We start from the raw sequence: 229,059 nt of genomic DNA, 5'->3' as shown, positions 1-229,059 counted from the left end.
GCCTTCATGCGCGGGCGCACGCTGAACAACGCCTTCATCATCCTGGACGAGGCCCAGAACACCACGCCCGAGCAGATGAAGATGTTCCTCACCCGCATCGGCTTCGGCGCCCGCGCGGTGGTGACGGGCGACGTGAGCCAGATCGACCTGCCCAAGGGCGCGATGAGCGGCCTGATCGACGCCGAGCGGGTGCTCAAGCGCGTCAAGGGCATCGCGATCACCCGGTTCACCACCGCCGACGTGGTGCGCCACCCGCTCATCGCCCGCATCGTGGACGCCTACGATGCCCAGCGCACGGCGGGCAGCCGCGCAGGAAACTCCTGAATTAATAGCAAAATGCCCTAGTGGAACATGCGCCAGAGGCCCAAATGACCCTGAACCATCTGACCCTGTCGCTGCAGTTCGCGCGCTTTCCCGGGGTGCAGGAACACCGCGCCGCCCTGCCCCGCCATGCCGCGGCGCGCTTCATCCGCCACGCGCTGTCCAGCGACGCCGAGATCACCGTGCGCATCGTCGATGCCGAAGAAGGCCAGGCCCTCAACCGCGAGTACCGCCGCAAGGACTACGCCACCAACGTGCTCACCTTCGACTACGCGCAGGAGCCCCTGGTGATGGCCGACCTCGTGCTGTGCGCGCCCGTGGTGGCGCGCGAGGCGCGCGAGCAGAACCGCGACCTGCGCGCGCACTACGCCCACCTGCTGGTGCACGGCACGCTGCACGCCCAGGGCTGGGACCATGAAACCAGCGCCGAGGACGCCGACGAGATGGAGGCCTACGAGACGGCCATCCTGCAGGAACTGGGCTTCGACGACCCGTACGCGGGCTGAGCCGACCACGGCGCGGGCTGCGCCTTCCCCACCGCTGAAAGGCCGGATGGGGTCTCCAAACAGCCCCATGCCGGGGTATTGATTGCCTGTTTAGCTATTATTTCGATAGCAAACCATCCGCCGGCGCCATGCGCAGCGGAATGGTGACCGGCCCGTCGTTGACCAGGTGCACCTGCATGTCGGCCGCGAAGCGCCCGGTCTCCACCACCGGGTGCAGCGCCCGCGCCCGGGCCACGAACAGGTCGTACAGCCGCCGTCCCTCGTCCGGCGGCGCCGCCTGGGTGAAGCTCGGGCGGTTGCCGCCGGAGGTGTCGGCGGCCAGCGTGAACTGGCTCACGACGAGCAGGCCGCCGCCCACGTCCTGCACGCTGCGGTTCATCTTGCCGGCCTCGTCGGTAAACACGCGCAGCTTGAGCAGCTTGGCCAGCAGCCGGTAGGCCTCGGCATCGGTGTCGCCGCGCTCGGCGCACAGCAGCACCAGCAGGCCCGGGCCGATGCGGCCCACCACCTCGCCATCCACTTCCACGCGCGCTTCGCGCACGCGCTGCAACACGCTCATCATGGTGGGGAATCCTTCGGTTCTTCCAGAAATGCCTCCACCCCGACGGGCAGCAGCTCGATGGTCACGCGCAGCCCGGGCACGGCGCGCATCAGGGCGGTCTCCACGGCGCCGCGCAGCTGGGCGGCGCGCCCCAGGCTCCACTCGGCGGGCACGTGCATGTGCAGGCCGGCAAAGCGGCGCTGCCCGGCCTGGCGCGTGATGAGGTGGTCGAAGCGCACCTGCGGCGCACCCTGCGAGAAACCGTGCAGCGCCGCGTCGATGGCCGCCTGCGCCTCGGGCTCCACGGCCGCGTCCATCAGGCCTTGCGAGGCGCGCCACACCATGTGCGCCCCTTCCCGCAGGATGTTCAGCGCCACGGCCATGGCCACCACCGGGTCCAGCCAGAGCCAGCCGGTCGCGCCCGCCGCGCCGATGCCGACGACCACGCCCGCCGAGGTCCAGACATCGGTGACGAGGTGGCGCGCATCGCCCTCCAGCGCCACCGACCGGTGCACGCGCGCGGAGCGGAACATCAGCCAGGCCAGCCCGCCGTTGAGCGCCGAGCTGACCACCGACAGCGCCAGGCCCCAGCCGACCTGCTCCAGCGGCTGCGGCGAGGACAGCCGGTGCGCCGCCGCCCAGAAGATGGCGGCGGAGGCCCCCACGATCAGGATGCCCTCGAACCCGGAAGAAAAATACTCGGCCTTGTGGTGCCCGTAGGGGTGGTCGTCGTCCGCCGGGCGCTGCGCCACGGTCACCATGGCCAGCGCGAACACCGCGCCCGCCAGGTTGACGAACGACTCCAGCGCATCGGACAGCAGCCCCACCGAGCCGGTGAGGTGCCAGGCCAGCGTCTTGAGCACGATGGTGACCAGCGCCACGGCCACCGAGCCCCACAGCAGCGTGCGGGGCGCGGGCGCGGCAGGACCGGTGCGGCCCGGGGCGCTCGGATCGGAAGACAGGGGGCGGGAGGGCATGGGCTGGCAAGGAAAGCGCCGGGGCCGCCATTCTGCCCCGAACGGCGCCATTCCGACCCGCCGGCGGCCTGCCACGGCGAGCCCGCCACGCCCGCGAAGCCCCCACTCACTGCGGCCTGGCCGGCACCCGGAAGGGGATGCGAGGGAGAGCGCCCGCGCCCCCTGCGCTCAGGCCGGCAAGCCGTTGAACTTGCGCAGCGTCTTGTCGACCAGGCCCTCGGGCAGATAGCGGCGCAGCGAGCGGACCTGGGTGGACTGCTTGCCGGCCGAATAGCGCAGCTTGGGCCGGGTGGCCGTGGCGGCCTTCACGACGGCGTCGGCGACGATCTGCGGCGCATCGCCCGCCTCCACCCATTGGCGCATGAGCGCTTCGCTGCGGGCGCGATCATCGGCATAGTCCGCGAGGGGGCGGTCGGCGCGCGACAGGTTTTCCTCGAACGCCGTGCGCGTCACGCCGGGCTCCACCAGAACCACGCGGATGCCGAACCGGCGCACTTCGTGGTCGAGGGATTCCGAGTAGCCCTCGATCGCGTGCTTGGTCGATGCGTAGAAGGCGTTGAAGGGCGCCGGAATCAGCCCCAGGATCGAGCTCATGTTGATGATGCGGCCGCTCTTTTGGGCCCGCATGAGCGGCAGCACCGCGTTGACGACGCGGGCGACGCCGAAGACGTTGACGTCGAACAGGCGCTGCGCCTGCCCGATCGAGGATTCCTCGGCCCCGCCCAGCAGGCCCACGCCGGCGTTGTTGACGACCAGATCGATTCGCCCCGCCCGCCTGGCCACCTCGTCCACGAGGCGCTGGACCAACGCCTCGTCGGTCACATCGCAGGCCAGCATCGTGACGCCGGCCGGCGGATCGGCGGGTGCCTTGCGGCTGGTGCCGAAGACCTGGTAGCCCGCCTGCACCAGGGACCGGGCGGTCACGAGCCCGATGCCCGACGACGCCCCCGTCACGACGGCGATACCCCTGTTCGTCTTGCGCATTGTTTTCCTTTCGTCATGGGCCGGATGGCCAACGAAAGGATATTACTATCGAAACAGTATTAAGTCACTACTGAAAAGATATTTTCCAGAGCACATCGAGGCGTCCCTCCGTCAGGCGTACAGCCGCGAGGCGTTCTGCCGGACCGTGTCGGCCCGGACCGGGCCCAACGCCTCCGCCACCGGCTGCCACACCGAATCGTAGGCCGGCATGGCGTCGGCGGCGAACGACGTGTGCGGCCAGTCCGACCCCCACACCAGCCGCCCGGGCGCCAGGTCGGCCACGCGCCGGACCGTCTCCTGCAGCGCGCCGTAGGGCGCCTGAGCGCGCAGCCGGTACCAGCCGGACAGCTTGATCCACGCGCCCTGCGCAGCCAGTGCCGCGAGGGCGCTCCATGCTGCGTCGTCCGCCGGCAACTCGGCATGCAGGCCCGCCAGGTGGTCGAGCACGCAGGCCACGCCGGTGCCGGCGTGCAGCGCCGCGATCTCCGCCAGATGCTCCGGGCCGGCATACCACTGCACGTGCCAGCCGCGCTCGCGCAGGCGCGGCGCCAGGGCGCGGAACGCCTCGGGCCCGTTGCCCACCGGCGAGACGCGGTTGAAGCGCACGCCCCGCACGCCCAGCGCGTGCATGCGGTCCAGCAGCGCGTCGGGCACCGCCGCGTCCATCACGGCCACGCCGCGGTGCCGGCCGGGCCGCGCGGCCAGCGCGCGCAGCATCGCCGCGTTGTCGGTGCCGTACACGCTGGGCTGCACCAGCACCAGATGCCGCACCCCGTGCGCGGCAGCCACCCCCTCGATGCGCTCCAGCGGGTGGTGCGCGGGGCGGTAGTGGCCGGGCTGCGTCGGCGCATCGGCGTCGAACACATGGACGTGCGCGTCCCAGCAGGCACCGGCTCCGTCCCAGGCATCGGGGTGAGGGGCGCGGTCGCCGTCCGTCGGCATCGGTTCAGCCGACCGAGATGTTGCGGTCGCGCACCACCTGGGCCCACTGCCCCTGCTGGGCCCGGATGAAGGCCCCGGCCGAGGCCTGCGATGCATCGGCGAACACATCGCCGCCCAGCGCGCGGATGCGCGCCAGCACCTCGGCATCGCCCAGCGCCTTGCGGATGCCATCGACCAGCCGCGTGCGCGTGGCGGCGGGCAAGCCGGCGGGGGCGAGCACCGGGTTCCATTCCAGCACCTCGTACTTGCGCACGCCCGCTTCGGTCATGGTGGGCACCTCCGGCAGCGAACGGGCCCGCAGCGCGGCCGTCACGGCCAGCGCGCGCAGCTTGCCGGAGCGGATGTGGCCCAGCGCCGAGGCCACGTTGGCGAAAAAGAGCGGCACCTGCCCCGCCATCACATCGTTCATCGCGGGGCCGCCGCCCCGGTAGGGAATGTGCGACAGCCGCACCCCGGCGCGCTCCTCGAACAGCGCTCCCGCCAGGTGCTGCGCCGAGCCGTTGCCGGACGACGCATAGGCCACTTCGCCCGGCTTGGCGCGGGCCAGCGCGATCACGTCCTGCACGCTGCGCGCCTGGAACCCCGCGGAGCACACCAGCACGTTGGGAAAGGTGGCCAGCACGGCCAGCGGCGTGAAGGCCTTGTCGGTGTCGTAGGCCATCTTGGGATAGAGCGCGGGGTTGACCGCGAACGACGAGGCGTCCAGCAGCAGCGTGCTGCCGTCCGGCGTGGCACGCGCCACGTAGGCGCCGGCGATCTGGCCGCTGGCGCCGGGCTTGTTGTCCACCACCACGTTCTGGCCCAGCGCTTCGCCCAGCCGCGGCGCGATGATGCGCGCCATCAGGTCCGCGCCGCCGCCGGCGGGGTAGGAGACCACCAGCGTCACGGGCTTGCCGCCGATGCCTTGCGCGCGGCCGGCCACCCAGGGCGCGGCCAGGGCGGCGCCGGCGGCACCGAGGATCCAGCGGCGGCGGGCACCGCCGGTGGCGGGGGATGCGATGGAAGGCATGCGGGTCTCCAGGTTCGGTCAGGTCAGGTCAGGTCAGGTCAGGTCAGGGTGACGGTGTAGTGAAAGGCGTGGGCATCGCCGCGCGTGACGCGCCATTCGACGCAGCGGCCGGCCAGGTCCATGGCACGGCGGGTGACCACGGCGCAGGGGTGCCCCGCCGCGAGCCCCAGGCTGCGCGCCTGGGGCGCGGACAGCACGCCGAAGCCGATGTCGTCCACCGCCCGCTGCACGTGCACGCCGCAGCGGCTGGCGTAGAAGGGATAGAGCAGCGGCGGCCAGGCGGCGGTGTCGTCCTCCGCCAGCGCGGCGAAGCGGTCCAACGGCAGCCAGATGTGCTCCAGCAGGCAGGGCTCGCCGTCGATCAGTCGCAGGCGGTGCAGGCGCAGCACCGGCTCGCCCGGTGCCAGGCCCAGCGCGCAGGCCGCCTCGGCCGGGGCCGCCATGGCCTGGCGCGACAGGATGCGCGAAGCGGGCTCCTGCCCCGCCGCGCCCTCGCCGAAGCGAAAGAACCGCAGCATCGACGCGCCGGCAATGCCGCTGCGCACGAAGGTGCCCTTGCCGTGGATGCGCTCGATCAGGCCCTGCTCCACCAGCAGCTCCAGCGCGCGCCGCAGCGTGCCCAGCGCCACGCCATGCTCGGCGGCCAGCGCCTGCTCGGCCGGCAGGGCCGTGCCGGGTAGCCATTCGCCCCGGACGACGCGGTGCCGCAGTGCGGCCGCCAGCGCGGCATAGCGGGCGAGGCCGGGGTGTTCCGCCACGGCGGGAGGGGATGCAGGCGACGGCAACTGATCTACTCCTCTAGATGACTTGCAGTCTAAAACAGGGCGCATGTGGCGCGATCGGGACAAACCCGGGGGCGCCGGCCCCGCCACTGCCAGGGCCCCTCAGGGGCCGTCAAAGGCCGTCAGGTGCCATCCACCAGCCGCGCCTTCACGAGCTTGCCCTTGACCCGGCCGGCCGCCAGGCGCCGCAACACGTCCTGGGCGATGCCCCGCTCCACGGCCACGTAGGTGGAAAAATCGTTCACGTTGATCTTGCCCACCTGCTCGCGCGCAAAGCCCATCTCGCCGGTGAGCGCGCCCAGCACGTCGCCCGCGCGGATCTTTTCCTTGCGCCCGCCGATGATCTGGATGGTGGCCATGGGCGGCAGCAGCGGCCCGCCGGGGGCGGCGGTCAGCTCGGACAGCGGGTGCCATTCCGACTCGCGGCCCTGCAGCTGCTCGATCTTGCCCACGCTGCCCATCTCGGGCAGGCTGGCCAAGCTCAAGGCGAGGCCTTCGGCGTCCGCGCGGCCGGTGCGGCCGATGCGGTGTACGTGGATCTCGGGATCGGGGGTCACGTCCACGTTGATCACCGCCTGCAACTGGGCGATGTCCAGGCCGCGCGCGGCCACGTCGGTGGCCACCAGCACCGAGCAGCTGCGGTTGGCGAACTGCACCAGCACCTGGTCGCGCTCGCGCTGCTCCAGCTCGCCATAGAGGGCCAGCGCGTGAAAACCCTGCGCCTGCAGCACGCCCACCAGGTCGCGGCACTGCTGCTTGGTGTTGCAAAAGGCGATGGCCGATTCGGGCCGGAAGTGGTTCAGCAGCTGCGACACGGCGTGCAGGCGCTCGCTTTCCTTCACCTCGTACCAGCGCTGCGCGATCTTGGCCGAACCATGCTGGGCCTGCACCGTGATGCGCTGCGGCTCCTTCATGAACTGGCGCGCCAGGCGCTCGATGCCCTCGGGGTAGGTGGCGGAAAACAGCAGCGTCTGGCGCTCGGCCGGGCACTGGCGCGCGACCTTGGCGATGTCGTCGAAGAAGCCCATGTCCAGCATGCGGTCGGCCTCGTCGAGCACCAGGGTGTTGAGCGCCTGCAGATCGAGCGTGGCGCGCTCCAGGTGGTCCATCACCCGCCCGGGCGTGCCCACCACGATGTGCGCGCCGTGCTCCAGGCTGGCGATCTGCCCGCGCAGCGGCACGCCGCCGCACAGGGTGACCACCTTGATGTTCTCCTGCGCGCGGGCAAGGCGCCGCACCTCGGTGGCCACCTGGTCGGCCAGCTCGCGCGTGGGGCACAGCACCAGGGCCTGCACCGCGAAGCGGCGCGCATTGAGGTTGGCCAGCAGCGCCAGGGCGAAGGCCGCCGTCTTGCCGCTGCCGGTGCTGGCCTGGGCGATCAGGTCCCGGCCCAGCAGGGCCACGGGCAGGCTCGCGGCCTGGATCGGCGTCATGCGGGTGTAGCCCAGCTGCTGCAGGTTGGACAGGGTCGCGGGATGCAGCGCCAGGGAGGAGAACTCGGCGCCAGCGCCGGAAACGGAAGAAGTCATCCCCGGATTATCCCGGGGCCGGGTGGTCAAGGGCTTGCACCCCTCGCCAGGGGCGCCCCGATCGGCTATAAAACTTCGAGATACACGGGTGGGACATGCCAGACACATCAAGCCGAGCGGACGGTCCTTCCCAGGACCCCCACTGCAGCAGTTCCCTGCTGCGGCTGCTGGCCGACTCCGTTCCGGCGCTGCTCGCCTACTTCGAATCGTCCACCCTGCGTTGTGTTTTTGCCAATCAGGGCTACGCCGAATCCACCGGCCACACGGTGGAGGCGATCCTGGGCAAGACGGTGCAGGAAGCCATCGGCGACAGCGCCTGGGCCTCGATCCAGCCCCAGATCCAGCAGGTGCTGCGGGGCGAGCGCGTGCAATACACGCGCAAGCAGCGGGTGCGGGGCGGGCCGTCCCGCATGATCGAGGTCAACCTCATTCCCCACCTGCACCCGAAGCTGGGGCTGATGGGAGCCTTCGTGCTCATCAACGACATCACCCACCACTGGGAGGCCGAACGCGCGGTGCGCGAGAGCGAAGAGCGCATGCGCAAGTTCTCGCAGGCCACCGAAGAGGCCATCGTGTTCCACCGCGAAGGCCTAGTCACCGATTTCAACGAAGCGCTCACGCGGCTGATGGGCTACTCCCTGGCCGAGGTGCGCGGCCGGCGCATGCTCGATTTCGTGAGCGAAGAGTTCCGCCCCGTCACCGAGGCCTATGTGCGCGAGGGCCGCGAAGAGCCCTACGAAGTCACGGTGCTGCACCGGGACGGCCGGGCCGTACCTGTGGAGATCGTCGGCAAGACCATGCCCTGGAAGGGCTCGAACTACCGCATCGCGGTGCTGCGCGACATCACCGCGCGCCGCCAGGCCCAGGAGCGCGAGGCCTTCCTGGCCCGGCACGATGCGCTCACGCAATTGCCCAACCGCGCCACGCTCATGGAGCAGCTCACCGCCGTGATCGAGTCCGCGCAGCGCACGCCGCAGGCCGCCGCCGTGCTGTTCATCGACATGGACCATTTCAAGACGGTGAACGACTCGCTGGGCCATGAGGCCGGCGACATGCTGCTGTGCGAGGTGGCCCGCCGGCTCGTGCAGGGCGTGCGCTCGGTGGACATCGTGGCGCGCGTGGGCGGCGACGAGTTCGTCGTGGTGCTGCGCGACGCGCAGGACCGGCCCTCCGCCCTGGCGGTGGCCGATCAGCTGCTGGCAGACGTGTGCGCCGTGTTCCATGCCGACGGCACGCCGCTGTCGGTGTCGGTCTCCATCGGGGTGAGCATGTACCCCGACGACGGCGACACCGCCGCCGAGCTGGTGCGCCGGGCCGACGCCGCCATGCAGCAAGCCAAGGACAGCGGCCGCGCCAACCGCCAGGCCTACGCCCCGGGCATGGAGACGCCCTCCACCGGCGTGCTGCAGCACGAGCGCCTGCTGCGCGACGCCATCCTGCACGGCGCGTTCGTGCTGCACTACCAGCCGCAGGTGCGCCTGGACGACGGTGCGCTCGTGGGCTTCGAGGCGCTGGTGCGCTGGCGCCACCCCGAGCGCGACCTGGTGGGGCCCATCGACTTCATCGCCTTCGCCGAGGCGCGCGGGCTCATCACGCCCATCGGCCGCTGGGTGCTGGTCGAGGCCTGCCGGCAGATGCGGGCCTGGCACGACGAGGGCCTGCCGCAGGTGCCGGTGGCGGTCAATCTCTCGGCGCTCGAATTCCGCCAGCGCGACGTGGCCGGTGAAATCGCGGGCGTGCTGCGCCAGACGGGCCTGGCACCGCGCTTTCTGGAGATCGAGCTCACCGAATCGGTGCTCATGCACGAGGCCGACCAGGTGCGCCGCACGCTGGATGCGCTCAAGGCGCTGGGCGTGCGCGTGTCCATCGATGACTTCGGCACCGGCTACTCGTCGCTCGCCTACCTCAAGCGCTACCCGATCGACAAGCTCAAGATCGACCGCTCCTTCGTCTCGGACACACCCGCCAACGAAGACGACGTGGCCATCGTCACCGCCATCGTCCAGATGGGCCGCAGCCTGCAGATCCAGACCGTGGCCGAAGGCGTGGAAACCGCCGCCCAGCACGACCTGCTGCGCACCCTTGGCTGTCACCTGGCGCAGGGCTACCTGATCTCGCCGCCCATGGACCCGCGTCAGACGCGCGAGTGGCTGCTGAAAAAAAGATAGCGGGCCCGTCATCGGGCAGACCCGCGCGCCCGTGGACAATAGGCGCCATGGCCCAGATCCCAGACTTCACCGAGCCCACCCTTCATACCGATCCCGCCGAGGCGCTGTCGCAGGTGCAGCGCATCTACCAGCAGCAGATCGGGCACCTGCGCGATGCCATGCAGCGCTTCGTCGCCGGGGAGACCCCGGTCAGCCACGTGCGGGCCTTCTACCCCTTCGTGCGGGTGCAGACCACCACCGTGGCCCGCGCCGCCACCCAGCTGGCCTACGGCTTCGTGGAAGGCCCGGGGCGGTATGAAACCACCCTCACCCGGCCCGACCTGTTCGCCAACTACTACGCCGAGCAGTTCCGCCTGCTGCGCAACAGCCACAACATCGAGCTGGAGGTGGGCATCAGCAGCCAGCCCATCCCCATCCACTTCTCATTCGCTGAGCACGACCACATCGAGGGCACGCTGACCGCCCAGCGCCGCATGCTCATGCGCGACGTGTTCGACCTGCCCGACCTGGAGGCCATGGACGACGGCATCGCCAACGGCACCTGGGCGCCCCGCCCCGGCGAGGCCCAGCCCCTGTCGCTGTTCACCGCGCCGCGGGTGGACTACTCGCTGCACCGGCTGCGCCACTACACCGGCACCGCGCCCGAGTGGTTCCAGAACTTCGTGCTGTTCACCAACTACCAGTTCTACATCGACGAGTTCGTGCGCCTGGGCCATGCCGAGATGGCCAAGCCGGACAGCGAGTACGTGGCCTTCATCGAACCGGGCAACGTCGTCACCCGCCGCACCGGCCTGCCGGCCCAGCCGGGCGACGAGCTGGGCGTGGCCCCGCCGCGGTTGCCGCAGATGCCGGCCTACCACCTCATGCGGGCGGACAAGAGCGGCATCACCATGGTCAACATCGGCGTGGGCCCGTCCAACGCCAAGACCATCACCGACCACATCGCCGTGCTGCGCCCGCACGCCTGGATGATGCTGGGCCACTGCGCGGGCCTGCGCAACAGCCAGCAGCTGGGCGACTACGTGCTGGCCCACGCCTATGTGCGCGAAGACCACGTGCTCGACGAAGAGCTTCCGCTGTGGGTGCCCATTCCCGCGCTGGCCGAGATCCAGATGGCGCTGCAGCAGGCCGTCGCCGACGTCACGCAGATCGAGGACGCCGACCTGAAACGCATCATGCGCACCGGCACCGTGGCCAGCACCGACAACCGCAACTGGGAGCTGCTGCCCGACAACATGCCCCAGCGCCGGTTCAGCCAGAGCCGCGCCGTCGCGCTGGACATGGAGAGCGCCACCATCGCTGCCAACGGCTTTCGCTTCCGCGTGCCCTACGGCACCCTGCTGTGCGTGAGCGACAAGCCCCTGCACGGCGAGATCAAGCTGCCCGGCATGGCCAACCATTTCTACCGCGAGCGCGTGGACCAGCATCTGCGCATCGGCATGCGCGCCATCGACATCCTGCGGGCCGGGGGCGTGAGCCGCCTGCACAGCCGCAAGCTGCGCAGCTTCGCCGAGGTGGCCTTCCAGTGACGCACCGGGTGGGCGCCGCCACCAGGGATTGATGCGGCTGGATTTCGTTACCCTGATGGCCATCACGGCCACCAACCTGTGCATGCTCTCCGCGGCCCTGCCGCTGATCATGGGCCGTGGCGCGGGCACCGCCGCACGCTGGGTGCAGGCCAGCCTGCTGCTGCAGGGCCTGGCCTGGGCGGCCATCATCGCGTCCTCCTACGCGTGGGACCAGACCCTGTCCACCGTGTCCATGGCCGCCAATTCCCTGGCCCAATGGGCCCTCTTCGAAGCCCTGGCGATCTGGCTGGGGCCCCGGCCCGGGCGGCGCCTGGTGCAGGCGCTGGTGGTGGCGATCCCGCTGGGCTACACCCTGGGGTTTTCGCACTACGCGTTTCGCGTCGGCTGGGCCAACCTGCTGCTGGCCACGCTGCTGCTGGCCGTGGCGCGCGCCACGCTCTACCCGGCCCACCCAGCGCACTTCGCGGACCGGCGCTGGCGCCTGCTGCTCATGGGCTGCCTGGCCACGATGGCCGCGTTCACCGCCGCGCGCGGCGTGCTGGGCGCCTTCACCGACGCCTACCCCAGCTTCCGCACACCGCACCCGGTCAACATCGCCGCAGCCGTGGCCGCCAACGTCACCCTCGTGCTGGGCACGGTGGCGGTGCTGGTCGCGTGGCGGGACGAGGCCGAGCAGCAACTGCGCACCCTGGCCATGACCGATCCGCTCACCGGCCTGCTCAACCGCCGCGGCTTCGAATCGCACGGCCAGGCCCTGCGACAGCGCGCCGCGCGCCAGCGCCTGCCCCTGGCCGCCCTGCTGCTGGACCTGGACCACTTCAAACGCATCAACGACGCCTACGGCCACGAAGCCGGCGACCGCGCCCTGGCCTGGTTCGCCCGGCTCGCCCAGTCCATGGCCGGGCCGCACGACACCGTGTGCCGGTTCGGCGGCGAGGAATTCGGTGTGCTCCTGCTGCATGCGCAGCAGGAAGAGGCGCAACGCTTCGATCAGCGCCTGCGCGAACGCCTGCAGGCCGAAAGCGCCCAGGCCCTGGGGTTTCCCATCGACTACAGCGCCGGCGCGGCGCTGTGGCACGGTGGCGGAGAGGACCTGGCCGAGCTCATGGCCCGCGCGGACGCGGCGCTGTATGCCGCCAAGGAACAGGGGCGGCGGCAGCTGGCCATGGGCTAGGAAAACAGAACGCAGAACGGGCAGTGCCGCCCCTTTCGCCGAGGGCGCTACGCCACCGCCACCCGCCGCTTGAGCACCCCCAGCGCCAGCGCCGTCACCCCCGTGCCGGCCGCGATCGCCAGCGCGTACAGCACCACGTGGTTGACCGCGTTCGGAATGGCCAGCACGAACACGCCGCCGTGCGGCGCCTGCAGGCCGATGTTCCACATCATCGACAGGCCGCCCGTCACGGCCGCACCGGCCATGCAGGCGGGGATCACCCGCAGGGGGTCGCGTGCGACGAACGGGATGGCGCCTTCGGTGATGAACGCCAGGCCCAGCACAGCGACGGCCTTGGAGGCCTCGCGCTCCTCGGCGCTGAAGCGGCTGCGGAACACCCAGCACGCCAGCGCGATGCCCAGCGGCGGCACCATGCCCGCGGCCATGGTGGCGGCCATCGGGTTGGCCACGCCGCTGGCGATCAGCGTGGTGGAAAACACATAGGCCGCCTTGTTGACCGGGCCGCCCATGTCGAAGGCCATCATCGCGCCGAGGATCACGCCCAGCAGCACGGCGCTGCCGGTCTGCAGGCCCTTGAGCCATTCGGTGAGCGCGGCCATCACGCCGGCCATGGGCTTGCCGATGACCATCATCATGAGCACGCCGACCACCAGCGTGCCCAGCAGCGGCAGCAGCAGCACGGGCTTCAACCCGTCGAGCGTGCGCGGCAGGCGGATGGCGCGGTTCATCCAGTGCACCGCATAGCCCGCGATGAAGCCCGCGGCAATGGCGCCCAGGAAGCCCGCGCCCACGGTGCCCGCGAGCAGGCCGCCGATCATGCCCGGCGCGATGCCCGGCCGGTCGGCGATGGAGAACGCAATGTAGCCCGCCAGCGCCGGCAGCATGAGCGTGAAGCCGGCCTTGGCGCCAATCTGGAACAGCGTCCAGCCCAGCGTGCCCTGGTGCGCGTCGTCATACACGTAGATGCCGCCCAGCGCGAAAGCCAGCGCGATCAGCAGCCCGCCCGCAACCACGAAGGGCAGCATGAACGACACGCCGGTCATCAGGTGCTTGTAGGGGCCGGTGCGCTCCGTGCTGCGGGCAGCAGCGCCGGCAGGCGCCGCCCCGGGCGTCGCGGCCGCGCCCGCTGCGGGCGCATCGCCCCACACGATGGCCTGCGCCGCCGCCTGGGCGAACACCGCGGCCGCATCGTGGATCGCGGCCTTGGTGCCGGTCGCATACAGCCGCTTGCCAGCGAAGCGCGCGCGGTCCACCTGCGTGTCGGCGGCGATCACGACCAGATCGGCCCCGGCGATCTCGTCCGCCGTGAGCGCGTTCTGCGCGCCGACCGAGCCCTGCGTCTCGACCTTGATGGTGTGGCCCAGCGCCTGGGCGCCCTGCTCCAGCGCTTCGGCCGCCATGAAGGTGTGGGCCACGCCCGTGGGGCAGGAGGTGATGGCGACGATCCGAAGGGGGCGCGCTGCGTCGGCGGCGGCCACCGCGGGCACCGCCGCGGCAGCCGGGGACGGCACGCCGTGCGCCGCCACTGCCCCATCGCTTGCGCCGCCTGCGCCCGAGCGTGCCAGCGCGGCGCGCACCACGTCGGCCGCATCGGCCAGCACGGCCCCCGGCGTGGTCTCGTGCAGGCGTGCGGCAGGCAGGCCGCTGCGGTCCACGGCCATGTCGGCCGCGATGATGACGGCGTCGGCACGCAAGAGTTCGTCGTCCGTCCAGCCGCCCTGCGCGCCCAGGCTGCTGCGCACGCTCAGGGCGATGTGGTGGCCGAGCCGTTCCGCGGCGGCGCGCAGCGCCTCGCCGGTCATGAAGCTGTGCGCCGGGCCGGCCTGGCTGGCGGCGATGGCGATGAGGTGGGCCATGGGATGGGTCTCCGTGCGGATTCGTTTGAGGGGGCGGGGCCGGTCAGACCGGCTGCGGCGCGATGGCGGCGGCGATGGCATCCACCTCGGCACGCGGCGGCAGGCCGGGCGCGATGCGCTGGATGCGCGCCGCAGCGCAGGCCATGCCGAAGACGGCCGCGCCGGGGAAGGTGCCGCCCTGCGCGAGCGCGGCGAGCGTGCCGGCCACCAGCGCGTCGCCCGCCCCCACCGTGGTGGCCACCGGCACGCGCGGTGCCTCGGCATGCCAGCGGCCCTGGGGCGTGGCGATCACCGCGCCGTCGCCGCCGAGCGAGACGACCGCCTGCCGCACGCCGTAGCGCCGGCACAAATCGGACGCGGCCTCGGCCACCTCCGCCAGCGTGGGCAGCGCGCGGCCGGCCAGTTCTTCCAGCTCGGCCCGGTTGGGCTTGACGAGCGCCACCGGCACCGCCGGGCCGGTGGCCGGGTCGGACAGGCGCTGCAGCAGCTGCCGCAGCACGTCGCCGCCCGTGTCGATCACGATGTGCGCGCCCTGGGCCGCCAGGGCGCGGGCCAACCGCTCCCACACGCCCGCCGCCGCGCCGGGCGGCAGGCTGCCGGCCAGCTCGCACCAGTCGCCGTACTGCACCTGCTGCTGCAGCGTGGCCAGCAACTGGGCTTCGGCCTGCGCCAGCGCCTCGGGCGGCAGGGACAGGCCGGGCAGGTTGATGTCGGTCGAGTCGCCCCGCCCGGCATCGGCCAGCTTGATGTTGGTGCGGGTGCTGCCCGCCACCCGCACCATCGCGTCAGCGATGCCGCTGGCGGCGAAGGCGGTGGTGAACACGCCGTCGTTCTCGGCGCCCAGCCAGCCGCTGGCGGTCACCGGCACGCCCAGGGCTGCCAGCACCGCCGCCACGCCGATGCCCTTGCCGCCGGCCTCGGTCTGCTGCCCCAGGGCCCGGTGCACGGCGCCGGGCACGAGCGTGGGAATGCGCACCGTCTGGTCGATGGCCGGGTTGAGCGTGATGGTGAACACGCGGGCAGGCGCCGCCGCGCCGGCCAGAACTTCTGGCGTCATGGCGCGGCCTTTCCCGGCATGGCACATGCCGCATCCAAAACGGTCCCAGCACAATCAACACTATGGCATATCGCTATATTTTTCATAGCAAATCTCATGATGCATCCCCTGTGTCGGCCACCGGGCCGGCCGGGCGCAGCGCGGCGCCCAGGGCGCGCACCTCGTCGGCGGTGTCCACGTCCAGCGCGCGGCGGGCGAGGTCCTGCAGTTCGGCCAGGGAATGGCGGCGCAGCAGCGCCTTGACGCTGCCGATGTCGCCGCTGCTCATGCTCAGTTCCTGCACGCCCAAGCCGGCCAGCAGCGCCGCGCCCAGCGGCTCGCCCGCCAATCCGCCGCACACGCCCACCCAGCGCCCATGGGCCAGGGCGCCGGCGATGGTGCGTTCGATGAGCCGCAGCACCGAGGGGTGCAGGCTGTCGGCCATGCCGGCCAGCTCCGGGTGCTGCCGGTCCACCGCCAGCGCGTACTGCGTGAGGTCGTTGGTGCCGATGGAGAAGAAATCCACGTGCGCCGCCAGCCGGTCGGCCATCAGCGCGGCCGAGGGCACCTCGATCATGATGCCCACGGGCACCTCGGGCGCGTCCAGCTCGCGGCGCACCGCCTCCATGCGCTGGCGCAGCTGGTGCACCTCTTCCACGGTGCTGATCATCGGGAACATGACCGACAGCGGGCCGTGCCGCGCCGCGCGGTACAGCGCCCGCAGCTGCGGCACCAGCAGGTCGTCGCGGCGCAGGCACAGCCGCGCCCCGCGCAGGCCGAGAAAGGGGTTGTCCTCCACCGGCAGGTCCAGGTGCGGCACCTGCTTGTCGCCGCCGATGTCCAGCGTGCGCACGATCAGCGGGCGGCCGTCCAGCGCCTCGACCATGGCGCGGTACACGGCGTACTGGTCGTCCTCGTCGGGCACCGCGTCGCGCTCCAGGAACAGAAATTCGGTGCGCATCAGGCCCACGCCCTCGGCCCCCGCCGCCAGCGCGTGCGTGGCCTGGTCGGCCCGGTTGGCATTGGCGGCGATCTCCACCGTGTGGCCGTCGGTGGTGGTGGCGGGCAACTGGCGGGTGCGGGCCTCTTCCTCCTGCCGGCGGGCCAGGCGCTGCATGCGCTCGCGAGCCTCGATCAGCGCCGTCTCGCTCGGGCCCACGTAGAGCCGGCCGCGGTAGCCGTCCAGGATGGCGGGCGTGCCGGCCGCGGCATCGGCGCCCAGCACGCCGGGGCCGGCCGCCACGACGGCGGGCAGCCCCAGGGCGCGCGCCAGGATGGCCGTGTGGGCAGTCGGGCCGCCGCGCGCGGTGCAAAAGCCCCGCACCTTGGCCGTGTCGATCTGCGCGGTGACCGAGGGCGACAGGTCGTCCGCCAGCAAGATGGCATCGGCCGGCCACGCGGCGGCAGCGCCGCCTTCCGGCTCGTCCCCGCGGCCCAGCAGGTGGCGCAGCACGCGCTCACCCACATCCTGCACATCGGCCGCGCGCGCGGCCAGCGTGGCATCGGCCAGCGCGCGCTGCGCGGCCACCCGCTCGCCCACCGCGCGGCGCCAGGCCCAGGCCACGCCGTGGCCCTGCACCACGCTGCGGCTGGTGGCCAGCAGCAGTTCGGCATCCTGCAGCAGGCCCGCGTGGGCGGTGAAGATGCCCGCCTGCTCGGCCTTGCCCGCCGCGCGCGCGCCATCGGCCAGCTGCTGCAACTGCGCCAGCGCGGCAGCCAGGGCTTGGTCCAGCGCGGCGGCCTCGGCGGCCACGGAGGTGAAGCGGTCGTCCACCTCCAGCGCCGCGGCGCCCGCCTGCACCAGCGTGCCGATCACGAGGCCCGGGCTGGCCGCGATGCCGGTGAAGGTCTGGCGGGCCGTGGGCTGCCAGTCGCCCAGCTCGCGCCCCAGCCCTTGGGCCTGGGCCTGGCGGGCGGCGGACAGCTCGGCCTGGCGGCTTTCCTCCTCGCCCAGCCGCACGATGGTGTCGCGCAGGGCCGCCAGCGCCGCCGGCGCATCGGGGCCTTGCGCCAACAGGCGCAGCTGCGCCCCGCGCCTCGCGCCCAGGCTCAGCAGCGCAGCCAGGTTCTTGGCATCGGCCACCGTGTCGCCGCAGCGCACGTGCACCCGCGCGGTGAAGCGCTTGACCGCCTGCGCCCACTGCCCGGCCGGGCGCGCATGCAGGCCGTTGGGGTAGTTGAGCGACAGCTCGTGGCCCAGCGGAAAGTCCTCCAGCCCGGCGGCCTCGGCCGCCCCTGCGGACTCCTCGCCCGTGAGCGCCCGCACGATCTCGCCGGCATCGCGTGTGGTCGCCAGGCGGTCCATCAGGGCGTCGTCGCGCATCAGGCGGGTCAGGCGGCGCAGCACCGCGATGTGCTCGTCCGACGCGGCGGCAATGGCCACCACCAGGCGCGCCTGCTTGGCATCGTCGCCCCAGCGCACACCGCCCGGCACCTGCAGCACGGCCAGACCGGTGCGCCGCACGAGGTGCTTGTCCTCGACCATGCCATGCGGAATGGCCAGGCCCTGGCCCAGGAAGGTGTTGGCGACTTTCTCGCGCTGCAGCAGGCTGTCGGTGTAGGCAGGCTGGGCATGGCCGGCTTGAGCCAGCAGGGCGCCCGCGGCGCGCACGGCGTCTTCTCGGTTGTGGGGCGCGGCGCCCAGGCGGACCTCGACCGGGATCGTGGACATGGTGCGATGTCTCCTTGTTTTGGTATCGATTCCAAAACAGGATTATGAAACCGCTTTTCAGGGCGGACAAGGCTACGAAGAACCCCTTTCCTATGGAAATTCGGGTAATCCCCTATGAATGAATGCCACGGCAACCCCCGCGAGGCAGCGCAGAATCAACGCCCTGGCCTGTCGCCGCCTACGGCAAGATCGGCCGTCGCAAAGCAATTTCAGGAATCGATACCAGAACGCCGGATTCTTTTGTAGGAGAAAGCCGCTTGGCCAGCATCAAGGACGTCGCGGAGCGCGCGGGCGTCTCCACCACCACCGTATCGCGCGTGCTGTCGAACCCCGCCGCCGTGCGCACGCCGCTGCGCGAGCGCGTCGAGCAGGCCATCGCCGCGCTCGCCTACCGCCCCAACCTGGCGGCCCGGCGCCTGCGCCAGCAGCGGGCCTCGCTGGTGGGGCTGATCGTCTCGGACATCCGCAGCCCGTTCTTCACCGACGTGGGTCGCGCGGTGGAGGACGTGGCCTACCGCCACGGCCTGCGGCTCATCCTGTGCAACACCGACGAAGACCCGGCCAAGGAGCAGTCCTACCTCGAACTGATGGCCGACGAGCAGGCCAGCGGCGTGATCCTCTCGCCCACCATGGAAGGCCTCAAGCGCCTGCGGCCCGCCGACTGGCCGTTTCCGATGGTGCTGGTGGACCGCGCCCTCGACACCACCCGCGCCGACCGCGTGGTGCTGGACAACCGCGCGGCCGCCCGGCGCGCTACCGAACACCTGCTGGACGCCGGCTACCGACGCATCGCCGTGCTGGCCGGCACGCACAGCACCACGGGCCAGGAGCGCCAGGCCGGCTACGCGGATGCACTGCGCGAACGCGGGCTGGCGCCCGATCCGCACTGGGTCGCCCCCACGCGCGAGGCCGGCATGGCCGCCGCCACGGCGCTGCTGGCGGGCACCGGGGGCATGCCGCGCCCGGACGCCTTGCTGGCCACGAACGGCCTGCTGCTGCTGGGCACGGTGCACGCGATCCAGGCCGCGGGCCTGTCCATGCCGAACGACATCGGCCTGGCCGGCTTCGACAACAACGACTGGACGGCCCTGCCGGCCCTGGACGTGACGGTGATCGCGCAGCCTACGTACGACATCGGGCGCACCGCGGCCGAGTTGCTGCTGCAGCGGCTGGCAGAGCCTGAACGGACGGTACGGCGGGTGGTGCTGGAAGGAGCGCTGCTGGCGCGGGGCTCCACGCGCAGGGGATGACGAGGCTGCGCTCGAAACGGTTGGCAGGGCATCGTCCGCCGAGCGATGCGCAGCACACCCCATCCAGGCTCAGCGCCGTTGGCTGCCGCGCGCCATGCCCGATATCGCGTAGGTTCCCGCTGCTTTGACAAGGACCCGAATGGCATGGGTCTTTTCCACCGTGTCGTGCTCGTACTGCGCCTTGATCGCGATCTCGATTCCGCTGCCCACCTTCCTGCACCGCATTTCCTGAATGGCGTACTGGCTGTGGTCGTCATTGAGTTCGGGAAACGCCAGGGTCCGGACCAACTCCGACCTCGCCTCCTGCGTCGGCTGCGTGAGCCACTGCACGTAGATCTCGCTGCCCGCCCCTTCGTGCACATCGACAACGACCACGCGGTAGTAACCTGCCCGGTCCGCCTGGGTCCAGGCGCCGCAGGTTTCGACCTTTTGCACGTGAACGGGCAGTGACTCCACCTGGGCTTTGAGCAAGGAATCGCTGGCGTTGGCGCAAAAAGGCAACGCTAAAAATACCGGAAGAATGAAGCGACTCACCATTTCGCGCTACTCCCTTCGGTTTCCAATTTCCACGAAATTTCCGAATGCCTGAAGACTGCGCTCATGGATATTCCCAGAGCTTGGCCCAACTCTCAAAGCAGCCACGACAATGAGTCCTGCTGTTGCTGAGTCACCGCTTCGAATACGCCTCCCGGTGCCATCGAGACTATTTCGATGCCGATGGAGTCCCCGTTGAAGGGGTAACGCTGAGGGAAAGGCTTCCTTCCTGACCTCGACTCTTCCAATTTGTGCTCCCACCCGCTTGCCTTGGAGATCCTTAATGTCTTTGGGACTGCATTGGTGCTCGGCCAGGCATCGGGATTGGATGTGCCCCACGTGGTGGGTCTTTTGGTAGATGGAAGCCGTTTGATAGATGGACCCATCCTTATCGATCAACAGATGAGCTCCATTCGCATCCGGTGCGGTGTAAGCGTTGAGTGTGGCTTTTGCCGTAGGACTGGCGGTTTGATGAATGACGATGCCGTTGATGACGTGCATGCTGCCTCGTTCGATCGCATGGCTGATGGCAGGCTTTATTTTCGGATGAACAATTCGCCCCGTCTTTTCGATTAGCAACAAATCAGACTCCCTTTTGATTTGGAGTGGCATGCTAACCAAAACCCATCGCAACAGGCACAGATGGCCGTGGGCACATGCTGCAAAGTGTCACTGGGCACGCCTTGCAGGCCGCCGGCCCGCAAGTCAGGGACGGCGCGAAACGAATCGTGGGCAGACTCCGGGGTAGCGAACTCGGCCCCGGCTCACCGCCGTTGCTGCAACCAGGCCATGAGGGCCCCCTTCTCCATCGGCATGGCGATGTGGTAGCCCTGGCCCTCGTGGCAACCCATGTCCAGCAGGGCGCGCAGCGCGGCGGCATCCTCGATGCCCTCGGCCAGCACCTGCAGCCCGAGCTTGCGACCCAGTTGCGCCACCATTTCCGCGATCCGGACGCCGTGCGGCTCGCCCAGGTGGCGCACGAAGGAGCGGTCGATCTTGATGCGGTCGAGCGCCAGCCGCTCCAGGTAGCTCAGCGAGGAATAGCCCGTGCCGAAATCGTCGATCGCGATGGAGATGCCTTGCGCGCGCAGGCTGGACAGGGTCGAGTTCAGCAATTGGGTGGGCAGCGCGGCCACCGACTCCGTGATCTCCAGCTCCAGCTGCGGCCCCTTTAGCCCGCTGGCCGCCAGGGCCGCGCACACCGTGTCGAAAAAGGCGGGGTCCTGCAACTGCACGGACGACACGTTGACCGCCATGCGCCCGGGCGCATGGCCCGCCTCCAGCAACTCCCGCATGCACGCGCACGCGGTGGACAGCACCCACTTGCCCAGCGCCACGATGAGTCCCGAATGCTCGGCCACGGGAATGAACTGGTCGGGCGATATCAGCTGGCCATCGTCCGCGCGCCAGCGCACCAGGGCTTCCAGCCCCACCAGGCGCCGGGTCGCCAGGTCGATCTGGGGTTGGTAGACCAGAAAGAGCTTGGCGGTGTCGATGGCCGCCCGCAGGTCGGACAGCAGCAGCGCACGGGTGCGGGCCTCGGCGCCCATGTGGTCCGAATATTCCAGGTGGTGACCGCGGTGGTCGCGCTTGGCGCGCTTCAAGGCGATGGTGGCGTCCTTGACGAGATCGGCGCCCGCCTGGGGCACCTCGGGCAGGAAGACATAGCCGCAGGTGAGCGACACCTTTTGCGCCACGCCATTCACCGCCAGGGGCTGGCGAACGCAGTCCAGCAGCCGCTGCAGTGACACCTGCGCCGCCGCCCCCAACACGCCGAACGTGTCCGCCCCCAGGCGGGCCAGCAGCACACCCGGCGGCAGTGCCGCGGACAGCGCGCGGGCGACCCGCTCCAGCAGGCAGTCCCCGAAGCGGTGGCCCATGACGTCGTTGGTGGCGCTGAAATCGTCGATGTCGAGCAACGCCAGGATGTGGCCGCGCGTGCCGAGGCGGGCGCATTCGTCCACCTTCTCGACGAAGTGCGCACGGTTGGGCAGGCGGACCAGCGGGTCGTAATAGGCGTATTCGTGCAGCCGCGCGAGCAGGCCGTGGTTGTGCAGCAGGGTGCCCAGATTGGCGCAGAAGACGTCCAGCATCTGGGTATCGAGCGCGCCGCGCGCAGCGGGCACGTCGATGAAGACGGCCATGCCCTGCCGGCCCTGGTGCCCGATGTACAGCGCCACGCCGCCATCGGCGGCATACCCATTGCAGCGGCCTTCCAGCACACAGCGCAGCACGCTCCACTCGGCCCGGGCGGAAACGGCATCGAACGGCCCGTCGGCGAGGCCGGCGAACCGGCCGGTGGCCGCCAGCACCTGGAACCGGTCCGCAGTCTCTCCCTGCTGCGCGCACACCAGCCCATGGCATGCAACGCCCAGCAATGCCGCCAGTTGGGTGATCACGCCCGAGGCGAAAGCCCGCGGATCGGTGGTCTCCAGCAAGGACGCGCTGGACCGCACGATGAGTTCCAGGCTGCGGCGGCTGGCCTCGGCGGCGCACAGCCGCTGGTAGGACCGCACGGAGGTGACGACCAGGGCCAGCAGCCGGTCGTGCGTCAGTTCGGACTTGGGGCGGTAGTCGTTGATGTCGTACTGCAGCAGGGTGTCCAGGTCCGTCACCGGCCCGGGCTGGTCCGTGCGAAGCACGATGCGCGCATTGGGCAGGCGGGCGGTGTGGCGGATGAAGTCGACCAGCGCCAGGGCGGTGCCGGCCGCCGCGCCGGTGCCGCCCACCGGCTCCGAAGCCACGTCGAGCAGCACCATCGCCACGTTCGGCTCGCCCATCAGCAACGCACGCGCTTCTTCGCCCGAAAAAGCGTGCCGCGGCGCCAGGGCGCGGCCGAAAAGCGTGCGGCCCTGCAGCGCTGCGCGCATGGCCGCATGCACGCCTGCGTCGCTGTCCACGACGAGGATGCGCCAGTCGGGCTCGCCCTGCGGGTCGCGGGTGCGGACGGCACGCGCGGCGGCGACTTCCGGCGCTGGACAGTCGGGCGCCACCCCGGCGTTCATGCGGCAGGCAGGTGGCGGCTGCACGGGGCGAGCGACACGCGATTGCGGCCGCCGCGCTTGGCGACGTACAAGGCCTCGTCCGCCAGACCGTAGGCGTTGTCGAAGGTGCCGCCCTGCGCCAGGCAGCTCAGCCCGAAGCTGGCCGTGATGCCGCTGCCATCGGGCAGGTCGAAACGGTGGGACTCGATGGCCTGGCGCAAGGCCTCGGCCACCGGCATCGCCGTATCGTGGCCCTGTCCCGGCAGCACCACGGTGAACTCCTCGCCGCCGACCCGGCCGACTTGCGCGGTCGGGGGCACGACGGCCTGCAGGCAGGCGACCACGCCCAGGATCACCCGGTCGCCCACCGGGTGGCCGAAACTGTCGTTGATGCGCTTGAAATGGTCGATGTCCAGCACGATCAGCGCGAGGCCGCCGCTTCGCAGCTGCTGGTTGACCCGCTCGATGATGGCCGCCCGGTTGAGCACGCCGGTCAGCGGGTCGTGGTTGGCCCGGTACTCCAGCTGGGCTGCCAGGTCCTGCAGCCGCAGGTTCAGCTGGTTCATGTCCAGTTCCGCCCGGTCGCTGCGGCGCACCAGGCGACGCGTCTCCCGCAGCAGCCGCTCGTAGGCGACCAGCAGATCGCCCAGCGCCTGCCGGCAGGGGGCCTCTTCCAGGCCTTCATGGCGCTGGCAGACGCTGCGTGCGACCAGCAAGGCCTGGTTTTCGGCCTCGAACAGGTCCGGGGTGGTCGCGGCGTCCATGGGCATCAGGCCGCGCTGACGGGGTGGGTCGAGAAATGAATGGCGGGAAAGTCTTCGCTGAGCTCCTGGCCGAATTCGAGGATGGTGTCGTCTTCCTCATCGTGGTACCAGTGCACCACGATCTCGTTGCCCGCGCCGGCCGCATCGCTGAGCGCCTCGATCAGGTTGAAGAGCATCTTGGTGCTCGAGCTGTTGAAGTAGGCGAGCGCGATGCTCACCTCGATTTTGGTGTCCACCTGCTCGGCCAGATAGGCCCTGAGCTGCGTGAGAACGTCGCCATAGAACGCCGCGGCATTCTCGGGGTAGGACTCGCCGCGCAAGCTCAGCGCGTGGGCGTCGAACTTGAAGTCCACCTCCGGTGAACTGGGGGTCGGTGCGATATAGAGGTTGTCCATCTGTGATCTCGATTCGTTTGCGGGCTTGGCGCGTCAGATCGCCGCTTTCAGATAGAACACCGGTGCCTGGTCGGGTCCTTGCGTCGCGTCGAAGCCAAATTCCAGCGGTTCGCGGGCGTCGCGGGCCATGGTGAGGAACCCCATGCCTGCGCCCTTGCTGCCCTCGGGGGTCTCCTCGCGCAGAGTCTGGCGGTAGGCCTGCTTGATCTCTTCCAGCGTCATGCTGCGCAGCGCGGCCAGCTTCTCGCGCAGTTCGTCGGCGATGCGCGGCTCCACCGGGTTGGCGCACAGCAGCAGGAAGCTACCGTCGGCTTCGCGGCGGATGCACACCGAGCCGTGGCGCAGTTCGCCGTTGTCATGGCTGGGGGGCGTGAGCGTATCGGCGGAGTAATGGATGATGTTCTGCGCCATCTCCACGAAGGACGAGAACAGCTTGCGCCGCGTCGGTCCCGCCACGTCCGCGACCTCCAGCTGCAGTTTCACCGCATCGGCCATGGCCGCGATGATGTTCTGCGAGAAGTAGCCCACGTAGTAGAAGATGACGCGGTGCTGCCTGGCCAGGTTGAAGAAGGAACCGGGGTTTTCAGCGTTCATGAACGAGGACATGGCGGATTTCCGTCTCAGGTGCGAAAGCAAAAAAAGGTGAGGTCGTCGCGGCGGTGGTGATCGCCCTGGCCCTGCCACTGCTCCAGCGCATCGAGCACGGCCCGGTTGATCTCCGCGGGCGTGCGCTCCCGCTGCTCGAAGAGCAACTCACGCACGCGGCGTTTTCCCAGCGCGATCGCGCGCGGGCCGCCCACCTGGTCGATCAGGCCGTCGGTGCTGACGAAAAGCAGCGTGCCGGGAGGCAGGATCAGCTCCTGGTTGTTCCAGGCGAAATCGAAGTCGCTGTCCACGTAGCCCACGCCTTTGCGCTGTCCTTCGATGATCTCGACCGCGTCGGCGCCGGGCCGCACCAGGAACAGCGACAGCCGCGCCCCCGCGAAGACCAGGCGCCCCTGCGCCGGCTCGAACCAGAAGCAGGCGGCATCCATGCCGTCGTTGGAGCGCTCCGTGCCTTCCTGCGCATCCTGCTGCCCCAGCATCTGCTTGATGCTGCGGTTCACGCTGCCCAGCAGCTGCGCGGGATCTCGGGCGCCGTGCTGCTTGATCGCCTGATTGAGGCTGGTGGAGGCGATCAGGGTCATGAAGGCGCCCGGCACGCCGTGGCCCGTGCAGTCGGCGACGGTGGCGAACCAGCCGTCAGGCTCGGTGCTGAACTGGTAGAAGTCGCCCCCGACCACGTCGCGCGGCTCCCAGACCAGATGCGCGCCGGGGCACACGCGTGCCAGCGCCTCGAGCGAGCTGCGCAGCGTGGACTGCTGGATCACGCTCGCGTATTCGATGCTGTGCATGACCTGGCGGTTGCGCGAGGCCTGCATGTCGGCCACCACACGCATCAACTGCAGCCCGTTGCCCACGCCGATGAAGGCCCCCTCGTGGGTGATGATGAAGCCATCGGACAGGGCCTTTTCGCCGCATTCCACCGTCTTGAACGTCAGCGCCTCGATGTCCAGCGCGGCATCGACGATCAGCGGCTCCTTGTCCATGAACGCGATGCAGCTCTTGCGGCCGTAGAGCTCCATGCGGAACGGCTTGCTCATCTGGGAGAGGAAGATGTTCCGGTTGATCAGCCCGATGGGCTGCCTGCCCTCCACGACGGGCAGACTGACGAGGTCGCGGTGCTGGCCAAACACCTCCATGACCTGTTCGTTGGTCTGGTCGGTCGTCATGCAGGGCACCATGTTGCACAGGTCCGCCGCACTGGGCTGACGGAAACGGGGCCGAAAGCTGCTCAGGTAATCGGAATTTGCGGACATGGGGGCCAAGGGGGCTGTTTGTTAGCAAATGTTATTCATTTCATATTTCGCCGCGATGACAGGATGGTGACGGTATGGCGCTGCTGCGCAGAGGCAGTCGAGCCTGCGGGCCATTGAAGTGGCGGCTTCAGAAGGAAGGGGGATGCGCCAGGAACGGGTGCTTTCCCATTCCGTTGCGATGAAGGGGCGCGCCATGGCGGCGCCAAGCAAGGAGGCCAAGCTCTGGAGGAGCCGGCACGCTGCGCGACTCCTGGGATCGCGCGCATGCCTGCCGTTTCGATTCGGACCCCGACAACAGCGCCCCGCCCCCGCGGTCGGACCGGTGGTGTGAATGCCGATGCTTACGCTTTGCGCGGCCTGACCTTGCCGGCCGCCAGCTTGGCCCGCTCCCGCGCCACCTCGACATCGGCATCGAACGCCAGCGCCACGCCCATGCGTCGCTTCACGAAACTCTCGGGCTTGCCGAACAGGCGCAGGTCGGTGTTCGGCACGCGCAGGGCCTCATCCACGCCGTCGAATGCGATGCCTTGCGCATCCATGCCGCCGTAGATGACGGCGCTGGCGCCCGGGCTGCGCAGGGCGGTGTTGACGGGCAGGCCCAGGATGGCGCGCGCGTGCAGCTCGAACTCGCTCTGCACCTGCGTGGCCAGGGTGACCAGGCCCGTGTCGTGCGGGCGGGGGCTCACCTCGCTGAACCACACGGCATCGCCCTTCACGAACAGTTCCACCCCGAAGAGCCCATAGCCACCGAGGTCGTCGGTCACGGCCTTGGCGATCTCACGGGCGCGCTCCAGGGCTGCGGGGCGCATGGGCTGGGGCTGCCAGCTTTCCACGTAGTCCCCGCTGACCTGGATGTGGCCGATGGGTTCGCAAAAGTGCGTCTCGGGCTGGCCGCCTTCGCCGAGCGCGCGCACGGTGAGCAGGGTGATCTCGTAGTCGAAGTCGATGAAGCCTTCGACGATGACGCGGCCATGGCTCACGCGGCCGCCGGCCATGGCGTAGTCCCAGGCCTTTTGCACGTCGGCCGGGCCGTCGATCTTGCTCTGGCCCTTGCCGGAGCTGCTCATCACGGGCTTGACGATGCAGGGGTAGCCGATGCCGCCGTCAATGGCCGCCTGCAGCTCTTCGAGCGAATTGCAGAATTGGTAGGGGCTGGTGGGCAGGCCCAGCGTTTCGGCGGCCAGGCGGCGGATGCCTTCGCGGTCCATGGTCAGGCGCGCGGCGCGCGCGGTGGGAATCACGCGCACGGTGCCGGCGGCCTCCAGCTCTTCGAGCATGGGCGTGGCGATGGCCTCGATCTCGGGCACCACGAGGTGGGGCCGCTCGGCCTCGATGAGCGCCTTGAGCTGGGCCGGATCGCTCATGGTGATGGTGCGCGCGTGGTGGGCCACCTGCTGGCCGGGCGCGTTCTCGTAGCGGTCCACGGCAATGGTCTCCACGCCCAGGCGCTGCAGGGCGATGAGGACTTCCTTGCCCAGCTCGCCCGAGCCGAGCAGCATGACTTTGGTGGCCGAGGGCGAAAGGGGGGTGCCAAGAGTGGTCATAGCAGGTGAAAGGATGGAATGGAGAAGAAGGGTCGGGGAAAAACGGGGGCGCGGTCCCGGAGGACGGCGAACAATAATAGACGCCCATGGCGCATCCCCCCCTTCTCCAGATCGATCACCTGCACAAGCGCTACGGCGATGCCACGGTGGTCGACGATGTCTCGTTCTCCATCGCGCCCGGCGAATGCCTGGGCGTCATCGGCCCCAACGGCGCCGGCAAGACCACCACCATCCGCATGTGCCTGGGCCTGACCGCGCCCAACGGCGGCAGCGTGCACTTCCACCCGGAAGGGGCCAGCACGCCGCTGGCCATGCCCCAGGGCGCGCTGGCCATCAAGGCGCAGCTGGGCGTGGTGACGCAGTTCGACACGCTGGACCCGGACTTCACCTGCGCGGAGAACCTGCGCATCTTCGGCCGCTACTTCGGGCTCAAGGGCGCGGTGATGCAGGAGCGCGTGCCGCGCCTGCTGGAGTTCGCGGCACTCACGCACAAGGCCGGCGCCAAGCCGGGCGAGCTGTCGGGCGGGATGAAGCGGCGCCTGTCGCTGGCCCGCGCCCTGGTGAACGACCCGCGCCTGCTGCTGCTGGACGAGCCCACCACCGGCCTGGACCCGCAGGCCCGCCACCTGATGTGGGAGCGCCTGCAATTGCTGGTGCAGCAGGGCAAGTCGATCCTGCTGACCACGCATTTCATGGACGAGGCCGAGCGCCTGTGTTCGCGCCTGCTGGTGCTGGACCACGGCCGCAAGATCGCCGAAGGCCGCCCGCGCGAGCTGATCGCCGAGCACCTGGAGCCCGACGTGGTGGAACTGTTCGGCGTGGGCGCCGTGGCGTTGGCCGAAGACGCCGCCCTGCGCCCGCTCGCCGCCCGCGTGGAGGTGAGCGGCGAGACGGTGTTTTTCTACACGCACGACGCCCGGCCGCTGCTGGCCGCCCTCAGCATGCACGGGCACCTGCGCACGCTGCACCGGCCGGCCAACCTGGAAGACCTGTTCCTGAAGCTCACCGGCCGGCAGATCCGCGAAGACGGCTGAACCGGCCGCCTGGTAAAAAAGCCGGGCCGCGCGGCTTTCGAAAAAAATATTTCGCGCGGCCTGCATCCAAACGGCGTTCCCATGGGTAGTACCTGCAGCAGCGGAGATCGCTGCTGCTTTTTTCAACCCAACCGAAGACAAGGGAAACGCCATGACCATCCAGCCAACGCTCTCTCGCCTCATCCCCCTGACCGGCGCCATCGCCGCCGCGGCCCTGCTCGCGGCCTGCGGCTCCATGTCGGCATCGGGCCCGAAGTTCTCGCAGGACAGCCTGCCCGAGTCGATCAAGGTGCCGGCCGGCAACAAGGTGGCCTGGGAAACCGTGGGCGTGGGCGACATCACCTACGAATGCCGCGACAAGGCCAACATGCCCGGTCAGACCGAATGGGTGTTCGTGGGACCGAAGGCCGTGCTGAACGACCGCAGCGGCAAGCAGGTGGGCACGTACTACGGCCCGCCCGCCACCTGGGAGGCGCAGGACGGCTCCAAGGTCACCGCCACGCAGCTGGCCGTGGCCCCGGCCGGCACCGGCAACCTGCCCTACCAGCTCGTGAAGGCCAACCCGGCCATGGGCTCGGGCGCGCTGACGGGCGTGACCTTCATCCAGCGCGTGGCGCTCAAGGGCGGCGTCGCCCCGGCCGCGGCCTGCACCGCCACCAACAAGGGCGACCGCCAGACCGTGAAGTACCAGGCCGACTACATCTTCTGGAAGGCCGCCTGACGGCCCGGGGCGGATCTTTCAGGGTTGAAAGCCTTTGGAGCACGGCCATGTCGGCTACCATGCGGCCCACGTTCCGGGCGGCCGATCGACGCCAGCGCCCGGCCTTCGACCGCTGGAGCCACCGCCCCTTGCCTTCCACGCCTGCCGCTGACGACGACTTCGACTACGAAGCCACCCTGGCCCGCTGCGCGGCGGGCGACCGGCAGGCCATGCGCCGCCTGTACGAGCACGAGGGGCCGCGCCTGCTGGGCGTGGCCTGGCGCATCGTGCGGCAGCGGGCGCTGGCCGAGGACATCGTGCACGACGCCTGCGTGAACATCTGGACGCGCGCCGGCAGCTTCGATGCCAGCCGGGGCAGCGCCCGCGGCTGGATCTACAGCGTGGTGCGCAACCTGGCCCTGAACGCCGTGCGCGATGCGGGCCGCCACCTCGACGTGGACGACGACACCGTGCAGGCCCTGGAGGCCGAGCAGTCGGTGCAGGCCCACCGCGAGATCGCGGAAGCCTTCGAACTCAACGCCAGCCTGGGCCGCCTGCAGCACTGCCTGGAGGGCCTGGACCCGGCGCGGCGCAACTGCGTGCTGCACGCCTATGTGGATGGCTGCTCGCACGGCGAGATCGCCGAACGCCTGGGCGCGCCGCTGGGCACCGTGAAGGCGTGGATACGGCGCAGCCTGACCTCGCTGCGGGAGTGCATGGCATGACCGCGCCGATCCCCCATCCCGCCGTGCCCGAAGACCTGAACCTGCTGGCCGGCGAGTACGTGCTGGGCACATTGTCCGCCGCCGCCCGCGCCCGCGTGGCGCAGCGCCTGGCATCGGACCCGGCCCTGCAGCGCGCCGTGGCCGACTGGGAAGCGCGGCTGCTGCCGCTGACCGGGCTGGCCGAGCCGATCGCACCGCCGGCCCAGCTGTGGACGCGCATCGATGCCTCGCTGCAGGCCGCCGACGGCGCACAGGCCAGCGCGCCAGCCGCCCATTCCCATTCACCGGCCGCGTCACCAGCGCCCCGGCCGGCGCCGGCCCGGCCTTCCCGAAACTGGTGGAACCACCTGGGCCTGTGGCGCGGGCTGGCGGGCTCGGGCTTTGCCATGGCGGCCGTGCTGGCCGCGGTGCTGGTCACCCGCGTGGCGCCGCAGGCCGTGCCCCCGCAGTTCATGGTGGTGCTGGTGGCACCGCAGGACAAGGCGCCCGGCTGGGTCGTGCAGGCGAGTTCGCCCAGCGCGCTCCAGCTCATTCCGCTGGGCGTGGCCGAAGTGCCCGCGGGCCACGCGCTGGAATTCTGGACCAAGGCCGACAGCTGGAGCGGGCCGGTCTCGCTGGGACTGGTCCAGCCCGGCCAGTCATTGCAGCTGGCGCTGGAAAAGCTGCCGCCGCTGCAGCCCAACCAGTTGTTTGAGCTGACGCTGGAGCCCCCGAGCGGCTCGCCCATCGGCAAGCCCACCGGCCCGATCCAGTACATCGGCCGGGCGGTGAAGGTGCTGTGAGCCCGGCCGCGGCCCGTCGCTCGGCCGCCGCACAATAGCGCCATGTCCACCGCCCCCCACCCCAGCCCCGCCACGCCGGCCCGACCGGCCACCCCCTCGATCTGGCGCGCGCCCGAGCTGTCCGCCCGCTGGTGGCCCGTCTTCCTGCGCAACCTGCTGGTGTGGCGCAAGCTGGCCATCCCCAGCCTGGTGGGCAACATCGCCGAGCCGCTGATGTGGCTGGTCGCCTTCGGGTACGGCATGGGCGCGCTGGTGGGCCAGGTGAACGTGGGGGGCACGCAGGTGCCCTATATCCTGTTCCTGGCGAGCGGCTCCATCTGCATGAGCGCCATGAACGCGGCCAGCTTCGAGGCGCTGTACTCGGCCTTCTCGCGCATGCACGTGCAAAAGACCTGGGACGGGATCATGAACGCGCCGGTCAGCCTGGACAACGTGGTGCTGGCCGAGATGCTGTGGGCCGCCTTCAAGGCCGTGTTCACCGTCACCGCCATCCTGGGCGTGATGCTGGCGCTGAAGATCAGCCACAGCCCCAAGCTGCTCGTGGCCTGGCCCGTGCTGCTGTTCGTGGGGGTGATGTTCTCCAGCATCGCGCTGATCTTCAACGCGCTGGCCAAGGGCTACGACTTCTTCACCTATTACTTCACCCTGGTGCTCACGCCGATGATGTTCCTGTCGGGCGTGTTCTTCCCGCGCGAGCAGTTGCCCGCCGTGGTGCGCCATGTGTCCGACTGGCTGCCGCTGGCCAACGCGGTGGAGCTGGTGCGCCCGCTGTTCATGGACCAGTGGCCCGCGCACCCGCTGCGCCACGGCCTGGTGCTGGTGGTCACCACGGTGGTAGCGTTCTGGACGGCGCTGGCGCTCACGCGCAAGCGGTTCCAGGCCTGACAGCGAGCGACGGCCGGGCAACCTGAAAGCCCCGGCAACGGTTTTTCAGTGCCTCGCAACGCGCGCTCCTGCTATGACGCCTTTCCCAGAAAAATGGCTTCTACAACGACCGCTTTTTTCGAACCCGACAGACTTGGAAAGAATTCAGCGGAGTCTTCAAATTCCATGCATGTGCCATGGTAGGGATCCCTGATCGTCAAGAAGAACTTCCCATTGTCTTCCCGCACTTTGTCGAGCATCACATCGTGTCCGTTCTTGGTCAGAATGCAGGATCCCAGTTCATCTATTTTTTGGGATAAATCCCGCCAAGTCTCTTTCCTGCTGGCGTGTGTTCCCCCGAACAGGCCTGTTTTGTAATTGATCTCGTGTTTGACTTTGACAGGAGTACGGCCCGTTTTCTCTTGGAGCGTCGCCATGATTTCGTGATCGTTCCGACGTACTCCCGTCATAGGTAGTGGAGGCGAATTGCCACCGATCGATGCAACCCCGTTATCGAGGAGCATCATCAACTCACAAGCACTCGCGCAATCATTGGCGCCCGGTTGAGGGACCATGAATCGCCCTCCTGGCATGGGATAAACAGTGAATGCTCCCATCTTGGCAGGGCTTACCGGAAAGCCCTCGACCATGAAGGCAGCCTGTTTGAAGTCTGCAGAAACCTCGATTCCCGCGATGTGATGAGTGACCCGATGGGACGGAACATCGTGAATCTCGCCCGAGGCAATGTGTTCACTGCGCGCTCCAGCAGGGAACCGGCGAACGATGCCATCGGCGCATTGAACCATGGGCTCAGCGAGCGACAGGCGGAAATGAGGGCCCAAGCGTGGGTCCGGTTTTTCGCCCGCACTGTGATCAATCACGCCGACCACATTCTTCATGTTGCCGAGTCGTCCGAAGGTTGCCGGTGATTCAAGGGCGGTGTGGGTTGCAGAACTGCGCGAGGTGGGCGCAAGAGGCGGCCGAGACGATGGCGACGAAGCCCGATGGAATCCTGATTTCTCTTCGTTGGAAACATGTTGCGGACTGCGTTGATAGGATGGCGATTTCACCCTGGGCCGCAGTGCCCCGTCACCCCGGAGAGGCGAGCGTCTGTTCAGAGGCGAAGAATCATCGACAGTCGTTGCAGATGGTCGGGAAGTCGAGGCCGGTCGCGTCGACGGTGCCGCCGCCGTTTCCTTTGCACCACGAACCGGGGTTTCTCGACTAACAATGGATGACTTCATAGAGTGCCCGAATAGGTTGACAGCCGTGTTTATCTGACCACGCGCCAAGCCAGTCGTTGGATTTTTGCCGCTTCGATTGGGCAGAACCCAGACTTCACGAACCATTGGTTTACCGGGCGAACAATCTATCGTTGTGCATTCCAAACCCAGAGAGGAACGCGGCGACAAGGTTGTCGCGCGCCTGCCCGACAGATCACCTCATCGATCAGACGCCAGTGCGCGCGCAGAGCACATGCCCATGCCTAGGGAGTGCGGTATTGCGCAGCACTTGCCGAATGCCTACAGCAACGGCAGCAACAATGCGCCGCCCGCGATTGCCGATACGATCACGCCGATCCGCGCAACCCCTGTTTTTTTGATTTGGCTATTTGGCCGGAAAGACTTTATATGACGATCACGACCGTCGGCATCATCGGCGCAGGCACCATGGGCAACGGCATCGCGCAGGCCTGCGCCGTGTCGGGCATCCACGCGGTGATGGTGGACATCTCGGAGGCCGCCGTGCAAAAGGGCCTGTCCACCGTGGCCGGCAGCCTGGACCGGCTCATCAAGAAGGAAAAGATCACCGTCGCCGACAAGGACGCGGCCCTCTCGCGCATCCGCACCTCGACGAACTACGACGACCTCAAGGCCGCGCAGATCGTGATCGAGGCGGCCACCGAGAACCACGAGCTCAAGGTGAAGATCCTGAAGCAGGTGGACGCCATCGTGGCGCCGGAGGTCATCATCGCCTCCAACACCTCGTCGATCTCCATCACGCAACTGGCCGCCGCCACGTCGCGGCCCGACCGCTTCATCGGCATGCATTTCTTCAACCCGGTGCCGATGATGGCGCTGGTGGAGATCATCCGCGGCCTGCAGACCAGCGATGCCACGCACGACACGGTGAAGGCCCTGTCCGAGTCGCTGGGCAAGAGCCCCATCACCGTGAAGAATGCGCCCGGCTTCGTGGTCAACCGCATCCTGGTGCCGATGATCAACGAGGCGTTCTTCGTGCTGGCCGAGGGCCTGGCCACGCCCGAGGACATCGACGCGGGCATGAAGCTCGGCTGCAACCAGCCCATCGGCCCGCTGGCGCTGGCGGACATGATCGGCCTGGACGTGTGCCTGGCGGTGATGAACGTGTACCTGACCGAGTTCGGCGACAGCAAATACCGCCCCTGCCCGCTGCTCAAGGAAATGGTGGCCGCCGGCCGCCTGGGCCGCAAGACCGGGCACGGCGTGTACGCGTACTGACCTTCCCCGGGGCATGGGCAGCCCCGGCCCCCTCCGACGGGTCAGGCCATGATTGCTATATTTTTAATAGCAACATGCCCTAGTACTCATTGCGGTGAGGGCCGTTTTGACGCATACCCTCGGCAGCAGGGCACACACGTTCAGCCGCCTTCCACCGCCCCGCGATACACCCATTCGACGCTGCCGCCTGCACGCCGCTCGTCAAGCCCCCAGCGCTGATGGGGTGATGCCCAATTCAATTGCGCGCAATTGAATTGGGCATCACAATCCAGCCCATGCCCCGCCCCGACGCCCTCGCCCACCCGGTCTCCACGCCCAGCCCCGCTCTGCTGCAGCTGGACAACCAGGTCTGCTTCGCGCTGTATTCCGCGTCGCTGGCGATGACCAAGCTCTACAAGCCGCTGCTGGAGTCCATCGGCCTCACCTACCCGCAGTACCTGGTGATGCTGTCGCTGTGGGAGCGCGACGGCATCACCGTCTCCGAACTGGGCGAGCGCCTGTTCCTCGACTCCGGCACGCTCACCCCGCTGCTCAAGCGCCTGGAGGCATCGGGCCTGGTGTCGCGGCTGCGCGATGCGCAGGACGAGCGCCGCGTGCGCACCACGCTCACCCCCGCCGGCCGGGCCCTGCGCGACCGCGCCGAAGCCATTCCCGCCTGCGTGCTGGAAAGCAGCCAGTGCACCCTGCCCGAACTCACGGCGCTGACCCGGCAGCTGCAGCAGCTGCGCCGCCGGATCGGCTCCGGCTAGCGGCGCCGTCCTCACCGCTTTTTCGTTCTCGCTTTCGTTGTCTTTTTTGTCCCTCAACCGCCCGCACCGCGGGCATTCACTGCAAAGGAATCACCATGCCATCGCTCGACCAAGTCCTCTACACCGCCCGCGCCCACACCACCGGCGGCCGCGACGGCGCCTCGCGCACCGATGACGGACGCCTGGACGTGACGCTCTCCGCCCCCGGCACCAGCGGCACGGGCACGAACCCCGAGCAGCTCTTCGCCGCCGGCTATTCCGCCTGCTTCATTGGCGCCTTGAAGGCCGTGGGCGGCCAACTGAAGATCGCCGTGCCGCAGGACGTGTCCGTGGACGCCGAAGTCGACCTGGGCAAGATCCCCAACGCCTACGGCATCGCCGCCCGCCTGAAGGTCAGCCTGCCCGGCCTGGACCGCGCCCAGGCGCAACAACTGGTGGACGCCGCCCACCAGGTCTGCCCCTACTCCAACGCCACGCGCGGCAACATCGACGTGACGATCACGCTGGCCTGACCGGCATCGGCCTGAAAAAAGCCCTCCGGCCGCGATCCGACGCGGCCGGGGGGCTTTTGCGTGGTGCCCGGTACGCCTCCATGGCCTGATTGGCCGTGATGCCGGGGTTTTATCTGCCTCGGTTGCTACCAAAAATATAGCAAATCACTCCGTCGAAGCGAGCGCCAGCGGGGCGCCGCAGCGACACCCGGCGGCGATGCACGGCGACACCCGCGCGATTGCACCTTTTTTGCGCTTCCCGCTCACTCACCCCCGCCAATGGCACCATTCGGAGCCATCATCGCAGGCGGCCCCGCCCCCGCGGGCCGATGCCTTTTCGCACCCTTGACCCCTGCCTCGCGCGTCCGCCATGAAGATCGCCCTGCTCGCCGACATCCACGCCAATCGCCATGCCCTCGATGCCTGCCTGGCGCATGCCCGCTCCCAGGGCGCCGAGCAGTTCGCGCTGCTGGGCGATCTGGTGGGCTACGGCGGCGATCCCGTGGCTGTGGTCGAACAGGCGATGGCCCTGGCGGCCGAGGGCGCGCCCTGCGTGCTGGGCAACCACGACGTCGCGGCGCTGGAACCGCCCGCAACGCCCACCCAGATGGGCGACCAGAGCGCGCAGTGGACGCATGCGCAGCTGTCGCCCCGGCACCGCGCCTTTCTGGCCACCTTGCCGCTCACGCGCCGCCTGGGCGCGAACACGCTGCTGGTGCACGCCAGCGCCGACCAGCCCAGCCACTGGCACTACGTGCAGGACGCGGGCGCGGCCGAGCGCAGCATGGCTGCGGCCAGCCAGCTCGACCCCGCCATCCGCTACGTGTTCTGCGGACACGTGCACGAGCAGGCGCTGTATTTCCTCACGCCCACCGCCAAGCTGATGCGCTTTGCGCCGCAGCCCGGCGTGCCCGTGCCGGTGCCGCCGCACCGCCAGTGGCTGGGCGTCGCGGGCTCCGTGGGCCAGCCGCGCGACCGCGACGTGCGCGCCATGTACGCGCTGTTCGACGACCACGCCGCGACGGTCGCCTTCCACCGTGTGCCCTACGACCATGCCGCGGCCGCGGCCGCCGTGCGCGCTGCCGGCCTGCCCGCGTTCTTCGCCGACCGGCTGGAGCTGGGGCGGTGAGCCACGCCATCGCGCGGCCCGCCCGGAGCCCCGCATGAAGCTGCTCGCGCCCGGCACCGAGGTGGACGGCTTCGTCGTGCACGAATGCCTGCACGCGGGCGGCATGGCGCACGTGTACCGCGTGGGCTATGCGGGCGCCGTGCGCGACGCGGGCTTTCCGCTGGCGATGAAGATCCCGCGCATGACGGCGGGCGACGGCGCAGAGACCATCGTCGGCTTCGAGGTGGAGCTGCAGATCCTGCCCACGCTGAGCGGCAGCCACGTGCCGCGCTTCGTCGCCGCGGGCGACCTGGCGCGGCTGCCCTACCTGGTGATGGAACACATCGAAGGCCACACGCTGCAGCACTGGCTGGACCTGCCACAGCTGCCGGACGCCGCCACCGTGGCCCGACTGGGCGCGGCCATGGCGCATGCCGCACACAGCCTGCACCAGCAGAACGTGTGCCACCTCGACCTCAAGCCCGCCAACGTGCTGCTGCGCGCGGACGGCAGCGCAGTGCTGCTGGATTTCGGCCTCTCGTGCCACGCCCACTACCCCGACCTGCTGGCCGAGGAGATGCGCGAGGCCGTGGGCTCGCCCGCCTGGATCGCGCCCGAGCAGGTGGTGGGCGTGCGCGGCGACCTGCGCAGCGACCTCTTCGCCATCGGCGTGATGCTGTACGAACTGGCCACGGGCGAACTGCCCTTCGGTGCCCCCACCACGCGCGGCGGCCTGCGCCAGCGGCTGTGGATGACACCCGCGCCGCCGCGTCGCCACCGGCCGCAGGTGCCCGAGTGGCTGCAGGAGATCATCCTGCGCTGCCTGGAGCCCGAGGCCGCGCAGCGCTATCCGTCGGCCGCGCACCTGGCCTTCGACCTGACGCACCCCGAGCAGGTGCCGGTCACCGAACGCGGCCGGCGCCTGCGCGGGCCGGGCGTGCGGGCGCACCTGCGCCGCTGGCTCAAGGCGGCGGGCATGCACTACCAGCCCAGCCCGCTGCCGGCGCGCCAGATCGAGGCGGCGCCCATCCTCATGGTGGCCGTGCCGGGCGAGGACGCGAGCGATGCCACGCTGTACTCGCTGCGCCAGGCGGCGGCGCGCTCGCTGGGCATCCGCCCCGGGGCGCGGCTGGCCTGCGTGACCGTGATCTCGCCCTCGGCCAGCAGCGCATCGAACAGCGAGCGCAGCGAAACCACGCTGCACCGCCGCCACCTGGTGCGCCTGCGCCAATGGTCCGCCGGGCTGGACCTGGCCGGGCACAGCGCCAGCCACCAGGTGATCGAGGCGAGCGACGTGGCCCAGGCCCTGGTGCGCTACGCCCAGGGCAACCGCGTGGGCGTGATGATCCTGGGCGCGGCCACGCACGGCGTGCCGCTGCAGCGCTTCATCGACACCATTCCGATCCGCGTGGCGCGCGATGCGCCGTGCACCGTCATCCTGGTTAAGCAGCAGTTGCCCTTCACCGAACTGGCCGGGGGCGACAATGCCCCCCATGGATAACCTGCCCGGCACCGAGCCCACCTCTTCTTCCTCGCATCCCTACGCGCCCCTCACTCCCGACCTCGTGCTGGACGCGCTCGCCAGCGTGGACCTGTACGGCGACGGCCGCCTCATGGCCCTGGGCTCGTACGAAAACCGCGTGTACCAGGTGTCGCTGGAGGACGGCAGCCGCGTCGTCGCCAAGTTCTACCGGCCGGGCCGCTGGAGCGATGCGCAGATTTTGGAAGAGCACGCGTTCGCCGCCGAACTCGCCCAGGCCGAGGTGCCCATGGTCGCCCCGCTGGTGCTGCAGGGCCGCACGCTGCACCAGCACGCGGGCTTCGCGTTCTCGGTCAGCCCCTGGCGCGGCGGGCGCACGCCGGAGCTGGACGACTTCGAGGTGCTGGAGTGGATCGGCCGCTTCCTCGCCCGCATCCACACCGTGGGCGAAGCCCGGCCCTTCGCGCTGCGCCCAGCGCTGGACGCGGCCACCTTTGCTCAGGAGCCGCACGACTGGCTGCTGGCCCAGGAGATCATCCCGCTGGACCAGCAGTCGGCCTGGCGCAGCGCCTGCGAAGATGCTATTAAATTAATAGCGCAAAGTGCATGGAATACCCCGGCAGGCGGCACGTTTGCCTTGAAGGATGCACGCCCGCTGCGCCTGCACGGCGACTGCCACCCCGGCAACGTGCTGTGGACGCCCACCGACCGGCCCGGCGGCGGCCCGCACTTCGTGGACCTGGACGACGCGCGCACCGGCCCGGCCGTGCAGGACCTGTGGATGCTGCTGTCCGGCGACCGCCGCCAGCGCACCGTGCAGCTGTCCGCGCTGCTGGACGGCTACGAGCAGTTCCGCCCCTTCGACCGGCGCGAGCTGGCCCTGATCGAGCCGCTGCGCACGCTGCGGCTGATCCACTACAGCGCCTGGCTGGCGCGCCGCTGGAACGACCCGATCTTTCCGATCAACTTCCCCTGGTTCGGCAGCAGCGACTACTGGCGCGGGCAGGTCGACATGCTGCGCGAGCAGATGGAGGCGATGCAGGAAGCGCCGCTGTCGGCATAAGAGCGGCGAGCACAAGATGCTCGATGGCCTTAGCGGCCCTGCGGAAGGCGCATGGACGGATGATCCTCTGCCAAGCCCGCGCGGTTCTGCAGGTCGTCGATGGCATCCTCGTGTCTCTGGATGACGGGCTCCGCTTGCCTTCCCACTTGTTCGGACCGTGCGGTCATCAATCGCACGGCACCCACCGGGTCATCGCCCAGGTCGATGCGTTGAGAGTTCTGGCGATTCAGCGTTTGCTGCAGCGCCGTCAACTCTCCCGCCGCTGACTGCACCCGCGTGCGCAAGGATTCGAGTTCCCTGCGCACGGGCGAACCAAGCAACTCATTGGTGTTGGGGCCCAGCAGTCCATTGATTCTCCGTTCGCGGGAGCGCAGCCCGGACAGCGCCTCATCTACGCCGAACGCAGCCGATGCCGATTCTTCGGCCTGCACACCGGCATTGGTACTTGCCGTGCCTTGATCCTGATGGCGGCGAACGGAAGCGTTCCCGCTGTAGCCGCCGATGCAATTGCCCATGAAGCTGTCCTCAAAATTTTGAAGGGGCCATATTCCCTGAAATCGCCGGGCAACGGCGAGGCAAGGCGAAGACCGGAGCATTCAAACGAAACCGCAGCTGCAAATGCGGCCATGTCTGCGCGCGACACAAGGGGCCACGGCGCACTCGAAGCGCCACCGATGCGTCGATGCCACGAATACATGCTGCGGATTTTTCGATGAATGTTAACAATTGTCACATTCCAACCGATAGCGAAATTAAAAGGTAGTTTCGGCACCTCGCCGCGTCCCACCGGCGATCCGTATTCCATTGCCTCTGCCGTTTGCTAGTGCCCCATGCGTATCGCTGCCCTTGACGACGACCCGATCCTGATGGAGCTGATCCAGGCCTCTGTCGAACATGCCGGGCACTTGTTCCACCCCTTCACCGATGGCACCAGCCTGCTCAAGGCGCTGCGGACCGAGACCTTCGATCTGCTGATCGTGGACTGGCACCTGCCCGACATGAGCGGCATGGAAGTGGTGCGCACCCTGCGCGCCGGTCTGGCGCCGCAGATGCCCATCCTGTTCGTGACGCGCCGCAATGCCGAGCAGGACGTGGTCGAGGCGCTCAACTGCGGCGCCGACGACTTCATGACCAAACCCATCCGCATGGGCGAACTCATGGCCCGCACCGCGGCGCTGCTGCGCCGGGCGTACCCGTCCACGGTGTCGCGCACGCTCGATTTCGGCCGCTACCGCTTCGAGCCCAAGACGCGCACGCTGTGGATGGACGGCACGGCCGTGGACCTGAAGAACAAGGAATACGACCTGGCGCTGTTCATGTTCCAGAACGCGGGCCGCATGCTGTCGCGTGAGCACATGCGCCAGAGCGTCTGGAGCGAGGTGCAGGACGTGCCCTCGCGCTCGCTGGACACGCACGTCTCGCGGCTGCGCAACAAGCTGGCCCTGTCGCCGGAGAACGGCTATGTCGTCAATGCGGTGTATGGCATGGGCTACCGCCTGGATGTGGTCGATGTCACGCAGTCCGCCTGACGCTGCACGCCAGCGCCGGCGTCAAGCGCCGACGCCCCTCTCAGCGCCCTGACCCGCCATCCATCCAAAAAAAGGGCGGTCCCGCATTCGGGACCGCCCTTTTTGCTTGGGGGAAAGACACCCCGTGGCAGGTCAGCGCCGGCGCGGGCCGTGGGACTGGCGCAGCGCCAGTCCGCCCAGCAGGCACGACAGCAGGATCAACGCCCATTGCGACAGCGTCGGCACGCTGGTGATCGCATCGGGCGGGGGCTGCACGGTCGTGGTCTTGCTCGACGTGTTGTTGGTGGGGTCGGTGTCGCCCGGCGCGTCCAGCGTGGCCGTGTTCACCAGCGGTCCATTGCCGGTGTAGGGCTGCGCCAGGCGCGTCTTGGCGCGCAGGGTGCGGCTCGCGCCCGCCAGCAGCTCGCCCACCGAGCAGGTCACCGAGGTGCCCGTGGCCACGCAGTCGGGCGAGGAGACGAACGTCAGCCCCGCGGGCAGCGGGTCCACCACCTGGGCGCCGTTGCTGGTCAGGTTGCCGTTGTTGCGCACGGTGAAGGTGTAGTCCACGTCCGAGCCCGGGGCGATCGGGCCATCCGGGCCGGCCTTCAGGATCGACAGGTCGGTGGCGATCGGGTCGCGCTTGGTGGAGGTCTGGTCGTAGGTGGTGTTGTTGACCTGCGTGTTCTGCCCGCCCTGCAGGAACTCGGTTTCGCTCACCGACACCACGGCCTTGTGGAAGATCGTGCCCGACGCGGCTCCGGCCGGCAGGCTCATCGCCTTCATCTTGAACGTGATGGTGGCCACCTCGTCCTTGGCCAGGCCCGGGAAGGTGCACGACACGCTGCCCGAGGTCGCGCCGATGGCCGGCACCGTGCAGACACCGCCCCGGTCCACCGTCAGGCCGCCCGTGAAGCCGAACGTGGCCGAAGAGGCGCCGTTCGTGGGGTGGGTGATCGGGAACGTATCCGTCATCACCACGTTCGTGCCGAACGACGGGCCCGAGTTCTTTACCGTGATGGTGTAGGTCGTCTCGGCGCCCAGGGCGATGGCGTCGGCGCTGTGCGCCATCGACACCAGGATGTCCAGCTCGGGCTGGGTCAGCGTGATCTCGGCCGCGGCCTGGTTGTTGGTCAGCACGGGTTCATCCGTCGCGGTGCCGATCTCGACGGTGTTGGAGAGCTTCACGCCCGGGGCCCAGGCGCCCGCCGCACGCATTCGGTAGGTCACTTCGTACTGGCCGCCGTTGGCGAGGAACGCGCTATTGCCCGTGGTGCCCCAGCGGCAGTTCAGCGTGCCGCCGTTGCCGGCGGGCACCGCATCGCACACGCCGCTGTTGGAGGCGACGGGCGTGCCGATCAGCACCGCGTTGGCGGGCAGCACGTCCCTCAGCCACACATTCTCGGCCGACGACGGGCCGTTGTTCCTGGCGCGCACCACGTACGTGATGGGCTCGCCGGAGATGGCGGTCGGCGTGGGCGAGACGGTCTTGGAGGCCACCAGGTCCACCCGGGCCGTGACCTGGCTCGTCACCGATGCGGTGTTGTTGCCCAGGACCGGGTCCACCACTTCGGGCGAATAGGCCGTGGCGGTGTTGGTGCGGTTCGCGGTGGTGGCCACCGTGGGCCGGATGGCTACGGTCACCGTCGCGCTGGCGCCGCTGTTGAGCGTGCCGAGCGAGCACAGCAGCGTGGCGGTGTTGACGTTGGACGCGCCCGAGGGCGTGCAGGTGCCGGCGGTGGTGTTCACCGACACCAGGCCCGGGGCCGATGCGCTGGTCACCAGGCTGGGCAGCACGTCGCGCAGGCTCACGTTGGTGGCGGCGCTGGTGCCGTTGTTGGTCACCACCATCGTGTAGGTCAGCACGTCGCCGGCAGGCACCGTGGGCTTGTCCACGGATTTGAGGATGCTCAGGTCCGCCTGCACCTCGTTGCCGGGGGTCTGGTCGGATGCGCCGACGCCCACGCCCTGGCAGTTGATGCCGTGCGCGGGGTCGGTGTACCACGGGTCCTCGCGGGTGCCGCCCGTTTCGGGGCTGAACTTCACGCAGGCGTTGTTGGTGACCGAGCCCGCGGTCGTGCGCACCGCGTTGACCACGATGTCGGGGGCGTTCGCATTCACACCCAGTCCGGCCGTGCGCTCGCAGGTGAAGGTGCCCGGGCCCACCAGCGGCAGTGCCGAGCAGGTCCAGCCCGCGCCCGAGGCCGCGTTGAGGCCCGTCAGGGTCACGCCGGCGGGCACCGAGTCGGTGACGACGATGCTCGGGGCGGCCGGCACGGTGGCGGCGGCCGGCGCGATGGCGAGCGGTCCGCGGTTGCGCGCCGTCAGGCGGTACTGGTAGGTCTGGCCGATGGCCACGGCCACGCCCTGGCCGTTCACGTAGTTGGACGCGGTCTTGGTGATCTGCAGGTCGGCCACGTTGGTCGCCGTGATGAAGACGCTGGCCGGCGCGTTGTTGGTCGTGTCGGGATCGGTGCGGGTCGGCACGTCGATCGTGACGGTGTTGGGCAGCGTGCCCGTCTGCTGCACCAATGCCACCACCGTGATCGCCGGCAGGTTGCTGAAATTGGCGCCCGCATAGCCGCCGGGCAGGTCGCAGGTGATCACCTGGCCCGCCGCGGTGCAGGTCCAGCCCGTGCCCGTGGCGGACACGAACGACAGGCCCGCACCCAGCGTGTCGACCACCTGCACGGGCACGCCGGTGAGCAAGGTGCCGCCGTTCAGCCGGGGCGTGACCGTGTAGGTCACCTGGTCGTTGAGCCCATAGGTCGTGGCACCGTTCACGGCCTTGGTGACGGAAACATCCGAGGCCGTGCCGGCCACGTTGACTTCGGCCGTGCCGGTGTTGTTGGCGGTCTGCCCGTCGGGCATTTCCGTGGATGCATCCTTGTAGCCCTTGACCGAGAACGACGTCGTGATGGAGCCGGTCACATTGGGGGCGGCGTCCACCTCCAGCGACGGCACCGTGCCGCCATTGGCCAGCGCACCGGCATGCGAGCAGGTGACCACCGTGGCGGGCGTCGGCGCGCCGGGGGACAAGAGCGGCGAGGCATTCGAGGCCGTGGGCGTGCAGGTCCATCCGTTGCTGCCGCCCACGCGGGTGAACGAGGCGCCTGTGGGCACGCTGAACATGACCTCCACGCGCCCTGCGGCGGGAATGCCGATGGGCCCCTGGTTGCTCACGTCCACCACATAGCGGTAGGGCTGGCCGGGCGAGAGCGGGTTGCCGGGAGGCGCCGTGGGGTTGGTGGTGACGGCCAGGGCCAGGTCGGCGGCCTCGGTCGTGGTGATGCGGCGGTCCAGCGCGTCGTTGCTGGGGTCCGAATCGTTTTCGTTGCGCGTCACGCGGGCGTTGTTGATCCAGTTGGTCGAGACCGTCGGGAGCACCACCTCGAAATCCACCACCTTGGTGGAATTGACCGCCATGGAGCCCAGGTCGCACTGCACCGTCTGGTTGGCGACCGTGATGGCCGTGCCAGGGGCGATGGCCGGCGTGCAGGCCATGCCCGCCGGGGTCGTCGTGACCGACTGGAACACCGCGCCCACGGGCAGCTTGTCGGTGAGGACCACGCCGGTGGCCGCGCTGCCGGTGTTGTGCCGCACCGTCACCACGTAATGGAAGGCGCCGCCCGCCGGGCCCGAGGCCGATGCGGGCACCGCGTCCTGGTTGACCAGGATGTCGGTGGTCTGGGCCAGCACGGCCCCGGGTGCCAGCAGGCACCCGGCCAGCATCAGGCCGTATCCCCGCCCGCTGGGCAGTCCTTGACAGGCGACAGGTCTGCGCGCGGGCGCAGACGCGAAAGCAGCAGGCCACAGCAGGCCCGCAGCCCGCCGTGCAAAGGAAAGAACCATACCGATCTCCAGATTGTTGTAGTGAGCAGGTCCGGGAACGCCGCGACGCCACTGGGGCCCTGGCGAGGGCCGCAATGGGATCGGAGGGCAAGGAAGGACCGGCGCGCGGTGCCTTGCCGGCGTGGCCGGGAGTGCCGCGAATCTAGGGGGTGGGCTCTTCGGTTTTCAGAATTCAACAATTGTTGACATTCGGCTGTGCATCTGTGCGTTCGGCACCACATGCAGCGCCCGCCGCAACGAGCGACCGAATGGGCCTGCGGCTGTCCCGCGCGGCCCATCGCGGACACTGGCCGGCATGCTGTCCGCCTTCGTTGCCGCGTTGCCCTTTGCCGGCGTGCCCACCCTTCGTCCCGCCCATCCTCAACCGCTCCGGTCCGTTGCGCGGTGGCGGCTTCGCCCCCTGCTGTGGCTCGGGCTGGCCTGGCTGGCCACGCTGGCCGGGCCAGCCCGCAGCGAGCCGGCGAGCGTGGAGGTGTTCCACTGGTGGGTGACGGGCGGCGAGCGCGCCAGCATGGACGCGATCCGCGACTTCACGCGCCAGCGCGGCCTGGCCTGGAAGGAAGACTTCTCGCCCGGCAGCGGCACCGCGCGCTACACCGACGTGCTGGCGGCCCGCGTGCGCGCGGGGCGGGTGCCCACCGCCGCGCAGATGATCGGCTACGAGATCCACGAATGGGCGCGGCGCGGGCTGCTGGAGAACCTGAACGACGTCGCCGCGCGAGAGGAATGGGACGAGGTCGTTCCCAACGAGATCCAGCAACTGTCCAAATGGCAGGGCCAGTGGGTGGCGGCCCCGTTCAACGCGCATTCCACCAACTGGCTCTGGGTCAACCAGTCCCTGGCCCGCCGCCTGGGAGCTACCACGCCGCCCGACACCTGGGACGACCTGATCGCCCTGCTCGACCAGGCCCGCGCCGCCGGCATCCCGCCGCTGGCCATCGGCAAGGAAGCGTGGGAACACACGCTGCTGTTCGAATCGGTCGCGGCCGGCACCGGCGGCGCGGCGTTCTACCGGCGCGCCTTTCTCGACCTGGACCCGACCGCGCTCGACGCCCCGGTCACCACCGTGATCTTCGAGCGCATGCGGCAACTGGCGCGGTACCTGGACGCGGGATTCATGCGCCGCCGCTGGGACCAGGCCACCGACCTCGTCGCCGGCGGGCAGGCCCTGCTGCAGGTGCAGGGCAGCTGGGTGGACGGCGAGTTCAAGGTGCGGGGCCTGCGGCCCGACCGCGACTACCAGTGCTGGCGCTTTCCCGACACCCAGGGCATGTACCTCTTCAACAGCGACCAGTTCGTCTTCTTCAAGCAGCCCGCACGCCAGCGCGCGGCGCAGGAGCGCTTCGCCTCCATCCTCATGGACCCGGACCTGCAGGTGGCCGTGAACGTGCGCACCGGCGCGGCGCCCGCGCGCGTGGACGTGCAGCAGGCCCCGTTCAACCGCTGCGGCCAGGGCGCCATCACGGACCTGCGCGGCGCCAACATGCGCCGCACCCTCATGGGCTCCATCGCCATGGGCAATGCCCACCCCTCGGCGGTGAAGGCCGCCGTGTACGACGTGGTCACCCGCCACCTGCAGGGGCGGCTGGACACGCCCGGCGCCGTGGCGGCGCTGCGCGCCGCCATCGCCCGCAAGCCCTGACCGCGCCACCCGCCCGCGCGACGCGTTCCCCTTTCTGCCTCGTTTTCTCTTTCACGGATCGACCATGCCATCGTCCCGGTACGTTCTACGGTACTTCTCCCACCTGCCGCTCACCGCGAAAATCGTCTTTCTCGTGGGCCTGATGGGCGTCATCTCCACGGCGTCGATGCTCTACGCCACCAGCAAGATGCGCGGCATCGACCAGCAGTACAACGCGCTGATCGCGCGCGAGGCGCAGAGCGCGCTGCACATCGGCGATGCCGCCCTGCTGCTGAGCGAATCGAGCCGCCTCGTGTATGCCGTGCTGACCGAGCAGGACGAGGCCACCATGCGCGCCGCCCTGACCCGCCTGGCCCAGCTGCAGGCCCAGTTCAACCAGCAGATCGACACCACCGAAGCCCTGGTGCCCGCCAATGCCGCGCAACTGCAGTCCATCCGCCAGCGCGCCACGTCGGCCTTCGCGCTGGCCGCGCGCATCGTCGATGCCGCCTCGCGCTGGCGTGGCGACCGGGCACTGCAGATCATCCACGGCGAGTTCGAGCCCGCCCTGCGCGCGCTGCAGCAGAACATGAACCAGCAGCGCAACGACTCCGTCACGCAGTTCCAGGAATCGTCCGTGCGGCTCGGCCAGGTCACGCGCGACACCATCCTGACCACCGCGCTGGCCGTGGGCATCGGCCTGGCCCTGGTGATCGCGCTGTCGTCCTGGGTGGCCGTCTTCCAGATCTCCCGCCCCATCCTGCGGCTCACGCGGCACATGGAGCGGCTCACCGACCGCGAATACGACGACACCGTCACCGGCACCGAGCGGCGCGACGAAGTGGGCACCATGGCCAAGGCACTGCAGGTGTTCAAGGAAAGCATGCAGCGCGCCGACCGCCTGGCGATCGAGGTGGCCGCGAGCGCCGAAGCGCGCCGCCTGTCCGAGCAGCTTGTGGACCTGACCGGCGCCATCCCGGGCGCCGTGTTCCAGATGCACGTGCGCCCCGATGGCTGGCAGCGCTTTCTCTTCGTGAGCGACAAGGCCGCTGAACTGCAGGGCCGCCCCGCGCACGAACTGCTGCGCCTGGAAGGCCCCGTCGAGCAGACCTACGGCCTGCTGCCGTCCGGGCAGGACGCGCTGCGCGAGCGCTTCGAGCACAGCCTGCACACCTTGCAGCCGCTGGACTTCGACGTCGAGGTGGCGCACGGCGACCGCACGCGGTGGCTCAAGACCCTGGCCACCGCGCGGCGCCTGCCCGATGGCGCCGTGCTGTTCAATGGCGTGTGGCTGGACGTCACCGAGCAAAAGAACCAGGCCCGCGCGCTGGCCCAGGCCGCCGAAGAGAAAGCCACCTTCCTGGCCGTGATGAGCCACGAGATCCGCACCCCGCTGAACGCCATCCTGGGCCTGGCCCAGCTCGCGCTCAAGGACGAAGCCCTGGCGCCGCCGCAGCGCGAGCGCATGGACCAGATGTACCGCGCCGGCCGCCGGCTGCTGGGCATCGTCAACGACACGCTCGACTTCTCCAAGATCGACGGCGGCCACCTCGTGCTGGAAACCGTGCCGTTCGAGTTGCCCACCCTGCTGGCCGACCTGTCGGAGCTGTTCGATGACAAAGCCAAGGCCAAGGGCCTGCGTTTTCGCGTTGAGGTCGACCCAGGCGTGCCGCCCCACCTGCTGGGCGACCCGCACCGCATCGGGCAGGTGCTGGTCAACTTCGTGAACAACGCCATCAAGTTCACCGAAGCGGGCGAAGTCGCCGTGACCGTCTCGGTGCACGCCCCCACGCCGGCCGACGACGGTCCGCATGCCGACGGATTGGGCGCGCAAGACGACCTGGTGCTGCACTGCGCCGTGCGCGACACCGGCATCGGCCTCACCGCCGAGCAGCAATCCCACCTCTTCCAGGCCTTCCACCAGGCCGACGCCACCATCACCCGCCGCTTCGGTGGCACGGGCCTGGGCCTGGCCATCTCGCGGCAACTGGCCCTGCTGATGGGGGGTGATGCCGGCGTGCACAGCGCGCCCGGCGAGGGCAGCACCTTCTGGTTCACCGCCCGCGTGCAGCGCAGCGCCCGCCCGGCCCTGCCCGCCCCGGGCGAGCGCGGCGCCAGCGCCCCCGCGGCGCTGGCCGGCCTGCGCGTGCTGCTGGTGGACGACAACGAACTCAACCGCCTGGTGGCCGCAGGCCTGCTGGAATCCGGCGGCCTGCACGTGGACACCGCCAGCGACGGCGCCGAAGCCCTGCGCCGCCTCGACGAGGCACCCGATGGCACCCATTACGACGCCGTGCTGATGGACATGCAGATGCCCGTGATGGACGGCCTTACCGCCACCCGCGTGCTGCGCCAGGACCCGCGCTTCGCCCACCTGCCCGTCATCGCCATGACCGCCAACGCCGCGCGCCAGGACATCGAGCGCACCCGGGCGGCCGGCATGAACGATCACCTGGCCAAGCCGGTGCTGGAGGAACGGCTGTGGGCCACCCTGTCGCGGTGGCTGGTGCCAGGGGGCCGCTGGCGTCCCTGCTGATGCCCCCCTTGCTCCTTCGCTATTGCCGGCAGCGGCGGCGCAGGGGCCAGATCAGTTCATCGCCGCCCCCTCGGCTGCGTTCAAGCACACCACCGCGGCCTTCTTCGACAACAACGCGCTGGAGGAACTGCGAGGCGTGTTCACCGCCAACCGTTTCGAAGCGCTGTTAGCCCGTTTCATCCACGACTGCAGACAGCGGCTGGAGCGCATTAAAGAAGCCCACAGTGGCGAGGACTGGCGACTGTTGCGGCAAGAGGCGCACGAACTGGGCGGAATCGTGGGCAGCTTCGGCCTGAATCGTTTGAGTGAGATCACCCGGGCGCTAGAGGCTGCTGCGCTGAAAGGGCATGGGGCACAGGTGCAGGAGCTGATATTGCGCGGAGAAGAAGCTATGGATCAGGGGTTGCAAAAATTGCAGGCAGAGCGAGAGGCGCAGGTTGGATCAATGTTTTAGGAGGCATTCCCAATGCCTTCCTACCGCCATCGGCACGCCAGGACTGCAGCGCATTCCAACATCATGAAGAGAGATCCACGCTTCTAGAACCGGGCACGCAACTCAAGCCTAGTGCAGCAAGCCTTGCAACAACTCCTTCGCCCGCAGGCTTCCCAACGCAACGGCTGCACGCAACCACAATAACTCTTTGGAGGTGCCTCGCACGTGAGGCTGCTCCGACAACTCGACCATCGCCTGCATTGAACCCAGCTCGGCAGCCCGCTCCAATTTGGCAGACCAATCGACTGGCCGATCAGCATGCCTCGTTGCATCGCAATAAGCGTATAAAGCCTCGCCATTGCCTAAAGCTGCGGCTTGCAACCATAGTTCCAACGCCTCATCTCTAGTTGACTGGAAAAACTCGTCCCACATGCACCGGAGACCGGCGTCATAAAGATCAGCGGCATCACTCAGGCAGCCATGCATTTCCTTTGCGCTCTGCGCCCACTTCATTGCCAATTTCTTGTCGACCGAAGTTGGCCCACCTCGCGAGTACACGTACACCAAAGTCAGCTTCGCTAAATAGCAACCCTGCTCGGCGAGATCCGTTGCGATAGACATTCCCAACTGAGCGATTTCGATATCTTCGCTGCAACACAGCAAATGAGCGGCTTCTGCGGCTTGGCGGTAGGTCATTCCCGCCCCCTGGCAACGCCACCACCCATGAGTCGCGGCAGCATCGTACGTGCTCTGACGTTTTGCAGCCGGGGGCCAAGTTTTCCATCATTGAATACTTGCATTTGTGCACGCTTAAGGTATTGCTTTTCGCCTTCTTTCAGCTTGTCCAGAGCATCTTTAAATGGCCCGGTGCACAACTTTTCATCTCCTGGATAGACCTGAAACGTCCCAGTCAAAATCCTGGGGCCTTCTCGCCCATTCATAAAGGTATGAACATGATGTCCTGCGCCTGTCTTGGAGCCATGCTCAGCACGAAAGTCAGTAGCAGGTGGTCCTGGGTAAGCGACAAAAGTCACAGGACCGAGGTTGTAGATGGTTTCTAAACCTTCAGGATCGATATAGCTTAGAGGGTTCCCTTCCACATAAGCAAAGCGATTCCACCCGCCATCCAGCCCGATCGGGTCGGCCTGGAAGTACCGCCCCGAAGGCGGGTCATAGGAGCGGTTCAGGTTGTAGTTCAGTTGGGTCTCCTCATCGAACACCTGCCCCGGATACCGCAGGTCGAACTTGATGGCTTCCGCATAGGCTGCACTGCCCTGCCCGCTTTGCGTGTAGCCGGTCGCTCCCGTCGTCGGGTTCGCCTCCCCAAACCCCGTGATCAGCCACTGCCACGCCACCTGGCCCTGCGTGTTCGTCAGCCTTCTCGGCGTGTTCAGGTGGTCCGCATCGATGGCGTACAGCCTGCCGTTGATCTGCGCGGCGATGGGCATCGGCCCGTTCGCGGTGGGCAGGTAGATCACTTCGGTGCTGTCCATCTCGCCCGCCGGTGCCGCGCTGTCGCCGCTCCGCCGGCTGCCGTACTGCCCCAGCACGGTGCTGCCGATGCCGTCCTCCGCATAGACGGTCTGCTGGGTGATCGCCGGGTTGTTGGCCCCGGACAACCTCGCATCGCTCTTGAACACGCGCTGGCCCAGGGCGTTGTAGGTGTAGCTCACAGCCAGTGCGCTGGCTGGGTCGGCGCTCGGCCCCGCCTTGGCAATGCGGCCGTCCACGCCGTAGTGCAGGTAGCTGTCGCCCTTCCTCGTGATCGATCCGGTGGCGTCGTGGTTGTAGCTGACGTTGGTGGTCTGCGCGCTGCCGCCCGCGGGCGTGAAGGTCTGCGTGTAGCCGCCCAGGCGGTTGCTGGTGCTGGCGAGTTGATAGTCGCGCTGCAGCGTGGCGGTGCCCCCTGCGGTGCTGCTGCTGTAGTAGCTCTGGCTGCGGTTGCCGTTGGCATCCCACGCGTAGCCGCTGGCGTTGGCCCCGATGGTGTCGCTCAAGGCCGCTCCGCTGGGCAGCGTGAGGGTATTGGGTGCGCTGTGCGCGCTGGCGGTGAGCCGGCCCACCGCGTCGTAGCTGTATGCGCTGGTGAGCGCCACCTGCTGCGCCACCGTGCTGCTTTGCGTGGGCAGCATGTGCTGCTGGGTGATCTGCGCGATGCGCCCGGCGCTGTCCCAGGTCAGTTGCAGCAGGGCGCTGGCGGCCAACTGGCCCGCGCTGGTGTAGCTGCGCTGCTCGGCCAGCGGCGCGGGGTTGCCGGGGGTCTGCACGAAGCCGGGCCATTGCCAGCCGGTGGCCTGGCCCAGCGGGCTCCAGGTGATGCCGCTGACCAGCGGCTGGCCGTTCCACTGCAGACCCGTGAGTTGACCGGTGGCGTCGTACTGGTGCACCAGTTGGCGGCCGCTGGCGTAGGTGATGCGGGCGATCTGCCCCGCGCCCGCGCTGCCGGCAGGAACGTATTGGTAGCCCACGGTGCTGCTGCTGCCGTTGGCCAGGACCTGCGTGCGCGCGGTGATGCGCCCTTGCGCGTCGCGCTGGTAGCGCGTGGTGACGCCCGCGTCCTGGATCTCGCTCAACGACCCCACGCTGGCGCTCGGGCTGCCGCTGGCGTTGTACTCGGGCCCGGGCAGGTCGTAGCGCAGCACGGTGGTGCGGCTGGCCCCGCCCAGGCTGCTCACGATCTGCGTGGGCCGGCCCAGCGCATCGCGCGTGATGGCGGTGGCACGCCCCAGCGCGTCGGTGAGGCTTTGCGGCAGCCCCAGGCTGTCGTAGGTGCGCGTGAGCGTGCCGCTGTCGGCGCTGGCTTCCTGGCTGGCATTGCCCAGGGCATCCCGCGTGTAGCTGGTGGCCACGCTCTTGAAGTCCGTGGCTTTGGTGACGGCATCCTGGGCGTTGTATTCCAGCGCAGCACTGGCGTTCTGCGCGTTGGTGAGGGTCTTCACGCGCCGCAGGGCATCCAGCCCGAGCGTGGTGCTGCGGCTGGCGCCCCCCACGGTCTCGGTGCTGCGGACGAGGTCGCCGTTGGCGTCGTAGCCATAGCCGCTGGTGCTGACCGTGCCCGTGGCGGCCGAGCCGATGGTGACGCTCTCCACCCGATTCAGGCTGTTGATGGTGCGCGCGACCGTCCATGCGGCCTGGCCTTGCGCATCGGTGATGCTCTCATTGATCCGGTTGCCCATGCCGTCCAGGGTGTAGCTGGCGCTCGCCCCCCGGTTGTCGCTCCAGCCGGTCAGGCGCTGCGCGGCGTCGTAGGTGTAGCTGGTGGCGTAGCCGCTGGCCACGCTGGCGCTGGCCAGTTGCCCGCTGGCGGTGTAGGTGTAGCTGCTGACCTCGTCGCCGCGCTGCGCCCGTGTGAGCCGCCCGCGCGCGTCGTACTGGTAGCTGCTCACCAGGCCCGTGGGTGCGGTGTGGGTGAGCACCCGGCCGGCCGCGTCGTGGGTGTACAGGCTGCTCTGGCCCAGCGCGTTGGTGGCCTGGGTGAGGTGGCCCGCGCTGTCGTAGGCGTAGGTGGTCACTGCGCCGCCCGGGTCGGTCTCGCTGGCGATCAGCCCCGAGGGGTGGTAGGTCCACACCCACGTGCGCGAGACGGGCGGGTTCACCGAGGTGTCCTTGATCGTCTGCGTGAGGGCGTTGCCCTGGCCGTCGTACGTGTAGGCCGTCTCGCGGCCCGCCTCCGTCACCTTGACCGGCAGGCGCCACTGCGGGTGCCATTCGGTGCTCGTGGTGCGGGCATCCGCCGTACCGCTGGCCTGCGTGGTGCTCAGCGGCACGCGCCTGCCCGCATCCCATTGGTACGTCGTCACGCTTCCGAGAAAGTCCGTCTCGGAGTCGATCAGCCCTTGCGCGTTCTGCACCCGCTGCGCGGCATCGGGCTTGCCCAGTGGATCGGGCTTGCTGGCACCACTGACGACCAGTTTGCCCAGGTTGAGGCTGTAGTTGAAGGTGCGCGCCGTGCCCAGGGGGTCGATGACGGTGGCGCCGGAGCCATCGGCTGCCGGATAGCTCACCTGGTAGCGGTTGACGCTGCCGGCCAGCTCGGTGCTGGTGGCCCGGCCCGTGCTGTCGTAGCCGAAGGTGCCCCAGCGGGCGCCGGTCTCGTCCACGATGCCGGTGAGGGCCTGCAGGAAGCCCGCATCCTCGTACAGGAAGGACCGGCTCTTGCCATCGGGATAGGTGACGCTGGAGAGCCGGCCGCTACCGTCGTAGGCATAGCGGATGACTTGCTGATCCGGTGTCGTAACAGAGGTCAGCCGGCCCGACGGTTGGTAATCAAGCAAGAGCTTCTGCCCGAACGGATTGGTGATGGAGGCCAAGAGTCCATAAGCGTGGTACGCGTAGGACGTCACCCAGCCGTTGCGCGCCGTGACCGACTGCAGCTTGCCGCCGCTGCTGAACTGCAGCGTGGCGTCGTCGTCGCTGCGCTGGTAGGTCCAGGTGCCGGAGGCCGATTGCGTCAGCACGTCGTTGCTGGCCGTGGTCCACGTGCTGCTGCCCGTCGCCTTGAAGAAGGTCCGCAGATGGCCCTCTCCCGTCGTGATGCTCACGCTGATTCCGGTGGCCGCACTGCTGGCCAACAGAAACGCTTGGTGATTGTGGCTCCAGGCCATGCTCAAGGGCCCTTCGGGCCGGCCCGGGTCTTTGCCCCAGGTGCTTTCGTACCGCCGAGTAAAAGACAGCGCCGCAGGCCCTTGCCCACTCCAATCAGTCTCGGAGCGGACCTTGGCTTCGTTCGACGGCATGATGGGCTGCCCCACCTCCACGCCGGAGGCCCTGCAGGAAAGTACCGGTGGTTCGGGCGTGGCGGCAATGCAGGCGTTGGTGGGCACGTCCTCGGCGAACCCCGGCTGGCAGGCACAGGTGCCGCTCGCCGTGGCGGTGCTGTTGGGCGGGCAGGACAACGTAGATTGTTTCCAGATGGGGGCCCAGTAATACGCCGGGCCCTCAGAGGAGTCGACGGCGCAGTAGTCGCCTGCGACCGCAAAGCCTGTGGCATTGGAATAGTGGCCGGCAAACCATGCGCAGTACGCCTCCTTGGTGGCGAACTTCGGGTTTCCCGTCGACCAAGCGTATAGAAAGCTCTTTTGCAGTTCCGCATGCGCAGCGAGACTGCCTGTGAGCATGAGTAGGCCCAACGCAGCGCGTAACAGTGCCCGCGCCATCGCGCAACGGCAAAACCCGCTCAGCCGGCGCATGACAAACGCTGTCCACCCTAAAAAACCGCCTTGAGGTCCAGTGGCTCTGAGCACCGGCATGCCAAACACAGGACAGCCCACAGTCAAGGCACTTTCAACCGATGCCTCATTTTTCGCACATTGCATTTCTTCTCCCGCCTGCTGTTTTGTCTAATGCCCAAAAAACTGAATTATTAGTCACGAATCAATTGATTCACAAGCAATCAATGCATGCATGACCAGCCGCCCCTCAAAACTCCGCATGCACCCGCACCGACACCACATCCACCGGCCCCCGGTCGCGGTTGTAGCCCGGGTGCACGATGTGCTGCACCCCCAGCGACACGGCGGACTGCAGCGGCCCGCCCGGCATCACCACCGGGGCGAACGTGAACCGGTAATAAGCCTCCCACACCCGCTCGCTGCCGTAGCGCAGGGCGCCGTCGCCCAGAAACGCCCCCAGCCCCCCGGCCGCCAGATAGTTACGGTGGTCGGCCGACAACCCGTTGACCGCCAAGGCGGCGCCCACGCGGTCGGCGGCGCGGCCCCAGGCGGCGCCGCCGATCTGGCCGCCGAAGGACAGCTGGCGGTCGATCTCGGCGAAGGCGTACGTCTCCTGGCGGCCGCTGCTGCGGCTGGCGCGCACGAAGACGCCGGCGTCTTCGGCCAGCGGGGCCTCCAGGGTCAGGGCCCAGCCGGTCTTGGTCTGCAGGCGGCGCACGGCGCCGACGTCCGGCGTGCCGCCAACGGCCCGGGACGCGGCCAGCGCATCGGCGAACGCCCCCATGACGGCGCGGTTGCGAAACAGCAGCACGCGCCCGCGCAGCGGGCCGGCGGGCAGGGCCACCGGCAGGTCGGATTCGGCCTCGATCTGGTCGCCGTAGTGCTTGGTCCACGAGCGGTCCAGCGGCTGGCCGTTGGATTCGCGCGGCTGCAGGGCGCGGCCACCGCGCACGGCCCACTGCGGCGTGCGGTATTCGAGGATGCCGGCCCAGGTGTAGCCGCGCGCATCGGCCGCGTAGTCCCAGGCGCCGGGCGTCAGGAAGGACCAGTTGAAGAACTGCTCGCGCGGGTCCTTGGCGTAGGGGTTGTTGTCGAAGTAGTCCAGCAGCGAGATGTTGCCGGCCACCAGGGTCCACCGGCGCGCGCTGGCGCTGCCGCCCAGTTCGTTGAAGTCGGGCTCGATGCGTTCGGTGTCGCCGCCCGCGTCCCAGCGCTGCAGCAGGAACAGGCGCGCGCGATAGGCCTTGATCTGCGCGCCCGAGGTGCGGGCCAGCTCGCCGTTGGAAAGCCCGCCCGCGCCCGACAGGTGCGACAGCGGCACGCCCTGCCCCGCCTCGGGGTTGAAGTGGATCTGCGCGCCGCTCCAGGGGCGCAGCCCGAGGTCGGCGGTGGCGGTAAAGGAATACGAGCGCTCGGCAGTGGGCACCAGGCTGTTGGGGCCGGTGTAGGGCGCATCGAACGAGGGCTTGTGCTGCCAGACGTAGGTGGTCTGCGCATGCAGGGCCCAGGGGGGCGGGTCACCGTCCGCCGGGTTGCCGCCGGCATCGCCGGACGGGGCGGCCAGGGCCTGGGCAGCGAGGACGGCCGCGGTGCCACCCAGCGCGGCTTGCAGCACGCGCCGGGGCCCGAAGCCACGGAAGAAATGGGAGAGGAGCAACAGCATGCGGCGGCATTCTGTCAGGCCCCGGTGGCCTGCGCGTGTCCGCGCGACCGCCGCGCGCTTCAGCGTGGTTTTTTGCGCACAGGCAGGGTGGCTGCGGCGCTGGCCGAGACCTTGCCACCCAGCCCGGGCGGCACGTGGGGGACCGGCTCAGGGATGGCGTCCGCAGGCTCGGCCACCACGCCCGCGGCAGGCTCGGGCGATGCCACCACCGCCGCTGCAGCCGGCACGGGCGCAGCGGCGCGCGCAGCCGGCAGGGAGCGGCGCCAGGCCTCGATCACCACCTCGTTGACGAACTGCCGGTCCAGCCACAGCCACAGCACCATGGGCGCGAGCGTGGGCAGCACCAGCACGCCCACCTGGTAGCCGTACACCAGCGCCTCCAGTTGCCACTGGGCGACCTTGAGCACGCGCACGTCAAGCTGCGCCGTCAGCACCACCTGCATGAGCAGGTGCATCACCAGGCTGAAGGCCTGCAGCGGCACGAGCAGCGCGAAGCCGGCCAGCGCGCGCCAGGTGCGGCCCGGGCCGCGCGCGGTCAGCAGCAGGGCGAGGAAGATGGGCAGGCCGTAGGCATAGCGGCCGGGGTCGGATTCGACGGTGATCTCGACCAGGCGGTTGCCGGTCTGCGGCGTGGCGACCGCCACCGAGGTATCGACCTCGAACGCCCCGGGCCGCAGCCGCGTCTCGCGCACCCAGCCGGGGGCAGCATGCTCCAGGACCGCGCCGGCCACCATGCCCACGGGGTACGAGGTCCAGGGCGAGACCCGGATCCACAGCAGGGTGAGCAGCACCACCCCGGCGAACAGGCCGAGGACGAAGATTTTCAGGCTGGCGGCGCGGCGCATGCGGTGCCGCGGATCACGCCGGCACGGCCGCAGGGGAGGTGGACGGCGCCGAAGGCGGTGCCGCCGGCGGCTCGTTCGGCGGGGCGCCCGCGCCGCCCCGGCTGCCGGCCCGCACCCACAGCAGCCAGACGATGAGCACGTCCACCATGATGAGCGCCTGCCAGAGGTATTCGTGGGCGAAGTTGAAGATGGCGGTGTTCCACTGCCCCAGGTAGAACAGGCTGACCACCCGCACGATGTTCATGGCCTGCACGGCCACGAAACCGGCGACCAGGCCGACCAGCTTGTGCCGCCAGGTGGACGGGAACGCCATGACGGCGGCGAACAGCACGATGCACGCCTCGATGCCGTTGCAACCCGCCTCGATGGAGACGCCGAAGCCCGTGGCCTGGTTCCACAGCACCTTGCCCGAGGCGGCGGCCGAGCTGTCGAACCAGGTGACCAACCCGGCGCAGATGCGCGCCAGCAGCGCCGTCCACGGCAGCACCAGGTGCTGCTGCACCCAGCCCAGCATGTTGATGCCGAACATCGTCAACTGCAGGGTCAGGAAGAGCAGGAAAAAGCGCAGCATGGCGGCGGCCTCGAAGGGGTGGCGTTTCAGACGGGCGCATTATCGGCCAGCAGGCCCGCCGCCATGCAAAAAGCCCGGCCTCCCAAGAAGACCGGGCTTTTGTTTGCTACTTATTTAATAGCAATACGCCCTAGTGGATCATGCGCTGGAGGCCGATCAGGCCAGCAATGCATTCACGCGCTTCACATAGGCTGCGGGGTCCTCGGGCAGGCCGCCTTCGGCCAGCAGCGCCTGGTCGAACAGGATGTGCGCCAGGTCGTGGAAGTGCACGCTGCCGTCCAGCTTCTTGACCAGGGCGTGATCGGGGTTCACCTCCAGCACGGGCTTGGACTCGGGCGCCTGCTGGCCGGCCTGCTTGAGCATGCGCGCCAGCTGGGTGCTCATGCCGTCGTCCTGCACGACCAGGCAGGCGGGCGAATCGACCAGGCGGGTGGTGGCGCGCACGTCGTCGGCCTTGTCCTTGAGGGCTTCCTTGAGCTTGGCCAGCAGCGGCTTGAAGGCCTCGGCGGCTTCCTCGGCGGCCTTCTTCTCGGCCTCGTCCTGCAGCTTGCCCAGATCGACCGCGCCCTTGGCCACGGACTGCAGCGGCGTGCCGTCGAAGTCCTGCAGGTAGTTCAGCGCCCACTCGTCCACGCGGTCGGTCATCAGGAGCACCTCGATGCCCTTTTTCTTGAAGACTTCGAGCTGCGGGCTGTTCTTGGCAGCGGCCAGCGTGTCGGCGGTGATGTAGTAGATGGCGTCCTGGCCTTCCTTCATGCGCGCCTTGTAGTCGGCGAACGAGACGGTGACCGCATCGCTTTGCGTGGAGGCGAAACGCAGCAGCTTGGCCAGGCGCTCGCGGTTGCCGAAGTCCTCGCCCAGGCCTTCCTTGAGCACGGCGCCGAATTCGGCATAGAACGCCGTGTACTTGCCTTCCTTGGCCTTGTCCTCGTCGCTCACCACATCGGTCACGCCGTCGGCGCCTTCTTCACCGGCGGTGTGCTTGTCGTGCTTGGCCAGGTCTTCCAGCATGCCGAGCACGCGCTTGGTGGAGCCTTCGCGGATGGCGCGCACGTCGCGGCTTTCCTGCAGCAGCTCGCGGCTCACGTTGAGCGGCAGGTCGCTTGAGTCGATCACGCCCTTCACGAAGCGCAGGTAGGTGGGCATCAGCGCCTCGGCGTCGTCCATGATGAACACGCGCTTGACGTACAGCTTCACGCCGGCCTTCTTGTCGCGGTTCCACAGGTCGAACGGGGCCTTGGCGGGCACGTACAGCAGCTGCGTGTACTCGGTGTTGCCCTCGACGCGGTTGTGGCTCCAGGTGAGCGGGTTCTCGTGGTCGTGGCTGATGGCCTTGTAGAAGTCCTGGTACTGCTCTTCGGTGATGTCCTTCTTGGGGCGGGTCCACAGGGCGCTGGCCTTGTTGACGGTTTCCCACTCGCCGGTCTTGACCATGCCGCCGGGCTGGCGGCCGCCGTTTTCGTCACCGGGGTTGATCAGCTCGCCCTCTTTCCACTCTTCCTTTTCCATCAGGATGGGCAGGCTGATGTGGTCGGAATACTTGCCGATGATGGACTTGATCTTCCAGGCGTTCAGGAACTCTTCGGCGTCGTCGCGCAGGTGCAGGATGATGCTGGTGCCGCGCTCGGGACGGGTGATGGTCTCGACCTCGAAGTCGCCCGTGCCGCCGCTGATCCAGCGCACGCCCTGCTCGGCGGGCAGGCCGGCCCGGCGCGATTCCACGGTGATCTTGTCGGCCACGATGAAGCCGGAATAAAAGCCCACGCCGAACTGCCCGATCAACTGGCCCTGCTCGGACGCGGTGGCCTTCTGGTCGCCCGAGAGCTTGCCCATGAAGTCCTTGGTGCCGCTCTTGGCGATGGTGCCCAGGTGGTCGATGGCCTCCTGCTGGCTCATGCCGATGCCGTTGTCGGTGATGGTGAGCGTCTTGGCGTCCTTGTCGAAGGCCACGCGCACCTCGAGGTGGGGCGCGTCTTCGTACAGGGCGTTGTTGTTCAGGGCCTCGAAACGCAGCTTGTCGCAGGCGTCGGACGCATTGGAGATCAGCTCGCGCAGGAAGATTTCCTGGTTGGAGTACAGCGAATGCGTGACCAGGTGCAGCAGTTGCGCCACTTCGGCCTGGAAGGAATGGGTCTGTTTGCTCATGGTGTGGATTGGGAGGTCGGGGTCATTCACAAAAAGAGGGATGCCCCGGCAGTTCGGGGCAAGCGCCGCATTATCAAGGCTGGCGGGTCCATCCCCGGCCGAGGCGCCGCCCCGGGGCACCGGCGACCATTGAACTCCGGGCGCGCGCCCCGTTCCAAGCCGCCATCCAGCCCCCAGCCCCCAGCCCCCAGCCCCCAGCCCCCAGCCCCCAGCCCCCCGGCCGCACCCCGACGACGGAACCCGATCCATGCGCCCACTACTCCGAAGCCTGCTTCACAGGCACCTGCCGATGGCGGCGTGCCTGGCCCTGCTGCTGGGCCCCACCCCGCCGCTGTGGGCGCAACAGGCCACGGGCCGTCCCGATGGCTTCGCCGCCGGGGTCACCGGCGGCGGCCAGGCCGAGGTGGTTCGCCCCACCTCGCTGGAGGGCCTGGAGCGCGCGCTGTGCCAGCGCGCCCAGGGCCCGCGGTGCACCGACGACGCACCGCGCGTGATCGTGCTGGACCGCCTGTTCGACTTCCGGGGGTCGCTGCAGGCCAACGGCTCCGCCACCACCACCGAGGCCGGGTGCCTGGCCTTCGCCTGCCGGGACGCCCCGCCGGGCCAGGGCGGCCAGTGGGGCCTGAACGTCGCCCACTTCTGCGACGGCCGCCCGGCCGCCCCGGTGACCTACGACAACGCCGGGCGCCGCCCCCTGCCCGTGGGCTCCAACAAGACCCTCGTCGGCGTCGGGCGCAACGCCGGCATCCAGGGCCGGGGCCTGCGCATCGGCGACGGCAACCGCAACGTCATCGTCCAGAACATCCGCATCACCGACATCAACCCGGGCGTCGTCTGGGGCGGTGACGCGCTGACCATCGACGGCGCCGACGGCGTGTGGGTGGACCACAACCTGTTCGCGCGCATCGGCCGCCAGATGGTGGTGACGGGCTTCGGCAGCGCCGCGCACGTCACCCTGTCCGGCAACGAGTTCGATGGGCGCACCGGCCAGTCGGCCACCTGCGACGGCCACCACTACTGGCTGTGGCTGTTCCTGGGCGCGCAGGACACGATCACCGTGGCCCGCAACTACGTGCACGACACCTCGGGCCGCGGGCCGCATGCGGGCGGCATGAAGAACGCCACCGTGGCCGCGCACCTGGTCAACAACTATTTCGAGAACCTCAGCGGCGAAGGCGCGGCCATGCCCCTGACGGCCACGGCCCGCCTGTTGATGGAGGGCAACCATTTCGACCATGTGACCCGGCCCGTGTACCGCTACCCGCATGCGCCCGGCCCGGGCCCGGTCTTCGCCCCGTTCGCCGGGCAGCCCGCCCCGGGCAATGGCCTGTGCCGCCAGGCCATCGGGCGGGACTGCGTGCCCAACGACCAGACCGCCAGCGGCACCGCCGACGCGCCAGCGCTGGATGCGCCGGCGATCCAGGCTTTCGGTGCGTGGCGGGCATGGCTGATCGCGCCGGAATCCGCCGCCGAGACGGCCCGCTCGGTGCGGCGGCAGGCGGGCGTCGGCGTGATCGGCACCGCCGGGGGCGCCGTGCCCTGAGCGCGCCGGTGCCCCGATGGGACCTGCACAAGGAGATTGCTATTAATTCAATAGCAATCAAGGCATGATTCACTAGGGCATGAAGGCAAAATCGCCCAAAATCCTGCCACGAGTACCCGCGGCGGCGCCATGCCCCGCGCCCGGCGTCAGAACTTCTCGTGCGCCCCCAGGTAGCGCCACTGCCCGACGGGCAGGTTGCCCAGGGTGATGCGGCCGATGCGGATGCGCTTCAAGCCCACCACCTTCAGGCCCACCAGTTCGCACATGCGGCGGATCTGGCGCTTCTTGCCTTCCTTGAGCACGAAGCGCAGTTGCTCGGGGTTCTGCCAGTCCACGCGGGCGGGCTTGAGCGGCTGGCCGTCCAGGGCCAGGCCATGGCACAGGCGGGCCAGCTGGTCGGCGGGAAAGGCGTCCTGCACGTTCAGCGCCACGTCGCCGTACTGCACGCGGACGAGGTATTCCTTCTCGACGTCGGAGTCCTCGCCGATGAGCTGGCGCGCCACGCGGCCGTCCTGCGTGAGCACGAGCAGGCCGACGGAATCGATGTCCAGCCGCCCGCAGGGGGCCAGGCCCCGCAGCTGCGGCGGCGAAAAGCGCATGCGGCTCGGGTCCTCGCGCCAGTGCGTGCGCGGGTTGATGAGGGCGACGGCGGGCGTGTGCCCGTCCTCGGCCTGGCCGCTCACGTAGCCCATGGGCTTGTGCATCAGGATGGTGACCTTCTGCTCCTGAAAGCCCTGCGCCACGCGCTCGACCTCGATGCGGTCGGTAGGCAGCACCTGCAGCCCCATCGGCGCGACTTCGCCGTTGACCTTGACCCAGCCCTGCGCGATCCAGTCGTCGGCCTCGCGGCGCGAGCACAGGCCCAGCTCGGCCATGCGCTTGTTCAGGCGCGAGGTGCCGCCCTCGCCCGCCGGGGGCGCGGCGGCCGGCGCGCGCCGGGCGGCAGGCGGCGGTGCGCGGTCCGGCGACCGGCCCTGCCAGGGGTCGGGCCCGGAAGGGGCCCGGGCCGCGGCAGGGCGGACAGGGGGGCGAGGCGATGCGTTGGCGCCGGCATTCGGGCCGTTGAACGGCCGGGCGGCGGGGCCGGCATTCGCCCGGGCGGCGGGCTGCGCGGTGGCCGGTGCCCGGCGTGCGGAGGGTGCGGTGGCCGCAGGCGGCGCCACCTTGGCGGGGGCGGCGGGGGGAAGGGAGAGGCGGCGGCGGGGCGGCGAATCGGACATGGGCGCTATTTTCGCTCGGCCGCCGAAGCGTGCCAGGCGAGAAAGTCGTCCATGGGCAGCGGCCGGCTGATGTAGTAGCCCTGCGCATCGTCGCAATGCAGGGCCCGCAGGCGCTCCAGGATGGACACGGTCTCCACCCCTTCGGCCACCACGCTCAGGCCCAGGTTGTGCGCCAGGTCGATGGTGGAGCGCACGATCTGCTCGTCGCCGTCGTCGGAGGCCATGCCGATGACGAAGGACTTGTCGATCTTCAGCTCGTCCACCGGCAGCCGCTTGAGGTAGGCCAGCGACGAATAGCCCGTGCCGAAGTCGTCGATGGACAGCTTGAAGCCCTGCTCGGACAGAAGATTGAGCATGGCCTCGGCCCGCAGGGGCTCGTCCATGATGGCGCTCTCGGTGATCTCCAGGCAGAACGACTCGGCGCTCACGCCGTGGCGCGCCAGCAGCGCGCCCAGGCGGTTGCTCAGTTCGGGGTCGAGCAGGTCGCGCGTGGACAGGTTGATCGAGATGCGCAGCGCCAAGGGCTGCACGCGCGGCTGCGCCAGGAAGATCACCGCCTGCTCGAACATCCACAGCGTGAGCTGCCGCACGAAGCCGGTCTGCTCGGCAAAGGGAATGAACTGCAGCGGCGGCACCATGCCGCGCTCGGGGTGCTGCCAGCGCACCAGGGCCTCGGCCGCATGGCCCGGCTGGCCGGTCAGCGTCACCTTGGGCTGCAGGAACAGGCGCAGTTCGTTGCGGTCCACCGCGCGGCGCAGCTCGGTCAGCAGCGAGAGCGAGACGGCGCTGGAGGAATCCATCGACGGCTCGTACAGCAGCGCCCCGCTGAGCCGCAGCTTGGCCGCGTACATGGCGATCTCGGCGTGGCTGAGCAGGGTGTCGGCATCGTGCGCCGCACCGGGCCAGCAGGCGATGCCGATGCCCGCGCTCAGATCCACCGTGCGGTCGCCGAAGGCCATGGGCGTCTCGAAGGCGCGCAGGATGCGCTGGGCCATGTCGCGCGCGGCCGCTTCGTCGGCGCCGGGCATCAGCATGGCGAACTCGTTGCCGCCCAGGCGGGCGATCACGTCCTGCGGCGATCGCGCCTGCCCGCTGATGCGCTCGGCCACGGCCTGCAGCAGCCGGTCGCCCAGCGCATAGCCCAGCACGCCGTTCACGTGCTTGAAGCGGTCCAGGTCCAGCGCGAGCACGGCCACGGGGCGCTGGCCGTTGCCGGGCCCGATGGCCTCCATGATGGCGCGGCGAAAGCGCTCCCGGTTGGGCACGCCGGTCAGCCGGTCGGTGTCGGCCAGCCGCAGGATCTCGCCCTGCTGCCCGGCGATGTCCAGCCGCATGCGGTCGAACGAACGGGCGAGGTTGCCGATCTCGTCGTGGCGGCGCGTGTGCTCGATGGGGGCGTCGTAGTCGCCCTGGGACAGGCGGTGCGTGGCCGAGACCAGCGAGCGCAGCGGCATCGTCACGCGGCGCGCCATGAAGGCGCTGCCCAGCGCGAAGAGCACCAGACCGGCCACGGTGATCACCCCCAGCAGGATCTGCAGCTGGCGGTAGGGCGCCACCACGTCGTCGAGCGAGCGCAGCAGCAGCGCGCGGGCGCTGGTGGTGCCGCTGTCCAGGCGCACGGGCCGCACCAGCAGCGTCTCGCCGCCGAGCACCTGCTCCCCGCCCATGCGAAAGTCGCGCAGATCGGTCAGCGCGCGATCCGGCAGGGTGCTCACCGGCACGGCCACGGCACCCGTGGCGTCGCGCACCTGGATGGCCACGTCCACCGACAGCAGCTGCTGCATCTCGGACACCAGTGTCTCGTTGACCGGAAAGCCCATCAGCACCCAGCCCACCAGCAGCGGCGCCCGCATGGGCACCATCACGAACTGGTACGGAATGCCGTGCACCACGGCGATCTGGCTGCCCTGCGGCTGCGCCACCAGCGCGGGCACGGCCTGGTCCACCGCGCTCTGGTAGTCGGCCGCGGTGCGCGAGGGGCTGGTGGACTGCAGGTGCATGCGGGTGTCCAGCAGCGCCGTCATCGCGGCGCCGATGCGCGCGCCGTGGTTCTCCAGCACCGACTGGATGGTCGCCGAGTCGCCGGAATTAACGGCGGAGCGAAAGCCGTAGTCGGCCGCCAGCAGGGCCGAGGCCTCCTGCAGCCGCACGGCGTTCTGCGCCAGCAGCCAGCGCCAGACGCGTTCGTCCACGTCCAGGCTGCGCTCGATCTGGGCGCGGGCATTGCGCACGATGAAGGTCTGCACCACGGCAAACCCCGCCGCCTGAACGATCAGCAGCAGCAGCAGGGAAATTCCAACCAGCCGAAGGATCAGGCTACGGTGCAGCGCGCGCAGGTTCAAGGCGTCACCCCCGCCAGCCGCACGACCACCGGCGCCCCGCCTTCGGCCACCGCGAGCGGCTGCGCGTAGGCCGCGGCGCCCACCGGCAGGCCCGAATGCCACACGCGCAGCGTGTAGTTGCCCGCGGGCACCTTCTCGATGCGCGCGATGCCGAACGGCGCGGCGCTCTGCGAAAAATACGGTGTCTCCAGCACGAGGATCCAGGCGACCATCTGATCGTGGATGTTGCAGCCGAGCACCACGACCCCGGGCTTGTCGAAGAGCACAGGGTTGGCCGGCGTGCCGGAATACAGCTGCAGCTCGAATTTCTTGGCCGGCGAGAACGAATACACATGGTGGCGCACGTTGTCCCTGTTGGGAAACCGCACCTCGGTGCCCACCGTCACGGCCAGCACCTCGGGCACGAAGCGGCGCTTGAGCTGCCCCATGTCCTGCTGGGCCATGGGCCGCACCAGCTTGTGCGCCTCCGGCGAATCCAGGAACACGATCGCGCCCAGCAGCGGCTTGCCGGAGCCGTCCTGCACGGTCACCTGGACCTCCGCGGCCATCGCCGGCCATGCCAGTGCCCAGAGCACGGCAACCATGCCCCGGGGCATGGGCGAGCGAAGTCGGATCATGGGGCCGGTTCCTTCCAAAAAATGTAACAAGTCCACGGTGGATCGAATGGCGCCAAAGTGGAATGCGCAAAAATGGCACGGCGCTACGCTACCAAAAAAATAGCATCGGAACGATGCATTTAATAAGATATGAGCGATTAAATCAATTCATACAAGTGCGCCGCCCTCCCGGCACTTTAGAGGCAGATACTCTGCGGTGGGTCTTTCATATGTAACATCCATTGCGATACCGGCCATGGCCCGGACGGCGCCGCGCATCGATCACTGGCACTGCTTTTGCTGTGCATTTCGTTCAAAGGCCATCGGCCACGGAAAACACCATGCAGACCGCTTCGTTCTTCAAGACCCTCTCCATCTCCCGCCGTCTGTTCCTGGGATTCGGCTGCATGCTGGCACTGCTCATCGCGGTGGCCATGGTTGCGCATTCTTCGTTGAACGAGGTCAACCAGCAAATGCAGCAGATGACCGGTGCCAGTGCCGCCAAGATGCGGCTGGTCAACAGCATGCTGGAGAACGTGAGCGCCATCGGCATCCAGGGGCGGTCGGCGGCGATGCTCGGCGAGGTCGATCCCAAGAGCGCCGAAGAGCAGACCCGCCGCGTCGGCCAGGCGCTGCAGCGCTACGCGGCGCAGGAGACCGAACTGGCCACGCTGCTCGACTCCGGCGCCACGCCGGCCGAACGGCAACTGCAGACCGACATCCAGGCCCTGGCCCGCAAGACCCGGCCCGAGCTGGACACGGCCCTTAAGGCCATCTCCGACGGTGACACCGTGAGCGCCACGCTCTCGCTCATGACGCGCGTGGCCCCCGCCGAATCCGCCTGGCGCGACAAGCTGGCCGAACTGGTGCAGTTGCAGAACACCCTCAACACCGAAGCCGCGGCCGGCGCGTCGCGCATGGAAAACCGGGCCCGCGCCATCGGCGGCGGGCTGGTGGCCCTGGCCATCGTGCTGGGCGCGCTGATCGCCTGGCGCACCACGGCCAGCATCACCCAGCCCATCGGGCGTGCGGTGGTGGTGGCCGAACGCATCGCGCGCGGCGACCTCACCTCGCGCGTGGAAGTGCGCATCCAGGACGAGACCGGCCGGCTGCTGGACGCCATCGCCGCCATGCAGGAGCAGCTGCGCTCGCTGGTGGGCGGCATCGGCACCACGGCGGATTCGATCCTGCTGGCCAGCTCCGAAGTGGCCTCGGGCAACCTCGACCTGAGCCAGCGCACCGAGCAGACCTCGGGCAACCTGCAGCAGGCTGCCTCGGCGCTGGAAGACCTGACGCACACCGTGCAGCAAAGCGCCGACGCCGCGCGCCAGGCCAACCAGATGACCGCCGCCGCCTCGCAGGTGGCCGAGCGCGGCGGCGAGGTCGTCTCGCAGGTGGTGCGCACCATGGACGTGATCAGCGCCAGCTCGCGCAAGATCGCGGACATCATCAGCGTGATCGACGGCATCGCCTTCCAGACCAACATCCTGGCCCTCAATGCCGCGGTCGAAGCCGCGCGCGCGGGCGAACAGGGCCGCGGCTTCGCGGTGGTGGCCGGCGAGGTGCGCGCGCTGGCGGGGCGCTCGGCCGATGCCGCGCGCGAGATCAAGGCACTGATCCTGGCCAGCGCCAATCAGGTGCAGGAAGGCACCACGTTGGTGGGCCACGCGGGCGCCACCATCGGCGAACTGGTGCAGTCGGTCCAGCAGGTGTCGGGCATCATGGCCGAGATCACCGCATCGGCCCGCGAGCAGAGCGACCGCATCGCCGAAGTGAGCCAGTCGGTGGGCGCGCTGGAGACCATGACGCAGCAGAACGCCGCGCTGGTGGAAGAAAGCAGCGCGGCCGCCGGCAGCCTCAAGGACCAGGCCGGCCGGCTCACGGACATGGTGGGCACCTTCCGCCTGACGCGCACCCCCGAGCTGGCAGCGCCCGTCAGCCGCGCATGACCGCCTGGGCATCCGGGGCCTCCGGCGCGCGGACGGCGCGCCGCACGGGCGCCTCGGCCTGCGCGGCGAACACGCTCTCGCGCAGCGCGGGCAGGTCCAGCACCCGCAGTCCGCCGTATTCCACGCAGATCGCGCCCTGCGCCTGCAGCTCGGCCAGCGCCTCGTTCACGCGCTGGCGCGACAGCCCCACCAGGTACGCCAACTCCTGCTGCGTGATGCGCAGCACCTCGCGCACGCCGGGGTAGAGCACCGGGTTGAACAGCGCCGCCAGGCTGCGCGCCACGCGCACGTCGGGGTTGCCCAGCCGGTCGATCTCGCGCGCGGCGATGAACTGGCCCAGCCGCTCGTTGAGCTGGTTCATCACGAACCGGTTGAAGCCGATGGAGTGGTCCAGCAGCCAGTGGAAGGTGTCGATGGGCAGGCCCGCCACCACGCTCTTGCGCAGCGCCTGGATGTTGTAGCGGTAGGGCTCGCGCTTGACCGCCGTGCCCTCGCCGAACCACCCGCCCGGCGGCACGCCGGTGAAGGTCATCGTCTGGCCCTGGGCGTTGTCGGTGCTCATCTTGAGCAACCCCTCCACCACGCCGAACCAGTAGGTCACCGGCCGGCCCACGCGGCACACGTAGTCGCCCACCTTCGCATCGCCCACCAGCAGCGCGGCCACGGCGCGCTCGCGCTCGGGCGCGGACAGCAGCGCCAGCCAGGGAATGCCGTCCAGCTCCACCTGGGACGGCAGGCGGCGGCGCTGGTGCAGCGAAAGGTCGTCGTTCATGGACTGCGAGCATGGCGCAGGAAGGCCGCTGGGCGCTTGCGGGAATACCACGACGCGGACTGTTGCCGGGGCGACAAAGAATCGACCCGCGCACACCGATGATCCGCCCACCGGCCACGGAGACACCATGCCAAGAACATTCCAACAGGCCCCCTGTTCGACCGCGCCTGCCTCGCCCACCACCCGCCACCTGCACCGCGATGCGCCGCCGGCCCCGCTGCAGCGCCGCCGCCTGCTCGCGGGGGCGGCCGCGCTGGCCCTGCCGTGGATCGGCGCGGCGCCGGCACGCGCACAGGGCACGGTGCTGCGCATCGCGCAGTCCACCGCGCTCACCGGCCCGCTGGGCGACCTGGGCTCGGCCATGCACCAGGGCGCCAAGGCCGCCTTCGCCGCCATCAACGCCCAGGGCGGCGTGCAGGGCCAGGCGATCGAACTCACCACGCTGGACGACGGCTACGACATCCCCCGCGCGCTGGCCAACGTGGACAAATTCCTCGCCGACCGCGAGCAGTTCGCGCTCTTCAACTGCATGGGCACGCCCATGGTCGAGGCCATGCTGCCCAAGGTGCTGCCCTCGGGCATGCCGTTCTTCGCCCCGTTCACCGGCGCCATGCTCAGCCGCGTGAAGGGCGCGCGCAGCGTGTTCAACGTGCGCGCCACCTACGCCGACGAGGCCGACAAGCTGGTCCAGCACTTCTCCACGCTGGGCATCCGGCGCATCGCCGTGGCCTACCAGAACAACGCCTTCGGCAAGGAGGTGTTCAACGCCGCCCGCGACGCCATGGCCCGGCTGAAGCTGGGCGAACCGCTGTCCGGCACCGTCGAAAGCGATGCGTCGAACGCCGGCGCCACGGCGCGCCAGGTCGCCGACGGCAACCCCGAGGCGGTGCTGATCGGCCTGGCCGGCAAGCCGGCGCTGGAGTTTGTGAAAGCGTTCCGGAGCCTTCGGCGCGGCACCGCGCTGTATGCCACGTCCGTGATGGGCACCTCGGCCGCCGTCAAGGCCCTGGGGCCGGATGCCGTCGGCCTGACCATCTCGCAGGTCGTGCCGCTGCCCACCAACGTGGTGGTGCCGGTGGTGCGCGAATTCCAGGCCGCATGGAAAGCCGTGGGCGCCACGGCCGAGCCCTCGCACCTGGCGCTGGAGGGCTACATCAACGCCCGCGTGTTCGCCCAGGCCCTGCAGCGCGCGGGCCGCAACCCGTCGCGCGCCGCCTTCGTGGACGCCACCTGGAGCCTCAAGAACTGGGACCTGGGCGGCTTCGAAGTGAACGCCACCGGCCCGGAACGCAGCGCCTCGCGCTTCGTCGAGCTGACCCTCGTGGGGCGGGATGGGCGGTTCATCCGCTGAGCCGCACAGCGGTCGCCGGCCCGCGATCATCGGAGCGCGGTGGACGAATCATTTGCTATTAAATATATAGCAATACAGGCATGAAATCCGCCGGCATGGGCCTGTTTTGGCCTGTACCAGCGCATCCGCTGCGCCCTCTAATTCGCCCTTGGCTTCGCCTTCACTGCGACGGCACGGCGTAGCGGTAGCCCCGGAATGCCCACACCGTGCGGGACGGCTCGATCTTCTCCAGCACCACGCCCGGCGCGGCCTGGTCGCCCTCGTGCAGCACCTGCCCGTTGACGATGGCCATGCGGTAGGCCGGGTTGGCCGAATAGGTGGCGCCGCTGAACTGCATGGCCGGCAATTGCTCGCGCACGGACGGCGGCAGATCGCGCTGCGCCACGACGGGCTGGGCCGGGGCCTGGGCCGGCGGCAGCAGGCGCGCGGTGGCCGCCGCCGCGGCCGAAGCGCGCGACAGCGGGGCGGACGCTGCGCGCTCGGTGGCGCGTTCGGGCACAGGAGCCACTGCCGCCGAAGGCACGGCGACCGGGGCCACACGCTCCGGCCGCAGCGCCGGAGCAGGGGCCGGCGCCGGCAACGGGGCCACGCGGGTGCGGGCGGGTGCTTCGGCGGGTGCGGGGGCCGGCGCAGGCAAAGGCGCCGTCACCGCAGCGGCAGGCGCGGCCACCGGGCCCGCGGGGCTGGACGCGGGCGCGGCCGCCAGCCGCACCGGCTCGGACGGCACCGCCGTGCGGTGCGCGAACCACCAGGACGCACCCGCCGCCGCGCCGGCGACGGCCACGCCGGCCGCCAGCACCGGTAGCCACGGCAGGGCGCCGGTGCGCGCCGGTTCGGCCGCAGACGGTGCGCCCGGCGCCGGCACGGCCGGCGTGTGCAGGCCGGGCACGGCGCCGCGGCCGCGTTCGGCTTCGGCGCGCCGCAGGGCGTCAAGGATGTAGGACATAGGATGGAAAAAAGTGCGTGGGGCGGTGCCCGCCGGGCAGGGACATCGAAATGCGGAGAAGGCCTGGCATGCGCTAGTTTCCAGTGCTCAGGCGCGGCTCGGCCACGCCCGCGGCGCGGTTGAGCAGCATCAGGGTCAGCGGCCCGGCGCGGCCATCGGGTACCAGGCCCTGCGCGACCTGGAAGCGCTGGATGCGGGCGCGGCGCTGCGTGGCTTCCGCGCGCGAGGCGCTGCGCGCGGCGGCGGCATCGGCCGCAGGCGGCAACTGGGCGTCCAGCCACGCCAGCGTGGCGGGCTGGTCTGCCAGATCGCTGCCGTCCTGCAGGCCCGGCGGCGCACGCCACAGCGTGGCGAACTCGCCGCGCCAGGCCTGCGCCAGATCGGCCAGGGGCACCTGCAGCGTGCGCCCCGCGCCCGACAGCGTGGCCACGGCGCCGTCCAGCCGCGACAGCACGACGGCCACCGGGCGCTCGTCCGCCGTGAACAGCGTGATCACGCCCGGCCGGTCGAGCTGGCGCACGAGGCCCAGCGCCGTGCGGCGCTGGCGAAAGCAGCGCAGCCCCTGGGCAGCCAGGCCCGCGCAGGCATCGGCTCCGGGCGCGGAAGGTGCGCCCCAGGCCGCGGCCAGCGCGCGCCAGGCGTCGTGGTCGCCCTCGGGCTGCAGGGCCAGGAAGCCTTGCAACGCCGAAGGGGGCACGGTGGCGGCGGCCGAGGCGGCGGGCAGGGCGGCCGCGTTGGAGGCCGCCGGTGGCGCCGCGGAGGACGCCGGCCCAGCCGCCACCACCGGCCCCGGGCCCGCCACCGCAGCGCCCGTGGGCGGCCACCAGCCCAGCGCCCAGCCCGCGCAGGCGACGGCCGCCGCACCCGCGAGGGCGCCGGCCCCCGCCACCGCCCAGCGCGGCGCCCGCGCGGCGGCCGTGCGGGCGGCAGGCGCGGCATCGAACACCTCGCGCGCGGCCTGGTCCACGATGGCCTCGTTCACCTCGCGCACGCCGCCGGCATAGGCGCCGAGCAGCGCCCGGTCGCACAGCAGGTTGATGCGCCGAGGCACACCGCGCGCCAGGGCATGCACGCGCTGCAGGGCGCGCGCCGTGAAAGGCAACGCGCCCTGCAGGCCGGCCACGGCCATGCGGTGGGCGATGTACTGGCGGGTTTCCTCGGCGCTCAGGGCATCGAGGTGAAAGCGGGCGATCACGCGCTGGGCCAGCTGCTCCAGCGACGGGCCGGCGATCATGCCGCGCAGCTCCGGCTGGCCGATCAGGATGATCTGCAGCAGCTTGCGCTCGCTGGTTTCCAGGTTGGTGAGCAGGCGCAACTGCTCCAGCACGTCGGCCGAGAGGTTCTGCGCCTCGTCGATGATGAGCACGTTGTTGCGCCCCGCCGCATGGGCCTGGAGCAGGAAGGCATTCAACGGGTCGATGCAGTCCTTGACCGTCTCGGAGCCCGGCACCGCCGGGGTGTGCGCCACGCCGAACTCGTCGCAGATGGAGCGCAGCAGTTCGCCCACCGTGAGCCTCGGATTGAAGATATAGGCCACGTTGCAATGCGCCGGGATCTGCTCCAGGAAGCACCGGCACACCGTGGTCTTGCCGGTGCCGATCTCGCCCGTCAGCAGCACGAAGCCGCCACCGGCGTCCAGGCCGTAGAGCAGGTGCGCCAGCGCCTCGCGGTGGCGGTCGCTCATGAACAGATAGCGCGGGTCGGGGGCGATGGAAAACGGCGCGTGCTCCAGGCCGAAAAACGGGGCGTACATGGCAGCAAGGATACCGCCCTGCCATGGCGGTCCTGCAGCGGCGCCCTTTCCCCCTGGACCCGCCACGGGCAGGGTTACACCCGTCAGGAGTTTCCCGCAAATTGTCGTCGGCAAGACAAGAAGACGTCAAAGCGGTTCCTACCATCCGTTGCATCTCCCTTGCATGGCTGCGCGCCCCGCCAGCAGCCTCGGCGGACACCACCGGTAGGAACAGGCATGACGACCACCTTCCCCCAACTGCTGCTGCGGCACGCCGCCGAACGGCCCACCGACGCGGCGCTGCGCGAAAAGGAATACGGCATCTGGCAGACCCGCACCTGGTCGGGCCTGGCCGCGATGGTGGAGACGCTGTGCGCCGGCCTGCACCAGGCCGGGCTGCAGGCGGGCGAGCACCTGGTGGTGGTCGGCGCCAACCGCCCGCGCCTGTATGCCACCATGCTCGCGGCGCAGTCGCTGGGCGCCATTCCCGTGCCGCTGTACCAGGATGCGGTGGCCGCCGAATGCATCTACCCGCTCAACAACGCCGAAGTGCGCTTTTGCGTGGTGGAAGACCAGGAGCAGGTGGACAAGCTGCTGGAGATCCGCGCGCAGTGCCCCACCCTGTCGCACCTGTATTTCGATGACCCGCGCGGCCTGCGCAACTACAGCGAGCCGGGCCTGGCATCGCTCGATGCGCTGGTGGAGGCCGGCACCGCCTTCGTGGCGCAGAACCCCGGCTGGTTCCACGCGCAGGTCGACCGGGTACAGCCCGGCGACGTGGCGGCCATGTTCTTCACCTCGGGCACCACGGGCAACCCCAAGGGCGTGGTGCACACGCACGCCACCTTGCTCGACCGCGCGCAGGCCGGCGCCGAGTTCGACCGCCTGACGTCCGCCGAGGAGGTGCTTGCCTACCTGCCGCCCGCGTGGATCGGGCAGAACATCTTCAGCTACTCGCAGTGGCTGGCCTGCGGCTACGTGGTGAACTGCCCCGAGTCGGCCGGCACCGTCTCCATCGACCTGAAGGAGGTCGGCCCCACCTACTACTTCGCCCCGCCGCGCATCTTCGAGGGCCTGCTCACCAGCGTGATGATCCGCATGGAAGACGCGGGCGCGCTCAAGCGCAAGATGTTCCACGCCTGCATGGCGGTGGCCCGCCGCGTGGGCCCGGCGCGCATGGACGGCCAGCCCGTGGGCCTGCTGGACCGCATCAAGTACGCGCTGGGCGACCTGCTGGTCTATGGCCCGCTGCGCAACAACCTGGGCTTTTCGCGCGTGCGGGTGGCCTACACGGCCGGCGAGGCCATCGGGCCGGACCTGTTCACCTTCTACCGCTCGATCGGCATCAACTTGAAGCAGTTGTACGGCTCCACCGAGACCGCCGTGTTCGTGTGCCTGCAGCCCGACCACCAGGCGCGCGCCGACACCGTGGGCGTGCCGATCCGCGGCGTGCAGATCCAGGTGGCCGACAACGGCGAGATCCTCGTCAAGTCCGCCGGCCTGCTCAAGGAGTACTACAAGAACCCCAACGCCACGGCCGAGGTGCTCACGGCCGACGGCTGGTATCGCACGAGCGATGCGGGCTTCCTCGATGCGCACGGCCACCTCAAGATCATCGACCGCGTGAAGGACGTGGGCCGCATCCAGGGCGGCGCCAACGACGGCGCCATGTTCGCGCCCAAGTACGTGGAGAACAAGCTCAAGTTCTTTCCGTACATCAAGGAGGCCGTGGCCCTGGGCGACCGGCGCGAGAAGGTGTGCGCCATGGTCAACATCGACTTCGACGCCGTGGGCAACTGGGCCGAGCGCCGCAACCTGCCCTACGCGGGCTACACCGACCTGGCGCAAAAGCCCGAGGTGTACGAGCTGATCCGCGACTGCGTGGAGAAGGTGAACGCCGACCTCGCGGGCGATGCGCTGCTGGCGGGCAGCCAGATCAGCCGCTTTCTCGTGCTGCACAAGGAACTGGATGCCGACGACGGCGAGCTCACGCGCACCAACAAGGTCCGCCGCGGCTTCATCGCCGACAAGTACGGCACGCTGGTGGAGGCGCTGTACGCCGGCCGCACCGAACAGTTCATCGAGACGCAGGTCAAGTTCGAGGACGGCCGCACGGGCAGCGTGAGCGCCACGCTCAAGCTCGACGACGCCCGGACCTTCGCCCCGACCAAGCAGGCCGCCTGACCGCAACGCCGCAAGACCCCACCATGACCACCAAGAAGATCGGCGACGTCATCCTCGACGTCCAGAACATCAGCCTGCGGTTCGGGGGCGTGAAAGCGCTCACCGACATCTCGTTCAACGTGCGCGAGCACGAGATCCGCGCCATCATCGGCCCCAACGGCGCGGGCAAGAGCTCGATGCTCAACTGCATCAACGGCGTCTATGCGCCGCAGGACGGCTCCATCACCTTCCGGGGCAAGACGTTCTCGCACATGAACTCGCGCCAGGTGGCCGAGATGGGCGTGGCGCGCACCTTCCAGAACCTGGCGCTGTTCAAGGGCATGAGCGTGATCGACAACGTCATGTCGGGGCGCAACCTCAAGATCAAGATCAACCTGTTCCTGCAGGCGCTGCGCATCGGCCCGGCCGAGCGCGAGGAGATGCGCCACCGCGCGTTCGTCGAACGCATCATCGATTTCCTGGAGATCCAGGCCTGGCGCAAGACGCCCGTGGGCCAGCTGCCCTACGGCCTGCAAAAGCGCGTGGACCTGGGCCGGGCCCTGGCCATGGAGCCGCAGGTGCTGCTGCTGGACGAGCCCATGGCCGGCATGAATGTGGAGGAAAAGCAGGACATGTGCCGCTTCATCCTCGATGTGAACGACGAGTTCGGCACCACCATCGTGCTCATCGAGCACGACATGGGCGTGGTGATGGACATCTCCGACCGCGTGGTCGTGCTCGACTACGGCAAGAAGATCGGCGACGGCACGCCCGACGAAGTGCGCAGCAACGACGACGTGATCAGCGCCTATCTCGGCACCTCGCACTGACCGGAGAACACACACCATGGCTTTCTTTCTCGAAACCCTGATCGGCGGCCTGATGGCGGGCATGCTGTATTCGCTGGTGGCCCTGGGCTTCGTGCTGATCTACAAGGCCTCGGGCGTCTTCAACTTCGCGCAGGGCGCGATGGTGCTGTTCGCAGCGCTCGCGATGGCGCGGCTGTCCGAATGGATTCCCCAATGGACGGGCATCGACAGCCGGCTGCTGGCCGGCATCGCGGCCTTCGTCCTGGCCGGCGCGCTCATGTTTGTGGTGGCCTGGTGCATCGAGCGGCTGGTGCTGCGCCACCTGGTCAACCAGGAAGGCGCCACGCTGCTCATGGCCACGCTGGGCATCACCTACTTCCTCGAAGGCCTGGGCCAGACGATGTTCGGCAGCGACATCTACAAGATCGACATCGGCATGCCCAAGGAGCCGATCTTCGCCCTCGAATCGATGTTCGAGGGCGGCGTGCTCATCAATAAGGAAGACGTGATCGCCGCCGCCATCGCCGCGGGGCTGGTGATCCTGCTGAGCATCTTCTTTCAGAAGACCTCCACCGGCCGCGCGCTGCGCGCCGTGGCCGACGACCACCAGGCGGCGCAGTCCATCGGCATTCCGCTCAACCGCATCTGGGTGATCGTGTGGTGCGTGGCGGGCGTGGTGGCGCTCGTGGCCGGAATGATCTGGGGCAGCAAGCTGGGCGTGCAGTTCTCGCTCACCACGGTGGCGCTGCGCGCGCTGCCGGTGGTGATCCTGGGCGGCCTGACCTCGGTGCCGGGCGCCATCATCGGCGGACTGATCATCGGCGTGGGCGAGAAGCTCTCCGAGGTGTACCTGGGCCCGTTCGTGGGCGGCGGCATCGAGATCTGGTTCGCGTACGTGCTGGCACTGGTCTTTCTCCTCTTCAGGCCCCAGGGCTTGTTCGGAGAGAAGATCATTGACCGCGTGTAAACCATAACGACAAGAACACAGGAGACACGCCATGCTCTACCGCGAAAACGGCCAGTTCAAGACGAGCTACCGCGCCGACCAGCAGATCTTTCCCATCGCGCAGGACCGCATCGCCATGGTGGTGCTGCTGGCCGTGGCCTTCATCGCCGTGCCGATGCTGGCGAGCGACTATTTCTTCCGCGCCATCCTGATCCCGCTGGTCATCATGTCCATGGCCGCGCTGGGCGTGAACATCCTCGTGGGCTACTGCGGGCAGATCTCGCTGGGCTCGGGGGCCTTCATGGCCGTGGGCGCCTACGGGGCCTACAACTTCTTCGTGCGCGTGCCGGGCCTGCCGCTCATTCCGGCCATCGTGCTGGGCGGGCTGTGCGCCACGTTCTTCGGCATCCTCTTCGGGCTGCCCAGCCTGCGCGTGAAGGGGCTGTACCTGGCGGTGGCCACGCTGGCAGCGCAGTTCTTCAGCGACTGGATGTTCCTGCGCATCAAGTGGTTCACCAACAATTCCGACTCGGGCTCGGTGTCGGTCAACGGACTGCAGGTGTTCGGTATGCCCATCGAGAGCGCGCAGTCCAAGTACCTCTTTTGCCTCGCCCTGCTCGTGGTGGTGGCGCTGCTGGCCAAGAACCTGGTGCGCGGCGCGGTGGGCCGCGAGTGGATGGCCATCCGCGACATGGACGTGGCCGCCGCGGTGATCGGCATCCGCCCCATGTACGCCAAGCTCAGCGCCTTCGCCGTCAGCTCGTTCATCGTGGGCATGGCCGGCGCGCTTTGGGCCTTCGTGCACCTGGGCGCGTGGGAGCCCGCGGCGTTCTCGGTGGAGGTGTCGTTCCGGCTGCTGTTCATGGTGATCATCGGCGGGCTGGGCTCGATCATGGGCGGCTTCTTCGGCGCGGCCTTCATCGTGGTGCTGCCCATCGTGCTCAACCAGTTCCTGCCCGCGCTGATGGGCCTGTTCGGCATCCACATCTCCACGGCCGGCGTGTCGCACGCCGAGCTGATGATCTTCGGCGCGCTCATCGTGTGGTTCCTCATCGTCGAGCCGCACGGCCTGGCCAAGCTGTGGTCCACGGCCAAGCAAAAGCTGCGCTTGTGGCCCTTCCCACACTGATCCACCCGGTTCCCCCCCGCGCTTCAATCCATTCAATTTCCAAGGAGAGACAAATGAAGCTTTCGAAACTCGTGATCGCTGCCCTCGTGGCGGCAGGCAGTGCGTCCGTGGCGACCAGCGCCGTCGCGCAGGCCAAGGAGCAGTTCTTTCCGCTGCTGTCGTACCGCACGGGGCCGTATGCGCCCAACGGCGTGCCGTGGGCCAACGGCAAGCAGGACTACATCAAGATGATCAACGCGCGCGACGGCGGCGTGAACGGCGTCAAGCTCACGTTCGAGGAATGCGAGACCGGCTACGCCACCGACCGCGGCGTGGAGTGCTACGAGCGCCTGAAGGGCCGCCCCGGCGTGGCGCTGTTCGATCCGCAGGCCACCGGCATCACCTTCGCGCTGACCGAAAAAGCCCCGGTGGACAAGATCCCGCTGATGACGCTGGGCTACGGCCTGTCGGTCGCGCAGGACGGCATGGCCTTCAAGTGGAACTTCCCCTTCATGGGCAGCTACTGGACGGGCGCCGACATCCTGATCCAGCACATCGGCAAGCAGGCGGGCGGGCTGGACAAGCTCAAGGGCAAGAAGATCGCGCTGGTCTACCACGACAGCCCCTTCGGCAAGGAGCCCATTCCGGTGCTGCAGGAGCGCGCCAGGATGCACGGCTTCGAGCTGCAGATGCTGCCCGTGACCGCCCCCGGCGTGGAGCAGAAGGCCACCTGGCTGCAGGTGCGCCAGAGCCGCCCCGACTACGTGCTGCTGTGGGGCTGGGGCGTGATGAACTCCACCGCCCTGAAGGAAGCGCAGGCCACGGGCTTCCCGCGCGACAAGCTCTATGGCGTGTGGTGGGCCGGCGCCGAGCCGGACGTGCGCGACGTGGGCGAAGGCGCCAAGGGCTACCACGCGCTGGCGCTGAACGGCTACGGCACGCAGTCCAAGGTGATCCAGGACATCCTGAAGAACGTGCACGACAAGGGCCAGGGCACGGGGCCGAAGGACGAGGTGGGATCGGTGCTGTACACGCGCGGCGTGATCATCCAGATGCTGGCCGTCGAGTCCGTGCGCCGCGCGCAGGAGCGCTTCGGCAAGGGCAAGGTCATGACCGGCGAGCAGGTGCGCTGGGGCATGGAGAACCTCGCGCTCGATCAGAAGAAGCTCGACGCGCTGGGCTTCGACGGGATCATGCGGCCGCTGTCCACGAGCTGCTCCGACCACATGGGCTCCACCTGGTCGCGCGTGCACACCTGGGACGGCAAGAAGTGGGACTTCTCCTCCGACTGGTACCAGGCCGACGAGCAGATCCTGAAGCCCATGATCAAGGCCGGCTCCGACAAGTACCTGGCCGACAAGAAGATGACGCGGCGGGATGCGGCCGACTGCCAGAGCTAAGGACAACCCCCTGAGCCGCTGCGCGGCTTCCCCCTTCTCTGGCTTCGCTGTGCGAAGCGGAAGGGGGACGACGCCAGCGCCGCGGGGCGGCCCTTGCGCGGCGTCTGCTGGCGTGGGGCGCGCCGGTTTTTTGAGGCTGTGTTCACAGCCGCCAATCGAAAGCGTTGCACCGCAGCGCTTTCGATTGGCACAGCGAAGGCAACACCATGGAACCCAGAAACATCGTCCTGAACGTCAACGGCATCGAGGTCATCTACAACCACGTGATCCTCGTGCTCAAGGGCGTCTCGCTGCAGGTGCCCGAAGGCGGCATCGTCGCCATCCTGGGTGGCAACGGCGCGGGCAAGACCACCACGCTGCGCGCCATCTCCAACCTGCTGCAGGGCGAGCGCGGCGCGGTCACCAAGGGCAGCATCGAACTGCGGGGCGAGCGCATCGAGAACCTCTCGCCCGCCGACCTCGTGCAGCGCGGCGTGGTGCAGGTGATGGAGGGGCGCCACTGCTTCGCCCACCTCACCATCGAAGAGAACCTGATGACGGGCTCGTACACCCGCACCAGCCGCGCCGAGATCGCGGCCAACCTGGAGAAGGTGTATGCGTACTTCCCGCGCCTGAAGACCCGCCGCACGTCGCAGGCCGCCTACACCTCGGGCGGCGAGCAGCAGATGTGCGCCATCGGCCGCGCGCTCATGGCCAACCCCAGCATGGTGCTGCTCGACGAGCCCTCGATGGGCCTGGCGCCGCAGATCGTGGAGGAGGTCTTCAACATCGTGAAGGACCTCAACACCAAGGAAAAGGTGACCTTCCTGCTGGCCGAGCAGAACACCAACATGGCGCTCAAATACTCGGACTACGGCTACATCATGGAAAGCGGCCGCGTGGTGATGGACGGCGCGGCGAGCGACCTGGCCAACAACGAGGACGTGAAGGAGTTCTACCTGGGCGTCGGCGGCGGCGAGCGCAAGAGCTTCAAGGACGTCAAGAGCTACAAGCGCCGCAAGCGCTGGCTGGCCTAGGTCCACCGCGAATCCGGCGCGCCGCGACCGCGCGGCGCAGTCCAGCCCACCGTTTGCCTGTCTCCCATCCCCAGCACACCCAGAACGTGCACCCCGGAGGTATATCCATGAGCGTTTTCTACGACGACCTCGAAACCCGCCCGCCCGAAGCCCGCGAAAGCGCATTGATGGCCGCGCTGCCCGCGCAGGTGGCGCATGCGCAGCGGGCCTCGCCTGCGTTCGCCGGCATCCTGCAGGGCATCGATCCGGCGGGCATCGCCACGCGCCAGGCGCTGGCTACCTTGCCGGTCACGCGCAAGCACGAGTTGCTCGCGCGCCAGCAGGCCGGCCGTGCCACCAACGTGTTCGGCGGATTCAGCGCGCTGTCGTTCGGCGCCGCCATGCCGCGCGTGTTCGCCAGCCCCGGCACGCTGTACGAACCGGAGGGCACGCGGCGCGACTACTGGCGCATGGCGCGCGCCATCCACGCCGCCGGCTTTCGGCCCGGCGAGCTGATCCACAACAGCTTCAGCTACCACTTCGTGCCCGCCGGCTCGATGATGGAGACCGGCGCCCATGCGCTGGGCTGCTCGGTGTTCCCGGGCGGCACGGGCCAGACCGAGCAGCAGGTGCAGGCCATGGCCGAACTGAAACCCGCGGGCTACATCGGCACGCCGAGCTTTCTCAAGATCCTGCTGGACAAGGCGGCCGAGCTGGGCACGCCGCTGCCCAGCGTGGGCAAGGCCCTGGTCTCGGGCGAGGCGTTTCCGCCCTCGCTGCGCGACTGGCTGGCCGGGCGGGGCGTGGCCGGCTACCAGTGCTATGCCACGGCCGACCTGGGCCTGATCGCTTACGAAACCACCGCGCGCGAAGGCCTGGTGCTGGACGAGGGCGTGATCGTGGAGATCGTGCGGCCCGGCACCGGCGACCCGGTGCCTGAAGGCGAGGTGGGCGAACTGGTGGTGACCACGCTCAACCCCGACTACCCGCTGATCCGCTTCGGCACGGGTGACCTCTCGGCCGTGCTGCCCGGCACCTGCCCCACCGGCCGCACCAACACCCGCATCCAGGGCTGGATGGGCCGGGCCGATCAGACCACCAAGGTGCGCGGCATGTTCGTGCACCCCGGCCAGGTGGCCGACATCGTGCGGCGCTTTCCGCAGGTGCTGCGCGCGCGCCTGGTGGTGAGCGGCGAGATGGCCAGCGACCAGATGCTGCTGCGCGTGGAAACCACCGAGACCGCCGCCGGCCTGGCCGTGCAATTGGCCGAGGCGATGCGCGAGCAGACCAAGCTGCGCGGCGAGGTCGAGATGGTGGCCCCCGGCACGCTGCCCAACGACGGCCGTGTGATCGAGGACGCACGCAGCTATCGATGAGCCCGGCAGCCGCCCACTGCATCGTCGCACCCGCCGCTCCCATATTAATAGCTGAAAAACCAATACAGACCAGCGCTGCAGGCCTATAAACCTTTAAACCCCTACACGTTACTGCTAAGTAATTACCTTGATGGCGGTGTAAAAACCGGTGGCTATCATGGCGCGTCTTTTCAAAGGAACCTCATGAAAACTACATTCAAGACCGCACTGGTGGCCGTTGCCGTGGCCGCCGCTTTCGGCGCGCAGGCGCAGGGTTTTCCCTCCAAGGACAAGACGGTCACGATCGTCGTTCCTTTCGCCGCCGGTGGCCCGACCGACCGCGTGGCACGCGATCTGGCGGAGGCCATGCGCAAGCCGCTGGGTGGGGTGAGCGTGGTGATCGACAACGCTGCTGGTGCCGGCAGCAGCATCGGCACCGCCAAGGTGGCGCGTGCCAACCCCGACGGCTACACCCTGCTGCTCAACCACATCGCCATGGCCACCATGCCGGCGCTGTACCGCAAGCTGCCGTTCAGCGTGCCCAACGACTTCGAGTACCTGGGCGTCGTGAACGACGTGCCCATGACGCTCATCGCTAAGCCCACGCTGCCCGCCAACAACTACAAGGAACTGGCCACCTGGATCGAGCAGAACAAGGGCAAGATCAACCTGGGCCATGCGGGCCTGGGCGCCGCGTCCCACCTGTGCGGCCTGCTGTACCAGAGCGCGATCAAGGTCGAGATGACCCCCGTGCCCTACAAGGGCACGGCACCCGCCATCACCGACCTGATCGGTGGCCAGATCGACCTGCTGTGCGACCAGACCACCAACACCACCTCGCAGATCGAGGCCAAGAAGGTCAAGGCCTACGCGGTCACCACGCCCAAGCGCCTCACCACGCCATCCCTCAAGGACCTGCCCACGCTGGCCGAGTCCGGCGTCAAGGACTTCCAGGTCACGATCTGGCACGGCCTGTACGCGCCCAAGGGCACGCCCGCCGACGTGCTCAAGAAGCTCAACGACGCCCTGAAGGCCGCGCTGAAGGACCCCGACTTCATCAAGAAGCAGGAAGGCCTGGGCGCCGTGGTGGCGGCCGACCAGCGCGTCGAACCGGCCGAGCACAAGAAGTTCGTGCAGGCCGAGATCGACAAGTGGGGCCCCATCATCAAGGCCGCCGGCACCTACGCCGACTGATCCGACTGATCCCACTGACGGGCCGGGCACTGCGCCACACGCAGCGCCCGCGCATCGCCCCGACCGCCCCAGGCCTTGCGCCCCGGGCGGTTTTTTCTTGGGGCGCGCATTTTGCGAGGCGTGGAACGCGCTCCGGCCTACGGGTCATCCCTCTGCCCGCCTCGCGCAGCGGGGCCTACAACGGGGGATTGACCGCCAGCCCCAAGGACCGATCCCCATGCGCTTTTCCGCCACCCCGTCCAAGACCCTTCGCCAGCCCCTTGCCACGCCGCGCCGCCGCGCACTGGCGCTCGCCGCCCTGCTGCTGGCCGCCGGCCTTTGGAACGCGATGCCCGGCGCCCATGCCCAGTCCGGCGCATGGCCCACCAAGCCGGTGCGCATCGTCGTGCCGTTCGCCCCCGGCGGCACCACCGACATCCTGGCGCGCGCCGTGGCGCCTGAGCTGGGCCGCGCCTTCGGCCAGCAGTTCATCGTGGACAACCGGGGCGGCGCGGGCGGCAACATCGGCGCCGAAGTGGTCGCCAAGTCGCCGGCCGACGGCTACACCCTGCTGATGGGCACGGTTGGCACGCACGGCATCAACCGCGCGCTGTACAGCAAGCTGCCGTACGACCCCATCAAGGACTTCGTGCCCATCACCCTGGTGGCGGCCGTGCCCAACGTGATGGAGATCAACGCCGACAAGGCGCGCACGCTGGGCATCCAGTCGGTGCCCGACTTCATCCGCTACGCCAAGGCCCACCCGGGCCAGCTGAACATGGCATCGAGCGGCAACGGCACCTCGATCCACCTGGCCGGCGAGCTGTTCAAGAGCATGACCGGGACCTACATGCTGCACATGCCCTACCGCGGCTCCGGCCCCGCGCTGCTGGACCTGGTGGGCGGCAACATGGACGTGATGTTCGACAACCTGCCGTCTTCCATGGCGCAGATCAAGGCCGGCAAGCTCAAGGCCCTGGCCGTGACCAGCGCCCACCGCTCGCCCGCCCTGCCCGATGTGCCCACGGTGGAGGAGGTCGGCGGCCCGGATCTCAAGGGCTACGAGGCCAGCTCGTGGTTCGGCCTGCTCGCCCCCGCCGGGACCCCGCCCGAGATCGTGGCCCGCATCCAGCAGGAAACCGCCAAGGCCCTCGCCACCCCGGCCGTCAAGGAGCGCCTGCTGGCGCAGGGCGCGATCCCCGGCGGCAACTCGCCGGCCGACTTCGCCAAACACATCGACAGCGAACACCGCAAGTGGGCCAAGGTGGTGAAGGCGTCGGGAGCGAAGGTGGACTGAATCGCGGTGGCGGGGGGCACGCCCCCCAGTGGGTGCTCAGTACCCGCTGACCGCCCGGGCGATCAACCCATCCGGGTAGGGCTGCATGCCGTTTTCCAGTTGCACGATGGTGCGCATGACCGGCGGCAGGGTCGCGGCGTTCAGGCAGATGAAGGCGTGCGGGCTGATGTCCAGGCTGCCGGCGACCTGCCGTACGTAGTCGCAGGGGTCGCACTCGCCGCAGGCCGCCCAGCGGCGGATGATGCCGTCGATGGTGCACAGCTGGTACTTGGCCTGGTAGTTGCGCAGCAGCAGGGCCATGGCACGCAGGCCCCAGTACGGCTCGCAGAACACCACGAACCGGGGGTCGGCCGACTGGTCCTCGGCCATGCCGCGCCAGCCGATGTGGTCGCGCACGATGTTGCCGGGATTGTGGTTGCGGATGCCGCGCGGAACGAGGGTCAACATGAAAAGCGGTGAGAACGCAGGGTATGGTGCCCACAGTGGGCGGTGGGCCCGGGTCTCGCGTGTCGGTCGCTCGACCCCTGGCTTCGGACTCGAACTGTAGGCGCGCGGGTCCTGAAATTCACGCTTTCCATGCCGCGCTGAAGCAGGTTTCAGAACTTTTAAGGCTGGGCCCGCCCGATCGGTACCACGGGTGCCGCGCTGCGGAAATTCGAAACTTTCGCGGCTGAAAAATCCGGCACGCCGGCTTCCATCCTGGCCTTCACCCTCGCTGCCAGGAGGGCCTTGCGTGCCGCGGCCGACGCCCGCGTGCCCGGCCTCGTGGCGGCCTGCCGCAGCGCCGGTCCGGCCTGGCCTGGCTCACCAGACCACGTCGTGCCCTTCCGCGGCGCTGCGTTTGAGCATGTCGATGATCGGCGCCGCGCGCTGGCGCAAGCGCACGGTGTCGGGGCGCTCGCCCGCATCGTCGTCCTCGTTGCCCTGCGCCTCGTCGGCATCGGGCCGACCCTTGGCGTCGTCGGCCGTGACGGCGGCTTCCAGTGCCTGGAGCGCGGCGGGGATCTGCGCGGCGGTGACGATGCCGTGCGGGTCGGTGCCCTTGCCCATGATCTGCAGCAGCTGGCGGCCGTTGGCCTCCAGCATGATGACGTCGGCGGTGGCGCGGGATTTGAACTTGTACAGCATGGGTGGCGAGGGTCCTTGGTGAGGTGGGTTGGGTGGGTCGGTAGGGGTGATGGGGTGGCTTGCGGCCGTCAATGCCCGGCGGGGCTGGTGCGTGCATGCATGTAGTCGCGGGTGAAAGGATAGTCCGACTGGGCACCGCGCAGGGCGCCGGTGGCCAGGTCGCCGTCGGGCCGCGCGGCCAGCATCTGGTGCAGGGCCATCCAGCCGCGCTCGAATCCCATGGCGCTGCCGGCCAGGTAGAGGCGGTAGGCGCGCAGGGCACGCTCGCCCTGCGGCGCGCCGACCCCGGCCGAGAGCACGCGCAGCGCTTCCTGCAGCCGCGCCTCCAGCGCGTCGGACCAGGCCCAGAGCGTGCGCGCGTAGTGCGGGCGCAGGTTCTCGGTGTCCACCATCTCCAGGCCGCTGGCCGCCAGGTCGTGCAGCACGGCGCTCACATGCAGCAGTTCGCCGCCCGGGAAGATGTACTTTTCGATGAAGTCGCCCAGGCCGGCGCCCAGCTGCGCGTTGTCCACGCCGCCCGAGGTGATGCCGTGGTTGAGCAGCAGCCCGCCGGGCCGCAAAAGCCGGCGCACGGTGGCGAAGTAATCGGGCATGTGCGCGCGGCCCACGTGCTCGAACATGCCCACCGAGGCGATGCGGTCGAACGGCGCGGGCTCGGGGTGCTGCAGTTCGCGGTAGTCGCGCAGTTCCATGCGCACGCGGCCCGACAGGCCCCGCTCGGCGATGAGGCGCGACACGTGCGCGTGCTGATTGCGCGACAGGGTGATGCCGGTGGCGTCAACGCCGTAGTGCTCGGCCGCCCACAGCAGCAGCCCGCCCCAGCCCGCGCCGATGTCCAGGAAGCGCTGGCCCGGCGCGAGCCGCAGCTTGCGGCAGATGTGGTCGAGCTTGGCCTCCTGCGCCTGGGCCAGGTCCATGGTGCCGTCGCGGTAGTAGGCGCACGAATACACGCGGCGCGGGTCCAGCCACAGGGCGTAGAAGTCGTCGGACAGGTCGTAGTGGAACCGCACCTGCTGCGCGTCGCGCGTGATGGTGTGCACCGCGCGCGAGCGGGCGCGGGCCATCATGCGCGTCCACCACCCGGCCTGCTCGCGCGCCGGGTCGCCGTGCAGCAGCGCGGCGGCGGCCGCCACCAGATCGCGCATGCGGCCCTCGAAGCGCACGCGCCCCTCGACGATGGCCGCGCCCAGGTCGCCCACCTCGCCCGAGAGCAGCGCCGCCAGCGAACGGCGGTCGCGGAACTGCAGTGCCACCGGGGCCTGCGCGCGGCCCAGCCGCTGCCCGCCGGGCAGTTCGAGCGACAGGTCCACCGGCAGGGATTCCAGCCGGGCTTGCAGGGCGTGCAGCAGCGGTTTCATGGCCGTCGATTCTTGAACCGCCCCAACGCCTCGTCAATGGCCGTTGTCCGACACGGACGCGCCCGATCGGCACAGGCCCCATTGACAGCAATTCGTTTAAGCATAAACTGCTTTCACATGAACATCCTGTGCATCGGCGGTGGTCCCGCCGGCCTTTATTTCGCCCTGCTGATGAAGCGGCAGGACCCGGCGCACCGCGTCGTGGTGGTGGAGCGCAACCGGCCGTTCGACACCTTCGGCTGGGGCGTGGTGCTGTCGGACCAGACGCTGGCCAACCTGCAGGCGGCCGATCCCGAAACCGCCGCGCAGATCGGCGACGCGTTCAACCACTGGGACGACGTGGCGGTGTTCCTGCGCGGGCGCAGCGTGCGCTCCAGCGGCCACGGCTTTTGCGGCATCGGGCGCAAGCGGCTGCTCAACATCCTGCAGGAGCGCTGCCTGGCGCTGTGCGTGGAGCTGGTGTTCGAGACCGACGTGGCCGACGACCAGGCGCTCGCCGCGCGCTACCGAGCCGACCTGGTGATCGCCAGCGACGGCCTGAACAGCCGCATCCGCACGCGCTATGCCGAGGTCTTCCAGCCCGACATCGACCTGCGCCAGTGCCGCTTCGTCTGGCTGGGCACGCACCAGAAGTTCGAGGCCTTCACCTTCGCGTTCGAAGAGACCGAGCACGGCTGGTTCCAGGCGCACGCCTACCAGTTCGACGCCGACACCTCCACCTTCATCGTCGAGACGCCCGAGGCCGTGTGGCAGGCCCACGGGCTGGACCGCATGGAGCAGCCCGAGGCCATCGCCTTCTGCGAGCGGCTTTTCGCGCCCTACCTGGGCGGGCACGCGCTCATCAGCAACGCCACGCACCTGCGCGGCTCGGCCAACTGGATCCGCTTTCCGCGCGTGATCTGCCGCACCTGGGTGCACCGCGAAACCATCGGCGGCAAGGCGGTGCCCATCGTGCTGATGGGCGATGCCGCGCACACGGCGCATTTCTCGATCGGCAGCGGCACCAAGCTCGCGCTGGAAGACGCCATCGACCTGGCCCAGACCCTGGCCACCGGCGCGACCCTGGAGCAGGCGCTGCACGACTACGAGGCGCGCCGCAGCGTCGAGGTGCTCAAGATCCAGAACGCCGCGCGCAACTCCACCGAGTGGTTCGAGAACGTGGCGCGCTACAGCCGGCTGCCGGTGGAGCAGTTCGCGTATTCGCTGCTCACGCGCAGTCAGCGCATCAGCCACGAGAACCTGCGCCTGCGCGATGCGTGCTGGCTGGAGGGCTACGAGGCCTGGCTGGCCCAGGCGCGCCCCAGGGTCGGCGCGGCGCCCGCCCCGGCACCCGCCGGCGTGCCCGGCGACAGCAGCGCCGCGGTGCCGCCCATGCTCACGGCCTTCACGCTGCGCGGCCTCACGCTCGATAACCGCATCGTCGTCTCGCCCATGGCCACCTACAGCGCGGTCGAGGGCGTGCCGCAGGACTTCCACCTGGTGCACCTGGGCGCCCGCGCCCTCGGCGGCGCGGCGCTGGTGATGGTGGAGATGACCGCCCCCACGCCCGACGGCCGCATCACCCCCGCCTGCACCGGGCTGTGGAACGATATGCAGCAGGCCGCATTCACGCGCATCGTGGATTTCGTGCACGGCAGCAGCCGCGCGAAGATCGGCCTGCAGCTGGGCCACAGCGGCCCCAAGGGCTCCACGCGCGTGGGCTGGGAGGGCACGGACGAGCCCCTGCCCGAGGGCGATCCGCACGGCAACTGGCCGCTGCGCGCCGCCAGCGCCCTGCCCTACGGCCCGCAGAACCAGACGCCCGCCGCGCTGACGCGCGCCGACATGGACGCGCTCACCGCCGCCTTCGTGGCCAGCGCCCGGCGCGCCGCCGCTTGCGGCTTCGACTGGCTGGAGCTGCACTGCGCGCACGGCTACCTGCTGGCCAGCTTCATCAGCCCGCTCACCAACCAGCGCACCGACGAATACGGCGGCAGCCTGGAAAACCGCTGCCGCTACCCGCTCGAGGTGTTCGCGGCGGTGCGCGCCGTGTGGCCCGCCGAGCGCCCCATGAGCGTGCGCATCTCGGCCCACGACTGGGCGCCCGGCGGCACCACGCCGGACGACGCCGTGGCGATGGCGCGGTGGTTCAAGGCCGCGGGCTGCGACCTGATCGACGTCTCCTCCGGCCAGACCACGCGCGCCGCCCGGCCGGTGTACGGGCGCATGTACCAGACGCCGTTCGCCGACCGCATCCGCAACGAGGTGGAGATCGCCACCATGGCCGTGGGCGCCATCAGCGAAGCCGACCATGCCAACAGCATCATCGCCGCCGGCCGCGCCGACCTGTGCGCCCTCGCCCGCCCGCACCTGGCCGACCCGGCCTGGACGCTGCACGCCGCCGCGCAACTGGGCGAGACGGCCAGTCGCCACGTGCACTGGCCGCGCCCCTACGGCCCGGGCCGCGACCAGCTGCTGCGCGAGGCCTCCAAGCAAAAACAGGCCCCAGCGCAATCGATACTAGGGCATAACGCTATTAAAACAATAGCAAACGATGCGCTGGACTGAAACGATGGACCTCGAAGCCCGCCTGCACGGCGCCGCTCCCAGCGAGCACCCCGAGGCCCTGCGCCTGTGGCTGCGCCTGCTCACCTGCACGCAACTGGTGGAAAAGCAGGTGCGCACCCGCCTGCGCGACCAGTTCGGCACCACGCTGCCGCGCTTCGACCTGATGGCGCAACTCGAACGCGCGCCCGAGGGCCTGAAGATGAAGGACCTCTCGCGCCGCATGATGGTCACGAGCGGCAACGTCACCGGCATCACCGACCAGCTCGTCGCCGAAGGGCTGGTGGAACGCGTGGATGTGGCGGGCGACCGCCGCGTGTTCCTCGTGCGGCTCACGCCGCGCGGGCGCGAACAGTTCGACGCGATGGCCCACGCGCACGCGCAGTGGATCGTCGAGGCCTTCGGCCCGCTCGGCGAGCGCGACATCGCCAGCCTGCACCGGCTGCTCGGCAAGGTGAAGGCCCACGCCCAGGCAGCCACCCCCACCCTCCAGGAAACCAACGCATGAAGCACTACATCTCCGCGGGCAACCCCATGCGCCTGCAGTTCGAGCCCCGGGCCCCCTACGCGGCGCGGCACTTCGCCTGGCAGTTCGACCGCGGCGTGGGCACCATCACGCTGGACCGGCCCGAGCGCAAGAACCCGCTGACCTTCCAGAGCTATGCCGAACTGCGCGACTTCTTCGGCGCGCTGCGCACGGCGACCGACGTGAAGGCCGTGGTGGTGACCGGCGCGGGCGGCAACTTCTGCTCGGGCGGCGACGTGCACGAAATCATCGGCCCGCTCACCGGCATGACCATGCCCGAACTGCTGGAGTTCACGCGCATGACGGGCGACCTGGTCAAGGCCATCCGCGCCTGCCCGCAGCCGGTGCTGGGCGCCATCGACGGCATCTGCGCCGGCGCCGGCGCCATGGTGGCGCTGGCCTGCGACCTGCGCTACGGCACGCCCGCCGCACGCACCGCGTTCCTGTTCACCCGCGTGGGCCTGGCCGGCGCCGACATGGGCGCCTGCGCGCTGCTGCCGCGCATGATCGGGCAGGGCCGCGCCTCCGAGCTGCTGTTCACCGGCCGCGCGATGACCGCGCAGGAAGGGCTGGCCTGGGGCTTCTTCAACGGCCTGCACGAATCGGCCGACCTGCTCGCCCACGTGCAGGCCGCGGCCCGCTCGCTGGCCGAGGGCCCCACCTTCGCGCACGGCATGACCAAGACCATGCTGGGCCAGGAGTGGAGCATGACCATCGACCAGGCCATCGAGGCCGAGGCCCAGGCGCAGGCCATCTGCATGCAGACGCAGGACTTCCGCCGCGCCTACGAGGCGTTCGCGGCCAAGCAGAAACCCGTGTTCGCGGGGGATTGAGGCCATGCACGCCGCCACGCCCCCCGCGCCCACCGCCCCGCCCACGGCGCACCTCGCCCTGCCGTTCTTCGGCGAAGCCCACCGGGCATTGATGGATGGCCTCGTGCCCTGGGCCGCCGCGCAGGCGGTGGACGAATCCGACGACCGCGCCGCCTGCCGCGAGTGGGTGCGCCGCCTGGGCGACGGCGGCTGGCTGCGCTACTGCGTGCCCGCCGCGCACGGCGGCGCGCTGGCCGAACTCGATTCCCGCGCGCTGGTGCTGCTGCGCGAGACCCTGGCCTACCACTCGCCCCTGGCCGACTTCGCCTTCGCCATGCAGGGCCTGGGCAGCGGCGCCATCACGCTGGCCGGCAGCGCCGCGCAGCAGGCACGCTACCTGCCCGCGGTGGCACGCGGCGAGAAGATCGCCGCCTTCGCGCTCAGCGAGCCCGAGGCCGGCTCCGACGTTGGCGCTATGAAAACAATAGCGATACAGGCAAACAATCCGCCGGCATCGGGCCCGAATGGCTCCGATACCGCGGGCGATGCCATGGGCGCCTACACGCTGAACGGCACCAAGACGTGGATCAGCAACGGCGGCATCGCCGACTTCTACTGCGTCTTCGCCAAGACCGACCCGGCCGGCGGCACGCGCGGCATCAGCGCCTTCATCGTCGATGCGCCCACGCCGGGCCTGGACGATTCGCGCCACATCCAGGTGATGGCGCCGCACCCGCTGGCCACGCTGGCGTTCGACGGCTGCACCGTGCCGGCCGATGCGCTGCTGGGTGAGCTGCACGGCGGCTTCAAGCTGGCCATGCGCACGCTGGACATCTTTCGCGCCTCGGTGGCGGGCGCCGCGTTGGGGCTGGCGCGGCGCGCGCTCGTCGAGGCGGTGCACCATGCGCGCACGCGCCGCATGTTCGGCCAGACGCTGGGCGACTTCCAGCTCACGCAGGCCAAGCTGGGCGAGATGGCGGCGCTGGTCGATGGCGCGGCGCTGCTCACGTACCGGGCGGCCTGGATGCGCGACGAGAGCTTGCTATCTGGGCGGGCGGGCAACGCCACCGAGGCTCGCCATCGCAGCGTCGCCGCAGAGGCCCGGAATCGCAGCGTCGCCGCTGCGATGGCCAAGATGACCGCCACCGAGAACGCCCAGCGCGTGATCGACATGGCCCTGCAAATGCACGGCGGGCGCGGCGTCGAGGTGGGCGCCAAGATCGAATCGCTGTACCGCGACATCCGCGCGCTGCGCATCTACGAAGGCGCCACCGAGGTACAGCAACTCATCATCGGCAAAGCCGTCTTGCAGGAGCAGCAGGCATGACCCAGAGCGCACAGACCGACACTTTCGTCCACGACCGCCTGCCGCCGCGCGAGCAGTGGCCCGCGCTGCACTACGACCTGCCCTCGCTGCAGGTGCCGGCGCAGGCCAACCTCGTGCAGGTGCTGTTTGAGCGCGCCGCGCAGGCCGGCCACGGCGGGCGGCCGCTGCTGCGCTCGCCCACGCGCACCTGGACCTACGCGCAGGCGCAGGACGAGGTCGCGCGCATCGCCCGCGTGCTGGTGGACGGCCTGGGCCTGGTGCCCGGCAACCGCGTGCTGCTGCGCGGCGGCAACACGCCCGAGATGGCGCTCGCCTGGCTGGCCGTGGTGCATGCCGGGCTGGTGGCCGTGGCCACCATGCCGCTGCTGCGCGCGCGGGAGCTGTCCGACGTGATCGAGCGCGCCCAGCCCGCCGCCGCGCTGTGCGACGGCCGGCTGCTGGACGAGCTGCAGGCCGCGCAGGCGCAGCACCCGGTGCTGCGCGCCATCGTGCCCTTCCACACCGCGCCGGCGGCCGATGACCTGCTGGTGCGCGCGGCCGGCTGCGCGCCGCTGCACGCATGCCCCACCGCGGCGGACGACATCACGCTCATGGCCTTCACCTCGGGCACCACGGGGCACCCGAAAGCGCCGGTGCACAGCCACCGCGACGTGCTCGCCGCCTGCGGCGCGTGGCCGCACCACGTGCTGCGCTCCACGCCCGAGGACATCGTGGTCGGATCGCCGCCGCTGGCCTTCACCTTCGGGCTGGGCGGGCTGCTGCTCTTTCCCATGGCCGCCTGCGCGAGCGTGTACTTCCCCGACGTGCCCTACACCCCCGAGGTGATGGTGCGGCTGATGCGCGAGGTGGGCGCCACCGTCTGCTATACCGCGCCCACCTTCTACCGGCAGATGGCGCCCTTCGCCAAGGCCCTGGGCCTGCCCGCGCTGCGCACCTGCGTGAGTGCGGGCGAGGCCCTGCCGGACGGCACGCGCCAGCTGTGGAAGGACGCCACCGGCATCGAGATGACCGACGGCATCGGCGCCACCGAGATGTTCCACATCTTCATCTCGTCGGCCGGCAGCGAGGTGCGCCGCGGCGCCATCGGCCGCGTGGTGCCGGGCTACCAGGCCAAGGTGGTGGACGGGCGCGGGCGCGAGCTGCCCCGCGGCACGGTCGGCAAGCTCGCCGTGATCGGCCCCACGGGCTGCCGCTACCTGGACGATGCGCGCCAGGCCCACTACGTGAAGAACGGCTGGAACCACCCCGGCGACGCCTTCGTGCAGGACGCCGACGGCTACTTCTTCTACCAGGCGCGCGACGACGACATGATCATCACGGCCGGCTACAACGTGGGCGGCCCCGAGGTCGAGGATGCCCTGCTGCGCCACCCCGCCGTGGCCGAGTGCGCCGTGATCGGCGTGCCCGACGACGAGCGCGGCATGGTCGTCAAGGCCATCTGCGTGCTGCGCCCCGGCCATGCCGGCGACGACGCCCTGGCCAAGGCGCTGCAGGACCACGTGAAGGCCAGCATCGCCCCCTTCAAATACCCGCGCATCGTGGAGTTCGCCACCGCCCTGCCGCGCACCGAGACCGGCAAGCTGCAGCGCTTCAAGCTGCGCCAGGCCGCCGCGCTGGCCCGCGACAGCGCGGCCGCTGCGGCCGCCAACGCCCCACTTCCATCCCCCAAGACATGACCCTGCACACCCGACTGCAACCGCCCGACTGGGCGCCCCCCAAGGGCTACGCCAATGGCGTGGCCGCCCGCGGCACGCTGCTCTTCGTGGGTGGCCAGATCGGCTGGAACGCCCGCCAGGAGTTCGAGAGCGACGACTTCATCGTCCAGGCCCGCCAGACCTTCCTGAACGTGCGCGCCGTGCTGGAGGCCGGCGGCGCCGGTCCCGAGCACCTGGTGCGCATGACCTGGTACGTGGTGGACCGCGAGGAATACAACGCGCGCCTGAAAGAGCTTGGCACGGCCTACCGCGAGGTGCTGGGCCGGCACTTTCCGGCCATGGCCTGCGTGCAGGTCGCCGGCCTCATGGAAGCGCGCGCGCGCATCGAGATCGAGGCCACCGCGGTGCTGCCGGACTGAGCGCGGCCCCCTGCACTTCCCAGCGCCCCGGCAGGGGCGGAAACGGCCCGCACCGGGCACGGCTGCACGATGTGGCCTAATAGCGTGTTTTTCACTTTTCTCTCCAGGAGCCTCCCAAATGGGCAACAAGATCGTTACCGAAGCCGACCGCAAGCGCACCCCCCGTCCCCAGCCACTGCCCGGCGTGACCCTGGCCACCCCCGGTCGCGGCCAGCGCGTGAGCCTGGAGCGTGGCGTCGCCACCCGCAGCAAGAAGAACCCCGGCAAGCGCTCCAAGAAGGGCGGCTGAAAAGCCCCCTTCGCGCCCAGCGCAACGCCAAAGCCCTCTTCCGAGGGCTTTTTTCATGGTGCGATGGGTGGCGACCCGACGCGGCGGCGCCGAGCTCGGCCCGCCGGCTCAGAACCGGTAGCGCGCCGTCACCTGCGCACTGCGCGGCGCGCCGTACATGCCCGAGTACCACCAGCCCGACATCGCGGCGATGTACTTGCGGTCGAACACGTTCTGCACGTTCAGCGCGACCGACAGGCGATCGCTCACTCCGTAGCGGGCCAGGAGGCGGGCCACGGCCCTCTAACGCCAGCCTTGCGTGCCACCCGCCGCGGCCTGTGCGGCGATCCGCCAGCAGGCCGCGCCGAAGCGCACGACCTCGCCCTGCACGTAGGGCTCGAAAGCCGCTCGCGCGGCCGCGACGACCCGGGTGCGGGTCGGCCCGTCGGCGCTGCGCAGGGCCAGGCCGACCGGGCCGAGGCCGGTGAAATAAGGCACCAGTTCGTCGCGCCGCAGCGTGCAGACGACATCCAGGGGCTCGATCTCGATGCCGGCCCAGCCACTGGCCGGCAGGATGCCCGCCACCCGCTCGCGGTCCGCGAACGCGAACTGGCCCGGCGCATCCGGCTGGCGCACGGGCAGGCCCGGCAGCAGCGGGGCCGCGGCGCGTTCGGCGGCCGTCATGAAGGGGTTCTCCGCCGCGCTGCGCCACGCGATGGCGCACAGGCTGGCGCCGGGGCGCGCCGCGCGGCGCAGGTTCGCGAACGCCGCCACCGGGTCGCCGAAGAACATGACGCCGAAGCGCGACACCAGCCGATCCACGGAAGCCGGCGCGAACGCATGGGTCTGCGCATCGGCACAGACGAAGTCCGCGCGGGGCGCCGTCAGCCCCTCGCGCAGGCCGCGCTGGCGCGCCGCGGCGACCATGGGTGAGGAAAGGTCGATCCCGGTGCAGCGCCCTTCCTCGCCCAGCTGGCGCGCGATGGCCAGCGTGGTGGCCCCGGTGCCGCAGCCGATGTCGAGCACCTGCATGCCGGGCCCCGCGCCAGGGGCATCGGGCACCTCGGCGAGCAGGGCCTCGAAGGGCGCGAACATGCGGTCGAGCAGGGGCTGCGCCTGGACCCAGCCGTGGCCGGCGGCGCCGTTCCAGAGCGCGGCTTGCGGGGAATCGATCGAAATGGGTGGGTTCATGGCGATCTCCTGGGTGCCCGGAAGGGGAGTGAAAGCTAGACTGTGCGACTTCAAGCCGACTTGAGGTCAAGCCCATGGAGATCCTGGACATCGCCGAAGTGGCACGCCGTTCGGGCCTGCCGGCATCGAAGCTGCGCTTCTACGAAGAAAAAGGGCTGATCGCCTCCGTCGGGCGCCACGGCCTGCGGCGGCTGTTCGATGCGGGCGTGGTGGAGCGGCTCGCGCTCGTCGCGCTCGGGCGCGCGGCCGGCTTCTCGCTGGACGCCATCGGGCAGATGTTCGGCCGCGACGGCCAGCCGCGCATCGACCGCGACCGGCTCCTGGCCCAGGCCGACGACCTGGACACCACCATCCGCCAGCTCACCGCCATGCGCGACGGTCTGCAGCACGCCGCGCGCTGCAAGGCGCCCAGCCACATGGAATGCCCCACCTTCCGGCGCCTCCTGCGCGCCGCCGGGGCGGGGGCTGCCATCGGCCGTCCCAGGCGGCCCGCCGATCCAGGCCGGTGACCCGCCAGGGCCCATGGCCTGCGGCAAAGGGCACAATCGATCCACCCTTTTCCACCTGCCGGGACCGCACCATGTCCACCCACCTTTCACCGAACGACGCCGGCGCCCTGTACCAGGCGTTGCAGGCGGGCCCGCTGGCCGGAAGCCCCATCACGGCGCTGCGCATCGGAGCGGGCCACTCGTCCATCGCCAGCGGCACCCAGGCCCAGGCCCGGCTGTTGCGCACACTGGAAGTGGGCTACTACGCCACGGCCGCCGCGTGCTTTCGCCACGATCCCCCGGCCGAGGGCGAACTGGAGCATGCCATCCAGGTGGTGGAAGAGGCCGTGATGCCCGTGCACGCGGTGCTGCCGCCGGGCACCACGCTCTACACGGCGGATGCCGGCATCCGGCAGGTGGCGCTGGCGGCCGGCATCGAAGCGCAGCCCGAGATGACGCTGCCGCTCGATGCCGTGGAGCGCACCTTCCACCGCCTGGCCGCCGTGGCCCTGGGCCGCCCACCCGCCCAGGAAGGGCTGCCGGAGGGCTCCGCCTTCGCCGCCACGCTGCTCATCCTGCGCGAATGCATGCAGCACCTGGGCTTCGACCGCATCGTGATCCGCTCCGACACGGTGGTGTAGCCCGCGGCCCGGTGATCAGCCCGGACCGGGCACCACGAACGCCGCACGCGCCGCCTGGGCCGCCGCGCGCACGCTGCAGCCTTCGAAGTGGTCGTTGACCAGCCCCATGGCCTGCATGAAGGCATAGACCGTGGTGGGGCCGACGAAGCTGAAACCCCGCTTTTTCAAGTCCTTGGACATCGCCACCGAAGCCGGCGTGGTGGGCATGGCGCGCACCGACTCCAGCGTGATGCGGCCGGGGCGCCCCTCGGCGGCGGCCGGAGCGAAACGCCACACGTAGTGCGCCAGCGAGCCGAACTCGCGACGCAGCTCCAGCACGCGCTGCGCGTTCTGGATGGCCGACTCGATCTTGCCGCGGTGGCGCACGATGCCGGCATCGCCCAGCAGCCGCTGCACCTCGGCCGCACCGAAGCGCGCCACCTGCTCGGCATCGAAATGGGCGAACCCGGCGCGAAAGGCTTCGCGCTTGTTCAGGATGGTGAGCCAGCTCAGGCCCGCCTGGAAGCCTTCCAGGCACAGCTTTTCATACAGGCGCCGGTCGTCCGCGACCGGAAAGCCCCATTCATGGTCGTGGTAGTGGCGGTAGAGCGGCGTGGCACTGCACCATTGGCAGAGGGCGCATCCGGACTCGTCGGTGAACAGGCCGGTGTCCGGACTGGGAGACGGGTGGGCGGAAACGGGAGCGGAAAGAGGCGCGGGCATGCCGGGATTCTGCCCGCGCCCCGAACGCGGGGGCACCTGGCGGCGCACAGTGGCTTTCGCTATCCTTGGCCCACCGACCGCCGACCCATTGCCGAATGCCCCTGCCACCCTTTCCCCAGTCACCCTTGCGGTCGCCCCGCCCCCTGCTGCTGGCCGCCTCGCTCCTGCTCTCCGGCTGCGCCAGCACGGGGCAATCGCTGGCGTACTACTGGCAGTCGGTGCGCGGGCACCTGCAGCTCATGCACGCGGCCGAGCCCATCGACACGTGGCTCGCGCGGGGCGACACCTCGCAGCCGCTGCGCGATCGCCTGCAGCTGTCGCAGGAGGCCCGGCGCTTCGCCGTGACCGAACTGGCGCTGCCCGACAACGCCAGCTACCGGCGTTATGCCGACCTGGGCCGCCGCGCGGCCGCGTGGAACGTGGTGGCCGCGCCGCCCGATTCGCTCACGCTGCACCGCTGGTGCTTTCCGATCACAGGGTGCATCGGCTACCGCGGCTATTTCAACGAGGCCGATGCGCGCGCCGAGGCCGCGCTTCTCGCCACGCAAGGCCTGGAAGTGGGCGTGTACGGCGTGCCGGCGTATTCCACCCTGGGCTACATGAACTGGGCGGGCGGCGACCCGCTGCTCAACACCTTCATCGGCTGGCCCGAGGGCGAGTTCGTGCGGCTGCTCTTCCACGAGCTGGCGCACCAGGTCGTGTACGCCCATGGCGACACGCTGTTCAATGAATCGTTCGCCACCGCCGTGGAGCGCCTGGGCGTGGCGCGCTGGCTGGCCGAGCGCGCCACACCGCAGGCGCGGGCCGACTATGCACGCGGCGATGGCCGCCGCAACGCGTTCCGTGCGCTCACACGGGCCGCCCGCGAGCGGTTGGCCGCCGTCTACGCGGCCCATGGGCCCCGTGCTTCGGAAGCCCCGGCCCCGGCCTCCACCGCTGCGGTGGTTGAGGCGACCGAAAACGCCGCTGCCAGCGCGGAGATGGCGACCTCGAAACAGGAGGCCATGCAAGCGTTTCGCGCCGATTACGCCGCCCTGCGCGCCCGCTGGATCGCCGAGGACGGCGCCCCCCCCGCGCAACTGGCGGGCTACGACCGATGGGTGGCAGAGGCCAACAACGCCACGTTCGGCGCGCAGGCCGCCTACGACGAATGGGTGCCGGCCTTCGAGGCGCTGTTCGAGCGCGAAGGCCGCGAATGGCCGCGCTTTTATGATGCAGTGAAACGCCTCGCGGCCCTGCCGCACGAACAACGCCAGGCCGCCATGCGCGCCCTGCTGCCCACGCCATCCCCGGAGAAGCCCCTTGCCTGACATCCACATCCAACGCCCCCACCGGCTCGGCCTGCCCGAGGCCCGAAAGATCGCCGGCCTGTGGGCCCAGAAAGCCCAGGCCAAGTTCGACATGGAATGCGCCTACGAAGAAGGCACGGCGCAGGACACGCTGCGCTTTCAGCGCCCGGGCATCGAAGGCACGCTGCAGGTGCATGCCGACCGCTTCGAACTGCAGGCGGAGCTGGGCTTCCTGTTCAGCGCCTTCAAGAACCGTATCGCCGCCGAGATCGATGGGCAGTTCGACAAGCTGCTGGGCCGGCCGTCGCCCAGCGCGGCCTGAGCCGCATCGGCGACCGCAATAAAAATGCGGGGCCACGCACTGCACGGCCCCGCATGGAAACGCTGGCGCTCAGTGCGGCGTCAGCTCAGCGATTCGATGAGGTCGATGTACTGCTGGCGGGCGGCATCGCCCTCCGTGCCCTTGAGCTTTTCCCAGGCGTCCCACTTGGCACGGCCGACCACATCGGAAAAGCTCGGCTTCTTCTCGGCGTTGTCGCCCGCCGTGGCCTGCTTGTACAGCGCGTAGATCTTGAGCAGCGTCGGGTTGTCGGGGCGCTCGCTGAGGTTCTTGGACTGGGCGACGGCGGCTTCGAACGCCGTGTTCAGATCGGACATGGAAAAGGTCTCCGTTGGTGGTCGAACTGCCATCTTAGGGCCTCTGTTCCTCCTGCACCCTGGACCGCCCGAAGCACCGCAACCCCCATCGCGTCAGCGCTGCATCCCGTCAAAAGGTTTCCCAGTCGCTCTCGGAGCCGGGCCGGGAGGCCGGCGGCGCAGCGCGCGCTGCCGCCGGTGCCGAAGCGGCCGGTGCAGGCTTGGCTGCGGACGCTGGCGAAGCGGATGGCGGCGCGGTGGGTGGCGATGCAGGCGGCGAGTCCGACGCCTGCGGCCCGGCCTTGGGGGCCACGGCCGGCCCCAGGCGCTTGACCGCCGGCTTGGCGGCGGCGGAAGCCGCGAACCGTGGTGCCGCCACCGGCGCGGCGCGGTGCATCGGCGCCGCCGCGGCAGGCAGCACGCCCTCGCCGCCCAGGTGGAACACCGCGGTCGCGCGCACCAGCTCGCTGGCCTGGGCGCTCAGGCTGCTGGCCGCCGCGGCCATCTCCTCGACCAGGGCCGCGTTCTGCTGCGTGGCCTGGTCCACATGCGTGATGGCTTCGCTGATCTGGTCCACGCCGCTGCTTTGCTCGGCGCTGGCCGCGCTGATCTCGCCCATGAGGTCCGTGGCGCGACGGATCGCAGCCACCACCTCGGCCATGGTGTGGCCCGCCTTGTCCACCAGCGCGCTGCCGCGCTCCACACGGTCCACGCTGGCGGTGATGAGCCCCTTGATCTCCTTGGCGGCCTCGGCACTGCGCTGCGCGAGGCTGCGCACCTCCGACGCGACGACCGCGAAGCCCCGGCCCTGCTCGCCCGCGCGGGCCGCCTCCACCGCCGCGTTCAGGGCGAGGATGTTGGTCTGGAAGGCGATGCCATCGATCACGCCGATGATCTCGCCGATCTTGCCGCTGCTGTCCTGGATGCCGCGCATGGTGTCCACCACCTCGGCCACCACTGCGCCACCCTGCTCGGCCACCGAGGAGGCGGTCTGTGCCAGCTCGTTGGCCCGGCGCGCGCTGTCGGCGTTCTGCCGCACGGTGCTGCCCAGTTGCTCCGCCGACGCCGCGGTCTGCTCCAGGGCCGAGGCCTGCCGCTCCGTGCGCGAGGACAGGTCGTGGTTGCCGGCGTCGATCTCGCTGCTGGCGCCGGACACGCTTTCGGCGCTGGTCCGCACGGTCCGCACGACCGTGCCCAGCTGCGCGCTCATGCTGGCCATGGCCGCCATGATGCTGTCCGTGTCCCCCGGCCGCACGGGAATGCGCGAGGCCAGATCGCCCGCCGCCACCGCGTCCGCGACACGCTTGAGCTCCGAAGGGTCGGCGCCGAGCTGCCGCACCACCGTGCGCAGGTAGACGCTCAGGCCGGCCAGGCAGGCCACCACGGCCAGCACCGCGGCCGTCGCCACCGCACGGCCCGTGGCAGCGTATTCCTTCACGTCGTTGATGCGGGAAGACAGGCGCTCGCCCTGGCGGTCCTTTTCCAGGCCCAAGGGCGCCAGCAGGCGGTTGCGGGCGGGGATGGTCTGGTCCACCAGGAAGGCGAAGGCGTCTTCCTTGCGATCGGCCTGGATGAGCGCGAGGTTCTGCTCGCCGGTGGCCCAGAACGCGCGCATGAGCGCGGGCAGGGGCTCGTAGGAGCGGCGTCCCTCGTCGTTGATCATGTTGGCGCCGAACTCGTCGAGCGTCTTTTGCAGCAGCTGGCGCTTTTCGGCGATGTCGGCCAAGGTGGCGTTGCGCTCTTGCGGCGTGCGCGCCAGGATCGAGTGCCGCAGCTGCAGCGACACGCGCGTCACGTTCAGCTCAAGCGCCGCGATCCGCTGCAGCTGCGGCACGTTCCTGGAACGCACCACCTCCGCATCCTCGCTGATCTGCCCCATCATGATCCAGATCGCGACCGCCACCGCACCGAGCAGCAACAGGATGGCCCCGTTGATGAGCATCAGGCGGCGTGCGAGCGTGTTCCGTCCTTGTCGAACCTCCATGGCGATCCCCTCTGCATTTGATTGTTCTGACGGGCCTGCAGCAGGGCGGGCTCACGCGGCGCTGCGGATTGCGCGCGAAGGCCATTGTTCGCGTTATTCAGGGGAAATGCCAGCCCCCCGTGTCGCCATGGATGCCAAGAATCTGTCGCTGCGACGCTATGCCGGGCCGCAAAGTCCGTCCACGGCCTGGAACATCGACTGCCGCGCCTGGCTCACCACCTGGCCTTTCCAGGCATCGGTGTCGGTGTAGAAGGCGGCCAGCATTTGAGCCCTGATCTGCGTTGCCAGCTCAGCCGGAGCCTCCGGATGCAGGTTCAGCCAGTGCTCGGCGCGCAGGGCCTGCATGACCACCAGCACCGGCACGGTGCCGTATTCCATCGCGATGCCGGTGATTTCGGCCTGCGGACATTCGTCGTACACGCTGTTCCACATCAAGCCCGTGAGAAAGGCCGAAGTGGACGAACCGTCGTAGATCGAGGTGACGGGCGTGGCGCCGCCGCCGGCCCACCAGTCGCGCGCGCGCTGCACCGAGGCGGCGTCGTCCCGGCCGGCATAGATGCGCTCGCCGTGGCCGCTCGGCCCCAGGCCCGTGTGCAGATCGATCCAGGCGATGCGACGGGCGTGCTCGCCCTGCTCGCGCAGCACTTGGCGCAAGGTGCGGTTGCTCCAGGTCGGGGCCGTGCCGCCGAAAAACAGCCCGCCCGGAAACTCATGTTGGCCGCGGCTGATGGCGGCCTGCCACGCGGCCTCGCCGCGCTCGGCGATGCAGCGGAACACCGCCTCGCGGTTCTCGGCCGTGGGCGGCCACTGGTCGGGCAGCAGCAGCGGCTGGATCTCGCGGTAGGCCGCGTTCACCGGCAACGGCTGGGCGAAGTCGTGGAAATTGCGGTTCAGGTCCACGTTCTCGTGCGTGGCCCGGCGGATGTGCGAGAAGCCATACGGATTGAGCCCGTGCACGTAGAGCACGGCCACGCCTTGCTCGCGGGCCTTGGCGCGCCAGGCCGCGTCGTGCAGCGCGAACACCTGCACGCCGCTGCCGCAGTAGCCTTCGACCCCATGGCAGGCGCTGCTCACGATGAGCAGGTGCTGCGCGTAGTGGGGGCCGTCGCGCACCACGTCCATCGCCAGCGTCTCGCCGTCGCGCCCCTTGAGCGGGTGCGTGTGCGACTCCACCAGCAATCCGGCGGCGGCCGCGGCCTCCAGGAACTGGGTGCGGGCGAGCGCGTAGCTGGGGGAAAACGCCGGGACGATACCGATCATGAAGATCTCCGTTCAAGGGCCGAGGGGGCTGAAAAAGCAGCGCGAACGCCCCGCCGCAAGCGGCAGGGCCCAGGTGCGCCGGGCACCGGATGCGCAGAAGTAAAAAGGGGGCACACCCCGGCGCCCATGGCGCCAAAGGGGGCGGGAGGCCCAGCGGATCAGCCGGCCGGCCGGGCCAGCCAGCCTTGTGCCAGTTGTACCCAGTAGGTGGCGCCGAGCGGGATCAGGTCGTCGTTGAAGTCGTAGCTCGGGTTGTGCAGCGTGCAGGGGCCGCCGCCATGGCCCATGGCGCGGTGGTCGCCGTCGCCGTTGGCGATGAAGCAATAGGCGCCGGGCTTGGCCTGCAGCATGAAGGCGAAGTCTTCCGCGCCCATGGTGGGTTCCTGCCGCACCACGTTGGCCTCGCCCACGATGCCGGCCATGACCTGGCGCGCGAAATCCGCTTCAGTCGACGAGTTGATGGTGGGCGGGTAGTTGCGCACGAACTCGAACTCGCACGTGGCCTCGTGCGCGGCGCAGATGTGCTCGGCCACCTGCTTCATGCGGCGCTCGATCATGTCCAGCACCTCGACGCTGAAGGTGCGCACCGTGCCCTGCAGTTCGCAGCTGTCGGGCACCACGTTGGTGGCCTCGCCGGTGTGGATCATGGTGACCGAGATCACGCCCGCATCCACCGGCTTCTTGTTGCGGCTGATGATGTTCTGGAAGGCCTGCACCATCAGGCAGGCGATCGGCACGGGATCGGTGCCCATGTGCGGCATGGCCGCGTGGCTGCCCTTGCCGCGGATGACGATCTTGAACTCGTTGCTGGAGGCCATCACCGGGCCGGGGCTCACGGCGAACTGGCCGGCCTTCATGCCGGGCCAGTTGTGCATGCCGAACACGGCCTGCATGGGGAACTGCTCGAACAGCCCGTCCTCGATCATCACGCGGGCACCGCCGCCGCCTTCCTCGGCCGGCTGGAAGATCAGGTACACCGTGCCGTCGAAGTCGCGGTGCTTGGCGAAGTGCTGCGCCGCGGCCAGCAGCATGGCCGTATGGCCGTCGTGGCCGCAGGCGTGCATCTTGCCGGGGTGAGTGCTGGCGTGGGCGAAGGTGTTGAATTCGGTGATGGGCAGCGCGTCGATGTCGGCGCGCAGGCCGATGGCACGGCCCGAGGCGCCGCCGTCGCGCCCGTGCACGATGCCGACCACGCCCGTCTTGCCCAGGCCGCGGTGGATGGGAATGCCCCATTCGGTGAGCTTGCCGGCCACCACGTCGGCGGTGCGGACTTCTTCGAAGCACAGTTCGGGATGCGCGTGGATATCGCGGCGCACGGAGGCGATCGAAGCCGCCTCGGTCACGATGGAATCGATGAGTTTCATAATGTCTGTCTGTTCCTTGCCTTGCGATCTCACAGTCTAGCCCCGGTGCATGCAGCCCGACAACCGGGGATTGGAAACTCCACCCATGATCTCCGACCACGCCCTTTCCCTCGCCCAGACCCTGGTCCGCATGAACACGGTCAGCCAGAACCCGAACCTAGCGCTCATCGACTTCGTGCAGCAGGCGCTGGCCCGCCTGGGGGTGAAGTGCCGGGTGACCCACAACGCAAGCAAGACCAAGGCCAATCTGTTCGCCACGCTGGGCGAGGGCAAGCCCGCCGGCATCATCCTGTCCGGGCACACCGACACCGTGCCGTGGGACGGCCAGGACTGGACCTTCGACCCGCTCGGCGCCACCGTGCAGGACGGGCGCCTGTACGGCCGGGGCAGCGCCGACATGAAGGCCTTCATCGCCATCGCGCTCGCGCAGGCCGAAGCGTTCCTGAACAGCGATGCCCCCTTCGCCATCCACTACGCCTTCAGCTACGACGAGGAGGTGGGCTGCTTCGGCGTGAAGGAACTCATCGCCGACATGAAGGACGCCGGCATCCGCCCGCTGGCCTGCATCGTGGGCGAGCCCACCAGCATGGTGCCGGCCATCGCGCACAAGGGCGTGTATCGCTACAAGTGCTGCGTGCGCGGCAAGGAGGCGCACTCCTCGCTCACGCCGCATTCGGTGAATGCCATCGAGATGGCCGCGCGCGTGGTGGGTCGCGTGCGCGACATGGCCGAGGGCTTCGAGCGGCACGAACCGCGCTTCGAAGGCTTCGACGTGCCCTTCTCCACCGCCAGCGTGGGCCAGTTCCATGGTGGCATCGCCGACAACGTGGTGCCGCGCGATGCCGAGTTCCGCTATGAATTCCGCGACCTGCCCACGGCGGACGCCGCCGGCATGCAGGCCGAGGTGATCGCCTATGCCCGGTCGCTGGAACCCGCGATGCAGAAAGTGGCGCCCAGCACCGGCATCACCTTCGAGACGATCTGCGAGATCCCGAGCTTCCTGGGCAACCGGGACGATGCCGTCACGCGGCTCGCGCAGCGCCTGGCCGGGGAACAGGGCACCACGCTGGTGGCCTTCGGCACCGAGGCGGGGCTGTTCAAGAACGCCGGGATTCCCACCGTGGTGTGCGGACCGGGCAGCATCCAGCAGGCGCACCAGCCCGACGAATACGTCTCGCTGGACCAGCTCGCCCGTTGCGAGGCCTTCATGCAGGGGCTGGCGGCGACGCGCCAGCTGTAGGAAGGAAAGCCCCGCGCCGGTTCAGACGCGCACGCGGCCGTCGCCCGTGAGCATCGACATCTCCACGAAGTGCGACCCCATGTGGTTGCCGGGGCCGAATGCCACCTGAAAGCCCGCGACCTGCTGCGTGCCGAACCCCTCCAGCGCCGATATCAGCGATTCGCGCGTAGGCCGGCCTCCGGCCTGGCGCAACCCCTCGGTGAACACGCGCGCGGCCAGGTAGCCCTCCAGGCTGGAGTAATTGGCCTGGACCTTGTTGCCGCCCTTCTTGATCGCGTCCTGGAACTCCCGCGTGAGCTGGCGGGCGGACTGGTAGGGCGAGGGCATCACCTGCGAGACCACCACGCCCGCGCCATCGGCCTTGAGCTCGTCCATCAACGCCTGCGTGCCCACGAACGACAGGTTGTAGAACGTGCCGCCGTAGCCCGCCTTGCGCGCGGCGCGCACGAAGGCGGCGCTCGCGGCATAGGTGCTGACCTGCACGATCGCCTCGGGCCGCGCCGCCACCAGGGTCTGCACCGCGGCGGCCACGTCCACCGAATTGCGCTCCACCGTGGCCTGCGCCACCGGGGCGAGCTTGTGGGCGCCCAGTGCCAGCGCCATGCCATCCAGGCCCGCCTTGCCATAGGCATCGTTTTGGTAGAAAACGCCGATCTTGCTCAGGCCCAGGTGGGTGAGCTTGTTCACGATGACGGCGGTCTCGTCGTTGTAGGAGGCCCGCACGTGGAACACCAATTTGTTCAAGGGCTGGCGCAAGGCCTCGGCCCCGGTGAACGGCGCGAAGAACGGCAGCTTGGCCTGCGTGAGCAGCGGCATCGCCGCCAGGCTGGTGGGCGTACCCACGTAGCCGAAAAGCGCGAACACATCGTCGGTGATGAACTTGCGCGTGTTGGCGGCGCAGCGGTCGGGCTCGTAGCCGTCGTCCAGCGTGCGCAGCTCCACCGTGCGCCGGCCGGAGCCCGCCTGGGCATTCCATTGCTCGAAGTAAAGCTGGGCCCCCTGGTGCAGTTGCACCCCCAGTTGCGCGGCGGGCCCGCTGAACGGGGCGGACTGTCCCAGCACGATGGGCGCCTCCGATTGCGCCCGTGCCAGCCCGAAACCGCCGAGCGCGGCGGCCCCCAGGCCGATGGAAAACCGTCTGCGCCCCAACGCAATATGCTTCATGGTGAAATCCCCTCTTCGATCAAAAACGTCGACGTTCCGCGGGGTCGCCACCCCGCCATCGCTGCTGGTCGGTGAGTGTATCGACAGGAAAACCCCTATGTCCACGACTGAAATCTCCCCCCTTTCCGAGCCGGTCCGGCAAGTGCGCGGGGCCTGCCCCCACGATTGCCCCGACGCCTGCGCCCTGCTCACCACCGTGGACAACGGCGTGGCCACCCGCGTGCAGGGCAACCCGGCGCACGGCCACACCGGCGGCGTGCTGTGCGCCAAGGTGTCGCGCTATGCCGAGCGCACGAACCACCCCGACCGCCTGCTGCAGCCGCTGCGGCGCGTCGGCCCCAAGGGCCCGGGGGCGCAGTTCGAGGCGGTGACATGGAACGAGGCGCTCACCGATATCGCGGCGCGTTTGACGCGCATCGCCGCCCGCGCCCCGCAGGCCATCCTGCCCTACAGCTATGCCGGCACCATGGGCCTCGTGCAAGGCGAAAGCATGGACCGGCGCTTTTTCAACCGGCTGGGCGCATCGCAGCTGGGCCGCACCATCTGCTCCACCGCCGGCGGCGAAGGCCTGAACTACACGCTGGGCGGCAAGCTGGGCATGAAGGTGGAGTTCTTCGCCGAATCGCGCCTCATCGTCATCTGGGGCAGCAACTCCATCGGCAGCAACCTGCACTTCTGGCGCTACGCGCAACAGGCCAAGCGCGACGGCGCCCGGCTGGTGTGCATCGACCCGCGCAAGAGCGAGACCGCCGAGAAGTGCCACGAACACCTGCAGCTGCGCCCCGGCACCGATGCGGCCCTGGCCCTGTCGCTCATGCACGAGCTGATTGCCAACGACTGGCTCGACCACGACTACATCGCGCAGTACACCGTGGGCTGGGACGCGCTGCGCGAGAACGCGCTGCAGTGGCCGCCCGAGCGCGCGGCCGAGGTCTGCGGCCTGCCGGTGGAACAGATCCGCCAGCTGGCGCGCGACTACGGCACCACGCGGCCCGCCGCCATCCGCCTGAACTACGGCATGCAGCGCGTGCGCGGCGGCGGCAACGCCACGCGCGCCGTGGCCTGCCTGCCCGCGCTCACCGGCGCATGGCGCCACCGCGCGGGCGGCCTGCTGCTGTCGAGCTCCGGCCACTTTCCCGTGCAGCGCGCCCAGTTGCAGCGCCCCGACCTGCACACGGGCCCGGTGCCGCGCACCATCAACATGGTGACCATCGGCGACGACCTGCTGCGCGAATCCTCGCCGGAGTTCGGCCCGAAGATCGAGGCCGTCGTGGTCTACAACAGCAACCCCGTGGCCGTGGCGCCCGACTCCGCGCAGGTGGCCCGGGGCTTCGCGCGCGACGACCTGTTCACCGTGGTGCTGGAGCACTTTCGCACCGACACGGCCGACTACGCCGACTACCTGCTGCCCGCCACCACGCAGCTGGAGCACTGGGACGTGCACGTCTCCTACGGCCACACCGACGTGCTGCTCAACCGCCCGGCCATCGCGCCGCTGGGCGAGTCGCGCTCCAACGCCCGCATCTTCCGCGACCTGGCCGAGCGCATGGGCTACACCGAGCCCTGCTTTGCCGACAGCGACGAGACCCTGTGCCGCCAGGCCTACGGCGACCGCATCGACTTCGGGCAGTTGCTGGAAGTGGGCTTCGCACCCCTGCCCCTGCCCGATGCGCCGTTCGCCGAAGGCGGCTTTCACACGCCGTCGGGCAAGTGCGAGTTCTACAGCGAGCGACTGGCGGCCCAGGGTCTGCCGCCCGTGCCGGTGCACGTGCCCAACCACGAGCTGCCGCAGCCCGGCGGCCGCTACCCGCTGGCCATGATCTCGCCGCCCGCGCGCAATTTCCTCAACTCCACCTTCGTGAACGTGCAGAGCCTGCGCAACATCGAGACGCAGCCGGTGCTGGAGATCCACCCCGACGACGCCGCCCCGCGCGGCATCGCCGACGGCACGCGGGTGCGCGTGTTCAACGACCGCGGCAGCTACGAATGCCACGCCGCCGTGAACGGCCGCGCCCGCCCCGGCGTGGTCAACGGCCTGGGCATCTGGTGGCGCAAGTTCGGCGTGAACGGCACCAACGTGAACGAGTTGACCAGCCAGGCCCTGTCCGACATCGGTGCGGCGCCCACGTTCTACGACTGCGTGGTGGAAGTGGCGGCGGTGTCCGAGGCTTGATGCGCACGGCGCCACTCGCCCGGACCAAGGCGCGCCTTTTCATTCATGGTCCGTGCGCAGGCCGGCCAGCCCACGCAATGATTGGAGAATCTTGCAGCGGCAGTGGTCTGCATCCCGAGGGTCTATCCTGAGAGGGCCGCGCTGTCGGAAGCGATAGGCTTTGCGCGGTTCTTGCGCCTCTCATGACCCGTTGCCCCCGGTCCGTCCTGACGATCGACTTGGTTCTCCTGCTGCCAGCGGAAGGAATACGGGGCATGCCCCAACGAGCGCGCCAACGATCAATCCAACAGGAGTGATGACATGTCGTACATCGATGGTTTCGTGATTGCAGTGCCTACCGCCAACAAGCAAAAGTTCATCGAGCATGCCCGTACGCTCGATCCCATATTCATCGAGTTGGGGGCGATCCGCGTGATCGAGTGCTGGGGCGACGATGTCCCCGACGGCAAGGTCACCGATTTCCGCAGAGCAGTGCAGGCCACGGCAGAGGAGACGGTGGCTTTTTCCTGGATTGAATGGCCAGACAAGGCCACGCGCGATGCAGGGATGAAGAAGATGATGGAAGACCCGCGCATGGACCCCTCTGTTCCTGGCAACCTGCCCATGCCCTTTGACGGCAAACGCATGATCTTTGGGGGCTTCGAACCGGTGGTTGATGTGAAGGCGTAAGCAGCAAGCGGCCTTGTCGCTGCGCATGGCGGCTGCATCGACCACAACAACGGGCACGATGCCTTCGCTTCCATGAAGGAGGTGCTCACTCGGCGCCCCGCACGCCGCGCCAGCCGGGTGCCGTTGCGGCCGCCCCACCGCTGGGCGCCTGGATGAACCAGGGCCTCGGCTGGGAGCTGCGATACGCCATCCGGCGTATTGAAGATCAAACGGCAGTTCTTCATACTCGGCGAGCCTTGGAGCTGCGCTGCAACGCCATGGCGGCATCCGCGACATCCTGCGCGGGCATATGACGCAACTGCGCGAGACCCATGATCGGGATGGACCCTGCGTGGCCCACCGGTCCTGCGTCTTCATTTCATACCGCAAAACCCATGACACGAGGTCTATTCCTGCACCAGGCCAGCAATCTGCATGGTCGCCCCCTGTACGCCGCCATGGCGCTGGCCCTAGGAGCCCAGTGTGCCGCGGCTCAGCAAGCCTCGCCCACCCTGGACTCCATCGAGATCAAAGGTCAGGCGCTGCAGGGGGCTGCCTCCGCCTATTCCAGCACGAGCTTCGACAGCGAAGAGATCGCCGACAAGCATGTGAGCCAGCCGACAGAGCTGCTGCGCCATGTGCCCGGAATGAACGTGCAGAACTACCAGCTCTCGGGCGTGGCCGACACCATCGTGATGCGCGGCTTTGGCGGTGGGGGGCATGGCGGCGACGTGGGCGTCGTGCTCGACGGTATTCCGCTGAACGAAGCCATGTCGCACGCCGATGGGTATGTGGACCTCAATGTCATCGTGCCGCTGGAGATCGAGCGCTTCACGCTCTACAAGGGCCCCGTATCGGCGCTGTACGGCAACTTCAATCGCGCCGGGCTGATGGCGATAGAGACGCGCAAGCGTGGCGATTACCGGGAGGTGGATGCGAGTCTCGGCTCCCACAGCACGGTGGATCTGCAAGGCGCATGGGGTCTCAAACTGGGTGAGGGGGAATACCTGAACCTGGCGGCGCAGCACGACCGCACCGATGGCTTCCGGGCACAGTCGGACGATCACCGCAGCACATTGGCAGGCCGCTGGAGCAAGCGCATCAGCGCCGACCTGGACGTAGCGCTGTCGGGCCGCTGGCACGAGGCCGATGGCGATTCGCCCGGCTACGTCACGGCCGCGCAGTTCGCGCAGAACCCCTATGGCAAGGACCCGCGCGCCATGAACGATGGCGCCAACAAGCACTTCGCCACGCTGCGCGCGGACGTGAACTACGCACTCTCGCCCGACGTGAAGCTGCTGACGTTTGCCTACACCACGCAGCAGGACTTCACACGCTGGTTCAGCCGCCCGGTCAATGCCACCACCTGGCGCCAGCGCGAGGAGACTTACGACCGCAATGTCCATGGTGCGGGCACCAGCCTGAACGGCCGCACCCCGGTGGCAGGAACCCCGCTGAACTGGGTGGCCGGGCTGGAGACTTTCCGCGAAGCCACCGACTACCTGTACTTCGACGGGCTGGACAACCGTGCGCGCCTGGCCCCTGCCATCAACAACCGCACCTCGAAGCTGAACAGTGTCTCGGCCTTCGGAGAGATCGAAGCGCCCATCCACCCCCTGTTCAAGCCCTCGGCCGGCCTGCGCTGGGACCGTTTCACCGGCAATTGCGAGCGCAACGGTGCCGAGACGGGTACCGATCCCTGCGGCCCGCTGGCCAGGACGTCCCATGCCAGCCCCAAGCTGGGCGTGCGCTCCGACGTCGCGCCGGGCGTGCAGCTGCGCGCCAGCTGGGCCGAGGGCTTTGCCTTGCCCAGCACCTTCGCCAAGTACGCACTGGGCGCCGCCACGCTGGACCCCAACGTCTTTCGCCAGACCGAGGTGGGTGCGCAGTTCAAGCCCGTGCAGGGCCTGGTGCTGGATGTAGCGGCCTTCCGCCTCACCTCCTCCGACGAGATCCGCACCGTGGCCCCCGGCGTGTACGAGAACAATGGCGCCACGCGGCGCAGCGGCGTGGAGGCCAGCGCCCTGTGGGCAGCACACCGCGACGTGGACCTGGCCCTCACCTGGGGCAGCGCGCATTCGCGCATCACCGAGAACGGCAATGCGGCCCTCATCGGCAAGCAAGTGGCCGGCGTGCCGCGCTACATGGCCACGGTGAGCGCCACCTGGCGCCCCGCCGCGGACTGGTCCACCACCGCCACCTGGCGCCGGGTGGGCGCCTATGCGGTGAACGCCGACAACAGCGTGGGCTATGGCGGCTATGCCACGGTGGACCTGAGCGCTGCGTACCGAGTCGCCAACCGCTATGAGATCTACGCCGCCATCGCCAACGTGAGCGACAAGGCCTATGCCACCTCGGCCTCGGTCATCGGAGGCACGCAGGTCTTCGCACCCGGTGCGCCGCGGACCTTCAAGCTCGGCACCAAGCTGCAATTCTGACCTGTGACCACCCGATCCAGGAAGCTCAGGCAATCCAGGAGAACGCCATGAAGACCACCACCCCGACACCACTCCTGCGCCTGCTGGCCATCACAGCGCTGGCCCTGGGCCTGGGCTCCGTGCAGGCCCACAACGTCTGGGTGGAGCCTGATGCCAGCGGCGGCTACCTCGTGCAGTTCGGCGGGCACGAAGGCCAGCTGGAGACCTACCCCGCTCACAAGCTGAAGAGCCTGCAGGCCTTCGATCGCCGTGGCCGCAAGATCGACGTGGCGGTGGAACCGCGGCCCGATGGGGTGCGCGTGAAGCCCGAGCGCCAGGCCGCGTTGCTGGCGGCCCACTTCGACAACGGTTTCTTCAGCAAGGTCGAGGGTGGCCAGATGGTGAACAAGCCCATGACCGAGAACCCCGGCGCTACCAGTGGTGTGCATGCGCTCAAGTACCACAAAACCATCATCCAGTGGGGCGTGATCGCAAAGAAGGAATTGGGGCAACAGTTCGAGATCGTGGCCCTGGAGGCGGACACGCCCGATGCAGGCCAACCCATGCGTGTGCGCGTGCTGTTCGATGGGAAGCCCATCGCCGGCATCCGGCTGTCGCTGGGCGAGAAGGGGGCGCCCGTCACGACGGCTGAAGACGGCACTGCGACGGTCACGCCCACGGCGGGCATCAATCAGTTGCTGGCGATCCGCCGCGTGCCGGTGGCCAATGACCCACGCACCACCAGCATGAGCTGGGAGTACCTGCTGGCGTTCCCTGCGCACTGAGACCGGCTGGCACGACCTGCCGAAAGCGGATCTGCCGGCGACGGCTGAAGGAATGGAGTGCTGCGGGCCTGGGCAACCACTGCTGGGTCGTGGAGAGAAACCCACGCTTGGTTTGCAGGGTTCGGCAATCCTCTGCTCTCGCCTTGTCGAGCGGTCGCGTCAGCCACTCTTCATTTCCCGAAATTTGCATCCATTCTCGAATAGCGTTGACGATGACACGCGGCGCGCATCGCAGCGCGGGTGGCCTGACGCAGACGCCGCTCCAGCCCAGCGCCATCGGCCCTGCAGTGCCGACAAATGAATGCTATTTATTTAATAGCAATATGCCTTAGTGGATATTGCGCTGGAGCCCTTTTCGACCTGAAATCCGGCGTGGCGGCGTCCGGCCCGCCACGCCCGTACCGGCAGCCACCGCCCCGCCAGCATCACGCCGCACCCGCCGCCACGCTCTGCGCATCCAGCGCCAGATAGTGGTGCACTGCCGGCCGCTCCGGCCCCACGTGGTAACGCAGCGCCTCGGCCTGCAGGTCCGCGTCGGCCCTGGAGACGCGGCCGTGCTGGCGCAGGTGCTCAGCCCAGGACTCGACCAGAAACCACTCGATCACGCGGCTGGGCTCGGCGGAGTGTTCCGCCACGCCCCAGGCATAGGCGCCGTCGCGGCGGCGCTCGCGCGCCACGTGCTGCATGGCCTGCAGGAACGCGGGCAGGTCGGGCGTGCGCACGCGGTATTCGATCTGCACCATCACCGGGCCGCGGTCGTGCGCCACGGGCTCGGCCAGCAGCGGCTCGGGCCAGTGGTTGGACGGCTGCAGGTCGGCCTCGCCGGTGGGCAGCTTCACGCGGTGAAAGAGCCACGCCGCCAGCACCAGGCCACCCGCGCCGGCCAGCAGCGTGGCCGGCAGCCCCGCCTGCCCCGCCACCAGGCCCCAGCCCAGGCTGCCGGCGGCCATGGCGCCGTTGAACACCATGAGGTAGATCGCCAGGCCCCGGCCGCGCACCCAGTTGGGCAGCACGGCCTGGGCCACGCCGTTGAGCGTGGTGAGCGCGATGATCCAGCCCAGGCCCAGCATGAGCGCCACGGCGGCCTCGCGCGGCGGCGCCAGGGTGAGCACGGCCATCACGCCCGCGGTGAGCAGCGAGGCCAGCAGCACCAGCCCGTCGGCATCCAGGCGCTTGCGCAGGCGGGGCAGCAGCACCGCGCCGAGGATGGCCCCGGCACCGACCGCGCCCAGCATCACGCCGTAGAAGCCCGCCGTGCCGCCCAGCATGCGCCGCGCCACCAGCGGCAGCAGCGCCCAGACGGAACTGGCGAACAGAAAGAACACCGCCGCGCGCAGCAGCACCACATGCAGTTCGCGGCTGGCGCGCGAGTAGCGCAGCCCGGCGCGGAAGGCGCCGAAGAACTGCTCGTTCAGCCCCGTGGGCTCGGCCTTGGGGCGCTTCCACCACAGCAGCGCGGCGATCACGAAGCCGTAGCTCGCCACGTCCAGGCCGTAGGCTGCGGCCGCGCCGAAGCTGGCCAGCAGCAGGCCGCCGGCCGCGGGGCCGATGGCGCGGGCGATGTTGATGCCCAGCGAATTGAGCGCCACGGCGCTTTTCAGCTCGCTGCGGGGCACCAGCTCGGGCACGATGGACTGCCACGTGGGCCCCATGAGCGCCGCGCCGATGCCGCCCACGAAGGTGAGCGCGATGAGCGATTCCACGGTGAGCGTGTTCGTGCGTGCCATCACCAGCAGCGTGCCGCTCACGCAGGCCAGCAGCACCTGCACGGCGATCAGGAAGCGCCGGCGGTCCAGGATGTCCGACAGCACGCCGGCCGGAATCGCCAGCAGGAAGATCGGCAGCGTGGCCGCCGTCTGCACCAGCGCCACGGCGGTGGGGCTGGACGACAGCTCGGTCACCATCCACGAACTGGCCACGTCGCGCATGAAGCTGCCGATGTTGCCCAGCACCGTGGCGGACCACAGCACCGCGAACAGCGGCAGGCGCAGCGGCGCGAAGCTGCCCGAAGGTGCGGGCGTGGCGGTGGCCGCAGTGGACGGTGAATCGTGTGGGTGATCGTCATGTGCCATGGAGGCCTCCCAGGTCGTGCCAGGCGACGAGCAGCATGCCGCCCACCAGGCCCCAATGTTCGAAGAATGCGTTGGCGGCGCGCTGCCGCTCGGGCGGCGCCACCTGCCAGAAGCGGTCGGCCAGGAACGCCGCCAGCACGGTGAAGCCGGCCAGCGCCAGCGCGCCCAGCCAGCGGTGCCAGCCCGAGACGATGAGCAGCGAGGCGCCCAACTGCAGCGCGATGGTGGCCACCGCGACGGGCGCGGCGGGCGCCAGGCCGAAACGGCGCATCTCGGCCACGGCGCCGGCGAAGTCGCGCGCCTTGCCGATGCCGCCCTGCAGGTAGGCCGCGCACAGGCACAGCAGCGCGAGCGACTGCACCCAGGGTGCGGTGAAGGCGCCGCGCAGCGCGTCCATTCCGTTCGCCACGGTCACACCGCCCAGCAGGCGCAGCCCAGGGCGCCCCAGAAGCCCTTCAGGTCGGCAATGGGCAGCCGGCTGCTCCAGGCCGTGGCGTGCTGGTGGCCGTGCACGTTGCAATCGTTGGCGCAGGCGCACGCGGCGGCCGCGCGGCGCACCACGGCCTGCAGCGGCGCGCCCTCCTGCGTGCCCCAGCCGGCATAGCCGCCGAAGGTGCGCACGGGCGACCAGTCGGGCATGGCGGGCGGCGGTGCCGCGTCGTCGAAGCGGGCGAAATCACCGGCGCCGTACACCACCTTGCCGCCCACCACCGTGAGCAGCGCCGTGGTGTCGGCGATGTCGGATTCGGGGCAGGCGAAGAAGTCGCGGTCGGGCACGGTCAGGTCGGCCAGCTGGCCGGCCTGGATGCGGCCCTTCTTGCCTTCTTCGTTGCTGAACCAGGTGACGTTCTCGGTCCACAGCCGCAGCGCCGCTTCGCGGTCCAGGCAGTTGCGCTGCGGCGTGATCTGCAGGCCGCCCACGGTCTTGCCCGTGATGAGCCACGACAGCGACACCCACGGGTTGTAGCTGGCCACGCGCGTGGCATCGGTGCCGGCCGAGACCTTGACGCCCTTCTCCAGCATGCGCTTGACGGGTGGCGTGGCCTCGGCCGCGCCGGCGCCGTAGCGCTCGACGAAGTACTCGCCCTGGTAGGCCATGCGGTGCTGCACGGCCACCCCGCCGCCCAAAGCGGCGATGCGGTCGATGGACTTTTCCGAGATGGTCTCGGCATGGTCGAAGAACCAGTTCAGGCCGGCCAGGGGCGTGTCGCGATCGACCTTCTCGAACACGTCGAGCGCGCGCTCGATGGTCTCGTCGTAGGTGGCATGCATGCGCCAGGGCCAGCGGTTCTGCGCCAGGATGCGCACCACGCCTTCGAGGTCGTCCTCCATCTCGGGCGCCATGTCGGGGCGCGGCTGGCGGAAGTCTTCGAAATCGGCGGCTGAGAACACCAGCATCTCGCCCGCGCCGTTGTGGCGAAAGTAGTCCGTGCCCTGCTTGTATTGCGACGTGGCCGTCCAGTTCAGGAAGTCTTCCTTTTCCTGCTTCGGCTTTTGCGTGAACAGGTTGTAGGCCAGGCGGATGGTGAGCTGATCGGCATCGGCCAGTTCCTGCATCACCTGGTAGTCGTCGGGGTAGCTTTGGAAGCCGCCGCCCGCATCGATGGCGCCCGTCACGCCCAGGCGGTTCAGCTCGCGCATGAAGTGGCGCGTGGAGTTCACCTGGTATGCATGCGGCAGCTTGGGGCCCTTGGCCAGCGTGGCGTAGAGGATGGCCGCATTGGGCTTGGCCAGCAGCAGCCCGGTGGGGTTGCCGGCCGCATCGCGCACGATCTCGCCGCCGGGCGGCGCGGGCGTGTCGCGCGTGTAGCCCACGGCGCGCAACGCGGCGGCGTTCAGCAGCGCGCGGTCGTACAGGTGCAGGATGAACACCGGCGTGTCCGGCGCCACGGCGTTCAGTTCGGCGATGGTGGGCAGGCGCTTCTCCGCGAACTGGTGTTCGGTGAAACCGCCCACCACGCGCACCCACTGCGGCGCGGGCGTGACCGCCACCTGGCGCCGCAGCATGCCCATGGCATCGGCCAGGCTCTTCACGCCGTCCCAGCGCAGCTCCATGTTGAAGTTGAGCCCGCCGCGGATGATGTGCAGGTGGTTGTCGATCAGGCCCGGCAGCGCGCTGCGGCCGTTCAAGTCGATGCGCCGCGTGCCCGGCCCGGCCAGCGCCAGCACCTCGCGGTCGCTGCCGACGCGGGTGAAGCGCCCCTGCGCGATGGCCACGGCACTGGCCGTGGGGTTGGCGCGGTCCAGCGTGGTGAAGCGGCCGTTGTGCAGGATCAAGTCGGGGGTGGTGGGCGGGGTCATGGGCAGGCTCCTTGGGGGATCGGCAACGCGAAGGGTGCGCTCTTTTCAACCCTCGTGGGCGTTGAACATGGCCTTGGCATAGGTGATGCCCAGGCCGTAGCCGCCACCGAACTTTCTGGCGATGCCGGTCGTCATGTCGTACGTGTCCGTGCGCGCCCAGTCGCGTTGCAGCTCCAGCAGATACTGCAGCGCCGTGATGGGCCGCGCACCCGCCTGCACCATGCGCTCCATGGCGCGGTGGTGGGCCTCGGTGGAGATGTCGCCGCTCGCATCGGCGATCACGTACACCTCGAAGCCCTGGTCGAGCGCCGACAGCGCCGGGCCCACGATGCACACGCTGGTCCACAGGCCCGCCAGCACGATGCGCGGCTTGCCGATCTCGTTGATGCGGCGGATCACGGCCTCGTCTTCCCAGGTGTTCATCGACGTGCGGTCCAGCAGCGCCTGGCCGGGGAACGGCGCGGTCACCTCCTCGAACATCGGGCCACTGAAGCTCTTTTCTGCCACGGTGGTCAGGATCGTGGACACGCCGAAGCCCGCCGCCGCGCTGGCCACCAGGCCGGCGTTGGAGCGCAGCGTGATCGCATCGATCGAATGCGTGGCGAAGGCCATCTGCGACTGGAAGTCGATCATCACCAGCGTGTGGTCCTGCGGGTTCAGCAGCGTGGCGCCGGGCGTGGCGGTGGCGACGGGCTTGGCGGCGGCGTTGATGCGGGTGGCGGTGGCGGTCATGGCAAAACTCCTGGGTTGATCGAGTGAATGGAGGAGAGAAAACAAAAAAGCGGGGAATCGAAAGACAAGAAAGAAGGCAGGCGGGGCGGCGGTGCCGCCGCCCCTCACCGGTCAGTGCGGCATGGCGGGCAGCTCGTTGGGGCGCAGGTCGAACACCAGCACCTCGGCGCCTTCGCCCCTGGCAAAGCGCAGGGCGCCAGCGTCGCGGATGCGGGCGCCGTCGCCTTCGGACAGGCGCTCGCCGTTCACCTCCAGGCTGCCGCGGGCCACGTGCACATACACGTTGCGGCCGGGGCCCACGTCCAGCTCGGCGGCCTCGTCGCCGTCGAACAGGCCGGCATGCACCCGGGCGTCCTGGTGCACGGCCAGCGAGCCGTCGGCCCCCTCGGGCGAGATGATCAGCCGCAGCCGGCCGCGCTTTTCGGCCTCGCTGAAGTGCACCTGCTGGTAGCGGGGCGTGGCGCCGGTCACGCCGGGCACGATCCAGATCTGCAGGAAATGCACGGGCTCGTCGGCCGAGTGGTTGAACTCGCTGTGGCGCACGCCGGTGCCGGCGCTCATCATCTGCACGTCGCCGGGGCGGATGACCGAGCCGGTGCCCATCGAATCCTGGTGCTCCAGCGCGCCTTCCAGCACATAGGAGAAGATTTCCATGTCGCGGTGGGGGTGCGTGCCGAAGCCCTTGCCCGGCGCCACGCGGTCGTCGTTGATGACCAGCAGGTCCGAAAAACCTTGCTGGTTGGCATCGCGGTAATGGCCGAACGAGAAGGTGTGGTGCGAATGCAGCCAGCCGTGGTTGGCGTTGCCGCGTTGGTGGGCTTTGCGGATGTCGAGCATGGTGCGTTTCCTTTCGGTTTCTTCGATGAAATTCACACTGGGGGCCTGTCGCTGAAATCGCCTCGATTTCATTGGGCTTCAGTGCTGCGGTGAAGAAAGTATCCCGCGCCGTGATGGGGCGCAGGTTGAAAGGTTTGGCCGTCCATCATCGATAATTTCGATGATTCAATCCCACGGCCTGCCCCATGCTGAAACTCACCCTCGAAGCCATCGAACTGGTGGACGCCATCGCCCGCCACGGCTCGTTCGCCGGCGCCTCCGAGCGCCTGCACAAGGTGCCGTCCACCATCTCCTATGCCATCGGCAAACTGGAGGAACAACTCGGCATCGCCCTCTTCACCCGCAACGGCCCGCGCGTGGCGCTCACGCCCGCGGGGCAGGAGATGCTCAAGGAAGGCCGCTGGCTGCTCACGGCAGCGCACCAGCTCGAATCGCGCATGCGGCAGATCGCCACGGGGTTCGAATCGGAGCTGCGGCTGGTGCACGACTCGCTCATCCCCACCAGCGCGTTCAACCAGGACATCTGCGCCTTCGAGGACCTGCACTGCGGCACGCGCCTGCGCATCGGCTGCGAGGCGCTCACAGGCACCTGGGAGGCGCTGCGCGACGGCCGCGCCGACATCGTCGTGGCGGCGGGCGAAGGCCCGGCCGGCGGCGGCTACAAGGCCGTGGCCGTGGGCAGCCTGGCGTTCGTGTTCTGCGTGACGGCCACGCACCCGCTGGCGCAGCTGCAGCGCCCGATCACCCGCAGCGACCTGCTGGACCACACCGCCGTGGTGGTGGGCGACGGCGCGCGGTCGCTCACCGACCGCACCGTGGGCCTGCAGTCGGGCCAGCGCCGCATCACCGTGCCGTCGATGCAGGCCAAGATCGCCTGCCAGGCGGCGGGCCTGGGCCACGGCTTCCTGCCGCGCGCGTGCATCCGGGTGGAGCTGGAGACGGGGGTGCTGGTGGAGCTGCCGGTGGAGGAACCCCGCCCCGACGAGACCTTCTGGCTCGCCTGGAAACCCGATCACATGGGCGAGGCGCTCAAATGGTGGCGCCAGCGGCTGGACCGGCCGCTGCTGCCGGGCATCCTGCCGCAGTGAGGGCGCCGCCGACTCGGCCGATCACAGCGGCAAGCGTCGCTGCGATGGCCGATTCTCGTCAGGGGGGTGCCGGCCGCTGCGGGAATTTGCGATAGATCTTTTTCAGTACCCAGATTTCTCCGCATTCCAGGGCCAACCACAGCGGGAAAAGCGGCATCACCATAAAGATGAAAAACACCCGCAAGGGAAAATAAAGGAGAAAAAACATCCCCACATAAAACCCGTGCCGCGGCTGCTTGTTTTTGATGAAAAACAGGATGAAGACGAGAAAAGCCAAGCCCGAAGTCAGAAGGACGTGGGCGCCCAGCAGCAGATAGGCCATCGCCTTGGGCAAATAATCATGGGCGGCCACCCATTTGGGCAGCAGTTCCTGAAAGGCCGATGCGACCATCGACAGAAAGAACACGAGGATGCCCAAGCCCAGAACGGCGAATGGAATCCAACACGCGCGCGAGATCCATTTCGAATATGCCGGAAGAGCTTGGAAAGGCGCTTTGCTTATCAATTTCAAATTCTCTTGAGTCAATAAATTTCCACAATAGAATTTTTACCGACATTAGATTCGGCGGAGTCTTTATTGCAAGATGCATCGATAGCCGCTATTGGCGATCCATTGATCACGACGTGGCCTGCCTCATTAATACCATAGCGCCAACATCTCAAATGCCAGACCTCAGCTTTGACGTTTGTGCACGAGCCATTTTTTAAAAAGCAAATTGACAATTAGAGAAAGGGTTGCAGCGCAGCCGCCAGCCACCCCATAAAAAATGGAAATTCTATCAAGTGCCGGCGTAGTACCTAAAACAAAATAGAGAAAGCCAAAGATCACAATTACGCCAAGGAAAAAGGCGCATAAAAATGAATTAAAACAGCCAAATTTTTTATAAATACCTAAAATCAATGGCAAAAAAAAGAGACATAAGACACAAAGAAACCAGAAAAACGAGCGGCCCCACAATAAAATAAAGACCCCTGTAATGACGATCTATTGATACAACAAACAATATCGACACAAAAAATGCCGATATTGAATTAGCCATAAAGAAATATTTCATCTTCGATATTCTATGGCAGGATTAAAAAGTTTTTATGCCACATATCCCATGACTCATCTTCTTTATCAGGCCTTTTCTTAGCAGCCACCCTAGGAAACCTCTCAAAACCTCCGAATTCGCAAGTTTTAGCGTTGTAACTCGTTGATTTATATGGGCGTCGATTAGCAGGAATTGGGGTTTTGAGAGGTTCACTCATGGATCAAACGCAAATCAATCCGCTACATAATTCATAGCAAAAGAGCCAATAGCAACTAGGGCAATGGCGGGTTTGGAACACCAAACCTTTGAGATCACATCGCTATCGAAATCAGTCCTTGAGCTGATTTATGAAAAATAAAACTGCGTCTCGACTTGTAGAAACAATAAATATTGAATGCTTTTCCGAAAAGCAGGCTTGTAGTTGATTTATTTTATTTTCACTGCTTTTGCTGCGAGGATTTCCAAAATTAGAGCAGAAAAATTCCCCAATCTTTTCGCCATTTTTTAAATTTGCCAGAACGTTATCTGAATCCCTTTTATCGTCAATTTTGCTAAGAATGATTGTATATACCTCTCCATTATAGTCTTGGCAGTTTACTGAAACGCGATCTTTCCTATCGTCATCACTATAAGCGGATTTAACGCATCGACCACTCGGTATCATAGATTCAATTCCTGAATGGCTTTTGAGATAAAAAAACAGAAGGAATACCGTCGCCAAAAGAGCCAGCAATCCTAAAAATAATAGATGCTTTGTTTTCATAATTACAGACCTGGAATATGCACCGGACCTCCGGCAGAAGCCCCAGGAGTTTCCATCATTATTTTCGTGATTTCTCCAGTATTGTTTAAAATTTTCTTGCTGACTTCATCTATTCTGTTCTCAATTTTTTCCATCTCTGCGGTTTGGCATGTAGGCGATTTTGCCAAACACATTAGCAATTCATCTCTCAGACGTGCCAATTCCTTTTCTAACTTTCTGTTCTCCAATGACAATTTTCCTGCATCAATACCATCTTTTGCCTTGCTCCCCTTGTCCCACCAACCGTAGATTTTCGACAACAAGCCGCCTCCTTCCTCCGCAAGCCCCATCGGATCTACCCAATTCATCGGATTGACTGGATAGCTTGATTTATTAATCCCGCCATTAAGCCCAATGGGATCTTGCGTAATGTACTGCCCAATATTGGGGTCGTAGTACCGGAAGCGGTTGTAATGCAGCCCCGTCTCGGCATCCAGCTGCTGCCCCTGGAACCGGATGTTCTGCTCGATCCGGTACGGGTTGTATTCCTCCCGCACCTCGCCCCAGGCGCCATAGCTGGCCGCCCACGTCACTTGCCCCGCCTTCTCCCCATTGCCATCCACCAGCCCGATCGGCGTGCCCAGGTGGTCGCACAGGTAGTGCCGGATGCATCCTAGCTAACGGCCGATGTGCTGCGCTCTCTGAGCAGGTTTCTTTTTTAAAGTATGGCAAGCCCATTTCCACACTTGATCACGCCATCTTTAATTATCAATTTTGACATTATTAATAAGCATAGAAAAATAGTAGACCAATGCCACATCCCCACCAAAAACAGTAATTTCTTTATCTTTTAAATATATAAAATTATATTGATTTCCATTCTTTCGAGAAAGGTATTTCACATAATATCCATAGGACGTTTCCTGCACAACCCTATCTAAAACCCCCTCCTTATCATTTGGAGATTTTATTATTTTTTCGAAATTTGGCCCTTCATCCACACCCAATGCAACATCCTCTCCCGTCGAGAGCAAACATCTAAACCGATAACGTTTGCCATCAATCTGAACACATCCTGTAGGCAGAATAAATTCATGGCCATTAATTTTTACAATTGAATTCCTCGCAGGGGCATCAGCTTGTGCAAACGCCACAACAGAAACTGCCGTAAAAAATGAAATAAATAATTTTTTCATGGTTTTGGAATTCTCCCACCAGGAATGCCATTACCCAACGTTCCTGGCGTTGACTTATAGACATCAACCGAACCTTGCCCGATATCTTTCATACCTTGAATTCTTTCTTTCCTTGCTGATTCTCTCATATCTTCCATCTCAGCAGAACTCTTACTGCAAGCAGGACCACTCATGATGCAATCATAAACATCCATATCTTTTTTGTTAGCGCCTTCCATTTTTTTAGCGCCATTATTTATTTTTTCCCCACCTTTTTTTATTCCTATTACTTTATTAACTCCGCTGGCACGTCCATCTTGATTGGCCAGTTCAGGAGTGGTCGTCTCTGTCAAACCCAGAGGATCTACATAAATTATTGGATTAAGGGGGTAAATATATTTATTAACTCCCCCATCTAGCCCAATGGGATCCTGCGTGATGTACTGCCCCAGGTGAGGGTCGTAGTACCGGAAGCGGTTGTAATGCAGCCCGGTCTCGGCATCGATCTGCTGGCCCTGGAACCGGATGTTCTGCTCGATCCGGTGCGGGTTGTATTCCTCCTGCACGTCTCCCCAGGCGCCGTAGCTGGCCGCCCAGGTCACTTGCCCCGCCTTCTCTCCGTTGCCATCCACCAGCCCGATCGGCGTGCCCAGGTGGTCGCACAGGTAGTGCCGGATGGTCAGCGGGTTGTCTTTCGCTTGCGCTTGTCTCTCATCCTTCAGTTGGCTCACGCTGGCCGCCATGAGTTGCGCCAGCTCTGCTGGCATGTGCGCCTGCGCCCTTGCCAGCGCCTTCGCACCCGTGGCCGCATCCAGCACGCTCTGCAGCGCCGCCTGCACCATCTCCCGCTGCATTCTGGGCATGCCCGCGAAGCTGTCCGCCGCCTCCGTGGTGCCTTCGCCCGGCTCCGCCCCCAGGTCCATCAGCGTCTGCATCGCATCCTTGGCCCCTTGCCTGCGCTGCAACTGCAGCAGCGGCACGAAGCTGGCCGGCTCATAGACCGTGTGCCGGATGCCTTGCCCATCCTGCGTGTGCACCAGCCGGTCGGCGTCCCAGCCGTAGTGGGTGGTGTCCTCCCGCCCTTCGCGCACCACGGTCTTGCCCAGGCGCCGCCCGAAGGCGTCGTAGCGGTAGCGCGCGATGGGTGTAAAGCCCTTGTCGCCCCGTGCCTGTTCGGATACCGCCGTCAACTGGTGCAGCGCGTCGTACTCCAGCCGCAGCGTGCGGCCATCCGCGTGCCTGGCCTGCACCCGGTTGCCGAAGGCGTCGTAGCGGTATTGAATGGTTTCTTCTTCTGTGCCACTGCCCTTTCCACCGCTCCAGCCGATGCGGTTGCCCGGCCACTGATCCACCGGCCCGCCCGGGCGGCCTTGCGCGCTGCCCGGCGGCGCCAGCAGATCGAAGCCCGGGTCGTGCAGGTTCTGCTGCACTTGGCTCGCCCAGTCCTGGCGGTCCGCCCCAGGGGCCGCGTCTTGGCCCAAGCGGTCGGGTAGCCGGTTGCCGGCCGGATCGAGCCGCCAGCGCCGCTGCTGCACGCCTTCGGCGACCGCATGCGCCACGCCGGTCAGGCGCTGGTGCACGTCGTAGTGGTAGCGCGTGGCATCCAACGGGGTCTGCACGCCCACCAGCTGGCCCAGCGCGTCGTAGGTGTAGCGGCGCACGGACAGGGTCCCCAGCGGGCCCGATGCCTGCGCCGCTCCTGTTGCCGTTGTCCGGGGCAGCCCTTGCCAGTCTTGCTGCAGCAGCCGCCCCATGGGGTCCAGGCGCCGGGTCTGGATGACTGCGGCATGGACCCTTTCCGCGCCGCTGTCCAGTTGCAAGGTGCGTGCAACCTCGCGGTGCAGGGCATCGCGCTCGATGGCCAGCACCGGGGTCTTGTCCAGCAGCAGCCCGTGCACGTGGCCCGAGCCGTAGGCCAGCCAGTCCAGCTCGCCCAGGCCCTGCAGTTGGCTGCCCAGCCGCTGCCCGAGCGCGCCCAGGCGGTGCGCGATGCGGTGTTCGAATTCGGGCTCCGGCTCGCCCCCCAGGTGGGGCGTGGCAGGCGCCTGCCGGTACAGGGTCTGCGCCTCGCCCGTGGCCCGGCCGAAGGGGTCGCGCTCCAGGGCCACGCGGGTGTCGGCGATGAGGCGCTGCGCCTGCAGGCGCTGCGCAGCTTCGGCCAGGGCCGGATCGGGCTCTCCGGTAGAGGTTGCGCCCAGGGCCAGCAGGGCTTGCAGCAGCGGGGCGGGCACGTCCAGCCATTGCTCGCCCAGGCTATGGGCTTTGGCTTGCGCCTGGCTCCAGGGCAGGTGGGCGGTCCAGGTGCGGGCGGCGGCAAGGGCGCCGTGGCGGTCGTGTTCGTAGGCGTGGATCTGCAGGGTCTCGTCCGGCTCATCGCTCTGCAGACCCGCCGATCGCACGAGGACGCGCGCCACGATGCGCCCGCCGTCGTCGTAGTGCGAGCGGCTGCGCACGGTGGCGCCCAGCCCTTGCGCGGCAGCGCCTTGCACGCCGGGATGGTGGCCTGCGCCGTGCCCGTCACGCTGGTGCACGAGCTGCCCGGCAGCGTCGTAGCCATAGGCTTGCACACGCCCGTCGAATCCCACCTCTTGCACCAGCCGGTCCTGCACGTCGTGCACGAAGCGGGTGACGGCCTGGTTCTCGTTGATGAGTTCCACCAGGCGGCCCGCCACGTCGTAGCGCAGCGCGAATCCCTGGCCGGCCTGGGTTTGCGCGATGACGCGGCCCCACAGGTCATGGCCGTAGGTGACGGAGGTGGTGACGGTGGTGGTGGTGCCATCCCCTACAGGCTGGGCGCCGTGCGTGGCCGCCTGCAGCTCGCCATTGGGGCCCCAGCGGTATTGCACTTGCGAGCCGTCGGGCGCCATGACGCGGGTGGGCCGGCCCGCGCCGTCGTACTGGTAGCGCGTGCGCTGGTTCAGGGCATCGATGCTCTCGCGCACTTCGCCAAAGGCGCCGTAGTGCCAGGCATGCACCCGGCCCGAGCAGTCGGTGTGGCGCGTGAGCTGCCCGCAGCCGTTGTAGGCCAGTTCCTTGCGCCCGCCCTGCGCGTCGATGACGGCCACGGGCTGGTCGCACCAGGGCCGGGTGGCGGGGTCGATGGCGCCCTCGGCGGTCAGGGGGGCGTATTCGAAGCGGGTGGCCAGGGCCGGGGCATCCAGGCCCTGGGGATCGCCCACGGTCACCTGCCGCAGCCGGCCCCAGGCGTCGTAGTCCATGTGGGTTGGCAGCGCCCCCAGGCCCACGCTCTGCAGCAGCAGGCCGTCCTGCGCCGAGCCCGCCTCGCCCCAGCGATAGCGGGTGCTGCGCCCGTCGGGGTGCTGCGTGCCCAGCAGCCGCCCGGCGCCGTCGTAGCGCCACCAGGTGGTGCGCCCCAGCGGATCGGTGCGCGCCACGCGCCGGCCCGCGCTGTCGTAGCGGTCGCGCTGCTCGGCGCCATCGGGCAGCACGAGGCGCACCAGGCGCTTGTCTCCGCCCGCGCCTTCGAAGTGGTAGCGGGTGAGCCGGTTCAGGCTGTCGCGCACGCGCACTTCGCTCACCGGCACGGGCTGCAACACGGGCTGCGGGGTGTCGGGGTCCGGGGTGGCGGGGTCCGTCTCGGACTGGCCGATCGCAGCCGGGGTGGCGGGAGGGATGGCGGGGGGATCGCGGTATTCGAAGAGGTACGACAGTCCCTGCTCGTTGTGCTGCTCCACCACGCGGGCGCCGGGCCGGGGCATGGCCACGCCCTGGTCTTCATAGACGTAGGTGTGCAGCGGTCCGCTGCGCACCCGGTGGCGCACCATGCGGTGCACCCGGTCGTAGCCGAACTCGCGCGTGCGCTGGCCGTCCCGACCCAGCACCTCCACCAGGTCGCCCGCGCTGTCGTAGCGGTAGCGCACCAGCGCCACCCGGTAGCCCGGGCCGGTGCAGGCCGCATCCAGCGGGTTGTGCACGCAGTCCACGCCGGTCAGGCGCTCGCCGCTGTCCGGGCCGAGCAGCGGGTGGGCGGTGGCGGTGGCGGTGGTTGGGGCCGCGGCGGCGGCACCCTCCCGCTCCCGGTTGTAGTGCAGCGCATAGCGCCGCCCGCTGCCGTCGGTGATGCCGGCCAGCCGCCCGTGCTCGTCGTATCCGTAGTGCTGGCTGCGCCCGAAGCGGTCCAGCACCCGGCCCACGCGGTGGTGCCCGTCCTCCCCCGGCCACAGCAGCCACACGGCGCCGCCGTTGCCCGAGGCGGCGATCACGCACCGCGCGTCGGCCCGGGCCTCTTGGGGCACGTGGGCCCAGCGCGGCTGCCAGGCCCAGGGCTGCAGTTCGCTAGGGATGCGCGAGGCAGGCGCGCCGGCAGGCAACGCGCTGCCTGCACCGCCACCTCGCATCAGCCACAGGTCCTCGCTGGCGCTGTACAGCGCTTCGCCGGGCGCCAGCGGCTCGCCGAAGGTGATGGCCCGCCCCCCGGTGTCCAGCAGCACGGTGCGCCCTGCCTCCAGCCGCACGGCGATCTCCATGGGCAGCTTCCAGCCGTAGCCCAGCAGCCCGCAGGTCGCCCCGTGCTCTTCGTTGACGTAGCTGCTGTACTGGCGCTGCCACACGAGCGGCATCGGCCCGGGCAGGCTGAAGTCCAGTTCGTCCCCGCCCATCAGCACCTTGGCCCCCAGCGCCGGGTTGACGGGGCTGCCCACCGCCATGCCGCCCGGGCACACGGAGCACGCCACGCCCCCCGCCGAGCCGATCAGCACGGTGGCCGAGCCCTGAACGATCGGCCCACCCTTTTGGGTCATGTCGCTTTGCCGTGCCGCTGGTTTGCCACTCATGCTGTCGCTCTTTCTTGGGATCGTTTGCCGGGTTCAGGCAAGGGGGAGAGGTAAGGTCTTTGCGCCAATCGCCTCGGGGCTTCTGGCCATCGCATCGGGTTTGGGGCCGCGCCAGCGCGCGAAGGCCATGCAGGGCAGCCCCCGCCGGCCCGCCTCAGCAGTTGAGCTTGTCCAGGCTGGACAGCACTTCGATCAGCGCCGGCGTGAGCCGCACGGTGCTGGCCCCGCAGCGCAGGGTGATCTCCTGGTCCGCCTCCAGCGTGATCTGCTGCGCCTTCACGGCCAGCGCCTTGCCCACCTGCAGGCTGTCGCCGCCCGTCACCTGCGCGCTGCGGTCCCCGCCCACGCTCACGCTGTCGTCCTTGCCCACGCTGCGGCTCCAGTGCATGCCCACCAGGTCGTTGCGCACCATGCCGACGTTCACGCTGTAGGCCATGCCGATGTTCATCATCTTGGCCATGCCGACGTTCTGCAGGGCCACCATGCCCACGGTCTCGGTTTTCATCTTCCCGACCTGGATGGTCCAGTTGCTGCCGATCTGGTCTTTCTCGTTCTTGCCGATGGTCTTGCTGCGGTTCTTGCCGATGCGCACCGTCTCGTCGATGCCGACGTCTTCGCTTCGGTTGTCGCCGATGCTGATCGTCTCGTCGTGGTCCACCCGCTCGGTGCGGTTGGAATGGACGGTGATGGTCTCGTCGCCATCGACTTCCTCGGTGCGCCAGCCGTGCACGGTGATCTTTTCGTTGCGGTCCACGGTCTCGGTGCGGTCGCGGTGGATGACGTTGGTCTCGTCCCGGTCCACGGTCTTGCGCCGGTCGTTACCGACCCACTTGTCCTCGTCGTTCTCCACTTCGGTGAGCTGGTCCTTTTGCGCATGCAGCCACAATTGCTCGGCCCCGGCCTTGTCCTCGAAGCGGATGGCGTTGGCATCGCCCGCGCCGTTCTTCAATCCGTCGCCGAACGCCCCGCCCTTGCTGGATTTGGTCTTGATTCCTGATTGCGTGGCGTTGCCAGGCAGGGCCCACGGCGGCATGTTGTCGGCGTTGTAAACGCTGCCGGTAATGATCGGGTAGTCCGGATCACCGTTGAGAAAGTCCACCACCACTTCGTGCCCGATGCGCGGAATGAAGACGGCCCCGAAGCCCGACCCTGCCCAGCTACTCGATACACGCACCCAGCAACTGGAGTTCTCGTTCATCGCTCCGATGCGGTCCCAGTGGAATTGCACCTTGACGCGGCCGTACTGGTCGGGCCAGATCTCCTCACCGGGCGGGCCGACGACCACGGCGGTCTGCGGGCCGGTGGTGCGCGGCTTGCGCGTGGTGCGCTCAGGCGTGTAGGGCAAGCTGGTGGGCTGGGCTTGCAGGGTGAACTTCTGGAAGGACCCTTCTTCCTGCGGCGTGCCCTTGGGGCCGGGCGCGGCGGCGCTGACCCGGGGGTTTTCCTTGAAGTGGTATTCGAGGCCGGTCAGCAGGTACTGCTGGTTCTGGTCTTCGCGGGGGTAGTTCTCCAGCGTGAAGGTGTAGCCCGGGGCCAGCGCCCGGTGGCGCGACTGGCCCCGCACGGTGCTTTGGCCGGTGAGGCTCGATTGCAGGCGCACGCGGGCATAGGCCTCGCCGTCGCCGAACTGGGTGTAGCCGCCCGGCCATTCGTAGACTTCGTGGGCGTCGTGCGCGTGCCCCGGCGGGGTCTGGCGCATGTTGGACAGGTCCGCGCGCGGCTTCTTGAAGTCGTAGTCGTCGTTGTAGTGCCGCCCGGAGTGGATGCTCTGGTGCAGCTCCCAGGCGTGGATGTTCTCTTTGTCGGCGACGGCGGCCTTCTCGGGCGGGTAAAACGGGATGACGGCGGCGCCCGCGAGCGGGCTGTGCGAGGCGACGATGTCGTCGGCCAGGGTCAGGATGTGCTGGCCGGCGCTGTGCTGGTGGAAGTAGTAGATGCCTTCATGTTCCATGAGGCGCGAGACGAAGGCGCAGTCGGTCTCGCCGTACTGCACGCAGTAATCCCAGCTGCGATATGCCCGCGTGAGCCGCTTTTGCAGGGGGTGGCCGTATTTGCCGAGCACCTCTTCGATGATGTCGGGCACGGTCTTGTTCTGGAAGATCCGGAAGTCGCTCTTGCGGGTGGCCAGCCACAGCCAGGGCTGCAGGCGCAGGCGGTAGGAGTAGGAGCGATGGTCCTCGCCCTGCATGCCGAAGCGGGTGACGATGCCGTCCAGGTAGCGCCGGCCGCCGCCTTGCGTTTCCATCACGACCGTGGCGTTCTTGCCCAGCAGCGCCTTCGGGTCGATGCTTTTGCTGTCGCAGAGCAGGTCCAGGTCGAGGCAGAACAACTGGCTGATGGCTTCCTTGCCCTGCAATTGCCGGAACTGCAATTGCTCTCCCAGGGGCGTTTGGATCGTGACTCGGCGGGTCATGGTGACGGGCCCGCGTACTGGGCCGTTACGTTGAAATGGCCGCGATCATATATCCGCAGTGCGGAAAGTTAGAAAATCCCCCCTCAAAGAGGAAGACAAATTGACGGAATAGTCGCGTGACTTTCCTGCAATCTTCTCGCCGTATTCAATTCGAGCCGAGCAAGTTTCGGCTCGAAAGCAAAAGGCCAGGCTGATTCGAAAGCCCGGCCTTTTGCCGTGTCCGCCTCAGCCCAGCAGCTTGAGCAACGCGTGCGCCGCCGGCTCGGACGATGCGGGGTTCTGCCCCGTCACCAGCAGGCCGTCGGTCAGCACGAAAGGCGCCCAGTCGGGGCCCTTGGCGTACTGGCCGCCGCGCTCCTTCAGCATGTCCTCCACCAGGAAGGGCACGATCTTGGTGAGCTGCACGCCCTCTTCCTCGGTGTTGGTGAAGCCGGTCACCTTGCGGCCCTGCACGAGCGGCTGGCCGCCCACCGTCTTGGTGTGACGCAGCACGCCGGGCGCGTGGCACACCAGAGCCAGGGGCTTGCGGTCGGCGAACGTGTTTTCGATCAGCGCGATGGAATGGGCGTCTTCCGCCAGGTCCCACAGCGGGCCGTGGCCGCCGGGGTAGAACACGGCGTCGAAGTCGTCGGGGTTGATGCCGGACAGCGGCAGCGTGCTGGCCAGGTGCTTGCGCGCCTCGGTATCGGCCTTGAAGCGGCGCGTGGCATCGGTCTGCGCATCGGGCTCGTCGCTCTTGGGGTCCAGCGGAGGCTGCCCGCCCTGGGGCGAGGCCAGCGTGATCTCGGCGCCTGCGTCCTTGAACACGTAGTAGGGCGCGGCGAACTCTTCGAGCCAGAAGCCCGTCTTCTTGCCGGTGTCGCCCAGCTGGTCGTGGGAGGTGAGGACCATCAGGATTTTCTTTGCCATGGCGGTGCTTTCAAAAGGAGATCAGAAAAAGAGGAGAAGCGCCAGCGAAAGCGCCTGCCCCCAGATGGGGCCGGCACCGCCGAATGGAAGGGGGGCCCGCGAAGAACGGGCGCGGGCGCAAACGGTGGCCCGCCGCCTATGGCGCGCGCTCCGCGGGTCGGCAGGGCCTTGCCGGGCCCGTTCAGAGCGCCGCTTCGAGCACGCGGCGGCTCACCTCGGGCGTCACGTCGCGGTGCTCGCCCAGCCGCACCATGCCGTGCGCCTCCAGTTGCGCCACCAGCGTGGCCACGCTGTCCGCGCCCACGCCGTAGGCCGACAGCCGGGTGGGAATGCCCATGCGCTCGAAGAAATCGCGCGTGGCGGCGATGGCCGCGTCGATGCGCTCGTCCTCGGTGCCGGTGCGAATGCCCCACACGCGCTCGCCGTACTGCAGCAGCTTGGCGCGCTTGGCACCGCGCTGCGCCTGCAGCAGGGACGGCAGCACCACGGCCAGCGTGCGCGCATGGTCGATGCCGTGCAGCGCGGTGATCTCGTGGCCGATCATGTGCGTGGCCCAGTCCTGCGGCACGCCCGCGCCGATCAGGCCGTTGAGTGCCAGCGTGGCCGTCCACATCAGGTTGGCGCGGTCGTCGTATACCGGCTCGGGCGCGGCCAGGATGCGCGGCCCGATCTCGATCAGCGTCTGCAAAATGCCCTCGGCGAAGCGGTCCTGCACCGCGCCGTTGACGGGGTAGGTGAGGTACTGCTCCACCGTGTGCACGAAGGCATCGACCACGCCGTTGGCCAGTTGCTGCGGCGGCAGCGTGTAGGTCTTGGTGGGGTCGAGCACCGAGAACACCGGATAGGTGTGCGGGCTGCCGAAGGCCAGCTTGGAGCCCTTGGCGCGGTGCGTGATCACGCCGCCGTTGTTCATCTCGGAGCCCGTGGCGGGCAGGGTGAGCACCGCGCCGAACGGCAGCGCGCGGGCCACGTTGCCGCCGCGCTTTTCCAGGATGGCCCACGGGTCGCCGGCCTCGAACGGCACGGCCGCGGCGATGAACTTCACCGCATCGATCACCGAGCCGCCGCCCACCGCCAGCAGGAAGTCGAACCCACCCTCGCGGATCTGCGCCACGGCGTTCATCGAGGTTTCATAGCTCGGATTGGGCTCGATGCCCGCGAACGTGGCGTGCTGCCGGGCCCCCAGCGCCGCCCGCACTTCGGCCAGCGTGCCGGTCTTCTCGGCGCTGGCGCCGCCCACCAGGATCAGCACCTTGGCCTGTGCCGGCACCAGCCGGTCCAGGTCGGCGATGCGGCCTTTTCCGAAGGCGATGTGCGTGGGGTTGTGGAAGTCGAAATTCAGCATGGGGGTTTTTCTCCAGAGGGGGGAAAGTTATGGGTTGGCGTGGTGCGCCAGGCGCCGGAGCAGGGCCGCCGTCCCGGCCTGCGGACGGTCAAGGAGCCGCTCCGTCTCTCCTGGCGCGGCAATCTACCGGAGGTGGGGGCGAACGCCCGTTTGTAAAGCATCCAGTGGCACTGGCGCTCGCCGCGGCCCGGCCAGGATCGGGGTATGCCTGCCTGGGTCGCCAGCGCTACCGCACGACCGCTGGGAAACGCGACACCCGGACGGCGACGCCCATGCGCCGGCACGCCTGCCGGATGCGGTCTACCCAGACCCGGGTCACGAGGTAAGTGCTGCCGCCCACCGCGTCCTCGTCGGCCACGACGTCGGTCTTCCAATGGACGGGGTTGGAGTGCGCCAGCCCTGCGGCCTCGCTGTTGGGATCTTCGCGCGACCCGCCAGGGTAGTTTGTGAAGGTGTAAATCCTGGCCCCCGTGGTCCACACCATCCAGATCGTGTCGCGCTCTGTGGGATGCGCGGCGTCAGGGGGCAGCCGCTCCTGCACGAAGCAGAACCGGTTTTCGTGCCGGTTGCGGTGGAGCTGGCGCAGGAACGCCTGCAAAGTGTCGGCCGAAGCGATGTGGCCAGCCGCCGGTTTCGAGAAGGCGGCATCGACGAGGACCGGGAAAGCCTGCGGTGCAGCACCTGCCGGACCGGCACCGAACCCCACCAACGCAGCGGTCGCCAAGATGGACCGACCTGCGCGAAGCCATGCCAGCCGGGATTCGGTGGCGGGGCGCTGGCGAGATATCGAATGCATGGCGAAGCGGCGTCAAAAAAGAAAGGGCGCAGTTTAAGTGCCGCCCCGTTGCCGGATTCACCCCTTGCCCATGCGAACGCCCACGCGTCGCTGGGCACCCGCCGCGATCGGCGCCGCCCTCAATCCAGCTTCACCCCCGCCGCCTTGATGATCTCCCCCCACCGCTTGGCCTCCGCGCGGGCCATCGCGCGGAACTGCTCGGGCGTGCCGCCCAGGGGCTCCATGCCGAAGTCCTGCATGCGCTTGACCACCGGCGGGCTGGCCAGGGCCTTGTTGACCTCGGTGTTGAGGCGGGTCACCAGCGCAGGCGGCAGGCCTGCGGGGCCGAGCACGCCCTGGAAGGCATAGACCTCGGTGTTGGGCACGCCGGCCTCGGCCAGCGTGGGCACGTCGGGCAGGCCGGGCACGCGCTTGGCCGAGCCGATGGCGAGCGCCCGCACCTTGCCGGCCTGGATCACCGGCAGGCCGGCGGCCAGGTCGAGGAACATGCAGGGCACCTGCCCGCCCATCACGTCCTGCAGCGCAGGCGCGGCGCCGCGGTAAGGGATGTGGGTCAGGAAGGTCTGCGTGCGGTTCTTGAACATCTCCATCGCCAGGTGGTGCGGCGAGCCGTTGCCCGGCGAGGCGTAGTTGAGCTTGCCCGGGTTGGCGCGCGCGTAGGCCAGCAGGTCCTTGACGGTCTTGGCCTCGAAGGCCGGGTGCACCACCAGCGCGAGCGGAAAGCGGCTCAGGCCGGCGATGTAGGTGAAGTCCTTTTCCGGGCTGAACGGCAGCTTGCTGAACAGGTGCTCGTTGTAGGCCAGCAGGGCGTTGTCGGCCGACATGAGCGTGTAGCCGTCGGGCTTGGCGGTAGCGACCATCTGCGCGCCGATGTTGGTGGAAGCGCCGGGCCGGTTGTCCACCACGATCTGCTGGCCCAGCGGGCCGCGCAGGGCTTCGGCCACGGTGCGCGCCAGCACGTCGGTACCGCCGCCGGCCGGGTACGGCACGACCCAACGGATCGGCTGGCTGGGGTAGTCGGACTGGGCCTGGGCCGCCCAGGGCACGGCGGCGCCGGCGGTGGCGCCAGCGGCGGCCAGGGCGTTTTTGAGCAGGGTTCTGCGGTGCATGGTTTTGTCTCCTTCAAGGGGATGGTCGGGGGAAAGGGATGCGCCGGTGGGCATCCGTGTTTTTCTATTTGCTACTGATTTGATAGCGATATGCCCTAGATTTCATTGCGCTGGGGCCTGATCTGGCTTGGAATCATTTCCAGCCCCGCGAGGCGGTGCGGCTTGCGGCACCGGCGCGGGGAACACCACGCGCTGCACGCGAAAGCCCTGCTGCGCCATCAGGGCCGGCAGCCCCTGGGGGCCCGCCATGTGCAGCGCGCCCACGGCGGCGAACACGCGGTGCCCGGCGTCATGGGCGGCGGCGATGCCGCGGGCCATGCCGGGGTTGCGGGCGTCCACCATCTGCCGGTATTCGGCCTGCTCGGCCTCGCTGGCGAGGCACTCGCACCATTGCGAATAGGTCTGCAGCACGTTCAGGCGCCCGTCGGACCAGGCCCGGGTGAGCAGGGTAATGGAGCGTTGCGCCTGCCCGCCTTCGAGTTGGTCGAGCGCCGCCCCCACGGCGGCCGCGGTGCGGACCGGGTCGTCGGAGGCCAGCAGGCGGATCTGCTGCTCGGGGGTTTCCAGCGCCACGATGGGCTTGGCCGTCGCGCGGGCCATGCCGGCGATGACGGCGTCGATGCCGTAGGCCAGGTCCACGCCCGAGCGGCGCGCCGACTGCCCCACGAGCGTCACGGCCTGCAGCTCGGGCCGCAGGCGGGCGATCGCCGGCGCCAGGCAGGCGGCATCCACCTGGGCGGCGAGGCGGGCGGCCAGGGCCGGCGGAAGCGGGGGCGCACCGGGCGGGGCCACCATGGCCGCCTGCAGGGCCTGCATCACGGCCGGGTCCAGCAGGTCGAGTTCGAGCGCCACGCGGTCCGAGGCCATCACGGCCGCGCGCACCGTCGGGCCGGGGAACATCCAGCCGCGCTCGGCCGCGTGCACGGTGCCGTAGAGCCAGCTGGTGCGCCCGTCCTTGTCGATGCGCCACAGCAGGCCGCGGTCGCGCGCGTGGCGCAGGGCCTGCGGCATCTCGGCCGGATCGAAGGGGGCCGCCTCCGGCGGGCAGGAGCGCGGGGCACCGCGGCCATCGTCACTGGCGGCACTCGCGGGGGCAGCGGCTGGCGCGGCCATGGCCGGCGCCTGCTGCGCCAGCAAGGCGCCCGGCAGCAACAGCCACGCCGCCAGCGCGAGCCGGGCCAGCCCCGCGCGGGTCGTCATTGCGGGGCCGCGATGTTCTGGTCGATGGCGCCGAACAGGCTCTGGCCAGCCTTGTTCTTCATCTCGATGCGGATGGTGTCGCCGAACTTCATGAACTCGGTGGAGGGCTTGCCGTCCTGGATGGTCTCGATGCAGCGCTTTTCGGCGATGCAACTGTAGCCCTTGGGCCACTCGGTGCGGCCGTTCTGCTCCACGCCGCGGTTGCTGACCGTGCCGCTGCCGATGATGGAGCCCGCGCGCACGTTGCGCGTCTTGGCCACGTGGGCGATGAGCTGGCCGAAGTGGAAGGTCATCTCGGGGCCGGCATCGCACATGCCGACCTTGCGGCCGTTCCAGGTCGATTGCAGCGTGAGGTTCACGCGGCCCTGGTCCCAGGCGTCGCCCAGTTCGTCGAGCGTGATGGCGACCGGGCTGAACGCGGTGGCGGGCTTGGACTGGAAGAAGCCGAAGCCCTTGGCCAGTTCGGCCGGGATGAGGTTGCGCAGCGAGACGTCGTTGGCCAGCATGACCAGGCGGATGCCGTCCAGCGCCTGCTCGGGCGTGGTGCCCATCTTCACGTCGCCGGTGACGACGGCGATCTCGGCCTCGAAGTCGATGCCCATGGCCTCGCTCGGCACGACCACGTCGTCGCGCGGGCCGATGAAGTCGTCGCTGCCGCCCTGGTACATCAGCGGGTCGGTGTAGAAGCTCTCGGGCACCTCGGAGTTGCGCGCTTTTCGCACCAGTTCGACGTGGTTGATGTAGGCGGAGCCGTCCGCCCACTGGTAGGCGCGCGGCAGCGGGGCCATGCACTGGGCGGGATCGAAGGGAAACGCGTGCGGGGCGCGGCCGGCGTTGAGCTGGTCGTACAGGTCCTGCAGTTGGGGCGACAGGAAGCCCCAGTCGTCCAGCACCTGCTGCAGGCGGCTCGCGATGCCGGTCGCATAATGGGCCGTGCTCAGGTCGCGGGAGACGACGACCAGCTGGCCGTCGCGGGAACCATCTTTGTAGGTGGCGAGTTTCATGGGGCTCAGACCTCTTGTCTTCCAACGCACCGGCGGCGGGTGCCCGGCACGAATTACGAATGGTTAAATTGATTTAACTAAACAAAACTCTGGAAATTCTAGTGCAGATGGACAAGGAACGGGCAGGCATACAGTCGGTGGAAGTCGGCTTCGCCCTGCTGGAGGGGCTGACCCGGTCGCGCGGACCGCTGATGCTCAAGGACCTCGCGGCCACGGCCGGCATGAGCGCCGCCAAGGCGCACCGCTACCTCGTGAGTTTCCAGCGCCTGGGGCTGGTGGCGCAGGACCCGGGCACCGCACGCTACGACCTGGGACCGGCCGCCCTCAAGCTGGGCCTGGCCTCGCTCGCGCGGCTCGATGCGATGCGCCTGGCGCGCGAGCGCATGCCCGCGCTGATGGACACCATCGGCCACACCCTGGCGCTGGCCGTGTGGGGCAACCGCGGCCCGACCATCGTGCACTGGGAGGAATCGCCCCAGGCCGTGACCGCCAACCTGCGCCTGGGCGACGTCATGCCGCTGCTGGCCTCCGCCACCGGCCGCTGCTTTTGCGCCCATCTGCCGCGCGAGGCCACGGCCGCGCTGCTTCAGGAAGAGCTGGCCCACGCCGCCAAGCTGGGCCGCACCGATCTGCCCACCGACGCCGCCGCCGTCGACGCCCTGCTGGCCGAGGTGCGCGAGCGCGGCGCGGCCCGCGTGGTGGACACCCTGCTGCCGGGCATCGTCGCGTTCTGCGCCCCGGTGTTCGACGCCGACGGGCACCTGGCCCTGGGCATCACCACGCTGGGCTCGATCGCCACGTTCGATCCCGCCTGGGGCGGCGCCATCGACGCGCCGCTGCGCGCCGCCGCCCAGGCGCTGTCGCGCGACCTGGGCCACGGTTGCGCATGAGCGGGCCGGGGCCACGTGCGGGCCACGCCGGCGGTGCAGGCCGGCGTCCGGCCACCGCCGCGACGATGCTGCCGTCCGGACACTGAACCCATGCCGCGCCGCGTCCTCGTCCTGCTGACCCTGCTGGTGCTGGCCGTGCACGCCTGGGTGCTGGTGGGCCTGCCCCTGGGCGGCGGACAGGATCGCGGCGCGCCGGTGCGCATGGCCTTCCACACCCGCACCGTGGCGCCACCGCCCCCACCTGAGCCGCCCGCCGCGCCGCCGCCGGCCGAAGCCGCCCCGGCGCCTGCACCGCCGCTCCGCCCGGCCGCAGCCGCCAAACCCCGGCCCCGGCCCGCCCCCGCGCGCCAGCCGGCCGCCGCCCCACCGGCGGCACCGGAGCCCACGGCGCAGGCCGCCGAACCGCCGCCGGGCGGCGATGGCCCGGCCCCGGCGGCCTCCCCCGCGGAAACCACCGCCATGGCCCCGGCCGCAGATGCCACGGCAGAGGCTGCCACCGCCGAGGCGGCCACGCCGCCCGCGCCAACGGCTTCGGCCCCGACCGCCCCACCGACCGCCGCGGCATCGGCCCCCACCGACAGCGCCCAGGACAGCAGCGCCGGCGTGGACATCCGACCGCCCGGCGCTGGCGCCAACACCGCCAGCACCACGCCACCGCCCGCGCGCCTGCCCGATCCGGTGCGCCTGGAGTTCGAGGTGAGCGGCCAGGCCAAGAAGTTCAACTACCGCGCCAGCGCCGAACTGCTGTGGCGCCACGACGGCGCCCGCTACGAAGCCCGGCAGGAGATCAAGGCCTTCCTGATCGGCGCACGCTCGCAGACCAGCACCGGCCAGGTGACCGCCAGCGGCCTGCAGCCGGAACGCTTCGGCGACAAGGCCCGCAGCGAACAAGCCGCTCATTTCAACTTCGGCCAGGGGCGCGTGACCTTCAGCGCCAACACGCCGCAGGCCGCCATCGGCGCCGGCGCACAGGACCGCCTGAGCGTGTTCATCCAGCTGGGCGCCCTGCTGGCCGCCGCCCCCGAGCGCTACCCCGACGGCACCCAGATCACCCTGACCACCGTGGGCGCGCGCTACGCCGACCGCTGGACCTTCACCGTGGAAGGCACCGAGATGCTGGACCTGCCCCGCGGCGCCACCCCCGCGCTCAAGCTGCAGCGCCTGCCGCGCAAGGAATACGACCAGAAGGCCGAGCTGTGGCTTGCGCCGTCGCTGGGCTTTCTGCCGGCGCGCATCCGCATCACGCAGTCCAACGGCGACTTCGCCGACCTGCGCCTGAGCGCCAACGCGCCGCCCTGATCGCGGCTTGCGGCGCGGCGAACCGCCCGAGAACCTGTGCGGTTTCGCCCACATGGGCGTGGGACAGTGCGGTTACTTCGCGGATCAGGCCGTCCGCGCACAGGATTCATGAAATACTGTTTTCACGCAGCCGGCGGGTTTTCACCGACCGCCGAAAGCGCCAGGGCTTGAACTTAGCGACCTGGGTGGCCATCTGACAGCAATACACCGACAGAGGAACACCATGCACATGCTCTATGACTCCGAAACCTTCGTGGTGGTCCACATGCAGCCGGATGCCGCGGCGGACGGCGCCCCCAAAGGCTGGCCCACCCCGCCCCAGTTGGCGCGCCACGGCTTCGAAATCGTGGACAAGCGCTCCGGCAAGGAGGTGTACCTGGACGGCTCGTGGGCCGAAATGTTCCAGCAGCAGATCCTGGCCTGGCAGCGCGACACCCCCACGCAGGAAGAAGTCGAGGACACGCTGGACGGCTACGTGGGGCTGGCGCAGAACCCGGTGGTGGTGCACTGACCGCTGGCAGGTGAAAAGGCCTGTATGGCCCGTCGACCATCTAGAGCCATCATCCAGCTGCGACCTATTGCTTCAGTTCAATCAACGCGCTCGCCTGCATGCTGCCGAAGCCAGCGGGTGCCTGACGCCGTGATCCGGTAGCGCTGGTTTTTGCTGTTCGGCTTGTCCGGCATGGTCCTTTCCACCAGGCCCGCGGCCAGAGCGGGCAGCAGGTAGGCCTTGCGGAAATGCTCCGCATGCTTGAGGCCCACGGCGTCCATCAACGACGCACGGGGCATCTCCCCCTGCAAAACCCCGAGAAGCCTCGCGACTTCCGCGGTGACTTCCGCGGCGACTTCCGCGGTGATTGGTTGGGCCAGCGGGTGCACCGGCAATCGCACCACGAACGACAACCGCTCGTCGTCGGTTTCGAACACCGGTTCCGGTGATCCATTGGCACGCATCGCCTTGAGAATTTTCGGGATGCCCGTGGCGCGGCCTTCCGTGAGCCGAAGCTCCTTGAGGAACTCACCGATGCGCCGGTTGCGGTAGCGCCGGCTGACGGCACGGCCTGTCCGCAGATCCTCCAGCCGCACCGACCGATCCGGCCCCGGGTAACTCAGCACCACCAGTTCATCCGGGCCGATGCGGACCTCCACCGGATCGTGGCTCTCGTAAGTGCGGTGGTACACCGCATTCACCAACGCCTCCTCCACCGCCGCGAACGGGAAATTCCAGGCCCGAGTGGCCTCGGCCCGCTGGGGGTGCTTGGCCACCGTTTCGTGCAGGTAGTTGCGCTGCAGGTAATCGAGCGCCTCGCGAACCATGCGCGACAACGGGCCCTGGAAAGACTTCTCGACGATGACATCCCCGCCAGTGCCTTGAGGAAACGCCACCACATCCACCTGTGCGCCCGGAAAGAAATCCGTGGGTGCCTCGTTGAAGAACAGCAGCCCCACGTTCTTGGGCCAGGGCGACTCGGCAGGCCCGCCCACCACATTCATCTGCCGGCCCAGCGCTTCGACCGACAGGTCGGCCGCATCAGCGGCCAAGGCACTGTCCACCTCCTGCAGGAATGCCTGCATCAACGGCTTGGACAGCGAAGCCACCGTGGTTGCCTGACAAAACCGGTCGTCCCAGGGCACTTTGGCCGTCAGGCTCAGCAGCTCCTGCTCCGCCTCGCCCTTGGCCTGCACGGTGCTGCTGTAGCGGCGGATATAGGGGTACCAGACCTTGTGCCTGGCCGTCACCGCTTCCGGCACTTTGTAGGGCCGGTTCTGCCCGCCGGGCGCCCACAGCACCACCAGATGGCGTTCGGAACGCCTGCCGGCCCTTCACCCGGCCAACGCATCCCCCGGGTAAATCCACCGATACAACGGCGCCACCAGCAGCAGCACGGCGATCAGCCGGCACACCTGGAAGGCCGTCACCACCGGCACGCCCAGCTGCAGCACCTTGGCGGTGATCGACATCTCGGCGATGCCACCGGGGGCCGAGGCCAGCACCATCGTCACCCAGTGCAGCCCGGTGGCCCGGGACAGCGCCACCGCGAACAGGGCGCACACGGCGAGCAGCACCAGCGTGCCGATCGCCACCGAGCCCAGCCAGCGCGGCGCGGTGTGCAAAAAGCCGGGGCGAAAGCGCACCCCCAGGCTGACGCCGATCACCAGCTGCGCCGCGTTGATCAGCGCCTGCGGCACGGCCGACAGCGTAACGCCCGCCATGGCCAGGCCCATCGAGACCAGCAGCGCGCCCATGAACCAGGGGTTGGCGCGGCCCAGGCGATCCATCGCCAGCGCGCCCAGGCCGGTGAGGCCGGCCAGCAGCGCCAGGCCCTGCACATCCACCACGCGCACGGCGGGCGGCAGCAGGTCCAGGCCGTGCAGGCCGCTGAACTGCAGCGCGAACGGAATGGTCACCGTCACGATCACCAGCCGCAGGCTGTGGCTGGCGGCCACGAGGTCGGTGCGGGCGTGTTCGCGCTCGGCCAGCAGGGTCATCTCCGAGGCCGCGCCGATGGCGCCCGAGAAATAGCTGGTCGCGCGCACCACCGGCGCCGGGACGCCCTGCAAATGCGGCGCATGCACGCGGTACAGCCACGCGCCGAACAGCCAGCCCCCGAACAGCGCCCACGCCACACCCAGCGCGATCGCCCACCACAGCCCCGCCACCAGCGCGGTGACCTGCGGCGTGAAATACAGGCCCAGCACCGCGCCCAGAGTCCACTGCCCGGCATTGCGCAGGCGCCGCGAACTGGCCGTGGGCACGCCCGAGATGGACAGCAGCGCGGTGGCGACCAGCGGGCCGATCATCCAGGGCAGTGGCGTGTGCAGGGCCAGGCACACCACCGCAGCCGCAAGGGCCAGGGCCAGGGTGAGAAGGATGCGGGCAGGTGGAAAAGAGAGCATCGGCGGGCGCGGAGCGGCGAAATCCAGGGGAGGGGAAAGTATCGCCCGCGCGGCACCGGCCCCCTTTTGCTCACCCAGGATTGCGATGAAAAAGGCCGAATGCCCTAGTACTCATTGTCCTCGATGCTATTTAATTAATAGCAAACCAATCCGCCAGGGTCAGGAGGGCCGGGCCGCGGGGCGCAGCGGTTCGCCCGGGGCCGCGGTCCCGGGCCGGGCCAGGGCGCCCAGCGCGCCGGCCAGCGAGGGGTGCGTGAACGCATAGCCCTCGGCGAGGGCGCGCCGGGGCACCGCGTGCTGCCCGCAGAGCAGGAGTTCGGACATCTCCCCCAGCGCGGCGCGCAAGGGCCACGCCGGCATCCGCAGCAGCACCGGCCTGCCGAAAGAGGCCGCCATCGCCGCGGCGAACCGCGCCTGCGAGGGCACGTCCGGTGCCACGGCATTCACGGGGCCGGCCATGCCGGGGTGGGACAGGGCATGGCAGACCAGGCCCACCGCATCGTCGCGGTGAATCCACGGCACGCGCTGCCGCCCGCTGCCGAGCACGGCGCCGAGTCCGGCCCGTGCCGCCCAGGCCAGCGGCGAATAGGCCCCGCCCTGCGGCCCCAGCACCAGGCCCATCCGCAGGCAGACCACCCGAACGCCCAGGGCCTGTGCCGCGCCTGCCGCGCGCTCCACCTGGGCGCACAGGTCCGACTGGAAGCGCCCGGGCTGCGGCGCGCCGCGTTCGTCCACCGGCGTGTCGACCGCAGGCACACCGTAGAAACCCACGGCCGACGCCCCCACCAGCACGGCGGGCGGGTAGTGCAGGCGCTGCATCAGCCCCAGGAGCTGCCGCGCCGTCCCGACCCGGCTCTCGACCAGTTGCCGGCGCCGCGCTCGGGTCCACGGCCGGCCCAGGACCGGCGCGCCGGCCAGGTGGACCACGGCGTCGATGCGCGTCTCGCCCGGGATGTCCTCCAGGCGGTCCAGCGCCCAGACCTGCGGGCCGAAGGTCGCGCGAGCCTGCAGCGGATCGCGCGTCCAGACGATCACGCGCCGGCCTTCGCCTTGCAGCCGGCGCACCAGCGCCGTGCCGATGAAGCCGGTGGCGCCCGTCACCAGCACCGCAGGCCCGTGGGCGGCAACGGGCAGGGGTTCAGCGGATGGCACGGCCGCCCGCAGCCGCACGACGGCGAACGCATTGCGCACGCTCCAGGCCAGCACCACCACGGCCGCCACCGTGAACAGCCAGGACCAGGCCCCGTGCCCAACCCGCACCACGCCGGTCGGCAGGGTCGCGTGCGCCGCGAACAGGGGTGCGATCACGCCGACCAGCACGCCATAGCTCACTGCCAGCAGCGTGTGGAGCACCCGCTCGGCGGGCGGCAGGCGGCGGCTGCGGTCCTCCTCCAGGAAGTCCGCCGCGGTGATCACGATCTCCACCGCCAGCAGGGCCGTCGGCAGCAGCACCCACCAGCCCTGCCACTGCACCCAGGCGAACCCTAGGAAGAGCACGCCGTAGATGGCCTCGCGCGCCGCATGCAGCAGCAGCTCATGGCGGGCCGAGGTTCGCTGCGGCAGGCGGGCGGACCATTCGTGGTGCCAGAGGTTGTCGAACGCCCCCATCAGGGCCTGCACTGTCAGAACGATGAAAACGATGTCCATGGAATCACTCCTCGGGATCGGTGAACACACCGGTTTGAAAAAACGTGCAGCCCCACAGCGGGTGCGCCATGTCCAGGGTGAAGCGGAACTTGCCCGGCCCTTCGTCGCGGTGCTCGACCCGGCACCGCCCCGGCGTGAGCCAATCGGGAATGGGCACGCAGAACGCGCCCAGCGCCAGGAAATAGCGGCGGCTGTAGAACACCAGGGCCCCGTCCTCCACCACCACGTCGAGCGCCATGGACAGCCCGCCGCTCGTGCGCTCCTGCAGGCCGCCGTCCGGGCCGCGCAGCTTGGTCGAGCGCACGACGGCGGCGTCGCGCCGCCCCGGCAGGCGAAGGTGGCGCTCCCACACGACACCGCCGCGTGCGTCGCAGTGCACCCGCACCTCGGCGGGCACGCCGGTCTCGTCGGCATCCAGCAGCGGCTCGCCCAGCAGGCGCGAGGCCCAGGCAAAGCACCGGCCCATGCGGGAGCGCCGGACGTCCAGCGCGCCGCTGTAGCGCACCGGCGCATGGCCTGCCGCGAAACGGCGGCGGATCGCCGGCGAAAGCCGGTGCCATTGGGTCGCGCCCAGCAGTGCGGCCAAGTCCAGGGGCGCCGGCACCTCGGCAGGGGCACGGGCATCGGCATCGCGGGGCAGAAGGAGGGGTGTGGCGGTCTTCATGCCTTCTGTATTGCAGGGCACGTGCCAGCGCACAGACCTTTGATTTCAAACGGTTTTTTAATCCACCTGTCAACGCGGTAGACAGCTGCCGCGGGCGCGCTGTCGACACGGTTTACAGTGCCGGATGGCCATTCACATCGCGCTCGCCCTGGCATTCGTTCAGACCCTGGCCCTGTCCGGCGTGCTGTGGCTGTGGGCCCAGCACGTGGCGGGCGCCCGGCTGCTGATCGTCTTCCTGCTCGGCGTGGGGCTGTGGATCGTGGGCAACGAGCTGCCCAACTGGGCCGGCATCGGCACCGCGCCCTTCGCCATGGCCCTGCTGGCGACGGTGCCCATCACGTCCGCGGCGTTCTTGCACTTCTGCGCCATCTTCACGGGCCAGCGGCTGCGGCCCTGGGCCTTGCGGCTGGCCTACGGCGCGGCGTGCGGCGCGACCGCGCTGTCCTGGTGGGTGCCGCCGGGCGCGTTCGAGCACTTTCCGCCATTCACCGGCGTGCAGTGGGTGGTGGTGCCCAATGCGGCGGGATGGACCACCAGCCTGGTCTGGGCCACCTGCGCGAGCGCGGGCCTGCTGGTGCTGGCCAAGGCCTTCTGGCAGACGCGGGTGGCCACCGAACGCCGGCAGATCGCGGCCGTGGCCCTCTCGTGCGGCTGGGGGCTGATGTGCATCTCGGGCTACGCGTTCGCGGCCCTGCGCATTCCCCAGTACCCCTGGCAGGTGCTGGCTTTCCCCGCGTACCCGCTGATCCTGGTCTACGGCATCCTGCGCTACCGGGTCTTCATGGCCAACGCCTGGGCGCGGCGGGCCCTGGCCTGGGCGATCGTGCTGTTCCTGGGCCTGCTGGCCGTGCCGCTGACCCTGCTGCTGCCGGTGGAGTCGCGCTGGCTCACCTCCGCCGTGGTGGCCGCCACCTGCCTGGCCTGGAGCGGGCCGGTGCGCCGGCTGGCCGAGCGCCTGGTCTACCCCGGCGGCACCCCCACGGCGCACGACCTGGACACCTGGCGCGGCGCGCTGTCCACGGCCCAATCGCTCGGCGAACTCTCGTCCATCGCCGCCTCGCTGCTGTCCCAGCGCATGGGCGTGGCCGTGCGGGTGGTCACGGGCCCCTCGCTCGCCCCCGATCCGCACACCCCCACGGTGCACTGCCGCAAGGACGGCGCCCAGTGGCAGGCCCGGCTGCACGGGTTCGAGCAGGCGCCGCCCGGGCAGCGGCATCTGGCGGAGCTGTTCGGCACCGTCCTCGTGCAGGCCGCGGGCCAGGTGGAAAACGCCGCGGCCGCAGAGCAGCGCGAGCGCGAGCGGCAGCTGCAGGCCCGCCTGGCCGAACTGGGCTCGCTCGCGGCCACCGTCGCGCACGACCTGCGCAACCCGCTGAACGTGATCGCCATGGCCACGGCCTTTTCCCCGGCCGAGGTCCGCAAGGACGTGCAGGAGCAGATCGCCCGCATCTCGCGCCTGGCGGAGGACCTGCTGGACTACGCCAAGCCCTGGCAGATCGAGCCGCGGGCCATCGACCTGTCGCAGCAGGTGCACCAGGCGATCCGCCACGCCCCATCCGTGGAACTGGGGCCTGGGCTGGACGGGCCCTGCCCCGTGCACGCCGACCCCGCGCGGCTGGACCAGGTGCTGGCCAACCTCCTCACCAACGCCCAGGCCGCCGCAGGCCAGCGGCGGGTGCACGTGGATGCCGAGTCGGGCGATGACGGCCTGCGGCTGCATGTCTGCGACGACGGGCCCGGCATTCCCGCCGAGCTGCGCGAGCGGCTGTTCCAGCCCTTCGCCTCGCGCAGCCCGGGCGGCACCGGGCTGGGCCTGGCCATCGTCGCGCGCATCATGGCCGCGCACGGCGGCACGGCCACCCTGACCGAGCGCCCACCCTGGCGCACCTGCTTCACCCTGACCTTTCCTCCCCACCGACCATGACCGCTTCTCCCTCCCTGGGCCACATCCTGCTGGTGGACGACGAGCCCGCCTACCAGCGGCTGGGCAGCTCCTTCCTGCGTGAACTGGGCCACCGGGTCACCGTGGCCGGCAGCGGCGAAGAGGCCGCCTGGGCCTTCGGACAGGACCGCGCCCACGTGGTGCTGCTCGACCTCGCCATGCCGCCCAGCATGGACCCCGAAGCGGGCCTGGAGCTGATCGGGCAGTTCGCGGGCTCGGTCGTGGTGGTCCTGAGCGGCCACGGCGACCGGGAACTCGCCCTGCGCGCCGCCGAAAAGGGCGCGTGGGACTTCCTCACCAAGCCCATCGACCCGGACATGCTGCGCTTCGTCGTCTCGCGCGCCATGCACAAATCCCGCCTGGACGAAGAGCTGCGGGAGCTGCGCGCACGCGAGGGCAGCGAAGACCTGGGCATCGTCGGCCAGTCGCCTGCCGCGCAGCAGCTGCGCGCCATGGTGCGCCGCGTGGCCGGCACCTCGGTGAGCGTGATGGTGCTCGGGCCCACCGGCACGGGCAAGGAGCTGGTGGCCCGCGCCCTGCACCAGTGCAGCGCGCGCCGGCAGGGCCCTTTCGCGATCATCCATTGCGGCGCCCTGTCCAGCGAGCTGCTGGAGAGCGAGCTTTTCGGCCACCTGAAAGGCAGCTTCACCGGCGCCCACCGCGACCAGCCGGGCCTGGTGGAAACCGCGCACGGCGGCACGCTCTTCCTGGACGAAGTGGGCGAGATGCCGCCCGCCATGCAGGTCAAGCTGCTGCGCTTCCTGCAAGAGGGCACCTTCCTGCCCGTGGGCGGGCGCGAGATGAAGAAGGCCGACGTGCGCGTGGTGTCGGCGACGCACCGCGACCTGGAGGGCATGATCCAGGACGGCGGCTTTCGCGAGGACCTCTTTTACCGCCTCAAGGGCGTGGTGATGCGCATCCCACCGCTGGCCGAGCGGGGCATGGACGTGCCGCTGCTGGCCGCGCACTTTCTGCGCCGCGTGGCGCCGCAGGCCCTTTTCGCGCCTGACGCCCAGGCCTGGCTCGCCACGCAGCCCTGGCCGGGCAACGTGCGCCAGCTCCGGGCCCTGGTGGAGTCGGCCGGCGCGCTCATCGCCCCGGGCCACCTGCGCATCGACCTCGACCTGTTGCGGTTCGCCAGCGGCGACCTGGCGCACCTGCCGGATGCGGGCCCTGCCGATGCGGCAGCGGCCGCCCCCGTCGGCGCGCTGGATGCGGCCATCTTCGAGCTGGAAACCCGCATGGTGGGGGAAGCGATGGAGGCCACCCAGGGCAACCAGTCGGAGGCCGCGCGCCGCCTGGGCATCTCGCGCGCCGGGCTGATCAAGAAGCTCACCCGGCTGGGCCTGCGCTAGCGCGCGCCGGCCCCCGGCCCTGCCCGCCCCTTACCCGCACGTGCCCAGGTGTCCGCACTGCGTGCAGTAGTCGCAGCCGTCCTTGCGGATCACCGCGTGCGCACCGCACTCGGGGCACTTCTTGCCGGCCATCGCGGGCGGCATGCCCATGGGCGCCTCGGGCTCGTCCAGCGGCAGCACCTGCTGCACCGGGTCGGGCACGCGGCTGGCCAGGATGTTCTGGATGGCATAGGCCATGGCGGCCACTTCGGAGTCGTGCCACAGCGGCACGCGCGTGCCGTCTTCGCGCTGGCGCGTGCCCAGGCGCACGGGGCCGCGATCCCACGCCACCTTGCGCATGTCGCTCAGGGCGCGCTCCAGGAAGCCGCCGCGCGCGGCCAGCGAGAGCATGCGCATGCTGGAGGTGATCCACTGCTGCGATTCGCCGCTCTGCCCCACGGGCATGAAGAACTCGATGGCGCGGTCCACCGTGCCCGTGCCGCCGGCATTCGGCACCGGCAGGAACGACACCACCAGGTACAGCGTCTTGTGGCCCTCCTGCGTCCAGTACTCCACCTTCTCGGCGACGGCCGGCAGGGCGCCCTTGGGACGGCTTTCGATCACGGTGCGCATCGGGTCGATGGGGGCTGCGGCCGATGCGGGTGTCGCTACGGGCGCGACCGGCGCCGGTGCGGCCTCGGGCGCATGCGTTTCCAGCACGGCGCCCAGGATGGTGTTGGGCCGGTAGGTGGCCAGCCCCTTGAGGCGGGCGCGCCAGGCGGCGAGGTACAGGCCCTTGAAGTCCTCGTAAGGGTAGTCGGCCGGCACGTTCACCGTCTTGGAGATCGCCGTGTCCACGAAGGGCTGCACCGCCTCCATCATGGCGATGTGGTCGGCGGCGGGCATGGACAGCGCGCTCACGAAGTAATCGGGCAGCGCGTTCACATCGCCGCCCAGCGCGCGGTACAGCCGCCAGGCGTGGTCTTCCACCGCGTATTCGCTCATGCGGCCGTCGCCCTCGCGCTTCCTGCGCTTGTAGGTCCACGAGAACGGCGGCTCGATGCCGTTGGAGGCGTTGTCGGCGAAGGCCAGGCTCACCGTGCCCGTGGGCGCGATCGACAGCAGGTGGCTGTTGCGGATGCCATGCTCGCGGATCTGCGCCTGCAGCGCCTGCGGCAGCCGGCTGGCGAAGGTGCCGGGCGCCAGGTAGCCGGCCGCATCGAACTTCGGGAACGCCCCTTTCTCGCGCGCCAGCGCCACCGACGCGGCATAGGCCGCATCGCGCAGGCGCTCGGCGATCTGCGCGGCCATGGCGCGGCCCGCGTCGCGGTCGTAGCGCAGGCACAGCATGGCCAGCGCGTTGCCCATGCCGGTGAAGCCCACGCCGATGCGCCGCTTGGCGGCCGACTCGGCGCGCTGCGCCTCCAGCGGCCAGAAGGTCACCTCCAGCACGTTGTCGAGCGCGCGCACCTGCGTGGCAACGCTCTGCTCGAAGGCCTCGAAATCGAAGGCCGGCGCGCCCGCCAGCCCGAACGGGTTGCGCACGAAGCGCGTGAGGATGATGGGCCCCAGGTCGCAGCAGCCGTAGGGCGGCAGCGGCTGCTCGCCGCAGTTGTGCACATACAGGCCATTCGCGTCGAACGCGTGGCAGTCGGCCACGGTGACGTCGTACACGTCCTCGCACCCATCGGCCGCGATGGAATCCACGGTGGCGGTGAAGCGCTCGCGGTTCAGCCGGCGCTGGTCGCCCGCCAGGGCGGCCTCCAGGCGAGCGGCCTTGGCGGTGTCGGCAAAGCCGATGCGATCGGCATACACCTGCAGGTTGTCGCCGGACACCACCAGTTCGTGCTGCGCCTGCGTGGGGTAGGCCCGGGTGCCGCCACGCCCGTCGGGCAGCACAGAGTGCTGCGCGGGGCGGCGGCCGGTGTACAGCGTGGAGGCGATCCCGAAGCGCAGCAGCATGCGCTGCACGGTGCGCAGCAGTTCGGCATCGCTTTGCGACAGGCGCACGCTCACGCCCTTGTCCTGGGCGCCCTGCACCGAACCGTCGGCATCGAACAAACCACGCAGCAGGCCGGCGGCGAAGGCGGAGGAGCCGCATTCCATGGCCGGCGTGATCGTCTTGTGGCCGGGCCGCAGGCCCATGGCGTGCGCCAGTCGCCACAGCGCGGCGCTGGCCATGCGGGCCTCCCCGCGCGTGCCGACGGGGCGCTGGACGCCGCTGAAATCCGACCGGTGGGGCAACGTGGCCGCGGCGGCTTCGGCCGCCTGCACGATGCCTGCCGCGCCGGTGGCGGCATAGGCCACGGTGCCGTTGCCCACCTGCCGCAATTCGGGTGCCCAGACCGAGATCACGGCCTTGTCGGCCTTCAAGGTGCCGTCGCCCACGAGCAGGCCGAGCAGGTAGCCCTCGGCCTCGGTGCCCGCGCCATCCCATCCGCCGAGCGCGCGGTGGTCGTGCAGCACGATCTGGTCGCCCGGCTGCAGGTCGCCGGCCGCCGTCCACTCCAGGGACTGGGCGTAGCGGGTCTGCCGCGCCACGCGGCGCACGCGGTGGTCGGGCGTGAGGCGCAGCGTGTGGCCTTCGCGCGTGCGCAGGGCGATCACGGGCTTGTGGCCGGTCTTGAAAAATCCTTCGCTTTCCGTGCAGAAGACCCGGCCGTCCACCACCGCGCCGAACCGACGCCCGATGAGGTCGGCCACCTGCGCCGGGCCGTCCGCCGTCAGCACCCAGGTGTCGGCCGTGACACAGGGATTCGTCGCCGCGATTGCCTCGCAGTAATGCAGGTTGTTGTCGCGGTTGATCGCATCGAGGAACAGGATGCCCGGCTCGGCGAAGTCGTAGGCCGACCGCATGATGGTGTCCCACAGGTCGCGGGCCGGCACGGTGCGGTAGACCCACTGGCCGTCAGTGCGCTGCACCGCGCCCTGCGCCAGCAGCGCGGCGCCGGGGCGCGCGGGGTGCACCAGGTCCCACGGCTGGCCATCGGCCACGGCCTGCACGAAGGCATCGGTCACGCCGACCGACACGTTGAAGTTGTTCCACCGCCCGGGGGTGCGCTTGGCGGTGATGAATTCGAGCACGTCGGGGTGGTCGATGCGCAGCACGCCCATCTGCGCGCCGCGCCGCGCGCCGGCGCTCTCCACCGTGGAGCACGACTGGTCGAAAACGTTGATGTAGCTGCACGGCCCCGAGGCCAGCGAGGCCGTGCCCTTGACCTGCGCGCCCTTGGGTCGGATGCGCGAGAAGTCGTAGCCCACGCCACCGCCGCGCCGCATGGTCTCGGCGGCCTCGCGCAGGGCCTCGTAGATGCCGGGATAGCCGCCGTCGTCCATGCCCTGGATGCAGTCGCCCACGGGCTGCACGAAGCAGTTGATGAGCGTGGCCTGGATGTCGGTGCCGGCGGCGCTCATGATGCGGCCCGCCCCGATGGCGCCCGCGCGCAGGTTGGCGAGAAAGCGCGCCTCGTGCGCCGCGCGCTCGGCGGCGGGCTCCACCGAGGCCAGGGCCCGCGCCACGCGGCGGTAGAGGTCCTGCACCTCCGTCTCGCCGGGCTTGAGGTACTTTTCGCGCAGCACGTCGAGGCTGATGGGCTGCACGGGGGTGGCGTCGGACGCCACGGGGGTGAAGGGGTCGCGTTGCATGTCGCTGGGGCTTCCACGGTGCACAAGGCCCCCGTTTTACTCCGGTGGCCCGCCGCCCGGCTTGCCCAATGTCAACGAGGACGGCGAGGGTTTTTCAGAGGGTGAAAGCGCCTGGGTGTATGCACGGCAGGGCTGCGCGATGGCGGCCCTCCTGGGCGGCCGGCGCGCGCGCTGCCGCGGTTTTTTGTTTCCTGGATCGAAACGCTGTGATTCCCGCGCCGGGGCTTATGCGCCCTGGCCGTTGGCGCCATATTCCAGGCAACGTGCCCCGGTTCCCGGTGGCACGCCCGCCCATCCCTTCATCCCACCCTCTCTTTTCAGGAATCCACCATGTCCCCCACCGCCGAACTGGCCGCCGAACTCGAAACCGCCATCCACGGGCCCGATGCCACCCCGCTGATCGAGCGCCTGCAGTGGCGCTACGCCACCAAGAAGATGGACCCGGCCCGCCAGGTGCCACAGGAGAAGGTCGAGCGCATCCTCGAAGCCGCGCGGCTCGCGCCCACCTCCAGCGGGCTGCAGCCGTTCGAGGTGCTGCTCGTCACCCAGCCCGAGGTGCGCCAGCGCATCCAGGCCATCGCGTGGAACCAGGCGCAGATCACGGACGGCTCGCACCTGCTGGTGTTCGCCGCGTGGGACGACTACACGCCCGAGCGCATCAACGCCATGTTCGACTACACCAACGCGGTGCGCGGCTTCAAGAACGAAGGCTGGGAGAACTACCGCAACATGCTGCTGGGCACCTACCCGCAGCGCGGCGCCGAGGTGAACTTCCAGCACGCGGCCCGCCAGGTCTACATCGCCTTGTCGGCCGCGCTGATGGCCGCGGCCTACGAAGCGGTGGACAGCACGCCGATGGAAGGCTTCGACCCCGACGCGCTCGACACCCTCCTGGGCCTGCGCGCCCGCGGCCTGCGCAGCGTGGCCATCGTGCCGCTGGGCTACCGCCAGACCGACCAGGACTGGCTGGCGCCCCTGCCCAAGGTGCGCCGTCCGCGCGAGCAGTTCGTCACCGAGGTGTGACGCCACCGGGCCGGCGGGGTGCCGCCGCCGGCTGGAAGCGGCGGCGCGCACGGGGCGCTTAGCATCGGCCCATGCACCGCCCCCTTCGCCCCTTCGTTCTTCCCCCTTTCGTTCTTCGCCGCGCTTCCCCCACCCGCGCAGCGGCCGTCCGCCCCGGCGCCAGGGCGCTGGCCGCCGCTGCGCTGGCGCTGGCGCTGGCCGGCTGCGCCCCGATGGGCCCGCGCAGCGGCGCGCAGGCCCCCACTTCCTGGCTCGCCCAGGTCCAGGCGCTGCTGCCCGCCGATGTGCTGCTGATCGGCGAGCAGCACGATGCCCCCGAACACCAGGCGCTGGAGCGCGAGGCCGTGCAGTGGCTGGCCGCGCGCGGGCAACTGGCGGCGCTGGTGATGGAGATGGCCGACAGCGGGCGGGCCACCGACGGACTGCCCCGCGATGCGGACGAGGCCCAGGTGCAGCAGGCGCTCGGCTGGAACGCGGCAGCCTGGCCGTGGGCGCAGTACGGCCCGGTGGCCATGGCCGCGGTGCGGGCCGGCGTGCCGGTGCGCGGCGGCAACCTGCCGCGCGCGGACCTGCGCGAGGCGATGCGGGACGAGCGCTGGGACCGGCACCTGGACGCCGCGGCGCTGGCGCGCCAGCACACCGCCCTGCGCGAGGGGCACTGCGGCCTGCTGCCCGAGTCGCAGATCCCCGACATGGCCCGCATCCAGATCGCCCGCGATGCCCGCATGGCGGCCGTGGCCGCGGCGGCGCGGCGCCCCGGGCAAGTGGTGGTGCTGGTGGCCGGCGGCGGCCACGTGCTGCGCGGCGTGGGCGTGCCCACGCACTGGTTTCCGGGCCTCACGGCCAAGGTGGCGCTGGCGCAGGCCGGCGGGGCGCCCGACCCGCAAGCGGGCGACACCGACGCAGTGCAGGCCACCCCGGCCCTGCCGGCGCGCGACCCTTGCGCGGAGCTGCGCCGCTCGCAGGGCGCCAGGCCCTGAGGCGCCGTGGCGAACCCGGTGGAGGATTCAAGCCAAAACGGCCTCCGGCGCATGATCCACTAGGGCATATCGCTATTATTTTTATAGCAATCGATCCGCACGCCCGTCCGCCGCCCGTGCCGGCTCAGTGGACGGCCCCGCCGGCCTGTCCGCGCAGCAGCGCCGTGAACGCATCGGCCGGCAGCGGGCGCTGGCACAGGTAGCCCTGGTATCGGTCGCACCCGCGCTCGCGCAGGAAGGCCAGCTGCTCGGGGGTTTCCACGCCTTCGGCCAGCACCGCCAGCCCCAGGCTGTGGCCCATGGCGATGATGGCCGTGCAGATGGCCATGTCGTCGGTGTTCTGCGGCAGGTCGCGGATGAAGCCCTGGTCGATCTTGAGCACGTCGATGGGAAAGCGCTTGAGGTGGGCGAGCGACGAATAGCCCGTGCCGAAGTCGTCGATGGCCATGCGCAGGCCCAGGCCGCGCAGGCGCAGCAGCACTTGGCGGGCCTCCTCGGGGCGCTCGGCGAGCGCGCCCTCGGTGATCTCCAGCTCCAGCTGCGTGGGCGGGTAGCCCGAGGCGGACAGGGCCGACGCCGCGCAGCCGGCCAGGTCGGTCAGGTGGAACTGGCGAGGCGACACGTTCACGGCCATGGTCAGGCCGGGCAGCCCAGCCGCGCGCCATGCCTGGGCCTGGCGGCAGGCCTCGTGCATGACCCATTCGCCCAGCGGGCCGATCATGCCGGAGTGCTCGGCCACGGGGATGAAGCGCGCGGGGGAGATCATGCCTTCCTGCGGGTCCATCCAGCGCACCAGCGCCTCGGCGCCGATCACCCGGCCGGTGGCGATGTCCACCTGCGGCTGGTAGTGCAGCTGCAGGTGGCCGAGCGCCAGCGCCGCGCGCAGGCGCGATTCGAGGGCGAGGCGCTCGCGCGCGGCCCGCGTCATGGCTTCGCTGAAAAAACACCAGGCGCCGCGCCCGCGCTCCTTGGCGCCGTAGACGGCGGCGTGGGCGCCCTGCAGCAGGGCCTGGGCGCTGTCGCCATGGCGCGGGAACAGGCTGATGCCCACGCTCGCGCCGGCCACCACCTCGAAGCCCTCGGGCGAGCGCCAGGGCTCGGCCACGGCGGCGATCAGCGTGCGGGCGATGGCGGCGGCCTCCTCCTCGCTCGCGGCGTTGCGCACGAGCACGCCGACCTCGTCGCCCGCCAGGCGCCCGGCCAGATCGCCCGGGCGCAGGGCCGATTCCAGCCGGCGCGCGATGTGGCGCAGCACCTCGTCGCCCACGGCGTGGCCGTAGCTGTCGTTCACGTCCTTGAAGCGGTCCAGGTTCAGCAGCAGCACGGCCATGGACTCGCCGCTGGCGCGGGCCTGGGCCGTGGCCTCCTCCAGGCGCTGGGCGAACCAGGTGCGGTTGGGCAAGCCGGTGAGCGGGTCGTTGTGGGCCAGGAACGCCAGGCGCTGGCGCTGGCGCTGGGTGTGCTCCTGCGAGATGTCGGTGAACAGGCACACGTAGTGCGTCACCACGCCCGCGCCGTCGCGCACGGTGCTGAGCGACATGCGTTCGGGAAACACCTCGCCGTTCTTGCGCCGGTTCCAGATCTCGCCCTGCCAGCGGCCGGTGCGCGACAGCTCGGTCCACAGGGCCTCGTAGAAGGCCCGGTCGTGCCGGCCGGACTTGAACAGGCTCGGCGTCTGGCCGAGCAGCTCGGCCTCGGTGTAGCCCATCAGCCGCGTGAAGGCCGCGTTCACCGAGAGGATGCGGTTGTTTGCATCGGTCACCACCATGCCCTCGATGGCGTTGTCCACCACCGTGGTCGCCAGGCGCTGGCGCTGCTCGGCGCCGCGCGCCATCCGTGCCCAGGCGCGGCCCCGGCGCACCAGCGCGGCGGCATCGGCCGCCTGCAGCCGGCGCAGACCGGCCACCGCCAGGGCGGCGGAGACCAGCACGAAGGCGATGTCCTTGGCGCTGCCCCACAGGCCGGCATGGGTGCCGCCACCGGCGTCCGTGCCCAGCAGCCATGCCAGCAGCGCGTCGCCGCCCGCCACCCACGCCACGCCCGCCGCCACATAGGCGGCCCATGCCCAGCCGGGCACCCGCGTCAGGGCCGGGCCCTCCTCTTCATCCATGACTGTCCTTGTTGTGTTTTGCCTCGCCCGCCGGGCGCACCGCCCCGTCCGGGCGGCCTCCAATGGGACCGTATTCTCGCGCCAGCTGGGGCCCTGCGCGGCGATGGGCGGGGCACGCCCCCTGGCCTTGCTGCGACAATCGCCCCGCTATGAACCAAGCCTATATCCTTACCCTGTCCTGTCCCGACAAGCTCGGGCTGGTGCATGCGGTGTCCGGCTTCCTGCTGGAGCATGGCGGCAACATCGAAGAGGCCGCCCAATACAACGACCACGCCACCGGGCTGTTTTTCATGCGCGTGCAGTTCGCCTGCGGGGCGCACGACCACGCCGCGCTCAAGACGCAGCTGGCCGCCTTCGCCGGCCCGCACGGCATGCACTGGCAGCTGCACCCGGTGTCCGAGCCGATGAAGACCGTCATCATGGTCAGCCGCGAAGGCCACTGCCTGAACGACCTGCTGTTTCGCTGGAAGTCCGGCCTGCTGCCGGTGCACATCGCGGCCATCATCAGCAACCACCGCGATTTCTACCAGCTGGCGGCCAGCTACAACGTGCCGTTCCACCACATCCCCGTCACGGCCGCCACCAAGGCGCAGGCCGAAGCGCGGCAGTTCGAGATCATCGAATCCGAGGGAGCCGAGCTGGTGGTGCTGGCTCGCTACATGCAGGTGCTGTCGGACGACCTGTGCCGCAAGCTGGAAGGCCGGGCCATCAACATCCACCACAGCTTCCTGCCCAGCTTCAAGGGCGCCAAGCCCTACTACCAGGCGCACGACCGCGGCGTGAAGCTGATCGGCGCCACCGCCCACTACGTGACGGCCGACCTGGACGAGGGCCCGATCATCGAGCAGGACGTGGCCCGCGCGGACCACAGCAAGACGGTGGAAGACCTCACCGCCATGGGCCGCGACACCGAAAGCCAGGTGCTGGCCCGCGCCGTCAAGTGGCACACCGAGCACCGCGTGCTGCTCAACGGCCACAAGACGGTGATCTTCCGCTGAAGGCGCCCCGGGTGCGGCGCATCGAGGCAGCCCGGTGACCACGGCCCGCCCGTCCGACCGGCCGCACGGCGCGGTGCGCGCGGCCGACCCGGAAGTCGCCGGCGGGGACGGGCCGGGGGCGGCCAGCCGGCGCATCCCGCCCATCCAGTGCCTGCTGACCTTCGAGGCCCTGGCCCGCCTGCGCAGCGTGACGCAGTCCGCCGACGAGCTGTGCGTGACGCCCAGCGCCGTCAGCCACCGCGTGCGCCAGCTCGAGCAGATCCTGGGCGTGCGGCTCTTCGGCCGCGCCGATTTCTCGCTCACCACCGAAGGCAGCGCCTACCTGGCCCATGTGCGCGAAGGCCTGGGCGCGCTGCAGCGCTTTCCGGGCGCGGCCACGGCGCCGGGCAAGCGGCGGCTCAAGCTGGCGGTGACGCCGACCTTCGCCCGCGCCATCCTGATCCCGCGCCTGCGCCAGTTCACCGAGGCCTATCCCGAGATCGACCTGGCGCTGCAGGTGTCCATTCCGCTGCTGGACGTGGTGGCCGAGGATGCCGACCTGATCGTGCGCTTCGGCCCGGGGCACTACGCCGACCTGGAGCACGTGGAACTGGCGCGCGACCGGGTCACGCCGCTCGCCTCGCCCGCCTTCGTGCGCGAGCACGGCCCCTTCGAGCGGCCCGAGGACCTGGAGGGCGTGGCCCTGCTGCGCAGCCCGCTGGAGCCCTGGCGCACCTGGTTCGGCGCCAGCGGCCTGGACTGGGCCGAGCCCAGCGAGGGCTCGCAGTTCAACGACATCGGCCTGATGTGCGACGCCGCCGCGGCCGGCATGGGCGTGGCGCTGGTGCGGCTCAAGCTGGGCGCGCCCTGGCTGGAAAACGGCACCCTGGTGCGGCTCTTTCCCGGCGAGGCGCCCAGCCCGCACGCCCACTACCTGTGCTGGCGCACCGGCACCATGGACCGCTGGGAGTGCGCGGCCTTCACCGACTGGCTGCGCCGCACCATGGCCTGACAAGGGGTGAACGGCGCCCCGCGCCCCGGCGCCGGGCGGCGACGGCGGGCAAAAAAACCCCGGTTTCGCCCCCCGCGGGCTTGCGCGACGCCCGCAGGCCCGTCAAGATTCCCAAAGGCCCCGCGTCGGCGCGGGTCTATTGCGACGTCGGCGGCGGGAGCGGCTTCAAACCATCACATTACGCCTCGCCGGTTTTCCAGCAGGCCCGGCATTCAAGCCTGGGGCTGCAGTGGCCGATAACCCCTTGATGCCGCCCACCAGGACTTTGCGACCATGAACGCCTTCACAGACCCCCTTGCCGCGTCCGAGCTGGAACGCGCACGCACCACGGGCCTGCTGGCCGCGCTGGAACGGGTGCAATGCACCATCGAATTCGACCTGGCCGGCAAGGTCCAGCATGCCAACCCCCTGTTCCTGGCCCGCATGGACTACGCCCTCGAGGACATCGTCGGGCAGCACCACCGCATCTTCTGCCCGCCCGATGTGGCGGCCAGCGCGGCCTACGGTGCCATGTGGGAGCGTCTGGCCGCCGGCGAGATCGTCGAAGGCGTGTTCCAGCGCCTGACCAAAAACGCCGAGCCGGTGTGGCTGCAGGCTTCCTACAACCCCATCTTCGACAGTGCCGGGCGCCCGGTGGGCGTGGTCAAGCTGGCCACCGACGTGACCCAGGCGCGCCAGGCCCAGGCCGACTTCGAGGGCAAGATCGCCGCGATGAACCGGGTGCAGGCCATGATCGAGTTCGACCTGACCGGCAAGGTGCTGCACGCCAACCCCAATTTCCTGAAGGTGTTCGGCTACACCGAGGACGAGGTGATCGGCCAGCACCACCGGATGTTCTGCACGCCCGAGGTGGTGCGCTCGGCGGACTACGCGCGGCTGTGGGAGCGGCTGGCCCGCGGCGAATTCGATGCCGGGCGCTACCGCCGCGTGGCCAAGGACGGCTCGGACGTGTGGATCCAGGCGTCGTACAACCCCATCCTCGACTCCTCCGGCAAGCCCTACAAGGTGGTGAAGTTCGCCACCGACATCTCCGAGGAAACGCGCCAGTCTGCGGAGACCAAGGGCAAGCTCGATGCCATCGGCCTGTCGCAGGCGGTGATCGAATTCGGCGTGGATGGCCGCATCCTCACCGCCAACCCAAACTTCCTGCGCACCATGGGCTACACGCTCGAGGAGATCCGCGGCAAGCACCACAGCATGTTCTGCGACCCCGATTTCGTGAAGACGCAGACCTACCGCGACTTCTGGGCGGACCTGGGGGAAGGCAAGTTCCAGAGCGCGCGCTACCGGCGCATCGGCAAGCACGACGCCGGCATCTGGATCCAGGCGACCTACAACCCCATCTTCGACGTGGAAGGCCGCGTGTACAAGGTGGTGAAATTCGCGGTCAACGTGACCGAGCAGGTCGAACGCGAGACCGCCGTGTCGCAGAAGGTGCGGGACATCGGCGCCGTGCTGCACACCATCTCGGACTCGATCCAGCAGGTGGCGCGCAACTCCGAGCGCTCGGCCGACCTGGCCACCCAGACCCAGCGCGAGGCCGGCCAGGGCCACCAGGTGCTGGCGCGCTCGCGCGAGGCCATCGCCGCCATCGAGCAGTCGTCCGCCGACATCCGCGACATCGTGGCCACCATCGGCGAGATCTCCAGCCAGACGCATCTGCTGGCCTTCAATGCCGCCATCGAGGCCGCGCGCGCCGGGCCGCACGGCATCGGCTTTTCCGTGGTGGCCGACGAGGTGCGCAAGCTGGCGGAAAAGTCGGCGCTCGCCGCGCAGGAAATCTCCAAGCTCGTGGGCAGCAGCGTGGCCCGCGTGGCCGAAGGCGGGCGCCTGTCCGAAGAAGTGGGCGCGGCTTTCAGCCGCATCCTGGCCGCGGTGGACAGCACCAGCCAGTCCATCGGCGAGATCCGCAACGCCATGCTGGCCCAGGAAACGTCCACCCAGGACGTCGTCGTGCTGCTGGACAAGCTGCAAGGCGCCAGTTCCGGACGCACGGGCGCATGACCGAGCCGGGCAGCCCCTCCACGCCAGCGGCGGCCGACGCCGAAGCCCCTGCCCGCGCCCAGGCGCATGTGCGGGTGCGCGTGGGCGACTGCCACATCGCCATCGCGGCGGTGCATGTGGAGCGCGCGCTTGCCATCCCGCCGCAGGGCCTGGCGGCCCTTCCCCGCCGCCAGGGCGCCCTGACCGGCATGATCGACCTGGACGGCCGGGCCGTGCCGGTGGTGTCGCTGGAGCGCTGGCTGCCCATCCAGGCCTCGCCTGCGGGCGGCGCTCTACAGCGGGTGCTGGTGCTGCACGCGGGGCCGGCGCGGATCGGGTTGCGGGTGGACGAGGTCCTGGGCGTGAAGCCCGTCGATCCGCAGGCCATCGTGCGCGTGCACCACGACGGCGGCCAGGAGGAATGGTTCCAGTCGGTCGTGCCCGCCTCGGCCGGCGCGCCGATCCTGTCGGTGCTCGAGGTCGACCGCCTGATGGCCCTGTGCCAGGTCTGGTGCGAGGACGGCGCAGTGCCAAAGGACCCGGCGCCTGCGGCACGCGCCCCGGACCGGGTCCCCACCGAGCGGCATGCGGTCTTCGCCGTGGGCGGCGACCTGTGGGCCGTGCCGGCCAGCGCCATCCACACGGTGGTGCCCGTGCCGCACGTCGAACTGAACATGCCCCCCGGCCACCTCACGGTGGCCATCAGCACGCTGCGGGGCCGCAAGCTGCCGCTGGTGGACGTGGCCGCCGATCCGGCCCGCGCCGGTGCCGCGCTGCGCCCCTGGGTGGCCGTGCTGGAAAGCCAGGGGCAGTGGGTCGGCCTCACGGCGGACACCTGCCGGCAACTGGTCGATCTGGCCGAACCCGACCGGGCGCACACCCCTGGCGATCCGCTGCTCAAGGGCCTGGCCCTGGTGCCCGGGCTGGGCACGCTGCGGGTGCTGGACATCGGCAAGCTGTTCGAGGCCGTGCCCGAGGCGGCCGTGAGCGACGTGGCGCCGGCGCCGACGCAGGCCGACGGCACCGAGGGCGCCGTCGGCGCGCCGACGGATGCCCAGGCCGACGCGGGCCAGGCCGGCGGCCACTTTCTGGTGTTCGAGGCCGATGCGCTCTATGCCTCGCCGGTGGACAGCGTGGTCGGCGTGGTCGAGCTGCCGCAGCCCACCATCGACGAACTGGTGCGCGGCCGGACCGCCGTGATGCCGTGGCGCGGCAAGACGCTCAAGGTGGTCAGCCTGCCCTCGCTCAACGGCCGGCCCGGCGCCGAGCCGCCGCGCATGGCCATCCTGCTGCAGCCCGACCCGGCCGAGCACGCCACCGTGGGCATCGCCATTGCCCGGCTGTGCGACTGGCTGCCGGCCCACCGCGCCGATGTGCGCGAAATGCGGCTCGGCTCGGTGGGCGAGTTCCGCATGGTCACGCACCAGCACGATGGCGCCAGCGCCAGCATGGTCGTGGTCGACCTGGGCCAGTTGGCCTACCTGCTCGGCTGACGCCCCCAACCCTTCTCCCCAAGGACCTCCCATGACCCCAGCCAGGCCCCCCGAGAACGAAGCGCAGCGCCTGCGGGCGCTGCAGGCGCTGATGCTGCTCGACACGCCCCCGGAGGAGCGCTTCGACCGATTCGTGCGGTTCGCGGCCGAACAGCTGGACGCCCCGATCGCCCTGATGAGCCTCATCGACGGCCAGCGGCAATGGTTCAAGTCGCGCGTCGGGCTCGACGTGCCGCAGACCAGCCGCGACATGTCGTTCTGCGCCCACGCCATCCTGCAGCCGGACCTGTTCGTGGTGGAGGATGCGAACCTCGACGCGCGCTTTGCCGACAATCCCCTGGTGACCCAGGCCCCGCACATCCGCTTCTACGCCGGCGCCCCGCTGTGCGCGCCGACCGGCGAGCGCCTGGGCACGCTCTGCATCATCGACACCAAACCCCGCAGCCTCACCGCCACCGAGCGGGCCGTGCTGCGGGCGCTGGGCACCCTGGCCAACGAAACCATTGCCGGCAAAGACCAAGACGCATGACCCGTCCTCCCCCCCTGCCCCTCCTCTTGCTGGTGGAGCCGCAATTCGTGCTGCGCCGCACGATCGTCTCGGTCGCGCGCGACCTCGGCCTGGTGGACTTCCAGGAAGCCACCAGCGTGGCGCGGGCCCTGCCCGTGCTGGCAGCCCAGCCCTTTTTCGGCCTGGTGCTCGATTGCGACGATGCCGCCGCCTCCACCGACCTGCTGGCGCGCCTGCGCAGCGGGGCGTTCGCCTGCCAGGCCGACATGCCCGTGCTGGCCATGTCCTCGCTGCCCGACCCGGAGCGCGATGCCTGGCGCGAAGCCATCGGCGTCACTGGCACGCTGCGCAAACCCTTCAAGATCGGGGCCCTGCTCGAATCGGTGCAGGCCATGGCGGGGCGCCGGCCATGACCGCGCGGCCCGCTCGCCTGGCGGTGTGCTGCCCCCTGGCAGGCGCGGGCGACGCGCCCCCGTTCATCACGCCGTTGGGAGACCGCCGCCCGTGCCACCGCTGAGTTCGATCCCCCGCCCCGAAGACACGGACCCGGCGCTCGAACCGGAGCTGCAGCGCATCTGCGCCCTGCGGGCCACCGGCCTGCTGGAGACGCCGGACAGCGACGGCTTCGACCGCATCACGCGGCTGGCGAGCGCCCTGTTCGACGCCCCCATCGCGCTGGTGACGCTGGTGGACAGCGAACGCCAATGGCACAAGTCGCGCGTGGGCCTGTCCGCGCGCGAGCTGCCGCGCTCGGTGGCCTTTTGCCACCACACCATCCAGTCCGCCGACGTGATGGTGGTCGAGGACACCCTGCTGGACGAACGCTTCGCCCACAACCCGCTGGTGACCGGAGAACTGGGCGTTCGCTTCTACGCAGGCGCCCCGCTGGTGCTGCCCGGCGGCCAGGCGCTGGGCGCCCTCTGCATCCTGGACCAGCACCCGCGCACCTTCGATGCCGCGCAGTGCCAGCAGCTGCAGGACCTGGCCGCGCTCGTCCTGAACGAAATCGCGCTGCAGCGCACGGCCGGGCGCATCAACGAGATCACCAGCCTGTACAACCGGGCCCAGCTCGTACAGGACCTGACGAGCCTGTGCAATCAGACGCCGGGCGAAATGCGCACGCTCGTGCTGCTGGACGTGATCCGCGACCGCGACCTGCAGCAGGCCGTCCGCGCCATCGGCATCGCACCGCTGGAGGCCGGTCTGCGCGACGTGGTGGCGCACCTGATGCAGGCCCTGGGCCCGCAGGTGCAGCTGTACCACGCGTCCGAAACCCGGTTTGCCTACCTGCTGCCCGAAGGCAGCGCGCAGGCGCAGGAGCAGGCCGTGTTGCGCGTGCAGCGCCACCTGCAGGAGGCGTTCCGCATGAGCCGGGTGGTGTTGGATCTGTACCTGGTGGCGGGCCTGACGCGCTTCAGGCTGGATGCCGAATCCGCGGGCGACGTGCTGCGCCGCGCGACGTCGGCCCTGCACCAGGCGGACGAACTGAACCGTGCCTTCGTCTGGTACGCCCCCGAGTCCGACACCGCCCACCGCCGCGCCTTCGCGCTGCTGCGCGGCCTGACGCAGGGCCTGGCGGAGGACGAATTCCGCCTGGTGTACCAGCCCCAGTTCGAGGTGCGCCACCAGCGCTTTTCCGGCGTGGAGGCACTCATCCGGTGGCGCCACCCGCGCCATGGCAACGTCTCGCCCGCCGAGTTCATCGCGCAGGTGGAGCAGACGGCCCTGATCCACCTGCTCACCGAATGGGTGCTGCACACGGCCCTGGCCCAGCTGGCGGAATGGAACCGGCAGGGCCTTCAGCTGACCCTGGCGATCAACGTGTCCGCCCGCAACCTGGAGCACCCGGATTTCGCCACTGTGCTGCGCAACGCCATCGCGCTGCACGGCGTGGCGGCGCAGCAGCTGCACATCGAATGCACCGAGAACGTCGCCCTGACCGGCCGCGCCACGCAGCGCGTGCTGGAGGAGATCCGCGCCATGGGCCTGAAGGTGTCGCTGGACGACTTCGGCATCGGCTACTGCAACCTGTCGTGCCTGCGCGGGCTACCGGCCGAAATGCTCAAGCTCGACCAGTCGCTCGTGATGCCCATCGCCCACGACATGCAGGCCTGGACGCTGCTGCGCACCATCATCTCGCTGGGCCAGCGCCTGGGCTACCAGCTCGTGGCCGAAGGCGTGGAAACCCAGGAGATCCTGGACATGGTCTCCGAGGCGGGCTGCGACCTGGTGCAGGGCTACTTCCTGGCCTACCCCATGGAGGCCGGCGAGGTCGCGCCGTTCTTCGCCGCGCGGGCGGCGGCCGCACCGGGAAAGCTTTTCACGGCCGACGCGAAAGAACTTCACGCGCCCGCAGCCGCCCAGCCCCCCGTTTGGCGGCCGGATTGACGTAGAGTGCCCCTTCAGCGGTGCCCGCCTGGGGCCCCGCGGCACCCCATGACGACCGCCAACGCCCCCTCCCCCTCAACGTCCCCCGCCGCCGCCATCCGCGCGCGACTGATCCCCGCGCTGCAGGCCGTGCTGCCCGCGCATGCGCTGCTGTGGCAGGCCGAGGACACCACGCCCTACGAATGCGACGGGCTCACCGCCTACCGCCAGCGCCCGCTGGCCGTGGCCCTGCCCGAGACCGAGGACCAGGTGCAGGGCGTGCTGCGCGCCTGCCACGCGCTGTCGGTGCCCGTGGTGGCGCGCGGGGCCGGCACCGGGCTGTCGGGCGGGGCCATGCCGCACGCCCTCGGGGTGACGCTGTCGCTCGCCAAGTTCAACCGCATCCTGCGCATGGACCCGGTGTCGCGCACCGCCGTCGTGCAGTGCGGCGTGCGCAACCTGGCCATCAGCGAGGCCGCCGCGCCCCACGGGCTGTACTACGCGCCCGACCCGAGCAGCCAGATCGCCTGCACCATCGGCGGCAACATCGCCGAGAACTCCGGCGGCGTGCACTGCCTGAAATACGGCCTCACGGTGCACAACGTGCTGCGCGTGCGCGGCTTCACCATGGAGGGCGAGCCCGTCACCTTCGGCAGCGAGGCGCTGGATGCGCCCGGCTACGACCTGCTGGCCGCAGTGATCGGCAGCGAGGGCATGCTGGCCGTGGCCACCGAAGTGACCGTGCGCCTCATCCCCAAGCCGCAGCTGGCGCGCTGCATCATGGCCAGCTTCGACGACGTGCGCCGGGCCGGCGATGCGGTGGCGGCCATCATCGCAGCCGGCATCATTCCGGCGGGCCTCGAAATGATGGACCGGCCGATGACCGCGGCGGTGGAGGATTTCGTCTGCGCCGGCTACGACCTCACCGCCGAGGCCATCCTGCTGTGCGAGTCGGACGGCACGCCCGAGGAGGTCGAGGAAGAGATCGGCCGCATGAGCGACGTGCTGCGCGCGGCCGGCGCCACTGCCCTCACCGTGAGCCAGGACGAGGCCGAACGCCTGCGCTTTTGGAGCGGCCGCAAGAACGCCTTTCCGGCCAGCGGCCGCATCAGCCCCGACTACATGTGCATGGACTCGACCATCCCGCGCAAGCGGCTGGCCGACATCCTGCTGGCCATTGCCGCGATGGAAAAGAAATACGGGCTGCGCTGCGCCAACGTGTTCCACGCGGGCGACGGCAACCTGCACCCGCTGATCCTGTTCGATGCCAACGACCCCGACCAGCTGCACCGCTGCGAGCTGTTCGGCGCCGACATCCTGGAGACCAGCGTGGCCATGGGCGGCACGGTGACCGGCGAGCACGGCGTGGGGGTGGAAAAGCTCAACTCCATGTGCTCCCAGTTCACCACCGAGGAGAACGCGCAGATGTTCGCGCTCAAGGCCGCCTTCGACCCGGCGGGCCTGCTCAACCCGGGCAAGGTGATCCCCACGCTCAACCGCTGCGCGGAGTACGGAAAGATGCTGGTGCGCGGCGGCCGGATCGCCCACCCGGACCTGCCGCGGTTCTGAACGGCGCGCGGCCGGGGTGCCGGCGCGGGCCGGCCGCTGCCCACTCCCGCGCTCAGAGCATGAGCACCACGAGCAGGCACACCACCCAGGCCGCCAGGGGCGCCAGGCCCTGCCCCAGCCGCCGCGCGCGCCGGTAGAGGTAGGCGGGCGCCAGCCACACCCAGCGGCGAAAGCCTGCGGTGTCGTGCCCGGCGCGCCACAGCCAGCGCTCGTCCACGAAGGCCAGCAGCACGTTGAACGCCACCGTCAGGAAGAAGAACGCCCCCGACTGCACGGCGCGTTGCGACACGTACGGATCGCGGTACACGAGGTAGGCCACGAAACCCTCCAGCGACACGCCCATCACCGGCGCGCAGGCCAGCAGCCAGGCCAGCGTGTTGTTCACACTGCCGGCCCAGGGATCGGCGGGCGCGGGCAGGCCCAGGTGCGGTCGGAATTCCGAATGCTCCACCGGCACCCAGCACGGCAGGCCCGGGCGCCAGATGCGCTGGCCCGGGGGCAGGCGCCGGGCATCGATCAGGCGCACGATCTCGTCGTCGGGCACCGGGCCGCGGCACTCGCCCTGCGCCTCGTAGAACCAGCGGGCGTCCTCGCCCAGGTGGATGTCGACTTCCATGGCATTCATCGCAGCCACTCCCCTTTGCGCAAGGTGGCGGAAGCCCGCTCGGACGGATGGAGGACGGTGGGATCGGCCGGCGGCACCCGCGTGACGGGCCGCGCCGCCGCGAGCCGGTGGTGCACAGCGCCGGCGGCGGGCAGGGGACGGTAGCCGCGCCATGCCCGCTCCAGCAGGTGCCGGTAGCCCGGCGACAGGTCCGGGCCGTCGTGCGCGGCCTCGGCGAACACGAAGTCGGCCGACACCGGCTCGCGCGCGGTGTGGCTGGCGTATTCGGTGTCCACGCGCGAGCCGATCCAGACCGGCGCGGGCGCGTCCATGCGCCATTCGGTGATCTCGCGCACCCGCCGGAAATCGACCGACCGCTGGCGCAGCAGGTACAGTGCCTCGGCCCCGCCCGGCTCGCGCGCCGGCTCGGGCGGCAGGGCCGCGAGCGCCTCGCGCGTGAGCCGCGCATAGTGCGCCGTGGCCGGCCGGTGCTCGCAGGCGTATTCGACGATGCGGCGCCCGCGCGCATCCTGGAACGAACGCCACTGCACGGACGCGCAGGCCCCGCGGCCATCGAGCGCCGCGCCCACCACCCGGCCCGGCACGTCGCCGCGCTCCAGCCCCTTCACCTGCCGCACCGCGCCGTCGCCGCAGCCGGCGAGCGCCATCCCGGCGCAGACCAGCGCCACCCATCCCTTGTGCATCGTTCTTGCTCCCCTGCCGAGAACATCGGCCAAGCCCTGAAAGGCCCGCCGGAATTCGGAATTTTGACTTTTAATTAATTGTTTGCCGTTACTTTATCCGAAAATCAATCTTCCGTCACGGGGTCTGCCTAGCGTGCCGCCATGCACGATCCCAAGCAGCGGTTTGCCGAGAAATTACGAGAAGCCATGACAGCCGCCGGCTATGAGCCCAAGCCCTCCGTGCTGGAGCGGGAGTTCAACACCCGGCACTGGGGCAAACCCATGACCCTGCACGGCGTGCGCCGCTGGCTGCTGGGCGAAACCATGCCGGATGCCCGCAAGCTCATTACCCTGGCCGAGTGGCTGGGCATGCCGGTGCAGGAGCTGGCCTTCGGCGTTGCCGACGGCAACGCGGTGCGCGAGGAAGCCGCCCAGTGGCACGTCGGCGTGGGCTACGAGGACCGCGAGCTGTTCGACACCTACCTCAAGCTGCCCGTGCCCAAGCGCCGCCTGGCGCGCGAGGTGATCCTGGCCATCGCCAAGGCCCACGCGGCCGATCAGCCCAAGCCGGCCGGCAAGCCCCATTGACGCGGTCGCCAATCGTCACCCCGAATCACGATGGCCGCGTAACTCGAAGACGGAGTCAATCCACGGCCAACGGGCGTGCCTAGCGTGCCGCCCATGCAAGATCCCAAGCAACTGTTTGCCGAGAAATTACGCCAGGCCATGGTGGCCGCCGGCTACGAACCCAAGCCCTCCGTCCTCGAACGCGAGTTCAACACCCGCCACTGGGGCAAGCCCATGACCCTGCACGGCGTGCGCCGCTGGCTGCTGGGCGAAACCATGCCGGATGCCCGCAAGCTCATCACCCTGGCCGAGTGGCTGCGCATGCCGGTGCAGGAGCTGGCCTTCGGCACGCCCACGCCGCAGGCGCGTGAAGAAGCCGCCCGCTGGCACGTGAACCTGGGGTACGAGGACCGCGAACTGTTCGAGACCTACCTGAAACTGCCCGTGCCCAAGCGCCGCCTGGCGCGCGAGGTGATCCTGGCGATCGCCAAGGCCCAGGCCGCCGAACAGACCCCGCGCGGCGGCAACCGCTGACAGGCCCCCGGCCGCCGGCCCGTCAGCCGGCGAACAGGGCGCCCACGCCCTGCGCCAGGTCGTCCGCATGCGACAGCACGAACAGCAGCAGGCCGATGAAGCCCCCCACCACCGTGCCGTTGATGCGGATGTACTGCAGGTCGCTGCCGATGTGCAGCTCCACCAGGCGCGCCAGCTCCTTGGCGTCCCAGCGGTCCACGGTGTTGCGGATGTGCTCGGCCACGAACTGCGACAGCTCGGGCGCCCACTGCGCCGCCCACAGCTCCAGCCGCACGTTCAGCCGCACCCGCAGCGCCGGATCGCCCGCGAGCGACAGGCCCAGCCACTGGCCCATGGCCGCCACCTTGCGCGAGACCGCCGAGTCCTCGTCGGCCAGGTCGCGCTGCAGGCGCTCGCGCAGGCTGGTCCACAGCGTCTGCACGTAGCGCCCCAGGGTGGCGTCGTTTTGCAGGTAGTGGCGGATCGCCATGCCGCGCTCGGCCCATTCCGGGTCGGACTGCAGGCGCTCCACCAGCCGCTGCACCGCCCCGTCCAGCGTACCGCGCAACTGGTGGGCCGGGTTGCCGGCCACCTCGGCCAGCAGGTTCTCGATGGCCTGGGCGATGGCGCCCGCGCCCTTCTCGCTCAGCCAGTCGGTGGGCAGCACCTTTTCCTTCAGCGGGTGCTCGCGCTTGATCCACTGCACGATGGTCTCGGCGATGAAGGTGCGGGTCTGCGGGTCGCGCACCAGGGTGGACAGGCGCGCCAGCAGGTCGTCGAGCAGCGCCTGGTGGCGGCCGTTGTGGGTGAGCGCCTCCAGCGCCATGGCCATGGTGCGCGACAGGTCGATCTGCCCGATCAGCGTACGCGCGGCATCGTTCATGAAGCGCTGGATGCGCTCGTCCTCCACCGTCTCCAGCGCCGACAGCGCCAGGCGCGACATCTGCCGCGCCAGCAGCTGGGCGTTGCCCGGCGAGGTGAGCCACTGGCCCAGCATGTGGGCCGGGTCGTGGCGGCGGATCATGGTGACCAGCGAAGGCGCATCGAGGAACTCGTCGCGCACGAACGACGCCAAGTTGCCGCCGATGCGCACCTTGTTGCGCGCGATGATGTCCGTGTGCCGCTGCACGAAGGGCAGCGGAATGCGCCGGAACAGCGCCGACACGGCGAACCAGTCGGCCAGGGCGCCCACCATGGCCGCCTCGGCCACGGCGCGCACGCATTCCACCGCCAGGCTGCGGGGGAGCGCATAGGTCAGCGCGAACACGGCGGCCACCGCCAGCAACAGGCCCGTGGCCAGCCACTTGGCCCGGGTCAGTGCGCGGGCCTGGTCTTCGTGGGTGCTCTGCATCGCGCAAGGATAGCCCGAGACCCCTGTGGGACAGGGCCGCTTCAGTGCGCTGGCGGGGCGGCGATCCGGTCCAGCGCCGCGGCCAGATGGCCCACGGTGCGGTCCACGTGGTGCCACTTCTCCAGCCCGAACAGTCCGATGCGGAAGGTCTGGAAGTCCGGGCCCTCACCGCACTGCAGCGGCACGCCGGCGGCGGTCTGCAGGCCGGCCTCCATGAACTTCTTGCCGTTCTGGATGCCCGGGTCGGTGGTGTAGCTCACGACCACGCCCGGGGCCTCGTAGCCCTCGGCGGCCACGCTCGGAAAGCCCCGCTCGCGCAGCAGCGCGCGCACCCGGGCGCCCAGTTCGATCTGTTCGGCGCGCACCTTGTCGAAGCCGTAGTCGCGCGTCTCCAACATCACGTCGCGCAGTTGCACCAGCGCGTCGGTGGGCAGGGTGGTGTGGTAGGCGTGCTGGCCCTTTTCGTAGCCCTCGGCGATCTGCATCCACTTCTTGAGGTCGCAGGCGAAGCTGCTGCTCGTGGTGCCGTCGATGGCCTGGCGGGCGCGCTCGCTGAGCATGACCATGGCGCAGCAGGGCGAGCCGCTCCAGCCTTTTTGCGGGGCCGAGATGAGCACGTCCACGCCGGTGGCCTGCATGTCCACCCACACGGCACCGGAGGCCACGCAGTCCAGCACGAAGAGCGCGCCCACGTCGTGCGCGGCCTCGCTCACGGTGCGAAGGTAGTCGTCGGGCAGCAGGATGCCGCTGGCGGTCTCGACGTGGGGCGCGAACACCACCTTGGGCGATTCGGCGCGGATGGCGGCCGCCACCTCGTCGGCCGGGCACGGGGCCCACGGAGCCTGGGGGCCCTCGCCCTGCCGGCGGGCCTGGCACACCACTGCGCCGCCGCCCAGAGCGCCCGCATCGAAGATCTGGCTCCAGCGGTAGCTGAACCAGCCGTTGCGCACGATGAGCACCTTCTCGCGGTTGGCGAACTGGCGCGCCACCGCCTCCATGCCGAAGGTGCCGCTGCCGGGCACCAGCACCGCCGTGTGGGCGTGGTAGACGCCCTTGAGCGTGGCCAGGATGTCCTGCATCACGCCGGTGAAGCGCCGGGACATGTGGTTGAGCGCCCGGTCGGTGTTACACCACCGAGAATTCGAGCAGACCGTCGGGATCGATATCGGGCAGAAGGCCGGGCATGGTTGTCTCCGTGAGGGCTGGGCCATCGCGCCGCACACGCCGCACACGCCGCACACGCCGCACAGGCCGCGCTGGCCGCGCTGGCCGGCAGGCGGGGCGAACAAGGCCGGAAAAATTGAGCGGGCCAGCTTAGCACGCGCACTTTCCGCAGGCCGCCCGCCCGCATCGCCGCCGCGATGGACGCAGTGCGCCCAACGCCGCTAGGATGCCAGACCGACCCTTTTCGACCCCAAGCCCCCACCAGGAGCCCCTTCCGATGCCCGACTTTCGCAGCGACACCGTCACCCAACCCACGCCGGCCATGCGCGACGCCATGTTCCAGGCCCCCCTTGGCGACGACGTGTTCGGCGACGACCCCACCGTGAACGCCCTGCAGGACCATGCGGCGCAACTGCTCGGCTTCGAAGCCGCCCTGTTCGCCTGCTCCGGCACGCAGACCAACCTGATCGCGCTCATGGGCCACTGCCAGCGCGGCGACGAAGCCATCGTGGGCCAGAGCTGGCACACCTACCGCTGGGAGGCCGGCGGCATGGCGGTGCTGGGCTCCATCCAGCCGCAGCCGGTGGAGACCCAGCCCGACGGCACGCTGCGCGTGGCCGACATCGCCGCCGCCATCAAGCCCGACGACCCGCACTTCGCCCGCACCCGCCTCGTGGTGCTGGAAAACACCACCGGCGGCCAGCCGCTGCCCACCGGCTACATCGCCGACGTGGCCGCCCTCGCCCGCTCGCGCGGCCTGGCCATGCACCTGGACGGCGCGCGCATGTTCAACGCAGCCACGGCCAACGCCGAGAAGAACGGCACCGACGTGTACGACGAGGCGCGCGCGATCTGCTCGCACTTCGACTCGGCCTCGGTGTGCCTGAGCAAGGGCCTGGGCGCCCCCGTGGGCTCGCTGCTGCTGGGCTCGCACGACTTCATCCGCCAGGCGCGGCGCACGCGCAAGATCCTGGGCGGCGGCATGCGCCAGGCCGGCTTTCTGGCCGCTGCGGGGCTGCACGCGCTGCAGCACCACGTGCGCCGCCTGGCCGACGACCATGCCCTGGCACGCCGGCTGGCCGAGGGCCTGGCCGAAGCCGGCCGCAGCCACCCCGTGCTGCAGGGGCGCCTGACCGTGGCCTCGGCCCACACCAACATCCTGTTCACCGACGTGGAGGCCGACGTGGCCCCGGCCTTCACCGCGTGGCTGGCCCAGCACGGCGTGCGGGTGACCAGCGGCCTCTACGGCCGTGGCGCACGCCTGCGCTGGGTGGCGCACCTGGACGTGGGCCCCGAGGACGTGGCGCAGACGCTGGAGTGCGTGCGCCGGTTCGACGGACGCGGGCAATGATTCGCTGAGGGATCGGCAGGGGCGTCGGCCCCTGTGTCGCGCCGCAGGGGCGCGTGGGTTGAAACTAAGCGATGAACGGGGGCTCGATGCCTGCCAGACGTCGCGCCTCTCGCAGGCGCGTGGGATTGAAACAACGGCGACATTTCGGACTGGGATGTGTCCAGCGTGTCGCGCCCCAAGTGGGGCGCGTGGGTTGAAACCGTGTCGGGCACATGGAAGGCCAGCCGGCCTGCTAGGTGCACCGTGCGGACGGGTGGATGCCAGCGCGCTGGATCGGCCCGCGCCCTCGCACAGGGTGGCGCTTGAGCGGACACCCGCCTGCAAGCAAGCTTGATGCTATATTTTTTATAGCAACACAGGCAATCAGTACTAGGGCATGAAGGGGTTTTTACTCAAAAACCGCTCCACACCCAGTCGAAGCGCACGTCCAGCGGCAACTGGTGGATGCGGTAGGCCGCGGGCAGCGGCTCCAGCGGGCGCAGGCGCACCACGATCGACGGCATGCGCGGCGACAGCGGAGAGACGCGCTCGGCGGGAAGGCGTTCGGCCTCGGCCACCACGCCGACCACCTCGGCGCGGATGCGCCCGCCGTCCATGAATTGCAGGCTGGCCTGGCGCCCCACCTGGGCGTAGCGCGCCTCGTTGGGCAGCACGTAGGCGTGCACCATGGGCGCCCCCCGCCCCTGCAGCACGGCCACGTCGGTGCCGGGCACCACCCACTCGCCGCGGCGAACGAGCTGGCGCACCACGGTGGCGTCGAAGGGCGCGACCACGTCGGGCGACGGCAGCGCCGCGCCGGCGGCCGGCGGCCCCGTGCCCGCGTTCGTGCCCGGCGCCCCCGGGGCCGCGAGCGGCACGGGGCTCTGGGCGCGCAGCGCCGCCTGGGCGAGTGCGCGGTCGCGCGCCACCTGCGCGGCGTTCTCGGCCCGTTCGGCCCGCGCGCGGTCCACGCCGGCCTGGGCCTGCATCGCCTGCAGGCGCACGCCATCCAGTTCCTGGCGCGTGGCCGCGCCCTGCAGGCGCAAGCCTTCCATGGTGCGCACGCGCTCTTGGTGCAGGGCCGCCTGCCGCAGCGCCAGGCGCTCGGCCTCCTTCAGCCCGGCCAGGCGCGCGGCCTGGCCCTGCGCCACGGCCTGGGCCACGGCCGGATCGGTGGCGGCGGCCAGCGGCGCGGCCAGGGCCGTGGAGGCCGGCGCCCCCGCGGCCGTGGGCGGCTCCAGCACCATCACCGGCTGGCCCGCGGGCACGGTCTCGCCCACGGCCACGATGCGCGCCACGCGCCCAGAGGTGTGCACGCCCACGGCCACCTGCTCGGTAACGACGAAGCCGGGCGCCGTCTCCCACCAGTAGGCGATGGCAAAGCGCATCAGCAGATAGGCCGGCGCTGCAAGCACCATGGCCAGCAGCAGGTACCAGCGCCAGCGCGGCACCTGCCGCTTGGCGGCGGCGTAGCGCACCGGCAGGCCGTTGGCCTCTTGCGCCGAACCCGGCGGAATGTCGAACTGGATCTTCACGGGGCCGCCCCTTCAAAATCTTCCCACGCCTGCACCACCACGCCGGCGAACGCCGGCAGGTCGGACAGGGACTGTGCGAGCGCGCGCCAGCGCTGCAGGGCCGCGGCGCGGCCCACGCCATGGCTGCTTTCCTCGCGGGTGAGCGAGTCCTCCATGCTCTGGGCCACCGCCACCCGCAGGCCGGGCACGGCCTGCCGCACCAGCGGGCGCGCCAGCTCGGCCGCGCGTTCGGGCCGGCTCACGTAGACCATGGCCACGACCTCGGTGGCGCCGGCGGCCTGCAGGCGCTGCGCGAGGCCGGGCACCTGCAGCTCGCGGTAGTGCGTGGTCAGCGCCAGGGGCCAGGGCGTGGCGGCGCGCACGGCGCGCAGCGTGGCCACGGTGCCGTCCTCCCAGCCGGGCTGGTCGGCGGCGTCGAGCTGGCTGCGCTCCAGGTCGAGGTTGAGCCCGTCGAACGGCAGGTGGCGCAGCGGCGCCAGCAGCGCCAGCAGGGCCTCGCGCCCGGCGGGCAGCACCCAGCTGGGCTCGCCCAGCATCAGCTCCACCGCCATGCCCCGATCGTGCGCGTGCTCCAGCAGGCGCCGCAGGGCGGCCCGGCCCGGCGGGCGGGCCAGGGCGCGCAGCTGCGCGCTGGTGAAGGACAGCAGCACGCGCTGGCTGTCCTGCGGCATGGCGTCGAGCCGGGAGGGCCGGTCCAGCAGCGCCTGCCCGCTCCAGGAGAACCACCCCAGGCCCGGCGCACGCGCTTGCGGGGCCGACTCGCCCCGCGCCGCCGGCGGCAGCGCGGACAGGGCGGTGAGCACGGGCGCGAGCAGGTCGGGCAGGGGCTCGGCCGCGCCCGGCTGCGGCGGGCAGGGGCTGCCGAGCGCCAGCACGTCGAGCGCGGCCAGCGCCCGGAGCTCCGAGCCGTCGACGACCTGCAGCGAAGCCTGGTAGAGGGCGTAGCGCGCCATCAGCAGGCGCGAGTAGCCGTCGCCGTCGAAGGCATCGAGCCGCAGGCGCGCCACGCGCAGGCCCTCCTGGGCCGCCTGCAGCCGGTTCAAAAAGCCGGGCATCTCGCCGCCGCGCAATTGCCAGTCGGCCAGGGCCTGGTCCAGCGCCGAGCGGTATTCTCCCAGGCGCAGTTCCATCAACTGATCGGCCCGGTCGCGCTCGCTCTGCAGCTGGCCCCGGGCCGCGTCGCGCTGCGCGCGCCACTCCAGGGGCATGGAGAAATCCACGCCGACGACGGTGCTGCGGCCCGGCTGGCCGCCGATGTCGCGGCTCACCGACTGCGACAGCGACACGCCGGCCTCCAGGCCCGTGTGCTGCGCGTTCTCCAGCTGCGCGGCGGCGGTGTCGCGCTCGGTGCGGGCCTGGGCGATGGCGGGGTCGTCGCCCGCCTGCGCGAGCAGCGCCTCGCGGTCCATGCAGCGTGCGGGCCAGCCCGGGATGGCCGTGTCCACCCGCGCCACGGGCTGCCCCGCCAGCCGCGCGAGCGTGCGCAGCGCGCTGGACTGCGCGGCGCGCTGGGCATCGTGCGCGGCCTGCACGCCGTCGAACAGCGCCGACAGGTCGAGCCGGTCGGCCTCCAGCATCACGCCGGCCTGGCGCCGGTGCAGCAGCTGCGCCTCCACGGGCGCGCGAACGGACAGGAATTCCTGCGCCAGCAGGCGCCGCTGCAGGCTGTGCGCGAACCGCACATAGGCCTGGCGCACGGCCAGCCGCACGTTCCGCTGCGCCTGGGCCTGCCGCAGCCGGCCCAGCGATTCGGCGCCCTCGGCCTCGCGCACGCCACGCTGCTGGGCCTCGCGGCTGCCCAGCAGCGGCCAACGCACGCCGACCTGGGCCTGGCCGCGCTGGTAGTCGCGGCTGGTGGTGTCGGTGACGGATTCGCGCACGCCCCCAAGGCTGGCGCCGCCGAACACGCGCGCGCCCTGCCCGGCGCGCGCCGCGCCGGTGCGCTGCGCGGCCACGTCGGCCTCGGCCTGCGCCAGCCGCACGGCCGGGGCCTGCACCTCGGCCCAGCCTTCCAGCTCCGCCAGGGTGGCGGGCGCCTGGGCCAGCACGTCGGCGGGCAGTGCGGGCGGCGCCTCCAGCGCCACCACGGGAGGCGCCAGCGGCGGGGCCGGCTCGGCCGCCGGCGCGCCCGCGCCCCACCCCATCAGGCACAGCACCGCGGCCCATGGCAAAAGACGTTCCCCCAGGCGATGCGGCATATCAGAACTTGGTTTTGCGCAGCACCCACCAGGGGGCCATCGCGGAGTCCAGGTGGGTCTTCAGGAAGACCTCCTGCAGGATCGAGAACGTGCAGTGCACGCGGTTGACGAAGGCGAAGAGCGGAAACAGCGGCAGGAACCGCAGGTAGGCCGCGTCGTGCCGGGGCCGCTCGGACACGGCCACGAGGTACAGCAGGAAATAGAACAGCAGTGCCGCGAGGTACACCGCGTAGACGAACCCCAGAACCCCCAGCACCGCCCCCACCGGCAGCGTGAGCAGCATCACGCCGGTGTAGGCCACGATGAGGAAGGGCATGAGCACCTGCATCACCAGGCCGTTCACCACCACGAAGAGGAAATTGCGCCAGCCCAGCAGGCGCGGGCGCAGGTTCAGGCGGAACTTGCGGATGAAGATGTAGAACATGTCGCCGTCCCAGCGCAGGCGCTGGCGAAAGAACACGCGCCAGGTGTCCGGCGCGTCGGTGTGGCCCACGGCATGCGGGTCGAACACGATGCGCAGGCCCGGATGGCGGCCGAAGTACTGCTTGATGCGCATCGTCATGTCCAGGTCCTCGGCCGTGCCCGCGTCCCAGCCGCCCAGGTTGCGGATGAAGCTGGCGCGGAACACACCGAACGCCCCCGAGATGTTGTTGACGATGTTGAACTCCGACAGCCCCGTCTTGCCCGCGCCGATGGACAGCATGTATTCCAGCGCCTGCATGCGCGCGGCCAGCGAGCGGCGGGCGTTGCGCACCCGCAGGCTGCCGGCGACGCCCACCACGCCGGGGTCGTCGAAATGCCGCGTGGCATGGCGCACCATGTCGTTGTCGAACGAGGTGTCGCCATCGAGCGCCATCACGATCTCGCCGCTGGCGATCGATAGCCCGGCGTTCAGCGACGACACGCGGCCGCCGCGCTGCCACTTGGGCAGCACCACCAGCGCGCGCCGGCGGGCACCGGCCAGCAGTTCGCGCGCGCCGCGGGCCGCACGCAGCGTGGACTCGTTCTGCACCGCGCCGTCCACCACGGCGATGATCTCGATGAAGCCCGGGTAGATCTGCTGGGCGAGCGACTGGATGGTCTTGCGCACGTCGTCGCCCTCGGAGTAGCAGGTGATGACGCAGGACACGCGCGGATAGCGCTCGCGCTGCAGGTAGGGCCGGTGCTCGCGCAGGCCGTACTTCACCATGCCCGCGCACACGAGCAGGAAGAACGGCGCCTCCAGCAGCACCACGAACGGGAAGAACTTGAGCGCCAGCTCCACCCACGACTGGTGCGTCGCGCTGGAAAACAGCGTGACGAACGCGAACACCACCTGCTCCCACATGCGTTCAGGCCCCGTCGCGCAGCCGCGCCATCAGGTCCGCGGCCTGCTCGCCGGAGCGCAGGCCGCCCGGCACCTCCAGGTGCCGGATGCGCGTGCGCAGCGGCATCGCGGCCGCGCCGCCGCCCGCGCTCTGGAGCGACGCCTGCAGGCGCGCGGCCAGTCCCTCGGGCGAGGAGAACGGCAGGAAAAGCCACAGGCATTCCTCCTGCGTGCGCGTGGTGATGTCCGAGGTGCGCAGCAGCTCGTGCAGGCGCCGCGCGAACTCGTCGAGCATCAGGAACACGCGCGAGGCGCCTTCGCGTTCGATCACCTCGGCCGCGTTCTGGAACTCCACCAGCATCAGCGCGAAACGCATCTCGCCGTGGCGCGCATGCGTGGCCAGCGCCCAGTCGAGCATGCGGCGGAAATCGGCGGGCGGCACGTAGTGCGCGGAGTCGAGCGCGGCGAACGATTCCTGGATCTGCCCGGCACGCAGCGCGGCGCGGCCCTGCGGGCTCAGGCGCAGTGATGAGATCTCGCGCACATCCAGCGTGCTGGGCTCGGCCGTGGTGCGGCAATCCAGGCAGCGGGCCACCACCTGGGTCTCCACGAATACGTGGTGGCAGCTGCCGCAGGCGTACTGCGTGAGCGGCCGGTCGTAGTCCACGCCGATGTGCCGCAGCATGGCGTTGCACTTGGGGCACGAGAGCGCGCCATCGGCATGGAAGTCGGCCTCGGGCGCCACGTGGCCGCAGGCGAAGCAATGCAGCGAGGGCGACTTGCGGATGTGGATGCTGGTGCAGTGCGGGCACACGTCCAGGTAGTGGATGTGCGCGCTGCTGCAGGTGCGGCAGTGCCGCGTGCGGTCCACAAGTTCGGCGGGCTCCAGCAGCCGGCGCCGCGTGAGGCCGGCCAGGCACGCATCGGCATCGTCGCCGGGCCGGGCCAGCGCCTCGACCATCGGGTACCGGTACAGCGCCAGGCTGGCACGGTCGCATTGCGGCTGCAACTGGGCACCGTCGCGCAGGCACAGGAAATACAGCACCCGCTCGTCGAAATGCAGGGCCGCGGGATCGAGCGGCAGGCTGCGCCGCACGGCCAGGCACAGCTCGCTGGCGGCCAGGGCGGCGGCATACGGCGCGGCACCATCGGCAAGCCAGGGCGGGGCCGCATCGCCGGGCGCCACGAACAGCGGGCGGTCCCACCAGACGCTGGCGCGCAATTGCGCCGCCAACGCGGCGGGGACATCGCCCTCCCAGCCGTCCAGGTAGAACCCCAGGGGCTCCACGCCGGAGTCCGCGAAGGCCTCCCACGCACTCCAGGCCCTGGCCCTCGACTCGCCGGCCGCCAACTGCCCGGAAGGCCGCAGCACCACCATCGTTTCCAACGCCACGGCCGGCGTGATTTCAACATTCAAAACAACTATCCATTCGCGTTACGCCATAGAGCATGGCCGGCCGCATTCTAAGAGTGGGCCTTCCCGCACCCGGTAGGACAAGGCCGTCCCCAAGCCAGTGCTGTGCAACCCTTTGCAAGCACCGGCTGGCTGCGAATCCGCCACTCACGCCTACCGAATCGGCGCGGCCCAATCCTCAACAATTCTCAAAAAGGACGGCGATCCAACACCCCGTGTTTGGTGATTGAAATTTGTCACGCAACTGTCAAAAATTACAAAAGGAAACAAAAGAAACCAATCCACACCACTCCTGCAACCGAGGTGAAACCATGAAGCTTTCGAACATCAAAATCGCCCACCGCCTGGCGCTGGGATTTTCCCTGCTCATCCTGCTGATGCTCGGCCTGACGGTCATCGGCGTGAACCGGGTGTCCAACATCAACGCCAGCCTGGCCACCATCGGAGACTTCAACAGCGCCAAGCAGCGCTATGCCATCAATTTCCGCGGCAGCGTGCACGACCGCGCCATCGCGCTGCGGGACGTGACCCTGGCCACGCGCCCCGACCAGCTCCAGGCCGAGATCGACCTGATCCAGAAGCTCGCAGGCCACTATGCGCAGTCGGCAGCGCCGCTGGACCAGATGTTCGCCTCCACCCCGATCGAGCCCCGCGAGCGGGAGGCCCTGGACCGCATCAAGGAGGTCGAATCACGCGCCCTGCCGCTGACCCGCCAAGTCATCGAGCTGAGCGGCGCCCACCAGCCTGAGAAGGCCATTCAGGTTCTGCAGGAGCAGGCCCGACCCGCCTATGTGGAGTGGCTGGCCAGCATCAACCGGCTGATCGACATCGAGGAGGAAAAGAACAAGGCCGAATCGGCCAATGCGCGGTCCGTCGCCCAGGGCTTTTCCATCCTGATGCTGGTGCTCAGCGGCACGGCGATCGTGGTGGCGGCAGCGACGGCCTGGCTCATCTCCCGCAGCATCGTGCGCCCCATCCAGCGGGCGGTGCAGGCCGCCAGGACCATGGCCACCGGCGACCTGACGCAGGCCGTCGAGGCCCGGCAGACCGACGAGGCCGGCCAGCTGCTGCAGTCGCTGGAAGCGCTTCGCGACAGTTTCCAGAACGTGCTGTACGACGTGCGACGCACGTCCGAGGCGGTGGCGGCATCCAGCACCGAGATCTCGCAGGGCACCCATGACGTGTCCAGCCGCACCGAGCACCATGCCAGCGCACTGCAGCAGACCGCGGCGTCCATGGAGCAATTGGGCTCCACGGTGCGCCAGAACGCCGACAACTCCCGCCAGGCCAGCCAGTTCGCCACCCAGTCCAGCGCCGTGGCCATCCAGGGCGGCGAGGTCGTGACCGAGGTGGTCGAGACCATGAAGGGCATCCACGAAAGCTCCCGCAAGATCGCCGACATCATCGGCGTCATCGACAGCATCGCGTTCCAGACCAACATCCTCGCCCTCAATGCCGCGGTGGAGGCGGCGCGCGCGGGCGAGCAGGGCCGGGGCTTCGCCGTGGTCGCCAGCGAGGTGCGCAGCCTGGCCGGCCGCTCGGCCGAAGCCGCGCGAGAGATCAAGCACCTGATCTCCACCAGCGTGCAGCGGGTCGAGCAGGGCAGCGTGCTGGTGAACAAGGCCGGGGCCACCATGACGGAGGTCGTGTCGTCCATCCGCCGCGTGACGGACCTCATGCAGGAAATCAGCGCGGCCAGCAACGAGCAGGCGATGGGCGTCGCCCAGGTCGGCCAGGCGGTGTCGCAGATGGACCAGGTCACCCAGCAAAACGGCAGCGTGGTCGTGCAGATGGCGGCGTCCGCCAGCGGCATGAAGGACCGCACCAGCGCCCTGCTGCAGGCCGTGGGGGTGTTCCGGCTGAATCAGGAAAACGCCGAGGCCGGTTCGTCGCCGCAACTGGGCTGGGCCCGCCGGGCCTGAGCGTGGCGCGACCCCGGCCTCAGGCGGGGGCCGCCCTGGTGCCGAAGACACCCGTGCCGACCCGCACCAGGGTGCTCCCCGCGTGGATCGCGGCCTCCAGGTCGGCGGTCATGCCCAGCGACAGCGTGTCGAACGCCGCGAAGCCCTCCCCCCGGATCTGGTCGAACAGCGCCTTCGCCGCCGCATGGACCGCCAGCTGCGCGGCGAAATCGGGGGCCACGTCCGGAATGCTCATCAGGCCCCGCAGCCGCAACCGTGGCAGCCGCGCAACAGCCTGTGCCAGGGCCCGGGCCTCGTTCGGCGGCACGCCCGCCTTGGTCGCGCCGCCGTCCACATTCACCTGGATGCACACGTCCAGCGGCGCCAAGCCGGCGGGCCGCTGCTCCGACAAGCGCTGCGCGATCTTTTCGCGGTCCACGGTGTGGACCCAGTCGAAATGCTCGGCCACCTGCCGGGTCTTGTTGCTCTGCACGGGACCGATGCAATGCCACTGCAGCGGCGGCGCCCAGGGCGTGGCGCCGCCTCGCAGCGCGGCGATCTTCGCCACGCCTTCCTGGATGTAGTTCTCGCCGAACGCGCGCTGCCCGGCCTCGGCGGCACGGCGCACGGCGTCGTCGCCGAAGGTCTTGGAAACGGCCAGCAAGCGCACGCTGGCGGGGTCGCGCCCGGCTGCGGCGCAGGCCTGCGCGATGCGCCCAAGAACCTGTTGGAGGTTGTTACCAATCGTCGTCATAATGATTCCTCTGAGCGTACCAAACGACCGAGGGACCCCGTGGACATCACCCAACTGCTGGCATTCAGCGTGAAGAACAAGGCTTCTGACCTGCACTTGTCGGCGGGCCTTCCACCCATGATCCGGGTCCACGGCGACGTGCGGCGCATCAACGTCGATGCGCTCGACCACAAGACCGTCCACGCCATGGTCTACGACATCATGAGCGATGCGCAGCGCAAGGCGTACGAAGAATTCCTGGAAGTGGACTTTTCCTTCGAGATCGAGGGCCTGGCGCGCTTTCGCGTCAACGCCTTCAACCAGAACCGCGGCGCGGCCGCCGTGTTCCGGACCATTCCGAGCAAGATCCTGACGCTGGAGCAGCTCAACGCCCCCAAGATCTTCGGCGAACTGGCCTTGAAGCCCCGCGGCCTGGTGCTGGTGACCGGTCCCACGGGCTCGGGCAAGTCCACCACGCTGGCGGCCATGGTCAACTTCCTGAACGAAAGCGAATACGGCCACATCCTCACGGTGGAGGACCCGATCGAGTTCGTGCACGAATCCAAGAAGTGCCTGATCAACCAGCGCGAGGTCGGGCCGATGACGCTGTCGTTCGCGGCCGCCCTCAAGTCGGCCCTGCGCGAAGACCCGGACGCCATCCTGGTGGGCGAAATGCGCGACCTGGAAACCATCCGCCTGGCCATGACGGCTGCGGAAACGGGCCACTTGGTGTTCGGCACGCTGCACACCTCCAGCGCCGCCAAGACCATCGACCGGATCATCGACGTGTTCCCCGCCGAGGAAAAGGAAATGGTGCGGGCCATGCTGTCCGAGTCGCTGCAGGCCGTCATTTCGCAGACGCTGTGCAAGACCAAGGACGGCCAGGGCCGTGTCGCGGCGCACGAGATCATGCTGGGCACCAGCGCCATCCGCAACCTGATCCGCGAGGCCAAGGTGGCACAGATGTACTCCACCATCCAGACCAGCAGCAGCGCCGGCATGCAGACCCTCGACCAGAACCTGACCGACCTGGTCCGGCGCAACGTCATCAGCCCGGCCGAGGCGCGGGGCAAGGCGAAGATCCCCGACAACTTCCCGGGTTGATGCACACCGCATCCCCTCCCGTCCACCCACCCCAGAGATTCGCGGCCTTTTTCAGGCGGCACACCGGAGCATCCCCTATGAAAGGCATCCTCGGCCTGTTGAAGGCCAAGACCCGCGGCGGCAAAGCGGCGGAAGAAGGCGGCGACTCCGTCTTCTTCACCACCGCCTTCGCCGGACAAGGCGTGGACGACGCCATGCTGGTGCCCTGGGAAGCCCGTGCCGTCGAGGTGGGCGCCAGGCGCATGGCCGCCAGCCGCGGCGGCAAGCTGCTGCAGGCGCTGTGGTCCAAGGACAAATACATGGCGCACCTGGACCGGGACGCCGTCGAGCGCATGGAGCGCTTCTTCGAGTTCGCGGCCGTCGCGCCCAACCGCGATGTGATCCGCCAGGACGAGTACGGCAACTTCATGGTGGTGCTGCTCACCGGCACGATCGCCGTCGATCGGGTGCAACCCTGGGGCGAGCACCTGCGCTTGGCGGAAACCCGTCCCGGCGATATCCTGGGCGAAATGTCGCTGCTGGACAGCGGTATCCGCTTTTCGGCCTGCACCACGCTGACCGACTGCGAGATCGCGGTGCTCAGCGCGGAGGCCATGGACGACATGATGACCAAGGACCCCCAGTTGGCCGCCAGCCTGGTGGCCCTGCTGGCACGCAAGCTCTCGCTGCGCCTTCGCGTCGTGAGCGCCCGCCTGTCCGACAGCCAGAAATGACGCACCGCGCTGCAACCACCCCAGGGAGAGCTGATGGAACGCGATCAGGCCAGTAAATTCATCAACGATCTGCTCAAGCTCATGGTGAGCCGCGGCGGCAGCGACCTGTTCATCACGGCCGAGTTTCCGCCCGCGATCAAGGTGGACGGCAAGGTCACCAAGGTGTCGCCCCAGCCGCTCACGCCCGCCCACACCCTGACGCTGGCGCGCGCCATCATGAGCGACAAGCAGGTGGCGGACTTCGAGCGCACGAAGGAGTGCAACTTCGCCATCTCGCCTGCCGGCATCGGGCGCTTCCGCGTGAATGCGTTCATCCAGCAAAGCCGCGTCGGCATGGTGCTGCGGACCATTCCGCTCACGCTGCCGACCATCGACGGACTGGGCGTGCCGCAGGTGCTCAAGGAAGTCACGATGACCAAGCGGGGCCTGTGCATCCTGGTGGGTGCCACGGGCTCGGGCAAATCGACCACGCTGGCGGCAATGGTTGACTGGCGCAACGAGAACTCGTTCGGCCACATCATCACCGTGGAGGATCCGATCGAGTTCGTGCATCCGCACAAGAACTGCGTGGTCACCCAGCGCGAGGTCGGGCTCGATACAGACAGCTGGGAAGCCGCCCTGAAGAACACGCTACGGCAGGCGCCGGACGTCATCCTGATGGGCGAAATCCGCGACCGCGAAACCATGGAGCATGCGGTCGCCTTCGCCGAAACCGGCCACCTGTGCCTGGCCACGCTGCACGCCAACAGCGCCAACCAGGCGCTGGACCGCATCATCAATTTCTTTCCGGAAGAGCGGCGCGCGCAACTCCTCATGGACCTGTCGCTCAACCTGCGCGGCATGATCTCCCAGCGCCTCATCCCCAAGCAGGATGGCAAGGGCCGGGCCGCCGCGGTCGAGGTGATGCTGAACACCCCTCTGATCGCCGACCTGATCTTCAAGGGCGAAGTCGCCGAGATCAAGGAGATCATGAAGAAGAGCCGGAACCTCGGCATGCAGACCTTCGACCAATCGCTGTTCGACCTGTTCGAGGCCAACGTCATCACCTACGAAGACGCGCTGCGCAATGCCGATTCGCTGAACGACCTGCGCCTGCAGATCAAGCTGGGCAGCCAGCGCGCCAAGACCACCGACCTGGCCTCGGGCACCGAGCACTTCGCCATCGTCTGACGCCAGTCGCCCCACCACCCGCCCTTGCCCGGCGGGTTTTCTTTTTTCTGAAATGGAGCCCTCTCCCATGCCCAGCACGAATCCCCGCAGCTACGATGCCACGCCTTCACGCAAGGTCGCCTTTCTCGGCCTGGGCGTCATGGGCTACCCCATGGCAGGGCACCTCGCCCACGCCGGCCACTCCGTCACCGTGTACAACCGCACCGCCGCGAAATCGGCCGCCTGGTGCGAGGAGTTCGCGGGCAGCGCCGCGCCCCGGCACGCCCCCACGCCGCGCGAAGCGGCCCAGGGGGCGGACATCGTCTTTTGCTGCGTCGGCAACGACGATGATCTGCGTTCCGTCACGCTGGGTGCCGACGGCGCATTCGCCGGCATGCAGCCCGGCGCGGTCTTCGTCGATCACACCACGGCATCGGCCGAGGTCGCTCGCGAGCTGTACGGCGCGGCGCGCACGCTGGGATTGCAGTTCATCGATGCCCCCGTGTCCGGCGGCCAGGCCGGGGCCCAGAACGGACAGCTGACCGTGATGTGCGGCGGCGACGCCGGCACCTTCGACAGCGTGAAGCCCACGGCGCTGGCCTTTTCTCGGGCCTTCACCCGTGTGGGCGACAGCGGTTCGGGCCAGCTGGCCAAGATGGTCAACCAGATCTGCATCGCCGGCATCGTGCAGGGCCTGTCGGAGGCCATCGCCTTCGGCCAGCATGCCGGGCTCGACATGCCACTGGTGCTGGACGTCATCGGCAAAGGGGCCGCGCAGAGCTGGCAGATGGACAACCGCGGCAAGACCATGGTGGAGGGCCGCTTCGACTTCGGCTTCGCCGTGGACTGGATGCGCAAGGACCTCGGCCTGGTCCTCGACGAATCCCGCCGCAACGGCGCACGTGTGCCGGTCACGGCGCTGGTGGACCAGTTCTATGCCGATGTGCAGCAGCACGGCGGCGCCCGTTGGGACACCTCCAGCCTGATCACGCGGCTGGGCCGCCAGAAAACGAACGGGTAAGAGAACCGATCGTTCAGCCTGGCCGCGCGGAGCCACTCGCGGCCGTGGCCAGTGGCCTGGTGCCGGAACCGCTTTGGCCGATTCGCTGGCAGCCGCCGACGCTCAGCGGACCGGCACGTTGGGCGAAGCGTCCGTGGTGACTGGCGCGGGACGCTGCTGCGCGAAGCCACGCTCCAGTTCCTGCTGCGTGATGATCTCAAACACGCGCACGACCTTGCGCACGCCGTTCACGCCCCTGGCGATGTCGGAGGCACGGTCCGCCTCGCGCTGCGTCACGCGTCCCATGAGGTACACCGTCTCGCGCTCGGTGACCACCTTGTAGGCGCTCGCGAACAGGTCCTTGGCATCGACGAAGCTCGCGCGCACCTTGCCGGTGATCAGCGTGTCGTTGGAACGCTGCGTGAGGGAACTGGAGGGCATCACGGCCAGGTCGTTGACGACCGAGCGCACGTTCTCCACGGCCAACGCGGTCTGCTCGAGTTTTTCCTTGTCCTGCGCGGTCGGCACTTCGCCCGTCAGCAGCACTTGCCGGTTGTAGCTGGTCACATTGACATGGACGCGGTCGCCGAAGGTGTCGCGAATGCGGTTGGAGGCACGCAGTTCGATGCCTTCGTCCTCCACCTGCGTGCCCGTCGTGCGCCGGTCCGACGCCATCATGCTGCCCATGACGGCAGCGCCGCCTACCACCAGCGGAGCACATGCCGAGAGGGCCGCCCCCAAGGCGCCCACGGCCAGCAGGGTGCAAGTCAATCGGGTCAATCGGGTCAATCGGGTCATCGGGAAGCTCATAGCGGTATCTCCTGTTCACCAAGTAATTGGGCGTCCACGCCGTCGCACAGGCAGTGCAGGACGAGCGAATGCACCTCCCGCACGCGTGCGGCGCGGTCGTGGGGCACGGCGATCAAGACGTCGGTCTCGCGCAGCATGCCGGCCAGCCGGCCGCCGCTGCGGCCCGAGAGGGCGACGACGGTCATGTCTCTTTCATGGGCGGCGTCGCATGCGGCCAGCAGCGGCAGGTCATTGCCGGACTCCGACAGTGCCAGCAGGACATCGCCCGCGTGCCCGAGCGCGCGCACTTGGCGCGCCAGCGCGTCGATGTCCGGGCCCTCCAGGCCTGCGGGGGTCCAGATCGCGTCGGGCGCCAGTGCCATGGCGGCCAGTTCCGGCCGCTCCCGCTCGAACCCGGCCACGCACAGTGACGCAAACTGCTGCGCCTGCGCCGCGGCCGGGCCGCTGCCGCAGGCAAGCACCTTGCCGCCGCTGGTGACGCAGGCGAGGATGGCCTGCACAGCGGAAGCGATGGGATGGCTCAGGGTCTGCGCGGACTGGTATTTGAGGTCGGCGCTGTCGATGAAATGCTGTTGGATGCGTTGCTCTAGCATGAGACAAAGATGATACCCGGGGGGTCGGCGCCGTTTGGGTCAACCATGGACGGCAGGCGTAAAACACTGCATCCTGTTTGACTCCAACCAAGGGCTCGAAGCGTTACTGCGCCTCGAAGGCGCCACGCAGCCACTGCACGGAACCGCCTTCCACCAGGACCGCATCGAAACGGCATGGCGGCGGTGCAGGCAGGCGCATCAGGTAGCAGCGGGCGGCGAACACGATCCGCTGCTGTTTGGTCCGGCCGATGCTGGCACCCGCGCCGCCAAACGCGCTGCTGGCGCGGCTTCGCACTTCCACGAACACCATCGTGCCATCGCGATCCCGCACGATCAGATCGATCTCGCCACCGCCACGCCCGGGCGTTCGATAATTGCGCTCGACCAGCCGCAGTCCAGCGGCTTGCAGGTGGGCCAACGCGAGGTCTTCGGCAGCATTGCCGACCACGCGCGTGGTGGCCACCGGTTTTTTCCCAAGGAATCCCATTGAGCGCCTCTTTCGCTTCAGCCCTGAACGCCGCACGCGACGCGGCGGCTGCGCAGCATTATCCGCAAGGGGCTCTGTACGTGGTGGCCACGCCCATCGGCAATCTGGCCGACATCACACTGCGGGCACTACACGTGCTGCAACTGGCCGACACCATCGCCTGCGAAGACACCCGCCACACCCAGGCGCTGCTGCGCGCCTACGGCATAGAAAAACCCGGCAGCCAATTGCTGGCGGTGCACCAGCACAACGAGGCAGAGGCATCGCATGCGGTGGTGGAGCGTTTGCGCGCGGGGCAGCGGGTGGCCTACGCCAGTGACGCGGGCACCCCGGGTGTTAGCGATCCGGGGGCGCGGATCGTCGCTGCCGTGCATGCAGCAGGGTTGCGCGCCGTGCCACTGCCAGGGGCGAGCAGCGTGACCTCGGCACTCAGCGCAGCAGGCGCCGTGGCCCAGGGGGCCGAAGGTTTTCTTTTTGCCGGATTTCTTCCGACCAAGAGCGGTGAGCGGGCAACGGCAGTGCAGCAGCTCGCCACGGAAACCCGCTGTGTGGTGCTGCTGGAGGCCCCGCACCGCATCGCCGAACTGACACAGGCCCTTGTCATCCTGGGAGAACGGCGGGTCACGCTCGCCAGGGAGCTGACCAAACAGTTCGAAGAAATTGCCACCCAGCCCGCCCATGCCCTGCCCGCCTGGCTGGCCGGCGGACCACAACGCTCGCGGGGCGAGTTCGTGGTGCTGTTGCATCCGGTGCAGGCAGCGCAGGACGATGGCGACAGCCTGCGCGTGCTGAAGTTGTTGATGCAGGAACTCCCGCTCAAAACCGCCGTCCGCCTGGCGGCCGAGATCACAGGGGCATCGCGCAATGCCCTGTACCAATCGGCTTTGGCGCTCAAGCAGGAAGGTGGAGCACAGGCCTAGTGTCCTGTCCCGTTAATTCGCCCGCATAGTCTGGCGAGTTTTTCGAGGATGGAGTCTGCTGTAGCTGTCCAAGTAAACGGCTGGCAGGACTGGTTGTAATTCGCGATGAATGTGTCGATCTTGTTGATCAGATCCTTCACGCTGGTGAACGAGCCACGGCGGATTGCCCGCGTGGTGATGATCGAGAAGAAGCGCTCGACCTGATTGAGCCAGCTTGAATAGGTCGGAACGAAGTGCATGTGCCAGCGAGGCCGCTCGGCCAACCAAGCGCGCACCTTTGGATGCTTGTGGCTGGCGTAGTTATCAGCTATGCAGTGCACATCCAGTTCGTCGGGCACTGCCTTGTCGATGGCGCGCAGGAAGGCAAGGAACTCTTGATGACGATGCCGGGGCCGGCACTGCGCGATCACTTGGCCATTCATCACGTTCAGGGCCGCGAACAAGGTGGTGGTGCCGTGGCGCACGTAGTCGTGCGTGACACCTTCGACATAGCCAAACCCCATTGGCAGCATCGGCTGCGTACGCTCCAAAGCTTGGCATTGGCTCTTCTCGTCCACGCACAGCACCAGCGCGTTGTCAGGTGGGTTCAGGTACAGCCCCACAACGTCGCGCAGCTTCTCGATGAACAGCGGATCGGTCGACAGCTTGAAGCTGTCGGCCCGGTGCGGCTTGAGGTTGAAGGTCTGCAGATAGCGCGCCACCGTGCTCTTGCTGATGCCCGTATCGGCGGCCAGCGTGCGGGTGCTCCAGTGGGTACCCCCATCAGCAGGCTTGGTGTGCAACGTCTTGGTAATCAACTCAGCAACACGCTCGTCATCTACCGTGCGGGGGCGACCCGGGCGCAACTCGTCGTAAAGCCCTGCAATGCGATGGCGCGCATAGCGCCCGCGCCACTTGGTGACAGTGCTACGACTGATCCCCAGAGCCTGCGCAACCGCGGTGCTGGCTTTATCTGTGCCTTCGCAAGTCAGCACGATGCGCGCCCTGAGCGACAACGCCGCTGGCAGCGAACGTGATCGCGCCATGGACGTCAGTTCCGCGCGCTCCACTTCACTAAGCGCAATTTCTGTTCGGGTCGTTGCATTGGGCATGGCGGCACCTCAAGGATGGCCCGAAACCATGCAGCTATCGTGCCTGCGAATTAACGGGACAGGACACTAGCGGACTTGGCACATGCCAAGCGATGCAATGCAGCCACTGGCGATGGTGAACGCATCCCCCTGCAGGTACGGCCGTTAGCCGACCGTGTACGCCAGTCCGGACGCCACGCCGCCGAACAGGTCGCCTTCCATCTGAGTCACGTGTGGGAAGGCCTTCTTCAACGCGGTACGCAGTGGACGTAATGCAGAAGAGCCGCCCGTGAGATAAATGGCATCGATGCCATTGGCGTCCAGTCCGGCCTTGCGCAGGCATTCCTGGGCGCAATCCACGATCTGCTGCAAAGGCCCGTCCAGTTGCGCCTCCAGAACATCGGGTGAAATGAAGGATTGCAGATCGGATTCGAGCCAGTCCAGCACGATTAGTTCTTCCGCGCTGTTTTGCGACACCGCGATCTTGGCCTGCTCCACCGCATTGGCCAAACGGTGCCCCCATCGCTCGTTGAGCACCTCCATCAATCGGTCGTGCAGGCGAAGGTCTGCATAGTCGGTCCGAAGGGCTTGCGCTTCCCTCAGGGCTTTGGCGCTGTACAGCCACTGGATCAGGTGCCACGTCGATAGATCGAAGAACACGCGGCTGGGGACCTCCCGACCACTGGGTCCGATGTGGCGCAAACCGAGCAGCGGCATGACCTGAGCCCGGCTTAACCGCTGGTCGAAATCGGTCCCACCCAAGTGCACCCCGGAAGTGGCCAGCACGTCGGAACTGCGATCGGCCAGCAGAGCACGTTCGGGGCCGAGGCGCACGACGGTGAAATCCGAGGTCCCCCCGCCAATGTCCACTACCAGCACCAACGATTCCTGTGTGATCCGCTGTTCATGGTCCAGCGCCGCCGCGATGGGCTCCAGTTGGAAGGAGACATTGGTGAACCCGGCATCCAAGGCCGCCTGCCGCAAGGCGTCTTCCGCTTGCGCATCGCGCGCTTCATCGCCATCCACGAAGTGGACAGGCCTCCCCATGACAACGCGGTCCGGCATCGCGCCCAGCGCTTGCCGGGCCTGCCCCGCCAACGTGCGCAGAAACAGCGCGATGATGTCCTGATAACTCACCATGTTCTGGTGCACCGCCGTCTTGTCCTGCAGCAGCGCGCTGCCCAGAAGGCTTTTCAGCGACCGCATGAGCCGCCCTTCGGTGCCTGCGAGGTAATGCGCCACAGCATCGCGCCCGATGTGTGTTCGATGGTCTTCCATGTTGAAGAACAGGGCGGTCGGCAATGTGGTTGCGGACCCTTCCAACGGCAGCAATGTGGCCACGCCCCGACCCCGTCTCAGCGCCATGGCGGAATTGGAGGTGCCGAAATCAATGCCAAGCGTGGTTTCTTCTGAGGATGTCATCGTGAACAAGGAGAGATGGGCATCGACCCCTGGATGGATAAGACGGCATCAGAGCATCGAGAAGCTGTTGGCAAACACACCTTCTTAGTGTTGCAGCGCGCCATTACGAAGCCTCTGGATCCACGAAAGATGCAGCGCTTCACCCGCTTGACTGGAGGCTAGCTAAAGCTCGTTATCAGTATTTATCCAGTGAGTTAAACGACAAAAAACAAAAAAGCCCACTGATTAGTGGGCTTTTTTGAGAGCGTTTCCGCTTTATTGGTTGCGCGAGGAGGATTTGAACCTCCGACCTTTGGGTTATGAGCCCAACGAGCTACCAGACTGCTCCATCGCGCGGCAAGAAATAAATTATAACCTACTTTTATGCTTCTGCGGAAGAATTTGCGGTTTCTGCAGATTCTTCTGCACGATCAACCAGTTCGACATACGCCATAGGTGCATTGTCACCCACGCGGAAACCCATCTTCAGGATGCGCGTGTAGCCGCCTGGACGTGCCTTGAACCGGGGGCCGAGCACGTTGAACAGCTTGGTCACGCTGTCACGATCACGCAGGCGATCGAATGCCAAGCGGCGATTGGCCAAGGTGTCTTCCTTTGCCAAAGTGATCATGGGTTCCACCACACGGCGCAGTTCCTTGGCCTTGGGCAGCGTGGTCTTGATGGCCTCGTGCTCGATGAGCGAGTTCATCATGTTCTGCAGCATCGCGAGTCGGTGCGAGCTGGTGCGATTGAGTTTACGAAGGCCGTGTCCGTGGCGCATGGTGCTTTCCTTATGAGTAATTAAATCGGGCAGCCGTATCAGGTACTGCCCAAGGCACTGGCTCCCATCGAGGGAGCCCAAAATTATAACTTAACGCTTGTCGAGGCCTGCAGGTGGCCAGTTCTCCAGCTTCATTCCCAAAGTCAAACCACGGGAAGCCAAGACTTCCTTGATTTCATTGAGCGACTTACGGCCCAGATTAGGCGTCTTCAGCAACTCGTTCTCGGTGCGCTGGATCAGGTCACCGATGTAGTAGATGTTCTCGGCCTTCAAACAGTTGGCGGAGCGCACTGTCAATTCCAGCTCGTCCACAGGGCGCAGCAAGATCGGATCGAACGTTGCACTGCCGCGAGGACCTGCTGGCGCATCGAATGCGGCCAATTCGCCGCCCTCGAGCTGCGCAAACACAGCCAGTTGTTCCACCAAAATCTTGGCGGATGCACGTACGGCATCTTCCGCCGTGATGGCGCCATTGGTTTCGATTTCGACAACCAGCTTGTCCAGATCGGTGCGCTGCTCAACGCGGGCGCTTTCAACGGTGTAGCTCACGCGCTTGACCGGGGAAAAAGATGCATCCAGCACAATGCGGCCGATCGACTTCGTCGATTCGTCGGCATAACGACGCAGATTGCCTGGCACATAGCCACGGCCTTTTTCTATCTTGATCTGCATGTCCAGCTTGCCGCCCTGCGACAGATGGGCAATGACGTGATCCGGGTTGACGATTTCAACGTCATGAGGCGTCTGGATATCCCGCGCAGTGACCACACCCTCACCGTCCTTGCGAAGGCTCAGCGTGACTTCATCGCGGTTGTGGAGCTTGAACACCACGCCCTTGAGATTCAACAAGATGTTGACAACATCTTCCTGCACACCATCGATGGATGAATACTCGTGCAAGACACCTGCGATCGTAACTTCCGTTGCTGCGTAACCCACCATGGACGAGAGCAGAACACGGCGAATGGCATTGCCCAGAGTGTGGCCATAGCCGCGCTCAAAGGGCTCCAACGCGACCTTGGCACGATTGTGGCCAAGCTGCTCGACATTGATCGCCTTGGGTTTCAGCAAATTGGTTTGCATTCAGACTTCCTCTCAATACCCCCAGCTCGTTACACCGGTAAGGCTGGTGAAGCGCCTACACCGCGATGCCTCGCGGTATAGGAACAATTTTCTCGAATGTGCGCTAAATGCTTAGCGCGAATAGAGTTCAACGATCAGGGATTCGTTGATGTCAGCGCCGAATTCGTCACGATCCGGGACCTTCTTGAAGATACCTTCGGCCTTGTCGGCATTCACTTCCACCCAAGCCGGCATACCCACTTGCTGAGCCAGCTGCAAGGCTTCGACCACGCGACCTTGCTTTTTGGACTTTTCGCGCACAGCCACCACATCGCCCGTCTTGACGAGGTACGAGGCGATGTTGACGGACTGACCGTTCACCGTGATGGCCTTGTGCGAAACCAGCTGGCGTGCTTCTGCGCGCGTGGAACCGAAGCCCATGCGATACACCACGTTGTCCAGGCGGGATTCCAGCAGGAACAGCAGGTTGGCACCGGTGTTGCCCTTGCGGCGATCAGCGGCTTCGAAATAGCGGCGGAATTGCTTTTCCAGCACGCCATACATGCGCTTGACCTTCTGCTTTTCGCGCAGTTGCAGACCATAGTCGGACGTGCGAGCACCGGAGGTGCGGCCGTGCTGACCTGGCTTGGAGTCGAACTTGGCCTTGTCAGCGATAGAGCGGCGAGCGCTCTTCAGGAACAGGTCAGTGCCTTCACGGCGGGAGAGTTTGGCCTTGGGGCCGAGGTAACGTGCCACTTGAGCTTCCTTGGATTGTCATCTTCCGCAACATCATTGCGGGAGCCACCTGCTGCTAAAGCAATCAGGTGGCGGTGGGCTTATAAAAATTAGATGCGACGGCGCTTTTGCGGACGGCAACCGTTATGGGGAACCGGCGTCACGTCAGAGATCGACGTGATACGGATACCCAGGGCGCCCAGCGCGCGCACCGACGATTCACGACCAGGACCTGGGCCCTTGATCTCGACATCAAGATTCTTGATGCCTTGCTCAATGGCAGCACGACCCGCGACTTCGGATGCAACCTGTGCAGCGAACGGCGTGGACTTGCGCGAACCCTTGAAACCTTGACCACCCGACGACGCCCAGGACAAGGCATTGCCTTGGCGATCGGTGATCGTGATGATGGTGTTGTTGAACGAAGCATGCACGTGCGCGATACCGTCCGAAACGTTCTTGCGAACCTTCTTGCGAACGCGCTGTGCAGCGTTATTGGCGGGAGACTTTGCCATGTTGATCTTTCAATCTTTTTACTTCTTCAGCGCCGCAGCACCCTTGCGCGGCCCCTTGCGGGTACGAGCATTCGTGCGCGTACGCTGACCACGCATGGGCAGACCGCGACGATGGCGGAAGCCGCGGTAGCAGCCAATGTCCATCAAGCGCTTGATGTTCATCGTGGTTTCGCGACGCAGATCACCTTCGATGGTGAACTGCGCGATCTGATCGCGAATCTTTTCGAGATCGCCGTCCGTCAGATCCTTGATCTTCTTGGAATAAGCGATGTCACAGGCTTCGCAGATCTTGCGAGCGCGGGTGCGACCGATGCCAAAAATGGCGGTCAAGCCGATTTCAGCATGCTGATGCGGCGGAATATTAATGCCAGCGATACGTGCCATATGCGTCCTCTAATACTTTCAATCAACCTTGGCGCTGCTTATGGCGCATGTCCGTGCAGATCACGCGCACCACACCTTTGCGGCGGATGATCTTGCAGTTGCGGCAGATTTTCTTGACCGAAGCCGAAACTCTCATTTCATTCTCCTAAAACTCGTCTTTTCGTCCCGGCCCACTGCGCGGAACACAATTTGCGCCCGCGATGACTCGGAGGCATCAATAAACCGTATCCACCAAGGCCAACCCGCCACTATAGCGCATTTGCCAAGATTCCACTTGTGACTGACTCAGGTGCCAGGCGTTGCTTTGAAGTTGGCCTTCTTGAGCAACGACTCGTACTGCTGCGACATCATGTAGTTCTGCACCTGGGCCATGAAGTCCATGGTGACCACCACAATGATCAGTAAAGAGGTGCCACCAAAATAGAACGGCACGTTGTACTTCAAGATCATGAACTCGGGGAGCAAGCACACAAAGGTGATGTACACCGCCCCAGCCAGCGTCAAGCGAACCAGGATCTTGTCGATGTAGCGAGCCGTCTGTTCTCCAGGGCGAATCCCAGGAATGAAGGCGCCACTCTTCTTCAAGTTGTCTGCAGTCTCTCGGCTGTTGAACACCAATGCGGTGTAGAAGAAGCAGAAGAACACAATGGCCGCTGCGTAGAACATCACATAGATCGGCTGACCTGGGGTCAGTGCTCCAGAAATGTCACGCAACCAACGCATCGACTCACCCGCGCTGAACCAGTTCACCACTGTAGCCGGCAACAAAATGATCGACGAAGCAAAGATCGGCGGAATCACCCCAGCCATGTTGAGCTTCAAAGGCAGATGCGACGATTGCCCGCCATACACCTTGTTGCCCACCTGGCGCCTCGCATAATTCACGAGAATCTTTCGCTGACCTCTTTCGACAAACACGACGAAATAGGTCACCGCCGCCACGATCAGCACGATGAAAATCGCAGCCAGGATGCTCATCGCACCTGTACGCACCAGCTCCAGCAATCCACCGATAGAACTCGGCAGCCCTGCAGCGATACCTGCGAAGATCAGGATCGAAATCCCGTTGCCCAAGCCACGCTCTGTGATCTGCTCACCCAACCACATCAGGAACATCGTGCCAGCCGTCAAGCTCACCACGGCAGTCATGCGAAACCCGAACCCGGGACTCAGCACCAACCCTGCGGAACTCTCCAGAGCCACAGCGATGCCCAGCGACTGGAATATGGCCAAACCCAGCGTTCCATAACGCGTGTATTGCGTGATCTTGCGCCGCCCTGCTTCGCCTTCCTTCTTCAGCTGCTCGAACGTCGGAACGACGTAGGTCATCAGCTGCATGATGATCGACGCCGAGATATACGGCATGATCCCCAGAGCGAAAACCGTGAAGCGCGACAGCGCTCCACCCGAGAACATGTTGAACAGGTTCAGAATGCCACCCTGCTGGCCACTGAACAGCTGTTGCAGCTGCGCCGGATCAATGCCCGGCACGGGAATGTGCGCTCCGATGCGGTACACGACCAACGCCAGCAGCAGAAAAACCAGCCGGCGACGCAAATCGCCGAACTTACCGGTTTTCGCAATTTGAGCTGCGTTAGTAGCCACGGATGCGTTCCTTCAGAACGTATTCAAGCCAGGCTGCCGCCGGCAGCTTCGATGGCCGCTTTCGCGCCCGCCGTTGCACCGATGCCGGTCAACTTGACCGACTTGCTCAGTTCGCCACTCTTGATGACCTTCACCACCTTGATCAGCTGGCCCACCAAACCGGCGCTCTTGAGCGCCAGCAGGTCGACTTCAGCAAGACCCAGTTGGTCCAGCGCCGTCAGGGTCACTTCTGCATTGAACTTCAGCAGATGGGACTTGAAGCCGCGCTTGGGCAAGCGACGCTGCAGAGGCATTTGACCGCCTTCGAAGCCCACCTTGTGGTAACCGCCAGAACGCGATTTTTGACCCTTGTGACCGCGACCCGCGGTCTTGCCCAGACCAGAACCGATACCGCGACCAACGCGGCGCTTGGCATGCTTGGCTCCGTCTGCAGGCTTGATGCTATTGAGTTCCATCATCAACCTCTCAGAGGACTTTGACCAGATAACTGATCTTGTTAATCATGCCGCGCACTTCAGGGCTGTCCTGCAGTTCGCTGATGCTGTTCAGCTTGCGCAGGCCCAGGCCGCGTACGGTGGCACGGTGCGATTCCTTGGTGCCGATCGGGCTGCGCACCAGTTGAATCTTGACGGTTTGTTGCGTAGTCATTTGCTCAACTCCGTTCAGGCGAAGATGTCTTCGACCGACTTGCCGCGCTTGGCAGCCACTTCCGAGGGGGTCGTGGAATGCACCAGCGCATCGAACGTTGCGCGGACCATGTTGTAGGGGTTCGACGAACCGTGGCTCTTGGCCACGATGTCGGTGATGCCCAACACTTCAAACACAGCACGCATCGGGCCGCCCGCAATGATGCCCGTACCCTTAGGGGCGGGAGCCATCATCACGTGTGCAGCACCATGGTGGCCCGTCACTTGATGGTGGATGGTGCCGTTCTTGAGCGACACCTTCACCAGATTGCGGCGAGCTTCTTCCATTGCCTTTTGCACGGCTGCAGGCACTTCTTTCGACTTGCCCTTACCCATGCCGACGCGGCCATCACCGTCGCCGACCACAGTCAGTGCGGCGAAACCGAGAATACGGCCACCCTTCACGACTTTGGTCACGCGGTTCACCGCGATCATTTTTTCGCGCAGACCGTCGTCCTGACCTTCGCTCTGCACTTTGGGTTGAAATTTAGCCATTTTGTATTTCGCTCCGCTTAGAACTGCAGGCCAGCTTCACGTGCAGCGTCGGCCAAAGCCTTGACGCGGCCGTGATAGGCAAAACCTGCACGATCGAATGCAACCTTCTCGATGCCGGCCGCCTTCGCCTTTTCAGCGATGCGCTTGCCGATGATCTGGGCAGCGGTGGCATTGCCACCCTTGCCAGAGCCACCGAGGGACTTGCGCACATCGGCTTCTGCCGTCGATGCACTGGCCAGGACCTTGCTGCCGTCGCCGGAGATAACACTGGCGTAGATGTGAAGGTTCGTGCGGTTCACCGTCAAACGCGCCACGCCTTGCTGCGCAATGCGAATGCGGGTCTGGCGCGAACGACGAAGACGCTGCTCTTTCTTGGTCAACATGTTGCAGCTCCTTATTTCTTCTTGGTCTCTTTGATCGTGACTTTTTCGTCCGAATAACGGATGCCTTTGCCCTTGTAGGGCTCGGGCGGACGAACGGCACGGATCTCAGCGGCCAATTGGCCGACGCGCTGGCGGTCGGCACCCTTGATCACGATTTCGGTCGGGGTCGGAGTCGCAACCGTGATGCCAGCAGGCATTTCGAAGTTCACGGGGTGCGAGTAACCCACGCTCAGATTCAGCTTGGCACCTGCAGCCTGGGCCTTGTAGCCCACGCCGATCAGGTTCAGCTTCTTTTCGAAGCCCTTGCTGACACCCACCACCATGTTGTTCACCAACTGGCGGATCGTGCCACTCATGGCATTCGCTTCACGGGACTCGTTGACAGGCTCGAAGCTGAGCTTGCCGTCCTTGATGGAGACCTTCACAAGCGCGCTCTGGGTCAGCGACAGCGTGCCGCCAGTACCCTTCACATTGATCTGGTCGTCCTTGATGGACACATCCACACCTGCGGGGATGGTCACCGGCATTTTTCCTACGCGGGACATTTCAGTTACTCCTCAATGCCACGTTTAAGCGACGTAGCAAAGCACTTCGCCGCCGACACCGGTAGCGCGCGCTTTGCGATCGGTCATCACGCCCTTGGGCGTCGTGACAATCGCCACACCCAGACCGTTCATGACTTGCGGGATGGAATCACGGCCTTTGTACACACGCAGGCCAGGACGGCTCACGCGCTCGATACGCTCGATCACCGGACGACCGGCGTAGTACTTCAGGGCGATTTCAAGTTCGGACTTGCCGGCTTCGGTCTTGACCTGGAAGCCGTCGATATAACCCTCGTCCTTCAGCACTTGTGCGATGGCGATCTTCACTTTGGAAGACGGCACCAGCACGGTTGCCTTGGACACCATTTGCGCGTTGCGAATGCGGGTCAGCAAGTCAGCGATGGGATCACTCATGCTCATGTTGTATCTCTCCTGCCCGCTTACCAGCTGGCCTTGGTGACACCAGGGATGTCGCCGGCAAAAGCCAGTTCACGGATCTTTGCGCGAGCCAGACCGAATTGGCGGAACGTGCCACGTGGGCGACCGGTGATTTCGCAACGGTTGCGCTGACGCGTGGGGTTGGCGTTGCGTGGGAGCTTTTGCAGGCCCAGACGGGCTGCTTCACGCTCTTCATCGCTGCGCTTCATGTCGCTGGCAACTGCCTTCAATTCCGCATACTTTGCTGCGTACTTGGCGGCCAATTTTTCGCGCTTCAGTTCGCGCTGGATCAAAGCTACTTTAGCCATACGCTGCCTCAGTTCTTGAACGGGAAACGGAAACCAGCGAGAAGCGCCTTCGCTTCTTCATCGCTACGTGCCGTCGTGGTGATGCTGATGTTGAGACCGCGCAAGGCATCCACCTTGTCGTACTCGATTTCAGGGAAAATGATCTGTTCCTTGACACCGATGTTGTAGTTGCCACGGCCATCGAAAGCCCGGCCAGAGATACCGCGGAAGTCACGGACGCGAGGCAGAGCCACGGTCACGAAACGATCCAGGAATTCGTACATCTGAACGCCACGCAGGGTGACCATGCAGCCGATGGCCTGGCCTTCGCGGATCTTGAAACCGGCGATGGCCTTCTTGGCCTTGGTCACCACGGGCTTCTGGCCAGCGATCTTGGTCAGATCGGCGACGGCGTTGTCCATCACCTTCTTGTCCGACACGGCTTCGCTCACACCCATGTTCAGGGTGATCTTCGTCAGCCGAGGGACTTGCATCGGAGAGGTGTAACCGAACTGCTTGGCGAGTTCGGGGGCGATTTTTTCGCGGTAGTGTTGTTGCAGTCGTGCCATGTTGACTCCTTAGGCCGCCTTGATTTCAGCGCCGCTGGACTTGAACACGCGAACGCGCGCACCATCAGCCTGCACCTTGATACCTACACGATCAGCCTTGCCGGTAGCCGCATTGAAAATGGCCACGTTGGACTGATGGATCGGCATGGCCTTTTCCACGATGCCGCCGGTCGTACCCTTCATGGGGTTCGGCTTGACATGCTTCTTGACCAGGTTGATACCGTCGATGACCAGATAGGAGTCATCCTTGCGCAGCGACACCGTGCCGCGCTTACCCTTGTCGCGCCCGGTGAGCACAACGATTTCGTCGCCCTTGCGAATCTTGTTCATGGCGCGTCCTCAGAGAACTTCAGGAGCCAGGGACACGATCTTCATGAACTTCTCGGTACGCAGTTCACGCGTCACGGGCCCGAAGATGCGGGTGCCGATGGGCTCCAGCTTTGCATTGAGCAACACTGCTGCGTTGCCATCGAATTTGACGAGCGAACCGTCGCCACGACGAATACCCTTCGCCGTACGAACCACCACTGCGCTATAGACCTCGCCTTTTTTGACGCGGCCACGCGGAGCGGCTTCCTTGATGCTCACCTTGATGATGTCGCCGACACTGGCGTAGCGACGCTTGGAACCACCCAGCACCTTGATGCACAGGACGGACTTCGCGCCGGTGTTGTCGGCAACGTCTAACCGAGATTCTGTCTGGATCATTTCAATATTCCCAACTTGCACCGGCAGGATTGACAGCCCCAGAGAACGTCTCAAGGGCTGAAGATCAGCCAATCAGTCTTGGGCCCGTCGTCCATGCCGCAAACCATTTGCAGCACTTCCCGCTGGGCAGAAACCTCGCGCTTGAAACGCGAAGCCCTCGATTTTGTCAAAAAGCGAAACTGGCGTCAAGCACTTCACAACGGGACGTCCAAATACTGCCGGGCCAACGCCTGAAACACCTCCAGTTGGGGGTCGAGGCCAAGTTCCTCGCGCAGGATCTCGCCCACGCGCGGAGCCAGACGAGCGGCTTGGGCCGCATCCAGGAAAAGCATCCGGCTGCGACGGGCCAGCACGTCTTCCACCGTGCGGGCGTACTCGTAGCGGGCGGCGAATCGCACCATCGCCTCGGTCAGCCCCTCTGACAGCGCGGCGTCCGCGCCTGGCAGACCGTCGATGAAGGATGCCTCGCTGCCATAGGAGTGCAGGCCTTGGGGCGCGCTGATGCGGTGCGGCACCGCCTGCTGGGGCGAGCCCACGAGGGGAAGATGGCGCGTCACGCCGCTGGGGCGTTCCGCCAGCAACCCCGCAGTGAAGCATTTTTGCAACACGTCCTCCGCCATGGCGCGGTACGTGGTCCATTTTCCGCCGGTGACGGTGACCAGTCCGCTCGAGCTGGCGATCACGGTGTGCTCGCGGCTGATGCTCTTCGTGTTGTCACCGTCGTCGTCCTGCGGCTTGACCAGAGGACGCAATCCGACCCAGATGCTGCGCACATCCGAAGGCGCGGGCGCCCGGGTCAGGTAGCGGGCGGATTCGCTCAGGATGAACGCCACTTCCTCCTTGAACGGCAGGGGCTCGAGGGCCAGGTCCTGGCGGGGGCTGTCTGTCGTCCCCAGGATGACCTTGCCCAGCCACGGCACGGCAAACAGCACCCGGCCATCGGCGGTCTTGGGCACCATGAGCGCATGGTCGGAAGGCAGGAACTCGCGGTCCACCACGATGTGCACGCCCTGGCTGGGGGCCACGATGGGCTTGGCGGGGCGTCCGAGCGCCGCGGCATCCTGCTGGCGGAACGCGTCCACCCACACACCGGTGGCATTGACCACGCATTTCGCGCGCACGGTATAGGTGGTGCCGGTTTCGCGGTCCTCGCAGGTGAAACCCGCCACCTTGCCAGCCTCGTGCACCAGATCGCGGGCGGAGCAGTAGTTGACGAGCAAGGCCCCGCGCTGCGCCGCCGTACGGGCCAAGGCGAGCGCCAGCCGGGCGTCGTCGAACTGGCCGTCCCAGTACTTGACCCCGCCTTTGAGCCCTTCCTTGCGGGCCGTGGGCAGCAGGCGCAAGGTGCTTTCCCGGCCCAGGAATTCGGTGGCGCCCAGGCCGGCCTTGCCCGCCAGGACGTCGTAGGCCTTGAGTCCCATGCCGTAGAACGGCGTTTCCCAATAGCGGTAGGACGGCATCACGAAAGGCAGCGGCTGCGCCAGGTGGGGGGCGTTGTTCAGCAGCGTGGTGCGCTCGTGCAGCGCTTCGCGCACGAGGGAGATATTGCCCTGCGCCAGATAGCGCACGCCCCCGTGCACCAGCTTGGTGGCGCGGGAGGATGTTCCCTTGGCGAAATCGTGCGACTCCACCAGGACTACGCTGAAGCCCCGCGCGGCGGCGTCCAGTGCCACGCCCAGGCCTGTCGCGCCGCCCCCGATCACCGCCAGGTCGTAGAGGCGGGGCTCGGCCAGCCGAGCCAGCAGTTCGGAGCGCTTGGTGTACAGGGGGGTGGTCACGGTATTCATGGGATCGATTGTCCATGCGTCTCGGAAAAACCAAGGGTTAACCCTTGATTCGCCGCAAAAAACAAATCCGCCCAGGCCCTTGCAGACAAGGACGAGGGCGGGAGGTGGGCAAATCAGGCCGGCGGTGCGTGGGCGCCGGCCCATCCTGCCGGGTCAGCGCACCTTGCCGTCCTTCCAGGCCTGCAGCAGGCGGTCGTAGGCAATGGTTTCGCCCTTGGGCTTTTCGTTGGCCAGCTTGGCCCAGGGGGCGGCCTTGTCGCTCAGCCACTTGGCAGGATCGCCCTTGGGATTGAGCTTGGGTGCGCAATGGGCCATGCCGGCGCGCTCCAGGCGGGCCATGACCTGGTCCATCTCATCGGCCAGCGTGTCCATGGCGCCCTGCGGGGTTTTCTCGCCCGTGACGGCCTGGGCCACGTTCTTCCACCACAGCTGCGCGAGCTTGGGGTAGTCGGGCACGTTGGTGCCGGTGGGCGACCAGGCCACGCGGGCCGGGCTGCGGTAGAACTCGACCAGGCCGCCGAGCTTGGGCGCCATGTCGGTCATGGCCTTGGACTGGATGTCGCTCTCGCGGATGGGCGTCAGGCCCACGATGGTCTTCTTGAGCGAGACGGTCTTGGCAGTCACGAACTGGGCGTAGAGCCAGGCGGCGGCCGTCTTGTTGGCGTCATGGCCGTTGAAGAACGACCACGATCCGACGTCCTGGTAGCCGTTCTGCATGCCGGGCTTCCAGTACGGGCCGTTGGGGCCGGGCGCCATGCGCCACTTGGGCGTGCCGTCGGCGTTCACCACGGGCAGGCCGGGCTTGACCATGTCGGCGGAGAAAGCGGTGTACCAGAAGATCTGCTGGGCGATCTGGCCTTGCGCGGGCACGGGGCCGGATTCGCCGAAGGTCATGCCCATGGCTTCCTTGGGCGCGTACTTCTTCATCCAGTCCACGTACTTGGTGAGCGCGTACACGGCCGCGGGCGAGTTGGTCGCGCCGCCACGGGACACCGAGGCGCCCACGGGCGTGCACTTGTCCGCCGCCACGCGGATGCCCCATTCGTCGATCGGCAGGCCATTGGGCGTGCCGATGTCTGCAGCGCCCGCCATGGACAGCCATGCGTCGGTGAAGCGCCAGCCGAGCGAGGGGTCCTTCTTGCCGTAGTCCATGTGGCCGTAGATGGCCTTGCCGTCGATGGTCTTCACGTCGTTGCTGAAGAATTCGGCGATGTCTTCGTAGGCGCTCCAGTTCAGCGGCACGCCCAGGTCGTAGCCGTACTTGGCCTTGAACTTGTCCTTCAAGTCCTTGCGCTCGAACAGGTCGGCGCGGAACCAGTACAGGTTGGCGAACTGCTGGTCGGGCAGCTGGTAGAGCTTGCCGTCCGGCGCGGTGGTGAACTTGGTGCCGATGAAGTCCTTCAGGTCCAGGCCAGGGTTGGTGAACTCCTTGCCGGCGCCCGACATGTAGTCGGTCAGGTTCATCATCTTGCCGTAGCGGTAGTGCGTTCCGATCAGGTCGGAGTCGCTGATCCAGCCGTCGTAGATCGACTTGCCCGACTGCATCGAGGTCTGCAGTTTCTCGACCACGTCGCCTTCCTGGATCAGGTCGTGCTTGACCTTGATGCCGGTGATCTCCTCGAAGGCCTTGGCCAGCGTCTTGGACTCGTACTCGTGCGTGGTCAGGGTTTCCGACACCACCGAGATTTCCTTCACGCCCTTGGCCTGCAGCTTCTTGGCCGCGTCGATGAACCACTTCATCTCGGCCAGTTGCTGGTCCTTGGCCAGCGTGGACGGCTGGAATTCGCTGTCCACCCACTTCTTGGCTTCCGCCTCGCCCGCCATGGCCGTGTTGCCGGCCAGGACCGCGACGGCCAACGCCAGCGCCGAATACTGCATCTTCATAGTGCTTGTCTCCTGATAGTCAGTTGAATCGACTCCCCTTTGCATTCCAGCGGCCGCCGGGTCCGGGGGATGGGTCGGACCGGCGGCAGAAAAAACTCCCGGCAACCGTGCCGTCAGCCCTTGCGCAGGATCAGCACCAGCAAGGCCATCGACAGCACGAAGCTGATCCAGATCGACGGCTCGGCCGACAGCGAAAACCACTGCACCAGGTGCCCGCTGATGCCCACGAAGGCCAGGTTCACATAGGCGGCTGCCAGCAGGCCGATGAAGAGGCGGTCGCCGCGCGTCGTCGCCAGCGGCAGCCAGCCACGCCGCAGCGTGGTGGGGGACTTGATTTCCCACACCGTCATACCGGCCAGCATGAGCACGATGCACAGGAAGAAAACGGCCACCGGCGTGGTCCAGGCCATCCACTCAAACATGGGTACCTCCCTGAGCGCCTGCGGCGCTTCCTCCCCGGGGGACGCAGCGGGCGGCCGGGCCAAGCCCGTTCCACGGCTGCCGCTGGCCTTGGACGCATCGCGCGCTCTGCGGTGAAAGTGTGTGATTCATGCTTGTGCTCCCTTCACACGTCAAACCCGGCCCATCGCGAAACCCTTCGCGATGTAGTGCCGCACGAACCAGATGACGATGGCGCCCGGCACGATGGTGAGCACACCGGCCGCGGCCAGGGTGGCCCAGTCCATGCCGGAGGCGCTCACGGTGCGCGTCATCGTCGCCACGATGGGCTTGGCGTTCACGCTGGTGAGCGTGCGCGCCAGCAGCAGCTCGACCCAGCTGAACATGAAGCAGAAGAACGCCGCCACGCCCACGCCGGCCTTGATGAGCGGCAGGAAGATGGTCAGGAAAAAGCGCGGGAAGCTGTAGCCGTCGATGTAGGCCGTCTCGTCGATCTCCCGCGGGATGCCGGTCATGAAGCCTTCCAGGATCCACACCGCCAGGGGCACGTTGAACAGCAGGTGGGCCAGCGCCACGGCGATGTGCGTGTCCATCAGCCCCACGGTCGTGTAGAGCTGGAAGAACGGCAGCAGGAATACCGCGGGCGGCGTCATGCGGTTGGTCAGCAGCCAGAAGAACACGTGCTTGTCGCCCAGGAACTGGTAGCGCGAGAACGCATACGCCGCCGGCAGCGCCACGGTGAGCGAGATCACCGTGTTGATGGCCACGTAGATCAGGCTGTTGATGTAGCCCGAGTACCAGGACTCGTCGGTGAAGATGGTCTTGTAGTTGTCCCAGGTGAAGTGCTGGGGAAAGAACGAGAACGTGGAGAGGATCTCCGCGTTCGTCTTGAAGCTCATGTTGACCATCCAGTAGATGGGCAGCAGCGCGAAGACGATGTAGGCCGCAAGGAAGAGGCTCCGCTTGCGAAAGCGCTTTTCATTCATGGCCGGCTCCGGTCTGTGCGTCGGTGCCCACGCGCTGCATCCAGTTGTAGAGGATGAAGCACAGCAGCAGGATGATGAGGAAGTAGATCAGTGAGAACGCCGCCGCCGGGCCCAGGTCGAACTGGCCCACGGCCTTTTGCGTGAGGTACTGGCTGAGGAAGGTGGTGGCATTGCCCGGCCCGCCGCCGGTGAGCACGAAGGGCTCGGTATAGATCATGAAGCTGTCCATGAAGCGCAGCAGCACCGCGATCATCAGCACGCCGCGCATCTTGGGCAGCTGGATGTAGCGGAACACGGCGAACTTGCTCGCACCGTCGATGCGCGCGGCCTGGTAGTAGGCGTCGGGAATCGAGCGCAGGCCGGCGAAGCACAGCAGCGCCACCAGCGGCGTCCAGTGCCACACGTCCATCACCAGCACGGTGAGCCAGGCCTGCGTGGCGTTGCCGGTGTAGCTGTAGTCGATGCCGATGTACTGCAGCGCGGCGCCCAGCAGACCGATGTCGGCGCGGCCGTAGATCTGCCAGATGGTGCCCACCACGTTCCAGGGAATCAGCAGCGACAGCGCCACCGTCACCAGCACGGCGGAGGACTTCCAGCCCTGCGCGGGCATGGACAGCGCCAGGCAGATGCCCAGCGGAATCTCCACCGCCAGAACGGCGAGCGAGAAAGTGATCTGGCGCCACAGGGCCGCATGCAGCTCTTCGTCGCGCATCACGGCGGCGAACCATTCGGTGCCGACGAACACGCGCCGCTCGGGCGAGATGATGTCCTGCACCGAGTAGTTCACCACGGTCATCAGCGGCAGGATGGCCGAGAAGGCCACGCACAGGATGACGGGCAGGATCAGGAACCAGGCCTTCTGGTTCACGGGCTTGGTCGTGGTGCTCATGCCAGCAGTTCCTCGTTTTGGTAGAAGCAGGTGTGCTGCCCCAGCACCTGCAGCCAGACCGTGTCGCCCGCCGATGGCACCGGCTCGCCCGTGCCCATCCGGGCCTTGAGCATGTGCTCGCCCACTCGGGCCGTGAGCAGGAAATAGGTGCCGATGTCCTGCACCTTCTCCACCGTGCAGCGCAGCGCGCCGGGCTGCCCTGCGGCCGCGACGGCCAGGTACTCCGGGCGCACGCCCACCTGCAGCGCGCCGGGCGGCAAAGCCTTGCCCGCGGGCCACGCCAGGCGGTGGCCGGCGACGACGATCGCATCCGCCTCGCCCTGCGCGGGCAGGAAGTTCATGCCCGGCGAGCCGATGAAGTGACCCACGAAGGTGTGCTGCGGCCGCTCGAACAGGGCATCGGCCGCGCCCACCTGCACGGCGCGCCCGCGCGTCATCACCACCACCTCTTCGGCGAAGGTCAGCGCCTCCACCTGGTCGTGGGTCACGTAGATCAGGGTCAGCTTGAGTTCGTGGTGGATCTGCTTGAGCTTGCGGCGCAATTGCCACTTCAGGTGCGGATCGATCACCGTGAGGGGCTCATCGAAGAGCACGGCCGCCACGTCCGAGCGCACCAGACCGCGCCCGAGCGAGATCTTCTGCTTGGCATCGGCCGCCAGGCCCGAAGCGCGCTGGTCGAGCTGCCCGCTCATGTCCAGCATCTCGGCGATCTGGCCGACGCGCTGGCGGATCTGGGCCTCTGGCACCTTGCGGTTCTTGAGCGGAAAGGCGAGGTTCTCGGCCACCGTCATGGTGTCGTAGATCACCGGGAACTGGAACACCTGCGCGATGTTGCGCTCCTGCGGGCTCGCGTGGGTCACGTCCTTACCGTCGAACAGCACGCGGCCCTGCGAGGGCACGAGCAGGCCCGACATGATGTTGAGCATGGTCGTCTTGCCGCAGCCCGAGGGCCCCAGCAAGGCATAGGCGCCGCCGTCGCGGAACTCCATCGACAGGGGCAGCAGCGCATAGTCGCTGTCCTGCTGCGGGTTGGGCTTGTAGGCGTGCGCCAGGTCCAGATTGATGCGCGCCATCTCAGCGCCCTCCCCGGCGCGCGGGCGCCAGCAGCAAGGCGCCGTCGGCGCCGAAGACATAGGCTTCGCCCGGTGCCAGGTGCAGCGTGATGGCCGCGCCCAGATCGAAGTAGTGCACGCCCGTGACCTGCGCCACGAGTTCGCCCCAGGGCGTGTGCGCATGCACGAAGGTGTCCGAGCCCGAGATTTCGGCCAGTTCCACCGTGCCGGCCACCGCCACGTCGCCGGGGCGCGCCTGCAGGCGCAGGGCGCTCGCCCGCACGCCGACGGTCAGACCCGTCGCGGCGCTGCCCGCCGGCAAACCCTGCGGCAGCGCCAGCAGGCCGCCGCCGGCCATGCGCACGCCGCCGGCGGCCGCATCGGCGGCGATCAGGTTCATCGGCGGGTCGCTGAAGGCGCGGGCCACGCGCAGCGAACTCGGGGCATGGAAGACCTCGGCCGTGGGGCCGTACTGCAGCAATTCGCCCTCGTGCAGCACGGCGGTGTAGCCGCCCAGCAGCAGGGCCTCGCCCGGCTCGGTGGTGGCATAGACCACGGTGGAGTCGCCGGCCGCGAACAGCTGGGTCAGCTCGTCGCGCAGTTCCTCGCGCAGCTTGTAGTCGAGGTTGACCAGGGGCTCGTCCAGCAGCATGAGCGGCGCGCCCTTGGCCAGGGCCCGGGCCAGCGCCACGCGCTGCTGCTGCCCGCCCGACAGCTCGGCCGGATAGCGGTTCAGGAACATGTCGATGTGCAGCCGCTCGGCCAGGGCGCGCACGCGCTCGGCGATGCCCTTGTCGCCCCGCAGCTTCAGCGGCGAGGCGATGTTGTCGGCCACCGTCATGGAGGGGTAGTTGATGAACTGCTGGTACACCATGGCCACGTTGCGCTCGCGCACGGGCACGCCGGTCACATCGACACCATCGACGCGCACCCGGCCTTCGGTGGGCGTGTCCAGCCCCGCCATGATGCGCATCAGGCTGGTCTTGCCGGCCTGCGTGGCGCCCAGCAGCACGGTCACCGCACCGCTGTGCAGCGCCATGTCCATGCCATGGAGCCAGGTCTGCGCTCCCACCCGCTTGCTGATGCGGTCCATTACCAGTTGCATCACGCAACCTTTCCTGAAGGCCCCTTGCGGCCAGTTGAACGTGCAAAACGCGCAGTGCCTGACGGAACCTGCGCGCTTCGAATGGCTTCATTTTTGTTCTTTTTCGTTCGTATCGAATCAAGGTTTACCCTCGATTGATTCGTTTTCGTTCGCTTCAACGCCGCGATGCGGCGGGCCGCATTCGGCCGGGACCGGGTTCCGGGTTTCCCCCTGTGTCACAAATGCCCAGTCCGGCATTCCCCTCCTTTACCGACCGAGGCGTTGCCTCTAGTCTCAGCCTTCCAAAAGCGCCGCATGCTGTCGCCGCCCCTCCACTCCCCTTTTTGCCATTCGGAAGTCCTTATGAAGAAAATGCGTACGCTGTCGGCCGTCGTTCTTGGCTGCGCCTCGTCGGTCGCCATGGCGCAGAGCACGCCGCCAGGCACCAGCAGCCTCACCATGTATGGCCTGGTGGACCTGGGCATCAACTACATGACCGGCGCCCCCGGCGGCAACCTGACGCGGCTCACCAGCGGCAACATGGAAGGGTCCCGCCTGGGCTTCAAGGGCAATGAGGACCTGGGAGGCGGCTACCGCGCGATCTTCACGCTCGAATCGCGGATCGAAGCCGATACCGGCAGCCTCAGCAACCGCCCGCCCTCCCTGGGCCAGTTGCCGGACCGGCTCAGCACCGCCTCCTCGCTGGGCCTGCCCGCCGCCCTGCAACCCGCGGTCTCGGCCGTGGCCGCGCAGATCGGCTCCCAGGTGGGCGTCAACTTGGGCAACAGCATTTTCGACCGGCAGATCTTCACCGGCCTGGTCACGCCGTTCGGCGCCTTCACCGTCGGCCGCCAGTACACGCCCGGCTACCTGGCCACCGGCAACTTCGACGCGATGAAAACCGAGTCCAGCCTGGCCCTGGGGCAGCTGGTGGCGATTCCGGCCTCCTTCGACATCCGCGTGAGCAATTCGATCCAGTACGCGCTGCAAAAGGACGGGCTCACCGCCACGGCCATGTATGCGGCGGGCGAAGTGGCCGGCAAGCCGAGCGCACGGCGGCTGCTGGGCATCATGGCCATCTACAAGGGCGACGGCTATTCCTTCGGCGGCGGCTACAACACCCGCAACAACGAGCTGGGCCAGAAGTCGCTCACCAACGCCATCCTGGGCGCGACGCTGGACATCGGGCCGGGTACGCTGTCCGGCCAGTACGCCACCATCAAGGACGACCACCCCACCGACCTGTCGACCATTGCCACGGGCCTGTCGGCCAACCCGGCCACCGCCCCCGTGGCCACGCTGGTGCAGAACGCCTTCGTGCAGGCCTTCAAGCAGGATGCCCGCCTGTTCCAGATCGGCTACCGCATCACCACCGGCCCGCACACCGTGACCGTGGCCTACAACAACATGAATGACCGGCGGCCGTTCGATGCCGACCGCTATTCCTACGGCGCGGCCTACACCTACGCCCTGTCCAAGCGCACCGACGTCAGCGCCGTGCTGACGCACCTGGAAAACAAGAACACCTCGCAGGACCTGCTGGGCGGCAACGGCTTCCTCGGCGGCGTGGCGTCAGCCCCGGGCAAGGACGTCAACAGTCTGACGCTGTCGATCCGCCATCGCTTCTGACGCACCCGGCGCATTCCGCCGACTGCGCTACACCGAAATCCCCCGCAAGGGGGATTTTTCGTTGGGGTGCCATTCTTCATTCCTTCAGGCCTGCGCCTGCGAGCGCACTGCCCCCACGCCCTGCTTCCAGGCTCCCACAGCTCCACCACGCCCTCGCTCTGCGGTTTCCCGAGCAAGGCCCGGCAAACCGCACCTTCCCCCACCCCCAGCCCGCCCGAAAGGGGCCGGCCGCGATCGAGCGTGTTGCTTTGTGATCGTTTTTCATCAAGGTTTACCCTGGAACGGTTCGTTTTGGTTCGCTTTAAAGTAAGACCAGCGCCTTTGCCCGTCCCGCGCCTTCATTTCGCTTCGTTGCCCCACCCTCCGTGAACACCAATCCCCGCCAACTGCGCCTGCTCGAAGAGGTCCGCTCCCGCCAATCCGCCACCGTGGAGGAGCTGGCCGACACCTTGGGCGTGACGCTGCAGACGGTGCGGCGCGACGTGCAGCGGCTGGCCGAACTGGGGCTGGTGCAGCGGTTCCACGGCGGCGTGCGGGTGCCGACCTCCACCGTGGAGAACCTCGGCCACACGCAGCGCGAAACCCTGCATGCCGACGGCAAGGCCCGCATCGCGCGCGCCGTGGCGGCCCAGGTGCCCAACGACTGCTCGCTGATCCTCAACATCGGCACCACCACCGAAGCCATCGCCCGGGCGCTCATGCACCACCGCGGCCTGCGCGTCATCACCAACAACCTGAACGTGGCCGCCATCCTGAGCGGCAAGCCCGACTTCGAAGTCATCGTGGCCGGCGGCGTGGTGCGCTCGCGCGACCGCGGCATCGTGGGCGAAGCCGCGGTGGATTTCATCCGCCAGTTCCGGGTGGACATCGCGCTCATCGGCATCTCCGGCATCGAGTCGGACGGCACGCTGCGCGACTTCGACTACCGCGAGGTGAAGGTGGCGCAGACCATCATCGCCCAGGCCCGCGAGGTCTGGCTGGCCGCTGACCACAGCAAGTTCAGCCGCGCGGCGATGGTGCAGGCCGCCACGCTGGCGCAGATCGGCCGGCTGTTCACCGATGCGCCGCCGCCCGAGCCCTTTCCCGCGCTACTGCGCGATGCCGGCGTGGACTGCACCGTCGCTGGATGACGCCCCCACCGCCCCGCGGCACCCCGCCGGCCCCCTCCTTCCAGAATCCACTATGACCTACCTGCTCGCCCTCGACCAAGGCACCTCCAGTTCCCGCAGCATCGTGTTCGACGAGCGCGGCCACATCGTCGCGCAGGCGCAGCTGGAGCTGCCGCAGATCTACCCGCAGCCCGGCTGGGTGGAGCACGACCCGCGCGAGATCTGGCGCACCCAGCTGGCCACCGCGCGGCAGGCGCTCGCCCAGGCGAATCTGAAGGCCGGCGACGTGCGCGCGCTGGGCATCACCAACCAGCGCGAGACCACGGTGCTGTGGAACCGGCGCACCGGCGAGCCCGTGTACCACGCCATCGTGTGGCAGGACCGCCGCGCCGAGCCGCTGTGCGCCGAGCTGCGCGAGCGCGGCCTGGCCGACACCATCCAGGCCAAAACCGGCCTGCTGATCGACGCGTATTTCTCGGGCACCAAGCTGCGCTGGCTGCTGGACCACGTGCCCGGCGCGCGCGCCCAGGCCGAGCGCGGCGAACTGGCCTTCGGCACCGTGGACAGCTGGCTCATCTGGCAGCTCACGCAAGGCCAGGTGCACGTGACCGACGTGAGCAACGCCGCGCGCACCATGCTCTTCAATGTGCGCACCAACCAGTGGGACGACGAACTGCTGGAGCTGCTGCAGATCCCGCGCGCCCTCATGCCCGAGGTGCGGCCCTCCAGCGCCCACTTCGGCGACACCCACCCCGAGCTGCTGGGCAGCGCCCTGCCCATCGGCGGCGTGGCCGGCGACCAGCAGAGCGCGCTGTTCGGCCAGGCCTGCTTCAAGGCCGGCATGGCCAAGAACACCTACGGCACCGGCTGCTTCATGCTGATGCACACGGGGCAGAAGTTCCAGACCTCCACCAACGGCCTGCTCACCACCAGCGCGGCCCAGATCGGCACGGCGCCGCCCGGCGCGGCCTCGCTCAGCCTGGCCGGCAGCACGCCCGAGTTCGCCATGGAAGGCAGCGTGTTCGTCGGCGGCGCCGTGGTGCAGTGGCTGCGCGACGGCCTGCGCGCCATCTCCGCCAGCAACGAGGTGCAGTCGCTCGCCGAAAGCGTGCCCGATTCGGGCGGCGTGATGATGGTGCCGGCCTTCACCGGCCTGGGCGCGCCCTACTGGAAGCCCGACGCGCGCGGCACCATCACCGGCCTCACGCGCGGCACCACGCTCGCCCACATCGCGCGGGCGGCGCTGGAAAGCATCGCCTACCAGAGCGCCGCGCTGCTGCAGGCCATGAGCCGCGACGCCGTGGCCGCCGGCGGTGCGCCGGTGAGCGAGCTGCGCGTGGACGGCGGCGCCTGCGTGAACGACCTGCTCATGCAGTTCCAGGCCGACCTGCTGGGCATTCCCGTGGTGCGGCCCGCGGTGATCGAGACCACGGCGCTGGGCACGGCCTATCTGGCCGGCCTGTCGAGCGGCGTGTACCGCAGCACCGACGAGCTGTCGGACCTGTGGCGCGCCGAGCGCCGCTTCATGCCCACGCTGGGCGCCCCCCGCGCCCGCGAACTCATGGCGCGCTGGGAGCACGCCGTGCGGCAGGCCTCGCTCGACTGAAAACCGCCGCCCCCGGCGCCCGCCGCAGCGCAGGCGCTAACATCCTGCGCTTCGCCTCCACCTGCCCACCGCCGCCATGAACGCCACGCCCGCCGCGACCGATTCGCCCTCCTCCGCCATCGCCTTCATCGGCGGGGGCAACATGGCCAGCGCCATCATCGGCGGGCTGATCCGCCAGGGCGTGCCGGCCACGCAGATCGAAGTCGTCGAGCCCTGGGCCGAGGCCCGCGCCGCCCTGCTCTCGCAGCACGGCATCACCGCGCACGAAGCGGCCGGCCCCACGCTGGCCCGGGCCGGCACCGTGGTGTGGGCCGTCAAGCCCCAGACCTTCCAGGAAGCGGCCCGGCAGGCGCGCGCCCACACCACCGGCGCCGTGCACCTGAGCGTGGCCGCCGGCATCCGCTCGGACAGCATCGCCCGTTGGCTGGACAGCGAACGCATCGTGCGCGCCATGCCCAACACCCCGGCGCTGATCGCCCGCGGCATGACGGCCCTCTACGCCCGCCCCCAGGTGACCGCCGACGAGCGCGCGGCCATCGAGCGGATCATCGCGACGACGGGGGAATTCCTGTGGGTGGACGACGAGCCGCAGCTCGATGCCGTCACCGCCTTGTCTGGCTCTGGCCCGGCCTATGTGTTCCGCTTCCTGGAGGCCATGACCGAGGCCGGCGCCGCCATGGGCCTGAGCCGGGACCAGGCGCACCAGCTGGCCGTGGCCACCTTCGCCGGCGCCTCCGAACTGGCCCGCCGCTCGGACGAGCCGCCCGAGGTGCTGCGCCAGCGCGTCACCTCCAAGGGCGGCACCACCTACGCCGCCCTGCAGTCGATGGAGCAGGACGAAGTGCCCCAGCGCTTCATGCGCGCCCTTGAAGCAGCGCGTTCGCGGGCGCGCGAACTGGGCGACGAGTTCGGCGCCTGATCGCCAGCGCGGGTGGGCGCCCCGCCGGTTTCAAGCCAAAACGCCCTCCAGCACAATAAGTACTAGGGCATATTGCTACCAAAACAATAGCAATCTATCGCAGCGCATAACCCACGGCGATGCCGGCAAACAGCGTGAACCCGATCCAGTGGTTCTCGCGGAAGGCCCGAAAGCAACCGTCGCGCGTGCGGTGGCGGATCAGCGCGAAGTGCCACGCCACCTGGGCCAGCACGGCGCCGATCGCGAGGTAGAACGCCGCGCCCAGCCCCAGCGGCGCCAGCGAAACGCCCCAGAACGCCACCAGCAGCAGGTAGAACGCCAGGATGGCCGCCACATCGAAGCGGCCCAGGGTGATGGCCGACGTCTTCATGCCGATCTTCAGGTCGTCGTCGCGGTCCACCATGGCGTATTCGGTGTCGTAGGCCAGCACCCAGAACAGGTTGCCCAGCACCAGCCACAGCGCCAGCCACGGCACCTCGCCGCGCACGGCGGTGAACGCCATCGGAATGCCCATGCTGAAGGCAACACCCAGCACCGCCTGCGGCATGGAGAAGAACCGCTTGGTGAACGGGTACAGCACCGTCACCGCCAGCGCCGGCACCGACCACGCGATGGTGATGGCATTGGTGGTGAGCACCAGCGCGAAGGCGACCAGCGCCAGCACCGCGCCCACGGCCAGCGCCTCGCGCGGGGAGACGGCGCCGCTGGTCACCGGCCGCTGCGCCGTGCGCTTGACGTGCCGGTCGAACCGGCGGTCGGCAACGTCGTTCACGCAGCAGCCCGCGCTGCGCATCAGGATGGTGCCCAGCGTGAACACGGCCAGCAGGTGCCAGCCGGGGAATCCGCCCGCCGCGACCCACAGCGCCGACAGCGTGGGCCACAGCAGCAGCAGCCAGCCGGCCGGGCGGCTCCAGCGGATCAGGTCGAGGTAGAGCGACAGGCGCGACGGCGTGGGGGCGGAAAGCTGCATGGCGCGGACAAAGGAGAGGAACGAAAAAGAGAGAAAGAGAGGCGACCCGGGAAACGAAAACGCCCGCACGGGCGGGCGGGCGCTGGCTGGGCAGGGCCGTGCAAGCCCGGCCGGCTTATTCCTCCAGGAGCGAGCGCAGCATCCAGGCGGTCTGCTCGTGCACCGTGAGGCGCTGGGTCAGCAGATCGGCCGTGGGTTCGTCGCTGGCCTTGTCGGCCACTGGGAACAGCTCGCGCGCCGTGCGGGCGACGGCCTCGTGGCCTTCGACCAGGATGCGCACCATCTCCAGCGCGTGGGGCGGCTCGGTGGGCGCGTCGGGCAGCGAGGTGAGCTTGCCGAACTGGGCGTACGAGCCCGGCGCGGCATGGCCCAGCGAACGGATGCGCTCGGCCACCGGGTCCACCGCGTTCCACAGCTCGGTGTACTGCCCCATGAACATGGTATGCAGCGTGTTGAACATCGGGCCCGTCACGTTCCAGTGGAAATTGTGGGTGGTGAGGTACAGCGTGTAGGTGTCGGCCAGCAGGCGCGACAGGCCTTGCGCGATGGCCGCGCGGTCCTTGTCGCTGATGCCGATGTTGATGCGCGGTGCGCCGCTGGCGCCGGCGCGGGCAAGGGGGGTCTTGGGGGTCTTGGCCATGGAGAACTCCTTCGGGTGCTGAACTGAACGATGCGTCGCGTTGCCGCTGCCATCTTGCCGGCCCGGGCGGGCCCCCGCCGCTGCCGGGGAGGCGTGGCGCCCGGGCGCCTGAAACACTTTAGCGCATGCAGGGCGGCCAGCGGCCGCCCGGGGTCACTGCATCTGCGGCAGGTTGCCGATGCGCACCAGCATCTCGGTGAACATCTGCATGTCGGCGTCGAGGTCGGCCACTTCCTTGAATTCCTTCGCGTTGTGGGCCGTGTACTTCTTGCCCGGCATTGCGGGGCCGAAGTTGATCGCGTTGGGCATCAGCTTGGCCGTGGTGCTGCCGGCCGTGGGCACGGGCTTGGCCTCCAGGCCCGTGGTGTCGCCGAAGGTGTTGAGCAGCGTGGAAAGCCAGGCGCCCTTGGGGTCGCGCGTCATCCACTCGCCCTGGCTGTGGTCCACCTCGACCGCCACGCCGGCCTGCGCGCCCCACGCCTGGATGCGCGCGGCGGTGGCCTTCGTCAGCACGTCGGCCGTGCTGCCGCGCGGCATGCGCACGTTCACCAGCACATCGACCTTGCCGTCCTTCTCGCGCACCAGGTTGGGCGACATCGTGAGCGGGCCCATGAAGTCGTCGCTGTACGCCAGGCCCATCGTGCGGCCCAGGTAGTCGGTGCCGTACAGGTCGGCGATGTAGCGCACCGCGCTGGCGTAGCCGTTGGCGGCCAGCGGCACGCCGGACTCCTGCAGGAACAGCGCCAGGCGCGGCAGCGGGTTCACGCCCTCTTCGGGGCGCGAGCCGTGGGCCGACGTGCCCGTGACCTTGACCGTCAGCGCGGCGCCGTCCTGGACGATGTCGATGGCGAAGGGGCCACCCTGGCCCGCGTACTTGGCGATGAACGCCTCTCGGGCCGCGCCCAGGCGCTGCGCCGCGGCGGCCAGATCACCGCCCGTGAGGCGCGCGGTGGCCGTCTGCGGCACGGCGTTGGCCGAGGCGGCGCCCGCCATCGCAGCGATGGTGACCGCACCGGCCGGCACGGCGGCGGCAGGTGCCAGGGCGAACGAGGCGCGCAGCGCGCCCGAACCCTTTTCGGCCACCACGGCGGGGTACTTGCTGTCCAGCACGATGTTGTACTCGGGCAGCTGGGTCTTGGCGCGGTAGTACTTCATCGCGTCGCCGCCCGTCTCTTCGGTCGTCTCGACCATGAGGCGGATGGTGCGGGCCATCGGCAGGCCGCTGTCCTTGACCGCCTTCATCGCGTACAGCACCGCGGCGATGGAGCCCTTGTCGTCGATGGAGCCGCGCCCGTACAGGTTGCCGCCCACCCGCGTGAGCTTGAACGGGTCCAGCCGGGTGCCGTCGTCCAGCACCCATTCGTCGGCCACCACGGGCACCACGTCGGCGTGCGTGAGGATGCCGAATTCTTCGGTGCCCGTGCCGGGCAGCTTCACTTCGAAGATGCGGTTGTCCACGTTGCGGTACTGCAGGCCGAAGTCCTTGGCCATGCCTTCGACCAGCGTGCCGAAGGCGATGATGGCCTTGTCCTCGTGCGGGGGCACCTTGTCGGCGCGCACCGTGGGAATGGCCACCATCTTCGCGGTCGTGTCGATCACCGCCGTGTGGTGGTGCAGCCGGTTGTACAGGCCCAGCAGGCGGCTGATGTTCACCAGGTCGTCGCCCGCCAGCGTGGCCTTGGACCCATACGCCTTCACGCTGGGCGCCAGCGCAGGGTAGGTGCGCACCGCGCGTTCGAGGAACGCGCTGAAATCGCCGCTGGGCGCGCCCGTCTCGGCGACCACCAGGCGGTCCAGATCGGGTTTCTTGAGCGTGCCCGCCAAGGGCGCGGCGTCGGTCGGCGCGGTCACGCTGGAGCAGGCCGAAAGGCCCAGGGCCAGGCCGGCCGCCATCAAAAGCTTCTTCATGAATGTCCTCGGGATTGTGGAGAGCGCGGCGCCCCGCGCGGACCGCATGTGGCGCGGCCCGCGCCGGGCCGGGGTGGAGGATGCCCACCCACCGGCCGCGCGCGGGGCGAAGTTTAGCCCTGCCCCGAGGCGTTTCGGTGAAGCCGGCAACCCGCGCGCGCAGCCGCCAGCGCCGACCATCGGGCCGCCAGGCCCGCAAAAAGAAGCGGAAGAGGCCGCTGGCCCGCGGTCAGGACAGGCGCGTCATGCCCGGCAGCTCGCAGGCGTAGATCGCGTTGCGCAGCGCGGCGATGGCCTCGTAGCGGGTGAAGCTGCGGCGCCAGGCCAGCACCACGCGGCGCATGGGCGGCGGGCTGCCATCGGCCTCCTGGATCGGCAGGTAGCGGATGTGCGTGTCATCGCTCTTGCGGCGGCGCGACCCCGTGTGCAGGGCATCGCGCGGCACCGACAGGCGCGGCACCAGCGTCACGCCCATGCCGGCCGACACCATGTGCTTGATCGTCTCGAGCGATGAGCCCTCGAACGTGCGGCGGATGCCCTCGGCATTGCTCGCGTAGCGCGCGAACTCGGGGCAGACCTCCAGCACATGGTCGCGAAAGCAATGGCCCGCGCCCAGCAGCAGCATGGTCTCGCTCTTGAGCTGCGCGGCGGAAATGGATTTCTGTTCGGCCAGCGGGTGGCTGCTGGGCACGGCCGCCATGAACGGCTCGTCGTACAGCGGCGCCATCGCCAGGCCCGTGTCGGGAAACGGCTCGGCCATGATCGCGCAGTCGATCTCGCCGGTGCGCAGCATCTCCAGCAGCTTGACGGTGAAGTTCTCCTGCAGCATGAGCGGCATCTGCGGCGTGCGCGCGATGGCATGGCGCACCAGCTCGGGCAGCAGGTAGGGACCGATCGTGTAGATCACGCCCAGCGTGAGCGCCCCGGCCAGCGGGTCCTTGCCGCGCTTGGCGATTTCCTTGATGGCGGCGGCCTGTTCCAGCACGCTCTGCGCCTGGCGCACGATCTCGTCGCCCAGCGAGGTGACCGACACCTCGCCCGCGCTGCGCTCGAAAAGTTTGACCTCCAGCTCGTCTTCCAGCTTCTTGATGGCCACCGACAGCGTGGGCTGCGACACATAGCAAGCATCGGCCGCCCGGCCAAAGTGCTTCTCCCGGGCCACAGCGACGATGTATTTGAGTTCCGTGAGGGTCATTGTTGGATGCGGATTGGCGAACGCGACATTGTGCGCCGAGATGAAACCCCTGTCGGTCAGCAGTTCGCGGGGAGTTCGGTGGGGGGGAAGGAACTTTACCCAGGCTTCACACTGGGTGGCGGGGCGGGCCAGGGGCTGGCGGAAGGTGCATTGCATGCCCGGAAACCGCTGGCGGCCGAGGCATGTGCGTTGTGCGCTAGTGTCCTGTCCCGTTAATTCGCCCGCATAGTCTGGCGAGTTTTTCGAGGATGGAGTCTGCTGTAGCTGTCCAAGTAAACGGCTGGCAGGACTGGTTGTAATTCGCGATGAATGTGTCGATCTTGTTGATCAGATCCTTCACGCTGGTGAACGAGCCACGGCGGATTGCCCGCGTGGTGATGATCGAGAAGAAGCGCTCGACCTGATTGAGCCAGCTTGAATAGGTCGGAACGAAGTGCATGTGCCAGCGAGGCCGCTCGGCCAACCAAGCGCGCACCTTTGGATGCTTGTGGCTGGCGTAGTTATCAGCTATGCAGTGCACATCCAGTTCGTCGGGCACTGCCTTGTCGATGGCGCGCAGGAAGGCAAGGAACTCTTGATGACGATGCCGGGGCCGGCACTGCGCGATCACTTGGCCATTCATCACGTTCAGGGCCGCGAACAAGGTGGTGGTGCCGTGGCGCACGTAGTCGTGCGTGACACCTTCGACATAGCCAAACCCCATTGGCAGCATCGGCTGCGTACGCTCCAAAGCTTGGCATTGGCTCTTCTCGTCCACGCACAGCACCAGCGCGTTGTCAGGTGGGTTCAGGTACAGCCCCACAACGTCGCGCAGCTTCTCGATGAACAGCGGATCGGTCGACAGCTTGAAGCTGTCGGCCCGGTGCGGCTTGAGGTTGAAGGTCTGCAGATAGCGCGCCACCGTGCTCTTGCTGATGCCCGTATCGGCGGCCAGCGTGCGGGTGCTCCAGTGGGTACCCCCATCAGCAGGCTTGGTGTGCAACGTCTTGGTAATCAACTCAGCAACACGCTCGTCATCTACCGTGCGGGGGCGACCCGGGCGCAACTCGTCGTAAAGCCCTGCAATGCGATGGCGCGCATAGCGCCCGCGCCACTTGGTGACAGTGCTACGACTGATCCCCAGAGCCTGCGCAACCGCGGTGCTGGCTTTATCTGTGCCTTCGCAAGTCAGCACGATGCGCGCCCTGAGCGACAACGCCGCTGGCAGCGAACGTGATCGCGCCATGGACGTCAGTTCCGCGCGCTCCACTTCACTAAGCGCAATTTCTGTTCGGGTCGTTGCATTGGGCATGGCGGCACCTCAAGGATGGCCCGAAACCATGCAGCTATCGTGCCTGCGAATTAACGGGACAGGACACTAGCGGGTCCTTCACGCCGACCTGGCCCGAGGCGATGTCGGTGTAGTCGAACTGGTGCGCCAGGGCGTCGCCCGCATGCGCGGCCTTGAGCGTGCGGCCCAGCGCGTCGTAGCTGAACTGGGCGAAACGGCTGCCGTTCTCATCGACGATGGCGGTCAGCAGGAACGGGTTGCCGGTGTCTTCGTACAGGTAGGTCTTCTGGTACTGGTCCTGCAGGCGGGACGACACCAGCCGGTCGCCCACGCCGTCCTGGTAGCTGTAACGGTAGGTGGTGGTTTGGTAGTCCGGCGTGATGATCTGTTCGATCAGCCGATCGCCCCAGACGAGGGTGAGGGTCTTGCCGAAGGCGTTGGTGATGGTGGTCAGGCGCCCGTAGGTGTACCCGTAGGTGGTGACCCAGCCGTTGCGCGCCTTGCGGCTCAGGAGCTTGCCCGCGCTGTCGAAGGTGAGCACGGTGTCGTCGCTGGCGTTCCGAAAGCGCCACAGGCCATCGGCCTGGGCCAGCGTGTCGCTGCGCTGGTCGCCCACCCAGTCCTGCTGGGCGCCCGCGCGCTGAAAGCCCCGCTCCTCGCCGTTGCCGAACAAGATCCTCATGAATCCTTCTGTTTGAGGTTAGGGCGGAAGATAAAGCCAAACAGGCCTTACGCCCTAGTAAATCATGCCGATGTCGCTACAAAATATATAGCAAACCGGCTTGATCGAAAGTTGCCTGCGACGGGCAGGACATGGATTCAAGGGGCTGCGTTGGCTGCGCATGGATTTCCCCTTGGCCGTAAGAACTGGGACGGCGGTAGCCGTCCCCTCCCCCTCAAGGGAACCGTTCAGCCCCCCGCATCAGCTTTCAAGGATAAAAATATAGCAAAAATAGAATTCAATATTTAAACCATTAATTCATCATTTATTTTCATCAATCTTTTTAAATCTATGAACGATGAACTCATATTGACCATCTTCTTTATACAACTCCGTTGTCAAAACATAGTCACCTTGCGAAAGGTCAAATTCCCCGCCTTCTCTATCCTCTGCTCCGTCAAAAACAGAATCAAAAAACTTAAAAACATTATCCCTTTGCGAGTAAGACAGCTTTTCCTGTAGCTGAGGAAGCTGCACAGGCACTTCCAAAAGTATTTTATTAGCAACCTCATATGGGAGCCTCTCACAACCCCATGTTTGACGAATCCGAATAGGGAGGAGTGGGCGCCAGTAGCCGTTTGAGCGTGATGAGGCCCAGCAACGGTCTGCGCCTGGGTGCATGAGGGGCCTTGCAGGCCCGGTGGCTCAGGCTTTCACCGTTTGCAGGCGCACTTGTGCCTTGCCAGTGGCGGGCTTGAAGAAAGCATCCACGCCCCGATGCAGGAACCAGGCCAGTCGCTTCATGTTGTAGCAGGCGGCCATCATCGTCATCCCCACCGTGGCGCGCGCCTGTCCGATGGTGCGCACGAACTTGCCCCCCAGGTGGCGGATACCGGCGAACACGTGCTCCACCTTGGCTCGTTTCTTTGCGATGCGCTGGTTGCGCCCCTTCTGGCATTCGCTCTGTGGTCGGCCCGCCTGCGCACGGCGCTGCATCGCATCCACGAATCCCAGCACTTTCAGCATCTGGCACCTTTGGCGGCTCGGGTAGGCTTTGTCCGCATGCACTGCCCGCCCGGTGTTGTGCATGTCCAGCACCTCATCGAAGTGGTGCCCGTCGTGCTCGCTGGCCGTGCCCGTGGCGAGGCGGCGGATGAAGCCGTGCTTGAGGTCCACGCTCACGCTGAGCTTGTAGCCGAAGTGGCTTTTGCCGTGCTTCTTCGTGTGCGTGGCCTCCACATCCTTTTGCCTGCGTCGCGCTTGGCTCCAGTCCGGCTGCCCGCCTTGTGCCAGCGTTCGCCGCTCCTGCTGGCCGATGTGCTGTCGGGGCGCGGGCACCAGCGTGGCATCAATGGCCTGCCCGCCCCGGGCGATGTAGCCGTGGCGCTGCAGTTGGGCATCCACCCCCTGGAACAAGGCCGTTGCCCCGCCCACGCCAAGGCGCTCGCCAAAGCGCCAGATCGTGTTGCGGTCCGGCACGTTCATCGCATCCTGCAACAGGCAAAACCGCTGGTAGCTCCCCCGGTCCAGCAACTGATACTCCATCTGCTCATCGGACAGGTTGTACAGCCGCTTCAACACCAGGATGCGCACCATCACCTCGGTGGGGTAGGCGGGCCGACCGCCCCGGCGGCCACCCCCGCGTTCGATCAAGGCATCCACCAGCCGGGCCAGTTCTGCGAAGTCGATGTGCCGCGCGATCACCTGCAGCGGATCGCCCACCTCATCTCTCTTGTGTTGGCGCGAGGCCTCAGCGAACAGGTCGAACTTCAGGGCGCTACGGGGAGTGATCATGGCAAAGGATGGAGCACGCATTCTCGATCAACAAGGGACCGGATGGGTTTTGAGAGGTTCCCATATGACTTGCAAGAAACCCACCTAACAACCAAATTATCATTGCAATGAACAAAAGCTGATTGCAGAGGCTCATCACCAAAAACGATAACAGGAAACCCACCGCAATCAACAACTCCAAGAAAATCGACTACAGAGCATGCCCGATCATAGTCACTCTCCGAAGCACCAGAAGAACTACCATCGACTCCTTTCCAGCTAGAAATTACATTTTCAGAAGCCCCAACCAACGGTCCACCATTAGTGTTTACCCATTTATTAATCATGCGATTCTCCGTTATCTTGGTTGTCTACCCCGGGTCAGCAGGAACGGGTTGCCAGTGTCTTCGTACAGGTGGGAACCTCTCAAAACCCATCCGGTCCCTTGTTGATCGAGAATGCGTGCTCCATCCTTTGCCATGATCACTCCCCGTAGCGCCCTGAAGTTCGACCTGTTCGCTGAGGCCTCGCGCCAACACAAGAGAGATGAGGTGGGCGATCCGCTGCAGGTGATCGCGCGGCACATCGACTTCGCAGAACTGGCCCGGCTGGTGGATGCCTTGATCGAACGCGGGGGTGGCCGCCGGGGCGGTCGGCCCGCCTACCCCACCGAGGTGATGGTGCGCATCCTGGTGTTGAAGCGGCTGTACAACCTGTCCGATGAGCAGATGGAGTATCAGTTGCTGGACCGGGGGAGCTACCAGCGGTTTTGCCTGTTGCAGGATGCGATGAACGTGCCGGACCGCAACACGATCTGGCGCTTTGGCGAGCGCCTTGGCGTGGGCGGGGCAACGGCCTTGTTCCAGGGGGTGGATGCCCAACTGCAGCGCCACGGCTACATCGCCCGGGGCGGGCAAGCCATTGATGCCACGCTGGTGCCCGCGCCCCGACAGCACATCGGCCAGCAGGAGCGGCGAACGCTGGCACAAGGCGGGCAGCCGGACTGGAGCCAAGCGCGACGCAGGCAAAAGGATGTGGAGGCCACGCACACGAAGAAGCACGGCAAAAGCCACTTCGGCTACAAGCTCAGCGTGAGCGTGGACCTCAAGCACGGCTTCATCCGCCGCCTCGCCACGGGCACGGCCAGCGAGCACGACGGGCACCACTTCGATGAGGTGCTGGACATGCACAACACCGGGCGGGCAGTGCATGCGGACAAAGCCTACCCGAGCCGCCAAAGGTGCCAGATGCTGAAAGTGCTGGGATTCGTGGATGCGATGCAGCGCCGTGCGCAGGCGGGCCGACCACAGAGCGAATGCCAGAAGGGGCGCAACCAGCGCATCGCAAAGAAACGAGCCAAGGTGGAGCACGTGTTCGCCGGTATCCGCCACCTGGGGGGCAAGTTCGTGCGCACCATCGGACAGGCGCGCGCCACGGTGGGGATGACGATGATGGCCGCCTGCTACAACATGAAGCGACTGGCCTGGTTCCTGCATCGGGGCGTGGATGCTTTCTTCAAGCCCGCCACTGGCAAGGCACAAGTGCGCCTGCAAACGGTGAAAGCCTGAGCCACCGGGCCTGCAAGGCCCCTCATGCACCCAGGCGCAGACCGTTGCTGGGCCTCATCACGCTCAAACGGCTACTGGCGCCCACTCCTCCCTATTCGGATTCGTCAAACATGGGGTTGTGAGAGGCTCCCAGGTAGGTCTTCTGGTACTGGTCCTGCAGGCGGGACGACACCAGCCGGTGGCCCACGCCGTCCTGGTGTCCCAAATAACCCAGGGCCTGCAATGCGATGCAGGCGGCCCATACAACCCTCATGTTTCTCTCCCGTTTGATGTGGGGCCTGACATGAGGTCAAACAGGCCCCACGCCCTAGTAAATCATGTCGTTAATGCTATTTAATTAATAGCAAATAGGACTGATTGGCGGACACTTGCCTGCTGCGGGAAAGGCATGGGACTCCAGAGACTGCGGCGCCCCCCCTGACCGCAAGAATTGGGTGCGACGGCCGCCGCCCCTTAATGCAAACTTGCTGCTCTTGGGCACTCTGCAAGATGAGCCATCCTAAATATTCAAAGATATTTAACTCACGACACAAGTGCTACTTTGAACGTTTGCCGACAACTTTAAATAAACGTGTATCCAGCACCTCCGTATTATTACCACCATTTATATATAAAGGTGTGAAAACACGCACCACCGTAGTCTCCGGCACTACCCCCACAGCGTTTAGCCTTACCGATACCCCATTGCTCACAGTAATTGGGGCGCAATCCGCAACCACCACGCCTTCTGCAGACTGAACGATTAGGCTGACTTGCGCAGCATTGTGAAGCCCTTGAACTCTCACATCTATTTGAAAATTAATCTCATCTCCCGCTACCAATGGAGTTTCACCTGAGGGGGATGTTTTCTGGATGGAGACAGTAGGTTTTGCTTCCTCTTTACCTTTGCAACCTGTAACGATCAATAAGGTAGTCGAGACCGCTACCGCCCCATTTATAAGAAAACATCTTTTGGCATTCATTCGCACGCCCAGTCACAAGCTTGTTTAACCGCTTTTCAGTGCCATATTTCTCCAATAGCCCGATAAGACACATATCGCCCAGCTCCCAGAGACTAATGAGATGGCTAATGAGATGCCTAATGAGATAGCTTTGCCACAGATAGCTCAAAAACCCTATTTACAAGCTGATCCGGATCATCATTCTTCGCAAATTCAATCTGGATTGGCCCTTCCTTGGGCAATAGCCGATTCCATATTTTTATATTCATTTTTATTTTTTCTCCGATGCCTGACCCACAAAAAAAACAGCCAGCCCCACTGCAATCAAAGCACCTCCCAATTGCAGCAAAGCCCGCATTAAATACATGCCCTTATTCTTTCCAGGAAATGAACCAAGCCATGCCGTTTGCAAAGACCACATTAAAAACCCCTGCAACCAAACATAGAACGAGGGTCATCAGTGAGAGCGCCCAATTTTTCATATTATTATTTCTTTTTATTGGTTCGGTGGTACACGATGGCGTGCCCGATACCAGGCAGACTCCCCCAATCAAGCACGAAAGCCAACCAAGCCAAGCTACTCAACGGATTGTTCGGAAAGAAATAAAACCCAAGGAACATCAGAATTCCACCCAACAGAGGTATCCAGGATGGCGATGGTTTCTTTTTGATAAACGTCACATAAAAGCAGCGCCAATTCAGGAACACCAGCCAAGTGCCGACCAGAAACAACAGTACGCACAAGGCTTTCATTTCAAAAAAACCACCATACGCTATCAAACCGCAGCCCTATGATTCAATTCTTATTTATTTTTCTCAACCGTCGATCAATCCACTTGTAAAGCAAAAAGTTATAAAAAATCCAGGGATGCAGCCAAAATCAAAGAAAAAGAACAACCACCAGAATGGTTTTTGAAGAAGATAAAAACCAAAGGCCAAACATCCACCTCCAACAAGCGGATCCAAGATATATTCTTATTCTTTATAAAAATTCCATGAAAAGCATACCAATTATAAAAAACAAAAGGAATTCCCAGAAGGGAACCTCTCAAAACCCATCCGGTCCCTTGTTGATCGAGAATGCGTGCTCCATCCTTTGCCATGATCACTCCCCGTAGCGCCCTGAAGTTCGACCTGTTCGCTGAGGCCTCGCGCCAACACAAGAGAGATGAGGTGGGCGATCCGCTGCAGGTGATCGCGCGGCACATCGACTTCGCAGAACTGGCCCGGCTGGTGGATGCCTTGATCGAACGCGGGGGTGGCCGCCGGGGCGGTCGGCCCGCCTACCCCACCGAGGTGATGGTGCGCATCCTGGTGTTGAAGCGGCTGTACAACCTGTCCGATGAGCAGATGGAGTATCAGTTGCTGGACCGGGGGAGCTACCAGCGGTTTTGCCTGTTGCAGGATGCGATGAACGTGCCGGACCGCAAAACGATCTGGCGCTTTGGCGAGCGCCTTGGCGTGGGCGGGGCAACGGCCTTGTTCCAGGGGGTGGATGCCCAACTGCAGCGCCACGGCTACATCGCCCGGGGCGGGCAAGCCATTGATGCCACGCTGGTGCCCGCGCCCCGACAGCACATCGGCCAGCAGGAGCGGCGAACGCTGGCACAAGGCGGGCAGCCGGACTGGAGCCAAGCGCGACGCAGGCAAAAGGATGTGGAGGCCACGCACACGAAGAAGCACGGCAAAAGCCACTTCGGCTACAAGCTCAGCGTGAGCGTGGACCTCAAGCACGGCTTCATCCGCCGCCTCGCCACGGGCACGGCCAGCGAGCACGACGGGCACCACTTCGATGAGGTGCTGGACATGCACAACACCGGGCGGGCAGTGCATGCGGACAAAGCCTACCCGAGCCGCCAAAGGTGCCAGATGCTGAAAGTGCTGGGATTCGTGGATGCGATGCAGCGCCGTGCGCAGGCGGGCCGACCACAGAGCGAATGCCAGAAGGGGCGCAACCAGCGCATCGCAAAGAAACGAGCCAAGGTGGAGCACGTGTTCGCCGGTATCCGCCACCTGGGGGGCAAGTTCGTGCGCACCATCGGACAGGCGCGCGCCACGGTGGGGATGACGATGATGGCCGCCTGCTACAACATGAAGCGACTGGCCTGGTTCCTGCATCGGGGCGTGGATGCTTTCTTCAAGCCCGCCACTGGCAAGGCACAAGTGCGCCTGCAAACGGTGAAAGCCTGAGCCACCGGGCCTGCAAGGCCCCTCATGCACCCAGGCGCAGACCGTTGCTGGGCCTCATCACGCTCAAACGGCTACTGGCGCCCACTCCTCCCTATTCGGATTCGTCAAACATGGGGTTGTGAGAGGCTCCCTCTTGTGTTGGCGCGTGCCGTCCGCAAGCTCCACCACCCAGCGCGAAGCGCTGTCTTTCCGTATGCGTTGCACGCCGGTGTTGAACTGGATTTTTTCTCGCAGGCCAAACGCATCGGCAAAGCTGCGCAGGTAGGCCAGAATCTGCCGGTGCGACGGATAGTCGGGATAGTCGCGAGGCATGGGATAGCCGATGAAACCCGACAGATCGCGCGATGAAATGAAATGGGTCGACGCATAGACGGGCGAGCCAGGATTCGTCGTATCCCACAGGCCGCCCAGGTCGCTGTGGCGTTCGAACTGGTCATAGTCCAGCCCCTGCATCTTCAGGGCCCGCGCAGCGCTCAGCCCGCCGGGGCCCGCACCGATGACACACACAGCGGCCGAACGGTCGGCCGGCTTCGATTGCGAGAGATTCGTCATGCGCTCAATTCCTTCTTTGGATACCTGGATGGCAGGAGCCACTTTAGGAAGAAGGAGTCAGGGCACGTGGGGCGGATCCGGCCAGGAGGGGGGTCGTATCGGCCATGCCTTCTCGGGGGAATCCCTTGTCGGAGCGCAAGTTGGCTGGAGAGCTGCCGAGCAGTGGAGTCGATGCAGGTCATATCGCTGGAGGACATCCTTGTCAAGGAACCGCCGAGTGCCTCTTCGATGGTCATTGCAACGGTCGCGCCGCTCCGCCCAAACAACGATAGCGTTGCCAATGTTTTTGCAGGTCACAGAGCCTCGTGGATCGACCAGGGACATGAGCAACCCAGGACAGCGCAGACTTTTCCGGTGGGCTTCGAGCGGGTGCCAAGTGTTTGAGCAACCTGCGAGCGCAAAAAAAAGCCTAAGTAGATCAACTACTTAGGCTTATACATGGCGGAGAGGGTGGGACAAAGTTGTCCTAGCCCGAAAAGTCTTATGAATCAACTACTTGGATAGTAGTAGGGTTCAAAATCTTGCTACCAGTAGTGCTACCAGCGACAGTCGAGAGATGATACATCATCAGTTCAACGGACAACGATGCGGTAGGGAAGTGAGACCATAAGGTCGTACAGGTACGGCCTGGGGATGGGCAGCGGTAAAGTGCTGTGATGCCCGACCTCACCACCTGCAGGGAGCCTCTCACAACCCCATGTTTGACGAATCCGAATAGGGAGGAGTGGGCGCCAGTAGCCGTTTGAGCGTGATGAGGCCCAGCAACGGTCTGCGCCTGGGTGCATGAGGGGCCTTGCAGGCCCGGTGGCTCAGGCTTTCACCGTTTGCAGGCGCACTTGTGCCTTGCCAGTGGCGGGCTTGAAGAAAGCATCCACGCCCCGATGCAGGAACCAGGCCAGTCGCTTCATGTTGTAGCAGGCGGCCATCATCGTCATCCCCACCGTGGCGCGCGCCTGTCCGATGGTGCGCACGAACTTGCCCCCCAGGTGGCGGATACCGGCGAACACGTGCTCCACCTTGGCTCGTTTCTTTGCGATGCGCTGGTTGCGCCCCTTCTGGCATTCGCTCTGTGGTCGGCCCGCCTGCGCACGGCGCTGCATCGCATCCACGAATCCCAGCACTTTCAGCATCTGGCACCTTTGGCGGCTCGGGTAGGCTTTGTCCGCATGCACTGCCCGCCCGGTGTTGTGCATGTCCAGCACCTCATCGAAGTGGTGCCCGTCGTGCTCGCTGGCCGTGCCCGTGGCGAGGCGGCGGATGAAGCCGTGCTTGAGGTCCACGCTCACGCTGAGCTTGTAGCCGAAGTGGCTTTTGCCGTGCTTCTTCGTGTGCGTGGCCTCCACATCCTTTTGCCTGCGTCGCGCTTGGCTCCAGTCCGGCTGCCCGCCTTGTGCCAGCGTTCGCCGCTCCTGCTGGCCGATGTGCTGTCGGGGCGCGGGCACCAGCGTGGCATCAATGGCTTGCCCGCCCCGGGCGATGTAGCCGTGGCGCTGCAGTTGGGCATCCACCCCCTGGAACAAGGCCGTTGCCCCGCCCACGCCAAGGCGCTCGCCAAAGCGCCAGATCGTGTTGCGGTCCGGCACGTTCATCGCATCCTGCAACAGGCAAAACCGCTGGTAGCTCCCCCGGTCCAGCAACTGATACTCCATCTGCTCATCGGACAGGTTGTACAGCCGCTTCAACACCAGGATGCGCACCATCACCTCGGTGGGGTAGGCGGGCCGACCGCCCCGGCGGCCACCCCCGCGTTCGATCAAGGCATCCACCAGCCGGGCCAGTTCTGCGAAGTCGATGTGCCGCGCGATCACCTGCAGCGGATCGCCCACCTCATCTCTCTTGTGTTGGCGCGAGGCCTCAGCGAACAGGTCGAACTTCAGGGCGCTACGGGGAGTGATCATGGCAAAGGATGGAGCACGCATTCTCGATCAACAAGGGACCGGATGGGTTTTGAGAGGTTCCCATCAGTCATCTTCACCATCTAGGTCTTCCTGAAACTCGGTTTGTTCAGTATGCAGATTTTTGTCAATCTTTGATGAGTATGCAACCTTATCACCCATAAAAAGATGGTTAACAAAGAAACTCACCATTTCTTTATCAACCCCCCAGGGAATGCTTATGACAACTTGGTCGTATTTCTTTAGAAATTTCTTTTTAAAATATATTATTATCTTATCAGGATGAAATTCGACAATATCAACTCCACCATAGTGCCCTCCCTTTTGAGAATCAAGCTCAATATGTGGCTCAGTAAGGGGGGGGTCATCACCTGGATCTATATAGACGCAGATCTGAAGAGAAAGATATCCATTCTGGGTGATGAAATTAACAGCATTAGTGTCATTTTCATCGTAGTGATACTCAGTCTTTTGGGCGATGATTTCTAAATTTTCCATATATACTCCCAACTTAATTCGAAATTTCTGGTAACCATGATTTTCTAACAGCCTCCCTTGGCAACCCTAGCGGCTTTCCTCGCGTTTCTTCGATTTCTTGCGTTGACGGCTTTTCTGGCGGCCTTGGTGTTAGTCCTCCACGACCCCGAATTACCGTCCGCATCTGTCCAATGGTATTCAATGTTTAAACCCTTGGCAGCTGCTGCATTGTTCATATTGCCTTTACAGCCAGAGCATGCAGGGAGTGATGCATCCGTGTAAACCACTCTATCTCCTGGCTTTATGCGCGGATCAATAATGCTCTTCGATTCGGTGTGCGAGGCGATTTGCTCGGGCCAAGATGGTCCTGTGGCGCCGCCGCTCACCAAAGGCTCTGAATACCGAATAGATCCATCAGGTGCATAAACAGTGATGGTGGCGGTGTGATGCTCCCAGCCCCAGGGATCAATCCAACTAATTGGATTGGGCGCATAAAGATGCAGATTGGCCCCGCCAGCGCGGCCAATCGGATCAGGACTGATGAACCGCCCCACATCCGGGTCGTAGTACCGGAAAGTGTTGTAGTGCAGCCCCGTCTCCCGGTCCAGGTACTGCCCCTGCATCCGCAGGTTCTGCTCCAGCCTCTCCTGCCCATGGCGCTGCTGCATCGCGGGTACGGCCCCTCCGTCCACCCGCACCGCCTCCCACTGTTCCTGGATCGTGTTGCCCCACGTCCGGTAACTCGCCCTCCAGCGCACCTGCCCACCTTCGTCCGTCACTTCCTCCGGCAGCCCCGACGGGTCCGTGTGGAAGTGGCTGATGCGCGCGCTGCGGCGCGCTCGCGCCTGCGCCAATGCATCGGCCGTGGGCGCCTCGCCCGGTGCGGCCATCGGGTTGGGCGGGATACCTGGAGCGTGGTGCGCGGCCGGGTCTTCCTCGCACAGGCGGTTCCCGTCCGCATCGATGCGCGCCAGCGGCACGTAGCTGCCCGCCTCGTACACGTAGCTGGTCACCTTCGAGCCGCGCCGCTCCTCGATCAGCCGCATACCCTCCCACACGAACACCGTCTCCCCGAAGGCGTCCGCCTTGGCGATGCGCCGACCCAGCGCGTCGTACCGAAACCGCACGGCCTGCTGCGCCGCCTCTGCCGTGCCCGCGTGCCGCGTGGTCTGCACCGACACCAACTGGTCTTCCTCGTCCCACTCCAGCCTTTGCACCGTGTGCCGGCCGATTCGCTTTTCCACCAGCCGCGACAGCCCGTCGTAGGCAAAGCGCTTGTCCTCGTACACCCGAACCAGGTTGTCCCGCAGGTAGCCCGTGGAGCCCGTGGCCGTCCCTGACCCCATCGCCGGGCCGCCACGCCCGGCAAGATCGCCCGCATCCAGCAGGTTCCCCGCAGGGTCGTAGCGGAACACTTCCTCCAAGCGCCCCCCGACACCCAGGCCCGCCTGCGCGCCCGGCCCCGCTCGCACCGCCTGCTCCACCCGCCCCGTGGCGTCGTAACTCCATTGCGTGCGTCCCTTGTGGCTGTGCACGCTATCGCGCAACTCGCCCGCCGCGTCGTACCTGTATTGCTTGAGCAAGCCCACCGCCGCCGACAGGCCTCGCTGCCCCAGCGCTTCGATCTGCTGCTGCCACTCCTGGCGCCATCGCGCATCGTGCAGGCCCGCGCCCGAGCGCGTCCAACTGCCCAGGCGGCGGTCCAGCGGGTCGAGCACGAAGCGCGTGGCCAGACTGCCCTGGCTGCGCATCACCTCGCGGTGCAGCGCGTCGCGTTCGATGTCCGCGATCAGGCGGTGCACTTCGCGTGCGGCCTCGGGCAGTTCAGCGGCGATGCCTTGCGCCCCAGCCGGGCTTTCCTCCTCCTGGACCAATCCCAGATTGATCTGGTGCAGGTGCCCGGAGCCGTAGTGCAGGTAATTCAGGCTGCGCCGCAGGCGCACACCACCCTGCAGGCGCCCTGCGCCACCGGCAGCGCTCGTCACCACGGGCAACTCAGTCCGCGTGCGGTTGCCCAATGCGTCGTGCGCATGCCTCAAGGTGTGGTTTTGCCCGCTCTCCGCGTCTTCGGCATGCTCGCCCACGATGCGGCCCATGGCGTCGTAGTCGAAGCGCGTGGTGTGCAGCCGTTGCAGGCGGTTCAGTCCCTCGCCCCCACCCTGCTCCGCGGCAGGGCCTGCGCGCCAGCGCGTGGCTTCAACCATTCGCCCGGCTCTGTCGTACCGATAGCGCAAAACGCTGGCGCCCACGCGCTTTTCCACCAGCCGTCCGAGGGCGTCGCGGCGCAGTTCCGTGCGCCGCGGGGCCTGCACCCTTCGGGCCGCCGGGCCCTGCGCGAGGGTGCCGTCACGGGCTTGCGTTTCCAGTTCATGGAATACGTCTTCGTTCATGGCGGGGTGGTGCACTATGGCGATCACCTGCCCGTCCGTGTCGTATTCGATGCCCACGCGCGTGCCGTCCAGTCGCGTCTCTTCCACGAGCCGGTCGGCATCGTCGTAGCGGAAGCGATAGACACCGCCGTTCTCAGTGGACAAGGCCGAGAGCCGGTGGGCCGCATCGTGGGCCATGCCAATATCGCGGCCCTGTGCATCGCGCCGCCACAGCAGTTGACCGCGAGCGTTGTGCCCGTAGCGCGTGGCACGCGCCAGCGCATCGGTGTGCTCCACCAGCCGGCCGCCCGCGTCGTAGGCAAAGCCCTGACTGCTGCCGTCGGCCAACTGCAGAGACACCAGCCGCCCGCGTGCATCGAAGATGCTCTTGGTCTTCTGCCCCAGCGCGTCCGTCACGGCAAGAAGGTTGCCCCACCCGTCCCAAGCGTAATGCGTGGCCTGGCCCGAACAGTCGGTATAGCGCGCCAACAGCCCTCGCTCGTTCCAGACCAGGTTCTTGTGCCCTCCCAGCGCGTCACGGATCTGGATCAGTTGCCCATCCGCATCGTGGGCGTATTCGGTCACCCCGCCATCGGGGGCCGTTTCCTGCACGGGCAAGCCCTGGCGGTCATATTCGTATCGCCAGGTAGCGCCGTCGGGTCCGGTGATGCGCAGCGGCTCGAACCATTGGCTGTCCCACAGCATGCGTGTGAGCCGTCCGAGCGGGTCCACCACGCCGGACTGCAGGCCGTTTTCGTCGTACTGGAACATGGTCGTGGCCCCT

The 229,059-nt window shown here is 68.0% G+C and carries 202 protein-coding genes, 1 tRNA gene and 2 pseudogenes (2 of these 205 cut by a window edge); 83 read left to right on the top strand and 122 right to left on the bottom strand.

Going from position 1 to position 229,059, the window contains the following annotated elements; all coding sequences use genetic code 11:
• Together M5C96_RS03300 and ybeY are read left to right on the top strand one after the other, a co-directional pair.
• Positions 1-324, top strand: partial view of a PhoH family protein gene (locus M5C96_RS03300; protein ID WP_272567141.1) — the 3' end only. It extends 636 nt beyond the left edge of the window; the window shows 324 of its 960 coding nt (coding positions 637-960); its start codon lies beyond the left edge, outside the window; its stop codon occupies positions 322-324.
• A 44-nt stretch (positions 325-368) separates the two neighbouring features.
• Positions 369-827, top strand: a complete 459-nt coding sequence (gene ybeY, locus M5C96_RS03295; protein ID WP_272567140.1) for an rRNA maturation RNase YbeY — start codon at positions 369-371, stop codon at positions 825-827.
• A gap of 97 nt (positions 828-924) precedes the next feature.
• Here ybeY and dtd read toward each other — a convergent pair whose 3' ends face one another.
• The 7 genes from dtd to dbpA form a co-directional block, all read right to left on the bottom strand.
• Positions 925-1,389, bottom strand: coding sequence for a D-aminoacyl-tRNA deacylase (gene dtd / locus M5C96_RS03290; RefSeq protein WP_272567139.1), 465 nt, complete (start codon positions 1,387-1,389; stop codon positions 925-927).
• Positions 1,386-2,345 carry a cation diffusion facilitator family transporter gene (locus M5C96_RS03285; RefSeq protein WP_272567137.1) on the bottom strand — a complete coding sequence of 320 codons (960 nt, stop codon included), beginning with the start codon at positions 2,343-2,345 and terminating at the stop codon, positions 1,386-1,388. The genes dtd and M5C96_RS03285 overlap by 4 nt, the downstream gene beginning before the upstream one ends.
• Before the next feature lie 168 nt (positions 2,346-2,513).
• The gene (locus tag M5C96_RS03280; RefSeq protein WP_272567135.1) at positions 2,514-3,329 is read right to left on the bottom strand and encodes an oxidoreductase; all 816 of its coding nucleotides are present in this window, start codon (positions 3,327-3,329) and stop codon (positions 2,514-2,516) included.
• 111 nt (positions 3,330-3,440) lie between these two features.
• Entirely contained in the window at positions 3,441-4,271 is an 831-nt protein-coding gene (locus tag M5C96_RS03275; RefSeq protein ID WP_272567134.1) for an amidohydrolase family protein, read from the bottom strand.
• Between the two features lie 4 nt (positions 4,272-4,275).
• The gene (locus M5C96_RS03270; RefSeq protein WP_272567133.1) at positions 4,276-5,280 is read right to left on the bottom strand and encodes a tripartite tricarboxylate transporter substrate binding protein; all 1,005 of its coding nucleotides are present in this window, start codon (positions 5,278-5,280) and stop codon (positions 4,276-4,278) included.
• Between the two features lie 38 nt (positions 5,281-5,318).
• Positions 5,319-6,038, bottom strand: a complete 720-nt coding sequence (locus M5C96_RS03265; RefSeq protein WP_272567132.1) for a GntR family transcriptional regulator — start codon at positions 6,036-6,038, stop codon at positions 5,319-5,321.
• A 146-nt stretch (positions 6,039-6,184) separates the two neighbouring features.
• Positions 6,185-7,591, bottom strand: coding sequence for an ATP-dependent RNA helicase DbpA (gene dbpA, locus M5C96_RS03260; RefSeq protein ID WP_272567131.1), 1,407 nt, complete (start codon positions 7,589-7,591; stop codon positions 6,185-6,187).
• A gap of 95 nt (positions 7,592-7,686) precedes the next feature.
• On the opposite strand from dbpA, the gene M5C96_RS03255 reads away from it, so the two are divergent.
• From M5C96_RS03255 to M5C96_RS03245, 3 genes are read left to right on the top strand one after another with little or no spacing between them, the layout of a single operon-like run.
• A complete protein-coding gene (locus M5C96_RS03255) occupies positions 7,687-9,759 on the top strand; it encodes a putative bifunctional diguanylate cyclase/phosphodiesterase (RefSeq protein ID WP_272567129.1) in 2,073 nt (690 codons plus the stop codon).
• A 47-nt stretch (positions 9,760-9,806) separates the two neighbouring features.
• The gene (locus M5C96_RS03250; RefSeq protein ID WP_272567126.1) at positions 9,807-11,288 is read left to right on the top strand and encodes an AMP nucleosidase; all 1,482 of its coding nucleotides are present in this window, start codon (positions 9,807-9,809) and stop codon (positions 11,286-11,288) included.
• Between the two features lie 55 nt (positions 11,289-11,343).
• Positions 11,344-12,462: a GGDEF domain-containing protein gene (locus M5C96_RS03245; RefSeq protein ID WP_272567125.1), complete on the top strand. Its 1,119-nt coding sequence runs from the start codon at positions 11,344-11,346 to the stop codon at positions 12,460-12,462.
• A 47-nt stretch (positions 12,463-12,509) separates the two neighbouring features.
• Here M5C96_RS03245 and M5C96_RS03240 read toward each other — a convergent pair whose 3' ends face one another.
• The 3 genes from M5C96_RS03240 to ptsP form a co-directional block, all read right to left on the bottom strand.
• Positions 12,510-14,318 carry a fructose-specific PTS transporter subunit EIIC gene (locus M5C96_RS03240; protein ID WP_272567122.1) on the bottom strand — a complete coding sequence of 603 codons (1,809 nt, stop codon included), beginning with the start codon at positions 14,316-14,318 and terminating at the stop codon, positions 12,510-12,512.
• A 43-nt stretch (positions 14,319-14,361) separates the two neighbouring features.
• Positions 14,362-15,375, bottom strand: a complete 1,014-nt coding sequence (locus M5C96_RS03235) for a 1-phosphofructokinase family hexose kinase (protein WP_272567121.1) — start codon at positions 15,373-15,375, stop codon at positions 14,362-14,364.
• 94 nt (positions 15,376-15,469) lie between these two features.
• Positions 15,470-18,025 (bottom strand): phosphoenolpyruvate--protein phosphotransferase, encoded by a 2,556-nt coding sequence (ptsP, locus tag M5C96_RS03230; RefSeq protein ID WP_272567120.1) that lies wholly within the window; start codon positions 18,023-18,025, stop codon positions 15,470-15,472.
• Positions 18,026-18,282: 257 nt separating this feature from the next.
• Between ptsP and M5C96_RS03225 the strand changes: the two genes are divergently transcribed.
• Positions 18,283-19,275 (top strand): LacI family DNA-binding transcriptional regulator, encoded by a 993-nt coding sequence (locus tag M5C96_RS03225; protein WP_272567116.1) that lies wholly within the window; start codon positions 18,283-18,285, stop codon positions 19,273-19,275.
• 69 nt (positions 19,276-19,344) lie between these two features.
• On the opposite strand, the gene M5C96_RS03220 is transcribed toward M5C96_RS03225, so the two are convergent.
• From M5C96_RS03220 to purT, 8 genes are all read right to left on the bottom strand, one after another.
• A complete protein-coding gene (locus M5C96_RS03220; protein WP_272567114.1) occupies positions 19,345-19,812 on the bottom strand; it encodes a hypothetical protein in 468 nt (155 codons plus the stop codon).
• A gap of 6 nt (positions 19,813-19,818) precedes the next feature.
• Positions 19,819-20,391, bottom strand: coding sequence for an N-acetylmuramoyl-L-alanine amidase (locus tag M5C96_RS03215; RefSeq protein WP_272567113.1), 573 nt, complete (start codon positions 20,389-20,391; stop codon positions 19,819-19,821).
• A gap of 182 nt (positions 20,392-20,573) precedes the next feature.
• Positions 20,574-22,814 carry an EAL domain-containing protein gene (locus M5C96_RS03210; RefSeq protein WP_442867353.1) on the bottom strand — a complete coding sequence of 747 codons (2,241 nt, stop codon included), beginning with the start codon at positions 22,812-22,814 and terminating at the stop codon, positions 20,574-20,576.
• Positions 22,811-23,557, bottom strand: a complete 747-nt coding sequence (locus tag M5C96_RS03205; protein WP_272567111.1) for a GGDEF domain-containing protein — start codon at positions 23,555-23,557, stop codon at positions 22,811-22,813. Before M5C96_RS03205 ends, M5C96_RS03210 begins: the two co-directional genes overlap by 4 nt.
• A gap of 5 nt (positions 23,558-23,562) precedes the next feature.
• Positions 23,563-23,952 (bottom strand): DUF1987 domain-containing protein, encoded by a 390-nt coding sequence (locus M5C96_RS03200; RefSeq protein WP_272567110.1) that lies wholly within the window; start codon positions 23,950-23,952, stop codon positions 23,563-23,565.
• Positions 23,953-23,985: 33 nt separating this feature from the next.
• Positions 23,986-24,558, bottom strand: coding sequence for a SiaB family protein kinase (locus M5C96_RS03195; RefSeq protein WP_272549253.1), 573 nt, complete (start codon positions 24,556-24,558; stop codon positions 23,986-23,988).
• A 14-nt stretch (positions 24,559-24,572) separates the two neighbouring features.
• Positions 24,573-25,811, bottom strand: coding sequence for a SpoIIE family protein phosphatase (locus tag M5C96_RS03190; RefSeq protein ID WP_272567109.1), 1,239 nt, complete (start codon positions 25,809-25,811; stop codon positions 24,573-24,575).
• Positions 25,812-26,152: 341 nt separating this feature from the next.
• On the bottom strand, positions 26,153-27,355 hold the full coding sequence (purT, locus tag M5C96_RS03185) for a formate-dependent phosphoribosylglycinamide formyltransferase (RefSeq protein WP_272567108.1): 1,203 nt from the start codon (positions 27,353-27,355) through the stop codon (positions 26,153-26,155).
• An 86-nt stretch (positions 27,356-27,441) separates the two neighbouring features.
• On the opposite strand from purT, the gene M5C96_RS03180 reads away from it, so the two are divergent.
• From M5C96_RS03180 to M5C96_RS03160, 5 genes are all read left to right on the top strand, one after another.
• A complete protein-coding gene (locus M5C96_RS03180) occupies positions 27,442-28,389 on the top strand; it encodes an ATP-binding cassette domain-containing protein (protein WP_272567105.1) in 948 nt (315 codons plus the stop codon).
• 151 nt (positions 28,390-28,540) lie between these two features.
• Positions 28,541-29,110, top strand: coding sequence for a DUF3455 domain-containing protein (locus M5C96_RS03175; RefSeq protein WP_272567102.1), 570 nt, complete (start codon positions 28,541-28,543; stop codon positions 29,108-29,110).
• Between the two features lie 47 nt (positions 29,111-29,157).
• Positions 29,158-29,814, top strand: coding sequence for a sigma-70 family RNA polymerase sigma factor (locus tag M5C96_RS03170; RefSeq protein WP_272567101.1), 657 nt, complete (start codon positions 29,158-29,160; stop codon positions 29,812-29,814).
• Positions 29,811-30,596 carry an anti-sigma factor gene (locus M5C96_RS03165; RefSeq protein WP_272567100.1) on the top strand — a complete coding sequence of 262 codons (786 nt, stop codon included), beginning with the start codon at positions 29,811-29,813 and terminating at the stop codon, positions 30,594-30,596. Before M5C96_RS03170 ends, M5C96_RS03165 begins: the two co-directional genes overlap by 4 nt.
• A 42-nt stretch (positions 30,597-30,638) precedes the next feature.
• Positions 30,639-31,481: an ABC transporter permease gene (locus M5C96_RS03160; RefSeq protein ID WP_272567099.1), complete on the top strand. Its 843-nt coding sequence runs from the start codon at positions 30,639-30,641 to the stop codon at positions 31,479-31,481.
• Between the two features lie 71 nt (positions 31,482-31,552).
• Here the strand turns inward: M5C96_RS03160 and M5C96_RS03155 are convergent, their stop codons facing one another.
• Positions 31,553-32,359, bottom strand: coding sequence for a hypothetical protein (locus M5C96_RS03155; RefSeq protein WP_272567098.1), 807 nt, complete (start codon positions 32,357-32,359; stop codon positions 31,553-31,555).
• A 478-nt stretch (positions 32,360-32,837) separates the two neighbouring features.
• On the opposite strand from M5C96_RS03155, the gene M5C96_RS03150 reads away from it, so the two are divergent.
• The 7 genes from M5C96_RS03150 to M5C96_RS03120 all read left to right on the top strand — a co-directional run bounded on the left by M5C96_RS03150 (position 32,838) and on the right by M5C96_RS03120 (position 38,831).
• The gene (locus tag M5C96_RS03150; protein ID WP_272567097.1) at positions 32,838-33,095 is read left to right on the top strand and encodes a hypothetical protein; all 258 of its coding nucleotides are present in this window, start codon (positions 32,838-32,840) and stop codon (positions 33,093-33,095) included.
• Positions 33,092-33,940 (top strand): 3-hydroxybutyryl-CoA dehydrogenase, encoded by an 849-nt coding sequence (locus tag M5C96_RS03145; RefSeq protein WP_272567095.1) that lies wholly within the window; start codon positions 33,092-33,094, stop codon positions 33,938-33,940. The genes M5C96_RS03150 and M5C96_RS03145 overlap by 4 nt, the downstream gene beginning before the upstream one ends.
• Positions 33,941-34,215: 275 nt before the next feature.
• Positions 34,216-34,689, top strand: coding sequence for a MarR family winged helix-turn-helix transcriptional regulator (locus tag M5C96_RS03140; RefSeq protein ID WP_272567094.1), 474 nt, complete (start codon positions 34,216-34,218; stop codon positions 34,687-34,689).
• Between the two features lie 95 nt (positions 34,690-34,784).
• The gene (locus tag M5C96_RS03135; protein ID WP_272567092.1) at positions 34,785-35,201 is read left to right on the top strand and encodes an organic hydroperoxide resistance protein; all 417 of its coding nucleotides are present in this window, start codon (positions 34,785-34,787) and stop codon (positions 35,199-35,201) included.
• A 349-nt stretch (positions 35,202-35,550) separates the two neighbouring features.
• Positions 35,551-36,309: a metallophosphoesterase family protein gene (locus M5C96_RS03130; protein ID WP_272567090.1), complete on the top strand. Its 759-nt coding sequence runs from the start codon at positions 35,551-35,553 to the stop codon at positions 36,307-36,309.
• A gap of 34 nt (positions 36,310-36,343) precedes the next feature.
• Complete coding sequence (locus M5C96_RS03125; RefSeq protein WP_272567089.1) at positions 36,344-37,789, top strand: bifunctional serine/threonine-protein kinase/universal stress protein; 1,446 nt, start codon at positions 36,344-36,346, stop codon at positions 37,787-37,789.
• On the top strand, positions 37,782-38,831 hold the full coding sequence (locus M5C96_RS03120) for a serine/threonine protein kinase (RefSeq protein WP_272567088.1): 1,050 nt from the start codon (positions 37,782-37,784) through the stop codon (positions 38,829-38,831). Before M5C96_RS03125 ends, M5C96_RS03120 begins: the two co-directional genes overlap by 8 nt.
• A 29-nt stretch (positions 38,832-38,860) precedes the next feature.
• Here the strand turns inward: M5C96_RS03120 and M5C96_RS03115 are convergent, their stop codons facing one another.
• Positions 38,861-39,346 (bottom strand): hypothetical protein, encoded by a 486-nt coding sequence (locus tag M5C96_RS03115; protein WP_272567086.1) that lies wholly within the window; start codon positions 39,344-39,346, stop codon positions 38,861-38,863.
• Positions 39,347-39,661: 315 nt separating this feature from the next.
• Between M5C96_RS03115 and M5C96_RS03110 the strand changes: the two genes are divergently transcribed.
• The gene (locus M5C96_RS03110) at positions 39,662-40,360 is read left to right on the top strand and encodes a response regulator transcription factor (protein WP_272567083.1); all 699 of its coding nucleotides are present in this window, start codon (positions 39,662-39,664) and stop codon (positions 40,358-40,360) included.
• Positions 40,361-40,492: 132 nt separating this feature from the next.
• Here M5C96_RS03110 and M5C96_RS03105 read toward each other — a convergent pair whose 3' ends face one another.
• Positions 40,493-44,071 carry an IPTL-CTERM sorting domain-containing protein gene (locus M5C96_RS03105; RefSeq protein WP_272567082.1) on the bottom strand — a complete coding sequence of 1,193 codons (3,579 nt, stop codon included), beginning with the start codon at positions 44,069-44,071 and terminating at the stop codon, positions 40,493-40,495.
• A 415-nt stretch (positions 44,072-44,486) separates the two neighbouring features.
• On the opposite strand from M5C96_RS03105, the gene M5C96_RS03100 reads away from it, so the two are divergent.
• From M5C96_RS03100 to M5C96_RS03090, 3 genes are all read left to right on the top strand, one after another.
• Complete coding sequence (locus tag M5C96_RS03100) at positions 44,487-45,833, top strand: ABC transporter substrate-binding protein (protein ID WP_272567080.1); 1,347 nt, start codon at positions 44,487-44,489, stop codon at positions 45,831-45,833.
• Positions 45,834-45,897: 64 nt separating this feature from the next.
• The gene (locus tag M5C96_RS03095; protein WP_272567079.1) at positions 45,898-48,348 is read left to right on the top strand and encodes a hybrid sensor histidine kinase/response regulator; all 2,451 of its coding nucleotides are present in this window, start codon (positions 45,898-45,900) and stop codon (positions 48,346-48,348) included.
• A 22-nt stretch (positions 48,349-48,370) separates the two neighbouring features.
• Complete coding sequence (locus tag M5C96_RS03090) at positions 48,371-48,802, top strand: Hpt domain-containing protein (RefSeq protein WP_272567078.1); 432 nt, start codon at positions 48,371-48,373, stop codon at positions 48,800-48,802.
• A gap of 108 nt (positions 48,803-48,910) precedes the next feature.
• On the opposite strand, the gene M5C96_RS03085 is transcribed toward M5C96_RS03090, so the two are convergent.
• Together M5C96_RS03085 and M5C96_RS03080 are read right to left on the bottom strand one after the other, a co-directional pair.
• Positions 48,911-49,477, bottom strand: a complete 567-nt coding sequence (locus M5C96_RS03085; RefSeq protein WP_272567077.1) for a hypothetical protein — start codon at positions 49,475-49,477, stop codon at positions 48,911-48,913.
• A complete protein-coding gene (locus M5C96_RS03080; RefSeq protein WP_272567075.1) occupies positions 49,474-53,322 on the bottom strand; it encodes an RHS repeat-associated core domain-containing protein in 3,849 nt (1,282 codons plus the stop codon). The genes M5C96_RS03085 and M5C96_RS03080 overlap by 4 nt, the downstream gene beginning before the upstream one ends.
• A 175-nt stretch (positions 53,323-53,497) precedes the next feature.
• On the opposite strand from M5C96_RS03080, the gene M5C96_RS03075 reads away from it, so the two are divergent.
• Complete coding sequence (locus M5C96_RS03075; RefSeq protein WP_272567074.1) at positions 53,498-53,707, top strand: hypothetical protein; 210 nt, start codon at positions 53,498-53,500, stop codon at positions 53,705-53,707.
• 492 nt (positions 53,708-54,199) lie between these two features.
• Here M5C96_RS03075 and M5C96_RS03070 read toward each other — a convergent pair whose 3' ends face one another.
• From M5C96_RS03070 to htpG, 4 genes are all read right to left on the bottom strand, one after another.
• A complete protein-coding gene (locus M5C96_RS03070) occupies positions 54,200-55,615 on the bottom strand; it encodes a carbohydrate porin (RefSeq protein ID WP_272567072.1) in 1,416 nt (471 codons plus the stop codon).
• 59 nt (positions 55,616-55,674) lie between these two features.
• Positions 55,675-56,460, bottom strand: coding sequence for an exosortase H-associated membrane protein (locus M5C96_RS03065; RefSeq protein ID WP_272567071.1), 786 nt, complete (start codon positions 56,458-56,460; stop codon positions 55,675-55,677).
• Positions 56,461-56,473: 13 nt separating this feature from the next.
• The gene (gene xrtH, locus M5C96_RS03060) at positions 56,474-57,031 is read right to left on the bottom strand and encodes an exosortase H (protein ID WP_272567070.1); all 558 of its coding nucleotides are present in this window, start codon (positions 57,029-57,031) and stop codon (positions 56,474-56,476) included.
• A gap of 156 nt (positions 57,032-57,187) precedes the next feature.
• Positions 57,188-59,176 carry a molecular chaperone HtpG gene (gene htpG / locus M5C96_RS03055; RefSeq protein ID WP_272567069.1) on the bottom strand — a complete coding sequence of 663 codons (1,989 nt, stop codon included), beginning with the start codon at positions 59,174-59,176 and terminating at the stop codon, positions 57,188-57,190.
• Positions 59,177-59,423: 247 nt separating this feature from the next.
• Between htpG and M5C96_RS03050 the strand changes: the two genes are divergently transcribed.
• Positions 59,424-60,719, top strand: a complete 1,296-nt coding sequence (locus tag M5C96_RS03050; RefSeq protein ID WP_272567067.1) for a polysaccharide lyase family 1 protein — start codon at positions 59,424-59,426, stop codon at positions 60,717-60,719.
• 146 nt (positions 60,720-60,865) lie between these two features.
• Here M5C96_RS03050 and M5C96_RS03045 read toward each other — a convergent pair whose 3' ends face one another.
• From M5C96_RS03045 to M5C96_RS03035, 3 genes are read right to left on the bottom strand one after another with little or no spacing between them, the layout of a single operon-like run.
• A complete protein-coding gene (locus M5C96_RS03045) occupies positions 60,866-61,939 on the bottom strand; it encodes a pseudouridine synthase (RefSeq protein ID WP_272567066.1) in 1,074 nt (357 codons plus the stop codon).
• Between the two features lie 5 nt (positions 61,940-61,944).
• Positions 61,945-64,281 (bottom strand): putative bifunctional diguanylate cyclase/phosphodiesterase, encoded by a 2,337-nt coding sequence (locus M5C96_RS03040; RefSeq protein WP_272567065.1) that lies wholly within the window; start codon positions 64,279-64,281, stop codon positions 61,945-61,947.
• Positions 64,278-64,877 (bottom strand): methylamine utilization protein, encoded by a 600-nt coding sequence (locus tag M5C96_RS03035; protein ID WP_442867382.1) that lies wholly within the window; start codon positions 64,875-64,877, stop codon positions 64,278-64,280. The genes M5C96_RS03040 and M5C96_RS03035 overlap by 4 nt, the downstream gene beginning before the upstream one ends.
• A gap of 341 nt (positions 64,878-65,218) precedes the next feature.
• Here M5C96_RS03035 and M5C96_RS03030 point away from each other — a divergent pair, with 341 nt between their 5' ends.
• Positions 65,219-66,826 carry a methyl-accepting chemotaxis protein gene (locus tag M5C96_RS03030; RefSeq protein ID WP_272567062.1) on the top strand — a complete coding sequence of 536 codons (1,608 nt, stop codon included), beginning with the start codon at positions 65,219-65,221 and terminating at the stop codon, positions 66,824-66,826.
• On the opposite strand, the gene M5C96_RS03025 is transcribed toward M5C96_RS03030, so the two are convergent.
• Complete coding sequence (locus tag M5C96_RS03025) at positions 66,813-67,598, bottom strand: Crp/Fnr family transcriptional regulator (RefSeq protein ID WP_272567060.1); 786 nt, start codon at positions 67,596-67,598, stop codon at positions 66,813-66,815. The two genes, M5C96_RS03030 and M5C96_RS03025, sit on opposite strands and share 14 nt — an antisense overlap.
• Before the next feature lie 127 nt (positions 67,599-67,725).
• Between M5C96_RS03025 and M5C96_RS03020 the strand changes: the two genes are divergently transcribed.
• Positions 67,726-68,949, top strand: coding sequence for an ABC transporter substrate-binding protein (locus tag M5C96_RS03020; protein WP_272567059.1), 1,224 nt, complete (start codon positions 67,726-67,728; stop codon positions 68,947-68,949).
• Between the two features lie 160 nt (positions 68,950-69,109).
• Here the strand turns inward: M5C96_RS03020 and M5C96_RS03015 are convergent, their stop codons facing one another.
• Together M5C96_RS03015 and M5C96_RS03010 are read right to left on the bottom strand one after the other, a co-directional pair.
• Positions 69,110-69,895, bottom strand: coding sequence for a general secretion pathway protein GspB (locus M5C96_RS03015; RefSeq protein ID WP_272567058.1), 786 nt, complete (start codon positions 69,893-69,895; stop codon positions 69,110-69,112).
• A gap of 73 nt (positions 69,896-69,968) precedes the next feature.
• Positions 69,969-71,648 (bottom strand): ExeA family protein, encoded by a 1,680-nt coding sequence (locus M5C96_RS03010; protein ID WP_272567057.1) that lies wholly within the window; start codon positions 71,646-71,648, stop codon positions 69,969-69,971.
• 216 nt (positions 71,649-71,864) lie between these two features.
• Between M5C96_RS03010 and M5C96_RS03005 the strand changes: the two genes are divergently transcribed.
• The 9 genes from M5C96_RS03005 (at position 71,865) to M5C96_RS02965 (ending at position 82,873) form a co-directional block, all read left to right on the top strand.
• Entirely contained in the window at positions 71,865-73,811 is a 1,947-nt protein-coding gene (locus M5C96_RS03005) for an AMP-dependent synthetase/ligase (protein WP_272567056.1), read from the top strand.
• Between the two features lie 23 nt (positions 73,812-73,834).
• A complete protein-coding gene (locus M5C96_RS03000; RefSeq protein ID WP_272567054.1) occupies positions 73,835-74,620 on the top strand; it encodes an ABC transporter ATP-binding protein in 786 nt (261 codons plus the stop codon).
• A 16-nt stretch (positions 74,621-74,636) separates the two neighbouring features.
• Positions 74,637-75,566, top strand: a complete 930-nt coding sequence (locus M5C96_RS02995) for a branched-chain amino acid ABC transporter permease (RefSeq protein ID WP_272567053.1) — start codon at positions 74,637-74,639, stop codon at positions 75,564-75,566.
• 31 nt (positions 75,567-75,597) lie between these two features.
• Positions 75,598-76,674: a branched-chain amino acid ABC transporter permease gene (locus tag M5C96_RS02990; RefSeq protein ID WP_272567051.1), complete on the top strand. Its 1,077-nt coding sequence runs from the start codon at positions 75,598-75,600 to the stop codon at positions 76,672-76,674.
• 53 nt (positions 76,675-76,727) lie between these two features.
• Positions 76,728-78,053, top strand: coding sequence for an ABC transporter substrate-binding protein (locus M5C96_RS02985; protein ID WP_272567049.1), 1,326 nt, complete (start codon positions 76,728-76,730; stop codon positions 78,051-78,053).
• 206 nt (positions 78,054-78,259) lie between these two features.
• Complete coding sequence (locus M5C96_RS02980; protein ID WP_272567047.1) at positions 78,260-79,069, top strand: ABC transporter ATP-binding protein; 810 nt, start codon at positions 78,260-78,262, stop codon at positions 79,067-79,069.
• Between the two features lie 107 nt (positions 79,070-79,176).
• Complete coding sequence (locus tag M5C96_RS02975) at positions 79,177-80,424, top strand: phenylacetate--CoA ligase family protein (RefSeq protein WP_272567046.1); 1,248 nt, start codon at positions 79,177-79,179, stop codon at positions 80,422-80,424.
• A gap of 183 nt (positions 80,425-80,607) precedes the next feature.
• A complete protein-coding gene (locus tag M5C96_RS02970) occupies positions 80,608-81,597 on the top strand; it encodes a tripartite tricarboxylate transporter substrate-binding protein (protein WP_272567045.1) in 990 nt (329 codons plus the stop codon).
• A gap of 217 nt (positions 81,598-81,814) precedes the next feature.
• Positions 81,815-82,873 (top strand): Bug family tripartite tricarboxylate transporter substrate binding protein, encoded by a 1,059-nt coding sequence (locus M5C96_RS02965; RefSeq protein WP_442867352.1) that lies wholly within the window; start codon positions 81,815-81,817, stop codon positions 82,871-82,873.
• Between the two features lie 36 nt (positions 82,874-82,909).
• Here M5C96_RS02965 and M5C96_RS02960 read toward each other — a convergent pair whose 3' ends face one another.
• From M5C96_RS02960 to M5C96_RS02950, 3 genes are all read right to left on the bottom strand, one after another.
• The gene (locus M5C96_RS02960) at positions 82,910-83,320 is read right to left on the bottom strand and encodes a structural protein P5 (RefSeq protein WP_272567044.1); all 411 of its coding nucleotides are present in this window, start codon (positions 83,318-83,320) and stop codon (positions 82,910-82,912) included.
• Positions 83,321-83,677: 357 nt separating this feature from the next.
• Positions 83,678-84,001, bottom strand: coding sequence for a DUF1840 domain-containing protein (locus tag M5C96_RS02955; protein ID WP_272567043.1), 324 nt, complete (start codon positions 83,999-84,001; stop codon positions 83,678-83,680).
• Positions 84,002-84,069: 68 nt separating this feature from the next.
• A complete protein-coding gene (locus M5C96_RS02950) occupies positions 84,070-85,359 on the bottom strand; it encodes an SAM-dependent methyltransferase (RefSeq protein WP_272567041.1) in 1,290 nt (429 codons plus the stop codon).
• A gap of 117 nt (positions 85,360-85,476) precedes the next feature.
• Here M5C96_RS02950 and M5C96_RS02945 point away from each other — a divergent pair, with 117 nt between their 5' ends.
• The 7 genes from M5C96_RS02945 (at position 85,477) to M5C96_RS02915 (ending at position 92,931) form a co-directional block, all read left to right on the top strand.
• On the top strand, positions 85,477-87,906 hold the full coding sequence (locus tag M5C96_RS02945) for a bifunctional salicylyl-CoA 5-hydroxylase/oxidoreductase (RefSeq protein WP_272567038.1): 2,430 nt from the start codon (positions 85,477-85,479) through the stop codon (positions 87,904-87,906).
• A gap of 4 nt (positions 87,907-87,910) precedes the next feature.
• Positions 87,911-88,411, top strand: coding sequence for a MarR family winged helix-turn-helix transcriptional regulator (locus M5C96_RS02940; RefSeq protein WP_272567036.1), 501 nt, complete (start codon positions 87,911-87,913; stop codon positions 88,409-88,411).
• Positions 88,408-89,262, top strand: coding sequence for an enoyl-CoA hydratase family protein (locus M5C96_RS02935; protein WP_272567034.1), 855 nt, complete (start codon positions 88,408-88,410; stop codon positions 89,260-89,262). Before M5C96_RS02940 ends, M5C96_RS02935 begins: the two co-directional genes overlap by 4 nt.
• Positions 89,263-89,266: 4 nt before the next feature.
• Positions 89,267-90,568 (top strand): acyl-CoA dehydrogenase family protein, encoded by a 1,302-nt coding sequence (locus M5C96_RS02930; RefSeq protein ID WP_272567033.1) that lies wholly within the window; start codon positions 89,267-89,269, stop codon positions 90,566-90,568.
• The gene (locus M5C96_RS02925; protein WP_272567032.1) at positions 90,565-92,244 is read left to right on the top strand and encodes an AMP-binding protein; all 1,680 of its coding nucleotides are present in this window, start codon (positions 90,565-90,567) and stop codon (positions 92,242-92,244) included. The genes M5C96_RS02930 and M5C96_RS02925 overlap by 4 nt, the downstream gene beginning before the upstream one ends.
• A gap of 2 nt (positions 92,245-92,246) precedes the next feature.
• The gene (locus M5C96_RS02920; RefSeq protein WP_442867381.1) at positions 92,247-92,642 is read left to right on the top strand and encodes a RidA family protein; all 396 of its coding nucleotides are present in this window, start codon (positions 92,247-92,249) and stop codon (positions 92,640-92,642) included.
• Between the two features lie 118 nt (positions 92,643-92,760).
• Complete coding sequence (locus M5C96_RS02915) at positions 92,761-92,931, top strand: hypothetical protein (protein ID WP_272567028.1); 171 nt, start codon at positions 92,761-92,763, stop codon at positions 92,929-92,931.
• 108 nt (positions 92,932-93,039) lie between these two features.
• Here the strand turns inward: M5C96_RS02915 and M5C96_RS02910 are convergent, their stop codons facing one another.
• Entirely contained in the window at positions 93,040-93,207 is a 168-nt protein-coding gene (locus M5C96_RS02910) for a TonB-dependent receptor (RefSeq protein ID WP_272567027.1), read from the bottom strand.
• Positions 93,208-93,213: 6 nt separating this feature from the next.
• A complete protein-coding gene (locus M5C96_RS02905) occupies positions 93,214-94,101 on the bottom strand; it encodes a class I SAM-dependent methyltransferase (protein WP_272567025.1) in 888 nt (295 codons plus the stop codon).
• Positions 94,102-94,175: 74 nt separating this feature from the next.
• On the opposite strand from M5C96_RS02905, the gene M5C96_RS02900 reads away from it, so the two are divergent.
• A complete protein-coding gene (locus M5C96_RS02900; protein WP_272567022.1) occupies positions 94,176-94,610 on the top strand; it encodes a helix-turn-helix domain-containing protein in 435 nt (144 codons plus the stop codon).
• A gap of 71 nt (positions 94,611-94,681) precedes the next feature.
• A complete protein-coding gene (locus tag M5C96_RS02895; RefSeq protein WP_272567020.1) occupies positions 94,682-95,230 on the top strand; it encodes a hypothetical protein in 549 nt (182 codons plus the stop codon).
• 15 nt (positions 95,231-95,245) lie between these two features.
• Here the strand turns inward: M5C96_RS02895 and M5C96_RS02890 are convergent, their stop codons facing one another.
• Complete coding sequence (locus tag M5C96_RS02890) at positions 95,246-95,932, bottom strand: DNA-3-methyladenine glycosylase I (RefSeq protein ID WP_272567019.1); 687 nt, start codon at positions 95,930-95,932, stop codon at positions 95,246-95,248.
• 95 nt (positions 95,933-96,027) lie between these two features.
• On the opposite strand from M5C96_RS02890, the gene M5C96_RS02885 reads away from it, so the two are divergent.
• Positions 96,028-97,242 carry an aminopeptidase gene (locus M5C96_RS02885; protein ID WP_272567018.1) on the top strand — a complete coding sequence of 405 codons (1,215 nt, stop codon included), beginning with the start codon at positions 96,028-96,030 and terminating at the stop codon, positions 97,240-97,242.
• The gene (locus tag M5C96_RS02880; RefSeq protein ID WP_272567016.1) at positions 97,235-97,543 is read left to right on the top strand and encodes a polyhydroxyalkanoic acid system family protein; all 309 of its coding nucleotides are present in this window, start codon (positions 97,235-97,237) and stop codon (positions 97,541-97,543) included. The genes M5C96_RS02885 and M5C96_RS02880 overlap by 8 nt, the downstream gene beginning before the upstream one ends.
• Positions 97,544-97,623: 80 nt before the next feature.
• Here M5C96_RS02880 and M5C96_RS02875 read toward each other — a convergent pair whose 3' ends face one another.
• The 4 genes from M5C96_RS02875 to M5C96_RS02860 form a co-directional block, all read right to left on the bottom strand.
• Positions 97,624-97,878, bottom strand: coding sequence for an acyl-CoA-binding protein (locus M5C96_RS02875; protein WP_272567015.1), 255 nt, complete (start codon positions 97,876-97,878; stop codon positions 97,624-97,626).
• Positions 97,879-97,987: 109 nt separating this feature from the next.
• Positions 97,988-99,841: a methyl-accepting chemotaxis protein gene (locus M5C96_RS02870; RefSeq protein ID WP_272567013.1), complete on the bottom strand. Its 1,854-nt coding sequence runs from the start codon at positions 99,839-99,841 to the stop codon at positions 97,988-97,990.
• A 156-nt stretch (positions 99,842-99,997) separates the two neighbouring features.
• Positions 99,998-101,101, bottom strand: coding sequence for a M14 family metallopeptidase (locus tag M5C96_RS02865; RefSeq protein WP_272567010.1), 1,104 nt, complete (start codon positions 101,099-101,101; stop codon positions 99,998-100,000).
• A gap of 158 nt (positions 101,102-101,259) precedes the next feature.
• The gene (locus M5C96_RS02860; RefSeq protein ID WP_272567009.1) at positions 101,260-102,465 is read right to left on the bottom strand and encodes a M20 aminoacylase family protein; all 1,206 of its coding nucleotides are present in this window, start codon (positions 102,463-102,465) and stop codon (positions 101,260-101,262) included.
• 85 nt (positions 102,466-102,550) lie between these two features.
• Between M5C96_RS02860 and argE the strand changes: the two genes are divergently transcribed.
• Positions 102,551-103,705, top strand: a complete 1,155-nt coding sequence (gene argE / locus M5C96_RS02855; RefSeq protein ID WP_272567008.1) for an acetylornithine deacetylase — start codon at positions 102,551-102,553, stop codon at positions 103,703-103,705.
• Positions 103,706-103,726: 21 nt separating this feature from the next.
• On the opposite strand, the gene M5C96_RS02850 is transcribed toward argE, so the two are convergent.
• Positions 103,727-104,869, bottom strand: coding sequence for an ABC transporter substrate-binding protein (locus M5C96_RS02850; RefSeq protein ID WP_272567005.1), 1,143 nt, complete (start codon positions 104,867-104,869; stop codon positions 103,727-103,729).
• Between the two features lie 97 nt (positions 104,870-104,966).
• Between M5C96_RS02850 and M5C96_RS02845 the strand changes: the two genes are divergently transcribed.
• The 4 genes from M5C96_RS02845 to M5C96_RS02830 all read left to right on the top strand — a co-directional run bounded on the left by M5C96_RS02845 (position 104,967) and on the right by M5C96_RS02830 (position 110,892).
• The gene (locus M5C96_RS02845) at positions 104,967-107,042 is read left to right on the top strand and encodes a molybdopterin-containing oxidoreductase family protein (RefSeq protein ID WP_272567003.1); all 2,076 of its coding nucleotides are present in this window, start codon (positions 104,967-104,969) and stop codon (positions 107,040-107,042) included.
• A 300-nt stretch (positions 107,043-107,342) separates the two neighbouring features.
• On the top strand, positions 107,343-107,711 hold the full coding sequence (locus tag M5C96_RS02840; protein WP_272567001.1) for a DUF1428 domain-containing protein: 369 nt from the start codon (positions 107,343-107,345) through the stop codon (positions 107,709-107,711).
• 374 nt (positions 107,712-108,085) lie between these two features.
• The gene (locus M5C96_RS02835) at positions 108,086-110,128 is read left to right on the top strand and encodes a TonB-dependent receptor (RefSeq protein WP_272567000.1); all 2,043 of its coding nucleotides are present in this window, start codon (positions 108,086-108,088) and stop codon (positions 110,126-110,128) included.
• Positions 110,129-110,175: 47 nt separating this feature from the next.
• Entirely contained in the window at positions 110,176-110,892 is a 717-nt protein-coding gene (locus M5C96_RS02830; protein WP_272566997.1) for a DUF4198 domain-containing protein, read from the top strand.
• Positions 110,893-111,317: 425 nt separating this feature from the next.
• Here M5C96_RS02830 and M5C96_RS02825 read toward each other — a convergent pair whose 3' ends face one another.
• The 5 genes from M5C96_RS02825 to M5C96_RS02805 form a co-directional block, all read right to left on the bottom strand.
• Entirely contained in the window at positions 111,318-112,964 is a 1,647-nt protein-coding gene (locus M5C96_RS02825; RefSeq protein WP_272566996.1) for an MFS transporter, read from the bottom strand.
• Positions 112,954-113,361, bottom strand: a complete 408-nt coding sequence (locus tag M5C96_RS02820) for a DoxX family protein (RefSeq protein ID WP_272569579.1) — start codon at positions 113,359-113,361, stop codon at positions 112,954-112,956. The genes M5C96_RS02825 and M5C96_RS02820 overlap by 11 nt, the downstream gene beginning before the upstream one ends.
• Before the next feature lie 14 nt (positions 113,362-113,375).
• Positions 113,376-115,265 carry an amidohydrolase gene (locus tag M5C96_RS02815; RefSeq protein WP_272566993.1) on the bottom strand — a complete coding sequence of 630 codons (1,890 nt, stop codon included), beginning with the start codon at positions 115,263-115,265 and terminating at the stop codon, positions 113,376-113,378.
• A 45-nt stretch (positions 115,266-115,310) separates the two neighbouring features.
• Entirely contained in the window at positions 115,311-115,997 is a 687-nt protein-coding gene (locus M5C96_RS02810; RefSeq protein ID WP_272566992.1) for a hydrolase, read from the bottom strand.
• 111 nt (positions 115,998-116,108) lie between these two features.
• Entirely contained in the window at positions 116,109-116,834 is a 726-nt protein-coding gene (locus M5C96_RS02805; RefSeq protein WP_272566989.1) for a pirin family protein, read from the bottom strand.
• A gap of 185 nt (positions 116,835-117,019) precedes the next feature.
• Here M5C96_RS02805 and M5C96_RS02800 point away from each other — a divergent pair, with 185 nt between their 5' ends.
• Positions 117,020-117,922: a LysR family transcriptional regulator gene (locus M5C96_RS02800; protein ID WP_272566988.1), complete on the top strand. Its 903-nt coding sequence runs from the start codon at positions 117,020-117,022 to the stop codon at positions 117,920-117,922.
• A 58-nt stretch (positions 117,923-117,980) separates the two neighbouring features.
• Here M5C96_RS02800 and M5C96_RS02795 read toward each other — a convergent pair whose 3' ends face one another.
• The 12 genes and pseudogenes from M5C96_RS02795 to M5C96_RS02740 all read right to left on the bottom strand — a co-directional run bounded on the left by M5C96_RS02795 (position 117,981) and on the right by M5C96_RS02740 (position 134,442).
• Entirely contained in the window at positions 117,981-118,448 is a 468-nt protein-coding gene (locus tag M5C96_RS02795) for a hypothetical protein (protein WP_272566987.1), read from the bottom strand.
• Positions 118,449-119,284: 836 nt separating this feature from the next.
• Entirely contained in the window at positions 119,285-119,719 is a 435-nt protein-coding gene (locus M5C96_RS02790) for a hypothetical protein (RefSeq protein WP_272566986.1), read from the bottom strand.
• Between the two features lie 2 nt (positions 119,720-119,721).
• A pseudogene (locus M5C96_RS02785) lies at positions 119,722-120,366 on the bottom strand (RHS repeat domain-containing protein); the annotation flags it as partial.
• Positions 120,367-120,459: 93 nt separating this feature from the next.
• On the bottom strand, positions 120,460-120,894 hold the full coding sequence (locus M5C96_RS02780; protein ID WP_272566984.1) for a hypothetical protein: 435 nt from the start codon (positions 120,892-120,894) through the stop codon (positions 120,460-120,462).
• Entirely contained in the window at positions 120,891-125,666 is a 4,776-nt protein-coding gene (locus M5C96_RS02775; RefSeq protein WP_272566983.1) for an RHS repeat-associated core domain-containing protein, read from the bottom strand. Before M5C96_RS02775 ends, M5C96_RS02780 begins: the two co-directional genes overlap by 4 nt.
• 154 nt (positions 125,667-125,820) lie before the next feature.
• Positions 125,821-128,079, bottom strand: coding sequence for a type VI secretion system Vgr family protein (locus M5C96_RS02770; RefSeq protein ID WP_272566981.1), 2,259 nt, complete (start codon positions 128,077-128,079; stop codon positions 125,821-125,823).
• Between the two features lie 225 nt (positions 128,080-128,304).
• Complete coding sequence (locus M5C96_RS02765; protein ID WP_272566979.1) at positions 128,305-128,988, bottom strand: type 1 glutamine amidotransferase domain-containing protein; 684 nt, start codon at positions 128,986-128,988, stop codon at positions 128,305-128,307.
• A 181-nt stretch (positions 128,989-129,169) separates the two neighbouring features.
• A complete protein-coding gene (locus M5C96_RS02760) occupies positions 129,170-130,333 on the bottom strand; it encodes an iron-containing alcohol dehydrogenase (protein WP_272566977.1) in 1,164 nt (387 codons plus the stop codon).
• 226 nt (positions 130,334-130,559) lie between these two features.
• Entirely contained in the window at positions 130,560-131,129 is a 570-nt protein-coding gene (locus tag M5C96_RS02755) for a hypothetical protein (RefSeq protein WP_272566976.1), read from the bottom strand.
• Positions 131,130-131,248: 119 nt separating this feature from the next.
• On the bottom strand, positions 131,249-132,238 hold the full coding sequence (locus M5C96_RS02750) for a Bug family tripartite tricarboxylate transporter substrate binding protein (RefSeq protein ID WP_272566975.1): 990 nt from the start codon (positions 132,236-132,238) through the stop codon (positions 131,249-131,251).
• A 102-nt stretch (positions 132,239-132,340) separates the two neighbouring features.
• On the bottom strand, positions 132,341-133,438 hold the full coding sequence (locus M5C96_RS02745; RefSeq protein WP_272566973.1) for a TraB/GumN family protein: 1,098 nt from the start codon (positions 133,436-133,438) through the stop codon (positions 132,341-132,343).
• Complete coding sequence (locus M5C96_RS02740; protein ID WP_272566971.1) at positions 133,435-134,442, bottom strand: fumarylacetoacetate hydrolase family protein; 1,008 nt, start codon at positions 134,440-134,442, stop codon at positions 133,435-133,437. Before M5C96_RS02740 ends, M5C96_RS02745 begins: the two co-directional genes overlap by 4 nt.
• Before the next feature lie 107 nt (positions 134,443-134,549).
• Between M5C96_RS02740 and M5C96_RS02735 the strand changes: the two genes are divergently transcribed.
• From M5C96_RS02735 to M5C96_RS02725, 3 genes are all read left to right on the top strand, one after another.
• On the top strand, positions 134,550-135,332 hold the full coding sequence (locus tag M5C96_RS02735) for an IclR family transcriptional regulator (RefSeq protein WP_272569575.1): 783 nt from the start codon (positions 134,550-134,552) through the stop codon (positions 135,330-135,332).
• A gap of 90 nt (positions 135,333-135,422) precedes the next feature.
• Entirely contained in the window at positions 135,423-136,631 is a 1,209-nt protein-coding gene (locus tag M5C96_RS02730; protein ID WP_272566970.1) for a DUF3108 domain-containing protein, read from the top strand.
• A 223-nt stretch (positions 136,632-136,854) separates the two neighbouring features.
• Positions 136,855-137,142, top strand: coding sequence for a BTH_I0359 family protein (locus M5C96_RS02725; RefSeq protein ID WP_272566968.1), 288 nt, complete (start codon positions 136,855-136,857; stop codon positions 137,140-137,142).
• 77 nt (positions 137,143-137,219) lie between these two features.
• On the opposite strand, the gene M5C96_RS02720 is transcribed toward M5C96_RS02725, so the two are convergent.
• The 4 genes from M5C96_RS02720 to M5C96_RS02705 all read right to left on the bottom strand — a co-directional run bounded on the left by M5C96_RS02720 (position 137,220) and on the right by M5C96_RS02705 (position 141,840).
• Positions 137,220-138,422, bottom strand: coding sequence for a Fic family protein (locus M5C96_RS02720; protein ID WP_272566965.1), 1,203 nt, complete (start codon positions 138,420-138,422; stop codon positions 137,220-137,222).
• 33 nt (positions 138,423-138,455) lie between these two features.
• Positions 138,456-139,529 carry an AbrB family transcriptional regulator gene (locus M5C96_RS02715; RefSeq protein ID WP_272566963.1) on the bottom strand — a complete coding sequence of 358 codons (1,074 nt, stop codon included), beginning with the start codon at positions 139,527-139,529 and terminating at the stop codon, positions 138,456-138,458.
• A 159-nt stretch (positions 139,530-139,688) separates the two neighbouring features.
• On the bottom strand, positions 139,689-141,176 hold the full coding sequence (locus tag M5C96_RS02710) for a TIGR01777 family oxidoreductase (RefSeq protein ID WP_272566961.1): 1,488 nt from the start codon (positions 141,174-141,176) through the stop codon (positions 139,689-139,691).
• A gap of 4 nt (positions 141,177-141,180) precedes the next feature.
• On the bottom strand, positions 141,181-141,840 hold the full coding sequence (locus tag M5C96_RS02705; protein ID WP_272566959.1) for a DUF4166 domain-containing protein: 660 nt from the start codon (positions 141,838-141,840) through the stop codon (positions 141,181-141,183).
• A 124-nt stretch (positions 141,841-141,964) separates the two neighbouring features.
• Between M5C96_RS02705 and M5C96_RS02700 the strand changes: the two genes are divergently transcribed.
• Positions 141,965-143,764, top strand: a complete 1,800-nt coding sequence (locus M5C96_RS02700) for a sensor histidine kinase (protein ID WP_272566958.1) — start codon at positions 141,965-141,967, stop codon at positions 143,762-143,764.
• A complete protein-coding gene (locus tag M5C96_RS02695; protein ID WP_272566957.1) occupies positions 143,761-145,137 on the top strand; it encodes a sigma-54-dependent transcriptional regulator in 1,377 nt (458 codons plus the stop codon). Before M5C96_RS02700 ends, M5C96_RS02695 begins: the two co-directional genes overlap by 4 nt.
• A 30-nt stretch (positions 145,138-145,167) precedes the next feature.
• Here M5C96_RS02695 and M5C96_RS02690 read toward each other — a convergent pair whose 3' ends face one another.
• Positions 145,168-148,761 (bottom strand): LAGLIDADG family homing endonuclease, encoded by a 3,594-nt coding sequence (locus M5C96_RS02690; protein WP_272566956.1) that lies wholly within the window; start codon positions 148,759-148,761, stop codon positions 145,168-145,170.
• Positions 148,762-149,091: 330 nt separating this feature from the next.
• Here M5C96_RS02690 and M5C96_RS02685 point away from each other — a divergent pair, with 330 nt between their 5' ends.
• Both M5C96_RS02685 and M5C96_RS02680 read left to right on the top strand, forming a co-directional pair.
• Positions 149,092-149,784, top strand: coding sequence for a nitroreductase family protein (locus tag M5C96_RS02685; RefSeq protein WP_284428030.1), 693 nt, complete (start codon positions 149,092-149,094; stop codon positions 149,782-149,784).
• 71 nt (positions 149,785-149,855) lie between these two features.
• Entirely contained in the window at positions 149,856-150,764 is a 909-nt protein-coding gene (locus tag M5C96_RS02680; RefSeq protein ID WP_272566955.1) for a ChaN family lipoprotein, read from the top strand.
• A gap of 124 nt (positions 150,765-150,888) precedes the next feature.
• Here the strand turns inward: M5C96_RS02680 and M5C96_RS02675 are convergent, their stop codons facing one another.
• Positions 150,889-152,874, bottom strand: coding sequence for a putative bifunctional diguanylate cyclase/phosphodiesterase (locus M5C96_RS02675; protein ID WP_272566954.1), 1,986 nt, complete (start codon positions 152,872-152,874; stop codon positions 150,889-150,891).
• Positions 152,875-153,023: 149 nt separating this feature from the next.
• Here M5C96_RS02675 and purU point away from each other — a divergent pair, with 149 nt between their 5' ends.
• The 8 genes from purU to M5C96_RS02635 all read left to right on the top strand — a co-directional run bounded on the left by purU (position 153,024) and on the right by M5C96_RS02635 (position 162,783).
• The gene (gene purU, locus M5C96_RS02670) at positions 153,024-153,872 is read left to right on the top strand and encodes a formyltetrahydrofolate deformylase (RefSeq protein WP_272566953.1); all 849 of its coding nucleotides are present in this window, start codon (positions 153,024-153,026) and stop codon (positions 153,870-153,872) included.
• A 73-nt stretch (positions 153,873-153,945) separates the two neighbouring features.
• Complete coding sequence (locus tag M5C96_RS02665; RefSeq protein WP_272569572.1) at positions 153,946-154,863, top strand: LysR substrate-binding domain-containing protein; 918 nt, start codon at positions 153,946-153,948, stop codon at positions 154,861-154,863.
• A gap of 273 nt (positions 154,864-155,136) precedes the next feature.
• Positions 155,137-156,867 carry a methyl-accepting chemotaxis protein gene (locus M5C96_RS02660; protein WP_272566952.1) on the top strand — a complete coding sequence of 577 codons (1,731 nt, stop codon included), beginning with the start codon at positions 155,137-155,139 and terminating at the stop codon, positions 156,865-156,867.
• On the top strand, positions 156,864-158,339 hold the full coding sequence (locus tag M5C96_RS02655; protein ID WP_272566951.1) for a chemotaxis protein CheW: 1,476 nt from the start codon (positions 156,864-156,866) through the stop codon (positions 158,337-158,339). Before M5C96_RS02660 ends, M5C96_RS02655 begins: the two co-directional genes overlap by 4 nt.
• Before the next feature lie 31 nt (positions 158,340-158,370).
• Entirely contained in the window at positions 158,371-158,868 is a 498-nt protein-coding gene (locus tag M5C96_RS02650; protein WP_272566950.1) for a GAF domain-containing protein, read from the top strand.
• A complete protein-coding gene (locus M5C96_RS02645; protein ID WP_272566949.1) occupies positions 158,865-159,260 on the top strand; it encodes a response regulator in 396 nt (131 codons plus the stop codon). The genes M5C96_RS02650 and M5C96_RS02645 overlap by 4 nt, the downstream gene beginning before the upstream one ends.
• Positions 159,261-159,351: 91 nt before the next feature.
• Positions 159,352-161,235, top strand: a complete 1,884-nt coding sequence (locus M5C96_RS02640) for a bifunctional diguanylate cyclase/phosphodiesterase (RefSeq protein WP_272566948.1) — start codon at positions 159,352-159,354, stop codon at positions 161,233-161,235.
• A gap of 48 nt (positions 161,236-161,283) precedes the next feature.
• Complete coding sequence (locus M5C96_RS02635) at positions 161,284-162,783, top strand: FAD-linked oxidase C-terminal domain-containing protein (protein ID WP_272566947.1); 1,500 nt, start codon at positions 161,284-161,286, stop codon at positions 162,781-162,783.
• A gap of 52 nt (positions 162,784-162,835) precedes the next feature.
• On the opposite strand, the gene M5C96_RS02630 is transcribed toward M5C96_RS02635, so the two are convergent.
• A complete protein-coding gene (locus M5C96_RS02630; RefSeq protein ID WP_272566946.1) occupies positions 162,836-163,408 on the bottom strand; it encodes a GYF domain-containing protein in 573 nt (190 codons plus the stop codon).
• Entirely contained in the window at positions 163,405-164,091 is a 687-nt protein-coding gene (locus tag M5C96_RS02625; protein WP_272566945.1) for a hypothetical protein, read from the bottom strand. Before M5C96_RS02625 ends, M5C96_RS02630 begins: the two co-directional genes overlap by 4 nt.
• 141 nt (positions 164,092-164,232) lie before the next feature.
• Here M5C96_RS02625 and M5C96_RS02620 point away from each other — a divergent pair, with 141 nt between their 5' ends.
• Positions 164,233-164,658, top strand: coding sequence for an XRE family transcriptional regulator (locus M5C96_RS02620; protein WP_272566944.1), 426 nt, complete (start codon positions 164,233-164,235; stop codon positions 164,656-164,658).
• A 93-nt stretch (positions 164,659-164,751) separates the two neighbouring features.
• Complete coding sequence (locus tag M5C96_RS02615; RefSeq protein WP_272566942.1) at positions 164,752-165,171, top strand: XRE family transcriptional regulator; 420 nt, start codon at positions 164,752-164,754, stop codon at positions 165,169-165,171.
• A 22-nt stretch (positions 165,172-165,193) separates the two neighbouring features.
• Here the strand turns inward: M5C96_RS02615 and M5C96_RS02610 are convergent, their stop codons facing one another.
• Entirely contained in the window at positions 165,194-166,501 is a 1,308-nt protein-coding gene (locus tag M5C96_RS02610; RefSeq protein ID WP_272566941.1) for a DUF445 domain-containing protein, read from the bottom strand.
• 41 nt (positions 166,502-166,542) lie between these two features.
• Positions 166,543-167,686 (bottom strand): annotated as a pseudogene (locus M5C96_RS02605) (aminotransferase class V-fold PLP-dependent enzyme).
• A 256-nt stretch (positions 167,687-167,942) separates the two neighbouring features.
• Here M5C96_RS02605 and ltaE point away from each other — a divergent pair.
• Positions 167,943-169,016 carry a low-specificity L-threonine aldolase gene (gene ltaE / locus M5C96_RS02600; protein ID WP_272566940.1) on the top strand — a complete coding sequence of 358 codons (1,074 nt, stop codon included), beginning with the start codon at positions 167,943-167,945 and terminating at the stop codon, positions 169,014-169,016.
• Between the two features lie 392 nt (positions 169,017-169,408).
• On the opposite strand, the gene M5C96_RS02595 is transcribed toward ltaE, so the two are convergent.
• From M5C96_RS02595 to M5C96_RS02580, 4 genes are read right to left on the bottom strand one after another with little or no spacing between them, the layout of a single operon-like run.
• The gene (locus tag M5C96_RS02595) at positions 169,409-170,530 is read right to left on the bottom strand and encodes an HlyD family efflux transporter periplasmic adaptor subunit (RefSeq protein ID WP_272566938.1); all 1,122 of its coding nucleotides are present in this window, start codon (positions 170,528-170,530) and stop codon (positions 169,409-169,411) included.
• Positions 170,527-172,701 carry a TolC family protein gene (locus M5C96_RS02590; RefSeq protein WP_272566937.1) on the bottom strand — a complete coding sequence of 725 codons (2,175 nt, stop codon included), beginning with the start codon at positions 172,699-172,701 and terminating at the stop codon, positions 170,527-170,529. The genes M5C96_RS02595 and M5C96_RS02590 overlap by 4 nt, the downstream gene beginning before the upstream one ends.
• Before the next feature lie 28 nt (positions 172,702-172,729).
• Positions 172,730-174,055 (bottom strand): glycosyltransferase family 2 protein, encoded by a 1,326-nt coding sequence (locus M5C96_RS02585; RefSeq protein ID WP_272566936.1) that lies wholly within the window; start codon positions 174,053-174,055, stop codon positions 172,730-172,732.
• A gap of 4 nt (positions 174,056-174,059) precedes the next feature.
• A complete protein-coding gene (locus M5C96_RS02580; RefSeq protein WP_272566935.1) occupies positions 174,060-175,451 on the bottom strand; it encodes a hypothetical protein in 1,392 nt (463 codons plus the stop codon).
• 308 nt (positions 175,452-175,759) lie between these two features.
• Here M5C96_RS02580 and M5C96_RS02575 point away from each other — a divergent pair, with 308 nt between their 5' ends.
• Complete coding sequence (locus tag M5C96_RS02575; protein WP_272566933.1) at positions 175,760-177,370, top strand: methyl-accepting chemotaxis protein; 1,611 nt, start codon at positions 175,760-175,762, stop codon at positions 177,368-177,370.
• 19 nt (positions 177,371-177,389) lie between these two features.
• Here the strand turns inward: M5C96_RS02575 and M5C96_RS02570 are convergent, their stop codons facing one another.
• Complete coding sequence (locus M5C96_RS02570; RefSeq protein WP_272566931.1) at positions 177,390-178,103, bottom strand: YggS family pyridoxal phosphate-dependent enzyme; 714 nt, start codon at positions 178,101-178,103, stop codon at positions 177,390-177,392.
• Between the two features lie 39 nt (positions 178,104-178,142).
• On the opposite strand from M5C96_RS02570, the gene M5C96_RS02565 reads away from it, so the two are divergent.
• From M5C96_RS02565 to M5C96_RS02550, 4 genes are all read left to right on the top strand, one after another.
• Positions 178,143-179,186, top strand: a complete 1,044-nt coding sequence (locus tag M5C96_RS02565; protein ID WP_092744851.1) for a type IV pilus twitching motility protein PilT — start codon at positions 178,143-178,145, stop codon at positions 179,184-179,186.
• Positions 179,187-179,263: 77 nt separating this feature from the next.
• Positions 179,264-179,899: a cyclic nucleotide-binding domain-containing protein gene (locus M5C96_RS02560; protein WP_272566930.1), complete on the top strand. Its 636-nt coding sequence runs from the start codon at positions 179,264-179,266 to the stop codon at positions 179,897-179,899.
• A gap of 33 nt (positions 179,900-179,932) precedes the next feature.
• Positions 179,933-181,069: a PilT/PilU family type 4a pilus ATPase gene (locus M5C96_RS02555; RefSeq protein ID WP_272566929.1), complete on the top strand. Its 1,137-nt coding sequence runs from the start codon at positions 179,933-179,935 to the stop codon at positions 181,067-181,069.
• Between the two features lie 67 nt (positions 181,070-181,136).
• Positions 181,137-182,069, top strand: coding sequence for an NAD(P)-dependent oxidoreductase (locus M5C96_RS02550; RefSeq protein ID WP_272566928.1), 933 nt, complete (start codon positions 181,137-181,139; stop codon positions 182,067-182,069).
• A 102-nt stretch (positions 182,070-182,171) separates the two neighbouring features.
• On the opposite strand, the gene M5C96_RS02545 is transcribed toward M5C96_RS02550, so the two are convergent.
• The 3 genes from M5C96_RS02545 to M5C96_RS02535 form a co-directional block, all read right to left on the bottom strand.
• On the bottom strand, positions 182,172-182,846 hold the full coding sequence (locus tag M5C96_RS02545) for a BON domain-containing protein (protein WP_272566926.1): 675 nt from the start codon (positions 182,844-182,846) through the stop codon (positions 182,172-182,174).
• A gap of 8 nt (positions 182,847-182,854) precedes the next feature.
• Positions 182,855-183,451: an SIS domain-containing protein gene (locus M5C96_RS02540; RefSeq protein ID WP_272566925.1), complete on the bottom strand. Its 597-nt coding sequence runs from the start codon at positions 183,449-183,451 to the stop codon at positions 182,855-182,857.
• 103 nt (positions 183,452-183,554) lie between these two features.
• Entirely contained in the window at positions 183,555-183,938 is a 384-nt protein-coding gene (locus M5C96_RS02535; RefSeq protein WP_272566924.1) for a YraN family protein, read from the bottom strand.
• Here M5C96_RS02535 and rsmI point away from each other — a divergent pair.
• Positions 183,938-184,858, top strand: a complete 921-nt coding sequence (rsmI, locus tag M5C96_RS02530; RefSeq protein ID WP_272566923.1) for a 16S rRNA (cytidine(1402)-2'-O)-methyltransferase — start codon at positions 183,938-183,940, stop codon at positions 184,856-184,858. The two genes, M5C96_RS02535 and rsmI, sit on opposite strands and share 1 nt — an antisense overlap.
• Here the strand turns inward: rsmI and M5C96_RS02525 are convergent.
• The 27 genes from M5C96_RS02525 to M5C96_RS02395 form a co-directional block, all read right to left on the bottom strand.
• Entirely contained in the window at positions 184,855-185,949 is a 1,095-nt protein-coding gene (locus M5C96_RS02525) for an IS630 family transposase (protein ID WP_272563777.1), read from the bottom strand. The two genes, rsmI and M5C96_RS02525, sit on opposite strands and share 4 nt — an antisense overlap.
• 144 nt (positions 185,950-186,093) lie before the next feature.
• Positions 186,094-187,350, bottom strand: a complete 1,257-nt coding sequence (locus M5C96_RS02520) for an Hsp70 family protein (RefSeq protein WP_272566921.1) — start codon at positions 187,348-187,350, stop codon at positions 186,094-186,096.
• Between the two features lie 259 nt (positions 187,351-187,609).
• Positions 187,610-187,686, bottom strand: a tRNA-Met gene (locus M5C96_RS02515).
• Between the two features lie 25 nt (positions 187,687-187,711).
• Positions 187,712-188,110, bottom strand: coding sequence for a 50S ribosomal protein L17 (gene rplQ, locus M5C96_RS02510; RefSeq protein WP_272566920.1), 399 nt, complete (start codon positions 188,108-188,110; stop codon positions 187,712-187,714).
• Between the two features lie 90 nt (positions 188,111-188,200).
• Positions 188,201-189,193 (bottom strand): DNA-directed RNA polymerase subunit alpha, encoded by a 993-nt coding sequence (locus M5C96_RS02505; RefSeq protein ID WP_272566918.1) that lies wholly within the window; start codon positions 189,191-189,193, stop codon positions 188,201-188,203.
• A gap of 111 nt (positions 189,194-189,304) precedes the next feature.
• A complete protein-coding gene (rpsD, locus tag M5C96_RS02500) occupies positions 189,305-189,928 on the bottom strand; it encodes a 30S ribosomal protein S4 (protein ID WP_272566916.1) in 624 nt (207 codons plus the stop codon).
• Between the two features lie 89 nt (positions 189,929-190,017).
• Positions 190,018-190,422 (bottom strand): 30S ribosomal protein S11, encoded by a 405-nt coding sequence (gene rpsK / locus M5C96_RS02495; protein ID WP_011793799.1) that lies wholly within the window; start codon positions 190,420-190,422, stop codon positions 190,018-190,020.
• 18 nt (positions 190,423-190,440) lie between these two features.
• A complete protein-coding gene (gene rpsM, locus M5C96_RS02490) occupies positions 190,441-190,806 on the bottom strand; it encodes a 30S ribosomal protein S13 (protein ID WP_056670935.1) in 366 nt (121 codons plus the stop codon).
• Positions 190,807-190,828: 22 nt separating this feature from the next.
• Positions 190,829-190,942 (bottom strand): 50S ribosomal protein L36, encoded by a 114-nt coding sequence (gene rpmJ, locus M5C96_RS02485; RefSeq protein WP_011793797.1) that lies wholly within the window; start codon positions 190,940-190,942, stop codon positions 190,829-190,831.
• 149 nt (positions 190,943-191,091) lie between these two features.
• A complete protein-coding gene (gene secY / locus M5C96_RS02480; RefSeq protein ID WP_272566915.1) occupies positions 191,092-192,411 on the bottom strand; it encodes a preprotein translocase subunit SecY in 1,320 nt (439 codons plus the stop codon).
• Between the two features lie 23 nt (positions 192,412-192,434).
• Positions 192,435-192,866 (bottom strand): 50S ribosomal protein L15, encoded by a 432-nt coding sequence (gene rplO / locus M5C96_RS02475; protein WP_272569571.1) that lies wholly within the window; start codon positions 192,864-192,866, stop codon positions 192,435-192,437.
• A 10-nt stretch (positions 192,867-192,876) separates the two neighbouring features.
• Positions 192,877-193,059 (bottom strand): 50S ribosomal protein L30, encoded by a 183-nt coding sequence (gene rpmD / locus M5C96_RS02470; RefSeq protein WP_056670941.1) that lies wholly within the window; start codon positions 193,057-193,059, stop codon positions 192,877-192,879.
• 14 nt (positions 193,060-193,073) lie between these two features.
• Positions 193,074-193,592, bottom strand: coding sequence for a 30S ribosomal protein S5 (gene rpsE / locus M5C96_RS02465; RefSeq protein ID WP_272549406.1), 519 nt, complete (start codon positions 193,590-193,592; stop codon positions 193,074-193,076).
• 17 nt (positions 193,593-193,609) lie between these two features.
• Positions 193,610-193,975 (bottom strand): 50S ribosomal protein L18, encoded by a 366-nt coding sequence (rplR, locus tag M5C96_RS02460; protein WP_272549407.1) that lies wholly within the window; start codon positions 193,973-193,975, stop codon positions 193,610-193,612.
• 11 nt (positions 193,976-193,986) lie between these two features.
• Positions 193,987-194,520 (bottom strand): 50S ribosomal protein L6, encoded by a 534-nt coding sequence (gene rplF / locus M5C96_RS02455; protein WP_272566914.1) that lies wholly within the window; start codon positions 194,518-194,520, stop codon positions 193,987-193,989.
• Between the two features lie 24 nt (positions 194,521-194,544).
• Entirely contained in the window at positions 194,545-194,940 is a 396-nt protein-coding gene (rpsH, locus tag M5C96_RS02450; RefSeq protein ID WP_005793636.1) for a 30S ribosomal protein S8, read from the bottom strand.
• A gap of 20 nt (positions 194,941-194,960) precedes the next feature.
• Entirely contained in the window at positions 194,961-195,266 is a 306-nt protein-coding gene (gene rpsN, locus M5C96_RS02445) for a 30S ribosomal protein S14 (RefSeq protein WP_272549410.1), read from the bottom strand.
• An 8-nt stretch (positions 195,267-195,274) separates the two neighbouring features.
• Positions 195,275-195,814 carry a 50S ribosomal protein L5 gene (rplE, locus tag M5C96_RS02440; RefSeq protein WP_272566913.1) on the bottom strand — a complete coding sequence of 180 codons (540 nt, stop codon included), beginning with the start codon at positions 195,812-195,814 and terminating at the stop codon, positions 195,275-195,277.
• A 9-nt stretch (positions 195,815-195,823) separates the two neighbouring features.
• Positions 195,824-196,144 (bottom strand): 50S ribosomal protein L24, encoded by a 321-nt coding sequence (gene rplX / locus M5C96_RS02435; RefSeq protein WP_272549412.1) that lies wholly within the window; start codon positions 196,142-196,144, stop codon positions 195,824-195,826.
• 9 nt (positions 196,145-196,153) lie between these two features.
• Positions 196,154-196,522: a 50S ribosomal protein L14 gene (gene rplN, locus M5C96_RS02430; RefSeq protein WP_025596343.1), complete on the bottom strand. Its 369-nt coding sequence runs from the start codon at positions 196,520-196,522 to the stop codon at positions 196,154-196,156.
• Between the two features lie 194 nt (positions 196,523-196,716).
• Positions 196,717-198,309 (bottom strand): glycerol-3-phosphate dehydrogenase/oxidase, encoded by a 1,593-nt coding sequence (locus M5C96_RS02425; protein WP_272566912.1) that lies wholly within the window; start codon positions 198,307-198,309, stop codon positions 196,717-196,719.
• A 153-nt stretch (positions 198,310-198,462) separates the two neighbouring features.
• On the bottom strand, positions 198,463-200,193 hold the full coding sequence (locus M5C96_RS02420) for an ABC transporter substrate-binding protein (protein WP_272566911.1): 1,731 nt from the start codon (positions 200,191-200,193) through the stop codon (positions 198,463-198,465).
• Between the two features lie 113 nt (positions 200,194-200,306).
• Positions 200,307-200,615: a DUF2160 domain-containing protein gene (locus tag M5C96_RS02415; RefSeq protein WP_272566909.1), complete on the bottom strand. Its 309-nt coding sequence runs from the start codon at positions 200,613-200,615 to the stop codon at positions 200,307-200,309.
• Between the two features lie 150 nt (positions 200,616-200,765).
• Positions 200,766-201,578: a carbohydrate ABC transporter permease gene (locus tag M5C96_RS02410; protein ID WP_272549418.1), complete on the bottom strand. Its 813-nt coding sequence runs from the start codon at positions 201,576-201,578 to the stop codon at positions 200,766-200,768.
• Complete coding sequence (locus M5C96_RS02405; RefSeq protein WP_272549419.1) at positions 201,571-202,467, bottom strand: carbohydrate ABC transporter permease; 897 nt, start codon at positions 202,465-202,467, stop codon at positions 201,571-201,573. Before M5C96_RS02405 ends, M5C96_RS02410 begins: the two co-directional genes overlap by 8 nt.
• Positions 202,464-203,540 carry an ABC transporter ATP-binding protein gene (locus tag M5C96_RS02400; RefSeq protein ID WP_272566907.1) on the bottom strand — a complete coding sequence of 359 codons (1,077 nt, stop codon included), beginning with the start codon at positions 203,538-203,540 and terminating at the stop codon, positions 202,464-202,466. The genes M5C96_RS02405 and M5C96_RS02400 overlap by 4 nt, the downstream gene beginning before the upstream one ends.
• 1 nt (position 203,541) lies before the next feature.
• On the bottom strand, positions 203,542-204,624 hold the full coding sequence (locus tag M5C96_RS02395; protein WP_272569566.1) for an ABC transporter ATP-binding protein: 1,083 nt from the start codon (positions 204,622-204,624) through the stop codon (positions 203,542-203,544).
• Between the two features lie 342 nt (positions 204,625-204,966).
• Here M5C96_RS02395 and M5C96_RS02390 point away from each other — a divergent pair, with 342 nt between their 5' ends.
• The 4 genes from M5C96_RS02390 to proC all read left to right on the top strand — a co-directional run bounded on the left by M5C96_RS02390 (position 204,967) and on the right by proC (position 209,866).
• Positions 204,967-206,232, top strand: a complete 1,266-nt coding sequence (locus M5C96_RS02390) for a porin (RefSeq protein ID WP_272566906.1) — start codon at positions 204,967-204,969, stop codon at positions 206,230-206,232.
• A gap of 365 nt (positions 206,233-206,597) precedes the next feature.
• Positions 206,598-207,362, top strand: coding sequence for a DeoR/GlpR family DNA-binding transcription regulator (locus tag M5C96_RS02385; RefSeq protein ID WP_272566905.1), 765 nt, complete (start codon positions 206,598-206,600; stop codon positions 207,360-207,362).
• Between the two features lie 52 nt (positions 207,363-207,414).
• Positions 207,415-208,947, top strand: coding sequence for a glycerol kinase GlpK (glpK, locus tag M5C96_RS02380; protein WP_272566904.1), 1,533 nt, complete (start codon positions 207,415-207,417; stop codon positions 208,945-208,947).
• Between the two features lie 76 nt (positions 208,948-209,023).
• Positions 209,024-209,866: a pyrroline-5-carboxylate reductase gene (gene proC / locus M5C96_RS02375; RefSeq protein ID WP_272566903.1), complete on the top strand. Its 843-nt coding sequence runs from the start codon at positions 209,024-209,026 to the stop codon at positions 209,864-209,866.
• Between the two features lie 94 nt (positions 209,867-209,960).
• Here proC and ubiA read toward each other — a convergent pair whose 3' ends face one another.
• From ubiA to M5C96_RS26875, 9 genes are all read right to left on the bottom strand, one after another.
• Entirely contained in the window at positions 209,961-210,836 is an 876-nt protein-coding gene (gene ubiA / locus M5C96_RS02370) for a 4-hydroxybenzoate octaprenyltransferase (protein WP_272566902.1), read from the bottom strand.
• 115 nt (positions 210,837-210,951) lie between these two features.
• Positions 210,952-211,476, bottom strand: a complete 525-nt coding sequence (locus M5C96_RS02365; RefSeq protein WP_272566900.1) for a Dps family protein — start codon at positions 211,474-211,476, stop codon at positions 210,952-210,954.
• Between the two features lie 153 nt (positions 211,477-211,629).
• Positions 211,630-213,384, bottom strand: coding sequence for a dipeptidase (locus M5C96_RS02360; RefSeq protein WP_272566899.1), 1,755 nt, complete (start codon positions 213,382-213,384; stop codon positions 211,630-211,632).
• A 229-nt stretch (positions 213,385-213,613) separates the two neighbouring features.
• Positions 213,614-214,579: a LysR substrate-binding domain-containing protein gene (locus tag M5C96_RS02355; RefSeq protein WP_272566898.1), complete on the bottom strand. Its 966-nt coding sequence runs from the start codon at positions 214,577-214,579 to the stop codon at positions 213,614-213,616.
• A 196-nt stretch (positions 214,580-214,775) separates the two neighbouring features.
• Positions 214,776-215,870 carry an IS630 family transposase gene (locus M5C96_RS02350; protein WP_272563777.1) on the bottom strand — a complete coding sequence of 365 codons (1,095 nt, stop codon included), beginning with the start codon at positions 215,868-215,870 and terminating at the stop codon, positions 214,776-214,778.
• A gap of 34 nt (positions 215,871-215,904) precedes the next feature.
• Positions 215,905-216,531, bottom strand: a complete 627-nt coding sequence (locus tag M5C96_RS02345; protein ID WP_272566897.1) for a hypothetical protein — start codon at positions 216,529-216,531, stop codon at positions 215,905-215,907.
• Positions 216,532-216,831: 300 nt separating this feature from the next.
• Positions 216,832-217,047: a hypothetical protein gene (locus M5C96_RS02340; RefSeq protein WP_272566896.1), complete on the bottom strand. Its 216-nt coding sequence runs from the start codon at positions 217,045-217,047 to the stop codon at positions 216,832-216,834.
• Positions 217,048-217,215: 168 nt separating this feature from the next.
• Entirely contained in the window at positions 217,216-218,301 is a 1,086-nt protein-coding gene (locus M5C96_RS02335) for an IS5 family transposase (RefSeq protein WP_272569564.1), read from the bottom strand.
• Positions 218,301-218,630, bottom strand: a complete 330-nt coding sequence (locus M5C96_RS26875; RefSeq protein WP_284428237.1) for an Imm21 family immunity protein — start codon at positions 218,628-218,630, stop codon at positions 218,301-218,303. Before M5C96_RS26875 ends, M5C96_RS02335 begins: the two co-directional genes overlap by 1 nt.
• Positions 218,631-218,765: 135 nt before the next feature.
• Between M5C96_RS26875 and M5C96_RS02330 the strand changes: the two genes are divergently transcribed.
• Complete coding sequence (locus M5C96_RS02330; protein ID WP_272569564.1) at positions 218,766-219,851, top strand: IS5 family transposase; 1,086 nt, start codon at positions 218,766-218,768, stop codon at positions 219,849-219,851.
• Between the two features lie 91 nt (positions 219,852-219,942).
• Here the strand turns inward: M5C96_RS02330 and M5C96_RS02325 are convergent, their stop codons facing one another.
• Both M5C96_RS02325 and M5C96_RS02320 read right to left on the bottom strand, forming a co-directional pair.
• Positions 219,943-220,104: a hypothetical protein gene (locus M5C96_RS02325; RefSeq protein ID WP_272566895.1), complete on the bottom strand. Its 162-nt coding sequence runs from the start codon at positions 220,102-220,104 to the stop codon at positions 219,943-219,945.
• 283 nt (positions 220,105-220,387) lie between these two features.
• Positions 220,388-220,813 (bottom strand): hypothetical protein, encoded by a 426-nt coding sequence (locus M5C96_RS02320; protein ID WP_272566894.1) that lies wholly within the window; start codon positions 220,811-220,813, stop codon positions 220,388-220,390.
• A 264-nt stretch (positions 220,814-221,077) separates the two neighbouring features.
• On the opposite strand from M5C96_RS02320, the gene M5C96_RS02315 reads away from it, so the two are divergent.
• On the top strand, positions 221,078-221,587 hold the full coding sequence (locus M5C96_RS02315) for a hypothetical protein (protein WP_272566893.1): 510 nt from the start codon (positions 221,078-221,080) through the stop codon (positions 221,585-221,587).
• A 56-nt stretch (positions 221,588-221,643) separates the two neighbouring features.
• On the opposite strand, the gene M5C96_RS02310 is transcribed toward M5C96_RS02315, so the two are convergent.
• Positions 221,644-221,895, bottom strand: coding sequence for a hypothetical protein (locus tag M5C96_RS02310; protein ID WP_272566892.1), 252 nt, complete (start codon positions 221,893-221,895; stop codon positions 221,644-221,646).
• Position 221,896: 1 nt separating this feature from the next.
• On the opposite strand from M5C96_RS02310, the gene M5C96_RS02305 reads away from it, so the two are divergent.
• Complete coding sequence (locus M5C96_RS02305) at positions 221,897-222,982, top strand: IS5 family transposase (RefSeq protein WP_272569558.1); 1,086 nt, start codon at positions 221,897-221,899, stop codon at positions 222,980-222,982.
• A 63-nt stretch (positions 222,983-223,045) separates the two neighbouring features.
• Here M5C96_RS02305 and M5C96_RS02300 read toward each other — a convergent pair whose 3' ends face one another.
• The 4 genes from M5C96_RS02300 to M5C96_RS02285 form a co-directional block, all read right to left on the bottom strand.
• On the bottom strand, positions 223,046-223,534 hold the full coding sequence (locus tag M5C96_RS02300; RefSeq protein WP_272566891.1) for an NAD(P)-binding protein: 489 nt from the start codon (positions 223,532-223,534) through the stop codon (positions 223,046-223,048).
• An 809-nt stretch (positions 223,535-224,343) separates the two neighbouring features.
• Complete coding sequence (locus M5C96_RS02295) at positions 224,344-225,429, bottom strand: IS5 family transposase (RefSeq protein ID WP_272569564.1); 1,086 nt, start codon at positions 225,427-225,429, stop codon at positions 224,344-224,346.
• 66 nt (positions 225,430-225,495) lie between these two features.
• Positions 225,496-225,927: a hypothetical protein gene (locus M5C96_RS02290; RefSeq protein ID WP_272566890.1), complete on the bottom strand. Its 432-nt coding sequence runs from the start codon at positions 225,925-225,927 to the stop codon at positions 225,496-225,498.
• A gap of 44 nt (positions 225,928-225,971) precedes the next feature.
• Positions 225,972-229,059, bottom strand: the 3' portion of a protein-coding gene (locus tag M5C96_RS02285; protein ID WP_284428084.1) for an RHS repeat-associated core domain-containing protein. It continues 1,769 nt past the right edge of the window; only the last 3,088 of its 4,857 coding nucleotides appear in the window; its start codon lies beyond the right edge, outside the window; the stop codon is at positions 225,972-225,974.

The organism is Acidovorax sp. GBBC 1281, from assembly GCF_028473645.1.
Classification (GTDB): domain Bacteria; phylum Pseudomonadota; class Gammaproteobacteria; order Burkholderiales; family Burkholderiaceae_C; genus Paracidovorax.
This window is presented reverse-complemented; position numbering and strand designations above follow the sequence as displayed.

Bases quoted from the DNA above. Each gene is read 5' to 3' on its own strand.
- ybeY (WP_272567140.1), top strand. From the start codon at position 369: ATGACCCTGAACCATCTGACCCTGTCGCTGCAGTTCGCGCGCTTTCCC.
- dtd (WP_272567139.1), bottom strand. From the start codon at position 1,389: ATGATGAGCGTGTTGCAGCGCGTGCGCGAAGCGCGCGTGGAAGTGGAT.
- M5C96_RS03285 (WP_272567137.1), bottom strand. From the start codon at position 2,345: ATGCCCTCCCGCCCCCTGTCTTCCGATCCGAGCGCCCCGGGCCGCACC.
- M5C96_RS03280 (WP_272567135.1), bottom strand. From the start codon at position 3,329: ATGCGCAAGACGAACAGGGGTATCGCCGTCGTGACGGGGGCGTCGTCG.
- M5C96_RS03275 (WP_272567134.1), bottom strand. From the start codon at position 4,271: ATGCCGACGGACGGCGACCGCGCCCCTCACCCCGATGCCTGGGACGGA.
- M5C96_RS03270 (WP_272567133.1), bottom strand. From the start codon at position 5,280: ATGCCTTCCATCGCATCCCCCGCCACCGGCGGTGCCCGCCGCCGCTGG.
- dbpA (WP_272567131.1), bottom strand. From the start codon at position 7,591: ATGACTTCTTCCGTTTCCGGCGCTGGCGCCGAGTTCTCCTCCCTGGCG.
- M5C96_RS03255 (WP_272567129.1), top strand. From the start codon at position 7,687: ATGCCAGACACATCAAGCCGAGCGGACGGTCCTTCCCAGGACCCCCAC.
- M5C96_RS03250 (WP_272567126.1), top strand. From the start codon at position 9,807: ATGGCCCAGATCCCAGACTTCACCGAGCCCACCCTTCATACCGATCCC.
- M5C96_RS03245 (WP_272567125.1), top strand. From the start codon at position 11,344: ATGGCCATCACGGCCACCAACCTGTGCATGCTCTCCGCGGCCCTGCCG.
- M5C96_RS03240 (WP_272567122.1), bottom strand. From the start codon at position 14,318: ATGGCCCACCTCATCGCCATCGCCGCCAGCCAGGCCGGCCCGGCGCAC.
- M5C96_RS03235 (WP_272567121.1), bottom strand. From the start codon at position 15,375: ATGACGCCAGAAGTTCTGGCCGGCGCGGCGGCGCCTGCCCGCGTGTTC.
- ptsP (WP_272567120.1), bottom strand. From the start codon at position 18,025: ATGTCCACGATCCCGGTCGAGGTCCGCCTGGGCGCCGCGCCCCACAAC.
- M5C96_RS03220 (WP_272567114.1), bottom strand. From the start codon at position 19,812: ATGGTGAGTCGCTTCATTCTTCCGGTATTTTTAGCGTTGCCTTTTTGC.
- M5C96_RS03210 (WP_442867353.1), bottom strand. From the start codon at position 22,814: ATGAACGCCGGGGTGGCGCCCGACTGTCCAGCGCCGGAAGTCGCCGCC.
- M5C96_RS03205 (WP_272567111.1), bottom strand. From the start codon at position 23,557: ATGGACGCCGCGACCACCCCGGACCTGTTCGAGGCCGAAAACCAGGCC.
- M5C96_RS03200 (WP_272567110.1), bottom strand. From the start codon at position 23,952: ATGGACAACCTCTATATCGCACCGACCCCCAGTTCACCGGAGGTGGAC.
- M5C96_RS03195 (WP_272549253.1), bottom strand. From the start codon at position 24,558: ATGTCCTCGTTCATGAACGCTGAAAACCCCGGTTCCTTCTTCAACCTG.
- M5C96_RS03190 (WP_272567109.1), bottom strand. From the start codon at position 25,811: ATGTCCGCAAATTCCGATTACCTGAGCAGCTTTCGGCCCCGTTTCCGT.
- purT (WP_272567108.1), bottom strand. From the start codon at position 27,355: ATGACCACTCTTGGCACCCCCCTTTCGCCCTCGGCCACCAAAGTCATG.
- M5C96_RS03180 (WP_272567105.1), top strand. From the start codon at position 27,442: ATGGCGCATCCCCCCCTTCTCCAGATCGATCACCTGCACAAGCGCTAC.
- M5C96_RS03175 (WP_272567102.1), top strand. From the start codon at position 28,541: ATGACCATCCAGCCAACGCTCTCTCGCCTCATCCCCCTGACCGGCGCC.
- M5C96_RS03170 (WP_272567101.1), top strand. From the start codon at position 29,158: ATGTCGGCTACCATGCGGCCCACGTTCCGGGCGGCCGATCGACGCCAG.
- M5C96_RS03165 (WP_272567100.1), top strand. From the start codon at position 29,811: ATGACCGCGCCGATCCCCCATCCCGCCGTGCCCGAAGACCTGAACCTG.
- M5C96_RS03160 (WP_272567099.1), top strand. From the start codon at position 30,639: ATGTCCACCGCCCCCCACCCCAGCCCCGCCACGCCGGCCCGACCGGCC.
- M5C96_RS03155 (WP_272567098.1), bottom strand. From the start codon at position 32,359: ATGAAGAATGTGGTCGGCGTGATTGATCACAGTGCGGGCGAAAAACCG.
- M5C96_RS03145 (WP_272567095.1), top strand. From the start codon at position 33,092: ATGACGATCACGACCGTCGGCATCATCGGCGCAGGCACCATGGGCAAC.
- M5C96_RS03140 (WP_272567094.1), top strand. From the start codon at position 34,216: ATGCCCCGCCCCGACGCCCTCGCCCACCCGGTCTCCACGCCCAGCCCC.
- M5C96_RS03135 (WP_272567092.1), top strand. From the start codon at position 34,785: ATGCCATCGCTCGACCAAGTCCTCTACACCGCCCGCGCCCACACCACC.
- M5C96_RS03130 (WP_272567090.1), top strand. From the start codon at position 35,551: ATGAAGATCGCCCTGCTCGCCGACATCCACGCCAATCGCCATGCCCTC.
- M5C96_RS03125 (WP_272567089.1), top strand. From the start codon at position 36,344: ATGAAGCTGCTCGCGCCCGGCACCGAGGTGGACGGCTTCGTCGTGCAC.
- M5C96_RS03120 (WP_272567088.1), top strand. From the start codon at position 37,782: ATGGATAACCTGCCCGGCACCGAGCCCACCTCTTCTTCCTCGCATCCC.
- M5C96_RS03115 (WP_272567086.1), bottom strand. From the start codon at position 39,346: ATGGGCAATTGCATCGGCGGCTACAGCGGGAACGCTTCCGTTCGCCGC.
- M5C96_RS03110 (WP_272567083.1), top strand. From the start codon at position 39,662: ATGCGTATCGCTGCCCTTGACGACGACCCGATCCTGATGGAGCTGATC.
- M5C96_RS03105 (WP_272567082.1), bottom strand. From the start codon at position 44,071: ATGCTGGCCGGGTGCCTGCTGGCACCCGGGGCCGTGCTGGCCCAGACC.
- M5C96_RS03100 (WP_272567080.1), top strand. From the start codon at position 44,487: ATGCTGTCCGCCTTCGTTGCCGCGTTGCCCTTTGCCGGCGTGCCCACC.
- M5C96_RS03095 (WP_272567079.1), top strand. From the start codon at position 45,898: ATGCCATCGTCCCGGTACGTTCTACGGTACTTCTCCCACCTGCCGCTC.
- M5C96_RS03085 (WP_272567077.1), bottom strand. From the start codon at position 49,477: ATGACCTACCGCCAAGCCGCAGAAGCCGCTCATTTGCTGTGTTGCAGC.
- M5C96_RS03070 (WP_272567072.1), bottom strand. From the start codon at position 55,615: ATGCTGTTGCTCCTCTCCCATTTCTTCCGTGGCTTCGGGCCCCGGCGC.
- M5C96_RS03065 (WP_272567071.1), bottom strand. From the start codon at position 56,460: ATGCGCCGCGCCGCCAGCCTGAAAATCTTCGTCCTCGGCCTGTTCGCC.
- xrtH (WP_272567070.1), bottom strand. From the start codon at position 57,031: ATGCTGCGCTTTTTCCTGCTCTTCCTGACCCTGCAGTTGACGATGTTC.
- htpG (WP_272567069.1), bottom strand. From the start codon at position 59,176: ATGAGCAAACAGACCCATTCCTTCCAGGCCGAAGTGGCGCAACTGCTG.
- M5C96_RS03050 (WP_272567067.1), top strand. From the start codon at position 59,424: ATGCGCCCACTACTCCGAAGCCTGCTTCACAGGCACCTGCCGATGGCG.
- M5C96_RS03045 (WP_272567066.1), bottom strand. From the start codon at position 61,939: ATGTCCGATTCGCCGCCCCGCCGCCGCCTCTCCCTTCCCCCCGCCGCC.
- M5C96_RS03035 (WP_442867382.1), bottom strand. From the start codon at position 64,877: ATGCCCCGGGGCATGGTTGCCGTGCTCTGGGCACTGGCATGGCCGGCG.
- M5C96_RS03030 (WP_272567062.1), top strand. From the start codon at position 65,219: ATGCAGACCGCTTCGTTCTTCAAGACCCTCTCCATCTCCCGCCGTCTG.
- M5C96_RS03025 (WP_272567060.1), bottom strand. From the start codon at position 67,598: ATGAACGACGACCTTTCGCTGCACCAGCGCCGCCGCCTGCCGTCCCAG.
- M5C96_RS03020 (WP_272567059.1), top strand. From the start codon at position 67,726: ATGCCAAGAACATTCCAACAGGCCCCCTGTTCGACCGCGCCTGCCTCG.
- M5C96_RS03015 (WP_272567058.1), bottom strand. From the start codon at position 69,895: ATGTCCTACATCCTTGACGCCCTGCGGCGCGCCGAAGCCGAACGCGGC.
- M5C96_RS03010 (WP_272567057.1), bottom strand. From the start codon at position 71,648: ATGTACGCCCCGTTTTTCGGCCTGGAGCACGCGCCGTTTTCCATCGCC.
- M5C96_RS03005 (WP_272567056.1), top strand. From the start codon at position 71,865: ATGACGACCACCTTCCCCCAACTGCTGCTGCGGCACGCCGCCGAACGG.
- M5C96_RS03000 (WP_272567054.1), top strand. From the start codon at position 73,835: ATGACCACCAAGAAGATCGGCGACGTCATCCTCGACGTCCAGAACATC.
- M5C96_RS02995 (WP_272567053.1), top strand. From the start codon at position 74,637: ATGGCTTTCTTTCTCGAAACCCTGATCGGCGGCCTGATGGCGGGCATG.
- M5C96_RS02990 (WP_272567051.1), top strand. From the start codon at position 75,598: ATGCTCTACCGCGAAAACGGCCAGTTCAAGACGAGCTACCGCGCCGAC.
- M5C96_RS02985 (WP_272567049.1), top strand. From the start codon at position 76,728: ATGAAGCTTTCGAAACTCGTGATCGCTGCCCTCGTGGCGGCAGGCAGT.
- M5C96_RS02980 (WP_272567047.1), top strand. From the start codon at position 78,260: ATGGAACCCAGAAACATCGTCCTGAACGTCAACGGCATCGAGGTCATC.
- M5C96_RS02975 (WP_272567046.1), top strand. From the start codon at position 79,177: ATGAGCGTTTTCTACGACGACCTCGAAACCCGCCCGCCCGAAGCCCGC.
- M5C96_RS02970 (WP_272567045.1), top strand. From the start codon at position 80,608: ATGAAAACTACATTCAAGACCGCACTGGTGGCCGTTGCCGTGGCCGCC.
- M5C96_RS02965 (WP_442867352.1), top strand. From the start codon at position 81,815: ATGCGCTTTTCCGCCACCCCGTCCAAGACCCTTCGCCAGCCCCTTGCC.
- M5C96_RS02960 (WP_272567044.1), bottom strand. From the start codon at position 83,320: ATGTTGACCCTCGTTCCGCGCGGCATCCGCAACCACAATCCCGGCAAC.
- M5C96_RS02955 (WP_272567043.1), bottom strand. From the start codon at position 84,001: ATGCTGTACAAGTTCAAATCCCGCGCCACCGCCGACGTCATCATGCTG.
- M5C96_RS02950 (WP_272567041.1), bottom strand. From the start codon at position 85,359: ATGAAACCGCTGCTGCACGCCCTGCAAGCCCGGCTGGAATCCCTGCCG.
- M5C96_RS02945 (WP_272567038.1), top strand. From the start codon at position 85,477: ATGAACATCCTGTGCATCGGCGGTGGTCCCGCCGGCCTTTATTTCGCC.
- M5C96_RS02940 (WP_272567036.1), top strand. From the start codon at position 87,911: ATGGACCTCGAAGCCCGCCTGCACGGCGCCGCTCCCAGCGAGCACCCC.
- M5C96_RS02935 (WP_272567034.1), top strand. From the start codon at position 88,408: ATGAAGCACTACATCTCCGCGGGCAACCCCATGCGCCTGCAGTTCGAG.
- M5C96_RS02930 (WP_272567033.1), top strand. From the start codon at position 89,267: ATGCACGCCGCCACGCCCCCCGCGCCCACCGCCCCGCCCACGGCGCAC.
- M5C96_RS02925 (WP_272567032.1), top strand. From the start codon at position 90,565: ATGACCCAGAGCGCACAGACCGACACTTTCGTCCACGACCGCCTGCCG.
- M5C96_RS02915 (WP_272567028.1), top strand. From the start codon at position 92,761: ATGGGCAACAAGATCGTTACCGAAGCCGACCGCAAGCGCACCCCCCGT.
- M5C96_RS02905 (WP_272567025.1), bottom strand. From the start codon at position 94,101: ATGAACCCACCCATTTCGATCGATTCCCCGCAAGCCGCGCTCTGGAAC.
- M5C96_RS02900 (WP_272567022.1), top strand. From the start codon at position 94,176: ATGGAGATCCTGGACATCGCCGAAGTGGCACGCCGTTCGGGCCTGCCG.
- M5C96_RS02895 (WP_272567020.1), top strand. From the start codon at position 94,682: ATGTCCACCCACCTTTCACCGAACGACGCCGGCGCCCTGTACCAGGCG.
- M5C96_RS02890 (WP_272567019.1), bottom strand. From the start codon at position 95,932: ATGCCCGCGCCTCTTTCCGCTCCCGTTTCCGCCCACCCGTCTCCCAGT.
- M5C96_RS02885 (WP_272567018.1), top strand. From the start codon at position 96,028: ATGCCCCTGCCACCCTTTCCCCAGTCACCCTTGCGGTCGCCCCGCCCC.
- M5C96_RS02875 (WP_272567015.1), bottom strand. From the start codon at position 97,878: ATGTCCGATCTGAACACGGCGTTCGAAGCCGCCGTCGCCCAGTCCAAG.
- M5C96_RS02870 (WP_272567013.1), bottom strand. From the start codon at position 99,841: ATGGAGGTTCGACAAGGACGGAACACGCTCGCACGCCGCCTGATGCTC.
- M5C96_RS02865 (WP_272567010.1), bottom strand. From the start codon at position 101,101: ATGATCGGTATCGTCCCGGCGTTTTCCCCCAGCTACGCGCTCGCCCGC.
- M5C96_RS02860 (WP_272567009.1), bottom strand. From the start codon at position 102,465: ATGAAACTCATCGATTCCATCGTGACCGAGGCGGCTTCGATCGCCTCC.
- argE (WP_272567008.1), top strand. From the start codon at position 102,551: ATGATCTCCGACCACGCCCTTTCCCTCGCCCAGACCCTGGTCCGCATG.
- M5C96_RS02850 (WP_272567005.1), bottom strand. From the start codon at position 104,869: ATGAAGCATATTGCGTTGGGGCGCAGACGGTTTTCCATCGGCCTGGGG.
- M5C96_RS02845 (WP_272567003.1), top strand. From the start codon at position 104,967: ATGTCCACGACTGAAATCTCCCCCCTTTCCGAGCCGGTCCGGCAAGTG.
- M5C96_RS02840 (WP_272567001.1), top strand. From the start codon at position 107,343: ATGTCGTACATCGATGGTTTCGTGATTGCAGTGCCTACCGCCAACAAG.
- M5C96_RS02835 (WP_272567000.1), top strand. From the start codon at position 108,086: ATGACACGAGGTCTATTCCTGCACCAGGCCAGCAATCTGCATGGTCGC.
- M5C96_RS02830 (WP_272566997.1), top strand. From the start codon at position 110,176: ATGAAGACCACCACCCCGACACCACTCCTGCGCCTGCTGGCCATCACA.
- M5C96_RS02825 (WP_272566996.1), bottom strand. From the start codon at position 112,964: ATGGCACATGACGATCACCCACACGATTCACCGTCCACTGCGGCCACC.
- M5C96_RS02820 (WP_272569579.1), bottom strand. From the start codon at position 113,361: ATGGACGCGCTGCGCGGCGCCTTCACCGCACCCTGGGTGCAGTCGCTC.
- M5C96_RS02815 (WP_272566993.1), bottom strand. From the start codon at position 115,265: ATGACCCCGCCCACCACCCCCGACTTGATCCTGCACAACGGCCGCTTC.
- M5C96_RS02810 (WP_272566992.1), bottom strand. From the start codon at position 115,997: ATGACCGCCACCGCCACCCGCATCAACGCCGCCGCCAAGCCCGTCGCC.
- M5C96_RS02805 (WP_272566989.1), bottom strand. From the start codon at position 116,834: ATGCTCGACATCCGCAAAGCCCACCAACGCGGCAACGCCAACCACGGC.
- M5C96_RS02800 (WP_272566988.1), top strand. From the start codon at position 117,020: ATGCTGAAACTCACCCTCGAAGCCATCGAACTGGTGGACGCCATCGCC.
- M5C96_RS02790 (WP_272566986.1), bottom strand. From the start codon at position 119,719: ATGAAAACAAAGCATCTATTATTTTTAGGATTGCTGGCTCTTTTGGCG.
- M5C96_RS02780 (WP_272566984.1), bottom strand. From the start codon at position 120,894: ATGAAAAAATTATTTATTTCATTTTTTACGGCAGTTTCTGTTGTGGCG.
- M5C96_RS02775 (WP_272566983.1), bottom strand. From the start codon at position 125,666: ATGAGTGGCAAACCAGCGGCACGGCAAAGCGACATGACCCAAAAGGGT.
- M5C96_RS02770 (WP_272566981.1), bottom strand. From the start codon at position 128,079: ATGACCCGCCGAGTCACGATCCAAACGCCCCTGGGAGAGCAATTGCAG.
- M5C96_RS02765 (WP_272566979.1), bottom strand. From the start codon at position 128,988: ATGGCAAAGAAAATCCTGATGGTCCTCACCTCCCACGACCAGCTGGGC.
- M5C96_RS02760 (WP_272566977.1), bottom strand. From the start codon at position 130,333: ATGCTGAATTTCGACTTCCACAACCCCACGCACATCGCCTTCGGAAAA.
- M5C96_RS02755 (WP_272566976.1), bottom strand. From the start codon at position 131,129: ATGCATTCGATATCTCGCCAGCGCCCCGCCACCGAATCCCGGCTGGCA.
- M5C96_RS02750 (WP_272566975.1), bottom strand. From the start codon at position 132,238: ATGCACCGCAGAACCCTGCTCAAAAACGCCCTGGCCGCCGCTGGCGCC.
- M5C96_RS02745 (WP_272566973.1), bottom strand. From the start codon at position 133,438: ATGACGACCCGCGCGGGGCTGGCCCGGCTCGCGCTGGCGGCGTGGCTG.
- M5C96_RS02740 (WP_272566971.1), bottom strand. From the start codon at position 134,442: ATGAAACTCGCCACCTACAAAGATGGTTCCCGCGACGGCCAGCTGGTC.
- M5C96_RS02735 (WP_272569575.1), top strand. From the start codon at position 134,550: ATGGACAAGGAACGGGCAGGCATACAGTCGGTGGAAGTCGGCTTCGCC.
- M5C96_RS02730 (WP_272566970.1), top strand. From the start codon at position 135,423: ATGCCGCGCCGCGTCCTCGTCCTGCTGACCCTGCTGGTGCTGGCCGTG.
- M5C96_RS02725 (WP_272566968.1), top strand. From the start codon at position 136,855: ATGCACATGCTCTATGACTCCGAAACCTTCGTGGTGGTCCACATGCAG.
- M5C96_RS02715 (WP_272566963.1), bottom strand. From the start codon at position 139,529: ATGCTCTCTTTTCCACCTGCCCGCATCCTTCTCACCCTGGCCCTGGCC.
- M5C96_RS02710 (WP_272566961.1), bottom strand. From the start codon at position 141,176: ATGGACATCGTTTTCATCGTTCTGACAGTGCAGGCCCTGATGGGGGCG.
- M5C96_RS02705 (WP_272566959.1), bottom strand. From the start codon at position 141,840: ATGAAGACCGCCACACCCCTCCTTCTGCCCCGCGATGCCGATGCCCGT.
- M5C96_RS02700 (WP_272566958.1), top strand. From the start codon at position 141,965: ATGGCCATTCACATCGCGCTCGCCCTGGCATTCGTTCAGACCCTGGCC.
- M5C96_RS02695 (WP_272566957.1), top strand. From the start codon at position 143,761: ATGACCGCTTCTCCCTCCCTGGGCCACATCCTGCTGGTGGACGACGAG.
- M5C96_RS02690 (WP_272566956.1), bottom strand. From the start codon at position 148,761: ATGCAACGCGACCCCTTCACCCCCGTGGCGTCCGACGCCACCCCCGTG.
- M5C96_RS02685 (WP_284428030.1), top strand. From the start codon at position 149,092: ATGTCCCCCACCGCCGAACTGGCCGCCGAACTCGAAACCGCCATCCAC.
- M5C96_RS02680 (WP_272566955.1), top strand. From the start codon at position 149,856: ATGCACCGCCCCCTTCGCCCCTTCGTTCTTCCCCCTTTCGTTCTTCGC.
- M5C96_RS02675 (WP_272566954.1), bottom strand. From the start codon at position 152,874: ATGGATGAAGAGGAGGGCCCGGCCCTGACGCGGGTGCCCGGCTGGGCA.
- purU (WP_272566953.1), top strand. From the start codon at position 153,024: ATGAACCAAGCCTATATCCTTACCCTGTCCTGTCCCGACAAGCTCGGG.
- M5C96_RS02660 (WP_272566952.1), top strand. From the start codon at position 155,137: ATGAACGCCTTCACAGACCCCCTTGCCGCGTCCGAGCTGGAACGCGCA.
- M5C96_RS02655 (WP_272566951.1), top strand. From the start codon at position 156,864: ATGACCGAGCCGGGCAGCCCCTCCACGCCAGCGGCGGCCGACGCCGAA.
- M5C96_RS02650 (WP_272566950.1), top strand. From the start codon at position 158,371: ATGACCCCAGCCAGGCCCCCCGAGAACGAAGCGCAGCGCCTGCGGGCG.
- M5C96_RS02645 (WP_272566949.1), top strand. From the start codon at position 158,865: ATGACCCGTCCTCCCCCCCTGCCCCTCCTCTTGCTGGTGGAGCCGCAA.
- M5C96_RS02635 (WP_272566947.1), top strand. From the start codon at position 161,284: ATGACGACCGCCAACGCCCCCTCCCCCTCAACGTCCCCCGCCGCCGCC.
- M5C96_RS02630 (WP_272566946.1), bottom strand. From the start codon at position 163,408: ATGAATGCCATGGAAGTCGACATCCACCTGGGCGAGGACGCCCGCTGG.
- M5C96_RS02625 (WP_272566945.1), bottom strand. From the start codon at position 164,091: ATGCACAAGGGATGGGTGGCGCTGGTCTGCGCCGGGATGGCGCTCGCC.
- M5C96_RS02620 (WP_272566944.1), top strand. From the start codon at position 164,233: ATGCACGATCCCAAGCAGCGGTTTGCCGAGAAATTACGAGAAGCCATG.
- M5C96_RS02615 (WP_272566942.1), top strand. From the start codon at position 164,752: ATGCAAGATCCCAAGCAACTGTTTGCCGAGAAATTACGCCAGGCCATG.
- M5C96_RS02610 (WP_272566941.1), bottom strand. From the start codon at position 166,501: ATGCAGAGCACCCACGAAGACCAGGCCCGCGCACTGACCCGGGCCAAG.
- ltaE (WP_272566940.1), top strand. From the start codon at position 167,943: ATGCCCGACTTTCGCAGCGACACCGTCACCCAACCCACGCCGGCCATG.
- M5C96_RS02585 (WP_272566936.1), bottom strand. From the start codon at position 174,055: ATGTGGGAGCAGGTGGTGTTCGCGTTCGTCACGCTGTTTTCCAGCGCG.
- M5C96_RS02575 (WP_272566933.1), top strand. From the start codon at position 175,760: ATGAAGCTTTCGAACATCAAAATCGCCCACCGCCTGGCGCTGGGATTT.
- M5C96_RS02570 (WP_272566931.1), bottom strand. From the start codon at position 178,103: ATGACGACGATTGGTAACAACCTCCAACAGGTTCTTGGGCGCATCGCG.
- M5C96_RS02560 (WP_272566930.1), top strand. From the start codon at position 179,264: ATGAAAGGCATCCTCGGCCTGTTGAAGGCCAAGACCCGCGGCGGCAAA.
- M5C96_RS02555 (WP_272566929.1), top strand. From the start codon at position 179,933: ATGGAACGCGATCAGGCCAGTAAATTCATCAACGATCTGCTCAAGCTC.
- M5C96_RS02550 (WP_272566928.1), top strand. From the start codon at position 181,137: ATGCCCAGCACGAATCCCCGCAGCTACGATGCCACGCCTTCACGCAAG.
- M5C96_RS02545 (WP_272566926.1), bottom strand. From the start codon at position 182,846: ATGACCCGATTGACCCGATTGACCCGATTGACTTGCACCCTGCTGGCC.
- M5C96_RS02540 (WP_272566925.1), bottom strand. From the start codon at position 183,451: ATGCTAGAGCAACGCATCCAACAGCATTTCATCGACAGCGCCGACCTC.
- M5C96_RS02535 (WP_272566924.1), bottom strand. From the start codon at position 183,938: ATGGGATTCCTTGGGAAAAAACCGGTGGCCACCACGCGCGTGGTCGGC.
- M5C96_RS02525 (WP_272563777.1), bottom strand. From the start codon at position 185,949: ATGCCCAATGCAACGACCCGAACAGAAATTGCGCTTAGTGAAGTGGAG.
- M5C96_RS02520 (WP_272566921.1), bottom strand. From the start codon at position 187,350: ATGACATCCTCAGAAGAAACCACGCTTGGCATTGATTTCGGCACCTCC.
- rplQ (WP_272566920.1), bottom strand. From the start codon at position 188,110: ATGCGCCACGGACACGGCCTTCGTAAACTCAATCGCACCAGCTCGCAC.
- M5C96_RS02505 (WP_272566918.1), bottom strand. From the start codon at position 189,193: ATGCAAACCAATTTGCTGAAACCCAAGGCGATCAATGTCGAGCAGCTT.
- rpsK (WP_011793799.1), bottom strand. From the start codon at position 190,422: ATGGCAAAGTCTCCCGCCAATAACGCTGCACAGCGCGTTCGCAAGAAG.
- rpsM (WP_056670935.1), bottom strand. From the start codon at position 190,806: ATGGCACGTATCGCTGGCATTAATATTCCGCCGCATCAGCATGCTGAA.
- rpmJ (WP_011793797.1), bottom strand. From the start codon at position 190,942: ATGAGAGTTTCGGCTTCGGTCAAGAAAATCTGCCGCAACTGCAAGATC.
- rplO (WP_272569571.1), bottom strand. From the start codon at position 192,866: ATGGAACTCAATAGCATCAAGCCTGCAGACGGAGCCAAGCATGCCAAG.
- rpmD (WP_056670941.1), bottom strand. From the start codon at position 193,059: ATGACTACGCAACAAACCGTCAAGATTCAACTGGTGCGCAGCCCGATC.
- rpsE (WP_272549406.1), bottom strand. From the start codon at position 193,592: ATGGCTAAATTTCAACCCAAAGTGCAGAGCGAAGGTCAGGACGACGGT.
- rplR (WP_272549407.1), bottom strand. From the start codon at position 193,975: ATGTTGACCAAGAAAGAGCAGCGTCTTCGTCGTTCGCGCCAGACCCGC.
- rplF (WP_272566914.1), bottom strand. From the start codon at position 194,520: ATGTCCCGCGTAGGAAAAATGCCGGTGACCATCCCCGCAGGTGTGGAT.
- rpsH (WP_005793636.1), bottom strand. From the start codon at position 194,940: ATGAGCATGAGTGATCCCATCGCTGACTTGCTGACCCGCATTCGCAAC.
- rpsN (WP_272549410.1), bottom strand. From the start codon at position 195,266: ATGGCTAAAGTAGCTTTGATCCAGCGCGAACTGAAGCGCGAAAAATTG.
- rplE (WP_272566913.1), bottom strand. From the start codon at position 195,814: ATGGCACGACTGCAACAACACTACCGCGAAAAAATCGCCCCCGAACTC.
- rplX (WP_272549412.1), bottom strand. From the start codon at position 196,144: ATGAACAAGATTCGCAAGGGCGACGAAATCGTTGTGCTCACCGGGCGC.
- rplN (WP_025596343.1), bottom strand. From the start codon at position 196,522: ATGATCCAGACAGAATCTCGGTTAGACGTTGCCGACAACACCGGCGCG.
- M5C96_RS02425 (WP_272566912.1), bottom strand. From the start codon at position 198,309: ATGAATACCGTGACCACCCCCCTGTACACCAAGCGCTCCGAACTGCTG.
- M5C96_RS02420 (WP_272566911.1), bottom strand. From the start codon at position 200,193: ATGAAGATGCAGTATTCGGCGCTGGCGTTGGCCGTCGCGGTCCTGGCC.
- M5C96_RS02415 (WP_272566909.1), bottom strand. From the start codon at position 200,615: ATGTTTGAGTGGATGGCCTGGACCACGCCGGTGGCCGTTTTCTTCCTG.
- M5C96_RS02410 (WP_272549418.1), bottom strand. From the start codon at position 201,578: ATGAATGAAAAGCGCTTTCGCAAGCGGAGCCTCTTCCTTGCGGCCTAC.
- M5C96_RS02405 (WP_272549419.1), bottom strand. From the start codon at position 202,467: ATGAGCACCACGACCAAGCCCGTGAACCAGAAGGCCTGGTTCCTGATC.
- M5C96_RS02400 (WP_272566907.1), bottom strand. From the start codon at position 203,540: ATGGCGCGCATCAATCTGGACCTGGCGCACGCCTACAAGCCCAACCCG.
- M5C96_RS02395 (WP_272569566.1), bottom strand. From the start codon at position 204,624: ATGCAACTGGTAATGGACCGCATCAGCAAGCGGGTGGGAGCGCAGACC.
- M5C96_RS02390 (WP_272566906.1), top strand. From the start codon at position 204,967: ATGAAGAAAATGCGTACGCTGTCGGCCGTCGTTCTTGGCTGCGCCTCG.
- glpK (WP_272566904.1), top strand. From the start codon at position 207,415: ATGACCTACCTGCTCGCCCTCGACCAAGGCACCTCCAGTTCCCGCAGC.
- proC (WP_272566903.1), top strand. From the start codon at position 209,024: ATGAACGCCACGCCCGCCGCGACCGATTCGCCCTCCTCCGCCATCGCC.
- ubiA (WP_272566902.1), bottom strand. From the start codon at position 210,836: ATGCAGCTTTCCGCCCCCACGCCGTCGCGCCTGTCGCTCTACCTCGAC.
- M5C96_RS02365 (WP_272566900.1), bottom strand. From the start codon at position 211,476: ATGGCCAAGACCCCCAAGACCCCCCTTGCCCGCGCCGGCGCCAGCGGC.
- M5C96_RS02360 (WP_272566899.1), bottom strand. From the start codon at position 213,384: ATGAAGAAGCTTTTGATGGCGGCCGGCCTGGCCCTGGGCCTTTCGGCC.
- M5C96_RS02355 (WP_272566898.1), bottom strand. From the start codon at position 214,579: ATGACCCTCACGGAACTCAAATACATCGTCGCTGTGGCCCGGGAGAAG.
- M5C96_RS02350 (WP_272563777.1), bottom strand. From the start codon at position 215,870: ATGCCCAATGCAACGACCCGAACAGAAATTGCGCTTAGTGAAGTGGAG.
- M5C96_RS02345 (WP_272566897.1), bottom strand. From the start codon at position 216,531: ATGAGGATCTTGTTCGGCAACGGCGAGGAGCGGGGCTTTCAGCGCGCG.
- M5C96_RS26875 (WP_284428237.1), bottom strand. From the start codon at position 218,630: ATGATTAATAAATGGGTAAACACTAATGGTGGACCGTTGGTTGGGGCT.
- M5C96_RS02325 (WP_272566895.1), bottom strand. From the start codon at position 220,104: ATGAGGGTTGTATGGGCCGCCTGCATCGCATTGCAGGCCCTGGGTTAT.
- M5C96_RS02320 (WP_272566894.1), bottom strand. From the start codon at position 220,813: ATGAATGCCAAAAGATGTTTTCTTATAAATGGGGCGGTAGCGGTCTCG.
- M5C96_RS02315 (WP_272566893.1), top strand. From the start codon at position 221,078: ATGCCTGACCCACAAAAAAAACAGCCAGCCCCACTGCAATCAAAGCAC.
- M5C96_RS02310 (WP_272566892.1), bottom strand. From the start codon at position 221,895: ATGGCAAAGGATGGAGCACGCATTCTCGATCAACAAGGGACCGGATGG.
- M5C96_RS02300 (WP_272566891.1), bottom strand. From the start codon at position 223,534: ATGACGAATCTCTCGCAATCGAAGCCGGCCGACCGTTCGGCCGCTGTG.
- M5C96_RS02290 (WP_272566890.1), bottom strand. From the start codon at position 225,927: ATGGAAAATTTAGAAATCATCGCCCAAAAGACTGAGTATCACTACGAT.